202 protein-coding genes, 3 tRNA genes, 1 pseudogene and 1 riboswitch (1 of these 207 running past the window's edge) are annotated in these 229,506 nt (G+C 67.8%); of the genes and pseudogenes, 141 read left to right on the top strand and 65 right to left on the bottom strand.

Annotated elements, in window-relative coordinates; translation table 11 throughout:
* Positions 1-201 precede the first annotated feature (201 nt).
* From MUU77_RS16000 to MUU77_RS15920, 17 genes are all read left to right on the top strand, one after another.
* Positions 202-1,218, top strand: coding sequence for a sugar kinase (locus tag MUU77_RS16000; RefSeq protein ID WP_245088859.1), 1,017 nt, complete (start codon positions 202-204; stop codon positions 1,216-1,218).
* Positions 1,219-1,350: 132 nt separating this feature from the next.
* Entirely contained in the window at positions 1,351-2,199 is an 849-nt protein-coding gene (locus tag MUU77_RS15995; RefSeq protein WP_245088856.1) for a CoA ester lyase, read from the top strand.
* An 89-nt stretch (positions 2,200-2,288) separates the two neighbouring features.
* Positions 2,289-4,640 carry a sodium:solute symporter gene (locus MUU77_RS15990; RefSeq protein WP_245088853.1) on the top strand — a complete coding sequence of 784 codons (2,352 nt, stop codon included), beginning with the start codon at positions 2,289-2,291 and terminating at the stop codon, positions 4,638-4,640.
* 70 nt (positions 4,641-4,710) lie between these two features.
* A complete protein-coding gene (locus tag MUU77_RS15985; protein ID WP_245088850.1) occupies positions 4,711-5,586 on the top strand; it encodes a LysR family transcriptional regulator in 876 nt (291 codons plus the stop codon).
* A gap of 242 nt (positions 5,587-5,828) precedes the next feature.
* Entirely contained in the window at positions 5,829-8,120 is a 2,292-nt protein-coding gene (locus MUU77_RS15980; protein WP_245088847.1) for a TonB-dependent receptor, read from the top strand.
* Between the two features lie 151 nt (positions 8,121-8,271).
* Positions 8,272-9,423 carry a serine hydrolase domain-containing protein gene (locus tag MUU77_RS15975; RefSeq protein ID WP_245088844.1) on the top strand — a complete coding sequence of 384 codons (1,152 nt, stop codon included), beginning with the start codon at positions 8,272-8,274 and terminating at the stop codon, positions 9,421-9,423.
* Positions 9,420-10,364, top strand: a complete 945-nt coding sequence (locus tag MUU77_RS15970) for a ribokinase (protein WP_245088842.1) — start codon at positions 9,420-9,422, stop codon at positions 10,362-10,364. Before MUU77_RS15975 ends, MUU77_RS15970 begins: the two co-directional genes overlap by 4 nt.
* Positions 10,365-10,384: 20 nt before the next feature.
* Positions 10,385-12,574, top strand: coding sequence for an SUMF1/EgtB/PvdO family nonheme iron enzyme (locus tag MUU77_RS15965; protein WP_245088840.1), 2,190 nt, complete (start codon positions 10,385-10,387; stop codon positions 12,572-12,574).
* Positions 12,571-14,418 carry a beta-L-arabinofuranosidase domain-containing protein gene (locus tag MUU77_RS15960; RefSeq protein ID WP_245088838.1) on the top strand — a complete coding sequence of 616 codons (1,848 nt, stop codon included), beginning with the start codon at positions 12,571-12,573 and terminating at the stop codon, positions 14,416-14,418. Before MUU77_RS15965 ends, MUU77_RS15960 begins: the two co-directional genes overlap by 4 nt.
* Positions 14,419-14,539: 121 nt before the next feature.
* Positions 14,540-15,727 carry a CoA transferase gene (locus MUU77_RS15955; RefSeq protein WP_245088836.1) on the top strand — a complete coding sequence of 396 codons (1,188 nt, stop codon included), beginning with the start codon at positions 14,540-14,542 and terminating at the stop codon, positions 15,725-15,727.
* 120 nt (positions 15,728-15,847) lie between these two features.
* Complete coding sequence (locus tag MUU77_RS15950; protein ID WP_245088834.1) at positions 15,848-16,573, top strand: TorF family putative porin; 726 nt, start codon at positions 15,848-15,850, stop codon at positions 16,571-16,573.
* 120 nt (positions 16,574-16,693) lie between these two features.
* Positions 16,694-18,508, top strand: a complete 1,815-nt coding sequence (gene kdpA, locus MUU77_RS15945) for a potassium-transporting ATPase subunit KdpA (protein ID WP_245088831.1) — start codon at positions 16,694-16,696, stop codon at positions 18,506-18,508.
* A gap of 10 nt (positions 18,509-18,518) precedes the next feature.
* Positions 18,519-20,585 (top strand): potassium-transporting ATPase subunit KdpB, encoded by a 2,067-nt coding sequence (gene kdpB / locus MUU77_RS15940; protein WP_245088828.1) that lies wholly within the window; start codon positions 18,519-18,521, stop codon positions 20,583-20,585.
* Positions 20,586-20,594: 9 nt separating this feature from the next.
* Positions 20,595-21,197, top strand: a complete 603-nt coding sequence (kdpC, locus tag MUU77_RS15935; RefSeq protein ID WP_245088824.1) for a potassium-transporting ATPase subunit KdpC — start codon at positions 20,595-20,597, stop codon at positions 21,195-21,197.
* A 6-nt stretch (positions 21,198-21,203) separates the two neighbouring features.
* On the top strand, positions 21,204-21,359 hold the full coding sequence (locus MUU77_RS15930; RefSeq protein ID WP_245088822.1) for a hypothetical protein: 156 nt from the start codon (positions 21,204-21,206) through the stop codon (positions 21,357-21,359).
* Between the two features lie 57 nt (positions 21,360-21,416).
* Positions 21,417-24,059: a sensor histidine kinase KdpD gene (locus tag MUU77_RS15925; protein WP_245088819.1), complete on the top strand. Its 2,643-nt coding sequence runs from the start codon at positions 21,417-21,419 to the stop codon at positions 24,057-24,059.
* Entirely contained in the window at positions 24,056-24,778 is a 723-nt protein-coding gene (locus MUU77_RS15920; protein WP_245088817.1) for a response regulator transcription factor, read from the top strand. The genes MUU77_RS15925 and MUU77_RS15920 overlap by 4 nt, the downstream gene beginning before the upstream one ends.
* A gap of 296 nt (positions 24,779-25,074) precedes the next feature.
* On the opposite strand, the gene MUU77_RS15915 is transcribed toward MUU77_RS15920, so the two are convergent.
* Together MUU77_RS15915 and MUU77_RS15910 are read right to left on the bottom strand one after the other, a co-directional pair.
* Positions 25,075-25,362, bottom strand: a complete 288-nt coding sequence (locus tag MUU77_RS15915; RefSeq protein ID WP_245088814.1) for an XRE family transcriptional regulator — start codon at positions 25,360-25,362, stop codon at positions 25,075-25,077.
* Positions 25,359-25,694, bottom strand: coding sequence for a type II toxin-antitoxin system RelE/ParE family toxin (locus MUU77_RS15910; protein WP_245094586.1), 336 nt, complete (start codon positions 25,692-25,694; stop codon positions 25,359-25,361). The genes MUU77_RS15915 and MUU77_RS15910 overlap by 4 nt, the downstream gene beginning before the upstream one ends.
* Positions 25,695-26,401: 707 nt before the next feature.
* On the opposite strand from MUU77_RS15910, the gene dusA reads away from it, so the two are divergent.
* The 5 genes from dusA to MUU77_RS15885 all read left to right on the top strand — a co-directional run bounded on the left by dusA (position 26,402) and on the right by MUU77_RS15885 (position 31,157).
* Positions 26,402-27,445, top strand: a complete 1,044-nt coding sequence (gene dusA, locus MUU77_RS15905; protein ID WP_256452056.1) for a tRNA dihydrouridine(20/20a) synthase DusA — start codon at positions 26,402-26,404, stop codon at positions 27,443-27,445.
* Between the two features lie 3 nt (positions 27,446-27,448).
* Positions 27,449-28,372, top strand: a complete 924-nt coding sequence (locus MUU77_RS15900) for an arginine deiminase-related protein (RefSeq protein ID WP_245088809.1) — start codon at positions 27,449-27,451, stop codon at positions 28,370-28,372.
* A 147-nt stretch (positions 28,373-28,519) separates the two neighbouring features.
* A complete protein-coding gene (locus MUU77_RS15895; RefSeq protein WP_245088806.1) occupies positions 28,520-28,915 on the top strand; it encodes a hypothetical protein in 396 nt (131 codons plus the stop codon).
* Positions 28,916-28,990: 75 nt separating this feature from the next.
* Complete coding sequence (locus MUU77_RS15890) at positions 28,991-29,677, top strand: response regulator transcription factor (RefSeq protein WP_055937106.1); 687 nt, start codon at positions 28,991-28,993, stop codon at positions 29,675-29,677.
* Positions 29,678-29,705: 28 nt separating this feature from the next.
* The gene (locus MUU77_RS15885; RefSeq protein WP_245088803.1) at positions 29,706-31,157 is read left to right on the top strand and encodes a sensor histidine kinase; all 1,452 of its coding nucleotides are present in this window, start codon (positions 29,706-29,708) and stop codon (positions 31,155-31,157) included.
* A gap of 25 nt (positions 31,158-31,182) precedes the next feature.
* On the opposite strand, the gene MUU77_RS15880 is transcribed toward MUU77_RS15885, so the two are convergent.
* Both MUU77_RS15880 and MUU77_RS15875 read right to left on the bottom strand, forming a co-directional pair.
* A complete protein-coding gene (locus MUU77_RS15880; RefSeq protein WP_245094583.1) occupies positions 31,183-31,869 on the bottom strand; it encodes a M90 family metallopeptidase in 687 nt (228 codons plus the stop codon).
* Between the two features lie 84 nt (positions 31,870-31,953).
* Entirely contained in the window at positions 31,954-32,277 is a 324-nt protein-coding gene (locus MUU77_RS15875; RefSeq protein ID WP_245088800.1) for a hypothetical protein, read from the bottom strand.
* Between the two features lie 192 nt (positions 32,278-32,469).
* On the opposite strand from MUU77_RS15875, the gene MUU77_RS15870 reads away from it, so the two are divergent.
* The 6 genes from MUU77_RS15870 to MUU77_RS15845 all read left to right on the top strand — a co-directional run bounded on the left by MUU77_RS15870 (position 32,470) and on the right by MUU77_RS15845 (position 37,429).
* Positions 32,470-34,308, top strand: a complete 1,839-nt coding sequence (locus MUU77_RS15870) for a DegV family protein (protein ID WP_245088797.1) — start codon at positions 32,470-32,472, stop codon at positions 34,306-34,308.
* 14 nt (positions 34,309-34,322) lie between these two features.
* The gene (plsY, locus tag MUU77_RS15865; RefSeq protein WP_245088794.1) at positions 34,323-34,949 is read left to right on the top strand and encodes a glycerol-3-phosphate 1-O-acyltransferase PlsY; all 627 of its coding nucleotides are present in this window, start codon (positions 34,323-34,325) and stop codon (positions 34,947-34,949) included.
* Positions 34,946-35,908, top strand: a complete 963-nt coding sequence (gene birA / locus MUU77_RS15860; protein WP_245088791.1) for a bifunctional biotin--[acetyl-CoA-carboxylase] ligase/biotin operon repressor BirA — start codon at positions 34,946-34,948, stop codon at positions 35,906-35,908. The genes plsY and birA overlap by 4 nt, the downstream gene beginning before the upstream one ends.
* Positions 35,905-36,654 (top strand): type III pantothenate kinase, encoded by a 750-nt coding sequence (locus tag MUU77_RS15855; protein ID WP_245088788.1) that lies wholly within the window; start codon positions 35,905-35,907, stop codon positions 36,652-36,654. The genes birA and MUU77_RS15855 overlap by 4 nt, the downstream gene beginning before the upstream one ends.
* 23 nt (positions 36,655-36,677) lie before the next feature.
* Entirely contained in the window at positions 36,678-37,340 is a 663-nt protein-coding gene (locus MUU77_RS15850) for an SPOR domain-containing protein (protein WP_245088785.1), read from the top strand.
* 13 nt (positions 37,341-37,353) lie between these two features.
* A tRNA-Thr gene (locus tag MUU77_RS15845) sits at positions 37,354-37,429 on the top strand.
* Positions 37,430-37,511: 82 nt separating this feature from the next.
* Here the strand turns inward: MUU77_RS15845 and MUU77_RS15840 are convergent.
* Positions 37,512-37,739 (bottom strand): hypothetical protein, encoded by a 228-nt coding sequence (locus MUU77_RS15840; protein ID WP_245088782.1) that lies wholly within the window; start codon positions 37,737-37,739, stop codon positions 37,512-37,514.
* Between the two features lie 377 nt (positions 37,740-38,116).
* Between MUU77_RS15840 and MUU77_RS15835 the strand changes: the two genes are divergently transcribed.
* The 6 genes from MUU77_RS15835 (at position 38,117) to MUU77_RS15810 (ending at position 49,254) form a co-directional block, all read left to right on the top strand.
* Positions 38,117-39,769, top strand: coding sequence for a ShlB/FhaC/HecB family hemolysin secretion/activation protein (locus MUU77_RS15835; RefSeq protein ID WP_245088779.1), 1,653 nt, complete (start codon positions 38,117-38,119; stop codon positions 39,767-39,769).
* 47 nt (positions 39,770-39,816) lie between these two features.
* A complete protein-coding gene (locus MUU77_RS15830; protein ID WP_245088776.1) occupies positions 39,817-46,548 on the top strand; it encodes a filamentous hemagglutinin N-terminal domain-containing protein in 6,732 nt (2,243 codons plus the stop codon).
* Positions 46,549-47,300: 752 nt separating this feature from the next.
* Positions 47,301-48,224, top strand: coding sequence for an arginase (gene rocF, locus MUU77_RS15825; RefSeq protein WP_245088773.1), 924 nt, complete (start codon positions 47,301-47,303; stop codon positions 48,222-48,224).
* A gap of 146 nt (positions 48,225-48,370) precedes the next feature.
* The gene (locus MUU77_RS15820) at positions 48,371-48,523 is read left to right on the top strand and encodes an entericidin A/B family lipoprotein (RefSeq protein ID WP_056879413.1); all 153 of its coding nucleotides are present in this window, start codon (positions 48,371-48,373) and stop codon (positions 48,521-48,523) included.
* A 176-nt stretch (positions 48,524-48,699) separates the two neighbouring features.
* Complete coding sequence (locus MUU77_RS15815; protein ID WP_245088770.1) at positions 48,700-48,834, top strand: entericidin A/B family lipoprotein; 135 nt, start codon at positions 48,700-48,702, stop codon at positions 48,832-48,834.
* Positions 48,835-49,032: 198 nt separating this feature from the next.
* Complete coding sequence (locus tag MUU77_RS15810) at positions 49,033-49,254, top strand: CsbD family protein (RefSeq protein ID WP_245088767.1); 222 nt, start codon at positions 49,033-49,035, stop codon at positions 49,252-49,254.
* 83 nt (positions 49,255-49,337) lie between these two features.
* Here MUU77_RS15810 and MUU77_RS15805 read toward each other — a convergent pair whose 3' ends face one another.
* On the bottom strand, positions 49,338-50,135 hold the full coding sequence (locus MUU77_RS15805) for a hypothetical protein (protein WP_245088764.1): 798 nt from the start codon (positions 50,133-50,135) through the stop codon (positions 49,338-49,340).
* Positions 50,136-50,327: 192 nt separating this feature from the next.
* Here MUU77_RS15805 and MUU77_RS15800 point away from each other — a divergent pair, with 192 nt between their 5' ends.
* The 5 genes from MUU77_RS15800 (at position 50,328) to MUU77_RS15780 (ending at position 55,175) form a co-directional block, all read left to right on the top strand.
* On the top strand, positions 50,328-51,623 hold the full coding sequence (locus MUU77_RS15800) for a tryptophan--tRNA ligase (RefSeq protein WP_245088761.1): 1,296 nt from the start codon (positions 50,328-50,330) through the stop codon (positions 51,621-51,623).
* Between the two features lie 4 nt (positions 51,624-51,627).
* Positions 51,628-51,927: a hypothetical protein gene (locus MUU77_RS15795; RefSeq protein WP_245088758.1), complete on the top strand. Its 300-nt coding sequence runs from the start codon at positions 51,628-51,630 to the stop codon at positions 51,925-51,927.
* Positions 51,928-52,021: 94 nt separating this feature from the next.
* Positions 52,022-52,951 (top strand): MBL fold metallo-hydrolase, encoded by a 930-nt coding sequence (locus MUU77_RS15790; protein WP_245088755.1) that lies wholly within the window; start codon positions 52,022-52,024, stop codon positions 52,949-52,951.
* Positions 52,952-53,015: 64 nt separating this feature from the next.
* Positions 53,016-54,668 carry a M28 family metallopeptidase gene (locus MUU77_RS15785; protein ID WP_245088753.1) on the top strand — a complete coding sequence of 551 codons (1,653 nt, stop codon included), beginning with the start codon at positions 53,016-53,018 and terminating at the stop codon, positions 54,666-54,668.
* Between the two features lie 72 nt (positions 54,669-54,740).
* Positions 54,741-55,175, top strand: coding sequence for a BLUF domain-containing protein (locus MUU77_RS15780; protein WP_245088751.1), 435 nt, complete (start codon positions 54,741-54,743; stop codon positions 55,173-55,175).
* A gap of 4 nt (positions 55,176-55,179) precedes the next feature.
* Here MUU77_RS15780 and MUU77_RS15775 read toward each other — a convergent pair whose 3' ends face one another.
* The 6 genes from MUU77_RS15775 to MUU77_RS15750 all read right to left on the bottom strand — a co-directional run bounded on the left by MUU77_RS15775 (position 55,180) and on the right by MUU77_RS15750 (position 63,090).
* Positions 55,180-55,566, bottom strand: a complete 387-nt coding sequence (locus MUU77_RS15775) for a VOC family protein (protein WP_245088750.1) — start codon at positions 55,564-55,566, stop codon at positions 55,180-55,182.
* Between the two features lie 141 nt (positions 55,567-55,707).
* Complete coding sequence (locus tag MUU77_RS15770; protein ID WP_245088748.1) at positions 55,708-57,081, bottom strand: dihydrolipoamide acetyltransferase family protein; 1,374 nt, start codon at positions 57,079-57,081, stop codon at positions 55,708-55,710.
* Positions 57,078-57,446, bottom strand: coding sequence for an SH3 domain-containing protein (locus MUU77_RS15765; protein WP_245088746.1), 369 nt, complete (start codon positions 57,444-57,446; stop codon positions 57,078-57,080). The genes MUU77_RS15770 and MUU77_RS15765 overlap by 4 nt, the downstream gene beginning before the upstream one ends.
* The gene (locus MUU77_RS15760; RefSeq protein WP_245094580.1) at positions 57,446-58,489 is read right to left on the bottom strand and encodes an alpha-ketoacid dehydrogenase subunit beta; all 1,044 of its coding nucleotides are present in this window, start codon (positions 58,487-58,489) and stop codon (positions 57,446-57,448) included. The genes MUU77_RS15765 and MUU77_RS15760 overlap by 1 nt, the downstream gene beginning before the upstream one ends.
* Positions 58,490-58,497: 8 nt before the next feature.
* Positions 58,498-59,583, bottom strand: a complete 1,086-nt coding sequence (pdhA, locus tag MUU77_RS15755; protein ID WP_245088743.1) for a pyruvate dehydrogenase (acetyl-transferring) E1 component subunit alpha — start codon at positions 59,581-59,583, stop codon at positions 58,498-58,500.
* Positions 59,584-59,844: 261 nt separating this feature from the next.
* Positions 59,845-63,090 carry a lamin tail domain-containing protein gene (locus tag MUU77_RS15750; RefSeq protein WP_245088740.1) on the bottom strand — a complete coding sequence of 1,082 codons (3,246 nt, stop codon included), beginning with the start codon at positions 63,088-63,090 and terminating at the stop codon, positions 59,845-59,847.
* 211 nt (positions 63,091-63,301) lie between these two features.
* Here MUU77_RS15750 and MUU77_RS15745 point away from each other — a divergent pair, with 211 nt between their 5' ends.
* From MUU77_RS15745 to MUU77_RS15735, 3 genes are all read left to right on the top strand, one after another.
* On the top strand, positions 63,302-64,162 hold the full coding sequence (locus MUU77_RS15745) for a tryptophan 2,3-dioxygenase family protein (RefSeq protein WP_245088737.1): 861 nt from the start codon (positions 63,302-63,304) through the stop codon (positions 64,160-64,162).
* Positions 64,163-64,174: 12 nt separating this feature from the next.
* Positions 64,175-64,804: an energy-coupling factor ABC transporter permease gene (locus MUU77_RS15740; RefSeq protein WP_245088734.1), complete on the top strand. Its 630-nt coding sequence runs from the start codon at positions 64,175-64,177 to the stop codon at positions 64,802-64,804.
* A 211-nt stretch (positions 64,805-65,015) separates the two neighbouring features.
* Positions 65,016-66,548 (top strand): oligopeptide:H+ symporter, encoded by a 1,533-nt coding sequence (locus MUU77_RS15735; RefSeq protein ID WP_245088731.1) that lies wholly within the window; start codon positions 65,016-65,018, stop codon positions 66,546-66,548.
* 115 nt (positions 66,549-66,663) lie between these two features.
* Here the strand turns inward: MUU77_RS15735 and MUU77_RS15730 are convergent, their stop codons facing one another.
* On the bottom strand, positions 66,664-67,137 hold the full coding sequence (locus MUU77_RS15730; protein ID WP_245088728.1) for a MarR family transcriptional regulator: 474 nt from the start codon (positions 67,135-67,137) through the stop codon (positions 66,664-66,666).
* A gap of 76 nt (positions 67,138-67,213) precedes the next feature.
* On the opposite strand from MUU77_RS15730, the gene hppD reads away from it, so the two are divergent.
* Together hppD and hmgA are read left to right on the top strand one after the other, a co-directional pair.
* Complete coding sequence (hppD, locus tag MUU77_RS15725; RefSeq protein ID WP_245088725.1) at positions 67,214-68,311, top strand: 4-hydroxyphenylpyruvate dioxygenase; 1,098 nt, start codon at positions 67,214-67,216, stop codon at positions 68,309-68,311.
* 95 nt (positions 68,312-68,406) lie between these two features.
* Positions 68,407-69,711: a homogentisate 1,2-dioxygenase gene (gene hmgA, locus MUU77_RS15720; protein ID WP_245094577.1), complete on the top strand. Its 1,305-nt coding sequence runs from the start codon at positions 68,407-68,409 to the stop codon at positions 69,709-69,711.
* Between the two features lie 6 nt (positions 69,712-69,717).
* On the opposite strand, the gene MUU77_RS15715 is transcribed toward hmgA, so the two are convergent.
* On the bottom strand, positions 69,718-70,242 hold the full coding sequence (locus MUU77_RS15715; RefSeq protein WP_245088721.1) for a hypothetical protein: 525 nt from the start codon (positions 70,240-70,242) through the stop codon (positions 69,718-69,720).
* Positions 70,243-70,365: 123 nt separating this feature from the next.
* Between MUU77_RS15715 and MUU77_RS15710 the strand changes: the two genes are divergently transcribed.
* The 9 genes from MUU77_RS15710 to MUU77_RS15670 all read left to right on the top strand — a co-directional run bounded on the left by MUU77_RS15710 (position 70,366) and on the right by MUU77_RS15670 (position 78,912).
* Positions 70,366-70,986 carry a lectin gene (locus tag MUU77_RS15710; RefSeq protein ID WP_245088718.1) on the top strand — a complete coding sequence of 207 codons (621 nt, stop codon included), beginning with the start codon at positions 70,366-70,368 and terminating at the stop codon, positions 70,984-70,986.
* 51 nt (positions 70,987-71,037) lie between these two features.
* Entirely contained in the window at positions 71,038-71,988 is a 951-nt protein-coding gene (locus MUU77_RS15705; protein ID WP_245088715.1) for a calcium/sodium antiporter, read from the top strand.
* Positions 71,989-72,079: 91 nt separating this feature from the next.
* Positions 72,080-74,911 carry a monovalent cation/H+ antiporter subunit A gene (locus MUU77_RS15700; RefSeq protein ID WP_245088712.1) on the top strand — a complete coding sequence of 944 codons (2,832 nt, stop codon included), beginning with the start codon at positions 72,080-72,082 and terminating at the stop codon, positions 74,909-74,911.
* The gene (locus MUU77_RS15695; RefSeq protein WP_245088708.1) at positions 74,911-75,333 is read left to right on the top strand and encodes a Na+/H+ antiporter subunit C; all 423 of its coding nucleotides are present in this window, start codon (positions 74,911-74,913) and stop codon (positions 75,331-75,333) included. Before MUU77_RS15700 ends, MUU77_RS15695 begins: the two co-directional genes overlap by 1 nt.
* Complete coding sequence (locus MUU77_RS15690; RefSeq protein WP_245088705.1) at positions 75,330-76,895, top strand: monovalent cation/H+ antiporter subunit D; 1,566 nt, start codon at positions 75,330-75,332, stop codon at positions 76,893-76,895. Before MUU77_RS15695 ends, MUU77_RS15690 begins: the two co-directional genes overlap by 4 nt.
* 2 nt (positions 76,896-76,897) lie before the next feature.
* Positions 76,898-77,398 carry a Na+/H+ antiporter subunit E gene (locus MUU77_RS15685; RefSeq protein WP_245088702.1) on the top strand — a complete coding sequence of 167 codons (501 nt, stop codon included), beginning with the start codon at positions 76,898-76,900 and terminating at the stop codon, positions 77,396-77,398.
* The gene (locus MUU77_RS15680; protein WP_245088699.1) at positions 77,395-77,679 is read left to right on the top strand and encodes a K+/H+ antiporter subunit F; all 285 of its coding nucleotides are present in this window, start codon (positions 77,395-77,397) and stop codon (positions 77,677-77,679) included. Before MUU77_RS15685 ends, MUU77_RS15680 begins: the two co-directional genes overlap by 4 nt.
* Positions 77,676-78,047, top strand: a complete 372-nt coding sequence (locus MUU77_RS15675) for a Na+/H+ antiporter subunit G (protein WP_245088696.1) — start codon at positions 77,676-77,678, stop codon at positions 78,045-78,047. The genes MUU77_RS15680 and MUU77_RS15675 overlap by 4 nt, the downstream gene beginning before the upstream one ends.
* Positions 78,040-78,912 (top strand): NAD-dependent epimerase/dehydratase family protein, encoded by an 873-nt coding sequence (locus MUU77_RS15670; RefSeq protein WP_245088693.1) that lies wholly within the window; start codon positions 78,040-78,042, stop codon positions 78,910-78,912. The genes MUU77_RS15675 and MUU77_RS15670 overlap by 8 nt, the downstream gene beginning before the upstream one ends.
* A gap of 78 nt (positions 78,913-78,990) precedes the next feature.
* Here the strand turns inward: MUU77_RS15670 and MUU77_RS15665 are convergent, their stop codons facing one another.
* Together MUU77_RS15665 and MUU77_RS15660 are read right to left on the bottom strand one after the other, a co-directional pair.
* Entirely contained in the window at positions 78,991-79,470 is a 480-nt protein-coding gene (locus MUU77_RS15665) for an Mpo1-like protein (protein ID WP_245088690.1), read from the bottom strand.
* A 231-nt stretch (positions 79,471-79,701) separates the two neighbouring features.
* Complete coding sequence (locus MUU77_RS15660; protein WP_245088687.1) at positions 79,702-80,628, bottom strand: phosphoribosylaminoimidazolesuccinocarboxamide synthase; 927 nt, start codon at positions 80,626-80,628, stop codon at positions 79,702-79,704.
* A gap of 197 nt (positions 80,629-80,825) precedes the next feature.
* Here MUU77_RS15660 and MUU77_RS15655 point away from each other — a divergent pair, with 197 nt between their 5' ends.
* The 11 genes from MUU77_RS15655 (at position 80,826) to MUU77_RS15605 (ending at position 90,230) form a co-directional block, all read left to right on the top strand.
* Entirely contained in the window at positions 80,826-81,155 is a 330-nt protein-coding gene (locus MUU77_RS15655) for a DnaJ domain-containing protein (protein WP_245088684.1), read from the top strand.
* Positions 81,156-81,163: 8 nt separating this feature from the next.
* Positions 81,164-81,841, top strand: coding sequence for a ribulose-phosphate 3-epimerase (gene rpe, locus MUU77_RS15650; RefSeq protein ID WP_245088681.1), 678 nt, complete (start codon positions 81,164-81,166; stop codon positions 81,839-81,841).
* A 282-nt stretch (positions 81,842-82,123) separates the two neighbouring features.
* Entirely contained in the window at positions 82,124-83,062 is a 939-nt protein-coding gene (gene yegS, locus MUU77_RS15645; RefSeq protein WP_245088678.1) for a lipid kinase YegS, read from the top strand.
* A 145-nt stretch (positions 83,063-83,207) separates the two neighbouring features.
* The gene (gene trpE, locus MUU77_RS15640; RefSeq protein WP_245088676.1) at positions 83,208-84,680 is read left to right on the top strand and encodes an anthranilate synthase component I; all 1,473 of its coding nucleotides are present in this window, start codon (positions 83,208-83,210) and stop codon (positions 84,678-84,680) included.
* Positions 84,680-85,744 carry a beta-eliminating lyase-related protein gene (locus tag MUU77_RS15635; RefSeq protein WP_245088674.1) on the top strand — a complete coding sequence of 355 codons (1,065 nt, stop codon included), beginning with the start codon at positions 84,680-84,682 and terminating at the stop codon, positions 85,742-85,744. The genes trpE and MUU77_RS15635 overlap by 1 nt, the downstream gene beginning before the upstream one ends.
* A 68-nt stretch (positions 85,745-85,812) precedes the next feature.
* Positions 85,813-86,580, top strand: coding sequence for an SIMPL domain-containing protein (locus tag MUU77_RS15630; protein ID WP_245088672.1), 768 nt, complete (start codon positions 85,813-85,815; stop codon positions 86,578-86,580).
* Positions 86,581-86,583: 3 nt separating this feature from the next.
* Positions 86,584-87,162: an aminodeoxychorismate/anthranilate synthase component II gene (locus MUU77_RS15625; RefSeq protein WP_245088670.1), complete on the top strand. Its 579-nt coding sequence runs from the start codon at positions 86,584-86,586 to the stop codon at positions 87,160-87,162.
* Between the two features lie 103 nt (positions 87,163-87,265).
* Positions 87,266-88,309: an anthranilate phosphoribosyltransferase gene (gene trpD, locus MUU77_RS15620; protein WP_245094574.1), complete on the top strand. Its 1,044-nt coding sequence runs from the start codon at positions 87,266-87,268 to the stop codon at positions 88,307-88,309.
* Between the two features lies 1 nt (position 88,310).
* The gene (locus tag MUU77_RS15615; protein WP_245088669.1) at positions 88,311-88,670 is read left to right on the top strand and encodes an antibiotic biosynthesis monooxygenase; all 360 of its coding nucleotides are present in this window, start codon (positions 88,311-88,313) and stop codon (positions 88,668-88,670) included.
* A 46-nt stretch (positions 88,671-88,716) separates the two neighbouring features.
* A complete protein-coding gene (trpC, locus tag MUU77_RS15610) occupies positions 88,717-89,511 on the top strand; it encodes an indole-3-glycerol phosphate synthase TrpC (protein WP_245088667.1) in 795 nt (264 codons plus the stop codon).
* Positions 89,508-90,230, top strand: a complete 723-nt coding sequence (locus MUU77_RS15605; RefSeq protein WP_245088664.1) for an HAD-IB family phosphatase — start codon at positions 89,508-89,510, stop codon at positions 90,228-90,230. Before trpC ends, MUU77_RS15605 begins: the two co-directional genes overlap by 4 nt.
* A 12-nt stretch (positions 90,231-90,242) precedes the next feature.
* Here MUU77_RS15605 and MUU77_RS15600 read toward each other — a convergent pair whose 3' ends face one another.
* From MUU77_RS15600 to MUU77_RS15590, 3 genes are all read right to left on the bottom strand, one after another.
* The gene (locus MUU77_RS15600; protein ID WP_245088662.1) at positions 90,243-90,575 is read right to left on the bottom strand and encodes a hypothetical protein; all 333 of its coding nucleotides are present in this window, start codon (positions 90,573-90,575) and stop codon (positions 90,243-90,245) included.
* Between the two features lie 120 nt (positions 90,576-90,695).
* On the bottom strand, positions 90,696-92,357 hold the full coding sequence (locus MUU77_RS15595) for a type IV secretory system conjugative DNA transfer family protein (RefSeq protein WP_245088659.1): 1,662 nt from the start codon (positions 92,355-92,357) through the stop codon (positions 90,696-90,698).
* A gap of 66 nt (positions 92,358-92,423) precedes the next feature.
* A complete protein-coding gene (locus MUU77_RS15590) occupies positions 92,424-92,996 on the bottom strand; it encodes a hypothetical protein (RefSeq protein WP_245088657.1) in 573 nt (190 codons plus the stop codon).
* A 710-nt stretch (positions 92,997-93,706) separates the two neighbouring features.
* Between MUU77_RS15590 and MUU77_RS15585 the strand changes: the two genes are divergently transcribed.
* The 17 genes from MUU77_RS15585 to MUU77_RS15510 all read left to right on the top strand — a co-directional run bounded on the left by MUU77_RS15585 (position 93,707) and on the right by MUU77_RS15510 (position 110,130).
* Complete coding sequence (locus MUU77_RS15585) at positions 93,707-94,039, top strand: TcpQ domain-containing protein (RefSeq protein ID WP_245088655.1); 333 nt, start codon at positions 93,707-93,709, stop codon at positions 94,037-94,039.
* 14 nt (positions 94,040-94,053) lie between these two features.
* Positions 94,054-94,971, top strand: coding sequence for a type IV secretion system protein (locus tag MUU77_RS15580; RefSeq protein ID WP_245088653.1), 918 nt, complete (start codon positions 94,054-94,056; stop codon positions 94,969-94,971).
* A gap of 14 nt (positions 94,972-94,985) precedes the next feature.
* A complete protein-coding gene (locus MUU77_RS15575) occupies positions 94,986-95,732 on the top strand; it encodes a TrbG/VirB9 family P-type conjugative transfer protein (protein ID WP_245088651.1) in 747 nt (248 codons plus the stop codon).
* The gene (locus MUU77_RS15570; RefSeq protein ID WP_245088649.1) at positions 95,729-96,925 is read left to right on the top strand and encodes a TrbI/VirB10 family protein; all 1,197 of its coding nucleotides are present in this window, start codon (positions 95,729-95,731) and stop codon (positions 96,923-96,925) included. Before MUU77_RS15575 ends, MUU77_RS15570 begins: the two co-directional genes overlap by 4 nt.
* A 9-nt stretch (positions 96,926-96,934) precedes the next feature.
* Positions 96,935-97,972, top strand: a complete 1,038-nt coding sequence (virB11, locus tag MUU77_RS15565) for a P-type DNA transfer ATPase VirB11 (protein ID WP_245088647.1) — start codon at positions 96,935-96,937, stop codon at positions 97,970-97,972.
* A 14-nt stretch (positions 97,973-97,986) separates the two neighbouring features.
* On the top strand, positions 97,987-98,121 hold the full coding sequence (locus tag MUU77_RS18520; protein WP_256452055.1) for a hypothetical protein: 135 nt from the start codon (positions 97,987-97,989) through the stop codon (positions 98,119-98,121).
* A gap of 16 nt (positions 98,122-98,137) precedes the next feature.
* Complete coding sequence (locus MUU77_RS15560; protein WP_345779081.1) at positions 98,138-98,923, top strand: lytic transglycosylase domain-containing protein; 786 nt, start codon at positions 98,138-98,140, stop codon at positions 98,921-98,923.
* 74 nt (positions 98,924-98,997) lie between these two features.
* Entirely contained in the window at positions 98,998-99,372 is a 375-nt protein-coding gene (locus tag MUU77_RS15555; RefSeq protein ID WP_245088646.1) for a TrbC/VirB2 family protein, read from the top strand.
* Positions 99,365-99,679 (top strand): VirB3 family type IV secretion system protein, encoded by a 315-nt coding sequence (locus MUU77_RS15550; RefSeq protein ID WP_245088645.1) that lies wholly within the window; start codon positions 99,365-99,367, stop codon positions 99,677-99,679. The genes MUU77_RS15555 and MUU77_RS15550 overlap by 8 nt, the downstream gene beginning before the upstream one ends.
* 3 nt (positions 99,680-99,682) lie before the next feature.
* Positions 99,683-102,190, top strand: coding sequence for a VirB4 family type IV secretion/conjugal transfer ATPase (locus MUU77_RS15545; RefSeq protein WP_245088644.1), 2,508 nt, complete (start codon positions 99,683-99,685; stop codon positions 102,188-102,190).
* Positions 102,191-102,211: 21 nt separating this feature from the next.
* Positions 102,212-102,985: a hypothetical protein gene (locus MUU77_RS15540; RefSeq protein WP_245088643.1), complete on the top strand. Its 774-nt coding sequence runs from the start codon at positions 102,212-102,214 to the stop codon at positions 102,983-102,985.
* Between the two features lie 60 nt (positions 102,986-103,045).
* On the top strand, positions 103,046-104,110 hold the full coding sequence (locus MUU77_RS15535) for a type IV secretion system protein (protein ID WP_245088642.1): 1,065 nt from the start codon (positions 103,046-103,048) through the stop codon (positions 104,108-104,110).
* 759 nt (positions 104,111-104,869) lie between these two features.
* Positions 104,870-105,229 (top strand): hypothetical protein, encoded by a 360-nt coding sequence (locus MUU77_RS15530; RefSeq protein ID WP_245088641.1) that lies wholly within the window; start codon positions 104,870-104,872, stop codon positions 105,227-105,229.
* Positions 105,230-105,422: 193 nt separating this feature from the next.
* On the top strand, positions 105,423-106,166 hold the full coding sequence (locus tag MUU77_RS15525) for a hypothetical protein (RefSeq protein ID WP_245088639.1): 744 nt from the start codon (positions 105,423-105,425) through the stop codon (positions 106,164-106,166).
* 96 nt (positions 106,167-106,262) lie between these two features.
* The gene (locus tag MUU77_RS15520) at positions 106,263-108,098 is read left to right on the top strand and encodes a peptidoglycan-binding protein (RefSeq protein WP_245088637.1); all 1,836 of its coding nucleotides are present in this window, start codon (positions 106,263-106,265) and stop codon (positions 108,096-108,098) included.
* A gap of 248 nt (positions 108,099-108,346) precedes the next feature.
* Positions 108,347-108,904, top strand: coding sequence for a hypothetical protein (locus MUU77_RS15515; RefSeq protein WP_245088635.1), 558 nt, complete (start codon positions 108,347-108,349; stop codon positions 108,902-108,904).
* A 2-nt stretch (positions 108,905-108,906) separates the two neighbouring features.
* Complete coding sequence (locus MUU77_RS15510) at positions 108,907-110,130, top strand: lipase (protein WP_245088633.1); 1,224 nt, start codon at positions 108,907-108,909, stop codon at positions 110,128-110,130.
* A 242-nt stretch (positions 110,131-110,372) separates the two neighbouring features.
* On the opposite strand, the gene crp is transcribed toward MUU77_RS15510, so the two are convergent.
* Positions 110,373-111,059, bottom strand: a complete 687-nt coding sequence (crp, locus tag MUU77_RS15505; protein WP_185895178.1) for a cAMP-activated global transcriptional regulator CRP — start codon at positions 111,057-111,059, stop codon at positions 110,373-110,375.
* Positions 111,060-111,246: 187 nt separating this feature from the next.
* On the opposite strand from crp, the gene speD reads away from it, so the two are divergent.
* Positions 111,247-112,041 (top strand): adenosylmethionine decarboxylase, encoded by a 795-nt coding sequence (gene speD, locus MUU77_RS15500; protein ID WP_245088631.1) that lies wholly within the window; start codon positions 111,247-111,249, stop codon positions 112,039-112,041.
* Positions 112,042-112,221: 180 nt separating this feature from the next.
* Positions 112,222-112,536, top strand: coding sequence for a quaternary ammonium compound efflux SMR transporter SugE (gene sugE, locus MUU77_RS15495; protein ID WP_245088629.1), 315 nt, complete (start codon positions 112,222-112,224; stop codon positions 112,534-112,536).
* Positions 112,537-112,678: 142 nt separating this feature from the next.
* Here the strand turns inward: sugE and coq7 are convergent, their stop codons facing one another.
* Positions 112,679-113,320, bottom strand: a complete 642-nt coding sequence (coq7, locus tag MUU77_RS15490) for a 2-polyprenyl-3-methyl-6-methoxy-1,4-benzoquinone monooxygenase (protein WP_245088627.1) — start codon at positions 113,318-113,320, stop codon at positions 112,679-112,681.
* A gap of 186 nt (positions 113,321-113,506) precedes the next feature.
* Here coq7 and rplM point away from each other — a divergent pair, with 186 nt between their 5' ends.
* The 6 genes from rplM (at position 113,507) to maiA (ending at position 117,062) form a co-directional block, all read left to right on the top strand.
* The gene (gene rplM, locus MUU77_RS15485; protein WP_245088625.1) at positions 113,507-113,935 is read left to right on the top strand and encodes a 50S ribosomal protein L13; all 429 of its coding nucleotides are present in this window, start codon (positions 113,507-113,509) and stop codon (positions 113,933-113,935) included.
* A gap of 2 nt (positions 113,936-113,937) precedes the next feature.
* Complete coding sequence (gene rpsI / locus MUU77_RS15480; RefSeq protein WP_245088623.1) at positions 113,938-114,330, top strand: 30S ribosomal protein S9; 393 nt, start codon at positions 113,938-113,940, stop codon at positions 114,328-114,330.
* 33 nt (positions 114,331-114,363) lie between these two features.
* Positions 114,364-114,438, top strand: a tRNA-Gln gene (locus tag MUU77_RS15475).
* Between the two features lie 76 nt (positions 114,439-114,514).
* Positions 114,515-115,252: a 2OG-Fe dioxygenase family protein gene (locus MUU77_RS15470; protein WP_245088621.1), complete on the top strand. Its 738-nt coding sequence runs from the start codon at positions 114,515-114,517 to the stop codon at positions 115,250-115,252.
* Between the two features lie 62 nt (positions 115,253-115,314).
* Complete coding sequence (locus tag MUU77_RS15465; protein ID WP_245088619.1) at positions 115,315-116,304, top strand: fumarylacetoacetate hydrolase family protein; 990 nt, start codon at positions 115,315-115,317, stop codon at positions 116,302-116,304.
* Between the two features lie 98 nt (positions 116,305-116,402).
* Entirely contained in the window at positions 116,403-117,062 is a 660-nt protein-coding gene (gene maiA / locus MUU77_RS15460) for a maleylacetoacetate isomerase (RefSeq protein ID WP_245088617.1), read from the top strand.
* Positions 117,063-117,111: 49 nt separating this feature from the next.
* On the opposite strand, the gene MUU77_RS15455 is transcribed toward maiA, so the two are convergent.
* Entirely contained in the window at positions 117,112-118,248 is a 1,137-nt protein-coding gene (locus tag MUU77_RS15455) for a PilT/PilU family type 4a pilus ATPase (protein WP_162110521.1), read from the bottom strand.
* A gap of 95 nt (positions 118,249-118,343) precedes the next feature.
* On the opposite strand from MUU77_RS15455, the gene MUU77_RS15450 reads away from it, so the two are divergent.
* The 15 genes from MUU77_RS15450 (at position 118,344) to MUU77_RS15385 (ending at position 136,324) form a co-directional block, all read left to right on the top strand.
* Positions 118,344-118,739: a DUF4398 domain-containing protein gene (locus MUU77_RS15450; RefSeq protein ID WP_245088616.1), complete on the top strand. Its 396-nt coding sequence runs from the start codon at positions 118,344-118,346 to the stop codon at positions 118,737-118,739.
* Positions 118,736-119,623, top strand: coding sequence for an OmpA family protein (locus MUU77_RS15445; protein ID WP_245088614.1), 888 nt, complete (start codon positions 118,736-118,738; stop codon positions 119,621-119,623). Before MUU77_RS15450 ends, MUU77_RS15445 begins: the two co-directional genes overlap by 4 nt.
* A gap of 189 nt (positions 119,624-119,812) precedes the next feature.
* The gene (locus tag MUU77_RS18515) at positions 119,813-119,938 is read left to right on the top strand and encodes a hypothetical protein (RefSeq protein WP_256452054.1); all 126 of its coding nucleotides are present in this window, start codon (positions 119,813-119,815) and stop codon (positions 119,936-119,938) included.
* A gap of 41 nt (positions 119,939-119,979) precedes the next feature.
* Entirely contained in the window at positions 119,980-120,198 is a 219-nt protein-coding gene (locus MUU77_RS15440; RefSeq protein WP_245088612.1) for a YdcH family protein, read from the top strand.
* Positions 120,199-120,312: 114 nt separating this feature from the next.
* A complete protein-coding gene (locus MUU77_RS15435) occupies positions 120,313-121,683 on the top strand; it encodes a pyridoxal-phosphate dependent enzyme (protein WP_245088610.1) in 1,371 nt (456 codons plus the stop codon).
* Between the two features lie 99 nt (positions 121,684-121,782).
* On the top strand, positions 121,783-122,967 hold the full coding sequence (locus MUU77_RS15430) for a cystathionine gamma-synthase (RefSeq protein ID WP_245088608.1): 1,185 nt from the start codon (positions 121,783-121,785) through the stop codon (positions 122,965-122,967).
* Between the two features lie 40 nt (positions 122,968-123,007).
* A complete protein-coding gene (locus tag MUU77_RS15425; protein WP_245088606.1) occupies positions 123,008-124,390 on the top strand; it encodes a glycosyltransferase family 4 protein in 1,383 nt (460 codons plus the stop codon).
* Between the two features lie 37 nt (positions 124,391-124,427).
* A complete protein-coding gene (locus MUU77_RS15420; RefSeq protein WP_245088604.1) occupies positions 124,428-125,222 on the top strand; it encodes an ABC transporter permease in 795 nt (264 codons plus the stop codon).
* Entirely contained in the window at positions 125,219-126,445 is a 1,227-nt protein-coding gene (locus MUU77_RS15415) for an ABC transporter ATP-binding protein (protein ID WP_245088602.1), read from the top strand. Before MUU77_RS15420 ends, MUU77_RS15415 begins: the two co-directional genes overlap by 4 nt.
* Positions 126,442-127,851 (top strand): FkbM family methyltransferase, encoded by a 1,410-nt coding sequence (locus MUU77_RS15410; protein WP_245088600.1) that lies wholly within the window; start codon positions 126,442-126,444, stop codon positions 127,849-127,851. Before MUU77_RS15415 ends, MUU77_RS15410 begins: the two co-directional genes overlap by 4 nt.
* 100 nt (positions 127,852-127,951) lie before the next feature.
* A complete protein-coding gene (locus MUU77_RS15405; RefSeq protein ID WP_245088598.1) occupies positions 127,952-131,395 on the top strand; it encodes a glycosyltransferase family 1 protein in 3,444 nt (1,147 codons plus the stop codon).
* Positions 131,396-131,525: 130 nt separating this feature from the next.
* Positions 131,526-132,560: a GDP-mannose 4,6-dehydratase gene (gmd, locus tag MUU77_RS15400; protein WP_245088596.1), complete on the top strand. Its 1,035-nt coding sequence runs from the start codon at positions 131,526-131,528 to the stop codon at positions 132,558-132,560.
* Positions 132,560-133,459, top strand: coding sequence for a GDP-mannose 4,6-dehydratase (locus MUU77_RS15395; RefSeq protein WP_245088594.1), 900 nt, complete (start codon positions 132,560-132,562; stop codon positions 133,457-133,459). Before gmd ends, MUU77_RS15395 begins: the two co-directional genes overlap by 1 nt.
* A gap of 47 nt (positions 133,460-133,506) precedes the next feature.
* On the top strand, positions 133,507-135,663 hold the full coding sequence (locus MUU77_RS15390; protein WP_245088592.1) for a hypothetical protein: 2,157 nt from the start codon (positions 133,507-133,509) through the stop codon (positions 135,661-135,663).
* A 106-nt stretch (positions 135,664-135,769) separates the two neighbouring features.
* A complete protein-coding gene (locus MUU77_RS15385; protein ID WP_245088590.1) occupies positions 135,770-136,324 on the top strand; it encodes a hypothetical protein in 555 nt (184 codons plus the stop codon).
* A gap of 57 nt (positions 136,325-136,381) precedes the next feature.
* Here the strand turns inward: MUU77_RS15385 and MUU77_RS15380 are convergent, their stop codons facing one another.
* From MUU77_RS15380 to MUU77_RS15355, 6 genes are all read right to left on the bottom strand, one after another.
* On the bottom strand, positions 136,382-137,332 hold the full coding sequence (locus tag MUU77_RS15380) for a glycosyltransferase family 2 protein (protein WP_245088588.1): 951 nt from the start codon (positions 137,330-137,332) through the stop codon (positions 136,382-136,384).
* 124 nt (positions 137,333-137,456) lie between these two features.
* Entirely contained in the window at positions 137,457-138,860 is a 1,404-nt protein-coding gene (locus tag MUU77_RS15375) for a mannose-1-phosphate guanylyltransferase/mannose-6-phosphate isomerase (RefSeq protein ID WP_245088586.1), read from the bottom strand.
* Positions 138,861-138,873: 13 nt separating this feature from the next.
* Positions 138,874-140,235 carry a phosphomannomutase gene (locus MUU77_RS15370; RefSeq protein ID WP_245088584.1) on the bottom strand — a complete coding sequence of 454 codons (1,362 nt, stop codon included), beginning with the start codon at positions 140,233-140,235 and terminating at the stop codon, positions 138,874-138,876.
* 22 nt (positions 140,236-140,257) lie between these two features.
* A complete protein-coding gene (locus MUU77_RS15365) occupies positions 140,258-141,199 on the bottom strand; it encodes an electron transfer flavoprotein subunit alpha/FixB family protein (RefSeq protein ID WP_245088582.1) in 942 nt (313 codons plus the stop codon).
* The gene (locus MUU77_RS15360; RefSeq protein ID WP_245088580.1) at positions 141,199-141,945 is read right to left on the bottom strand and encodes an electron transfer flavoprotein subunit beta/FixA family protein; all 747 of its coding nucleotides are present in this window, start codon (positions 141,943-141,945) and stop codon (positions 141,199-141,201) included. Before MUU77_RS15360 ends, MUU77_RS15365 begins: the two co-directional genes overlap by 1 nt.
* Before the next feature lie 76 nt (positions 141,946-142,021).
* A complete protein-coding gene (locus tag MUU77_RS15355) occupies positions 142,022-142,957 on the bottom strand; it encodes a hypothetical protein (RefSeq protein WP_245088578.1) in 936 nt (311 codons plus the stop codon).
* Between the two features lie 113 nt (positions 142,958-143,070).
* Here MUU77_RS15355 and MUU77_RS15350 point away from each other — a divergent pair, with 113 nt between their 5' ends.
* The 4 genes from MUU77_RS15350 (at position 143,071) to MUU77_RS15335 (ending at position 147,436) form a co-directional block, all read left to right on the top strand.
* Positions 143,071-143,802: a CoA transferase subunit A gene (locus MUU77_RS15350; RefSeq protein WP_245088576.1), complete on the top strand. Its 732-nt coding sequence runs from the start codon at positions 143,071-143,073 to the stop codon at positions 143,800-143,802.
* Positions 143,802-144,437 carry a CoA transferase subunit B gene (locus MUU77_RS15345; RefSeq protein ID WP_245088574.1) on the top strand — a complete coding sequence of 212 codons (636 nt, stop codon included), beginning with the start codon at positions 143,802-143,804 and terminating at the stop codon, positions 144,435-144,437. The genes MUU77_RS15350 and MUU77_RS15345 overlap by 1 nt, the downstream gene beginning before the upstream one ends.
* A 265-nt stretch (positions 144,438-144,702) precedes the next feature.
* Entirely contained in the window at positions 144,703-146,967 is a 2,265-nt protein-coding gene (locus MUU77_RS15340; RefSeq protein ID WP_245088572.1) for an FG-GAP-like repeat-containing protein, read from the top strand.
* A 268-nt stretch (positions 146,968-147,235) separates the two neighbouring features.
* A complete protein-coding gene (locus MUU77_RS15335) occupies positions 147,236-147,436 on the top strand; it encodes a hypothetical protein (protein ID WP_245094712.1) in 201 nt (66 codons plus the stop codon).
* Positions 147,437-147,496: 60 nt separating this feature from the next.
* On the opposite strand, the gene MUU77_RS15330 is transcribed toward MUU77_RS15335, so the two are convergent.
* The 5 genes from MUU77_RS15330 to MUU77_RS15310 form a co-directional block, all read right to left on the bottom strand.
* Positions 147,497-148,444, bottom strand: coding sequence for a lysylphosphatidylglycerol synthase domain-containing protein (locus MUU77_RS15330; protein WP_245088570.1), 948 nt, complete (start codon positions 148,442-148,444; stop codon positions 147,497-147,499).
* A complete protein-coding gene (locus MUU77_RS15325) occupies positions 148,441-149,199 on the bottom strand; it encodes a class I SAM-dependent methyltransferase (RefSeq protein ID WP_245088568.1) in 759 nt (252 codons plus the stop codon). The genes MUU77_RS15330 and MUU77_RS15325 overlap by 4 nt, the downstream gene beginning before the upstream one ends.
* On the bottom strand, positions 149,199-150,305 hold the full coding sequence (locus tag MUU77_RS15320; RefSeq protein ID WP_245088566.1) for a glycosyltransferase family 4 protein: 1,107 nt from the start codon (positions 150,303-150,305) through the stop codon (positions 149,199-149,201). Before MUU77_RS15320 ends, MUU77_RS15325 begins: the two co-directional genes overlap by 1 nt.
* A 136-nt stretch (positions 150,306-150,441) precedes the next feature.
* Positions 150,442-152,526, bottom strand: coding sequence for a glycoside hydrolase family 99-like domain-containing protein (locus MUU77_RS15315; protein ID WP_345779055.1), 2,085 nt, complete (start codon positions 152,524-152,526; stop codon positions 150,442-150,444).
* Positions 152,527-152,533: 7 nt separating this feature from the next.
* A complete protein-coding gene (locus MUU77_RS15310) occupies positions 152,534-154,144 on the bottom strand; it encodes an electron transfer flavoprotein-ubiquinone oxidoreductase (RefSeq protein ID WP_245088564.1) in 1,611 nt (536 codons plus the stop codon).
* 118 nt (positions 154,145-154,262) lie between these two features.
* Here MUU77_RS15310 and MUU77_RS15305 point away from each other — a divergent pair, with 118 nt between their 5' ends.
* The gene (locus MUU77_RS15305; RefSeq protein ID WP_245094569.1) at positions 154,263-154,850 is read left to right on the top strand and encodes an alpha-ketoglutarate-dependent dioxygenase AlkB; all 588 of its coding nucleotides are present in this window, start codon (positions 154,263-154,265) and stop codon (positions 154,848-154,850) included.
* A gap of 12 nt (positions 154,851-154,862) precedes the next feature.
* On the opposite strand, the gene MUU77_RS15300 is transcribed toward MUU77_RS15305, so the two are convergent.
* From MUU77_RS15300 to MUU77_RS15280, 5 genes are all read right to left on the bottom strand, one after another.
* Positions 154,863-155,498: an ABC-type transport auxiliary lipoprotein family protein gene (locus MUU77_RS15300; RefSeq protein WP_245088562.1), complete on the bottom strand. Its 636-nt coding sequence runs from the start codon at positions 155,496-155,498 to the stop codon at positions 154,863-154,865.
* Positions 155,495-156,421 (bottom strand): MlaD family protein, encoded by a 927-nt coding sequence (locus MUU77_RS15295; protein WP_245088560.1) that lies wholly within the window; start codon positions 156,419-156,421, stop codon positions 155,495-155,497. Before MUU77_RS15295 ends, MUU77_RS15300 begins: the two co-directional genes overlap by 4 nt.
* 3 nt (positions 156,422-156,424) lie before the next feature.
* Complete coding sequence (locus MUU77_RS15290) at positions 156,425-157,216, bottom strand: ABC transporter ATP-binding protein (RefSeq protein WP_245088558.1); 792 nt, start codon at positions 157,214-157,216, stop codon at positions 156,425-156,427.
* Positions 157,217-157,314: 98 nt separating this feature from the next.
* Positions 157,315-158,430, bottom strand: a complete 1,116-nt coding sequence (locus MUU77_RS15285) for an MlaE family lipid ABC transporter permease subunit (protein WP_245088556.1) — start codon at positions 158,428-158,430, stop codon at positions 157,315-157,317.
* Positions 158,427-159,317: a DMT family transporter gene (locus tag MUU77_RS15280; RefSeq protein ID WP_245088554.1), complete on the bottom strand. Its 891-nt coding sequence runs from the start codon at positions 159,315-159,317 to the stop codon at positions 158,427-158,429. The genes MUU77_RS15285 and MUU77_RS15280 overlap by 4 nt, the downstream gene beginning before the upstream one ends.
* A gap of 84 nt (positions 159,318-159,401) precedes the next feature.
* Between MUU77_RS15280 and MUU77_RS15275 the strand changes: the two genes are divergently transcribed.
* The gene (locus tag MUU77_RS15275; protein ID WP_245094566.1) at positions 159,402-160,649 is read left to right on the top strand and encodes a threonine/serine exporter family protein; all 1,248 of its coding nucleotides are present in this window, start codon (positions 159,402-159,404) and stop codon (positions 160,647-160,649) included.
* Positions 160,650-160,718: 69 nt separating this feature from the next.
* Here the strand turns inward: MUU77_RS15275 and MUU77_RS15270 are convergent.
* The 4 genes and pseudogenes from MUU77_RS15270 to MUU77_RS15255 all read right to left on the bottom strand — a co-directional run.
* Positions 160,719-161,081, bottom strand: a pseudogene (locus MUU77_RS15270) (H-NS histone family protein); the annotation flags it as partial.
* 116 nt (positions 161,082-161,197) lie between these two features.
* On the bottom strand, positions 161,198-162,892 hold the full coding sequence (locus MUU77_RS15265) for a proline--tRNA ligase (protein ID WP_245094563.1): 1,695 nt from the start codon (positions 162,890-162,892) through the stop codon (positions 161,198-161,200).
* 61 nt (positions 162,893-162,953) lie between these two features.
* Positions 162,954-163,250 carry a DUF4124 domain-containing protein gene (locus MUU77_RS15260; protein WP_245088550.1) on the bottom strand — a complete coding sequence of 99 codons (297 nt, stop codon included), beginning with the start codon at positions 163,248-163,250 and terminating at the stop codon, positions 162,954-162,956.
* Between the two features lie 6 nt (positions 163,251-163,256).
* Positions 163,257-163,643, bottom strand: a complete 387-nt coding sequence (locus MUU77_RS15255) for a DUF4124 domain-containing protein (protein ID WP_245088548.1) — start codon at positions 163,641-163,643, stop codon at positions 163,257-163,259.
* Positions 163,644-163,736: 93 nt separating this feature from the next.
* Here MUU77_RS15255 and pssA point away from each other — a divergent pair, with 93 nt between their 5' ends.
* Genes pssA through rimI form a run of 3 tightly spaced genes read left to right on the top strand, consistent with a single transcriptional unit; the run spans position 163,737 to position 165,447 of the window.
* The gene (gene pssA / locus MUU77_RS15250) at positions 163,737-164,516 is read left to right on the top strand and encodes a CDP-diacylglycerol--serine O-phosphatidyltransferase (protein WP_245088546.1); all 780 of its coding nucleotides are present in this window, start codon (positions 163,737-163,739) and stop codon (positions 164,514-164,516) included.
* The gene (locus MUU77_RS15245; RefSeq protein WP_245088544.1) at positions 164,513-164,941 is read left to right on the top strand and encodes an alanine acetyltransferase; all 429 of its coding nucleotides are present in this window, start codon (positions 164,513-164,515) and stop codon (positions 164,939-164,941) included. Before pssA ends, MUU77_RS15245 begins: the two co-directional genes overlap by 4 nt.
* A gap of 50 nt (positions 164,942-164,991) precedes the next feature.
* Positions 164,992-165,447, top strand: coding sequence for a ribosomal protein S18-alanine N-acetyltransferase (rimI, locus tag MUU77_RS15240; protein ID WP_245094560.1), 456 nt, complete (start codon positions 164,992-164,994; stop codon positions 165,445-165,447).
* Positions 165,448-165,528: 81 nt separating this feature from the next.
* Here the strand turns inward: rimI and MUU77_RS15235 are convergent, their stop codons facing one another.
* From MUU77_RS15235 to MUU77_RS15225, 3 genes are all read right to left on the bottom strand, one after another.
* The gene (locus MUU77_RS15235; protein ID WP_245088542.1) at positions 165,529-168,438 is read right to left on the bottom strand and encodes a valine--tRNA ligase; all 2,910 of its coding nucleotides are present in this window, start codon (positions 168,436-168,438) and stop codon (positions 165,529-165,531) included.
* Positions 168,439-168,538: 100 nt separating this feature from the next.
* Complete coding sequence (locus MUU77_RS15230; protein WP_245088541.1) at positions 168,539-168,961, bottom strand: DNA polymerase III subunit chi; 423 nt, start codon at positions 168,959-168,961, stop codon at positions 168,539-168,541.
* 76 nt (positions 168,962-169,037) lie between these two features.
* On the bottom strand, positions 169,038-170,513 hold the full coding sequence (locus MUU77_RS15225) for a leucyl aminopeptidase (protein WP_245088539.1): 1,476 nt from the start codon (positions 170,511-170,513) through the stop codon (positions 169,038-169,040).
* A 130-nt stretch (positions 170,514-170,643) separates the two neighbouring features.
* On the opposite strand from MUU77_RS15225, the gene lptF reads away from it, so the two are divergent.
* Entirely contained in the window at positions 170,644-171,723 is a 1,080-nt protein-coding gene (lptF, locus tag MUU77_RS15220) for an LPS export ABC transporter permease LptF (protein WP_245088537.1), read from the top strand.
* Complete coding sequence (gene lptG, locus MUU77_RS15215; RefSeq protein WP_245088535.1) at positions 171,720-172,823, top strand: LPS export ABC transporter permease LptG; 1,104 nt, start codon at positions 171,720-171,722, stop codon at positions 172,821-172,823. Before lptF ends, lptG begins: the two co-directional genes overlap by 4 nt.
* 7 nt (positions 172,824-172,830) lie before the next feature.
* Here the strand turns inward: lptG and MUU77_RS15210 are convergent, their stop codons facing one another.
* On the bottom strand, positions 172,831-173,298 hold the full coding sequence (locus tag MUU77_RS15210) for an RDD family protein (protein WP_245088533.1): 468 nt from the start codon (positions 173,296-173,298) through the stop codon (positions 172,831-172,833).
* Positions 173,299-173,453: 155 nt separating this feature from the next.
* Here MUU77_RS15210 and xerD point away from each other — a divergent pair, with 155 nt between their 5' ends.
* The 3 genes from xerD to purL all read left to right on the top strand — a co-directional run bounded on the left by xerD (position 173,454) and on the right by purL (position 179,402).
* Complete coding sequence (xerD, locus tag MUU77_RS15205; protein WP_245088531.1) at positions 173,454-174,407, top strand: site-specific tyrosine recombinase XerD; 954 nt, start codon at positions 173,454-173,456, stop codon at positions 174,405-174,407.
* Between the two features lie 106 nt (positions 174,408-174,513).
* Entirely contained in the window at positions 174,514-175,341 is an 828-nt protein-coding gene (locus tag MUU77_RS15200; protein ID WP_245088529.1) for a thioredoxin fold domain-containing protein, read from the top strand.
* A gap of 80 nt (positions 175,342-175,421) precedes the next feature.
* Positions 175,422-179,402: a phosphoribosylformylglycinamidine synthase gene (purL, locus tag MUU77_RS15195; RefSeq protein WP_245088527.1), complete on the top strand. Its 3,981-nt coding sequence runs from the start codon at positions 175,422-175,424 to the stop codon at positions 179,400-179,402.
* 30 nt (positions 179,403-179,432) lie between these two features.
* Here purL and MUU77_RS15190 read toward each other — a convergent pair whose 3' ends face one another.
* The 4 genes from MUU77_RS15190 to MUU77_RS15175 all read right to left on the bottom strand — a co-directional run bounded on the left by MUU77_RS15190 (position 179,433) and on the right by MUU77_RS15175 (position 182,014).
* Positions 179,433-180,005 carry a relaxation protein gene (locus MUU77_RS15190; RefSeq protein ID WP_245088525.1) on the bottom strand — a complete coding sequence of 191 codons (573 nt, stop codon included), beginning with the start codon at positions 180,003-180,005 and terminating at the stop codon, positions 179,433-179,435.
* A gap of 25 nt (positions 180,006-180,030) precedes the next feature.
* Positions 180,031-180,654: a hypothetical protein gene (locus tag MUU77_RS15185; RefSeq protein ID WP_245088523.1), complete on the bottom strand. Its 624-nt coding sequence runs from the start codon at positions 180,652-180,654 to the stop codon at positions 180,031-180,033.
* A gap of 93 nt (positions 180,655-180,747) precedes the next feature.
* Positions 180,748-181,422, bottom strand: coding sequence for a hypothetical protein (locus MUU77_RS15180; protein WP_245088521.1), 675 nt, complete (start codon positions 181,420-181,422; stop codon positions 180,748-180,750).
* 1 nt (position 181,423) lies between these two features.
* The gene (locus MUU77_RS15175) at positions 181,424-182,014 is read right to left on the bottom strand and encodes a hypothetical protein (RefSeq protein ID WP_245088519.1); all 591 of its coding nucleotides are present in this window, start codon (positions 182,012-182,014) and stop codon (positions 181,424-181,426) included.
* Between the two features lie 441 nt (positions 182,015-182,455).
* On the opposite strand from MUU77_RS15175, the gene gspE reads away from it, so the two are divergent.
* Together gspE and MUU77_RS15165 are read left to right on the top strand one after the other, a co-directional pair.
* A complete protein-coding gene (gene gspE, locus MUU77_RS15170) occupies positions 182,456-184,168 on the top strand; it encodes a type II secretion system ATPase GspE (RefSeq protein WP_245088517.1) in 1,713 nt (570 codons plus the stop codon).
* A 3-nt stretch (positions 184,169-184,171) separates the two neighbouring features.
* Entirely contained in the window at positions 184,172-184,621 is a 450-nt protein-coding gene (locus tag MUU77_RS15165; RefSeq protein ID WP_245088515.1) for a hypothetical protein, read from the top strand.
* Positions 184,622-184,687: 66 nt separating this feature from the next.
* Here MUU77_RS15165 and MUU77_RS18540 read toward each other — a convergent pair whose 3' ends face one another.
* The gene (locus MUU77_RS18540) at positions 184,688-190,477 is read right to left on the bottom strand and encodes an ESPR-type extended signal peptide-containing protein (protein ID WP_280640376.1); all 5,790 of its coding nucleotides are present in this window, start codon (positions 190,475-190,477) and stop codon (positions 184,688-184,690) included.
* A gap of 581 nt (positions 190,478-191,058) precedes the next feature.
* Here MUU77_RS18540 and MUU77_RS15145 point away from each other — a divergent pair.
* From MUU77_RS15145 to MUU77_RS15085, 13 genes are all read left to right on the top strand, one after another.
* Positions 191,059-192,858, top strand: a complete 1,800-nt coding sequence (locus MUU77_RS15145) for a S8 family peptidase (RefSeq protein ID WP_245088513.1) — start codon at positions 191,059-191,061, stop codon at positions 192,856-192,858.
* 116 nt (positions 192,859-192,974) lie between these two features.
* The gene (locus tag MUU77_RS15140; protein WP_245088511.1) at positions 192,975-194,189 is read left to right on the top strand and encodes a type II secretion system F family protein; all 1,215 of its coding nucleotides are present in this window, start codon (positions 192,975-192,977) and stop codon (positions 194,187-194,189) included.
* 18 nt (positions 194,190-194,207) lie between these two features.
* Positions 194,208-194,642, top strand: a complete 435-nt coding sequence (gene gspG / locus MUU77_RS15135; protein ID WP_245088509.1) for a type II secretion system major pseudopilin GspG — start codon at positions 194,208-194,210, stop codon at positions 194,640-194,642.
* 18 nt (positions 194,643-194,660) lie between these two features.
* Positions 194,661-195,161, top strand: a complete 501-nt coding sequence (locus MUU77_RS15130; protein ID WP_245088508.1) for a GspH/FimT family pseudopilin — start codon at positions 194,661-194,663, stop codon at positions 195,159-195,161.
* Positions 195,158-195,589, top strand: a complete 432-nt coding sequence (locus MUU77_RS15125) for a prepilin-type N-terminal cleavage/methylation domain-containing protein (protein WP_245088507.1) — start codon at positions 195,158-195,160, stop codon at positions 195,587-195,589. Before MUU77_RS15130 ends, MUU77_RS15125 begins: the two co-directional genes overlap by 4 nt.
* The gene (locus tag MUU77_RS15120) at positions 195,586-196,257 is read left to right on the top strand and encodes a prepilin-type N-terminal cleavage/methylation domain-containing protein (RefSeq protein ID WP_245088506.1); all 672 of its coding nucleotides are present in this window, start codon (positions 195,586-195,588) and stop codon (positions 196,255-196,257) included. The genes MUU77_RS15125 and MUU77_RS15120 overlap by 4 nt, the downstream gene beginning before the upstream one ends.
* Positions 196,254-197,105: a general secretion pathway protein GspK gene (locus MUU77_RS15115; protein WP_245088505.1), complete on the top strand. Its 852-nt coding sequence runs from the start codon at positions 196,254-196,256 to the stop codon at positions 197,103-197,105. Before MUU77_RS15120 ends, MUU77_RS15115 begins: the two co-directional genes overlap by 4 nt.
* A complete protein-coding gene (locus tag MUU77_RS15110) occupies positions 197,102-198,244 on the top strand; it encodes a PilN domain-containing protein (protein WP_245088504.1) in 1,143 nt (380 codons plus the stop codon). The genes MUU77_RS15115 and MUU77_RS15110 overlap by 4 nt, the downstream gene beginning before the upstream one ends.
* Complete coding sequence (gspM, locus tag MUU77_RS15105) at positions 198,225-198,845, top strand: type II secretion system protein GspM (RefSeq protein WP_245088503.1); 621 nt, start codon at positions 198,225-198,227, stop codon at positions 198,843-198,845. The genes MUU77_RS15110 and gspM overlap by 20 nt, the downstream gene beginning before the upstream one ends.
* Positions 198,835-199,653, top strand: coding sequence for a general secretion pathway protein GspN (locus MUU77_RS15100; RefSeq protein WP_245088502.1), 819 nt, complete (start codon positions 198,835-198,837; stop codon positions 199,651-199,653). Before gspM ends, MUU77_RS15100 begins: the two co-directional genes overlap by 11 nt.
* 9 nt (positions 199,654-199,662) lie before the next feature.
* Complete coding sequence (gspD, locus tag MUU77_RS15095; RefSeq protein WP_245088501.1) at positions 199,663-201,867, top strand: type II secretion system secretin GspD; 2,205 nt, start codon at positions 199,663-199,665, stop codon at positions 201,865-201,867.
* Positions 201,864-202,712, top strand: coding sequence for a glycosyltransferase (locus tag MUU77_RS15090; RefSeq protein WP_245088500.1), 849 nt, complete (start codon positions 201,864-201,866; stop codon positions 202,710-202,712). The genes gspD and MUU77_RS15090 overlap by 4 nt, the downstream gene beginning before the upstream one ends.
* On the top strand, positions 202,696-203,550 hold the full coding sequence (locus MUU77_RS15085) for a glycosyltransferase family 2 protein (RefSeq protein ID WP_245088499.1): 855 nt from the start codon (positions 202,696-202,698) through the stop codon (positions 203,548-203,550). The genes MUU77_RS15090 and MUU77_RS15085 overlap by 17 nt, the downstream gene beginning before the upstream one ends.
* 13 nt (positions 203,551-203,563) lie before the next feature.
* Here the strand turns inward: MUU77_RS15085 and MUU77_RS15080 are convergent, their stop codons facing one another.
* From MUU77_RS15080 to thiS, 5 genes are all read right to left on the bottom strand, one after another.
* Positions 203,564-203,953 (bottom strand): ACT domain-containing protein, encoded by a 390-nt coding sequence (locus MUU77_RS15080; RefSeq protein WP_245088498.1) that lies wholly within the window; start codon positions 203,951-203,953, stop codon positions 203,564-203,566.
* Positions 203,950-205,809, bottom strand: a complete 1,860-nt coding sequence (locus tag MUU77_RS15075) for an SLC13 family permease (protein ID WP_245088497.1) — start codon at positions 205,807-205,809, stop codon at positions 203,950-203,952. Before MUU77_RS15075 ends, MUU77_RS15080 begins: the two co-directional genes overlap by 4 nt.
* Positions 205,810-205,916: 107 nt before the next feature.
* Positions 205,917-206,669 carry a tRNA (guanosine(46)-N7)-methyltransferase TrmB gene (gene trmB, locus MUU77_RS15070; protein WP_245088496.1) on the bottom strand — a complete coding sequence of 251 codons (753 nt, stop codon included), beginning with the start codon at positions 206,667-206,669 and terminating at the stop codon, positions 205,917-205,919.
* On the bottom strand, positions 206,669-207,463 hold the full coding sequence (locus MUU77_RS15065; RefSeq protein WP_245088495.1) for a thiazole synthase: 795 nt from the start codon (positions 207,461-207,463) through the stop codon (positions 206,669-206,671). Before MUU77_RS15065 ends, trmB begins: the two co-directional genes overlap by 1 nt.
* A 63-nt stretch (positions 207,464-207,526) precedes the next feature.
* Entirely contained in the window at positions 207,527-207,727 is a 201-nt protein-coding gene (gene thiS / locus MUU77_RS15060; RefSeq protein ID WP_162109028.1) for a sulfur carrier protein ThiS, read from the bottom strand.
* 174 nt (positions 207,728-207,901) lie between these two features.
* Here thiS and MUU77_RS15055 point away from each other — a divergent pair, with 174 nt between their 5' ends.
* From MUU77_RS15055 to MUU77_RS15030, 6 genes are all read left to right on the top strand, one after another.
* A complete protein-coding gene (locus tag MUU77_RS15055; RefSeq protein ID WP_245094554.1) occupies positions 207,902-209,701 on the top strand; it encodes an autotransporter domain-containing protein in 1,800 nt (599 codons plus the stop codon).
* Between the two features lie 79 nt (positions 209,702-209,780).
* Positions 209,781-209,854, top strand: a tRNA-Gly gene (locus MUU77_RS15050).
* Positions 209,855-209,932: 78 nt separating this feature from the next.
* Entirely contained in the window at positions 209,933-210,817 is an 885-nt protein-coding gene (gene rimK / locus MUU77_RS15045) for a 30S ribosomal protein S6--L-glutamate ligase (RefSeq protein WP_245088494.1), read from the top strand.
* A gap of 321 nt (positions 210,818-211,138) precedes the next feature.
* Positions 211,139-211,645, top strand: a complete 507-nt coding sequence (locus tag MUU77_RS15040) for a hypothetical protein (protein ID WP_245088493.1) — start codon at positions 211,139-211,141, stop codon at positions 211,643-211,645.
* Between the two features lie 23 nt (positions 211,646-211,668).
* Positions 211,669-212,352: a response regulator transcription factor gene (locus tag MUU77_RS15035; RefSeq protein ID WP_055936695.1), complete on the top strand. Its 684-nt coding sequence runs from the start codon at positions 211,669-211,671 to the stop codon at positions 212,350-212,352.
* Positions 212,339-213,709: a HAMP domain-containing sensor histidine kinase gene (locus MUU77_RS15030; RefSeq protein WP_245088491.1), complete on the top strand. Its 1,371-nt coding sequence runs from the start codon at positions 212,339-212,341 to the stop codon at positions 213,707-213,709. The genes MUU77_RS15035 and MUU77_RS15030 overlap by 14 nt, the downstream gene beginning before the upstream one ends.
* 19 nt (positions 213,710-213,728) lie before the next feature.
* Here the strand turns inward: MUU77_RS15030 and MUU77_RS15025 are convergent, their stop codons facing one another.
* The 6 genes from MUU77_RS15025 to ahcY form a co-directional block, all read right to left on the bottom strand.
* The gene (locus MUU77_RS15025; protein WP_245088489.1) at positions 213,729-214,322 is read right to left on the bottom strand and encodes a hypothetical protein; all 594 of its coding nucleotides are present in this window, start codon (positions 214,320-214,322) and stop codon (positions 213,729-213,731) included.
* A gap of 100 nt (positions 214,323-214,422) precedes the next feature.
* Positions 214,423-215,256: a methylenetetrahydrofolate reductase [NAD(P)H] gene (metF, locus tag MUU77_RS15020; RefSeq protein WP_245094536.1), complete on the bottom strand. Its 834-nt coding sequence runs from the start codon at positions 215,254-215,256 to the stop codon at positions 214,423-214,425.
* Positions 215,257-215,336: 80 nt separating this feature from the next.
* Positions 215,337-215,855, bottom strand: coding sequence for a gluconokinase, GntK/IdnK-type (locus tag MUU77_RS15015; RefSeq protein ID WP_245088487.1), 519 nt, complete (start codon positions 215,853-215,855; stop codon positions 215,337-215,339).
* A complete protein-coding gene (locus MUU77_RS15010; protein ID WP_245088485.1) occupies positions 215,852-218,224 on the bottom strand; it encodes an NdvB protein in 2,373 nt (790 codons plus the stop codon). Before MUU77_RS15010 ends, MUU77_RS15015 begins: the two co-directional genes overlap by 4 nt.
* On the bottom strand, positions 218,221-219,621 hold the full coding sequence (locus MUU77_RS15005) for an MFS transporter (RefSeq protein WP_245088483.1): 1,401 nt from the start codon (positions 219,619-219,621) through the stop codon (positions 218,221-218,223). The genes MUU77_RS15010 and MUU77_RS15005 overlap by 4 nt, the downstream gene beginning before the upstream one ends.
* A gap of 217 nt (positions 219,622-219,838) precedes the next feature.
* Entirely contained in the window at positions 219,839-221,278 is a 1,440-nt protein-coding gene (gene ahcY, locus MUU77_RS15000; protein WP_245088481.1) for an adenosylhomocysteinase, read from the bottom strand.
* 39 nt (positions 221,279-221,317) lie between these two features.
* Positions 221,318-221,405: riboswitch (S-adenosyl-L-homocysteine riboswitch) on the bottom strand.
* Between the two features lie 141 nt (positions 221,406-221,546).
* Here ahcY and ppc point away from each other — a divergent pair.
* Positions 221,547-224,270 carry a phosphoenolpyruvate carboxylase gene (ppc, locus tag MUU77_RS14995; RefSeq protein ID WP_245088479.1) on the top strand — a complete coding sequence of 908 codons (2,724 nt, stop codon included), beginning with the start codon at positions 221,547-221,549 and terminating at the stop codon, positions 224,268-224,270.
* Positions 224,271-224,379: 109 nt separating this feature from the next.
* Here the strand turns inward: ppc and MUU77_RS14990 are convergent, their stop codons facing one another.
* The 3 genes from MUU77_RS14990 to metK form a co-directional block, all read right to left on the bottom strand.
* Positions 224,380-226,245, bottom strand: a complete 1,866-nt coding sequence (locus MUU77_RS14990) for an ATP-binding cassette domain-containing protein (RefSeq protein ID WP_245088477.1) — start codon at positions 226,243-226,245, stop codon at positions 224,380-224,382.
* 38 nt (positions 226,246-226,283) lie between these two features.
* Positions 226,284-226,781, bottom strand: coding sequence for an acyl-CoA thioesterase (locus tag MUU77_RS14985; protein WP_245088475.1), 498 nt, complete (start codon positions 226,779-226,781; stop codon positions 226,284-226,286).
* A 227-nt stretch (positions 226,782-227,008) separates the two neighbouring features.
* Complete coding sequence (gene metK / locus MUU77_RS14980) at positions 227,009-228,217, bottom strand: methionine adenosyltransferase (RefSeq protein WP_245088473.1); 1,209 nt, start codon at positions 228,215-228,217, stop codon at positions 227,009-227,011.
* Between the two features lie 207 nt (positions 228,218-228,424).
* On the opposite strand from metK, the gene MUU77_RS14975 reads away from it, so the two are divergent.
* On the top strand, positions 228,425-229,506 hold the 5' portion of the coding sequence (locus MUU77_RS14975) for a lysophospholipid acyltransferase family protein (protein ID WP_245088471.1). Its footprint extends 646 nt past the window's final position; only the first 1,082 of its 1,728 coding nucleotides appear in the window; it begins with the start codon at positions 228,425-228,427; the stop codon falls past the right edge of the window.

The following is a 229,506-nucleotide window of genomic DNA, read 5'->3' as shown; positions in this document are numbered from 1 at the left end:
TTGCGACTGTTTTGTTGGCAAAAACCGCTGTTTCTTCCCTTCCAGACCGTGTCGGCTGGTAAAATGACACCGATGGTCAAAACCAACGCTAACAGAGTGTGCGCTGCAACAACAACTGTCGGATGAGCGGGTTTATCTTGTCCCATGGACAAGGTCCGGCCAGTGGCGCGCGCGGCATCCATGCACGGGAGGAGAGGGGAAATGGGAACGATCGTCTGCTTTGGTGAGCTGCTGCTGCGGCTGGGCGCGCCTGGCCGCCAGATGCTGTTGCAGTCGCCGGTGCTGGAGGTCCACGTCGGGGGCGCGGAAGCGAACGTGGCCGTGTCGCTGGCGCGCTTCGGCCATGACGCGCGCATGGTCGGCGTGGTCGCCGACAATGCGCTGGGCGAGGCCGCGCTCGGCGAACTGCGCCGGCATCGTGTCGATACGCGCGCGGTGCAGCAGGCCGCGGGACGCATGGGGCTGTACTTCCTCACGCCCGGCGCCATCCAGCGACCGAGCGAGGTGCTCTACGACCGCGCGGACTCGGCTTTCGCGCGCATCGGCGGCGGCACCCACGACTGGCCTGCGCTGCTGGCGGGCGCGGACTGGTTGCATGTCTCCGGCGTGACGCCCGCGCTGGGCCAGAGGGCGGCGGACGGCGTGCTGATGGCGGTCAGGGCCGCGCGCGCCGCCGGGACGAAGGTGTCCTTCGACGGCAACTTCCGGCCGAAGTTGTGGGAAGCCTGGGGCGGCGACGCGCCCACGATCCTGCGCGGACTGATGGCCGAAGCCGACCTGCTGTTCGCCAGCCACCGCGACCTGCAGGTGGTGCTGGGCCTGGAGTTCCCGCAGGCGACGCCGCAGGAGCGGTTCGCTGCCGGCGCGGCCGCGGCGTTCCAGGCGTTCCCGCACCTGCGCCAGATGGCGGCCACCGTGCGCGTGCAGCGCAGCGTGGACCACCACGTCATCTCCGCCATCACGGCCCTGCGCGATGGCGCGCTGCACACCACGGCGGCGCGGGACGTCTCGCCGATCGTCGACCGCATCGGCACCGGCGATGCGTTCGCGGCGGGCGTGCTGCATGGCGGCCTGGCCGGCCTGTCGGCGCAGGCAGCGCTGGACTTCGGGGTGGCGGCGGCCTGCCTCAAGCACTCCCTGCCGGGCGACTTCAATCTGGTGGGTGCAGCCGACGTACACGCCCTGCTGGGCGAAAACGCCCTGGACGTGAAGCGCTGATCGCACCGGAATGCAGGGAATGCTGCGTTGCGGCATCTCCGGACGCAGGAAAAACTATCGTTTGAATATGCCCGCGCGGGCTTTGCCCTCCGCGCGATTCCCGCAGACTGCGCGGCATGAAGAGTGCCGCCCATGCGTAGCAAGCTGTTCGTCCCCGGGAACCGGCCCGCGTTGTTCGCCAAGGCGCTGGCGAGCGCGACCGACATGCTGTCCCTCGACCTGGAAGATGCGGTGGCCGGCGGCGACAAGGGCGAGGCGCGCGCGCAGGTCGCCGCCTTCCTGCGCGGCGCACCGCACCGCACCGCGGACAAGCAGGTCGTGGTACGGGTGAACGCCTGGCACACCTCCGGCTGGGAGGACGATCTGCGCGCCGTCCTGCCCCTGGATATCGACCTGCTGAACCTGCCCAAGATCGAGTCGGTGGAACAGCTCCGCCAGGCGATCGGCGAGATCGAAGCGGTCGAGCTGCAGGCGGGGGTGCGCCGGGCCGTCGGCCTGCTGGTCAACATCGAGACACCGCGCGCTCTGCGTCACGCCGCGCAGATCGCCCGGGCGCATCCGCGCGTTCGCGGCCTGCAACTGGGCCTGGGCGACCTGTTCGAACCCCACGGCATCCGCCGCTCGGACCTGCGCAACGTGCACGCCGCGCAGTACGCGCTGCGGATGGCCGCGGCGGAGGCGGGCGTGTTCGCCTACGACGCCGCATTCCCCGGGCTGCACGACGAAGCGGGCTTCATGGCCGAGGCCGATTCGGCGCGTGCGCTGGGCTTTGCGGGCAAGAGCTGCGTGCATCCGCGCCAGGTGGCCTGGGCCAACGCCGCATTCTCGCCGTCGGAAGAAGAGATCGAAGCGGCCCGTCGCATCGTCGGCGCGGCGACGATGGACGGAAGCGCGTTCGCCGTCGATGGCCGGATGGTGGATGCACCCTTCCTGGCGCGCGCGCGGGCGATCCTGGCCATGCTGGAACGGGAGCACCGGTGATGCGCGGCGGAGCGGGTCGTACCTGGGTACGGGGGCGTTGGCGGCGCTCGTCGGAAGCGGTGTGTCTGCTGGTGCTGGTCGTGCTGGCCATGGCATGCCGTCCTGCGATGGCGGAAAGCCTGACCCGGCTGACCACCTCCACGCTGCCCGCGCCGCCCGAGCCGGTGCGCGGCCTGTACACACTGGAGGGAACGCTGCTGGCCGCGGGCGACGCCGGCGCATCCTGGTGGGACCCTTCCAGTTCGCGCTGGCATCCGCTGCGGGTGCCGCCCGCGGCCGCGGCAGACGGCGCATGGCGCAACGCTGCGCAGGGGCGGCTCTATCGACTGCAGCGCACGCGCGACGGCACGGACATCGCCGGCCTGGCGCGCGCATCGCGGAGCGGCGACACACTGGCCTGGCGCGCGCTGCCTCCTTTTCCACGACAACTGCGGCACGTGGAACTCGCCGAAAGCGCAGACACCCTGTATGCGTCCGGACAGGACGGCGCAGGACAGGTGCTGTTCCTGCGTCGCGCGGTGGCCGAGGACACCGCGCCGTGGCAGATATTGCCCTCGTGGCCGGGTACGGGCGTACCCGGGTCGCTGGTCGCGCAGCGCGGCGAACTGGTGGTCACCGTGCCCGGACAAGCGGCCGATCATCTGTGGCGCTGGTCGCGCGACGGCGGCTGGCGCGCGTTGCCGCCGGTACCGGGGAAGCTCGTCGCGGATGGCCCGGCGCGTGCGGTCGGCCAGGCGCACGTGCTCTATGCGTTGCAATCCCACGACGATCCGGCGGCGGCCCGCCTCGCCACCTTCCACACCATCACCGGCGCCTGGGCCGAACTGGATACGCCCGCCGGGGGACTGCCCGCATCGATGACGGCGTGGGGCGATGGCGTGGCCGGCGTGGACGCCCGCACCGGCGCGCTGCGCACGGTGGCACTGGTCGGCGGCACCTACCTGCTCAAGTGGCTGGACTGGCTGGTCATCGTGGTCTACCTGGCGGCCATGGTCGGCATCGGCTTGTACTTCTACCTGCAGGAGAAACGGGCCTCCACGGCCGACTTCTTCGTCGGCGGACGCAGCATCCCGTTCTGGGCCGCGGGCGTCAGCCTGTACGCCACCAACACCAGTTCCATCAGTTTCATCGCCATTCCGGCCAAGGCGTTCGAGACCAACTGGCAGTACCTCACCAACAACCTGATCGCGGTGCTCGGCCTGATGTTCGTCGCGGTGTGGATCGTGCCGCTGCTGCGCCGGCTGGACCTGATGTCGGTGTTCTCCTACCTGGAGAAGCGCTTCCATCCGGCCATCCGCATGCTGGCCAGCGCGCTGTGCATCGCCATGCAGATCGGCAGCCGGATGAGCGTGATCCTGTTCCTGCCGGCGCTGGCCATCGCCACCATCACCGGCATCGACGTGGTGTGGAGCATCCTCATCATGGGGGTGTTCACCATCCTCTACACCACGCTGGGCGGCATGAAGGCGGTCATCTGGACGGATTTCGTACAGGTCTTCGTGATGTTCGGCGGGGCGATCTTCGCCATCGGCTTCATCATCTACCACCTCAACGGCGGCATGCCCGAGTTCGTCCAGGTGGCGATGGCCGAGGACAAGACCCGGCTGTTCGATTTCAGCTTCGACCTGACCAAGGCCACCGTCTGGGGCTTCATCTTCCTGGTGCTGTTCGACGTGGTGCTGACGTTCCCGAAGGACCAGGTGCTGATGCAGCGGGTGCTGTCCACCAAGTCCGACAGGGAGGCCGGCCGTTCCATCTGGACCTTCGCCGCCATCATGATACCCGGCGGGTTCTTCTTCTACGCCATCGGCACCGCGCTGTACGTGTACTACCAGTCGCACCCGGAACGGATGAATCCGTTGCTGCCCATCGACGCCACGTTCCCGCTGTTCATCGCCGCGGAACTGCCGATGGGCGTCACCGGCCTGATCATCGCCGGCATCTTCGCCGCCGCCATGTCCACGCTGTCCAGCATCATCAACAGCGTGTCGACCCTGGCCTCGGTCGATTTCTACGAGAAACTGGCCAGGAACCCGACGCCGAAGAAGAGCGTGCTGTTCGCCGAGATCATGGGCGTGCTGGTCGGCCTGGCGGGCATCGGCATCGCGCTGCTGCTGTCGCGCTACGACATCCATTCCCTGTTCGACGTTTCCATCGAACTGGCGGGCCTGCTGGGCGGCGGCTTCGCCGGCGCCTACACGCTGGGCATGTTCACCCGCCGGGCGAACGCGCAGGGCGTGGCCATCGGCATCGGCGGCAGCATCGCGCTGACCCTGCTGGTGTGGTCGATGGGGCTGGTGCATCCGTACTTCTACCTGGGCATCTCCATCCTGCTGTGCATCGTCATCGGCTATGCCGCCAGCTGGCTGTTCCCGCCGCCCGCGCAATCGCTGCAGGGCCTGACCATCCACCGCCAGGACGCGGTGGCCCCGGCGGAGTGAGCGCATGGGCCATCGGTCCTGTCGTCGCCGCCGGCCGGCTCGTGTAGCCTGAGGGCGGCAGGGGAGGCGCGTGGATACCCAGTTCCTGAATACCTTCGTGGTGGTGGCCGACCGCGGCTCGATGGCCGCGGCCGCGCGCGTGCTGAACATCACGCCGGCCGCGGTGGCGCAGCAGATCCGCACGCTGGAACGCGAACTCGGCGCGCCGCTGATCGCGCGCGCCGGCCGCACCGTCAGCCTGACCGAGGAGGGCTCGCGCATCCTGCAGCGCGCCCGCGACCTGCTGCGCGACGTGGCCGACATGCGCAGCGTGGCCAACGACAGCGAGGTCTCCGGCGAGCTCCGCCTGGGCGCCTGCCCCACCGCGCTGGCCGGGATGCTGCCGGACATCCTGGCGCGGATGGTGGATGCATTTCCGCAGATCAACGTCTACATCCGGCCCGGCTACTCGGCCGAGCTCTACCGCGCGGTCGAAACGGGCGAACTGGACGCCGCCGTGGTGCTGCAGGCGCCGTACAACCTGCCCAAGACCTGCGACTGGCAGCTGCTGCGCGAGGAGCCGCTGGTGATGATCGCGCCGGCGCGCCTGGCCGGGCGCGATCCGCACGCGCTGCTGCGCAGCGAGCCGCTGATCCGCTACGACCGCAACCAGTGGGGCGGGCGGGTGGCGGACGATTACCTGCGCCGCGCGGGCATCGTGCCGCGCGAGCGTTTCGAATTGAACGGACTCAACGCCATCGCGGTGATGGTGGACCGCGGCCTGGGCGTTTCGCTGGTGCCCGACTGGGCCCGGCCCTGGCCGGAAGGCCTGGACCTGGTGCGCATTCCGCTGCCGCTGCCCAGCGAGCCGCGCCGGATCGGCATGGTGTGGTCGCGTTCGACCGTGCGCATCCGCCTGGTCACCGTGCTGCTGCAGGAGAGCCGTGCCGCCACCGGCCAGGCATGAGCCTTCGGGCGGTGGCGATGTTGCAGTGCACGCTACAAAAACTAGCCTGTGAACATATCCGCGGGCGATTCCTCCGCGACGTGCGCTTGCCTAGGCTGTGGCCATCGTCGGGTTCGAGCGTCTGGGAGGAACGCTGGGCACGCCGGCCGTCATCGCGGCCATCTCGCATACACATCCTTGTCAGCGGAGCGGGCGCGTGGTGCGCGACCGCACCGTCCACCGAAGCATTCCGAGAACCGATCATGAAACAGGTACCCGCCGCGTTCGGCGTTTTCCTGCTGGCCGCCGCCGTGAGCGCCAGCGTCAAGGCCCAACAGAACACCCCGCTGCCGCCGCAGGACGCGGCGGCCGAAGAAGAACGGGCAAAGGACGCCGTCGACCTGGACCAGGTGATCGTCACCGGCGTGCGCGCGCCGAAAGCCGTGGACAGGATCCCGGGCGCGGTATCGCTGGTCAGCAAGGAGGAGATCGCCCACACGTTGCTGGTCACCGAGGATGCCACCGCCGTGCTGGCACGCACCGTGCCCGGCTATGCGGAGGCTTCGCAGGCCATGAGCAACAGCGGCGAAACCCTGCGCGGCCGCGTGGCGCTGCGCCTGTTCGACGGCGTGCCGCAGGGTTCGCCGCTGCGCGACGGCAGCCGCAACGCGACCTTCACCGACATGGGCATCGTGGGCCGCGTGGAGGTGATCAACGGTCCGTCCGCGTCCGAGGGCATCGGTGCGGCCGGCGGCATCATCAACTACATCTCCGCCGTGCCGACCAAGGAAGGCAGCGAGTTCCGTTTCCTGTCGCGCTATTCCACCCAGTTCAAGGACGACAGCGCGGGCTGGAAGCTGGGCCTGAACTACGCTTACAAGCAGGACGCCTACGACCTGATCGCGGGCGTGGCGCAGATCGACCGCGGCATGGGCTACGACGCCGACGGCGTGCGCCTGGGCATGAACACCAGCGGTTCGGTCAACGATTCGGTGGCGCGCAACCTCTTCGTCAAGGGCGGCGTCAATTTCGGCGAGGACCTGGAAAAGCGCCTGCAGCTGAGCTACAGCCAGTTCAAGATCGAAGGCAACGGCAACTACATCCAGGTCGACGGCTGCCGCTACGAGCCGGGCTGGTGCGAGGACCCGCGCCCGAACACCTCCGAGCGTGGCCACATCTTCGGCACCAAGGCCGAGTTCAACGATTTCCGCCAGGTCAACCTGCAGTACACCGATGGCGACTTCTTCGGCGGCACGCTGAACCTCAACGCCTATTGGGCCGACCAGGCCATGCGCTACCCGCCCGAGAACGGCAGCGACCGCCAGGACCCGCTGATCCCGCCGAACGGACCCGACGGCACGATCTGGGACCAGTCGGAGATCAATTCCGACAAGATCGGTTTCCGTCCTTCCTGGGTGCGCGGCGAGCTGTTCGGCGTGCCCGGTCTGGAACTGCGTACCGGCGTGGACTGGGTACGCGACAAGGCGGACCAGCGCCTGGCGCTGACCGACCGCGTATGGGTGCCGCCGATGGAGTACGAGAGCATCGCGCCCTACGCCCAGCTGAGCTGGGACATCGGTCCGGTGACCCTGAGCGGAGGCTTCCGTCGAGAAGACGGCGAACTGTCGGTCAACGACTACACCACCACCTGGTATCGGGACCGCCGCTTCGTGCAGGGCGGCAAGCTGAGCTACCAGGAGAACCTGGTGAACTTCGGCGCCATCTGGCGCATCACCGACCAGTGGTCCGTGTTCGGCGCCTACGGCGAAGGCTTCGGCCTGCCCAACGTCGGCATTCCGCTGCGCAACATCTCCTGCCCGGACGATCCCGACGACACCAAGCCGGACGGCTGCCCCGGCGATCCGCCGGCAACCGTCGATTCGACGTTCCGCGAGCTGAAGGCGGTCGTGGTCGACAATCGCGAGGTCGGCGTCAACTGGCGCGGTGAAAGGACGTCCTTCAGCGCCTCGTATTACGACTCGCGCTCCAAGTTCGGCTCGTCGTACGTGATCGATCCGATCACCGAGGACTACGTGCTGTTCCGCGCGCCCACGCGGATCAAGGGCTTCGAATTCTCCGGCGACTGGACCATCAACGAGGCCTGGAAGCTCAGCGGCCTGTACTCGCGCATCCGCGGCAAGACTTCGTTCTGGACCGAAGATCCGGAAGGACGCTGGAGCGCGGGACCGCTGACCAAGCCGATGGGCGCGCTGGACGTGAATCCGGACAAGATCGCGCTGTCCGTCAGGTGGAAGTTCTCCGATGCCGGCGACGCGACGCTGGGGTCAACCACGTTGCTCTCGCGCGACCTGTACGGCAGCGACACGCGGGAATACGACGGCCGCGACTACAGTTACGAAGAGCACACCACCGGCTACACGCTGTTCGACCTGGGCGTCAACTATCGGGTGGAAAAGTGGGGACGCTTCTCGCTGGGCATCGAGAACCTCACCAACAAGCAGTACATCCTGACCTGGTCGCAGGTACCGGGCTGGCGCAACTACTGGGCCGGTCGCGGCCGCATGTACTCCTTCACCTACGAGTACACGTTCTGATCCACCATCCGCGGATGCCGGCACTCTCCCACCTTGCATCCACCCGCGCCGTCCCCTCTCCAGGGCGGCGCGGGCTGTGGATGGTCCCGATGCTCTGGCTCGCCGCCTGCGCGACGGCCGGCTCCCCCCGGCGGCGTTGCCGCGTGCGCCGATGGATGCGGTGCTGGCGCAGTCCGTGGGCCCTGATGGCTACCTGGGCGCCGTTGCCCTGGTCGCCGAGCGGGGGGCCGTGGTCTACCGCGGTGTGGCCGGCCATGCGGACCTGCAAGCGCGGCAGCCGCTGCGCGAAGACGCGATCTTCCGCATCTACTCGATGACCAAACCCGTCGCCTCGGTGGCGGCATTGATGCTGGTGGAAGAGGGCAGGCTGCAGCTCGATGCCCCCGTCGCCACCTACCTGCCGGCGTTCGCCGGCCTGCGGCGCGTCGCCGGCGGCAGCGTCGAGGCGCCCGTGCTCGTGCCGGTGCGGCGCGTGCCCACCGTACGCCACCTGCTGACGCACACCGCCGGTTTCGCCACCGGCGGAGACGACATCCGCGTGGCCTCCGCCCTGCTGCAGGCCCAGGCGCCGGAGGACGCCTCGGATCTTGCCGGCTATGCCGAGCGCGTCGCCCGCGCACCGCTCGCCAGCGAGCCGGGCACGCGTTTCCGCTACGACGGCGTCAACACCGAGGTCCTCGCCCGCGTGATCGAAGTCGCCAGCGGGCAGCCGCTGGAGGTCTTCCTGCGCACGCGCATCTTCCAGCCGCTGCGGATGCGCGACACCGGATTCGAGGTGCCTCTCGCCCAACGTGGCCGCGTGATGGCGCTCACCACGCGCGATGCCGGCGGTCGGCGCGTGCTGGCCGATACACCCTCTGCGCGCCAGCCCGGCATCCGCCTGCGCGCCTACACCAGCGGTGCGGGCGGCCTGTACTCCACCGCGGCCGACTACCTGCGCTTCGCGCGGATGCTGGCCGAAGGCGGCAGGCTGGAGGGCGTGCGCCTGCTGCGCGAGGATACCGTGGCGATGATGATGTCCGACCAGCTGGGCCGCTTCGACCCGGCCGTGCCCGCGCCCGAACCGGGCGAGGGCTTCGGCCTGGGCGGCTATGTCGTCACCGATCCGGCCGTCGCCGCACGGCCGGGATCGCGCGGCCAGTTCGGCTGGTCCGGGGCCGCCTCCACCTACTTCACCATCGATCGGGAGCGCGGCCTGGTGATCCTGCTGCTGTCGCAGCACCTGCCCGGCGACGACACGCCCGCGCTGCCCAAGCTCGCCGGGCCGTTCTATCGAGCGGCCTACACGGCGGTGTCGCCATGAGCCGCGGTCATGACGGCGTGCTCGTCGCGGGATCGGCCAACCTGGACTTCGTGGTGCGCGCGCACCATGTGCCGGCGCCGGGCGAGACCGTACTCGGGCGCGGCTTCGCCACCTTCCCTGGCGGCAAGGGCGCCAACCAGGCCGTGGCCAGCGCGCGTGCCGGCGGCGTGCCCACGCGCATGCTGCTGGCGCTGGGCGAAGATCCCTACGCCGGGGTGCTGGAAGCCGCGCTGGCCGATGCCGGTGTCGCGCTGCACATCGTGCGTGTGCCGGACGCCGCCAGCGGCACGGCCTTCATCTGCCTGTCCGACGACGCGGAGAATGCGATCACGGTGGCGCCCGGCGCCAACACGGGCCTGCGGCCGCACCACCTGCCGTCGTTGCGCGGCATCGGCCATCTGCTGCTGCAGCTGGAAACGCCGCTGGACAGCGTGGCCAGCTATGCGCGACTCGCCCACGAGGCCGGCGTGCGCGTGGTGCTGAACGCCGCACCCGCCGCCGCGCTGCCGCCGGGCCTGCTGGACAGCGTCGACGTGCTGGTCGTGAACGAAGGCGAGCTGGCCACGCTGGCCGGCGAGGGCAACGTGTCCACCCAGGCGGCGCGCCTGCCGGTGCCCTGCGTGGTGGTCACGCTGGGCGCGCGCGGCTGCTTCGCGCGGCGGGGTGCGGAGGTCTTTCTGCAGCCCGCGTTCCCCATCGATGCCGTCGACACCACCGCGGCGGGCGACACCTTCTGCGGCGCACTGGCGGCGCGGCTGGCCGAGCAAGCAGGACTGGAGGACGCGCTACGCTTCGCCAGTGCGGCGTCCGCGCTGGCCTGCACCCGCCTGGGCGCGCAGGCCAGCATCCCGATGCGCGCAGAGGTCGAGGCCTGGCTGGCCGGGCATGCCGACGAACCCGCGCGGCGCAGCGTCCTGGCGGCCTACTGCGGCCTTTCCTGATCACGATCAAGACCCCACCCATGAATACCCCCGCTTTCCCCGGCTCCCACGAAGCCTCCGAGCTCGACGGGTCACCGCACGTGGTGAAGACCGAATACAAGTTCTCGCACGTCACCACCCAGCGCTACCTGCCCACGCCGGGCAAGGCGCCGGGCTGGCCGTTCGCCGACATCGGCCAGTGGAAGATCGATGCCAACGCCTCGGCCGACGACTGGGTCGCCGAGCTGAAGGACTGGCGGCGCGAGCATCTCACCCGCATCGGCTACGACGACGCCCACTACCGCAGGCCGGAACTGCAGTGGGCGCAGCGCAACTTCGTGCATGCGCAGGTGATGGTGGAGGACCGCTACCTCTACGACCCCGTCGCCGGCCGCTACACGGTCGATCGCTATCTCGACGACCTGGAAGCCCGCTTCGGCGGCCTGGACAGCGTGCTGCTGTGGTGTGTGTACCCCAACATCGGCGTGGACGACCGCAACCAGTTCGACCTGGCCCGCAGCCTGCCCGGCGGGTTGGAGGGCCTGCGGGGTGCGATCGACGACTTCCACCGCCGCGGCGTGCGCGTGTTCCTCACCACCATGCCGTGGGACAACGGCACCCGCGACGAGGGCGAACCCGACTGGCAGGCCGTCGCGAAGATCGTCAAGGCGGTCGGCGCGGACGGCATCAACGGCGACACCTACAACGGCGTGCCGCGCGCCTTCTTCGACGCCTGCGATGCGCTGGGCCATCCGGTGGTGGTGCAGCCGGAGTCCACGATCAGCGCCGAGGAACACCTGATCTGGAACGTGCAGAGCTGGGGCAAGAAGGCACCGAACGAAGTCGTGCCGCCGGTGGCGAAGTTCAAGTGGCTGGAACCGCGCCACATGATCAACTACGAGAACCGCTGGGGCCGCGACCGCACCCACGACCTGCAGTACATCTTCTTCAACGGCGTGGGCTACAACGCGTGGGAGAACGTCTGGGGCCTGTGGAACCAGCTGACCCCGCGCGACGCCGAAGCGCTGCGTCGCATCGCCGCGATATACCGCCGCTTCGCACCGCTGCTGGTCAGCCTGGACTGGCGCCCGTACGAGCGCACGCTGCAGGCCGGCATCTTCGCCAGCCGCTTCCCGGGCGAGGGCCGCACGCTGTGGACGCTGGTCAACCGCCATGAATACGCGATCGCCGGCGAGCAGCTGGCGATACCGCACGTGGATGGCACGCGCTACATCGACCTGTGGAACGGCGGTGTCCTGCAGCCGCGCATCATCGACGGCCAGGCGATCCTGGAGACGACACTGGAGGGTCGAGGCTTCGGCGCGCTGCTGGCGTTGCGCGAAGGCGCGCAGGAAGAAGGCCTGCAGGCGTTCCTGGCGCAGATGGCCGCTCATGCCGCCACGCCGCTGGCATCGCTGTCCGCGCAGTGGAAAGCCCTGCCGCAGACGCTGCTTCCGATAGCGCCGACCGCGCCGCAGGCCATCGCGCCGGACGGCATGGTGACCATCCCGGCGGGCGAGTTCCTGTTCGCCGTGCAGGGCATCGAGATAGAAGGGCAGGTGTGGGAAGGCGTGGACGTGCAGTTCCCGTGGGAACCGACCGCGCGGCGCCACCATCGCCACCGCATGCAGGTGGCGGCCTTCCACATCGACCGCCATCCGGTGACGAACGCGCAGTTCAAGGCGTTCGTCGATGCCACCGGCTATGCGCCGCGCGATGCGCTGAACTTCCTCCGCGACTGGCGCGACGGTGCGCCGCAGCCCGGCTGGGAGAACAAGCCGGTCACCTGGGTGTCGCTGGAGGACGCACGCGCCTACGCCGCCTGGGCCGGCAAGCGCCTGCCGCACGGGTGGGAATGGCAATACGCCGCGCAGGGAACCGATGGCCGGCTGTATCCATGGGGCGATGCGTGGCGCGACGACGCCGCGCCGCCGGTGTTCCGCGGCCGCACGTTGCCGCCGCCGGCCGATGTGGGCATGCACCCGGCAGGGGCCAGCCCGTTCGGCGTGCAGGATCTGGTCGGCCATGTCTGGCAATGGACGGACGAGTTCCACGACGCGCACACGCGTGCGGCCATCGTGCGCGGCGGCAGCGACTACGAGCCGCGCACCTCGCACTGGTACTTCCCCCAGACCCGGCGGCTGGACCAGCACGGCAAGCTGCTGCTGATGGCGCCGGCCAAGGACCGGTCCGGACGCATCGGCTTCCGTTGCGTGGTGGACGCCGCATGAGCGCGACCGCCCGTTCCGGCGCGTCGCCGTCGGTCGTGCTTGGCGGTGTCCTGGGCGCAGCCCTCGATGCCAACCTGCGCGGCCGCCTGACGCACTTCATCACCGCGCCGGACAGCCCGGCCATCGCGCTGTTCTCACCGGAACACCGTGCGTACAACACCGAAGGCGACTGGTACGGCGAACATGCGGGGAAGTGGCTGTCGGCCGCTGCGCGCGCGTTCGTCCGCAGTGGCTATGCCGTGCTGGGCGATAACCTGAGGCGTGTCGCGGACTATCTGCTCTCGGTGCAGGAAGCCGATGGCTACCTGGGCACCTACGCGGACGCGCGGCGCTTCGTGCATCCGCAGCCGCCCAGGCCGCCGAGCTGGGACGGTGCGCCCGCGCTGCGCACCTGGGACATCTGGGTGCACGCCTACCTGGTCCTCGGCCTGGTCGAAACCGCCCGCGCCCTGCATGACGCGCGCTACACGCAGGCCGCCGGACGCATCGCCGACCTGTGCGCGCAGGCGCTGGCGTCGGGCATCGACATCACCACGCTGGGCAACCATCACGGCATGTCCGCCACCGTGCTGATGGATGCCGCGCTGGAGCTGCATGAGGAAACCGGCGAGCCGCGCTTCCTCGTCCTGGCGCAGCGCGTGCTGGAGCAGGCCAATGCGCACCCCGCGCTGCGCCTGCTGCCCGCGCTGGAAGCCGGCGCCGATGCATCGGAGATCGCCACCGGCAAGGCCTACCAGTTGCTGTGGAACCTGGTGGCGCTGGTGAAGCTGTGCCGCCTTGCCGGCGATGCCGGCCTGCGCGATGCGCTGGAGCGCATCTGGCACAACATCCGCGAACACCACCTGACCTTGGGTGGCGGTCCGTGGGGCGGCGTGGCCCATCGCTCGCGCGAGGTCTTCAATGCGCGCGGCAGCTTCAGTCCCAACGCCTACGTGGAAACCTGTTCCCTGCTGTCGTGGATCCAGTTCAACCGCGAACTGCTGCGGCTGACCGGCGAGGCGCGCTTCGCCGAAGAGATCGAGCGCACCGCCTACAACGACCTGCTCGGCGCGCAGGCGCCGGATGGCGAGGACTGGTGCTACTACTCGTTCCCGAACGGGCGGCGCGTGCATACCACCTACTGGCGCTGCTGCAAGTCCAGCGGTGCGATGGCGCTCGAGGAACTGCCGGCGCTGGCCTATGCCGTGGAGGGCGAAGCGGTCCGCGTGCAGCTGTACGGTCCGGGCCAAGCGCGGCTGGCGCACCCCCAGGCCGGGACGCTGGCGCTGCGCCAGCGCACCGGGTATCCGTTCGACGGCGAGGTGTCGCTGGACGTGCGCCCCGAACACGAGGCCGTCTTCGACCTGCACCTGCGCATCCCGTCCTGGGCCGAAGGCGCCACGGTGTCGGTCAATGGCGAAGCGGTCGATGCGACGGTGGTGCCGGGTACCTTCCTGGCCGTGCGCCGCCTGTGGCGCCGCGACGACCACGTGCAGCTGGCGTTCCCGTTGCGGCCGGTGCTGCACCGGCAGGTGTTGCGCAACGTGCAGGAATCGCGCGCGCCGGACGGATCGGAGGTCCACCAGCAGGTGCTGGACCTGCACTACGTGGGCCTCACGCGCGGCCCGCTGGCGTACGCCACCGGCCTGATCGACGGCTTCAAGACCGAAGAGACCCTCCGCTTGCCCGACGGTCCGCAGGACGACTGGCTGCAGGTGCTCCCGGTGACCGACGGCGAGGAGGGCGCGGCCATCTCGCTGCAGCCGGCCAGCCGGCCCCCGCTGCTGTTCTGGCCCTACTACCGCGCCGGGGGACGGCATGATGGCGCGTGGCGGCTGACCTGGCTGTCGCTGCCGCCGCCATGAGCGCGCGTGCGCTCGCAAGAATTTGTGGCAGCAGAAGTTACGGCCGCTGGCTGTATCGCGCCCGCCACGTGGCACAGACTGGCCACCGCCGTTGCGGCGACGGCTGAAGGAGCCTCTTCCCATGGACAATCCGTCTCCCTTCCGCTCGCGGCTGCGCACCGGCCCTGCCGGTCCGTTGACCGGCGTAAAGGTGCTGGACCTGAGCGCCTACATCGCCGGGCCCTACGGCTGCACGCTGCTGGCCGACCAGGGCGCCGACGTCATCAAGGTCGAACCGCCCGATGGCGACAACCTGCGCCAGTACCCGTCCACGCTGGAGCGCGAGAGCCGCGCCTTTCTCGGCGTGAACCGCAGCAAGCAGGGCATCGCGCTGGACCTCAAGCGGCCGGCCGACCATGCGGCGCTGCTGCGCCTGGTGCGCGAGGCCGACGTGCTGGTGCACAACTTCCGCCCCAGCGTGCCGAAGCGGCTGGGCATCGATTTCGACCGCATGGCGCTGATCAATCCGCGCCTGATCTACTGCGCGGTGACCGGCTACGGCGAACACGGACCGATGAAGGACAAGGCCGGCTACGACCAGGTGCTGCAGGCCATGACCGGCATGTGCACGCTGCAGGGCAAGCGCGGCGGCGCACCGGAAATCATCTACGGCTCGGTGGTGGACTACTACGCGGCGGCGTTGCTCGCCGCCGGCGTGTCGTCGGCGCTGTACGAGCGCGAACGCAGCGGGCGCGGGCAGTTCGTCGGTATCTCGCTGCTGCGCAGTGCGCTGACCATGCAGTCCGCGCGGATGATCTGGGCCGAAGGCGAGGCGCTCGACATCGGCCGCGACATGCGCTCCGGCGGCGTCACCGGCATCCATCCGGCGCGCGAGGGCTACCTGTACCTGTCCGCCAACACGCCGCGCTTCTGGAAGGCGCTGTGCCGGCTGACCGGCCTGGATGCGCTGGCCGACGATCCGCGCTACGACAGTGTGCGCAAACGTGCGGCACAGGCCGCGGAGATCGTGCCGCAGCTGCATGCTGCGCTGCAGGCGCGCACCGCGATGGAATGGGAGGCGCATTTCGGCGACGAAGTGCCCTGCGCGGCCGCACGCCGCGTGGAGGACATGTTCGAGCACCCGCAGGTGCTGGCCGAGGACATGGTGGCCGAGATCGCCCATCCCGTCGTCGGCAGCTACCGCGGCGTCACCCGGCCGATCGCCTTCGGCCGCACGCCGGGTCCGGCGCCGTTCGCCGCGCCCGTGTTCGACCAGGATGCCGAGCACGTGCTCGGCACGCCGTCACCGCAGGCGCGCACGGCCGGCTGAGGCAGGGCGCGCGGTTTTACGCCGAATTTACGGCGGTTCGCGGGAAGCGCATGGCGGCTTTACGCGGGGCAGGACCAGACTTTCGCGGTCGGCGGAACTCCTCCCGCCAGGATCGCGTCCATGTCTTGCTCGTCGTTCCTCCCGCGCAGCGCGTTGCCTGCGCGTCCTGTCGTTTCCGCTGCCGCCGCCGGCCTGCTGCTGGCGACGGCGTGCACCGCGCAAGCCGCCACCTTCAACGGTTCCGGTGCGCTCACCACCGACTACGTCTGGCGCGGCACCACCCAGACCCAGGGCGACCCGGCCGTGCAGGCGGGATTCAAGGCCACGGCCGACAGCGGCCTGTACGGCGCGGTGTGGGGCTCGAACGTCGAGTTCGCCCCGGAAACCGAGGCCAGCAGCGAGCTGGACGTCACCGTGGGCTGGGGCGGCACGCTGTCGGACGACTGGGCGCTTGATGTCAACCTGACCCACTACCGCTACCCGTCCACCACCGTCGACCTCGACTGGACCGAGGCCATCGGCACGCTGACCTGGAAGCAGAACTACTGGGCGCAGCTGGCGTACTCCACCGAAGCGCTCGCCACCGACGAAACCGGCGCCTACGCGCAGCTGGGCGCCAAGTTTCCGCTGAGCGACCAGCTCCGCCTGGAAGCCGCCGCCGGATACTACTGGCTGGACGACGCCTACGACGACAGCTACGCGCACGCACAGCTGGGCGCGGTGTGGGCGTTCAAGGCACCGTTCGAGCTGCGCGTCACCGCGCACGCCACCGACAGCAGCGCCAAGACGCTGTTCCCCGGCCTGGCCGGCTCGCGCGTGGAAGCGGCGCTGCAGGCCTCGTTCTGACGGCGGCCGTGCTCGCGTCCTTCCTCTACCTGTTGCTGGGGCTGGCGGGCCTGCTCGCCGGCGCCGGTCTTCTGTTCCTGCTGATCACGCGGCGTGCACGCACGCCGATGGACGACTCCCATGACTGAATTCCTCCTTGTTTTCGCGCTGGCGATCGCGCTGGGCTGGCCATTGGGCCGCTACCTGGCCGCAGTGATGCGCGGCGCCCCGATGCGCGGCGACCGGCTGTTCGGCTTCATCGAACGTCCCCTGTACCGCCTGCTCGGCGTCGATCCTTCGCAGGGCATGGGCTGGAAGGGCTACGCCAAGGCCTTCCTGCTGAGCAACGTGGTGCTGGGCGTGATCGTCTGGGTCGTGCTGATGACCCAGGCCTGGCTGCCGCTCAATCCCAATGGCATCCCCAACATGCGCTGGGACCTGGCGCTGCACACCATGGTGTCGTTCCTCACCAACACCAACCAGCAGCACTACTCCGGCCAGGCGCAGCTGTCGTACCTGGCGCACGCCAGCGCGATCGTCGGCCTGCAGGTGGTCACGCCGATGATGGGCCTGGCCCTGGTCGCCGCCACGTTGCGCGGCCTGTTCGGTGGGCGAGCGGGCGCAGGCTCGTCCGATGCCCTGTCGGCATCGGACGCGACCGTGAGCGCCCGGGCAGGGATGGCCGGGCAGGACGCTCCAGAACAGGTACTGTCCCGCCATGGACGGCAGCCGCGCGACATGCCGAAGCAGGGTCGCGGCGACGCCGATGTCGGCAACTACTGGGCCGACGTCATCCGTCCCACCGTGCGCTTCCTGCTGCCGCTGTGCCTGGTGTGGTCGCTGGCGCTGACCAGCCAGGGCGTGCCGGCCACGCTGGACGGCGGCCCCGTCGCCACGCCCATCGACGCTTCCGCCGGCATGGCCGAGCAGAAGATCGCGCTGGGTCCGGTGGCTCCGATGGTCGCGGTGAAGCAACTGGGCACCAACGGTGGCGGCTGGTACGGCCCCAACAGCGCCGTGCCGCTGGAGAATCCCACCCCGTTCTCCAACCTGCTGGAAACGCTGGCCCTGATCCTCATCCCCGTCAGCATCGCCTTCATGGTGGGCAGCTTCACCGGGCGCAGGAAGTTCACCGCGCTGGTGTTCGGCACCATGCTGACGATGTCGCTGGTGTCCGCGGGCGCGGCCGTGTGGTCCGAAAGCCTGTCGGGCACGTCCAGCGACATCGCGCTGATGGAGGGCAAGGAAGTGCGCTTCGGTGCCGCCCCGTCCGCGCTGTGGGCGGCCTTCACGACGCAGACCTCGAACGGCTCGGTCAATGCGATGCACGACTCGCTGGCGCCGCTGACCGGCCTGGTGACGATCAGCAACATGCTGGTGAACGCCATCTGGGGCGGCATCGGCTGCGGCCTGCAGCAGTTCCTTGTCTATCTGCTGCTCAGCGTGTTCCTCGCCGGCCTGATGACCGGCCGCACGCCGGAACTGTTCGGCCGCAAGATCGAAGCGCATGAAGTGAAGCTGCTGGCCGCGCTGGTGCTGCTGCAGCCGCTGGCGCTGCTGGCCTTCACCGCCATCACGCTGGCGGTGCCGGCGATCACCGGTAACTCCAACCCGTCGTTCCACGGCATCAGCCAGGTGTTCTACGAATACGTTTCAGCATTCGCCAACAACGGTTCCGGCTTCGAAGGCCTGGGCGATGCGACGTACTGGTGGAACCTCAGCGCGTCGCTGATGCTGGCGCTGGGTCGCTATCCCGCGCTGATCATCCCGCTGGCCATCGCCGGTTCGCTGGCGCGCAAGCGCGCCACGCCCGAAGGCCCCGGCACCCTCAAGGCGGAAACCCCGACCTTCGCGCTCACCCTGATCGCCGTGGTCGTCATCCTGACCCTGCTGCAGTTCATGCCCGTGCTGGTCCTCGGCCCCGTCGCCGACCACCTGGCCCTGAGCGCGCTCTGAGAACACCGACATGACGCATTCCGCCTCTTCCCCACGCCACGCCGGCCGTACGCCGGCCCTACTCGACAGTGCGGGTTTCCGCGCCGCCGTCATCGGCTCCTTCACCAAACTGGCCCCGCAGCATGCCTTCAAGAACCCGGTGATGGCCGTGGTCTGGCTGGGCACGCTGCTGACCGCCGGCCTCACCCTGGCCGGCAGCACCCGCCCGGGCATCGGCTGGGCGGTGACCGCGCTGCTGTTCATCACCGTCCTGTTCGCCAACTTCGCCGAGGCCGTGGCCGAGGCACGCGGCCGCGGCCAGGCGGCCTCGCTGCGCCGCGCCCGCAAGGACCTGGTGGCGCGCCGCATCGACACCCCGCTGGGCGGCGCCGAGCGCCGCCTGCCCGCGGCCGAACTGAAGCCGGGCGACTACGTCATCGTCTCCGCGGGCGAACAGATCCCGGCCGACGGCGAGATCGTCAAGGGCCTGGCCACGATCAACGAATCCGCCGTCACCGGCGAGTCCGCGCCGGTATTGCGCGAAGCCGGCACCGACCGCAGCGGCGTGATCGGCGGCACCCAGGTGCTGTCCGACGAGATCGTGGTGAAGATCACCGCCGAGCCCGGCCACAGCTTCCTGGACCGCATGATCTCGCTGGTCGAAGGCGCCAACCGGCAGAAGACCCCGAACGAGATCGCACTCGGCCTGCTGCTGCTGACGATGACGCTGACCTTCCTCATCGTCGTGGTCACGCTGCCCTTCATCGCCGGCTTCGTCGGCGCCAGGCTCGATCCGCTGCTGCTGGTCGCGCTGCTGGTCTGCCTGATTCCGACCACCATCGGCGGCCTGCTTCCTGCCATCGGCATCGCCGGCATGAACCGCGCGCTGGCCGCCAACGTGCTGGCCAAGTCGGGCAAGGCGGTCGAAGTGGCGGGCGACGTCGACGTGCTGCTGCTGGACAAGACCGGCACCATCACCCACGGCGACCGTCAGGCCACGTTGTTCCACCCGCTGGCCGGCATCGACCATGAGCAGCTGCGCGATGCCGCCATGCTGTCCTCGCTGGCCGACCCCACGCCGGAAGGCAAGTCCATCGTGCGGCTGGCGCGCGAGCAGGGCGCGACGCTGGTGGAGCCGGCCCATGCGCACTTCGTCGCCTTCACCGCGCAGACCCGCATGTCCGGCGTGGACCTGGCGGGTACCGGCCCCGGCCGTGCGCGCCGCATCCGCAAGGGCGCAGCCGACGCCATCCTCGAACACGTGCAGGCCAATGGCGGAACCGCACCGGCCGAACTCGCCGCAGGGGTCGAACAGGTCGCCCGCAATGGCGCCACCCCGCTGGTCGTCAGCGACGGCCACCACGTGCTGGGCGTGGTGGAACTGTCCGACGTGGTCAAGCACGGCATCAAGGAGAAGTTCGCCCACATGCGCGCCATGGGCATCCGCACGGTGATGATCACCGGCGACAACCCGCTGACCGCCGCCGCCATCGCCGCCGAGGCGGGCGTGGACGACTACATCGCCCAGGCCCGCCCCGAGGACAAGCTGGCGCGCATCCGCCAGGAACAGGCCGGCGGCCGGCTGGTCGCCATGGTCGGCGACGGCACCAACGACGCGCCCGCACTGGCGCAGGCCGACGTGGGCCTGGCGATGAACTCCGGCACACAGGCGGCGAAGGAAGCCGGCAACATGGTCGACCTGGACTCCGATCCGGCCAAGCTGCTGGAGGTCGTGGAAGTCGGCAAGCAGCAGCTGATCACGCGCGGCGCGCTGACCACGTTCTCGCTGGCCAACGATGTGTCGAAGTATTTCGCCATCCTGCCGGCGCTGTTCGCCGCCGCCATCCCGTCGATGGGCGCGCTCGACGTGATGCGGCTTTCCAGCCCGACGAATGCCGTGCTGGCGGCGCTGATCTTCAACGCCATCATCATCCCGCTGCTGATCCCGCTGGCGCTGCGCGGCGTGCGCTTCCGCCCGGCCGGCGCCACCGCGCTGCTGCGCCGGAACATGCTGGTCTACGGCGTGGGCGGCGTGCTGCTGCCGTTCGCTGCGATCAAGCTCATCGACCTGTTGCTGGCCGCCGTCATCGGCGCCTGAGGACTTCCCATGACCACCTCTTCTCCTTCTTCCACCGCCGCAGCGCCGGTCTGGCGCCCGGCCCTCGTGCTGGCCGGCGTGACCCTGCTCGGTTTCGGTCTGCTGTACTCCCTGGCCGGCGCCGGCCTGGGCCGCATGCTGTTCCCGCACCAGGCCACCGGCAGCCTGATCGAACGCGACGGCAAGGTGGTCGGTTCCTCGCTGGTCGCCCAGCCGTTCGCCGACGACCGCTACTTCCAGTCGCGTCCCTCCGCGGCGAAGTACGACGTGATGGCGCTGGCCGGCAGCAACCAGGCCCGTACCAACCCCGACCTGCGCAGCCGTATCGATGAAGCGCGGGCCGCGGTCGCTGCGCGCGAGGGCGTGGCGCCCGACGCGGTACCCAGCGACCTTGTGACCCAGTCCGGCGGCGGCATCGACCCGCATCTCTCACCGGCCGCGGTGCAGATCCAGGTTGCCCGCGTGGCCCGCGCGCGCGGCCTGCCGGTGGACGAGGTCGAACGACGGGTCGCGACCCACACCGAGTCCCCGCAGTTCGGCCTGCTCGGCGCGCCGCGCATCAATGTGCTGGAACTCAACCTGGCCCTGGACGGGGCGCGAGAACCGGAGTGATGCACCATGGAACATGATCGATGTCAGAAGGGGCTGGCCGGCCGCAGGCGGCGCCTCGGCGCCTGGCGCCGCGAGCTGGCGTTCCGGGCCGCCCTCTTGATGGCCGCCATCGGCTATGCCTTGGTGGTCATGGCGCTGGCCCACCATATGCCACTGCGCTGACCGCATTCCGGATGCGGCACGCGATGGGCGCACCACGACAACAGGCAGAATAGGCCCATGACCGATGCCCGACACCGCCAGGCCGATGCCCTGATCGACCACCTGCAGCGCGAACGGAGCGGGCGGCTGACGATCTTCCTGGGCGCCGCGCCCGGCGTGGGCAAGACCTACACCATGCTGTCGCGCGCCCGCGAACTGCGGCGGCAGGGACGGGACGTGGTGGTCGGCATCGTCGAGACCCACGGGCGCGGGGAGACCGCCGCTCTGACCGAGGGGCTGGAGATCCTGCCGCGCAGGCGCGTGGCCTACCAGGGCCGCTGGCTGGAGGAGATGGACCTGGACGCGCTGCTGGCGCGGCGCCCGCAGATCGCACTGGTGGACGAGCTGGCCCACCGCAATGCACCCGGCAGCCGCCACGAGCGGCGCTGGCAGGACGTCATCGAACTGCTCGATGCCGGCATCGACGTGCACACCACCATCAACATCCAGCACCTGGAGAGCCTCAACGACGTCGTCCACCGGATCACCGGCGTACGCGTCAGCGAGACCGTGCCGGATGCGGTGTTCGACCGCCTGCGCGACATCGTGCTGGTCGATCTGCCGCCGCGCGAACTGATCGAGCGCCTGCACCAAGGCAAGGTCTATCTGCCGGAACAGGCATCGCAGGCGCTGCAGGCGTTCTTCTCGCCGTCCAACCTGATCGCGCTGCGCGAACTGGCCATGCAGACCGCGGCCGACCGCGTCGACGCCGACCTGCGCGAAGACCAGGCGGCGCGCGGCCTGCCGGGCATGCCGCTGCGCCGGCGCGTGCTGGTGGCGATCGACGGCCTGGGCCAGTCCGAGTACCTGGTGCGCGCGGCACGCCGCATCGCCGAGCGTCGCGACGCACCGTGGAGCGTGGTGACCGTGCAGGTGTCCGATACGGTGGACGAGGTGCGCCAGCGCGAGATCGACCAGGCGTTCGCGCTGGCGCGCCGGCTGGGCGCGGAGACCGACGTACTGCGCGGCACGCGCATCGCCGACGCGCTGCTCGACCACGCCACCCAGAACGGTGCTTCCACCCTGGTGCTCGGGCGCACGCGGGAGCGGCCGGTGGCGCGCATGTTCAACCGTACGCTGACCCAGCAACTGCTGCAGCGTGGCGCGCACTACGAACTGGTCATCATCAGCACGCCGGAGGCCCGCGCACGGGCGCGCCGTGGAGGCCCGCGGCCCTGGGACCTGCTGGGCCGGCACGACCTGGCTTTCGCCGTCATGGCGTCGGTGCTGGCGGTCGGCGTGGCGGCCGTCGCGGAGCGCTGGGTGGGCCTGGACGATCTGTCGATGGTGTTCATCGTCGCGGTGGTGCTGGTGGCGGCGCGCACGCGGATGACCGCCTCGGTGGTGGCCGCGCTGTTGAGTTTCCTGGCCTACAACTTCTTCTTCATCGAGCCGCGCTTCACCTTCAACATCGGCGCGCGCCAGGGCGTGACCACGGTGTTCCTGTTCCTGGTGGCGGCGCTGGTCGCCGGGCGCCTGGCCTCGCGCCTGCGCATGCAGGTGGTGGCCCTGCGCGCGGCGAACGCGCAGGCCACCGCGCTACAGGCGCTCGCCCGCGACCTGGCCGGTGCGGCGGACCTGGGGCAGGTGCTGGCCGCGGGTCGCAAGGCGCTGGCGCGCGCGTTGTCGGCCGAAGCGTGGCTGCGTGTGCAGGGACGGGAGGAGCCGGACGGCGTCGCGCTTAGCGAGATTGATCGCGCCGCCGCGGACTGGGCGCAACAGCATGGCCAGCCTACCGGGCGCCACACCGACACGCTGGCCGGCGCGGGGCGCTGGTTCCTGCCGCTGCGCGGCGATCGCGGCAGCCTGGGCGTGCTGGGGCTGCGCTTCGACCACGACGTGCGCCTGCTGCCGGAACAGCGCCGGCTGGCCGAGGCGATGGCCGAGGACATCGCGCAGGCGGTCGTGCGCACGCGCCTGGTCGCCGAACTGGAAGACGCGCGCGTCAGCGGCGAGACCGAACGCCTGCGGTCGGCGCTGCTGTCTTCGGTGTCGCACGACCTACGCTCGCCGCTGGCGTCGATGATCGGTTCGGCCAGCAGCCTGGCCAGTTACTGGGACGCAATGGGGGGCGAGGACCGGCGCGCGCTGCTGGAGACCATCCAGCAGGAAGGCGAGCGCCTGGACCGCTACATCCAGAACCTGCTGGACATGACACGCCTCGGCCATAGCGGATTGACGCTCAACCGCGACTGGATCGGCGTGGACGAACTGCTCGGTTCGGCGGTGCAGCGCCTGCAGCGCTACCAGCCGGGCGTCCATGTGCAGACCACGGTGGCGCCGGACCTGCCGGCGATCTGGGTGCACCCGGCGCTGATCGAGCAGGCGGTGTTCAACGTGCTGGAGAACGCGGCGAAGTTCTCTCCGCCGGGCGAACCGGTGCGGATCGACGCAAAGCTCGTCGACGGCGCGCTGCGCATCGACGTGCGCGACCGCGGGCCCGGTATTCCGGAAGACGAACGCGCGCGCATCTTCGACATGTTCTACAGCGTGGAGCGTGGCGACCGCGGCCGGCAGGGCACCGGCCTGGGGCTGGCGATCTGCCAGGGCATGGTGGGCGCCCACGGCGGCAGCGTGCAGGCATTGCCGGGGGCCGATGGCCGCGGCACCGTGATCCGGATTACCCTGCCGCTGCTCACCCCCGCCCAGGAGCCGGTTTGACGTACACCGCGCCACCGCCCGCATCCGCACCGCCGCCGCGCATCCTGGTGATCGACGACGAGCCGCAGATCCGGCGCTTCCTCGACATCAGCCTGCGTGCGCAGGGTTACGTGGTGGCGACGGCCGGAAGCGGGCGCGCCGGCCTGGCCGAGCTGGCCGCGCACGGCGCCGACCTGGTGGTGCTGGACATCGGCCTGCCGGACCTGGACGGCCACGGTGTGTTGAGCGAACTGCGCCAGTGGTCGCAGGTGCCGGTGATCATGTTGACCGTGCGCGACGGCGAGGCGGAGAAGGTGGCCGCACTCGACGGCGGCGCCAACGACTACGTCACCAAGCCCTTCGGCGTACAGGAACTGATGGCGCGCATCCGCAGCCTGCTGCGCGCGCGCATCGCCCCCGCGGACGCGGCGATGCCGGTGTTCGACGACGGCCGCCTGCATGTGGACCTGGGCCGCCGCGAAGTGACGCTGGACGGCGAACCGTTGGCGCTGAGCCGCAAGGAGTTCGCCCTGCTGGCGCTGCTGCTGCAGCACGCCGGTCGCGTGGTCACCCAGCCGCAGCTGCTGCGCGAACTCTGGGGCCCCGATCACCAGGACGACACCCACTACCTGCGCATCCTGGTGGGCAAGCTGCGCCAGAAGCTGCGCGACGACGCCACTGCGCCGCGCTACATCGCGACCGAGCCTGGGGTGGGGTTGAGGTTCGTGGCGCGGGAGTGAGCACGGGGACGCACTCTACAACGACGGCATGACGTCCCCACGAGGGACGCCATCGAAAAACCGCAAGGGTTCCTTCCCAGGCGTGAATGGACGGATCGCTTTCGATGGCCTTTCAGATCCCAGCAGATGGCAGCTCTCCGGAGCGTCGAGCTTCCAAATTGAAATCGCTGTTAGAGCGGAAGCCCTGAAAGGGCCGCGCTTGCCGCCAAGCACAGGGAATGCCAAGGGCGGCTGTTATGGCGGTGACGAGAGAGGGATGATTGCTTCAAAATCCCTATGAAAGCCAATGTCCGTGTCTAGGCGGCCTCAAGTTCGATATGAACTTGCTGACCCAGGGCAAAAGCGATGTTCACCAGCGCATCGAGCGAGAACCGCGAAATGCGACCACGCAGCAGATCATTGATGCGCGGCTGGGTGATGCCGCAACGCTCCGCCGCCGCGGCCTGCGTCCAGCCACTTTCCTGGATCAGCGAAGCGATCTTGCGCATCAACTCGGCGCGCACCTTGAGGTTGGCGGCTTCCTCGGCGGTGTCGGCCAGCGCATCCCAGACGCTGGCGTACCGCTCGTTCTTCGTCTTGGTCATGGCTGCTTCCTGGTCAGTTGGGCGAAGCGTTGCTTCGCCAGTTCGATATCGCGTTTCGATGTGGCCTGCGTCTTCTTCTGAAAGGCATGGAGCACGTAGACCGCATTGGCCAGACGAGCGGTGTAGATGACGCGATAGGTGCCTGCGTCGTCCCATATCCGGATCTCTTCGACGCCCCTGCCGATCGAGGGCATGGGCTTGAAGTCGTCCGGCTGCAGCCCGTGCTGCACGCGGTCCAGTTGGTAGCCGACGTCCTGCTTCGCGTCATCGGGAAATTCCCGGAGGCGATCCAGGGAATCTCCCAGGAACTCGACTGGCTTGATGGGCACAATTATATCCGTATTGATATAAATGGCAAATTGACTACGCCGAGACGGTCCTGTTGCTCGTTCCCCGACATGCTTGGGTGGGACGTACGTGTGCTGCTTCAGGGTCGTCCAGCACGCGTGCAAGGTGAACTGGACGGCCTCCGGGATGTCGTAACCGCGTTCGAACAGGCGCGAGGTGGCTTCGTGTTGGAGTTCGTGGAAACGCAATGCCGACGGACACGGCGCCTGCGGGCACGGGTAGCGTTGGCGCCCACCGGCCTGGGGTTGTAAGGGAGCACGCGCGGATCGGGGATCGGCGTGCCGTCCACATCTTCGATCGCAACCCTGGCTGTCGGTCGACGATGTCCCAAGCTTCGGACAGCATGCAGAACGCGCGGCGATTGCCGACCCTCTTGATCTTCTTCCCGTACCACTCCAGCACCCCGGCGAGGGTCAGCCCTTGCCCCGCGGCTCGCCATTGGCCCGCATCGGGTCCAGCTCGGCTTCCCGGCGCGGCATCCATTCGGCGGCCAGCGGGCGGCGATCAGGCCTCTCCGACCCGGAGTGGAGGCACGTGCCCTGCCGGTGGATACGGATGGGGGCGGTGTACCCTAATGATCCGCCTTGGCGACGGCGGCTGACGAGGGCACCCATGCGGGCGATGCTACCTGAGCCCTGCGTGGCAATCAGCGTGGCAATCCCAGCCCGAAAACCGCCGAAATTGACTGATCATGAGCGCAACAGAGCAACAGAAAGAACGAGACAACGCCTTGGATTCTTGCGAAAAATCGCGCTATGAAGCGTCCCTGCGCCTGTCCGTCGCCCCCATGATGGACTGGACTGACACGCATTGCCGGGTGTTCCACCGGCTGCTGGCGCCCAATGCGCGGCTGTATACCGAGATGGTGCATGCGCAGGCGGTGATCCATGGCGACCGCGACCGCCTGCTGGGCTTCGATGCCGGCGAGCATCCGGTGGCCGTGCAGCTGGGCGGCAGCGAACCGGCGCACCTGGCGCAGGCGGCGCGCATCGCACAGGAATGGGGTTACGACGAGGTGAACCTCAACGTCGGCTGCCCGTCTGACCGCGTGCAGGCAGGGCGGTTCGGCGCCTGCCTGATGAAGGAACCCGCCTTGGTGGCCGCGTGCGTGGCGGCGATGATCGATGCCGTCGACATTCCCGTCACCGTGAAGTGCCGTCTGGGTGTGGATGAACAGGAGGACTACGACCTGTTCCGCGCCTTCATCGATACCGTGGCGGCGACCGGCTGCAACGTGTTCTTCGTGCATGCGCGCAAGGCATGGCTGCAGGGGCTGTCGCCGAAGGAGAACCGCGAGATCCCGCCGCTGCGCTACGACTGGGCCTACCGCCTCAAGCGCGAGCGGCCGGAACTGACGGTGGCCATCAACGGCGGCATCACCACGACCGCGCAGGTGCACGAGCACCTGCAGCACAGCGATGGCGTGATGATCGGCCGTGCGGCGTACCACGAGCCCTACGTACTGCATGAAATGCAGGCGGCGCTGTTCGCTGGCGGGATCGCGCCGCGCGCGGACCTGCTGCGCGCGTGGCGGCCCTATGTCGAGGCGCAGCTGGCGAAGGGCGTGGCGCTGAAGCACCTGACCCGGCACGTGCTGGGGCTGTTCCATGCGCAGCCGGGCGGACGCGCGTTCCGGCAGATCCTCAGCGAAGGCGCGCACAAGCCCGGTGCGGACTGGTCGCTGGTGGAGCAGGCGCTGGCAGCGACCACGCGCGAACTGCGGCCGGCGGCCTGAGTCGTGATCACCCGCGACATCGCGGCCTTCACCACCCATGCCAGCATGCTGGCGCCGGACTTCGGCGCGGCGACGGCACGCGCGGCCTTCCTGGTTTCGCCGGAGGGCTTCATGCGGGCGGAGCAATCCGCGCAGGACAACCGCTACATGGCCGGCGCCGGCGCGTTCGATGCGGAGGCGGCGTTGCGCGAGCACCGGGCGTTGCACCGCGCGCTGTCGCAGGACGTGCCCGTCGTCTGTTTCCCCGGCGATCCCGCGACGCCGGACGCGGTATTCCCGAACAACGTGTTCGCCACCGCACGCGTCGGCGGCGAGCCACGGTTGATCGTGGGCCGCATGCGCCACCCCGTACGTCAGCGGGAAGCGGCACGGCCGGATATCCGCGGGTACTTCCGTAACGTGCTGGGCTATGCGGAGACCGACCTGTCCGGCCAGCCGCACCCCTGCGAACTGACCGGCGCGCTGGTCATCGACCGCGCGCGCGGCATCGGCTTCTGCGGCCTGTCCGAGCGCTGCGACGAAGCCGGCGCGGCACTGATGCACGCGGCGTTCGGGCTGCGTGCCACGCTGATGTTCGACCTGGCGCCCGGCGAGTACCACACCAATGTGCTGCTCGCCGTGCTGGCCGGCCGGGCGGCCCTGGTCTGTCCGCACGCGCTGCAGGGCGATGTCTCCGGGGTCCTGCATGCGCTGTATGGGCCGCATGTCGTGGTGCTGTCGCCGGCCGAGCAGGCCGCCTTTGCCGGCAATGCGATCGCCCTGACCGAGCAGTCGGTATGGATGAGCCGGCGGGCCCGCGAGGCGCTCCATGCCGCCACCCTGGCGCAGCTGGAAGCGGGGGCGGCCTTCGCGGTCCGCAGCGTGCCGCTGGAGGCCATCGAGGCAGGGGGCGGATCGCTAAGGTGTTGTGTGGCCGAGATTTTCTGAGCATTCAGCTGCCTGAATGCGCGTCGTCGCGCTGTGGATAAATTCAGAACGGATTCACTGCTGCGGACCAAGACTGCGCTTCCATTCTCCAGAGGCGGTTTCGGGTTTCGTTCAGTTTCGCGACCCCAGTTCCGTTACGATTCCGTTATGCGCTTCCGTACTCCGATCCTCGCCGCCGCCGCCCTGGCGGCCCTCGCCACTGTCGCCGGAACCCCGGGGGCGCTGGCGCAGGATGAGCAGGGCCGTGGCGATGGGCCGCCCCCGCGCGAGCGGGCGTTCCCGCGTGCCGAAGAGCGTGCCCACCGTTCGTCGATGTCGGACTCGGTGCGGCGCGTGCGCAACGAAACCGGCGGCCAGGTGCTGAGCGTCGAACGGCTGCAGTACGACGGCCGCGAAATCAACCGGGTGAAGTACGTGGACGACCGTGGCCGGGTGCGGACCATGGACGATGCCGGCCCCGCCCGGCGCGGTGCCGATGCGCCCGCGCGTCCGCGCCGGGACATGACCCAGCCTCCACGCGGCGATAACCCCCCGCGCCCGTAGTCTTACGTAGAATCACGGCTCACACGAGCACGTCCCGCGCGGCCTGGCGCCGCGCCGCATTCCCAAGGAGAGTCCATGCGTATCCTGCTGGTCGAAGACGAAGCCCCCCTGCGTGAAACCCTTGCCGCGCGCCTGAAGCGCGAAGGCTTCGCGGTGGACGCGGCCCAGGATGGCGAGGAAGGCCTGTACATGGGTCGCGAAGTGCCGTTCGACGTGGGCATCATCGACCTGGGCCTGCCGAAGATGTCGGGCATGGAACTGATCAAGGCCCTGCGGGACGAGGGCAAGAAGTTCCCGGTGCTCATCCTGACCGCGCGTTCGAGCTGGCAGGACAAGGTCGAGGGCCTGAAGCAGGGCGCCGACGACTACTTGGTCAAGCCGTTCCATGTCGAGGAACTGCTGGCGCGCGTCAACGCGCTGCTGCGGCGCGCCGCCGGCTGGAGCAAGCCCACGCTGGAATGCGGCCCGGTCGCGCTCGACCTGGCGGCGCAGACCGTCAGCGTCAACGGCAGCAACGTGGACCTGACCAGCTACGAGTACAAGGTGCTCGAATACCTGATGATGCATGCCGGCGAACTGGTCTCGAAGGCGGACCTGACCGAGCACATCTACCAGCAGGACTTCGACCGCGATTCCAACGTGCTGGAAGTCTTCATCGGCCGCCTGCGCAAGAAGCTGGACCCGGATGGCGAGCTGAAGCCCATCGAGACCGTGCGCGGCCGCGGCTACCGTTTCGCCATCCCGCGCAGCGGCGAAGGCTGATGCATCGCGCCGGCATCGCCTGCACTTGATGCCCGCGCCCCCCTCCGGCGCCGCACCTCCCGCCCCCGTCGGCCGTGACCGGTTCGACGGGTGGCGGCCGCGTTCGTTGCGTGCGCGCCAGCTGCTGGCCGCCAGCCTGGCGCTGCTCGCGTTCCTGGCCCTGGCCGGTTACGCGCTGGACCGTGCCTTCGTCGACACCGCCGAAGACAACCTGCGGCAACGCCTGAAGAGTTACGCGCTGTACTACACCGACAAGGTGGAGTTCGGCCGCAACGGCACGCTCATTCCGCCGTACAACACGCCCGATCCGCGCTTCGACATGCCCGACAGCGGCATGTACGCGCAGGTGGTGCTGCAGGGCGTGCCGCCGTGGGGGTCGAATTCCACGCTCGGCCCCGAGCTGCCGGTGCCTCAGCTGCTGGGTGCGCTGGAGGAGTCGTTCGAGGGGCCGCTGCCGATCCGCCGCGCCGACGGCAGCGAGAGCCAGGCCTACCGCTACGGCGTGGGATACGCATGGCCCGCCACCCACCAGCACGCCGAGATCCCCTACAGCATCTACATCCTGGAGGACGCCCAGGCGCTGAGCGCGCAGATCCGCGTGTTCCGCGGCTCGCTGTGGGTCTATCTGGGCGGCGCGGGCGTGATCCTGCTGCTGCTGCAGATGCTGGTGCTGCGGTGGAGCCTGCGCCCGCTGCGGCGCGTCATCTTCGAACTCAGCCGCGTGCAGCGCGGCGAGCTGTCCGGGATGACCGAAAGCCATCCGCGCGAACTGGAGCCGCTGACCGACAGCATCAACGCCTTCATCGAGAGCGAACGCGAGAACCTGGAGCGCCAGCGCAACACCCTGGCCGACCTGGCGCACAGCCTGAAGACGCCCATCGCGGTGCTGCGCACGCAGCTGGACAACAGTACCGATCCGGATGCGCTGCGCCAGGAACTGGACGTGCAGCTCAAGCGCATGAACAACCTGGTGTCCTACCAGCTGGCACGCGCGGCTTCCAGCGGCCACAAGCTGTTTTCGGCGGCGGTGGAGATCGAGCCCCACGCCGAAGAGATCGTGCGCGGGCTGGAGAAGGTCTATGCGTCCAAGGGCGTGATCTGCGAGTTCGAGATCGACCCGCGCGCGCGCTTCCACGGCGAGACCGGCGACTTGCAAGAACTGATCGGCAACCTGCTGGAGAACGCCTTCAAGTGGGCGCGCTCGCGGGTGCTGCTGACGGTGGAGGTGGGCGCGGTGGCGCCGCAGCGGCGCCCGGGACTGTTCCTGGCGGTGGACGATGACGGTCCCGGCATCGCCGAGGAGGATGTGGCCAAGGTGCTGCAGCGTGGCGTGCGCGGCGACGAACGCGTGCAGGGGCACGGCATCGGCCTGTCGATCGTGCAGGACCTGATCCGCGACTACCGCGGCGAGCTGCAGGTGAAGCGTTCGCAAGAGCTGGGTGGCGCCCGCTTCGAAGTGCGCCTGCCGCCGGGCCTGTAACCGGTCGCCCGAAGGATGCCGGCGGTCAGCCGGCGAACGGCGACGGCCCGTAGAACCTGCGCAGGTGCTCGGCCACCGTCGGCATCGATGCGGCGAGTATGCCCGGGGCCGAGAAGTGGTACTCGGTGACCACCGCGAAGAACTCCTCCGGCGCTTCGGCGGCGTACGGATCGATCGCGGTCTCGCGCCCCAGGTCCACCTGCATGCAGAAGTCGTCGTAGGCGCGCTGGAAGTCGCGCGCCCAACGGCCGTGCCACGCATCCGGCAGCGGCGGCGTGCCGTCCAGTTCGCCATCCAGCACGTCCAGCTTGTGCGCCATCTCGTGCACGGCCACGCAGAAGCCCGCATCGGGCTCGGCCAGGTCGGCCTGCACGTCGGCCCAGGACAGGATCAGCGGCCCCTGGTCCCAGGCTTCGCCGGCCAGGTCGTCTTCCCATTCGTGCAGGACGCCGGCCGCATCGGTGTGCGTGCGCTGCACGCGGAAGGCGTCCGGGTAGACGATCAGCTGCGACCAGCCGCGCAGCCCCGCCTCGCCGAACTCCAGCAGGGGCAGGCAGCACAGCGCCGCCAGCTGCAGGCGTTGACCGTCGTCCAGGTCCAGTCCGGCCAGCGGCGTGATCGTCTTCTGGTGCAGGAAGCGCGCCGCCAGTCCGCGCAGGCGATCCGCGCGGGCGTCGTCGAGTGCCGATACCCAGGGCGTACCGGCGCGCATGGCGCGCCAGAGGGTGTCGTCAATGGACGGGGCGGGGCGCCGCAGGCGGCGCAGCAGGCCGATCACCGGGTAGTGCCGTCCGCGTCAGCGGAACATGCCCGGCAGGAAACTGTGCCACTTCGAACCACGACTGCGCGGCAGCGGCGTGTCGTCGTCGTCGCCACCCCCGCGCGAGGCCGGGGGCAGCACGGCGGCGGCCGGGGCGGCGTACTTGTTGCGGACCGCCGTGGCACGCGCCCGGCGCGCATCCGGCGCGGCCGGCATGGCCTCGGCCGGGCGCTCGGCGACCGCGCGGTCGCCGACGTCCTGGCAACTGGTGGAGGTGTCGTTGGCGATGCTGCGGCCGTTCTGGGCGAGCACGGCCGCCGAGGCACCGAGAAGCAGCAGGGCAAGGCTGGCGCGAAGCATCGGAAGGACTCCTGTCGGTCGGGTACAGCGGCCAGGGAACACCGCCGACTATAGCCTGAATGGTCCCGGCCGGCACGAATCCGACCGTGCCATGCGACGAAACGCGGGCCTGCGGCGACGGATCGAGGAATAGCCCCCATCGGCTGCTGCGACGCAGCAGGTGGGCGGGGCCGCTTGCGGCAGACTGCGCCCATGCCCGCACCCCAGAGCCGCCCCCTGACCGCCCCCGCCCTGCGCCTGGCGCTGATCGCCGGGGCCCGGCGGGTCATCGCCGCGCGCGATGGACTGAACCGGATCAATGTGTTCCCCGTGGCCGACGGCGATACCGGCAACAATCTCGCGTCGACCTTGGGCAGCGTGCTGAACGGTGCGCTCAGCCAACCCAGCCAGCACGCCGGCGACCTGCTCAGCCGCGTCGGCAACGATGCCATCGATGGTGCGCGCGGGAACTCCGGGGCGATCCTGGCGCAGTTCCTCTACGGCGTCGCCGAGCGGGTGCGCCCGCTGCCGGAACTCGATGCCCGCTCGCTCGCCGCCGCCGTGCGCCAGGGCGCGCAGAGCGCCCGCCAGGCGCTGGCGCAGCCAGTGGAGGGCACCATTCTCAGTGTCATCACCGCGTTCGCCGATGAGCTGGATGCCGCGGCGGCCGACGACCATGCGCCCGCCGACGCGCGCAGCGGCTTCGCCCGCGCGCTGGCGCGCGCGCGCCGGGCGCTGGCCGACACGCCTCGCCAGATGGCACTGCTGCAGAAGGCGGGGGTGGTGGACGCGGGCGCGCAGGGCTTCGTCGATCTGCTGGAAGGCATCGCCGAGTTCGTGGAGGGCGGGCCGCGCGCGGTCCGCATGCGCGCCACCGCGCCGGTTGCGGCCAACGACGGCACCGATCCGCTCAGCCACGAGCATGACATCGATCCGGCCCGCCGCTGGTGCACCGAATGCCTGCTGCTGGGGGAAGGATTGGACCGGCATCGCCTCCGCCTGGCACTGGAGGCGACCGGTGCCGATTCCATCGTCATCGCAGGCGGCGCGTCGCGGTTGCGCGTGCATGCGCATACGGGCTCGCCGCAGGCATTGTTCGACGCCTGCGCGAGGCAGGGCCAGGTCGAAGGCATGAAGGCCGACGACATGGTCCGCCAGCAGACCGCCGCGGCCTTGCCCCAGCCGCTGGTGATCGTCACCGACAGTGCGGCCGACCTGCCGGAGGACATCGGCGAGCGTTACGCCATCGGCGTGGTGCCGGCGCGCGTGGACCTGGACGGACGCGACTATCTGGACAAGGTGGGCCTGTCCACGGCCGAGTTCTACCGGCGCATGGCGGCCTCGCGCCAGCTGCCCCGCACCAGCCAGCCGCCACCGGGGGATTTCCGGCGGCAGTTCGAGCTGTCGCTCGCACACCACGCGCGCGTGCTGTACGTGGGCCTGTCGCGTGCGCTGTCCGGCACGCTGCAGTCGGGCGAGCATGCGGCCGCCCGCGATCCGGCCGGCCGGGTACGCGTCTTCGATACGGTCAATGCCGCGTGCGGGCAGGCGCTGCTGGTATGGCGCGCGGCGGAGCTTGTGGCGCAGGGGCAGGACGAGACCGGGGTGGTGGCCGAACTGGAGCGCTTGCGGCCGCTGACGCGGATGTGGGCGATCGCGCCGGACATCTCGCACGCGGTGCGCGGCGGCCGCATCCCGCGCTGGGCCGCGCCGATCGCACGACTGACGGCGCTGACCCCGATGGCGAAGATGAGCGCGGACGGCCGGATGGTCGTGGCGGGGCTGCTGCTGACGCGCGCCAATGCCCCGGAGGCCTTCGCGCGGCGTGTCGCGCGGGCGTTGCCGGGCCACCGGCGCTGGCGGCTGATCGTCGGCCACTGCGATGCGCGCGCGGATGCGGAGCGTCTGCTGGCCGCGCTGCGCACGCGTCTGGATGTCCACGAGGATCGCCTGGTGGAGACCGGCGCGGCCATCGGTGCGCATGCCGGTCGGGGGGCCTTGATCGTGGCCGTCCAGCCCGCGCCCGCCGACGGAGCCTCGCGGCCCCGGTAGCCCATAATGGGGCCATGCTCGTCGTCGCCTTCCTGATCGTCTTGGCCTACCTGCTGGGTTCGGTGTCCGGCAGCCTCGCGCTGGGGCGGCTCCGCGGCGTCGACATCCGCACGCAGGGCAGCGGCAATGCCGGCGGCACCAACGCCTTCCGTACGCAAGGCGCGAAGTTCGCGCTGGGCGTGGTGCTGATCGACATCGGCAAGGGGGCGCTGGCGGCGTGGCTCGCGCTGCGCCTTGCCCCGTTGGGCGGTGTGTGGCCGGGGCGCACGGTCGCGTGGCTGGCCGTGTTCGCGGCCGCGCTGGGCCACGTGTGGCCGCTGTGGCACGGGTTCCGGGGCGGCAAGGGCGTGGGCACGCTGTTGGGTGGCGTGGCGGTCCTCTGGCCGGTCGCATTGTTGCCGTTGTTCCTGGTGTGGGTGTCCGTGCTGGTCGCCAGCGGTTACGTGGGGCTCGCCTCCATCGTCGCCACGGCCTGCCTGCTGCCGCTGGCCATGTGGCTGCGCGCCGACGGCGCCACGCAGATCTTCGCGGGCGCGGCGGCGCTGCTGGTGCTGTTCACCCATCGCGCCAACGTGCGGCGCCTGCGCGCGGGCACCGAATCGCGCTTCGAGCGCGTGCGTTTCTGGCGCCGTCGCGCATGAGCGGCGAGCGCGACCTGCTGGTGCGTCTTGCGCAAGGGCCGGTCTCCGGCGATGCGCTCGCACGCGCCGTCGGCCAGACGCGCGCGGCGGTGTGGAAGCGCATCGAAACGCTGCGCGAAGGGGGCGTACGCATCGATGCGCAACCGGGACGGGGCTATGCCCTCGCGGCGCCGGTCGAGTTGCTGGAGGCGCAACGGATCCTCGCGCGGATGCAGCGGGCCGGTTCGGTGTCGGCCCTCGAAGTGGCATGGTCGCTGGACTCGACCAACAGCGAACTCCTGCGCCGCAAGGCGCCCGCGCAGGGTGCCGAGGTGTTGCTGGCCGAGCAGCAGACCGGTGGACGTGGACGCCGCGGCCGGCACTGGGCGTCGCCGATCGCGGCGAACCTGTACCTGTCGGTGTCGCGCCAGTTCTCTGGCGGCCTCGCTCGATTGGGCGGCCTGAGCCTGGTGGTGGGCGTGGCCATCGCCGAAGCCCTCCGCCAGGCCGGTTTCGCCCGCGTGGGCGTCAAATGGCCCAACGACCTGCTGGCGGACGATCGCAAGCTCGGCGGCATCCTGGTGGAAGGGGGCGGCGAACACGGCGGGCCGGTACGTGCCGTCATCGGCATCGGCATCAACGTGCGCATGCCGGACGCCGCCGCCGGAAGCATCGATCAGGCATGGACCGATCTGGCCGCGCTGGCGGGCGCGGCGCCGTCGCGCAACGCGCTCGCCGCGGACCTGCTGGACGCGCTGCTGCCGGCGCTGGACCTGTTCGATGCCGAGGGTCTTCCGCCGTTCCTGGCGCGCTATGCCGCGCTGGACGTACTGGCCGGTCGCGCCATCACCGTGCATGGGCCGCAGGGCGACGCGCACGGCATCGCCGACGGTATCGGCGACGATGGCGCCCTGCAGGTGAGGATCGGTGCGCAGCGGCGGCAGGTGCACGCCGGGGATGTCAGCGTGAGGGCGACATGACGCAATGGGTTTTCGATGTGGGCAATAGCCGCCTGAAGGCGGCGCCGGTGCATGCCGATGGCAGTCTTGGCGAAGGTCTGGCGATTCCCCACGACGAAGTCGACGTGGCCGCCGCGCTCGATGCGGCGCTGCCGCAGACCATCACGCGCACGGCATCGGCTGCGCTGGCCAGCGTGGCCTCTGCCGCCCGCACGGCCGCCGTCGTGGATGCGTTGACGCGCCGGTTCGGCTGCATTTCGATCGCCCGCACGCAACCGGCGCTGGCCGGCGTGCGCATCGCCTATGCCGATCCTTCGCGCCTGGGCGTGGACCGTTTCCTAGCGTTGCTCGCAGCGCGCGCGCGCGCTGTCCAGGCCTGGCTGGTGGTGGGCGTGGGCACGGCGGTGACGGTGGACCTGCTGGATGCGGACGGCCTGCACCGCGGTGGCCGCATCGCCCCGTCCCCGACGCTGATGCGTGCCGCGCTCGAGCGGGCTGCCGCGCAACTGCCGGCGCAGGGCGGTCGCTATGCCGAATTCGCCACCGATACGCGCGATGCGCTCGCATCCGGCTGCGACGGTGCGGCGCTGGGCCTGATCGAACGCAGCCGCGCACAGGCGCGCGACCTGCTGGGTGCGATGCCCGCCTTGCTGTTGCATGGCGGCGGCTCCGACGCGCTGCGGCCGTGGCTGCCGGACGCGGTGCATGCACCCGCGCTGGTGCTGGAAGGCCTGGCGCGCTGGGCACGTGCCGGTATCGACGGCTGACCCGGGCTGGCTAGAATCGACGCATGCTGACCCGCGCCCTGATCGTCCTGCTGGTGGTGCTGAACCTGGGCGCCGCCGCCTGGTGGCTGACCCGGCCTTCACCCGCACCCGAACCCCCGCCGGTCCTGCCCGCCGGTGTCGCCCGCCTGCAGCTGGTCGACGAAGCGTCCGTGCCCGCGGCGGGCGTGGCCGCGGCCGGCGCCGTCGTGGCGGCGCGCGTGCCGGCGGTCTGTTTCAGCCTGGGGCCGTTCACCAGCGAGGCTGCGGCCCACCTGGCGCGCGAGACGCTCGGCGCCGAGCTGTTGCGTGTGCAACTGCGCGAAGCGCCGGGCACCAGCGCCAGCGGCTATCAGGTGGTGATGCTGCCTGCCGCCTCGCTGGAGGAGGCGCAGGCCACCGCCGCCCGCATCGGTGCGGCGGGCTTCGACGATTTCCTGGTCGTGCGCCAGGGCGAACAGGCCCACGGCATCGCGCTTGGCCGTTATCGCAGTCGCGAAGCGGCCGAGCGGCGCCTCGCCGACCTGCAGGCGGCCGGTTTCGCGGCGCTGCTCCAACCGGTGGGGCGCGCAGGTCCCAGCCTCTGGTGGCTGGATGCCGGTGCCGCCGAGGACGCGGACGCCGTCGCCCTGGCCCGGCGCGTATCCAGCGGCGCGCCGCAACCGCTCGACTGCGCCGCGCTGCGCTAGAATTGGCGCCCACGCCGCTTTAGCTCAGCTGGTAGAGCAACCGCCTTGTAAGCGGTAGGTCATCCGTTCGATTCGGATAAGCGGCACCACTACCCCCATTTCAAGGCGGGGTGACCGACGCAGGTAGGGGGGGGCATCGGACGTGGCTCTCCTGTGACTCAGGCGCCTCAGTCATGAGCTGCGCCCCTTCTTGATGATTTGGTAGTAGGTGGCGGCGCCTGCCTTCATCAGTCCGACTTCTTCAATGAAGGCTGCCACGATCTCTTTCCTCCTCGTGCCCTTCTTTCGACTCATTCGGCGGTAGACATCCACTGCCTGAGACATCTTCGTTGGCGAAGCTGCCAAGCCGGCTTCAGAGCCGGTAGGCGATGGCGCATCCGCATCTGGTTGGGGCGACATCGATCCACAAGCCGCTTAACAATCGCTCCGATTTCCGATCCTTAGCTCAGGCGCTGCCTAGAGAGCTGAAGCCTGGAGCAGCTCGCCACGCATTACGTGGGTGTTGCTCATTTGCGAACAATGGATTGCGCAAATCTGACCTGTGCGTACCTCTCCTGTCGACACACTGTCGCGTTGTATTTCGTGTGATCCGTTTTACACAAGCGCGCCAGCCTAAACGAAGCAAAAATGTGACTACTTTCACGTTGAAGTTTTGGAGGCGTGGCTTTGTACATTTGGCCATGAAGGCGTTTGGCTAAAAGGATTTGTGAAAGGGTATGACTAAGGACAGGTGTAAAGCCACTGCGCGCGTGCGCAATAGATGTTTGCCCATATACATGTGCGCTGCTCTGGCGCCACTGGTCGCGCAGGCACAGTCGGCGGAACAAGAATTGCGTCGCCAGCAGGAGCGCGAGCGTGCGCTGCGCGAGCAGCAGGAAACACGGCCCGATACGCGCCTCTCGCAACCGGTCGTCATTCCCGAACACATTCCGCGAGACGAGACGCCGTGCTTCCCGATTCGCGAGATCCGCCTTGATGGCGAAGATGCAAGGCGCTTCGATTGGGCGTTGAAGGCAGTCCACCCGGCCGATGATCCGGCAACGGGCCAGTGCCTGGGCGCGAACGGCATCAATGTCGTGCTCAAGCGCATCCAGAACGCGATCATCGGTCGGGGCTACGTCACCACCCGCGCGCTTGCTGCGCCGCAGGATCTCAAGTCGGGCGTGCTCACCGTTACGGTCGTGCCTGGCCGTCTGCACGCTGTACGCTTCGCCGAGGGCACCGATCCGCGCGCCACCTGGAGCAAGGCATTGCCGGCGCGTTCCGGCGATCTGCTCAATCTGCGCGACATCGAGCACGGGTTGGAGAACCTGCAGCGTGTGCCGACCGTGACGGCCGACATCCAGATCGCGCCCAGCGAAGGTGAGGGCACGCAGCCGGGCGAGAGCGATCTGGTCATTGCTTGGCAGCAGCATAAGCGTTGGCGAGCGAATTTGTCGCTGGACGACAGCGGCAGCCAGGCCACCGGCAAGCTGCAGGCCTCGGCAACACTGTCGCTGGATCACTTGTTGCACGCCAACGACTTGTTCTACGTGAACATCGGCCACGATGCCTTCAATCGCGAAGGCCAAGGCACGCGCAGTTGGACCGCGCACTACGACGTACCGGCCGGTTACTGGCTGGCGGGCGCCACGGCCAGTGGTTACGAGTACCACCAGACCGTCCCCGGCGCGAGCCAGTCCTACGTCTACAGCGGATCCAGCCGCAATGCCGAACTGCGCCTGGCCCGGCTCGTGTTCCGCAACGCCACGATGAAGACCGGGGTCTATGGCCGCGGCTGGTGGCGAAAATCGGACAACTTCATCGACGACGCCGAGATTCTCGTGCAGCGCCGCCGTACTGCGGGCTGGGAGATTGGCGCGACCCATCGCCAATTCTTCGGTCCGGTGACGCTGGATGCCAGCGTGGCCCTGCGCCATGGCACCGGCGCGTTCGATGCGCTGCCGGCGCCGGAAGAACTTTTCGGTGAGGGGACCTCGCGTTTCAAGTTGGTCGCCGCCGATGCGCAACTGACGGTCCCCTTTCGCCTTGGCAGGCAATCCTTCCGCTACACCGGAAGCTGGCGTGGGCAGTGGCACCGGACCCCGCTGGTGCCGCAGGACCGATTCGCCATCGGCGGACGCTACACCGTGCGCGGCTTTGATGGCGAAGCGTCGCTCAGCGGCGAGAGCGGTTGGCTATGGCGCAACGATCTCGGTCTGGCTTTGGGCGGCGGCCAGGAGCTGTACCTCGGCGCCGATGTTGGTCATGTACGCGGGCCTTCGACGCGATGGCAGTTGGGCGGCGGTTTGGCGGGCGCGGTGGTTGGCCTGCGCGGCGGTTGGCGCGGATTGACCTGGGACGCATTCGTCGGTGCGCCCATCGAGAAGCCGGAAGGGTTTCCGACGGCCTACACGACGACAGGCTTCAATCTCAGTTGGTCGTTTTGACCATGGGTGCTCAGGGCGCCCTTTTCTTTCCGTAAGGAAGCAACGACATGAATCGCATCTACCGTCTGGTTTTCAATCGCAGCCTTGGCCTGATCCAAGTCGTCGCCGAGATCGCGAAAGGTAGCGGCGGCAAGGGATCGAACGCGGGCGGCACATCGGTTGCCTCACTGCGTCCGCTCAGCTTTGCGCTGTGGACGATGCTGGGTTTCGTGTCGGTGATTCCGGTGGCATTGCCGCAAGTCGTGGGTGATCGTACGGCACCAGGCAACCAGCAGCCAACGGTAATCACGGCCCCGAATGGGGTTCCGTTGGTCAACATTCAGACGCCCAGCACCGCAGGCGTGTCCCGCAATACTTACTCGCAGTTCGATGTCGATCGCCAAGGTCTGATCCTCAACAACTCGCGCACCAATGCGCAAACTCAACTGAGCGGTTGGGTCCAGGGCAACCCGTGGCTGGCGACGGGTACTGCGAAGGTGATCCTCAATGAGGTGAATTCGTCGAGCCCGAGCTACCTCAACGGCTACATTGAAGTCGCGGGCACACGTGCCGCCGTCGTGATCGCCAACCCGGCCGGTATTCAGGCCAATGGCGGTGGCTTCATCAATGCCAGTCGGGTGACACTGACGACTGGCGCCCCCATGCTCTCGGGCGGTACGCTCGAGGACTACCGAGTGCAGGGCGGCGCGATCGTGATTGACGGCGCGGGTCTGGATACGACCGGCGCCGATTACACCGATCTGATCGCGCGTTCGCTGCAGCTTAACGGTGGCCTCTGGGCCAACCAGTTGCAGGCCACGCTCGGCACGAGTGTCGTCAGTGCCGATCACAGCCAAGTGACGGCGACCACGTCTACCGGCACCGTGCCCACGTTCGCGCTCGATGCCAGTGCCTTAGGCGGAATGTACGCCAACAAGATCACGCTTGTCGGCACCGAGCACGGTGTCGGCGCGCGCAATGCCGGCACGCTCGGCGCGCAAGCGGGCGACCTGGTCGTCACCGTGAATGGCCGCATCGAGAACACCGGTGCACTGCAGTCCAGCGCGAACACGCACGTGTCCGCTGCGGGCGGCGTTGTCAACGCTGGCACCATCAGCGCGACCCGCGAACTGACGATCGACACGCCCCTGGATGTCGACAACGCCGGCGGTACCCTCAACGCCCAGCGCATCGAGGTCAATGCGGCCTCGCTTCGCAATCGCGGGGGTGCCATCCAGCAGACGGGTACGCAAGCCCTCGCACTCAATGCCGGCGCGCTGTCCAATCGCGATGGCGGCCGTATCGGTGTGGCCGAACCGACCTCGGGCGGAAGCGCCGGCGGGAGCGGCAGTGGAGGCTCCACCGGCGGTTCCACGGGCGGAACGACCGATGGCAGCGGAACAAGCGGCAGTACGGGCGGTACGCCAGTCGTCCCACTGGCCGATGGCGCGTTGAACATCACCGGCCTGCTCGACAACGATGGTGGCCGCATCATCGCGGGCGGCGGTATCGCCCTGGACACCACCCGTGGCTTGAACAACGACAGCGGCCAGATGGGTCTGGCTCACCTGACGCTCAATGGCAACGACCTGAGCAACGTCGGCGGCACGCTCGATGTGATCGGCGATGCGCAGATCGACGTGAACCAGGTCCGCAATGACGCGGGCCACTTTACGGTAGGCGGTGCGCTGGGTTTGAGCGCACAAGCCTTTTCCAACCGTGGAGGTGAGGTACTGCATAGCGGTACCACCCCGACCGCGGTGCAAGTCGCCGGTACCTTTGATAACACCGACGGTCGTTTCTCCACCAATGCCGACACGCTTGCGATCATGGCTGGAACGATCCTCAATGCCAACGGCCGCCTGGAGCAGGCCGGTACGGGCGGTATGGCGGTGCGGACTGATGCGCTGTCGGGAGCGGGCGGCACGATTGCGACGGCGGGAGCGCTGACGCTCCGTGCAGGCCAGGTCGATCACCAGGGCGCAACGCTGAACGCGACGCAAGTGGCGATCACGGCCAACGGCTTCGACAGCCGTGGCGGTTCGATCACCGTGACGGGCACGGGCGCAAATACGGTGACGGTCGCTGGGACGCTCGACAATGGCAGCGGCGGCACGATCGCCAGCAATGGCGATCTCGCGCTGAACGCCAGTACGTTCAAGAATGAAGCAGGTAGCGTGCAGCATGCGGGTGTTGGCACGCTGGCGGTCACCGCGACGACCCTCGAGGGGACGGGCGGCACGCTGGACAGCAACGGTACGCTCACGGTCACCGGCGAGACGGTAAACCTGCGTGACGGCACGACGCAGGCACAGGCCATCACGATAGGCGCAGGGAGCCTCACCACCGCCGGTGGATCGCTGACGGCAACCGGTACCGATGCCTTGCAGCTACAGGTGCGCGGTACCTTCGACAACACGGCAGGCGCCATCGGTACCAACGGAGCACTCGCGCTCACAGCGGATTCCCTCATCAATCGCGATGGCACCATGACCGCAGCGGGCACGGCGCCCTCGAATATCGCAATTGCCACCACGCTCGACAACACCGGCGGTACGCTGGCGACGAGCGGTGCGCTGGCCGTGACGACGCAGGATCTGATCAACCAAGGCGGCACGCTGCAAAGCGCCGGCACATTGACGCTCACCGCGGATGGGCACCTGGACAACAGTGCGAGCGGTACGATTGCGTCCGGTGACGACCTCACGCTCACCACGCCCGTGCTGGACAACACCGACGGCACGATTCAGCAGGCTGGCGATGGTGTCCTCGCCATCAACGCCGCAACCGTCAACGGAACGGGCGGCACCATCGCGAGCAACGGGGCGCTCGCGCTGATCGGCGAGACCATCGATCTGCGCAATGCAACCACCCTCGCGCAGCGCATCGTCATAGACACCGGGTCGCTGACCACGGCCGGGGGGACGTTGAATGCAACCGGCACCGACGCGTTGACACTGACGGTGCGCCAGGTTCTGGACAATACCGCCGGTGAGATTGGCACCAACGGTGCCTTGGCGCTGACGGCAGACCAACTGATCAACCGCGACGGCACGGTGCAAGCCGCTGGCATTGCGCCATCGCAGGTCTCCGTGACGGGCGCCTTCGACAATACCCGCGGCGTATTGCTGACCAACGGCATCACAAACGTCCAGGCCGCTGCGCTGACGAACGCCAGTGGCACGATCCAAACCGCCGACGCGCTGCAACTGACAGTGGCAGGCGACATGGATAACCAGGCGGGCCTGGTCGCCTCTGGCGGCAATGGCCGCCTCCAGGCCGATACGCTCGACAATCGCGGCGGTACCGTGAATGCCGGCGGCAGGCTGGATGTCAGCGTGGCCCAAGGCCTCGACAATGCGGCCGGCGTGCTGGCCAGCACGGGCAATCTCGTCGCGCAGGCCGATACGTTGACCAATACCAATGGTGGCGTCATCGCCTCGATTGAGGGGAACGCGTCCATCACCACGGTAGGCCGCGCCGGCAATGCCGGCGGTATCGTGCAATCGGCCGGTATAACCACCGTCACCAGCAGTGGCCTCGGTAATGCTGCGGGTACCATCGTCGGCGCCACGACGCGCGTCGATACGCGCCAGCAAGCGCTCGACAATGCAGGTGGCACGATTGCCTCGACAGCCGGCGTGCTGGAGGTGCGCAGCGGTGCATTGAACAACGATGCCGGCCTGCTGCAGTCGGCAGGGGTCATGACGGTGGACACCGCCGGACAAACGCTCACGAACACCAACGCCGGTACTGCCGGGGGCATCATCAGCGCAAGCACTCTGGATCTGGCCACGGGTGACCTCGACAATCGCGCGGGCGTTGTCTATGGACAGGGCACGGTCACTGCACGCACGGCCGCACTCGACAACACTAATGGCGGTCTGTTCGCCGGGGCCGCCGACCTTCAACTCGACAGCGCCGTTGCGCGAAACACCGGCGGTACGCTGCAGGCCGGGCGCAATCTCACGGCTGCGGTCGCGACGACGCTGGATAACACGGCCGGCCTGGTGCTGGCCAGCGGCGAACTGACGGTCACGGCACAGACCCTCGTCAATCGGGACACGAACTCGACCGATCCGGCCATGCCGATGGGTCTGCAGGCCGATACCGCCACTCTCAACGCGAATCGTATCGACAACACGGCGGGTCTGATCGCCACCGACAGCGCGATTGCGATCGCCGGCACCGGCACGGGCAGCGCACTCGACAATACCCAGGGCACGGTTTCCTCGGCCGGCACGGTCGATGTCACCGTAAATGCCCTCACCCATACCGGCGGCACCTTGTTGGCCGGCACAGCCGAGACGATCACCGCCGACACCATGACCGGCGATGGCCGCGTGCTGTCGCAGGGCGATCTGACCATCGCTTTGCAGCAAGACTTCACTAATACCGGCGAGATCATCGCCAACGGGACGGCCCAGCTGGGCACGGCGGGAGACCTGATCAACCAGGGGACGATCCGGGCCAACGACCTCACCGTCACGGCGACCCACATCGACAACACCGCGAGTGGCGAAATCAGCGGGGATCGCACGCGCGTGGTTGCCGTCGACTCGGTCACCAACCGCGGCCTGATCGACGGCGCGGTGACCCGTATCTACGCATACACGGTCGACAATGTCGGCACCGGTCGCATCTATGGCGATCATCTGTCGATCGGTGCGGGGACCGTCACCAATCGCGAGGAGAGCGTCAACGGCACGACTTCGGCGGGCACGATTGCGGCGCGAGGCCGCTTGGACATCGGGGCGGGTACCGTCATCAACCGCGAGGATGCGCTGATCTTCAGTGCCGGCAGCACCGACGACGCCTTGAACATTGGAGGTTCGCTCGATGCCGACGGTTTGGCGGCTGGCCGTGCGGACCTCGTGCACAACGCCAGTGCCATCATCGAATCGTTGGGGAGCCTGGCCATCAGCACGACGGCGCTACGCAATACCAACGAGCATTTCGTGGTCACGGTAGGGCAGACGGGCAAGCCCACCGACTTGTTCTACATCCAGCCCAAAGGCGATCCGAACATGTACCTGGGCGAGAACTTCGTCTGGGAAGACCCGGTGCCGTTGACCCATTCCGGTCGCTACGTGTGGAACCTGGACCCGGTGCCCAACGAGTCGACCGAACTCGGCGTGACCACTCTGCCCCGTGTCGGGACGCTGACGTGCAGCGGTAGCACCTGCACGCGGCCCGTCGGTCGGGATTATCCGGCGGGTGATCCGACCTGGTCGTACTTCGGTGTCACCGAACCCGATCCGGAGCCCGCCGCCGGCGACTACCCTGATCAAGCCAGCTTCGACGTGGCGCATGCCGCCTGGCAAACGCAAACCGATCAGCGCTACGCGGATCTGGATGCGAAAATCGCGTCCTACAACAATGACTTCGCCAGTCGCAGCATCGTGAACTGGACGCAATATGAAGTGACGCAGACGGAGACGGGAACGCAGGTCACACAAAGCGAACCGGCGCTGATCCGCTCCGGCGGCAACATGTGGTTATTCGGCGATACGCTGATCAACGACAAGAGCCAGATCATCGCCGGCGGGGCGTTGCTGGGCGATCTGAACAACCTGCAGAACATCGATGCCACCGGCCAGAACCGGGTGCATCAGGACGGCACGAGTCAATACAGCCACCAAGACACCATTCCGCCCTGGCGCGGTCTGTACGAGCGCAATTGGGATGCCAAGGTGGCCTACACCCCGGCCGACCAGATCACCACGACCTCGCTAAATATCGTGGGCGTGCAACAGAGCACCAATGCGGCCGGCAGCGGGTACCAGGTGGCTTCCCTGACCGGAGGTACCGTTGGAGGTACGGTGGCGGGCGGCACCGCCGATCTGGATGGCAGCGCCACACCCCGCGCGGTGGCAACGGCATCGACGACCATCGACCCGGCCGCCGCTTCGGGTGGGATCGATGCCGGATCGGGAGCCGATGTGCCGACCGGGCCTGCCGCGTCGGGCGGTACGTCGGCCACCGCGGCGACATCGACCGCCCCGGGTTCGGTCACCGTGGCCGGCAACCTGTGGGACCTGCCCACCAGCAGCCTGTTCCGCACGAACACCGGTCCCGGCGGCTATCTGATCGAGACCGATCCGCGCTTTGCCAACTATCGCAACTGGCTCAGTTCGGACTATATGTTGGGCCTGCTGGGGCTGGACCCGGCGAATATGCACAAGCGGTTGGGCGACGGCTTTTACGAGCAGCGCCTGATTCGCGACCAGGTCGCCCAGCTCACGGGTTTGCGCTTCCTCGACGGCTATGCCTCGGATGAAGAGCAGTACCGGGCGCTGCTGCAGAACGGCGCGACTTTCGCCCAGCAATGGAACCTGCGGCCGGGAATTGGCCTGACCGCGGCGCAGATCGCGCAATTGACCAGCGATATCGTCTGGCTGGTGGAAGAAACCGTGCACCTGCCCGATGGCACGTTGACCACCGCATTGGTGCCGCGTGTATATCTGCGTCCGCGTGCCGGTGATCTGAACGGCAACGGCGTGCTGATCGCGGCCGATGCCATCGGCCTGGATTTGGATGGCGACCTGGTCAACGGCGGTACCATCGCCGGCCGTACCGCCGTGCAGATCACCGCGGACAACATCCGCAACCTGGGCGGGCGCGTCACGGCGGGGTGCTCGGGGTGGCGATCCTGGTGGTACGGTGCTCGATACCTTCCATCACCAGCAGCAACTCGGAGGGATGATGCTCTTCCACGCCGTAGAACCCCCGGCCATGTCGGTGAGCACGACTTTTGCTGGAAGGCCGATGGCCTTGTAGAACGCGGCACGCGCCCGTAGAGCTTTTCGGCGGCGGTGACGGGCATCTTGCTGGTGTGGATCTGGCGAAGGCCAGCGAGCAGAATGTATCGACAACGACCTGCACGTAGATATTGCCGCCGCCTCTGAGTATGCCCAAGTAGAACGTGTCCTGGCAGATTATTCGCCTGGTGCGGGAGACTCGACGTGCTGTTGCGGAATGACTTCGCTTTCGGCTTTTTTTCGAGCAGGCGCAATTGCGCTTAGGAAAAAACGAAGGTGATGTCGCGAGCGTGGGCCTCAAGACGCAGCGGGCGCTGGCGGTGGGTGATGAGGTCGTGGCGTCGCCACACGCCACGCACGCCGGAGGGCTGAATTCCGTGCCTTGCAGGCGCAACTGGTTGGCGACGAACCTCGAGCCCTCGGTGGGGAAGCTTGGGCAGAGGTCGGGGATGACTTGCTCGACGTCGGACGGGACGCGATTGGGTGCGGACCCCGCGGGCCGCGCCGCTGTTCTACGAGGGCGGCAACGCCGCCGGTCTGGAAGGCGCGCTTGATCTCGTAGAACGAATCGCGGTAGTCGCCCATCAACTGGCAAGCATGGACACGTCGCCGAATTCTTCGTCTAGGGGCATACTTTCGTGCGCAAACCCGCAAGGCCAGTTCAGCTTATATTTGGGATCGGCTTTCGAGGGGGGCCTCCAGCCCTGCCACGCCGTGCGCGTGCTGCGATGCCACAGGGCCGTCATCGCCCACGGCTTAGACTATGCCCCTGTTTTCCGCAGGACGTGTCCATGAGTCGAACCTTTCCGCCCGTGTCCCTGATCGGCGTCCCTACCGACGTCGGTGCCGGCCATCGCGGTGCGCGCATGGGGCCGGATGCACTGCGCATCGCCGGCCTGGGCGAGGCGCTGGCGGCGCGCGGCGTGGACGTGATCGATACGGGCAACGTGCAGGGGCCGGCCAACCCGTGGACCGGGCCGGTCGACGGCTACCGCCACCTGGAGGAAGTGGTGGCCTGGAACCGCGCCGTCATGGACGCGACCGCGGCCGAACTGGCGCGCGGACGCCTGCCGATCATGATGGGCGGCGACCACTGCCTGGCGATGGGCTCGATCACCGCCGTGGCCCGGCACTGCCGCCAGGCCGGCAAAAAGCTGCGCGTGCTGTGGCTGGACGCGCACTCGGATTTCAACACCAGCGAAGTGACCCCGTCGGGCAACATCCACGGGATGCCCGTGGCCTGCCTGTGCGGCATCGGCCCGGATGCGCTGACGAAACTCGGCGGCGAGTCTCCCGCGATCACCCCGTCCATGGTCCGGCAGATCGGCATCCGTTCGGTCGATCCGGAAGAGAAGAAGCTGATCAAGGACCACAGGGTCGACGTGTACGACATGCGCTACATCGATGAGGTCGGCATGAAGCGCACCGTGGAAGCCGCATTGGAGGGCATTGCGGCCGATACCCACCTGCACGTCAGCTTCGACGTGGATTTCCTCGACCCCAGCATCGCCCCGGGCGTGGGCACCACCGTGCCGGGCGGCCCCAACTACCGCGAGGCGCAGCTGGTGATGGAGATGATCGCCGACACCGGCCTGATGGGCTCGCTGGACATCGTCGAACTCAACCCCGTGCTGGACCGGCGCAACCGCACCGCCAAGCTCACCGTGGACCTGGTGGAAAGCCTGTTCGGCAAGTCCACCCTGATGCGCGACTGAGGCGGGCGGGGCGGGAAAACTGCGACTGAACGGGTCGCTTCGGGCTTCACGCGCCCTATACGGCGCGGCGTCGAAGGTGGACGCACACGCCGCCGCGGAGTGGGACGCACCCGCGACGGCACCGCTATCCACCAAGGAGAAGACCCATGAAGCGTGCGATGACCCTGCTGATGCTGGCCCTGTTCTCGACGGCCGTCCTGTCCGGTTGCAACACCATGGCCGGCGCCGGCAAGGACGTGCAGAAGGTCGGCGAGAAGGTCGAGGACAAGGCGCAGGACTGCAAGGACGGCAAGTGCTGAACCGGTCGGCCTGACGCGTCATCCGCGCCAGCCTGAGGAAGGGCCGGGGGCTGTCCCCGGCCCTTCCTCGTTCCTGCATGGTCAGCCGCCAGCCAGTATGGTTGAATCAGACTGCGCGGCCGGTCCGGTGCGGACCGCCGGCCGCAGGCCGTGAATACCGTCCACAGGAGTCGCCCATGAAGCGTGTCGTCGCGTTGATGCTGTTGTCCCTGTTCTCCATCGCCGTGCTGTCCGGCTGCAACACCGTCAAGGGGTTCGGCAAGGACGTGCAGAAGGTCGGCGAGAAGGTCGAGGAATCCTCGGGCAAGTGACCTGTGGGTTCCGCAAACGGACGGGCCGCCTTGCGGCCCGTTTTTTTTCCGTGCACGGCCACGCGCCGATCGTCACGCCGCTGAATCCCACGCGTTTGCTAATGGCGTGTTGACGCGCGGTTGATCGGACGGGAACGCACCGTCTGCGAAGCTGTGCGTGCGGCAACCCCCTGCCGCGGAACACAATGAGGAAACGCCATGAACCAGGACATCATCGCCGGCAACTGGAAGCAGCTGAAGGGCAAGATCCAGGCCAAGTGGGGCGATCTGACCGACGACGATTTCAAGGTGGCCGAGGGCAACGCCGAATATCTGGAAGGCAGGTTGCAGGAACGCTACGGCTACGATCGTGATCGCGCGCATACCGAGGTGGAGGATTTCCAGCGTTCCCTCCGCTCCGACACCACCTTCAGGCATTGAACCTTCCGCTACACGGCGGCCGCGCGGGCGCGCAGCCGACCGGGCAGACGGGCCGCCTTCGGGCGGCCTGTCTGCGTGCGGCATCAGCGTCGGCGCGGCGGATCGGCGACGAACCCGCCGGGAAACGCGCGTGGTGCGCCGTCACGCCAGGCCGGGCCGATGCGATGCGGCAGGATGCCCATCGCGACCAGGCGACGGTGTTCGTCGTAACGCAATTCGCTGACCTGCTCCGGTTGGCGGGTGGCGCGCTCGAATCCGGTGCGTGAGGTTTGCGACCACTCACGGCTTCCGTGACCGGTACCGATGCTCTGCTCGCGGACGGATCCGTCCGCAGCGATGTTCCCTGCAGACGCGGCGGGCGCGGCGGATGTGGCGCGCTGCTCCCTGCTGCCACGGGCGATGGGCGGCGCTGGATGGGTCGGATACCGGTATGGGAGGGCCTCGCGGAACGCGGCCACGCCGATGACGCCCACATTGCGCGGCCGTCCCGTGCGCGCGGCGTAGCTGTCGCCGAGGTCGGTGAACACGAACTGCGCCACCTCGTCCAGCGACTTGCGCCAGCCGCTGATCTCGGTGGTCTGCCAGGGCTCCAGCACGTAGCCGGTCTGCGACGGGTGCGCGGTCTGGCCGGTGACGGCATTGATGCCGTCCACCGACAGCACCACGAGCACGCGCTCGCCGGTGGTATTGGCCAGGCGGACGCTGTAGCGATGGCCGGGCGTACCGGCCACCCACACCTCGCCCCGATGGGGATGCTGCGGCAGCCATTGGCCACTGTCGCGGTCGACCACGCTGACATCGACCAGGGGCCGGGCTTGGGCGGGAACGCACGCGGCCAGCAGCGCCAGCGTGGCCAGGGAAGCGAAGAAGCGATGCGGCATGTCCGTTCTCCAGGTGGGGACGAGGCTGGAAACGTGCGGCCGCCGGCAGTGGGGTTGTCCCGCAGGGCGAGGCGGGCGCCGGTTTAGCCGCCAGCAGGGTGCGCCTGTGACGTACTGTCGCGGCGCCGCGCGCCGCATCGCCAGGCCCCAGCCGGTAAACTGGCCGCTTTCCCGCATTCCCCCGCTTCGCTCATGACCACGCGCGTCCTTACCGGCATCACCACCTCGGGCACCCCGCACCTGGGCAACTACGTCGGCGCCGTGCGCCCGGCCGTGGCGGCCAGTCGCGCCGAAGGCACGGAGAGCTTCTACTTCCTGGCCGACCTGCACAGCCTGATCAAGGCGCAGGATCCCGCGCGCACCCAGCGTTCCACGCTGGAGATCGCCGCCACCTGGCTGGCCTGCGGGCTGGACCCGGAGAAGGTGTGGTTCTATCGCCAGAGCGACGTGCCGGAAATCACCGAGCTGACCTGGTTCCTGACCTGCGTGGCCGGCAAGGGCATCCTCAACCGCGCGCACGCCTACAAGGCCGCCGTGGACAAGAACGTCGCCGAGGGCGAAGACCCCGATGCCGGCGTCAGCGCGGGCCTGTTCATGTACCCGGTGCTGATGGCGGCCGACATCCTGATCTTCAACGCACACCAGGTGCCGGTGGGCCGCGACCAGATCCAGCACATCGAGATGGCGCGCGACTTCGGCCAGCGCTTCAACCATGTCTACGGCAAGGCGTATTTCACCCTGCCGGAAGCGCTGATCGACGACAACGTGGCCACGCTGCCCGGCCTGGACGGGCGCAAGATGAGCAAGAGCTACAACAACACCATCCCGCTGTTCGTGCCGCGCGAAGAGCTGAAGAAGCTGGTGTTCTCCATCCTCACCGACTCGCGCGGCCCGGGCGAGCCGAAGGACACCGAGGGCTCGGCCCTGTTCCAGCTGTACCAGGCCTTCGCCAGCGCCGAGGAAACGCGCGCGTTCGCGCAGAAGTTCGCCGATGGCATCGGCTGGGGCGATGCGAAGCAGCAGCTGTTCGAGCGGATCGACGCCGAGATCGCCCCGCTGCGCGAGAAGTACCAGGCGCTGATGGCCCGACCCGCCGACATCGAGGCCATCCTGCGCGATGGCGCCCGCCGCCTGCGCGAGCGCTACGCCACCCCGCTGCTGGCCGAACTGCGCCATGCCGTGGGCCTGCGCGACCTGTCGCAACAGGCGGTCGCCGAAGCGAAGGCCGGGGCCTCGAAGGCGGCACTGCCGGTGTTCAAGCAGTATCGCGACAGCGACGGCCGCTTCTACTTCAAGCTGGTCGACGCGGAAGGCAACGTGCTGGTGCAGAGCAACGGCTTCGATTCGCCCAAGGACGCCGGCAGGTTGATCGGCGTGCTGAAGCAGGCCGAGCAGGCCGATGCCATGGAAACGCCGGAGATCGTGCTGCAGGTGCCTGCAGGCGAGGTGCTGGCGGCGCTGGCCGCGCTGCGCGCGGCGGAGGCCTGAGGCCATGCCGTACCTGGCGGTGATCCTGTTCCTGCCCTGGTTCCTGCTGCTGGGCTCGCTGTACTGGCTGTTCCCGCGCCAGCCGCGCAATGCGCGCCGCAAGGGTTTCGATCTCGCGGTGCTGGCGGTGGCGTTCGTGACCAGCTTCATCGGCATGCAGTGGGGCTATGCGCTGGGCGCGGCCGACGTCGGCACCGGCGCCATCTGGAAGCAGGTGCTGGCCACACTGGTGGCGTACGGCGCCTTCCTGTTCGTGCTGACGCTGGCGGTGCCGGTGCGCGGCTGGTGGCTGTCGCGCGGTTGAGCCGCGCGCGGAAGGTGTGTTCCACCAAAGGCGGGTCGTGCGGTTGCGGAGGGCGGACTAGAATCGGGCCATCCGTCCCCACACAGGTCCGCGGATGAGCCTCCACGGCATCCACACCATCGACACCGCGTTCCAGCGCGACCACTTCGACGCCGCCTACCTGATCGTCGAGCAAGGTCGCGGCGCCTTCATCGACTGCGGCACCCACCATTCGGTGCCGTTGTTGCTGGCGGCGGCGCAGCGCGCCGGCCTGTCGCCGGCGGACATCGATCTGCTGATCGTCACCCACGTGCACCTGGACCATGCCGGCGGCGCCGGCCTGCTGATGCAGCAGCTGCCGAACGCCACGCTGGTCGCGCATCCGCGCGCGGCGCCGCACCTCATAGATCCGGCGAAACTGATCGCCGGCGCCACCGCCGTCTATGGCGAAGAGGAAATGCAGCGCAGCTACGGCACCCTCCTACCCGTGCCGGAGGCGCGCGTGCGCGTGGTGGAGGACGGCGAGACGGTCATGCTGGCGGGTCGCGCGCTGGAGTGCATCGATACGCCGGGCCATGCGCGCCACCATCACTGCATCTGGGACGCGCGCAGCCGCAGCTGGTTCACCGGGGACACGTTCGGGCTTTCGTATCGCGAGCTGGACGGGCCGCAGGGTGCCTTCATCCTGCCCACGACCACGCCGGTGCAGTTCGAACCCGAGGCGCTGAAGGCCAGCATCGCGCGCATGGTGGAGCGTGCGCCCGAGGCGATGTACCTCACCCATTACGGGCCCGTATCCGACGTGCCGCGCCTGGCGCAGTCGCTGTACGAACAGATCGATGCGATGGTGGCCATCGCCGACGCCTGCGACGGGCGTGCGGATCGCCATCGCTGCATCGCCGCCGCATTGTCGGCGCTGTACCTCGAGCGCGCCCATGCCCAGCGGGTGCCGCTGGCGGACGAGGACGTACTGCGCCTGCTGGCGATGGACATCGAACTCAATGCGCAAGGCCTGGGCGTGTGGCTGGACCGGCGGCGGCCGTGAGGTGCGGCACCGGGATGACCCCATCGATTCATTAGACTCGCGACATCTGCCGGATGAACCAGAAATGCCCACGAAGCACTCCCTCCCGTTGCTGCTCCTCTCGCTTGGCGCGGTGCCCGCCTTCGCCGCCGAGGTCCCCGGTGGAGGCGTCAATCCCGACAATCTGTCACGGCATGTGCGCGTGCTGGCCTCGGACGCGTTCGAAGGCCGGGCACCGGCCACGCCCGGTGAAGAGAAGACGATCGCCTACGTGGTGGACGAACTGAAGAAGGCCGGCGTGCAGCCCGGCGGCGAGCGGGGCACGTGGACCCAGGATGTGCCGCTGGTGCGCGCGCAGGTGGCGGGCGAGGTCTCGGCGTCGCTGAAAGTTGATGGCCAGACCCAGACGCTCGCCAACGGCGATGACGTGGTGCTGCAGAGCCTGAGCCCGGTCGATCGTGTCGCGCTGGTGGACGCGCCCCTGGTGTTCGTCGGCTATGGCGTCACGGCACCCGAGCGCGGCTGGGACGATTACAAGGGGGCCGACCTCACCGGCAAGGTCGCCGTGGTGCTGGTCAACGATCCCGATTTCGAGACCGCAGCACCGGGCGCCTTCGACGGGCGCGCAGTGACCTACTACGGCCGCTGGACCTACAAGTACGAAGAACTCGCGCGCCAGGGCGCGGCGGGCGTGCTGATCGTGCACGAGACCGCGCCGGCCGCGTACGGCTGGGCCACGGTGCGCGCATCGGGGCTGTCGCCGGTGTTCGACATCCCGCGTCCGGACGCGGCGAAGTACCACACGCTGCTGCGCGGCTGGATGCAGCGCGATCTGGCCGTGTCGCTGTTCAAGCGCGCGGGTCTGGACTTCGAGGCGGAGAAGCGTCGCGCGCAGACGGCGGCCTTCACCCCCGTGCCGTTGGGCGAGGCCACCCTGTCCGCCGCCTTCGCCGTCGAGCGCGACCAGGTGGTCACCCGCAACGTCATCGGCCGCCTCGAGGGCGCAGGGCAGCCGGACGAAACCGTCGTCTATTCCGCGCACTGGGATGCGTTCGGCGTGGGCGAGCCCGATGACTCGGGCGATGCGGTCCGCCACGGCGCGGTGGACAACGCCACCGGCGTGGCGGCGGTGCTCGAACTGGCCCGCGTCTTCGCCGCCGGGACGCGGCCGCGGCGCACGCTGCTGTTCATGGCGCTGACGGCGGAGGAGAAGGGACTGCAGGGCGCGAGCTACTACGCCGCAAACCCGGTCGCGCCGCTGGAGAAGACGGCGGCGGTACTCAACATCGAAATGCTCAGTCCGGATGGCCCCACCCGCGACATCGCCTCCTGGGGCCATGGGCGCGTGTCGCTGGAGAACGACCTGAAGCGCGTGGCGCAAGCGCATGGGCGTACGTACTCGCCGGATCCCAACCTGGAAGCCGGCTTCTTCTACCGCGCCGATCACTTCGCCTTCGCGCGCGCCGGGGTGCCTGCGATCACCGTAGGCGCGGGACTGGACCGTGCCGATGGCGGCATCGAGAGAGGCAAGGCGCTGCGCGAGGCCTACTTCGCCCGCTGCTATCACCAGCCTTGCGATGCATGGACGTCATCGTGGGATGCCAGCGGCCAGGCGCAGGATGTGGTGTTGCTGTACGCGCTGGGCCGCGAGATCGCGGACAGCCCTGCATGGCCCCACTGGCTGAACGGTTCAGAATTCAAGGCCGTGCGCGAACGCAGCGAGGCTGAACGGAAATAGGCGTACTGGCGCACGCCGTTCATTCGATGCATTGCAGTAAGCTGCGCGTCCTTTCGCGCAGCGGGAACGCCTGTGGCTCTTCTTCATGCCCTGGTCTATCAGAGCCGGGCCACGCGGCCGCTGGATGCGGGCGATCTCGACGCACTGCTGCTGGATGCCCGCGTGGCGAACGAACTGGCCGAAGTGACCGGGGCGCTGCTGTACGACGGGCAACGCTTCATGCAGTACCTGGAAGGCGCGCGTGCGGACGTCGAGCAGATCTATGCGCGCATCGTGCGCGCGCGCCAGCATCATCAGCTGGAGGTGCTGGAACAGGGCGCTGCGGAAAGGCGGCTGTTCCAGCGCTGGCACATGGGCTTCGCCAGCGCACCGCAATCCCTGGTCCAGCAGCTGAGCCAGGCGCAGTGGCGGCGCGAAACCCCCTGGCTGGAGGACGAGTCGGCTTCCTCGCCGGGCCTGGCGCGCCTGCTGGCATTCTGGCGGGAAGAGGCCGTCCTCGCGCGTTGAGCCTTCAGGGCCAGCGGTTGGGCGCGCCGCGCGCGCTGCCCGCGTCCATCGGCACCACGCAGAAGCGGTGCCCCGTGGGCGCTTCCATCACCCACCAGCGGTTGCGCACGTGCTGCACGCGCTTCGCACCGAGGGCTTCCAGCCGTGCGACCTCGGCATCGATATCGTCGGTCTCGATGTCCAGATGCACGCGCGCCGGGTGCTTCACCTTCTGCACTTCGATGTGCAGGCCGCCCGGGCCGGGTTCGAACTTGTCGTAGAGGCCAAGATCGCCGTCATCCGGGTGCGTGACCTTCAGGCCGAGGGCGGCGCTCCAGAACGCGGAGGCGGCGGGCAGGTCGTCGACCTGGCTGTCGATGATGAATCCGGCCAGACGGCTGTGGTGGGTCATGCGAAGTCTCCGTCGTAGGGGTACGTCCGTGGGAGCGCCCCATGGGCGCGATGCTTTCTTGGACCTGCATCAGGATAAAAAGCATCGCGCCCATGGGGCGCTCCTACAAGGGGGAGAGGGACCCGGCATTCCTCGCAGCGGTCAGCCCGGCAGGGCCAGGTCGTCGATCAGCGCCTTCAGGAAGCGCGCGGCTTCGCCGCCCGTGCATGCCCGGTGGTCGAAGGTCACCGACAGCGGGATGACCTTGTGCGATTCGAAACCGCCCATCACCGGGGTGACCTGGTGGCGGGCGCGGCCGGCGGCGACGATGGCCACGCACGGCGGTACCACCACCGGCGTGGCGTAGCGGCCCGCGAACATGCCGAAGTTGCTCAGCGAGATCGTGTAGCCGGTCAGTTCCGAGGACGGGATGCTGCGGTCTTCCACCTGCGCGCGCAGGCGGTTGATGCTCTCGCGCACGCCGCTGGCCTCCAGCAGGTCCGCATTGCGCAGCGCCGGGACGAACAGGCCGTCGTCGGTGTCCACGGCGATGCCGATGTCCACGTGCGGGTGCAGGGTGCGGGTGAGCTTTTCGCCATCGAACCAGGCGTTCATCGCCGGCACCGTCCTGCAGGCGCGGACGATGGCGCGGACGAGGCGGCCGGTCATGTCGTTGCCGGGTGTCCAGGCGTGGATGTCGGCGTCGTCGCTAAGCGTGGTCGGCACGACCTTGGCGTGGGCGTCGGCCATCACGCGCGCCATGTTCCGGCGCACGCCCTTGAGCTGTTCCGGCTGGCCGCTGACCGATACGCCCGGCGGCTGCGTGCGCATGGGCTTGCCGCTGGCGGACAGGGCGGTGCGCTGCGGGGTGGCCAGGGGTGCCGGCGCGGCAGCGGGAGCGATGTTGCGGGCGGGGGCAGGGGCGGGCGCCGTGGCGCCGCGCGCCGAGCCGTCGGCCGCGGCCTGCTTCACGTCCTGCATCGTCACCGCGCCATCGGCGCCGCTGGCGTGCACGCGGGCCAGGTCCACGCCCAGCTTCTTGGCCATCGCGCGCACGGCCGGCATGGCCTTGACGCCGCCCACGGCGATCGCCTGTTCGGTATGCACGGCGTTCGAGGACTGCATGGCGCCGACGACGGTGCCGGCGTCGGCCTCCGTGGGAGCGGCGTCAGTGGCGATGGAGGCAGCATCCGATGCCGGATTCGCGACTGACGTCGCTCCCACCACAGCGGACTTCGGCGGGCCATGGTGGTGGCCGGTGTCCTGGCCTTCCGCGCGCTGCGGCAGACTGGCGTCGGGCTCGAACACGGCCAGCATGCTGCCGGTGACGACCACATCGCCGGCGGCGCCGGCCAGTTTCACCACCTTGCCGGAGACGGGCGAGGGCACCTCGACCACGGCCTTGGCGGTCTCCATCGACACCAGCGGTTCGTCCAGCCGGATCACGTCGCCTTCCTTGACGAACCATTCGACGATGGTGGCGTCCGGGAGGCCTTCGCCCAGGTCGGGAAGGTGGAAGGTCTTGCTCTCGCTCATTCGGATGTCTCTTCGGAAGTCGTTTCGTTGATCGGTTGCAGGTCGCGCGCCGGCAGCCAGCCGCTGCGGCCGTCCGCGTGCGTGCACCACCACCAGTCGCCCAGTTCGTGCCCGAGCGCCACAGTGTCGCCTGCCCGCGCGTCCAGTTCCTGCGCGGAATAGTCGCGCAGGGCGACGGCGTGGCCGTCGTCCCGCGGCTGCAGCCAGTCCACCGGCGCCCAGCCGGCATTGCCGTCGCCGGTGGTGGCCCAGGCGAAGGCCGGCCATTCGGTGTCGCGCGCGCCGAGCGCGACCACGTCGCCGCGCGCGAACCGGATGGGGTTCGCGTATTGCGTGCGGTAATCGCGGACGACGCGGGCGCGCATCAGCCGTTCGCCATCGCCCGCCTGGCCGCGGCGACGATCTTGTCGACGCTGGGCAGGTACTTCATTTCCAGGCGGAACAGCGGGATGTGGGTGTCGTAGCCGGTGACGCGCTCCACCGGCGCCAGCAGGTCGTACATCGACTGCTCGGCCAGGCGCGCGGCGATCTCGGCGCCGAAGCCGGCGGTGCGCGGCGCTTCGTGCACGATCACGCAGCGGCCGGTCTTGGCCACCGACTCGGCGATGGTGTCGAAGTCCAGCGGGCGCAGCGTCGCCACGTCGATGACTTCGGCGCTGATGCCTTCGCCGGCCAGCCTGTCGGCGGCCTCCAGCGTTTCCTTCACCTGCGCGCCCCAGGTCACCAGGGTCACGTCGGTGCCGTCGCGCAGCACGAAGCACACGTCCAGCGGCAGCGCTTCGCCGTCGTCGGCGACCACTTCCTTGTACTGGCGGTAGATGCGCTTGGGTTCCATGTAGATGACCGGGTCCGGGTCGCGGATCGCGGCCAGCAGCAGGCCGTAGGCGCGCTGCGGCGAGGACGGCATCACCACGCGCAGGCCGGGCACGTTGGTGAAGATGGCTTCGTTGGCCTCGCTGTGGTGCTCGGGCGCGCGGATGCCGCCGCCCCACGGCACGCGCAGCACCATCGGGCAGTGCAGGCGGCCGCGCGTACGGGTGCGCAGGCGCGCGGCGTGGCAGATGATGTGGTCGACCATCGGATAGACGAAACCGTCGAACTGGGCTTCGGCGACCGGCTTCATGCCCTGCGCGGCCAGGCCGACGGTGAGGCCGGCGATGGTGGTTTCGTCCAGCGGCGTGTCCAGCACGCGCTCGGGGCCGAACTTCTGCTGCAGGCCCGCGGTGGCGCGGAACACGCCGCCGTTCACGCCCACGTCCTCGCCCAGCACCAGCACGGACTCGTCGTGCGCGATCTCCCAGGCCAGCGCCTGGGTGATGGCTTCGATCAGGGTGATGGCGGTCGGCGTCGCCACGGCGTCGGCTTTCGCGACCGACGTCGCTCCCACGGTCTTGTCTTCGGGTTTCATCACGGTGCTCACGGGCGGGCCTCCGCGGCGATGGCGGCGGCGCGTTGCTGCAGCAGTTCCGGCGGCGGATCGGCGTACAGGTAGTCGAACATCGCCTCGACCGGCTGCACCGGCGTGTTGAGGTAGGCGTTGACCTCCTCGTCCACGCGTGCGCCGCATTCCTCCTTCCACGCGGCCTCGTCGGCCCCGCTCCAAGCGCCCTGCGCGGTCAGCCAGGCGCGCAGGCGGGTCATCGGTTCGCGCTCCCAGCCGGCCTTCACTTCGGCGTCGTCGCGGTAGCGGCGGGCATCGTCGGCGGTGGTGTGGTCGGACAGGCGGTAGGTGACGAATTCGATCACCGTGCCGCCCTGGCCCTTGCGGGCGCGCTCGCTGGCGCGGCGCATGCCTTCCAGCACGGCGATCAGGTCGTTGCCGTCGACCTGCAGGCAGTGCAGGCCACCGGCCAGGCCCTTCTGCGCCAGCGTCTGCGCACCGGTCTGCGCGCTGCGCGGCACCGAGATCGCCCAGCCGTTGTTGATCACGCCCAGTACCAGCGGCAGCTCGTAGGCGCCGGCGGAATTCAGCGCGGCGTAGAAATCGGTCTTCGACGAACCACCGTCGCCGCAGGTCGCCACCGCGATGTTCGGCTGCCTGCGCAGCTTGAACGACAGCGCCGCACCAGCGGCATGCAGGCATTGCGTGGAGATCGGCACGCAGAACGGGAAGTCGCTGCGTGCGTCGCTGTCGCGGTCGAAGTCGCTGCCGCGCTCGTCGCCGCCCCAGTACATCAGCACGTCGCGCGGCTTCACCCCGCGCATGAACATGGCGCCGTACTCGCGGTAGCTGGGCGCGTAGACGTCGCCCGGGCGCATCGAGGCGCCGATGCCGACGTGGGTGGCCTCGTGGCCCAGGCAGGCGGCGTAGGTACCCAGCTTGCCGGTGCGCTGCAGCGCGATGGCCTTGGTGTCGAAGGTGCGCACGAACAGCATCTGCTTGAACAGTTCGCGCAGGCGGACGATGTCGCGCCCGGCCTCGGGCAGGTCGTCGCGCACCAGGGTGCCGTCGGGGCCCAGGTACTGGAGGTATTCGATCTCGAAAGTTGCGGCGATGCTCATCGGGACGGTGTTCTCGTCGATAGCGGAATTGGTTTCAGATGTAATTTTAGGAGCTGGGCGCCCTGCAGCTGTCGTGCAATGCAACAAGACGGGGGTGGATGGCGCGGGCCCAGCGGCGAAACCGGTGCGCAAACAGGAGCTTGGCGGCTGTCGTTCGGTGTCAGTCCGCCGCTGCTCCGACGTGATGCGCGTCGCGGGCTGCGCAAACGACAAGGGGCGCGGTCACCCGCGCCCCTGTCGACCCCACGATGGCGGGAAAGTTCAGCGGATGCGCTGGACCAGCCGGTCGTGGTTGTTGGTGGGGTCCGGATCCGTCGTGGCGCTGTTGACGGTCGCTCCGAACTCCAGCTGGGTGCCCCGCTTGGGCTTGCCCGGCACCACCAGCGCGAAGGCCAGCGTCTGCACGCCGCGCGGCATGGCACCGTGGCGGCTGCAGTCGGCGGCGGCGCCTTCCGCGGTGTCCTGCACGCGGGTGCAGGACCAGCCGCGGGGCGCGGCCACGGCGGCGTAGCGGGCATCGACATTGCTGGTCAGCCGCACCGTCACCTGCTCGGCCTGGTCCGGCCCGGCGTTGCGCACCGGCACCAGCAGCGTGGCGATGGTGCCGCGACGCAGCGGCAGGGCGGCGCCCAGCAGCTTCACCGACAGGTCGGCGCGGGTCTGCGGCAGCGCGGCCACGGCCACCGAGACGGCCGCGGTGTTGTCGCCGTTGGCCGGGTCGAGCACGCTGGAGTTGGCCGACACGCCCAGGCCGAGCGTGGCGCCCGCGGCGCTGGCCGGCACGATGGCATCGATCGCGAACGACGCTTCCGCGCCCACCGCCAGCGACGGCGTGGTGCAGGCCACGCGGGTGGTGCCGGCGGTCAGCTCTGCCGCGTCGCAGCTCCAGCCGGCCGGCAGCGCGCTGAGCGACGGCGCGAGTTCGGCCGAGAACACGAAGGCGAACGCCGCGGGCGCCGCGGCGCCGGGACCGGCGTTGCGGACGGTGGCGGTGTAGCGCACCGTCTCGCCGACGCTGGCGCTGCTGCGGTCGGCCGACACCGTGGCCGACAGGTCGGCGCGGGCGAAGGACGGCACGCGGATGCTCAGGCGCACCGGGTCGTGGTCGGACGAGCGCACGGCCAGCGTGGCATCGCCGAAGTTGTCCACGCCGAAGTCGGCGTTGATGCGCGCATGGTCCACGCGCAGCGCGGCGTCCATCACCAGCGATTCGTTGACCAGCACGTGGTCCAGCGTCTGCGCATTGCCCTCGAACGAATACGAGTAGCGCTGCGCGGGATCGGCGATCAGCTGCGACCCGTCGACCAGCGGCGTGGTGACCGGGCTGGGCATGTACGTCAGCACCTGGTCTTCCGCTGCGGCGTCGCCGCGGATGATGCCCATCACGTCCACGTAGCCGTCGTTGAACTCGAACGCGTTGAAGTCGCCGACCAGCACGATCTTCTCGTCCGGGTTCGCCTGCTGCATCTCCTGGACCAGCTGCGCCAGGTAGACGGCCTGGGCGCCGCGTTTCACCCGCACGCGCTCGCCGCCGGTGGCCCAGCCGCTGCTGCCGGGCAGGGTGTCGTTGATGTCGTTGAGCGAGCGCAGGTGGTTGACGATGACCGTCAGCGGATAGCTCGAGGTCGCGTCCTGGTGGACGCGGGCGCGCAGGCGCAGCGGCGGACGGTCGTTGAGCAGGCTGGTGGTGCCGTTCGGATTGGCCAGGGTGGTCTCCTTGCCGAACTGGGCCACGTCCAGCACCTCGACGCGCGGCAGGCCGTCGGCGGTCAGGCGCGAGCTGACCAGGAAGCCGACGTTGATGCCGCCCACGTCGTTGCCCGGCTGCAGGTACGGCACATAGCCCGGGCGCGCGGCGCAGGTGGCGTCGATGCGCTCGGACAGCAGTTGCAGCACGCGCAGGTTTTCCACTTCCACCGTGCCCAGGATATCCGGGGCCTTCAGGTAGTCGCAGATCGCCAGCGCGGCCTTGGCCAGGCGCTTGTCCAGCGCTTCCGGCGTCAGCGTCACCGCGCCGTTGCTGTCGTTGACCTCGTCGAACAGACGCAGCAGGTTGAAGCTGCCGACGGTGACTTCGTCGTAGCTGGCGTCGTTGACGGCTTCGGGCAGGCGTCCACCGGTGACGGTCGGCGGCGTGGCCACGTCGGGCAGCAGCGCCCAGGTGCCGGCGAAGTAGTCCAGCACGCCCAGCAGGCCGGCGACGTCCGCCCCGGTGTCGACCGACAGCGGCTGCGCGCCGACCTGGCCGCGGCTGCGCACCATCAGGCGTTCCTGGTTGGTGTCGAAGCGCGGCGGGTTCTTGCCGGCGGGCAGGCTGATGGCATCCATCACGGCGATGCCGGGCTCACGGAACGGACGCGCCACGCCCGGCAGGGCGACGTGGAACACGCCATCGCTGAACGCCAGCGCGTCGTTCTCGTCCAGGCTGCCGCCGGAGGCGGCGATCACCACCGACTGCGCCACGCTCACGCGCATGCCCTCCAGCCGCTCCAGCGTGCCGGGCAGGGCGTCGGGCGCCAGTTCGGCGGCGGTCAGCTCGATCGCCGCGGGCAGGGCGACGCCGGTCTCCAGCACTTCCACCGTCGGGGTGACGATTTCGGTGATCGCCAGCTGGTGCGGGTTGGACGAGGGGGTGTATTCCTCCACCGTGCCGGTCACCCGCACGCGGTTGCCCACCGCGGCGGTGGCCGGCGGTGCGCTGCTGGTGAAGACGAACACGCCGTCCGAGGTGGCCGGGTCGCCATCGTCGTTGGCGGCCTGCAGGAAGAAGCCGTTGTTGAACTTGAGCGCGGTGACGATGCCTTCGGTCACCACGCGCTTGCCGTCATGCGGCGACAGCAGGCCGCTGCCCTGGATCTGGGCGATGGTCAGCGCCAGCGGCGGATCCGGCGGTTCCGGCGGCTCGGCGCCGCTGTTGCGCGGGTTCGGCGCGCCCACGGCGAAATCCGCGCCGTTGTTGTTGGTGTCGATGCTGCCATCGCCACCGCGCAGCGCGGCGGTGGTGTTGCTCAGCGTGCCGGTGGGTGCGCTGCCTTCGAAGCAGTTGGCCGCGCTGCCGAAGCCGACGAAGTCGACCACGTTCGCGTCGGCGGTCGGGCAGGCGCCCGTCAGCGCCGTCGTACTGCGGCTCAGCGCCACTTTGCCGGCGGTACCGCTCATCGCGATGGTGCCGGTGGCATCCGGGGTGGGCAGGTCCACCGTGCCGCCGGCGCCCTGCGCCTGCTGGATCAGGTAGAAGCCACCGGCCGGGATGCTGCCGCTGAGGTTGGTGCGGCTGCCCCAGGAGGTGCCCGCGGAGGAGGTGTACTGCACGCTCCAGCCGGTCAGGTCGACCGCGGTGGGGCCGTTGTTGCGCAACTCGATGAAGTCGTTCTTCAGCGTGGCGCCGCTGTTGCCGCCGCCGCCGTAGACCTGGCTGATGACCACCTGTGCCTGCACCGACGACGCGGCGAAGAGCAAGGCGAAAGACGCGAACACGGCCGCAAGGCGGCCCCGTGGCATTTCCATGTAACGGGTTCTCCCTCAGTGGATTGGATGCCGCCCCCTGTCGGGGGCGGATCCGCCCCCGGCCGGCGCAATGTAGCCCAAGCCTGTGGTACACGCATTGCATGGGCATGACATAAGTGCCGGTTTTCCATCGCCTTGCCGGGGTGGGCCACCGCCATCGGTTACGCTGGCGCCCCCGCTGCGTCCCGCGGCGCCCCCGGTTGATCGACGGATGGCCGTAGAAAAGAACGAGCGCCCGCTGGAGGCGGGCATCCATACCGACCTGTCAGGCCGCATGAGCTACGGCGGCTACCTGCAGCTAGAGCGGCTGCTGTCGGCGCAGCACCCGGTGTCGGATCCGCCGCACCACGACGAGATGCTGTTCATCGTGCAGCACCAGGTGTCGGAGCTGTGGATGAAGCTGATGATCCACGAGCTGCGGGCCGCCACCGGCTTCCTGCAGCGCGACCAGGTGTGGCAGTGCCGCAAGGTGCTGGCGCGCGCCAAGCAGGTGATGCGCCAGCTGACCGAGCAGTGGTCGGTGCTGGAAACCCTGACGCCATCGGAATACATGGGCTTCCGCGACCTGCTGGGCCCGTCCTCGGGTTTCCAGTCGCTGCAGTACCGCACCATCGAGTTCCTGCTGGGCAACAAGAACGCGGCGATGCTGAAGGTGTTCGCCCACGACCCCGAAGGCCATGCCGGGCTGGAAGCCGTGCTGGACGCGCCCAGCCTGTACGACGAATTCCTGATGTACCTGGCGCGCTGGGACCACGCCATCCCCGCGCAGCACCTGCAGCGCGACTGGCGGCAGTCGCACGCCGCCGACGCCGCGCTGCTGCCGGTGTTCGAGGCCATCTACGAGGACACCGACCGCTACTGGCGCGAGTATTCGCTGTGCGAGGACCTGGTGGACCTGGAAAGCCAGTTCCAGCTGTGGCGCTTCCGCCACATGCGCACGGTGATGCGCATCATCGGCTTCAAGCGCGGCACCGGCGGGTCGAGCGGCGTGGGCTTCCTGCGCCAGGCGCTGGAACTGACGTTCTTTCCGGAGCTGTTCGACGTGCGTACCTCGATCGGGCCCGGCCGCTGACCGATGGATGCGATGGCGGCGCTGCAGTGGCTGGCGGGCGCGGTGGCGCTGGCGGTCCTGGCGCTGGCCGTGCCCCGGCTGCCCTGGCACAAGCTGCGGGGCGATCCCGAGGCCCAGCGCGTGCTGGGCATGGCGACGATGGCGCTGGTACTGCTGCGCGTGTTCAACACCCATGGCCTGGCCGGCGTGCAGCTGAACTTCACCGGCGCGATGGTGGCGGTGCTGATGTTCGGCCCGGTGTTCGCCCTGTGGGCGCTGGCGGTCGCCTCGCTGGTGGCCTGGCCGTTCGGTTACGCGTGGCTGGGACCCGGTCCGGATTTCCTGGCCACGGCGGCCGTGCCGGTGGCACTGGGCTGGGCCTGGTCGCGGCTCTGCGAACGCCGCTTGCCGCCCAACCTGTTCGTGTACGTGCTGGTGCAGGGCTTCCTGGGCGGCGCGCTGGCCATCGCGGCCAGCAACCTGGGCAAGTATCTGGCCGCGGCCTGGCTGGGGCTGCCGGGCGCCGGGTTCTACCTGCTGGCCACGCCCTTGATGATGTTCGGCGAGGCGTTCCTGACGGGTGGGGCGATGGCGCTGATCGTGGTCTACCGACCGCAGTGGTGCAGCACGTTCGACGATGCGCGCTACCTGCGGCCGCGTTGAGGGCGCGCAAAGCGGGCGCGTCCCAGCGCCCGCGTCACGCAGCAAAATGCTTTGCAATCAGCTATTTGCATGGCTGAACAGGCAGAATCGACGCCTTCGGGCCCCTGTTTCATCGATTTGACGGGGGCTGGCCGTCTCGGTGATCCTCGCCCGTTCCGTGCCGGTTGCACGGGAAACCGAAATCCTGAACCACACTCTAGGGGGAGCCCGCATGAGCGGAGCCGTCGACACGTCAACGCCGGAACGGATACCGGAATTCAAGCAAGTCCTGGGACATCCGCGTCCGCTGTGGATGCTGTTCATGTCCGAATTCTGGGAGCGCTTCGCGTTCTACGGCATCCGCTGGGCGATGGTGCTGTACATCGTGGCGCAGTTCCACGGGGGCGATGCCAGCGGCGAGAAACCCGCGAGCGAGCTGTACGGCGCCTACCTGGCGCTGGTCTATGCCGGCGCCATCTTCGGCGGCTACGTGGCCGACAAGCTGATCGGCTTCCAGCGTTCCATCCTGCTGGGCGCGGTGTTCATGTCCACCGGCCTGTTCCTGCTGGCGCTGCCGAGCGAGGCGATGTTCAAGCTGGGGCTGGCCACGATCATCGTCGGCAACGGCCTGTTCAAGCCGATCATCTCCACCATGGTGGGCAAGCTGTACGCGCAGGGCGATGCGCGGCGCGATTCGGGCTTCACCATCTTCTACATGGGCATCAACATCGGCGCGTTGCTGGCCCCGATCGTCACCCAGTACCTGGCCAAGAAGGTGTTCGGCATCGAGGACATGCCGGCCTACAAGGTGGTCTTCATCGCCGCCGGCGTGGGCATGCTGCTGAGCCTGGTGTGGTTCTGGTTCGGCCGCAGGCAGCTGCAGGGCATCGGCCTGCCGGCCGAGCACCAGACCGGGATGCGCAACGTCAGCCTGGTCGTGCTGTTCGGCGCGGCGATCGGCATCCCCATGTTCTACGCCCTGCTGACCATCGACGCCAACCTGCTGCAGGCCATCCTGATGGCGCTGTTCGTGATCCCGGCGGTCATGCTGGTGGTGGAGGGCCTGCGCGAGGGCAAGGTGGCGCGCGACAAGGTCGTGGCGATGCTGGTGATCTTCGTGTTCAACGTGCTGTTCTGGATGTTCTTCGAGCAGGCGGGCAGTTCGTTCAACTTCCTGGCCGACCGCATCGTCGACCGCAACATCGGCATGGAAGGCTTCTTCCAGGCGTTCGCCGGCACCAGCGACTTCCCGGTGTCGTGGTTCCAGTCGGTCAACTCGGTGGCGATCATCGCGCTGGCACCGGTGCTGGCCTGGCTGTGGGTGAAGATGGGGAAGAACAACCCGATCATCCCGCGCAAGTTCGGCCTGGGCCTGATCTTCAACGGCCTGGCCTTCCTGCTGCTGATGTACGCGCTGTCCAGCCTGGTCGACGGCGACGGCAAGATCCCGTTCTGGACGCTGTTCATGGTGTACGTCATCCAGTCCGTCGGTGAGCTGTGCCTGTCGCCGATCGGCCTGTCGATGACGACCAAGCTGGCGCCGTCGCGCCTGGCGGGCATGGCGATGGGCTGCTGGTTCCTGTCGATCGCCATCGGCAACAACCTGGCGGGCATCTTCGCCGGCCGCGTCAGCGGCGAGGGCGGCATGACCGTGCAGTCCGCGCATGCCGGCTATACGTTCGGCTTCTGGGCGCTGGTGGGATCGGGCGTGCTGCTGTTCCTGGTGGCTCCGCTGGTCCAACGACTCATGCATGGCGTCAAGTGACGCATCGGCGCGCGCCCGGCGGGCGCGCCTTTGCCGATGCGTCATCCCCGCAGGCGGGAATCCAGTGAGAACGGCGGCCATCGGCCGCCGTTCTTCGTATCCGGGCCTGCGCCGCTCAGCTTTCGATGCGCCTGACGCCTTCCCCGGCCAGCTTGTCGATCAGCCGGTCCAGCATCGCCCGCTCTTCCTCGGTCAACGGTTCCAGCATGCGCTGGTGGTACTCGATGACCATCGGCGCCACCTCGTCGTAGACCCGGAAGCCTTCGTCGGTCAACGCCAGCACCGAGCGGCGGCGGTCGTCGCCGTGGATCTCGCGCTGGATCAGCGCCCGTTCCAGCAGGCGGGCCACCGCCCGGCTGACCGCCACCTTGTCCATCGCGGTCCGGGCGGCCACCTCGCCGGCCGACAGGCCCGGGAAGCGCCCCAGCACCGCCATGACCCGCCATTCGGTGATCGCCAGGCCGAAACGGCGGTGATACTCGCGGGAGATCGCCCCGCTGATGCGGTTGGACAGCACGCTCAGCCGGTAGGAAAACAGGCGGTCGAGGTCGAAGTCGGCGTGGACGGCGGGGGTGGCGGGTTCGCTCATGCTGCGCTGCTACTTGTGGGTGGTTTCAGCTGAAACTATATTGGGACTTATTCCGGCAAGCCTAGCGAGGTGCCCCATGAACGCACAACCCAACCTGGGCATGCAGCCCACGACGTTCGACAACCCGATGGGCATCGACGGCTTCGAATTCGTCGAGTTCGCCGCGCCCGCGGGGCAGGCCCACCATCTGCACGACTACTTCCGCAAGCTGGGCTTCGTCCAGGTCGCGCGCCACAGGACGCGGCCGATCAGCACCTACCGCCAGGGCGACTGCACGTTCCTGATCAACGAGGATCCGGACTCCTTCGCCGCCCGCTTCGCGGCCCAGCACGGGCCCAGCGCCTGCGGTTTCGCGATCCGGGTGAAGAAGCTGGCCGAATGGGCGCGCGTGCAGGCGCTGAAGAACGGCGCCGAGTCCTTCGACGCCGCCGACGAACTGACCAAGGCCGTGGCCGCGCCGGTCATCAAGGGCATCGGCGACTGCATGCTGTACATCGTCGACCGTTACGACGACAAGGGCACCATCCACGATCCGGACTACGAATACCTGCCCGGCGTGGACCTGATGCCGAAGGGCTTCGGGCTGACCTTCATCGATCATCTGACCCACAACCTCTACCACGGCAACATGGCCAAGTGGGCGGACTACTACGAGCGGCTGTTCAACTTCCGCGAGATCCGCTACTTCGACATCAAGGGCGCCAAGACCGGCCTGCTGTCCAAGGCGATGACCGCGCCGGACGGCATGGTGCGCATCCCGCTCAACGAGTCCAGCGACCCGAAGAGCCAGATCAACGAGTACCTGGACGCCTACAAGGGCGAGGGCATCCAGCACATCGCCTGCTTCACCGAGGACATCTACACCACGGTGGAACAGATGCGCGCGGCCGGGGTGGAATTCCTGGATACCCCGGACACCTATTTCGAGGTGATCGACCAGCGTATTCCCAACCACGGCGAGGACGTGGCGCGGCTGGCGCGCAACAGGATCCTGATCGACGCCGACGTGGAGACCAAGCAGCGCAAGCTGTTGCAGATCTTCACCCAGAACGCGCTGGGCCCGATCTTCTTCGAGATCATCCAGCGCAAGGGCAACGAAGGCTTCGGCGAAGGCAACTTCCAGGCGCTGTTCGAGAGCATCGAGCGCGACCAGATGAAGCGCGGGGTCTTGTAGTAGCTTCCGTAGGAGCGGGCCATGCCCGCGGGCCCTTGGATCACAGCAGGCGTGAAAGCATCGCGGGCATGGCCCGCTCCTACAGGAACACGACCATGGCGACCGGCAACTCCGCCTACCAGACCGGCTTCGGCAACCACTTCGCCACCGAGGCGATACCGGGCACCCTGCCAGAAGGCCGCAACTCGCCGCAGCGGGTGGCGCACGGGCTGTATGCCGAACAGCTCAGCGGCACGGCCTTCACCGCACCGCGGGCGGAGAACCGGCGCAGCTGGCTGTACCGCATCCGCCCGGCGGCGATGCACGGGCCGTTCCAGCCCTACGCGCAGCACCGCCTGCACAGCGATTTCAGCGCCGGACCGGTGTCGCCGGACCAGATGCGCTGGTCGCCGCTGCCCATGCCGGAGTCGCCGACGGACTTCGTCGACGGCCTGTACACCATGGCGGGCAATGGCGGTCCGGAGGGTCAGCATGGCGTCGGCATCCACCTGTATGCGGCCAACCGGTCGATGCAGGGGCGCTACTTCTACGACGCCGATGGCGAGTTGCTGATCGTGCCGCAGCAGGGGCGCCTGCGCATCGCCACCGAGTTCGGCGTGCTCGACATCGAACCGCAGCAGATCGCGGTGATTCCGCGGGGCGTGCGTTTCCTGGTCGAGTTGCCCGATGGTGAGGCGCGCGGCTATCTCTGCGAGAACTTCGGTGCGGCGCTGCGATTGCCGGACCTGGGGCCCATCGGCTCCAACGGCCTGGCCAATCCCCGCGATTTCGAAACGCCGGTCGCCGCCTACGAGGACATGGAAGGCGGGTTCGAACTGATCGCCAAGTTCCAGGGCCATCTGTGGCGCGCGGACATCGGCCATTCGCCGCTGGACGTGGTGGGCTGGCACGGCAACTATGCGCCGTACCGCTACGACCTGCGCCGCTTCAACACCTTGGGCTCGATCAGCTACGACCACCCCGACCCCTCGATCTTCCTGGTGCTGACCTCGCCCAGCGACACGCCGGGCGTGGGCAACATGGATTTCGTGATCTTCCCGCCGCGCTGGCTGGTGGCGCAGGACACGTTCCGTCCGCCGTGGTTCCACCGCAACATCGCCAGCGAGTTCATGGGGCTGATCCACGGCGTGTACGACGCCAAGGCCGAGGGCTTCGCGCCGGGCGGCGCGTCGCTGCACAACGGCATGACGGGTCATGGCCCCGATGCGGCGACGTTCGAGAAGGCGTCGAACGCGGACCTGTCCAAGCCGGACGTCATCACCGACACGATGGCGTTCATGTTCGAGACGCGCGCGGTGATCCGTCCTACCCGCCAGGCGATCGAGGCGCCGCACCGGCAACGCGACTACCAGGCCTGCTGGGCCGGTCTGCGCAAGCACTTCGCGCCGCCGCAGGCCTGAGGTCCGTCAGGACAGGGACGCATCGGCGCGGGCGTCCAGCAGGGCCTGCATGCGCTGCAGCGGCTCGGGCGGCAGCGCTTCGAACAGACGCTCGCGGATGCGGCCGGCCAGCGTGGACGCCACGCGGCCCTCGAGGAACCGGTACGCGTCGGCCAGCGCATCGAGCAGGGTCTCATCGTCCAGGCGTGCCTGCAGGCGGTCGCGATGGTGCGCGGCCGTGGGGTCGCGCTGCAGTTCCAGCATGCCCGACAGATAGACCTTGGCCGCCACGAGCGAGCGGCGCGTACCGGTGGAGGGGGCGCCCGGATGCGGCGATGCGTGCGGCGCCCGCTGCGCGGGAGGCGCCACCAGATAGCCTGCCGAAACCAGGCGTTGCACCAGCAGCGGCGCGTCCTGTCCCAGCAGCCGCACCAGTTCGGCGAGGTCGCGCTGCCCGTCGCACAGGATCAGTGCGCGCCGCTCGCGCATGCCCAGCGCACCCGTATGGGTCTGCAGCGTCTGCCGGGCGAGGTCGGTCTTGGTGGGGCGCATGGCGGGCGGAGGGCGAGTGCGCGCGCAGGCTAGGCGGCGGTGATGAAGTGCCGATGACAGCGGCATTCGCGGCGACTTAACGCCGCGACGCTACGATTCAGGTTTGTGCACTGGAGAGAGCCGATGAAGTCGTTGTTGCCCCTCGTGATGGCGGTCACGCTGTTGTCCGCGTGCCAGCGCGAACAGGCCGCCGCGCCCGCGCCCGAACCGCAGACCACCGCGACCGCCACGCCGATGGCCGAAGCCCCCGCGCCCACGCCTGCGGCCGACGACACGGCGGCGCCGGCCGGACCGGTCAGCCAAGCGAGCTTCCTGGGCTACGGCGACATGAAGCTGGGCAGCACCGTCGAGGAGGCGCGCGCTGCCTGGGGCGGCGAACTGAACGGCGCACCGATGGAAGGCACGACCTGCCACTATCTGTGGCCGAAGTGGATCAGCCGCCCCGCCGATTTCGCCTTCATGATGGAAGAAGGCAAGTTCGTCCGCTATGACGTGGGCACCGACAAGGAAACCGCACCCGGCGGTGGCAAGGTGGGCATGAGCGTGGAGGACTTGCAGAAGCTGTACGGTGGCGCGTTGAAGGCGTCGCCGCACAAGTACACGCAGGGTGGCCAGTACCTGTCCATGGACGCCGGCGATGTGGCGCCGACCAAACTGGTGTTCGAAGCCGACGCGGCCGGCAAGGTCACTTCGTGGCGCGTGGGCCTGTCGCCGCAGGTGGAGTACGTGGAAGGCTGTTCCTGAGCAAGCGGGGCGGCATAGAATCCCTGCCATCCACGAGGGGAGGGCGGGGCGATGATGGAAGCCTGGGGATACTTCGCGCTGGGGCTGCTGTTGCTGGCGCTGGGCGGCGACTCCATCGTCAAGGGCGCATCGGGCCTGGCGCAGCGCATCGGGGCCTCGCCGTTCGTGGCGGGCCTGTTGCTGATCGCCTTCGGCACCTCGCTGCCTGAGCTGGCGGTCAACGCGCGCGCGGTGTGGGTGGGTTCCCAGGAACTCGCCCTCGGCAATGCGGTGGGTAGCAACATCGTCAACCTCGCGCTGACGCTGGGGCTGGCCGCTGTGGCCGCGCCGATCCTGGTGCGGATGCGGGTGCTTTCACCCCTGCTGGTGCTGCTGGCGCTGGCGTCGCTGGCCCTCATCGTGTTCGGCCTGGACGGCGTGGTGGGGCGGGGCGAAGGCATGGCGCTGCTGCTGGGATTCGTGGCGGCCCTGGCGTTCCTGCTGGCGCGCGCATCGCGCGAAGACGCGGACGTGCGCGCGGAACTGGAGGCGTTCGCCGCCACGCGCACCGTGCTGTGGATGAACCTGCTGCGCTTCGCGGTGGCCGCTGCGCTGCTTTACTACGGCGCGCGCTTCGTCGTGCAGGGCGCGCCGGTGATCGGTGCCCACTGGGGCCTTTCGCCGCTGCTGACGGGCCTGCTGCCGGTGGCCATCGGCACCGCGCTGCCGGAGATCGCCGCCGCCGCGATGGCGGCGCGGCGCGGGCAGGGCGACATGGTGGCCGGGCACGTCATCGGTTCCAGCCTGTTCAATCTGCTGGTGGTGGTGGGCGGCATGGCGGCCTTCCGTCCCATGGCGCTGCCGGAATCCTTCGTCCGGCTGGAACTGCCCGCCGCCATCGCCTTCGTGCTGGTGCTGTACCCGATGCTGCGCGGCGACCCGCGCATCAGCCGCGTGGAAGGTGGCCTGTTGCTGGCCGCCTTCGCGGGATGGGTGGTGCTGGAGATCGCGCTGCTCGCCTGACTGAACGGAGGCTCAGGCAGGTGTGAACGGGTTTGTTAAACTCGGGGCGATTGCTCGCGAATGACGCATTCCCTGCAACGCAAGGCGGTTGATGATCCCTTTCCTTGAAATCCTGCTGGCGCTGCCGTTCGTCCTGGCGCTGGCGGTGGCGCTGGCGCGCGGCCTTCCGCGCGGCGCCACCGCATGGCTGGCCGGCCTGGCGCCGCTGCTGGGCCTGCTGCTGCTGGCATGGATGACGCCGAGCGTGCTGCAAGGGTGGGACCTGCGTGCGGACCACGCCTGGATTCCCCAGATCGGCCTGGCGTTCACCCTGCGGCTGGATGGCCTGGCGTGGATGTTCGCCGGGCTGGTGCTGGCGATCGGCGGATTGGTGGTGGTGTATGCGCACTATTACCTCAGCCGGAAGGACAGCGCGCCGCGGTTCTTCGCCTCCCTGTTGCTGTTCATGGGCTCGATGCTGGGCGTGGTGCTGGCCGGCAACCTGCTGCTGCTGGTGGTGTTCTGGGAACTGACGAGCATCAGTTCGTTCCTGCTGATCGGATTCTGGTCGCATCGCCAGGACGCGCGGGAAGGGGCACGGATGGCGCTGGCCATCACCGGCGCCGGCGGGCTGGCCCTGCTGGGCGGCGTGCTGCTGCTCGGGCGCATCGTCGGCAGCTACGACCTGGACGTGGTGCTGGCCTCGGGCGAACTGATCCGCGGCAACGCGCTGTATCCCTGGGCGCTGGCGCTGGTGCTGGCGGGCGTGTTCACCAAGAGCGCGCAGTTCCCGCTGCACTTCTGGCTGCCGCACGCGATGGCCGCGCCCACGCCGGTGTCGGCCTACCTGCACTCGGCCACCATGGTGAAGGCGGGCGTGTTCCTGCTGGCGCGCCTGCACCCGGCGCTGGCGGGCACGGACCTGTTCTTCTACGTGGTCAGCACCGTCGGCGCGCTGACCCTGCTGGTCGGCGCCTGGCATGCGATCTTCCAGCACGATCTGAAGGGGATGCTGGCGTATTCGACCATCTCGCACCTGGGGCTGATCACCCTGCTGTTCGGCATCTCCACGCCGATGGCGGTGGTCGCGGGCGTGTTCCACATCCTCAACCACGCCACGTTCAAGGCCTCGCTGTTCATGGCGGCCGGCATCATCGACCACGAGACCGGCACGCGCGACATCCGCCGCTTGGGCAACCTGCGCCGCTACATGCCCTGGACCAGTGCGCTGGCGATCATCGCGTCGCTGGCGATGGCGGGCATCCCGCTGCTCAACGGCTTCCTGTCCAAGGAGATGTTCTTCGCCGAAGCGCTGGACATCCCCGGGCATCGTGCGATGCGCGACGGCATCGCGGTGGCGGCGCTGCTGTACGGCATGTTCGGTGTGGCCTACAGCCTGCGGTTCGTCTACGAGACGTTCTTCGGCAGCGGGCCGCGCGCATTGGACGTGACGCCGCATGAGCCGCCGCGCTGGATGAAGATCCCGGTGGAAGTGCTGGTGGTGCTGTGCGTGGCGGTGGGCATGTTCCCGGCGTGGACGGTGGCGCCGGTGCTGCATGCGGGCGCCGCCGCGATCCTCGGCGAGGCCATGCCCGACTACAGCCTGGCGGTGTGGCACGGGATCAACACGCCGCTGCTGATGAGCCTGGCCGGCATCGCGGGCGGCATCGCGCTGTATTTCGGACTGCGGCGCCTGTTCGACCTGCACGCCATCGTGCGCCGCTCGCTGGGGCGCAAGGTGTTCCGCTGGAACATGGAGGCGCTGTACGCGCTGGCCGGCCGGTTCACCGACACACTGGCCAACGGCAGCCTGCAGCGCAGCCTGCTGTGCCTGGTGCTGGCGGCAGCCGCGGCCGGTGCCGCCCCGTTCGCCGGTACCGACGCGTCGGCGCTGCAATGGCGCGCGCCGCAGCCGATGCCGCTGCTGGGCTGGCTGTTGTGGGCGGTGCTGGTGGTCTGTGCGGTCTGGACGATCCGGCTGTACCGGCAGCGGCTGCTGGCGGTCGTCGTACTGGGCGGCGCCGGCCTGATGGTGAGCCTGGCCTTCGTGTTCCTGTCCGCGCCGGACCTGGCGCTGACCCAGCTGATGGTGGAAATGGTCAGCCTGGTCCTGCTGCTGCTCGGCCTGCACTACCTGCCGCCGCGCTCGCCGCCGGAGCGCACGCCGCGGCGGCGCCTGCGCGACATCGCGGTGGCGCTGGTCGCGGGCACCGGCGTGGGCCTGCTGGCCTACCAGGTGATGACGCGGCCGGGCGATACGATCAGCGGCGAATTGCTGGCCCGTTCGCTGCCGGAAGCCTATGGCGCCAACGTGGTGAACGTGATCCTGGTGGATTTCCGTGGCTTCGACACCTTCGGCGAGATCACCGTGTTCGGCATCGCAGCGCTGATCGTGCATGCGCTGCTGCGGCGTGCGCGGATGGCGCCGGAGAAGGTGATGTCCGGTCCGCCGGTGAAGCTGCCGGTCCCCGCGGACCTGGCGCAGATCATGTTCCCGTTGACGCTGACGGTGTCGGTGTTCCTGTTCCTGCGCGGCCACAATGCGCCGGGCGGCGGCTTCATCGCGGGGCTGGTGCTGGCGGTGCCGCTGCTGGTGCAGTACGTCATCCAGGGCGCGGCCTCGGTGGAATCGCGCTTCGGCTTCGACTACGTGCGGTGCGTCGGCGCGGGCCTGATCGTGGCCGGCGTGAGCGGGGTGGCCTCGATGGCCTTCGGCGTGCCGTTCCTGACCAGCGGGCACCTGGACCTGGAACTTCCGCTGATAGGCACGGTGCCGCTGGCCAGCGCCATCGGTTTCGATACCGGCGTGTACCTGGTGGTGTTCGGCGGCGCCATGCTGATCCTGTCGATGATGGGCACCATCCGCCCGTCGCGCACGCGCGTATCGCACCTGGGCGTGATGGAACCGGGTGAGCGCTCCACCCGCACCGGAGAGCTGCGCTGATGGAACTGGCGATGGCAAGCGCGATCGGCATCCTCACCGCCGCGGGCGTGTACCTGCTGCTGCGCGCGCGCAGCTTCGACGTGATCCTGGGGCTGACGCTGCTGTCGTACGCCACCAACCTGCTGATCTTCGCGGGCGGTCGCCTGGTGCCCGGCAAGCCGCCGGTGCTGCGCGAGGGCGTGGCGCCGACGCTGGCGAACTACACCGACCCGCTGCCGCAGGCGCTGGTGTTGACCGCCATCGTGATCGCCTTCGCGATGACCGCGGTGACCGTGGTGCTGGCCATCCGCAGCCGCGGCGACAACGACAGCGACCACGTGGACGGCTACAAGGCCGAGCGCGATTTCCTTGCCAGCGAACAGCGCCGGCACGAGCAGGCCCGCGACGTCGCCAGGGCCGACGAGGCGGAGCCGCGCGCATGAACCACCTGCCGGCCCTGCCGATCCTGATCCCGCTGTTCGCCGCGTCGATCGCGCTGTTCTTCGAGCATCGCCGGTTCGGCATGGTGCCGCAGCGCATCGTCGCGTGGACCTCGCTCGCGGCCATGTTGGCCGTGGCGTGCGTGCTGGTGGCGTCGGCGGCCTCCGGCGAGGTCTCGGTGTACCTGCTGGGCGACTGGCCGGCGCGCCTGGGCATCGTGCTGATGGTGGACCGCCTGTCGGCGCTGATGGTGCTGGTGGGGCTGCTGCTCGGCGCGGGGTGCCTGCTGCATGCATGCGCTGGCTGGGACCGTCGCGCGCCGCATTTCCATGCGTTCTTCCAGTTCCAGCTGATGGGCCTGAACGGGGCGTTCCTGACGGGCGACATCTTCAACCTGTTCGTGTTCTTCGAAGTGCTGCTCATCTCCTCCTACGGGCTGATGCTCAGCGGCGGTCGCGGCGAGCGCATGCGTGCCGGCCTGCATTACGTCGCCTTCAACATCGCGGCATCGACGCTGTTCCTGATCGCGCTGGGCCTGTTGTACGGCCTGCTGGGCTCGTTGAACATGGCCGAGCTGTCGGTGCGCGTGGCCGGTCTGTCGGCGGGCGACGTGGCGCTGGTGCAGGCGGCGGCCGGCCTGCTGTTCGTGGTGTTCTGCGCCAAGGCCGCGCTGCTGCCGATGTACTTCTGGCTGCCCGAGACCTATACGCACGCGCCGGCCGCGGTGGCGGGCCTGTTCGCCATCATGACCAAGGTGGGCCTGTATGCGGTAGTGCGGCTGGGCACGCTGACCTTCGGTGCGACGGGGCCGCTGGATGGCTTCGCCTGGCCGGCGCTGCTGGTCCTTGGGGCGGCCACGCTCGTGCTGGCGTCGCTGGGGGTGCTGGCGGCCACGCGGCTGCGCGCGCTGGCGGCCTATCTGGTGCTGGGGTCGGCGGCCACGCTGTTCATCGCGTTCTCGCTGGGAACAGAGGGCACGGTGGGCGCGGGGTTGTACTACCTGGTGCACAGCAGTTTCGCCGCTGCGGCTCTGTTCCTGCTGGCCGACCTGATCCGCCGTCGTCGCGGGAGTGCAGGCGACCGCAAGGACGTGATCGCGGCGTTGCCGGACAAGACCGTGCCGGGCCTGCTGTTCCTGGTGGCGGCGGTGTCGCTGGCGGGTTTGCCGCCGCTGTCCGGCTTCGTCGGCAAGCTGCTGCTGCTGGAGGCCGTGCCGGCCGGTCCGCGCACGTTGTGGGTGTGGCTGCTGGTGCTGGCCACCAGTTTCCTGATGCTGGTCGGGCTGGCGCGCGCGGGCACGCGGCTGTTCTGGCGCGTGGCGCCGTGGCCGGACGCCGGGCAGCATCGGCTGGAAGCCTATACGCCCGAGCACGAGATGGCGCCCGCGCCGTCGCGCCCGCTGGAAACGGCGGCCATCGTGCTGCTGCTCGCCTATGGCCTGGCGCTGGTGGTGGCGGCCGCCCCGGTGCTGGACTACGCGCGCGCCACCGCCGCGCAGCTGCTGTCGCCCGGCGACTATGTGGAACAGGTGCGTGCCGCGCTGCCGATCCTGAGGGAGCCCTGAGCATGGCCGGGACGTGGCGCAAGCGCTGGTTGCCGTCGTTGCCGCTGAGCGCGACGGTGTTCTGCTTCTGGCTGCTGATGAACGATGAAATCAGCGTCGGCCAGGTGGCGATGGCGCTGGTGCTGGCGCTGGCGATCCCGCCGTTCGCGGCGCGGCTGGACCGCGAGTTCGCCCGCATCGGCCGGCTGCGCAGCGTGCCGCGCATGCTGGGTGTGCTGCTGTGGGACATCGTGCAGGCCAACGTCACCGTCGCCCTGCAGGTGCTGGGGCCGGAGCGGAAGATCCGGCCGGGCTTCATCTGGGTGCCGCTGGACATCGGCAACATCCACGGCATCGCCGCGCTGACCAGCATCATCACGCTGACGCCGGGCACGGTGTCGTCGGCCCTGTCCGACGACCGGCGCCACCTGCTGGTGCACGTCCTGAACCTGGACGATGCCGATGCCGTGGTCCGGCAGATCAAGACGCGCTACGAGGTACCGCTGATGGAGATCTTCCCATGACCCCGCAGGCCCTGGTGATGTACGCGGTGATCGGCGCCATGCACGTGGTCGGCGTGGCCATGCTGCTGGCGCTGTACCGGCTGGTGCGCGGCCCCAGCGTGCCGGACCGCATCCTCGCCCTGGACACCCTGTATGTCTGCGCGATCGCGCAGCTGATGCTGTTCGGCATGTACCTGGGCACGGCGGTGTACTTCGAAGCGGCGCTGGTCATCGCCATGCTGGGCTTCGTGGGCACGGTGGTGCTGAGCAAGTACGTGCTGCGCCGGGACATCGTCGAATGAGCTGGGTCTTCGCCGTCCTGCTGGTGCTGCTGCTGGCGGTGGGCAGCTTCTTCATCCTGGTCGGCTCTTTCAGCCTGGTGAAGCTGTCGGAGTTCTTCAAGCGCCTGCACGGGCCGACCAAGGCCAGCACGCTGGGCGTGGGTTGCGTGCTGATCGCCTCGGTGGGGTACCACGCGCTGGGCGGCACCGATCCGCAGCCGCGCGAACTGCTGATCACCGCGTTCCTTTTCATCACCGCGCCGATCAGTGCGCACCTGATGGCGAAGGCGGCGCTGTCGCTGCACATGGCCGAGCGGCCGCCGATGCCGGGCGGCGAACCGCCGCAGCCGATCGATGCGGTCGGCGAAGACGCCCGCCCGGATGCCTGACGCGCCGACGCGCACGGCGCTGGTGTTCGGTGCCAGCGGCCAGATCGGGCAAGCGTTGCTGGCGCGCCTGGCGGGCGAGGGATGGCAGGTGTTCGCGGTGTCGCGCACGCCGCATCCGCCGGCGGCCCGGGTGACCTGGCTGACGGGCGGGTTCGCCGGCATCGACGGTCTTCCCGAGGCGGTCGACGTGGTGTTCAGCACCGGGCCGCTGGACGGCTTCGCGCAGTGGTACGCGCACGGGCAGGTCGCCACGCGGCGCGTGGTGGCTTTCGGTTCCACCAGCCTGGATACGAAACAGGCCTCGGCCGATGCCTACGAACGCGACATCGTCGCGCGGTTGCAGGCAGCCGAGCGCATCGTCTTCGACACCGCCCTGGCCAACGGGGCGGCGGCGACATTGCTGCGTCCGACCCTGGTCTATGGCGCGGGGCGCGACCGCACGCTGGCACGCATCGCGGCCATGGGCAGGCGCTTGGGCTTCTTTGTGCTGCCGCGGGGTGCTTACGGGAAACGCCAGCCGGTGCATGTCGACGACCTCGCGTCCGCCGCGCTGGCAGTAGTGGATGCGTCCGCCGCGCATGGGCAGGCATATGCCTTGCCCGGGGGCGAAACACTGGCCTACCGCGAGATGGTGGCACGCACGCTGGCCGCGCTGGACCCTCCGGCGAAACTGCGGGAAGTGCCGATGCCCGTGTTCAAGGCGGCACTGTGGCTGGCCCGCAAAGCCGGGATGATGCGGGGCCTGACAGATGATGCCGTGGCGCGCATGCGCGAAGATCTGGTGTTCGATGCGGCGCCGGCATTCCACGACTTCGGTTATGTACCGCGTTCCTTCATCGTGGATGCGCGGGCGGTCGGCCCGTAGAGCGGAGCCTGCCGCGCGGTTCCTGTGGAGTCCATGCCATCCCGGCCCGGCGTCGGCCGGGCAAGCCCGGCTCCACCCTCAATACTTCCAGCCCATCTTCCGGTAGAACTTGCTCAGCACCCACGCCGGCCCGATCAGCAGGTAGGTGAGGTCGGTCAGGAAGCTGGGCTTCTTGCCTTCGATCTTGTGGCCGATGAACTGTGCGATCCAGGCCAGCACGAAGACGGCGATGGCGAGGAAGAACAGGTTCTGCAGGCCCAGCAGCGCTTCCAGCCAGCGGGTCAGCCAGGCCATCGCGATGAAGATGGCCAGCATGCCGAAGCCCAGCGGACGCGAGAGCCTGTAGTAGTACATCCAGGCGGCGAACATCGCCAGGGCCGCCCACGCGCCCGATTTCACCCAGGTGCCGAACACCGGGATGCACCACAGCAGCGCGACCACCGTCCACAGGATGGTCGGCACGGCGAAGACGTGGATCAGCTGGTTGGTGTCGTTCTGGTGGTCGCCGGAATAGCTGGCGAACCAGCGGTCCACCGGGCGTTGCGCGGTCGCGTTCATTCATCCCTCCCGAGGATGGCAATGCGGCAGGGTATGGAGCATACCCCAGCCCGGACGGGACGGGCGGGCCGGCCATCGCAACATCGTAGGAGCGGCCATGCCCGCGATGCCCTTGCGCGGCCTGGCCGTACAGAGCCCGTTCTGTAGGAGCGGGCCACGCCCGCGATGCTCTCGCGCGGTCTGGCCGTGGCAAGCCGGTCCGTAGGCCCCCACCTACAGGCCCGCGTACGCTCAGTCGACGGTGATGCCGGCCAGCTTCTGCAGCGCCTCGGCGTACTTGGCGCGCGTGCGCTCGATGACCTCGGCCGGCAACGACGGGCCGGGGGCCGTCTTGTTCCAGTCCAGCGTCTCCAGGTAGTCGCGCACGAACTGCTTGTCGTAGCTCGGCGGACTGGTGCCCACCTCGTACTGGTCCGCAGGCCAGTAGCGCGAGGAATCCGGCGTCAGCATCTCGTCCATGATGTAGAGGCGGCCGTCCTCGTCCGTGCCGAACTCGAACTTGGTGTCGGCCAGCAGGATGCCGCGCTCGGCGGCGAAGTCGGCGGCGAAACGGTAGATGCGCAGGGTGGCATCGCGCACGCGCTCGGCCAGTTCCGCGCCCACGGTCTTCACCATGGCGTCGAAGTCGATGTTCTCGTCGTGGTCGCCCACGGCGGCCTTGGTGGACGGGGTGAAGATGGGCTCGGCCAGCTTTTCGGCCTGGCGCAGGCCGTCGGGCAGCACGATCCCGCTGACCTTGCCGGTGCGCTGATAGTCCTTCCAGCCGCTGCCGATCAGATAGCCGCGGGCGATGGCTTCCACCGGCACGGGCTTGAGCTTCTTCGTCACCACCGCGCGCCTGGCGTACAGCGACGCATCCACGCCGGCCGGCAGCACCGACGCGACATCGATGCCGGTCAGGTGGTTGGGCATCAGGTGAGCGGTCTTGGCGAACCAGAAGTTGGAGATCTGGCAGAGCATCTCGCCCTTGCCGGGAATGGGGTCGGGCAGCACCACGTCGAACGCGGACAGGCGGTCGGTGGCCACCATCAGCAGGCAGTCGCCCTCGGGCGCATCGGCGGGCAGGCGATCGCGGGGCAGGTCGAACACGTCGCGGACTTTGCCGCGGTGGCGCAGGGTGAGGCCGGGCAGATCGGATTGGAGCAACGTCGTGGGCACAAACACTCCTTGGGGAGTTCCGGAAACCAGCGAGGCGTACAGCGTCGTGGGGCGTGCGGCAGGCCGTGCGCCCGTGCCCCGGGGTGGCCCTTCACCCGCTGCTGCGGGGCCAGGTACCGGACCGGGCCGCGTAGTGTACGGCGCTTGGGGCCCGTGTGTGCCGTAAAATGCCCCACTTGCTGAAGAAGGCGGGCCGGATGAAGCGCTGGTACGGGAAACTGCTGGGATTCGTGGCCGGTTGGCTGCTGATGCGCCACCCGCTGGGCGGACTGGTGGGACTGATCATCGGCCATGCCTTCGACGAGGACTGGTTCAGGCTCAGCCGCGACAATCCCTACCGGGTGTTCGACCTGACCAGCGATGCCAGCGACGCCGAGATCGACCAGGCCTATCGCCGCCTGATCTCACAGTACCACCCCGACAAGATGGCCGGCGCGGCGGAAGACCTGCGCCGCCAGGCCGAACGCAAGGCCGGCGAGATCAATGCCGCCTACGACCGCATCAAGACCCTGCGCAAACGCAAGTGAGCCCCTCCATGTCGAACTGCATCATCGCCCCGTCCATCCTGTCCGCCGACTTCGCCCGCCTGGGCGAGGAAGTCGACAACGTGCTGAAGGCCGGCGCCGACTGGGTGCACTTCGACGTGATGGACAACCACTACGTGCCCAACCTGACCATCGGGCCGATGGTGTGCAGCGCGCTGCGCAAGCATGGCGTCACCGCGCCGATCGACGTGCACCTGATGGTGGAGCCGGTGGACCGGATCGTGCCGGATTTCGCCGAGGCCGGGGCCAGCATCATCAGCTTCCATCCCGAAGCCTCCAGGCACGTGCACCGCACCATCCAGCTGATCAAGTCGCTGGGCTGCAAGGCCGGCCTGGTGCTCAACCCCGGTACACCGGTCGAGGTGCTGGACTGGGTGCTGCCGGAACTTGATCTGGTGCTGCTGATGTCGGTGAACCCGGGCTTCGGCGGGCAGGCCTTCATCCCCTCGGCGCTGGACAAGCTGCGCGCCGTGCGCGCGATGATCGACAAGACCGGCAGGGACATCCGCCTGGAAATCGACGGCGGCGTGAAGGCGGACAACATCGGCCAGATCGCGGCGGCGGGCGCCGATGCCTTCGTCGCCGGTTCGGCGATCTTCAATGCCCCGGACTATGCGGATGTCATCGCCCGCATGCGCGCCGCGGTCGCCGACGTGCGCGGGGCCTGACAAAGCAGAAGGGCGATGGCCTTCGCCACCGCCCCGGAAGAATTGGAGGCTGATCCTGCCTCCGCCCATCGTCCCTGCTATGGCCTTCCACACTACGGATGGTCTGTGACGGACAGATGACGATGGCTGGGCAGTTGTAGGAGCGACGTGAGTCGCGACCGTAGACCATCCGTTCCTGGATCCCAGGACGCCAGGTTCGCCGACCGTCTCAGTGCGCGGTCGCGACTCACGTCGCTCCTACAGGAGAGCGGCTATCCTCGTGCGTCCCCGAAGGAACCTCCTATGCCCCCACCGCACTGGCGCCTGATCCTCAACGGAAAATCCGCCGGCGACGACGACCTGCGCGGGGCCGTGCAGGCCATGCGCGAGACGGGCATCGCCCTGGACGTGCGCGTCACCTGGGAAGACGGCGATGCCGAGCGCTATGTCGCAGAGGCCATCGCCGATGGCGTGAACACGGTGATCGCGGCCGGCGGGGACGGCACCTTGAGTGAAGTCGCCACCACGCTGGCGCATCGCGACGAGACCGCCGATGCACTGCCCTCGCTGGGACTGGTGCCGCTGGGCACCGCCAACGATTTCGCCACGGCGGCCGGCATTCCCGAGGGACCGCTGGCGGCGTTGCAGCTGGTCCGCGCGGTGGTGGCCGTACCGCTGGACCTGCTGCGCATCGATGCCGACGACGGCGTCCACTGGTGCGCGAACCTGGCCAGTGGCGGCTTCGGCACCGAAGTGACGGTGGAAACGGACGAGGGGCTGAAGAAGATGCTCGGCGGCCTGGCATACCTGATCACCGGCATTGCCCGGCTCGGCCGCATCGATCCCCTGCAGGCCCGGCTGCGCGGGCCGGAGTTCGCGTGGGAGGGCGACCTGATCGCCCTCGGGATCGGCAACGGCCGGCAGGCCGGGGGAGGCCAGGCGCTGTGCCCCGATGCGCTGGTCGACGACGGCCAGTTGGACCTGACGATCGTTCCCGACCTCTCCGGCGATGTCGCGGCCACCGTGGGCACCCTGATCAAGGAGGGCAAGCATGCGGCACTGGACCGGGTGGCGACCCGCGTCCGCCTGCCCTGGGTGGAGTTGGCCTCCGATCGAGCGCTGACGCTCAACCTGGATGGCGAGCCGGTGGCCTCCCGGCGTTTCCGCGTCGCCTGCGTGGCGGGGCGCGTGCGCATGCACCTGCCCGTGGCGTGCCCGTTGCGCCTGAAACCATGCGCGTAGTGGCCGGCCGGCAGCCGCATCGGGTAGAGTAGGGGCGTGTCCCACCCCGCGCGCCCGCTTTCCCAACTTTCCGCACGCCGTAGCTGGCGATGGTGGCCCGTAGCCGTCACCCGCCCCGCCACCGCGTCCCGGAAGGAAAGCCCGCTTGATCCCGCACGACCAGTTCCAGCAGTTCGCTGCTGAAGGTTTCAACCGCATCCCCGTCGTCCGTGAAGTGCTGTCCGACCTGGACACGCCGCTTTCGGTCTACCTGAAACTCGCCGACGCGCCGCACACCTACCTGTTCGAGTCGGTGGAAGGCGGCGAGCGTTTCGGGCGCTATTCGATCATCGGCCTGCCGGTGCGGCGCGTGGCCACGTTCCGCGGCCACACGCTGCAGATCCACGATCACGGCCGACTGGTCGAAGCGCGCGAGGTCGCCGATCCGTTCGCCGAAGTCGAGGCGCTGCGCGCCGCGTATGCGGTGCCGCGCCTGCCGGACCTGCCGGGCTTCACGGGCGGCCTGGTCGGCTGGTTCGGCTTCGAGTGCATCGGCTACATCGAGCCGCGCCTGGCCACGGGCCACAAACCGGACGAACTCGGTACGCCCGACATCCTGCTGATGCTGTCGGAGGAAGTGGCGGTCTTCGACAACCTCAAGGGCCGTCTCTACCTGATCGTGCACGCCGATCCCCGCCAGGCGGGTGCGTGGGAACAGGCGCAGGCGCGGCTGGACGCCTTGACCGCCAAGCTGCGCCAGCCCGGCTCCTATCCCGCGCCGATCACCCGCGACGTGCTGGACGAAAGCCACTTCGTTTCCGGCTTCACCCATGACGGCTTCATCGCCGCGGTGGAGCAGTCGAAGGAATACATCCGTGCCGGCGACATTTTCCAGGTGGTGCTGAGCCAGCGCCTGAGCGTGCCGTTCAACGCGCGGCCGGTGGACGTGTACCGCGCGCTGCGCGCGCTGAATCCGTCGCCTTACATGTACTTCCTCGATGTCGGCGACGTGCAGGTGGTGGGTTCGTCGCCCGAGATCCTGGTACGCCTGGAGCAGGGCGAAGTCACCGTGCGACCGATCGCCGGCACCCGGCCGCGCGGCAGGACCCACGACGAGGACGTCGCGCTGGAGGCCGAGCTGCTGGCCGACCCGAAGGAGCGCGCCGAGCACCTGATGCTGATCGACCTGGGCCGCAACGACACCGGCCGGGTCTCCGAGGCCGGCACCGTGCAGGTGGGCGAGCAGTTCGTCATCGAGCGCTACAGCCACGTCATGCACATCGTCAGCGAGGTCACCGGCAAGCTGCTGCCCGGCCTGAGCTATGCCGACGTGCTGCGTGCGACGTTCCCGGCCGGTACGGTCAGCGGCGCACCGAAGATCCGCGCGCTGGAAGTGATCCGCGAGCTGGAACCGATCAAGCGCAACGTCTATGCCGGCAGCATCGGCTACATCGGCTGGCACGGCGATGCCGACACCGCCATCGCCATCCGCACCGCCGTCATCAAGGACGGCCGCCTGCATGTGCAGGCCGGCGCGGGCATCGTCTACGACTCCGATCCGGAGAAGGAATGGGACGAGACCATGAACAAGGGCCGCGCGCTGTTCCGCGCGGTGGCGGAAGCGGCCAAGGGCCTGTGATGGAGATCGCCACGGACAATGCCCGGATCAGCCTGCGCAACGACTACAGCGAGGGCGCGCACCCGCGCCTGCTGCAGGCGTTGGCCGTGGCCAGCGCCGAGGTCAACCGGGGCTATGGTCTGGATGTCCACAGCGCACGCGCCGCCGCGCTGATCCGCGACCGCCTGGGGCGCGATGCCGACGTCCATTTCCTTGCCGGTGGCACGCAGACCAACCTGGTCGCACTGGCGGCTTTCCTGCGCCCGCACGAAGCGGTGATCGCGCCGGCCAGCGGCCACATCGCCACCCACGAGACCGGCGCCATCGAGGCCAGCGGCCACAAGGTGCTGACGGTCGCCACGCCGGACGGCAAGCTGAGTCCGGCGCTGATCCGGCCATGCGTCGACGGCCACCACGGCGAGCACATGGTGAAGCCGCGGTTGGTCTACATCTCCAACAGCACGGAATGGGGAACCGTCTACAGCGCCGATGAGCTGCAGGCGCTGGGCGGCTTCTGTCGCGACCGCGGCCTGCTGCTCTACCTCGACGGCGCGCGCCTTGCCTCGGCGTTGACGACCGAAGGCAATGACCTCGACCTGGCCCTGCTGGCCGGGCAGGCCGATGCGTTCTATATCGGCGGCACCAAGAACGGCGCATTGCTGGGCGAGGCGCTGGTCATCGTCAATCCGGTCCTGCGCACTGAGTTCCGCCACATCATCAAGCAGCGCGGGGCGATGCTGGCCAAGGGCATGGTGATCGGGGCGCAATTCGAGGCGCTGTTCGAGGACGGCCTGTACTTCGTGCTGGCCACGCATGCGAACGCCATGGCGGCGCGGCTGCGCGGGATCCTGCAGCGGGCCGGCGTGCCGCTGGCCGTCGACTCGCCCAGCAACCAGGTGTTTCCGGTGCTGCCGGACGCAGTGGTCGAGCGCCTGCAGGCGTTCGTCGAGTTCGAAACCTGGGAGCGGCGTGGCGACGGGACCATGGTGATCCGGCTGATGACCTCATGGGCGACGCCCGAATCCGACATCGAAGCGTTCACGGCGGTCCTGACGCACGTGCTGGCGGAAGGCCAGGACCGATGAGCACGCCGCCAACCCCGCAGCCACCGGTCGCGCGTTCAACAGGCGGACCCCCGGACCGGAGACCTCCCATGCGTTTGCGTCATCTGTTGATCGCCCTTGCCCTTACCGCATCATCGGACCTGGCGGCCCAGGTCAACGCACTCCCACCGGCACGCCACATCCTGGTCTATGGCGATGCGCAGGCGCGCGCCATCCCGGACCGCTTCAGGATCGCGATCGAGTTCGAAGCCACCGACCTGAACCCCGACGTGGCGCGGCAGGCTGTGGAGGCGCATGTCGCCGACACGCTGGCCAAGCTCGAGAAGACCAATGTGTCGCCCACCGACATCGTCGCCACCTCGCTCCGGATCGGTCCGCGGCAGCGCTACGACCCGCAGCGGCAGGAGCAGGTGTTCGTCGGCACCCAGGTCGCCCGTTCGCTGACGGCGCGTTTCTCCGCGCAGGCGGATCTGGAGCGCTTCCTCTCGACGATGACGACGTCGCAGAACGTGCGGATCTCCGAAGTGACCACCGAACTCAGCACCGAGTTGGAGCTTCGCAAGGCGCTGCGGGAGAAGGCCATCGCCTCGTCCCGCGAGAAGGCGGAGGTGATCGCGCGCGCCTACGGTGCCCGTCTCGGGCCGGTCTACAGTGTGTCGGACGTGGCGCCGCAGTTCGAGTACGGCGTCCAGGAGGGCGGCTGGCCGGCGCGTTACCAATGGTCCAGGGGCAGATCGCTGGACCGGATCACGGTGACCGGCAGTCGTCTGGATCGCGGGAGCGTGGACGTGTCCCTGCGCGCGGGCTACGTGAACTACGACGACAAGATCTACACCGTATTCCTGCTGGCGGACTGACCCATGCTGTTGATGATCGACAACTACGACAGCTTCACCTACAACCTCGTGCAGTACCTGCAGTCGCTGGGCGCCGAGGTGAAGGTGGTGCGCAACGATGCGATGACGGTGGACGAGATCGCCAGGCTGGCACCCGAGCGCATCGTCATTTCGCCCGGCCCATGCACGCCCAACGAAGCCGGGGTCTCGCTGGAGATCATCGAGCGGCTTGGCGCGAATACGCCGATCCTGGGCGTGTGCCTGGGCCACCAGAGCATCGGCCAGGCTTACGGCGGCCACGTCATCCGCGCCGGTCGCATCATGCACGGCAAGACCTCGCGCATCCGGCACCAGGGCAAGGGCGTGTTCGCCGGCCTGCCGGATGCCTACGAGGCCACGCGCTACCACTCGCTGGTGGTGGAGCGCAGCAGCCTGCCGGGCGTACTGGAGGTGACCGCCTGGACCGAGAACGAGGACGGCAGCTTCGAGGAGATCATGGGCCTGCGCCATCGCGAGTATCCCGTGGAAGGCGTGCAGTTCCACCCCGAATCGATCCTGACCGAACACGGCCACGCCCTGCTGAAGAACTTCCTGGAGAGATGATCTCCGACGCCGGCCTTTGCAGGAGCGGGTCACGCCCGCGATGCTTTTCCTGCCAGGCACCCAGCGCATCGCGGGCATGGCCCGCTCCCATAGGCCACCGAAGATGCCACTGACCCCCCAAGAAGCCCTCCAGCGCACCATCGAGCATCGCGAGATCTTCCACGACGAAATGGTCGACCTGATGCGCCAGATCATGCGCGGCGACGTGTCGCCGACGATGACCGCGGCCATCCTGACCGGCCTGCGCGTGAAGAAGGAGACCGTCGGCGAGATCGCCGGCGCCGCCACGGTGATGCGCGAGTTCTCCCGCACCGTGGATGTCGCCGATCGCACGCATCTGGTCGATATCGTCGGTACCGGTGGCGACGGTTCGCACACCTTCAACATCTCCACCTGCTCGATGTTCGTGGCGGCCGCGGCCGGTGCGCGCATCGCCAAGCACGGCAACCGCAGCGTGTCGTCGAAGTCGGGCAGCGCCGACGTGCTGGAAGCGCTGGGAGTGGACATCGAACTGCAGCCGGAACACGTGGCGCAGTCCATCGCGCAGGCCGGGATCGGCTTCATGTTCGCGCCGATCCACCATCCCGCGATGAAGGTGGTCGCGCCCGTGCGTCGCGAAATGGGCGTGCGCACCATCTTCAACATCCTCGGTCCGCTGACCAATCCGGCGGGCGCGCCGAGCATCCTGATGGGCGTATTCCACCCCGACCTGGTCGGCATCCAGGCGCGCGTACTGCAGGAACTGGGTGCCCAGCGCGCGCTGGTGGTCTGGGGCCGCGATGGCATGGACGAACTCTCGCTGGGTGCCGGCACGCTGGTCGGCGAACTGCGCGACGGCGAAGTACGCGAGTACGAGTTGCATCCGGAAGATTTCGGCATCGCGATGGCCGCCAGCCGCAACCTGCGCGTGGGCGATGCCGCCGAGTCGAAGGCCATGCTGCTGGGCGTGCTGGACAACCGGCCCGGCCCGGCGCGCGAGATCGTCGTGTTGAACGCCGGCGCGGCGTTGTATGTGGCGGGCGTCGCGGACAGCATCGAGGCGGGCATCGCCGCCGCGCGCGACGCCATCGCCAGCGGCAAGGCGCTGGAACGGCTCCAGCACTTCGTCGCCACGACCCGGGCGCTCGGCAAACAGGGAGCGCACTGACATGGCCGCCAGCGGATTCGCCAGCCTGCCCAAGCCGCCTTACTACGCGGTGATTTTCTCCTCGCTGCGCAATGGCCGGGACGAGCCCGGCTACGGCGCCATGGCCGAGCGCATGGTCGAACTGGCGCAGCAGCAGCCCGGCTTCCTCGGCATGGAATCCACGCGCGGTGCGGATGGCTTCGGCATCACCGTGGCGTACTGGGAAAGCGAGGCCGCGATCCTCGCCTGGCGCCAGCATGCCGAGCACACGGCCGCGCGCGAGCAGGGCCGACGGGACTGGTACGACCACTTCGAGCTGCGGGTGGCCAGGGTGGAGCGGGCCTATGGCTGGGACCGCGGGGCCGCCGAGCGCCGCGGATAGTGCGAAAATACCGGGCCCGCACGGGCGGTATCCGCCTGAGGACTGCATGAGCGACATCCTGACCACCATCCTCGCCCGCAAGGCGGACGAGATTGCCGAGCGCAGCGCCCGCGTTCCGTTGGCCGACCTGCGCGCGCGCGTCGCCGATGCGCCGCCGACGCGCGGCTTTGCCGATGCGCTCCACGCGGTGATCGCCCAGGGCGATCCGGCGGTGATCGCCGAGGTGAAGAAGGCAAGCCCCTCCAAGGGCGTGATCCGCCCGGACTTCCGCCCTGCCGATATCGCCGTCAGCTACGAGTTCGGCGGCGCGGCGTGCCTGTCGGTGCTGACCGACATCGACTTCTTCCAGGGCGCGGACGATTACCTGCGCGAGGCCCGCGACGCATGCACGCTGCCCGTGCTGCGCAAGGACTTCACCGTCGATCCGTACCAGGTGTACGAAGCGCGTGCGTTGGGCGCGGACTGCATCCTGCTGATCGTGGCGGCGCTGGACGACGGCCAGCTGGTCGAGCTGTCCGGCCTGGCCATGCAGCTGGACATGGACGTGCTGGTGGAAGTGCACGACATCGACGAGCTGGAGCGTGCCCTGCAGGTGCCGGTGCCGCTGGTCGGGATCAACAACCGGAACCTGCGCACCTTCGAGGTCAGCCTGGATACCACGCTGGCGATGAAGGAGGCGGTGCCGAAAGACCGGCTGCTGGTCACCGAAAGCGGCATCGTGGTGCCCGACGATGTCGCCAGGATGCGTGCCGCAGGCGTCAACGCCTTCCTCGTCGGTGAGACGTTCATGCGCGCCGAGGAACCGGGCGAGGCACTGCGTCAGCTATTCTTCGCCGCATGACGGACACGCCTTATCCCGCCCCCCGACCCGACGCCCCGGTCGTGGTCTTCGATTTCGACCACACGCTGTACGACGGCGATTCGGGGGGTCATCTGGTGGCCTGGCTGATCCGCCGCAATCCGCTGCGCGCGGCGGTGGCGCTCATGGCCTCGGTCGTGCTGGGTCCCATGGTGGCCTTCCTGCCTACCCGGCGGCGCGGGATTTCCGGCTACATCTGGATCGGCACGTTCGGCCTGCACGGGCGGCGCAGCTTCGACGCGCTGATCGACCAGTACGTGGCCATCCACCGCGAGGACGTGCAGCAACGCCTGCTGCCGCACGCGCTGGAGGTGTTCCGCGAGCATCGGGCCACGGGCGATCGCGTCGTCGTCGCCACGGGCGCACCGCCCGAGCTGGCGCGCGCCATCCTCAGCTTTGTCGCGCACGAGGATGTGCCGGTGATCGGCACGGCGGTGGGCCCGCGCCTGGGCGCGGTGGTGGCCACGCGCCACTGCCACAACGAAGAGAAGATGCGCATGCTGCGCGAGCGCGGTTATGGCGAGATCGCGGTGGCGTACTCGGACAGCAGCGCGGACCTGCCGCTGCTGAAGGCGGCGCGCGCGCCGGTCGTGGTCAACCCAAAACCCGGCCGCGTGGACATGTTCAGGCGCGTGCTGCCGCCGGGAACGCCCATCCTCAACTGGGGCTGCAGGGAACGCGGTGGCGCGGCGGCGTCCTAGGCGCCGGCCGCATCACAGGCGCTCGGGTGCGTTCCAGTCCCTGATCAGGTCGGCAAACTCGATCTCGGCGAAGTCGCGGTACTCGCCCGCGTCGTAGAACCGGCCGTAGCATCCCTTGCAGCTCTCGAACCAGATGTGCGGCTGCAACGGGTCCACCATGCGGATCAGATCGCGGTTGCCGAAGCAGGCCGGGCACTTGATGCGGTCGATCCGGTTGTACTGCTCGCCCTGCGCGGCATCGCCGATGTCGAGTTCCCCGGCCCGGTCCTTCAATATCTCGTGATCGACCATCTCGAACCACAGCCCTTTGCACTGTCCGCAGCGATGTACGTGCGCTTGCGCCATTGCGATCGGTTCCATCGCGCCGTGGCATTTCGGACATTGCATGAAAGACCTCGGAACGCGGGTGGGGAGACCGGCGGATTCTAACCGGGTGCCTGTCCGCCGTGCGAGCGGGCGCGATGGCTAGAGCCGCAAGGGTTCCACCGTCGCCTTGGGCAGCAGCCGCCGGGTGAAGTGGCTGTCCTTGTAGTAGCGCACCTTCCGGCACAGGACAGGATGGGCCAGGCCCTCGTACAGCACGATCTCCTTCTCGGGCCCCATGGCCTTCAGCTCCTGCGGCAGCATCAGGGCGCGCTTCTCCAGCACTTCGTTATCCGAGACGTTCCTCCCCTGTCCGTGCGAGCGCGTCCGCGCGCGGCGGCGGATCGTCGTATAGCCCAGCATCTCGGAATAGTCGTTGGCGTCCTGCTGTTCGCGGGGCGCATAGATGATCTGCAGCGCATGGTTGGTGATGAGGGTGCGCGAGAGTTCCTTGCCGTACACCGCATCCAGCTGGGCCATCGACTGGATGATGGGCAGCAGCCTGAGGTTATAGCCCGCCATGTACGCGACGGCCTTGGAGATGATGTCCACGCGCCCGATCGCGGTGAACTCGTCCATCAGCAGCAGGCACTGATGCTTGAGTGAGGCGTCGTTCTGCGGCAGCGTCTTGGTGTTGACGTTGATCAGCTGGCTGAAGAACAGGTTCACGATCAGGCGGCTCTCGGCCAGCTTGTTGGGCTGGATGCCGACATAGACCGTCATGCGGCGTCGACGCACGTCGTCGAGGCGGAAATCGTCGCCGCTGGTGGCCGCGTCGAGCACCGGATTGAGCCAGGGATTCAGCGGCTCGCGGAAAGAACCGATGATGGAGGCGAAGGTCACGTCAGCCTGGGAAAGCAGGCCGGAAAACGCCGTGCGCGCCTGCGGGCCGAGGAAGGGCGCTTCGGCGAGCTTCTGCAGGTAGGGCTTCAGTTCGCCGCCGTCGCCGGAAGCGAGCCGCAGCACCGCGCCCAAGGTGGGCTTCTCCGCGGTGCGGTCGTGCTCGTGCCGCTCGAACAGGTACAGCGCGAACGCCAGGAAGGCGTTGCGCGCCTGGCTGACCCAGAACTTGTCCTTGTCGTCGCCGTCGGGGTAGAGCATCGCGGCGATGCTCTGCAGATCCGACACACGGAAGGCGGGATCCGGCGAAACGTAGGTCATCGGGTTCCACCGGTGCGTGCGGTGATCCTCCGCGAACGGATTGAACAGGTACACGTCGTGGCCGATCGATTGCCGCCAACCCGACGTCAGGTCGAAATTCTCCTGCTTGATGTCCAGCACCACCGCGGATTCGCGATAGTCCAGCAGGTTGGGTATCACGATGCCCACGCCCTTGCCCGAGCGGGTGGGCGCGGCCAGGATCACGAACTGCTGGCCCCTCAGGCGCAGCAGCCTGCCGTTCATCCGGCCTACGACGATGCCGTCGTCGCCGTCGCCGAGGAATCCCTTCCTGCCCAGATCGATCATGCTGGCGAACCGGGCCCGGCCGTGCAGGTTACGGTGGCTGCGCAACTTGTAGATCATCACCACCAGCGCGGCCCACGCCAGCAGCATGAGTCCACCGCCCACGACGCCCGCGGTCTTGATTCGCCAGGCGTAGGGCTGGACGCGCGGATGGTCCAGATGCTTCAGATAGTCGAGATAGGTGCTACCCGCGACCTGGCTGCCATCGAGGCCCAGGAAAAGCAGGGATAGATAGCCCGACAGGTAGAGAGCGGCCACCAGGGCCGCGATGCCCAGCGCCACGCTTGCCAGAATGCGCATGTTTCCCAAGATTCCCCCTGTTGCGGCGTCCATGAGCGCGGTCGCGCCGTGAACCGCCTGCTCCGTCTAGCGCCGGCCCGCGGGGTCCCCCGCCGGGTCCCCACCGTCGACGAGCACATAGTCCTTGTTCTTTCCCCAACGGCGCAGCCCGTCCTCGAGCTTGATGCACGGCGCGCCATCGCACGCGGTGATGGTGACGTGGCGGAGCGCCTCCAGCACTTCCGCGTCCGCGTGTGCGCGCTGCGCGCGCTTCACGTTGTGCCATGACGCATAGCCGGTGCCCGCCACCAACAGCAGGCATGCCACCGCGATTGCCCCCAGCGTACTCGCACCGAGGAAGCGCAACCGCCGGTCGATCGCGGCGTGCTCGTGCTGGAAGCGGTCCGTCAACTGCTTCAGGCGGGCCGCACTGTCGAGAATCTCCCGCGTCGCCGCGGGCACCTTCTCCGCCAGCGCCGAGGAAACGGCGGAACCTGCGTGCTCGACCAGCTCGCGCTTGCCTTCCTCGATCGTCTTGCGCACCACGATCGCCGCGCCCTGGAGCTCCTGTGCGGAAGCCTGCTGCGAGGCCGCGGCCCGTTCGCACTGCTCCTTCAGGTGGGCGGCCAGCAATGCGGCATTGGCGACGAATTCGTCCATCTTCGATGAGTCCATATCCTTCCTTGTCCAGCGGGAGCGACTTCTTTCAGGATGCTGCACAACATGGTGCGACTTCAATATCCCGCTGGATTATCGCCATACGATTACTCCGTTCATGCGAGTGAAGATTGCTTTCACGTCATGGTGTGACGTGCTCCCTGTTTTCACAATCGCCTTCACATCCATGAGTGAAGTTGCACGCCGTGCTTCACGAATCTGCAATATCCGCCTTGTTTTATGGGATTTCTCAGGAGTGCGGCGCGACAAGGAAATGCTCGTACACATGTTTACTCGGGAAAGTGGGTTGACGACACAAATTCGCGTGGATATGTTCGGCGCGAATGTAGTGATGCGGTAAGCGGATCGAATGTGATTCGCGAGTGTCATGAGTTTCACTGGAGCGTTGATCACATGGATGCGTACAGGGGGTATGGCATGGGCCTTCGTCCCATGCACGGCGAAGATCGCGGCCAGGCCGCGAATCCCGATGCGCGTTCGCGCACTGCCGCCCGCACACAATCTTCAGTACCGCGACGCGACCCGCATGGGGCGCAGCGGGTTCGTGTTGCCGACGATTGCAGGGTGGTGGATTCGTGAGTCGAAAGCTCGTTGTGCGTGCGTCTCTGGTGGCTGGCCTGGCATGCGTGGTGGCGGGACTGGCTGGATGCGCGACGCCCGCGCCGACCGATGTCGGAGGACGCTGGCGTCCGGTGAACCGCTTCCCCGAAGCTCCGCAGGCGATTCCCTTGCAGCAGGCCTACGTTTACCAGGCCTCTCCCGCCGATGGCACGCTGAAGACGATGCTCGGCCGCTGGGCCAAGGATGCGCGACTGACGCTGGCCTACCTGCACCCGAACGACTACACGCTGCACGCGCCCGTCGCCCAGATCCGCACGAGCAGTCTTGAAGAGGCGGCCAGCGCGCTGTCGGCCGCGTATGCGGAGCAGGGCGTGCGCGTGATGGTGGAGCGTCCGCGGATAGTGGTGAGCCAGTCGTTGCCGCCGTCGGCGGGTGTGGCGCCGACCGCAGCGCTCAGCGACTGAAGGCGTAGCCGCGCATGTTCAAGAGAGCGACTTCTTCCCACGACATCGATCGCGCCGTCGCGCACGGGGTCAGCTTCGAGCTGACCCTGGCCGAACGCGCAAGGAAGAGCGAGCGCAGGGCATGGCTGGTGGCGTGGTCGGCCATCGTGATGGCGCTGATCCTGGCTGGCGGCTACTTCCTCTTCCTGCCCTTGAAGGAAAAGGTCCCCTATCTGGTGATGGCCGATCCCTATACGGGCACGTCCAGCGTGGCGCGGTTGTCCGGCAACTTCCAGGACCGCGACATCACCACCGAAGAAGCCATCAACAAGAGCAACGTGGCGCAGTTCGTGCTGGCGCGCGAATCGTACGACTCCGGCCTGATCGGCCAGCGCAACTGGCGGACCACGCTGTCCATGGCCGGTCCGGGCGTGGCGCCGGCCTACGTCGCGCTGCACTCGGAAAGCAATCCCGAGCGGCCCTTCCGGCTGTATGGCGGAGGCCGCGCGGTGCGCGTCCGCATTCTCAGCATCGTGTTGATCGGCGGCACGGGTGGCAAGCGGCCGACGGGCGCGACAGTGCGCTTCCAGCGCAGTGTCTACGACAAGGGCCGGGGCACTTCGCAGGCCCTGGACAGCAAGATCGCCACCCTGGAGTTCACCTACAACCCCGACCTGCGCCTCAACGAAGAGGACAGGCTGCTGAATCCGCTGGGGTTCCGGGTGACCAACTACCGCGTGGACGACGACTTCGCCTCTGCGGCGCTGCCGGAACGGGAGTTCCCCGCGCCGCCGCCCTCCGCCGGCATGGCGCCGGCCGCTGCGGGCGTGGAGCCGCCAGCGGCGGCGGTGCCGGACCCGGCCCAGACGCCCGGCGAAAACGATGTGTCGACCGCGCCGCTGCCTGCGGAGCAGTCGGACCCCGAGACCGGAACCGGAGTGCCCCAACGATGAGGTGGAAGGACACCATGTTGCGTCTGGCCGCGCTAGGCATGCTGCTGATGGCGGCGCCCGCGTCCGCGCAGGTGATCGAGCAGTACACGTACGCGCCCGACAAGGTCTATCCAGTGCGCACCGGTCTGGGCATCACCACCCAGATCGAACTGTCGCCGCACGAGGAGATCCTGGACTTCAGCACCGGCTTCAGCGGGGGATGGGACATCAGCCGTCGCGGCAATGTGTTCTACCTGAAGCCCAAGAACGTGGACGTGGACACCAATCTTCTGGTCCGCACGGCCGCGCACTCCTACATCTTCGAACTGAAGGTGGTGGCCACGGACTGGCGCGTGCTCGACCAGGCCAGGGCGGCCGGCGTGCAGTACCGCATCACCTTCGCCTACCCCGGCGACACCAGTTTCGCAGGCGCGACAGGCAAGCCGCAGGAGGTGGCGTCCGAGCTGAGCACGGACGTCGAGCCCGGCCGCGCATACCACTTCAACTACGAGTACGCGCAGCGCAAGCGGGGGCCGGCATGGCTGGTCCCGACGACGGTCTACGACGACCGCCGCTTCACCTACATCCGCATGGGCGACCGCACGCGCTTTCCGAGCGGCAATTTCCCGGTGGTGTTCGCGCGGGAGAGCGAGGACGGCGACGAGTTCGTCGTGAACTCGACCGTGCAGGAAGACACCATCGTCGTGCATGGCACCTACCCCTACTTGGTCATCCGCCATGGCGACAACGTGGTGGGCCTGCGCAGGAGTTCCGAGCAATGAACCAGACGCCCAGCGACCATCCGGACCGCGCCGGCCCGCAGAATCCCTACGAAGCCGCGCGCAATGCGCCGGATCCGGATCTGGATGCCAATGCGCCGTACCTGCGTTCGGCCGACGTGCAGCGGCTCAACCGCAAGGCGCTGCTGTTCCTGGCCGGCATCATCGTTCTGATGCTGCTTGTCGTGCTCTGGATCTTCAACGGCGGCCTGTCGTCGAAGCAGGACCGCGAGCCCGCGCAGGCCAAGGGCGAGCAGGTGGTGATTCCCGCCGCGCCGCGCGACCTCCCAGAGCTTCCTCCCGAGGCGCCCCCGGTGCCTGTCGAACCCGACCTGCCTCCGCTTCCGGTCGTCGACGACACCGGGGCCTCGGCCGCCTCCATGATGGCGATGCCCACCGGCATGCCCGAGCGGCAGGAGCCCTCCCTGCGCGAACGCCGGATGCTCGACATGGCGACGACGTTCGGCGAGGCCACCAATCCGGATGCCGCGGCCGGCGCGGGCATGGACGATGCCGGCATGGCGCAGTACGCCGCGCTCATGGGGCAGGGCCAGGCCCCCGCCGCGCCGCGTGAACCGCCGGATGGCATCACCAGCGCGAAGCCGCTGTACAACCCGAACACCCTGCTGTTGCGCGGTACCTATATCCGTTGCGTACTGGAATCGCGCGTCATCACCGACGTGCCGGGCTATACGTCCTGCGTCGTGACCGAGCCGGTCTATTCGGTCAACGGCAAGCGCCTGCTGCTGCCGCGTGGCTCCAAGGTGATGGGCAGCTACAACTCCGACGCCATCATCGGTGAGCGCGCCGCCATCGTGTGGGACCGCATCACCACGCCCACCGGCATGGACGTCAACATGCGCAGCCCGGGCACCGACATGCTGGGTGCGGCCGGCAATCCGGGGCATTACACCGCGCATTGGGCGCAGCGCATCTCGTCCGCGCTGCTGATCAGCATGCTGAGCGACGCCTTCAAGTACGCCGGCGCCAAGCACGGCCCGCAGGAAACGTCGATCGTCAATGGCGCCATCGTCCAGAACCCCTACGAAAGCAACACCGCCCGCACCATGGAGCGCCTGGCGAACATGGCGCTGGACCGCAACATGGCGCGCCCCCCGACGGTGACCATCAACCAGGGCACCATCGTCAACATCTATGTGGCGCGCGACGTCGATTTCTCCGCGGTGATGCGCTGACGCCCGGCCATGGACACGCAGAACGAGCCCCTCGCCCGCGTCTCGAACGAGTTCCTGGACTACCAGTACCAGGTGCTCGGCATCGGCGAGCACATGCATTCCTCGGACGTGACCGAGATCTGCATCAATCGCCCGGGCGAGATCTATCTCGAGACCGCGCGCGCGGGCTGGCTGAAGGCCGACGTGCCGACCCTGACCTTCGAGCGCGCCCGGCAGTTCTGCACCTCCGTCGTCAACGAAAGCAATACCGGCCAGCGCATCACCGATATCGACCCGATGGTCTCGCTGACGTTCCCGACGGGCCAGCGCGCCCAGTTCGTGATTCCTCCCGCGTGCGATGCGGGCAAGGTATCGATCACCATCCGGCTGCCGGCCAAGTTCAGCAAGACGCTGGAACAGTACGACCAGGACGGCTTCTTCGACGAGATCCTGGAGCAGCAACACGCCCTGAGCGACCACGATCAGGAGCTGCTCGATCTGCGCCGCAGCCGCAACTATGCCGAGTTCTTCCGCAAGGCGGTCATCTACCACAAGAACATCGTGGTGGCCGGGGCCACCGGCAGTGGCAAGACCACCTTCATGAAATCCCTGGTCAATCACATTCCCGACCAGGAGCGCCTGGTGACCATCGAGGATGCACGCGAACTGTTCATCCGCCAGCCGAACGTGGTCCACCTGCTCTATTCGAAGGGTGGGCAAAGCGCGAGCAACGTGACCGCCAAGAACTGCATGGAGGCCTGCCTGCGGATGAAGCCCGACCGCATCATCCTGGCCGAGTTGCGGGGCGACGAATCGTTCTACTTCATCCGCAATTGCGCCTCTGGACACCCGGGGTCGATCACCAGTTGCCATGCGGGCAGCACCGCCCAGACCTGGGACCAGCTCGCGCTGATGGTCAAAGCCTCCGCCGAGGGGGCAGGCCTGGAATTCGAGGTGATCAAGCGGCTGCTGAAGATGACCATCGACATCGTGGTGCATATCAAGGCCCATGCCGGCCGCCGCTACATCACCGGCATCGATTTCGATCCCGCCCGCGCCTTGGCCTGACAGGAGATCCCGGTATGCCCGCCCTGCCGAACCTGCCCATGTCCGCGTCCAACCCGTTTGCGCGAGGTTTCCTGCAGGACACGAAGATCGCGCCGCGCCGCGATGCGTCGGCCGGTGTCGCCGGCGGTGTCGCCGAGGAAGGGAGGTAGTCCGATGTTGCCTGGCATGGAGCTGATGGGGTGCACCGGTCTGGCGGTACCGCCGACGGTGATGGAGCACGTGGTGAAGGTGGAATCGTCATTCAATCCCTACGCGATAGGCGTGGTCGGGGGGCGGCTGGCGCGCCAACCTCGGAACCTGCCCGAGGCGCTTTCGACCGTGCAGATGCTGGAGGATCGCGGCTATAACTTCTCGTTGGGGCTGGCGCAGGTGAACCGCCACAACCTCGCGCGCCAGGGCCTGGACAGTTACGAGAAGGCCTTCGACGTATGCCCCAACCTGCGTGCGGGCTCGCGCATCCTGGCGGAATGCTATGGCCGCTCCGGAAGCGACTGGGGCAAGGCCTTCAGCTGCTACTACTCGGGCAACTTCACCACCGGCTACCGGCACGGGTATGTGCAGAAGGTATTCGCCTCGTGGCAGGCGCGTACGGCGGCCGGCGCCGCAGCGCCCATTCCGGTGATCGATAAGCGGGCGCACGCCAGCCCGAAGCGCGCCGCACAGCACACACGCCGCGAGGCCGCGATGCCGTCGCGCGTTGCGCGCCGCATCGAGGAAGCGGCGGCTGGCCACACCCCGGGCGCCACCCCGCCTCCCCAGGCAGTGGACCCGGCGGCACCTTCGGTCGCCGCTCTGCGCCCGGCGCCGGTCCGGGCGGCGCCGCCGGTCGCCGCGCCCGCACTCACAGACGCGCCTGTCACGGTCCAGCCCTATCACCAGAACACCGCCGCGACGCCCCAGGCGCCGCAGGCTGTGCAGACATCCGGGAGGGATGAGGCTTTCGTCTTCTAGCAGCATCCGCCATGGATGGCATACCGGCACGCGAGCGTGCCGCCCATCAACACCATCATCCTTTGGGGTACACCATGAACAACCTGCATGCCGCTCAAACCAAGCCGTTCCTCTCCTTGGCCGTTACCGCAGCCCTCGTGTTCGCCATGCTGGCCATGCCGGAACTCGCATTCGCCCAGGACGGCTCCGGTGCGGAAGACCGCGTCACCAGCTTCTTCACCAACATCAACAGCCTGCTCAATGTGGCGTCCATCGCCATCGTCACGATCGCGGTGATCTTTTCCGGCTATCAGATCGCCTTCAACCACAAGCGCGTGGGCGACGTGGCGCCGGTCCTCATCGGCGGCTTCCTGATCGGCGCGGCGGCCCAGATCGCCAAGATGCTGCTGCCGGATGACGTGACCTCCACGGCCATGGTCGTGGGCCAGATGCTGATGCAGCATGCATAAGAACGTGCTCTTCAGGGGCTGCACCCGCCCGCCCATGTTCATGGGGGTGCCTTACGTGCCCTTCGCGATCGGGGCGGGTGGCTGCCTCCTGCTCACGTTCTACGTCAACATGTTCTGCCTGGCCCTGCTGCCGGTGGTCATCTTCGTCATGCGGCAGATGGCGCGCCGCGACGAGATGATCTTCCGGCTGCTGGGCCTGCGGTGGCGGTTCCGGACCAGGGTCCGGAACCTCCGCCACCACGAAGGCATGTGGGTCATGACGCCCAACAGCTATCGCAAGCGTTTCGACCCATCCATTCCGGACTGACCCATGCTCGCGCCCGATCTCTCCATCGCCGAGTTCATTCCGTTTTCGGCCCACGTGTCGCCGCACGTGGTCAAGACGACGGGAGGCGACTTCCTGCTGACGTGGCGCCTGGACGGGCTGCCGTTCGTCGGGCGCGAGGAGTGGGAGCTCGAGCACCGGCACAACAGCTTCAACCGCATGCTGCAGACGCTGCGCGCGCCGGACTTCGTCAACGTCGCTTTCTGGGTGCACGACGTGCGGCGCCGGGGCCGGATCCGCTCGGGCGCGCGGTATGCGCAGGCGTTCAACCAGGAACTGTCCGACAGCTACTTCGGCACACTGTCGGCGCAGAAGATCATGCAGAACGAGCTGTACCTCACCATGATCTATCGCCCCATCGTGATGGGGAAGAAGTTCGTCGAGAAGTCCGCGAACATTCCCCGCCTGCAGGCCGAGCAGGAGCAGGCCGTCGCAAAGCTCATGGAACTGGCCGGCAATGTCGAAGCGGTGCTCAAGGATTACGCGCCGGTCAGGCTGGGCATGTACGAGTCGGAGAAGGGCGGCGTGTTCTCGGAGACGCTGGAGTTCTTCGGCTTCGTGCTGAACCGCATCTCCGAACCCGTGCCGGTACTGCGCGCGCCGCTCTACGACTACCTGGCCGTGAGCCGGCACATGTTTTCGTCCAAGACCGGCGACTTCGTCGTGAGTACCCCGGACGGCCAGAACCACTTCGGCGCCATCCTCAACATCAAGGAGTACACCGATGGCACCTGGCCGGGCATCCTCAACGGGCTGAAGTACCTCGATTTCGAGTACGTCATCACCCATTCGTTCAGTCCGATGGGCCGCCAGGACGCGCTGAAGGTGCTGGACCGCACCAAGGGCATGATGATCTCCTCGGGCGACAAGGCGGTCAGCCAGATCGCCGAGCTCGACCATGCGATGGACCAGGTGGCGTCGGGCAACTTCGTGCTCGGCGAATACCACTTCATCCTGACACTGTACGCCGAGGACCAGCAGCGGCTCTCGCAGAATGTCGCGGTCGCGCGCGCGGAGCTGTCCAACGCCGGCTTCGTCTCGGCCAAGGAAGACCTGGCCGTCTGCTCGTCCTTCTACTCGCAACTGCCGGGCAACTGGCGGTACCGCACACGGCTGGCCAACGTCAGCTCGCTGAACTTCCTGGGACTTTCGCCCCTGCACAACTTCGCCACCGGCAAGCGCGACAACAACCCGTGGGGCGAGTGCGTCACCGTGCTCCAGACCACCAACGGGCAGCCGTACTACTTCAATTTCCATGCCACGCACCCGGCGGAGAACTCACTGGGCGAGAAGGCGATTGCCAACACCATGGTGATCGGCAAGTCCGGCACCGGCAAGACCGCGCTGATCAACTTCCTGCTCAGCCAGGTGCAGAAGTTCGACCCCGTGCCGACCATCTTCTTCTTCGACAAGGACCGTGGCGCCGAGATCTTCGTCAGGGCCTGTGGCGGCAACTACCTGGCGCTCGAGAACGGCGATCCGACCGGCTTCAACCCCTTCCAGTGCGAGCGCACGGACGGGAACGTGCAGTTCCTGGCCGGCCTGGTGAAGGTGCTCGCGGGCAAGGTCCACTATACGGCGCGGGAAGACGAGGATGTGTTCCGCGCGGTGGAGGCCATGCTGGACATGCCCCTGCACCTGCGCTCGATGACCAACTTCCAGAAGAGCCTGCCCAACATGGGCGACGACGGGCTGTATGCGCGCCTGCGCAAGTGGACGGCCGGCAACGCATTGGGCTGGGTGTTCGACAACCCGGTGGACACGATCGACCTGGGCCGGGCCAGCATCATCGGCTTCGACTACACCGACGTGATTGAGAACGCGGAGATCCGCGTGCCGGTGGTCAACTACCTGCTGCACCGCCTGGAGGAGCTGATCGACGGGCGGCCGCTCATCTACGTGATGGACGAGTTCTGGAAGATCCTCGACGGCGGCGGTGCGCTGAAGGACTTCGCCAAGAACAAGCAGAAGACCATCCGCAAGCAGAACGGCCTGGGCATCTTCGCCACGCAGAGCCCCGAGGATGCGCTGGCCAGCGACATCTCGGCCGCGCTCATCGAACAGACCGCCACGCTGATCCTGCTGCCCAATCCGAACGCGGCGCGCGAGGACTACATCGAGGGCCTCAAGCTTACCGATGCCGAGTTCGAGGTGATCAAGGGCCTGGACGAGCGTTCGCGCTGCTTCCTCGTCAAGCAGGGGCATGCATCCACCGTATGCCAACTCAACCTGCGCGGGCTGGACGATGCGCTGGCGGTGATCTCGGCCAGCACGGACAACATCGAGATCATGCATCGGATCGTCGACGAGGAAGCACAGCGCCTCGGGATCGACAAGGCCGACCTGCTGCCCGAGCAGTGGCTGCCGCGCTTCCAGGAGGAGCGCAAGGGATCGCGCAGCCGCCGCGCCCCCTCCGCTTCATCGCCTCATCGTGAAGAACGTTCTGCCGGCCCGCGGTCACCGCGGCCCACCCACTCCAGCCTCCAGCGCTGACGGACAGCCGAGGATACGAACATGAGCCAGCCCGCATCGAAGACCCCCCGCCACGTCGCCACCCTCCTGCTGGTCGCAGGACTGGGCATCGCCTCCAGTGCGCAGGCGCAGTGGAGGGTCGTGGACAACGCAGCCAACACCAAGCTCCAGGACATGAACAGCCGCATCGGCACCACCAGCGCCAGCGGCAACGGCAATGGGACCGTCACCGGCAACCTGCGCGAGATCTACCAGCAGCAGGTGTTCGAGTCCTTCAACGGCAACAACGAGAACAGCAAGGCCGCGCCCGAGCCGGAGGAGAAGCTGCAGCATGCGCAGCCCACCCAGAGCGGGGTGAACATGAATGCCGAAAATCGCTGCAAGCAGGCCACGAGTGGAGTCGCCCAGCAGCAGTACCAGCTGTGCCGCGAGATCGTGAACACGGAGCTGGCGAAGTACAACTACTCGCTGAAGATGTACGAGGTCACCACCCAGCGCCAGCGGTATCTGGACGAACTCAAGCGCCAGCGCGCCAACATCCGCAGCCACGAGGTCGGCAAGCTGCAGGACAACACCAACCGCATCCTGCTGCTGATGTCGCAGATGGAGATCGACCGCCAACAGCAGCAGACCTACATGGACGCCTACGTGGCCCGCATCGGTTACCTGCAGGAGGCCAGCAAGGCCCTGGCCCAGCAGGCGCTGGAAGGCAAGGGCGACGCGGGAGGGCTGGGCGGCGCGATCGGTGGGGCAGTGGGTATCGCTGCGCTGAAGGTCGCCCTCGAATCGGCTCAATCCCCGCGCCGTCGCAACTGAACCCGGATAGCAGCATCCGCAGCGGCGCAGGACGTAACGCGGCGGCACGAAGGAATGAACATGGCGCACTTGCCTTCACTGGATAACGGATACGCCCTGCTGCTGCGCGGCATGGAGGCGGCGATCGGCGCTGTCGAGCGCTGGGCGTTCTTCCGCCTGGTGTTCGACTGGATCGACGAGGAGATCAACATCTTCCGCGACAATCTGCTCGGTGCGATGGCCGAGTGGATAGGCGGCATCGCCTTCGTCCTGCTGACGCTCTGGGTGCTGCTGCAGGGCTACCGCATCGTCACGGGCCAATCGCGCCAGTTCATGATGGAGCTGGTGGTCCATTCGCTGAAGTGGGTGCTCATCATCACCGTGGCCACCACGTTCACGCTGGGCAGCAGCAATATCCACCAGTTGTTGACCGACGACATGCCGACCACCATCAACCAGCTGGTGACCGGTGAGGACGAAGGGCCCGAGGACTCCATCGACGACAACCTGCAGACCATGGAGGTCGCCATGGTCGCCATCGATGCGCTGTACACCAGCTTCGACGAGACGCTGCAGGCGGCGAAGACGCGGACCATGTGGTTCACGGGGGTAGGCGTTGCGGGGCCTTCGCTGATGGGGGGCGCTATCCTGCTGATGTACAAGATGGCGATGGCGCTGTTCATCGGGCTGGGGCCCTTCTTCATCCTGTGCCTGGGGTTCGAGCAGACCAAGGGCATGTTCCAGAAATGGGTGTGGTACGGCATCGGCACCATGTTCTCGCTGGCCGTGTTGAGCTTCACGGTGTCGATGATCTCGAAGCTGCTCGGTGCGGTCGCGGTCTCCTATGTCACCCAGTACCTGACCACGCTCGCGGCCAATGGATCGCCACAGGGCGTCAGCAGCATGGCGATGCAACAGGGCGGCCTGGGATTGCTGATGACCCTGTTCCTGATCACCGTACCGCCGATGGCGGCCGCGTTCTTCCAGGGCACCATCGGGCAGTTCATGGCGTACAACGCGTTTGGGCAGGGGCAGGTGATGCAGCCGACGCGACCGGGTGGTGGGTATGCGCCGGCTCCGGTCGCATCGGAGTCCGTTGGCGGAGCCTCCCCACCGGCTCAGGTTCGCCGAACAGCGATCGAATAGGTCTTGGAGGCTTCCATGAAGATGAATCATGCGGTCCGACTTGTACTGAGCACTGCGTTACTCGTGCCTGTCGGGGTCGTTAGCGCTCAAACCGCTTGCCCCCAAGGAGTGACGCCGGGTAGTTCCGTTTGTCTTCCGACGGGGACGGCAGCCACGCAGAACCCTGCGCCACCGGCACCCAGATGGAGGAGCACGTGGGGGGCTTTTGCGAATGACTCACAGGTTGCGGTTACGGGTAGCTCCTCCGGACAGTTGACCCGGTGGGGCGCAAATAGGGCCGCTACTGCCAAGTGCAAGTCAATGGGCGGGCGGGAATGCAAGGTGGTGCTCGCCTTCAAGAACCAGTGCGCAGTGGTTGCGGAGCCAATCGAAGATCGTCCGATTTACAACGTGACGTACAAGCCAGGCCTAACTGTTGAAGAGGCGAGCAGGACCGCACTCACAGAGTGCGCGAACACCAATCAAGGACATGCCTGCAAGGTCATATTCTCAATTTGCTCGAATCCAGTATTGGTGAACTGATTGCCTATTGCCGGATGTCCAGAGTGCGCATCAACGTTTTGCCGACGCGCGGGATGGTGGTTTGCGGATGCCTGCCGGACGGCGGAGGTGGAGGCGCATCATGCGATTAGATCAATGTTTTGTACCTGGTGTCCGTAAACGTCGGCATCCCGGGAGTCGGCCGCGCTTCGCCCCGTGGCAGCTTGCGTCTTTAGGGATGCGAGCATCGATGTCCATGCACTACGAAGGAGTGCAGTCATGAAACGAAACATCAAGTTCGCCATCCCGCTCGGCCTGCTGGCGCTGTTCGATCTCAGCGCGCAATCCACCAGCGGTTATTACCAGCGCCTGTTCTACCGGATGGACGATCCGTTCGTGTTCTGCACGCAGGGGCAGGATATCAGACGGAATCCCGCGCCGTGCTGGAAGCCGATACCGCCCTTCACCGGCGCGTACACGCTGATGCCGTATTGCGACCCGCCCAATCCATACGGAAAGCCATGGACGAAGGACGACACCCTATCCTTGGCGCAGTACAAGACGGTCTGTCCGAAAGCCATTTCCTCCGGGCGCTGGGAAGGCTCCGGGCGCCCGGAAAACACGCCGATCCGTCATTGATGCATCACCTCCGCCCTGCGCTGGCGGAATCCGTACCCGAGGAATCGTCCCCATGAGGTTGCCGTACATGAAACAGCTTTCCTCCCTGCTCCTGGTCGCCATGGCGATAGCCGCCGGCGGCTGCGATGCGCAGGCACCACAAAGCGCGGACGCAGCGACCGAGACACCGCTCCCCCCAACGAAGGAAGAAGACATGTCGCAGCTGAAGCCGCCTTCCGCGGACAGCGTGTTGTATTTCATCTACCAGCGCGACGGCGATGGCGCGGTCAGCTACACGATCGACGGCGGCGCGACCGTCAGCTACTGGTACGGCCATGCGTTCGACCTGGGCGGCAAGCATTACTTCACCGGTTTCGCGGCCAAGAGCCAGGGCGAAGGCCCCGAAGGCGACGACGGCATGATGGATCCGGAACATGTCGCCATATCGCAGGCGACCTTCACGCGTGTCGAGAAGGACGGCAAGGTGGAGTGGTCCAAGCCGGACACCGACGGTTATGTCGGTGAGTTCGGCCGGATGGGTCGCCCGGAGCAGATCGACGATTCGAGGAAGGCCCAGTCGTTCACGACGGGCGACGGCCGGTATCTGCTGGCGGTGCCGACGCTCGATTTCGTCAATGGCAATGATGTGCGGATGGCCAGCCTGTTCCTGTTCGACCCCGACGACAAGGACGCATTGCCGTTCAGGAAGTGGGGCTATGTGGGCAGCGTGCCGGTCGGTGGCGACAACAGCGCGGCCTGCGACGAAGGCCGCGTGATGCCATGCAGCGCGAGCAGCGGGGCCCTTGCGTTCGAGCCGGCAGCGGACGGTGGACTGCCGGCCGTGAAGGTGACGCCGTCCGGGACTGCGAATTCGGGTCCCGGCGAAGTGCGTGCGCTCGGGCCCGCAGATGCGGTAACCTACCGCTTCGACGCGAATACAGGGCAGTACCAGCCCTGACCCATTCGAGTTGACCGCCCTGTACAAGGCTCACGGATGGAGCCCGGTTGACGTCCTGCGACCCACGGTCGCGAACTTCAGCAAGAGGAGCCAGTGATGGCCAGTGACTACACGCGTGAACAGATCCTCGACATCGTCGAACGCCAGGCGCAGGCCAGCGGCATTCCGCGCGAGGATTTCCTGCGTTTCGCCTACATCGAGACGGGCGGCCGCTTCAATCCCGATGCGAGCAATCCCAGCGGTGCGAAGGGGTTGTTCCAGTTCATGCCGGGCACGGCGGCGCAGTACGGTATTGCGGGCCGGGAATTCGATCCCGCGGCCAGCACGCAGGCGGCGGCCGAGCTGTATCGCGACAACCTGGCGGATATCGCGCGCAGGCAGGCGCGCAGCGGACACGATTTCCTTTCCGGGCAGGAGACGCCCAGCGGACTGGATCTTTACCTGGCCCACCAGCAGGGCGCGGCGGGCTATGCGTCCATCCAGAGCGCGATCGCGACCGGTGAGTTCACCCGCGACGACACCCGTCGCAACATCCTCAACAACATCAGCGGACGCGACGCCGAGCGACTGACCGGACATACCGCGGCCGAACTGCGCGGGCTGGACGATCGCGGACTGGCCACCGCCTTCTCGCAGTACTGGAACAGCAAGTACGCCGCCATCAGCATTCCCGACCGCGGCATCCAGGCCACGCAGCCGGGCGCGGACGCGCGCGAGCGCACGTCGCCGCTGGCCGATGGCGTGCTGCAGAGCGGTGAGCGCGGCGACGAGGTGCGTGCCCTGCAGGCCTCGCTGAACCAGCTCGGTTTCCGCGATGCGCAGGGGGCCGAACTGGAAACCCGCTCCGGCATCTACGGCGGCAGGACGCAGGAAGCCGTACGCGCCTTCCAGGCCGCCAACCAGTTGGAAGCGACCGGCACCGCCGATGCGCGCACGCGCGAAGCGCTCGCGCAACAGCTGGCATTGCCCGATCAGCAGCGCAACCCACCCTTGCCCACGGCGACGCGCCAGCACGAGGGCGGGCTGGTCTGGCCGACGCCCGGAAACCGCGAGATCAACCAGGCGGACAAGCCGCGCGAGGGGCGGGGCGAATTCGGCACGCCGCGCAGCGGCGGCCGGCGCCACGGTGGTATCGACATCGAGGGCGACGTCGGCGATCCGGTGGTGGCCGTCGCCGGCGGCACGGTCGTGGTGCGCCCGAACAACGGCGCGGCGGGCAACACCGTGCACCTGCGGCACGACGACGGCACGCTGACCAAGTACTTCCACCTGGACGAGTTCAGCGTACGCAACGGGCAGCGCGTGGAAGCCGGGCAGCAGATCGGCACCATGGGGCGCAGCGGCAATACGCCGGCCCAGGGCGATACCCATCTGCACTTCGAGATGTGGCGCGATGGCCGCCAGGTCGATCCGTTGCCGCTGTTGCGCGGCGCCGAGCGCGATGCCCCCCTACCCTCACGCCCGCCCGCAGCCGAAGTGCTGTGCGACGGCGCATCGGGTGCCGCGGTGCGCGAATTGCAGCAGCAGCTCAACCAGTTGGGCTACCGCGGCGCGGATGGCAGGCCGCTGGAGACGACCTCGGGCAAGTTCGGGCCGCAGACCGAACATGCCCTGCGCGCGTTCCAGGCCGATCGCGGGCTGAAGGTGGATGGCGAGTACGGCGATCGTTCCCGCGAGGCATTGGCGGCGGCCACGCGCGAGACCGCACGCGATCCCGCAGCGGCCAGTGCCCTGCCGCAGGCACGCAGCGAGGACGCACAGCGCTCGTTCGTGGACCGCATGTTCGCGGCGATGCATGGCGGTGACGACCGCGCCATGCGCCAGGCGTTGGACGACTACCTCAAGACGCCTGCAGGCGAATCGTGGCGGACGGAACGGCCGACGATCGAACCGTCCGTCACCGGTCGCGACCCGACGGGCCCGGCCCGCTGAGTCGTGTGGGGCGCCGGGCGGCATGGATGCTCCGCGCCCCTCGTCCAGCGCGGTCGCCGATCGTCAACGGGTGCGCGGATGGCGGGCCTTGAGCCGTGCCTCCGCGCAGCCGGAATCCCGAGGACGGCGTCAGCCGTCGATGCGAGTCGAGGAGAATGAAGATGGATCACCTACCGGATGGGCGAAGTAAGGCGCTGGCTACGGCCTTCCTTCTCCTTCTTGTTTCCCCCACAGCATGCAGCGGTGCCATGAGCAGTCAAACCACCCCCCCGACATTCACCGAGAATCCCGCCCCGCGCCAGGCCTATCGCCTGACCCTGCGCATCGAGGGGGCTCCCGGTCCCCTGGAGGTCGTTTCCAGCGCGGCGCAGTACGACGTCGTCAATCCCGAATGCCTGCCGCCGCCGAAGGACAATCCCGGAGGTCATACCTCGGCCGTGCCGACGCACGATATCCCGGTGCGCCTGCAGCGCGTCTCCGACAACGAATACGCCGGCGTCTTCCATGCCGACGGCATGGTCGATGCCGACTACCACGGGCGCGGCGTATGCCGCTGGCAGCTGATCCAGGCCCAGGTGCAGCTCCGGGCGCCGGGCGCCGAGGGGGGCACGCGTTTCGTGGCCAAGCTCAACGGCGACGAGGTGTCGCAGGGCGCCGCCAAGGCGATCCACTACTGGAAGGCGCGCTATCCGCAGGAGCCGGGCGCGGAAAGCTATCGCGATTACGGGCAACCGGATCTGCAGAAGGTGCGGGCCGACCAGCGCGATGAGTTCTTCGGCATCGTGCTGACCGCCAGGGAGGCCTGACGATGGGACTCACCCCGCAGCAGTACGCGCATCTGGCCGATCACAGCTACGACCGTGGCGGCCAGATGCAGGACTTGGTCAACAAGGACGTGGTGATCGGCGGAGAACGTTATCGCGTGGTCGACTACGTGGACAATCCGCGGACCGGTTACCAGGGCACCATCTACCAGCATGAAGCCAGCGGCGCGGTCGTGGCCGCCCATCGCGGCACGGAGTTCGGGCGCGAGGCGTTTCTCGATGGCGTGGTGGCCGACGGCGGCATGGTGTTCGCCCGTACCAACCGCCAGGCCGCGGACGCGGTGGAGCTGACCCGTCGCGCGCTCGAGTATGCGCAACGGCAGGGACGCGAGCCGGGCAGGAGCCTGCCGGAGGTCACCGTGACCGGACACTCCCTGGGCGGCACCCTGGCCCAGGTGTCGGCGCATCATTTCGACCTGCGCGGCGAGACCTTCAATGCCTACGGCGCGGCCAGCCTGGACCGGCGCATTCCGGAAGGCGGCGACCGCGTGACCAACCACGTGATGGCGGTCGACGCGGTCAGCTCGGCCAGTCCCCATTACGGGCAGGTGCGCGTCTACGCCACGGCGCAGGAGATCGAGACCCTCCACCGCACCGGTTATCACGACAACATGCTGCGGGACCTGCTGCAGCGGGACCTGCCGCTGACCGCGTCGGTGGTGTCCGCCGACTCGCACAGCATGCACAACTTCCTGCCGGTGGATGGCGAAGGGCGGGCCGACCGCTCCGCCCTGGCCGATCCGCAGGCGCGGCGGCTCGCGGAGGATCACCGCGGCATCATCGCGGACTATCGGGACGATGTGGGCGATCTGCGCCGCGGCGTCACGGTCGCGGCGCGCGGCCCCTTGGGCCTGGTGCTCGACGGCATCGATCGCGTTCGCGGGCCGCTGGCCCCGGGCGAGCCGGCGGTGCAGGAGGCGCGCGACCGTCCGACCGGCGCCCCGCAGGCGACGCCTGCCCCTTCGGTCACGTCAACCGCGCCGGGTGTGTGGCAGCCGAGCCCGGAAATCGAACGTCTGCTGGCGGCGGCACGCGATGGAAGCCCGGCGGCGCTGCAGACGGCGCAACAGGGCCTGCAGGCATCGGCTGTCGGTCAGGCATGGCATGCCCGCGTCGAAGCGCACCAACAGGCGCTGGAGGCGCAGCAGCGCGCCGCAGGTCCGGGCGTGGAGCCACGGTCGCAGGCGCCGCTGGATATCGCGCGCTGAAGAATTCCTGCGGCGGGCGAGCGGCAGGCCGGGCGCGCAGATCGCCGCCGCGCGCGCCGGTCCAGGCGCTTCATGCCGGATGGCTGCGGCATGCGCGGATGCGGACTGTCGGCACGGCCCACGCGCGCGCGCAGGGGCGGGCAGGATGCTGGTTCGGGCGGATGGCCGTGCGAGTGGCCTGCCGACACGTCACGGCGGCCAAGGGGCAGGCGACCGTTCGGTGGCCTGCCTGGAGAGTCGCGTCAGCGCGTGCCGTACAGGACGACGGTCTTGCCGCGCGCGTGAAGGGCGCCGTCGGCCTGCAATTTCTTCAGTACGCGTCCGGCCATCTCGCGTGAGCAGCCGACCAGCCGGGCCAGTTCCTGGCGGGACACGCGCAACTGGGTGCCCTGCGGGTGGCTCATGGCCTCCGGTTCGCGCGCCAGGTCGTGCAGGGTGCGCACGATGCGGTCGGTCACATCCAGGAACGCCAGGCGGCTGGCCTTGCGGCTGGTGTCCAGCAGGCGGCGCGACAGCTGGGCGCCGATCGCGTACAGAATCTTGGGAGCGTCGGCGGACAGGGTGCCCAGGAACAGCTGGTGCAGGCGCTCGTAGCTGATCTCGGCCAGTTCGCACTGGGTGCGGGTGCGCAGGATCACTTCGCGGCGGTCGGATTCGATGAACAAGCCCATTTCACCGACGAACTCGCCGGCACCGAAATAGCCCAGCACCAGTTCGCGGTCGTCGTCTTCCTCGGTGATGATGCTGACCGAGCCGCTGACCACGTAATACAAGGTGCCGGCCGGGTCGCCCGGGCGGAAGACATCGGCACGGGCAGGGTAGCGGCGACGATGGCTGTGGGCCAGGAAGCGCTCAAGCGTGGCGGTGTCCGGCGTCAGGGGACTGGCGGCGGGGCGAGCGGGGGCTGAAAGGGGGATGCCTAGGCTCATGGTGGTCGCAGCTCGTAATTCAGGAAGCTTAGTCCGAATACGTGGCTGACGGCAAACGCAGGCCATGCAAGGGCTGGGCCAGTCTCGTGCCGACCGGCCGACGGGCGGACGCGGACATTCCGCTGTCACCCCATATGGCGCATAATCCGCCCCCTCATCCGATACCCCCCAGAGAGGGACCACCGCCGTGGTAAAACCCCTGCCTCGCCTGCGGCTGCAAGGCTTCAACAACCTCACCAAGGCGCTGAGCTTCAATATCTACGACGTGTGCTACGCCTCTTCCGAGGACGAGCGTCGCCGGTACATCGAGTACATCGATGAGGAGTACAACGCCGACCGCCTGACCCAGATCCTCACGGATGTGGCGGAGATCATCGGCGCCAACATCCTGAACGTGGCTCGCCAGGACTACGACCCGCAGGGGGCCTCGGTGACCATCCTCATTTCCGAGGAACCGGTGATCGACAAGAAGGACGCGGGCAGGGAGATCATCTCCGACGCGGTGGTGGCCCACATGGACAAGTCGCACATCACGGTGCACACGTATCCGGAAACCCATCCGGACAACGGCATCGCGACCTTCCGCGCTGACATCGACGTGGCCACCTGCGGCGTGATCTCGCCCCTGAAGGCGCTGAACTACCTGATCGAGAGCCTCGAGTCCGACATCGTCATCATGGATTACCGGGTGCGCGGCTTCACCCGCGACGTGAAGGGCAAGAAGCACTACATCGACCACAAGATCAACTCGATCCAGGATTTCCTGGCCAAGAACATCAAGTCGCGCTACGAGATGCTGGACGTCAACGTCTACCAGGAAAACATCTTCCACACGAAGATGCACCTGAAGGACTTCGACCTGGACAACTACCTGTTCGAGGAAAAGGCCAAGAATCTCTCGTTCAAGGAGCGCATGAAGATCGAGGCGCGCCTGAAGCGGGAGATCGAGGAGCTGTACCACGGGCGCAACCTGTCCGAATGACGGATTGGCGGTGGCGCGGGTGGCGCCCGGTCCGGGTGGCCCGCGCCGGTCTGCCCCCTGCAAGAGGCGGGACGACCCGCCCGCGGCGCGAGCCGCGGATCAGGACCGACGGCGGTCCGGAACGCGAGTTCCGGGCCGTTTCGCGTTATGGCCCGGGCGATCGACCTGAGGAGGTGGCGTATGGCGTGGGTCTGGCTGGTGGTGGCGGGATTGCTGGAAGTGGTGTGGGCGGTGGGCCTGAAGTATTCCGAGGGGTTCAGCCGGCTGGTGCCCAGCTTGATCACCGCCGTGGCCGCGGCAGCCAGCTTCTGGCTGCTGGCGGTCGCGCTGAAGCACATCCCGCTGGGCACGGGCTACGTGATCTGGGTGGGTATCGGTGCCGTCGGTACGGCGTTTGTCGGGATGTGGCTGTTCCACGAGCCGGCCACGGCGGCGCGGCTGGTCTGCATTGGGCTGATCGTGGCCGGCATCATCGGACTGAAACTGGCCTCCTAGCGCGCTGCGCGCATGACGACCGCATGAGCCCGTCGCCGCCCACGTTGCAAGGAGCACGGCAGGTGGAGCCGGGCTTGCCCGGCCCTATGTGGGGCGGCGGCGCGCGACGCCTGGCCGGAAAGCCGGCGGGGCACGCTCCGCTCTACAGCCGGTAGGCGACGGCCTTCATCAAGCGGGAGGCGCCGGCCATGAGCGTGGGGATCGGCGCGGGCAGGGTACGCGCGCCCGCCTGCTCGGCGTGCTCGGCGTGGCGGGCCTCGTCGGCCTTCATCACGGTCAGGATCTCGCGGCTGCGCAGGTCGGCCGGGGGGAGCGATTCGAGATGCTCGTCCAGGTGCGCCTCCACCTGGCGCTCGGTTTCCACCACGAACCCCAGGCTCCAGCCATCCCCGCGCAGGCCGGCCAGGGCGCCCAGCGCGTAACTGCCGGCGTACCACAGCGGGTTGAACAGGCTGGGCCGGCTGTCCAGTTCGCGCAGGCGGTCGGCGCACCAGGCCAGGTGGTCGGTTTCTTCCTGTGCCGCGCCCAGCAGGTGGGCGCGGGTGGCGTCGTCGCGGGCGACGGCCGCTTGGCCGAAATACAGGCCCTGGGCGCAGACCTCGCCGACATGGTTGATGCGCATCAGGCCGGCGGCATGGCGCTGCTCGTCCGGGTCCAGGGCGACCTGGGGGGTATCCCCGGCGGGGTTGGCGCGGTGGGCGGGCGGGTTGCCGAAGACGGTGTCCAGTCCTCGCTGCGCCTCCACCAGCCAGTCGTCGAGAAGGGAGTAGGTCCGCGTGTTCATGGGGCCATTGTGCCGCCTCGGCAGACCGGCGTCTGCCCGGGCACCCGCTACGCGGGGGCAGGCGCGGTTGCGCATTGCGGCAACGCACCGTACAATCCCGCCTCTTCCGTTTCACCCTTCACAACGCGTGGCAAAGTTCCGCCCGGGAAACCGCGGAATCCGCCCGACCATCCACACGAGATCCACATGAGCACCTTCACCGCCAAGTCCGAGACCGTCCAGCGCGACTGGTACGTCGTCGACGCCACAGGCAAGACCCTGGGTCGCCTGTCCACCGAGCTGGCCCGCCGCCTGCGCGGCAAGCACAAGCCCGTCTATACCCCTCACGTTGACACCGGCGACTACCTGGTCGTGATCAACGCCGAGAAGATCCATGTCACCGGCAACAAGCTGGCCGACAAGAAGTACCACCGCTTCACCGGCTACATCGGCAACCTGAAGACCGAGACGCTGGCCCAGGCGCTGGAGCGCCATCCGGAGCGCGTCATCGAGACCGCCGTGAAGGGCATGCTGCCGAAGGGCCCGCTGGGCCGCGACATGTATCGCAAGCTCAAGGTCTACGCCGGCCCGAATCATCCGCACGCCGCTCAGCAGCCGCAGGTCCTGGACATCTAATCATGGCTATCACTCAGAACTACGGCACCGGCCGTCGCAAGTCCTCCACCGCCCGCGTGTTCCTGCGCAAGGGCACCGGCAACATCACGGTCAATGGTCGTCCGCTGGACGAGTTCTTCGGCCGCGAGACCGGCCGCATGATCGTGCGCCAGCCGCTGGAGCTGACCAAGAACACCGAAAACTTCGACATCACCGTGACCACCACCGGCGGCGGCATCACCGGCCAGGCCGGCGCCATCCGCCTGGGCATCGCCCGCGCGCTGGTGGAGTACGATGAGTCGCTGAAGCCGGAACTGCGCAAGGCAGGCTTCATGACCCGCGACGCCCGCGAAGTCGAGCGCAAGAAGGTCGGTCTGCACAAGGCCCGTCGCGCCACCCAGTTCTCCAAGCGCTAACAGACGCGCTACACTATGCGTCACTGGTTACACAGCCCCGTCGCCAAGCGGTAAGGCACCTGACTCTGACTCAGGCATTCGGTGGTTCGAATCCATCCGGGGCTGCCAACTTGAAGTCCACTGGACATCCGCAAAAGCCCGCCTCTGGCGGGTTTTTGCGTTGAGGGCTCTGCCGATGGTCGCCATGTTCAAACCTCCCTTCTGCCCGGTCGCCGAAGCGCTGCCCCGCATGCGCGCGCGCGGCTATGCCGTGCTCGCACCGACGGACATGGCGCAGGGCACGGGCGCCGGACTGGCCGGCCTGGACGCGCTGGTCCCCAGTTGGGACCACCTGGCGCCGGACGGCTACCTGAAGGACGGCGGGCGCTACCGTCGCCGGCGGCACGCCTGCTTCGTGGTGGAGGGCGACCAGGTCCTCCAGGCGCCGCACCGTGCGCACTGGCAGTCGTTGGACTACAACGCCCTGCACGGCGGCATGCAGCGCTGGTTCGAACCGATCGAGCCGGCCGTGGCCCAGGCGCCCGCCTGGCGCCAGTTGCTGGTCGGCCTGGCGCGCTGGTGCTCCGCACTGAAGGGTGAACGCGCCTGGTACGTGGAAGCGCACCAGTTCCGTATCGACACCACCGACGGCATCGGCCGGCCGACGCCGGAAGGCGCCCACCGCGACGGCGTGGACTTCGTGGCCGTGCTGCTGGTGGGTCGTGCCGGCATCAAGGGTGGCGAGACCCGGGTGTTCGAGGCGGCCGGGCCGGACGGGCAGCGCTTCACCCTGGAGGTCCCGTGGTCGCTGCTGTTCCTGGACGATGCGCGTGTCATCCACGAGTCCACGCCGATCCAGCCGGTGGACGGTGCCGGCCACCGGGATACGCTGGTGCTGACGTTCCGGTCCGGCGGCTTCCAGGGCGACGACGAAGCCGGCTGATTCCGGATCGGATTCGTTACAATTGAAACGAAGGCGCGCGTGCGCGGTTGACTGGAGTTCCGATGAAGCTGGGTTCCCTGAAGGAAGGCGGTCGTGATGGCACCCTGGTCGTGGTGTCGCGGGACCTGACGCGCGCCGTGCGCGCCACCGGCATCGCGCCGACCCTGCAGCGCGCGCTGGAGGACTGGAGCAACATCGCGCCGCGCCTGAACGCGTTGTACGAAGCGCTGAACGCCGGCGATGCCGACGGCGCCTTCGACATGGACGCCCAGGCCATGGCGGCGCCATTGCCGCGCGCCTACGAATTCGTCGACGGCAGCGCCTACCTGCCGCATGTCGAACGCGTGCGCCGTGCGCGCAACGCGGAAGTGCCGGCGAGCTTCTACACCGACCCGCTGATGTACCAGGCCACCAGTGCGGCCTTCCTGGGCCCGCGCGATCCGGTGAAGGTGGTCAGCGAGGATTACGGGATCGACCTGGAAGCGGAAATCGTGGTGGTCACCGACGACGTGCCGATGGCGGTCACGCCCGCCCAGGCGGCCGCGCACATCCAGCTCATCGGCCTGGTCAACGACGTGTCGCTGCGCAACCTCATTCCGGCCGAGCTGGCCAAGGGTTTCGGCTTCCTGCAGTCCAAGCCGCGCTCGGCGCTGTCGCCGGTGTTCGTGACGCCGGACGAACTGGACGATGCGTGGACGGACAACAAGGTGCACCTGCCGCTGGTGACGCACATCAACGGCGAATGGTTCGGTGCGCCGGAAGCCGGCGTGGACATGCAGTTCGACTTCGCCCAGCTGGTGGCGCACGCGGCCAAGACCCGTCCGCTGTCGGCCGGCACGCTGGTCGGGTCCGGCACCATCGCCAACGAGGACGTGTCCAAGGGCGCCTCCTGCTTCGCCGAGAAGCGTACGGTGGAGACGCTGCGGGACGGCAAGCCGTCCACCCCCTTCATGAAGTTCGGCGACGTGGTCCACATCGAAATGAAGAATCGTGACGGAAGTTCCATTTTTGGCGTGATCGAGCAGCGGATCGAACCGCAGCCCTTGCCTTGATGACCCGCCCGGGCCCAGTGTGAACGGAGGACGGAGCGGAATGGGCATGGACGCGGATTTCTGGCACTCGAAGGGGCATTCCGCAAGGGGCGGTCTGCATGGCTGAGCAACTGCGGCTGTACTCCTACTGGCGCTCGAGCGCCGCCTACCGCGTGCGCATCGGGCTGAACCTCAAGGGTCTGGCGTTCGAGACGCTGCCCGTGCACCTGGTCCGCGAAGGTGGGCAGCAGCACGCGGCCGACTACGTGGCCAAGAACCCCCAGCACATGGTGCCCACGCTGCAGCATGGCGAGCGGGTGATCCGGCAGTCGCTGGCCATCCTGGAATATCTGGACGAGGCCTGGCCGTCGCCGCGCCTGCTGCCGATGACGGCGCGCGATCGCGCCCGCGTGCGCGCACTGGCGCAGATGGTGGCGTGCGACATCCACCCGCTGAACAACCTGCGCGTGCTGCAGTATTTCGAACACACCTGGCACGTCCCCCAGGCCGAGCGCGAGGACTGGGTCAAGCACTGGATCGTCGAGGGTTTCACCGCCGTCGAGACCCTGCTGGCCGAGGATGCGGCCACGGGCGCGTACTGCCACGGGCAGACGCCCGGACTGGCCGACTGCTGCCTGGTACCGCAGGTATTCAATGCGCGCCGCTTCGGCGTGGACATGGCGGCGTTCCCCACCATCCTGCGCGTCGAACAGGCCTGTCTCGCCTTGCCGGCCTTCGAGCAGGCGCGCCCCGAGAACCAGCCCGACGCCAACATCTGAAACAACGGGCGGCCAACCGCCCGTCGGGGCGCGTGGGCCGCGCGCGCCGTCAGCCGAAGCCGTGGGTGATGCGGGGCGAGGCGCTGCCGGTGTCGTAGTCGGCGTAGGGGTCGTGCTCGCCCTTGCTGCCCTCGGACAGGCGGAACTTCAGGGCCAGGCCGTCGCGCGAGTCGGCCGCGCGCAGCGCCTCCTCCTGCTCGATCAGCCCTTCCTTCACCATCCGGAACAGGCACTGGTCGAAGGATTCCATGCCTTCCTCCAGCGATTCCTCCATGGCGGCCTTGATCTCGTGCACCTGCCCGCGGCGCAGCAGGTCGCGGATCATCGGTGTGTTGATCAGCACCTCGGCGGCGGGCAGGCGGCGCCCGTCGACGCCTTTCACCAAGCGCTGCGAGACCACCGCGCGCAGGTTCAGGGCCAGGTTCATCAGCACGTTCTTGTGCGCGCTCTCGGGGAAGAAGTTGAGGATGCGCTCGATGGTCTGGTCGGCGTTGTTGGAGTGCAGCGTCGCCAGGCACAGGTGGCCGGTCTCGGCGAAAGCGATGGCCGCTTCCATCGTGGTGGCGTCCAGGATCTCGCCGATCAGGATGACGTCCGGCGCCTCGCGCATCGCGTTCTTCAGCGCATTGTGGAAGGCGTGGGTATCCAGGCCCACTTCGCGCTGGTTGACGATGGACTGCTTGTGCTTGTGCAGGTACTCGATCGGATCCTCGATGGTGAGGATGTGGCCGGTGCTGGTGGTGTTGCGGTAATCGATCATCGAGGCCAGCGACGTCGACTTGCCCGAGCCGGTGGACCCCACGATCAGCACCAGGCCGCGCGGCGTCATGATGATGTCCTTCAGCACCGGCGGCAGGTTCAGCTCCTCGATGCTGGGGATCACGCTGCGGATGGCGCGGATGACCATGCCCACCTCGCCGCGCTGCTTGAACACGTTGACGCGGAAGCGGCCGGCGTCCTGCAGGGCGATCGCCATGTTCAGCTCGAGCTCGCGCTCGAACACGGGCACCTGGCCCTCGTCCATCAGCGAATACGCGATCTTCTTGACCATGCCGGGCGGCAGGCCGGTATTGCCCAAGGGGTACAGCTTGCCCTCGATCTTGATGTAGACCGGCGCCCCCGTGGTCAGGAACATGTCCGAGGCGTTCTTCTCGGTCATCAGCTTCAGGAAATAGCCGATGTCCATGTGCAAAGCTCCCAACGTTGCGTGGCGCGGCGTTGCAACCGCACCAAAGGCTTCCGACAATGGCCGCGCGCACCCCTCTGAGCCACGGCACCCCAATGACAGCTAGCTTCTCATACTTCCGACGACCCCCGCATGTGATGGCGGCCGCAGTAGTGGCACTGGCCCTGTCGGCCGCGCCCGTGTTTGCGCAGGCGGCATTGACGCCCGAACTGGAAGCCGCCGTACAGGCCGTGCAGCGCGCCACCCAGGCCGATGCCGACCAGTACGCGCCGGCCGAACTCGCCGTGGCCCGCCAGTCACTGGCGCAGGCGCAGGCCGCTCATGCTTCGCGCGAGAAGAAGGCGGCGCTGGATCTGGCCCTGCGTGCCGCCGTCGATGCCGATCTGGCGCGTGCGCTCAGCCAGCAGGCCGTGACGGCCGCCGAGGTCGCGCAGCGCCAGGCCGAGATCGCCGACCTGCAGCGCCAGATCGGCGCGGAGGGTCGGCGATGAAGGGCCGTCAGCAGATCCTGGCCGGCCTGTTGGGTCTGGCGCTGGTCATCCAGACGGCAACGGCGGCCGACAATCCCGTGGTCGTGCAGCTGAACCAGCGGCTGGCTGCCCTCCAGGCCGATCCCGACCTGGCCGAACTGGCCGCATACGAGAAGTTGCAGGCCCAGCACGCGGTGGCCGCCTTCAGCAAGGCACGGCGCAGCCAGCGCGAAACGGCGCAGTACGTGGCCGAGCGCCGGGTGCAGATCGCCGAGATCGCGGCGCGCACCCAGGCGGCGCGCCGCGAAGCCGACCGTCTCGACCGTACGCGCAGTGAGCTGCTGGTGGAAGCCAGCCGGCGCGAGGCCGAACGGGCACGCCGCGAAGCCGAGCGCCTGCGGGTGCAGGCCCAGATCCAGGCCGAGGAGGCCGAGCGCCTGCGCCTTGCCGCAGAAGCCGAGGCGCTGGCGCGGCAGGAAGCGGAGACCACGCTGGACACGGTCGCCGGCCAGCAGGCCAACCGCCTGAGCGCGGCGCGGCAGCGCGAACTGAAGCTCGCCCGGGAAGAGGCCGAGCTCGTGTCCGGCGCCAAGCTGCCGGCCTCCCGGTTCGAGGCCCGCGGCGAGGTGTTCACGCTGGGGGCCGACGCCTTCGCCAGCGACTCGGCCGCGTTGTCGGCCAGTGGGGCCTCCCGTGCGAGCGCCCTGGCCGCGTACCTGCAGGCCAACCCGAAGGCGCGTGCGCGCATCGACGGCTATGGCGACAAGCAGACCCCGGGCCAGCGCCGCGCCGACGCCCTGCGCGACGCGCTGACGGCGGCGGGGATAGCGAAATCCAGGCTGCAGAGTAGCGGTAAGGGCACGGGCAGCAAGGCTCGCGCGCTGGAAGTGGTCGTCACGCACTGATTTTCCCATATGAATCAATGGGATGAACGAGGCTCCCGGGCTTTGCGCGGGCCCGCCTGAATGCCGCCGCTGCCTGCTGCGGCCATATGGATCAAGAGCTTGCGGCAGGTCTTGCCGGCCCCGTAGGGGTGGAGTAGGGTCGTATACCCAAGCGACTTCCGTCGCTTGGCTCACCGGAGAATCGACCCGATGACGCCCGTCCCCATTCCACCGGAGACCGCCGACGGCAAGCAGATTGCCGCGGGCATTCCGGTGCAGGGTGCCAGCGCTGCCGGCCAGGTCCTCCGCTCCCAAGCCAACGCCCCGTGCCTGTGAAGGCCGGGGCGTTTGTATTTCCGCTGAAGGAGGTAACGATCATGTTCGAAGGTCAACCGCGGGCCGAAATCGAGGCACTCATCAAGGCCGATCCGGAGTTCAAGCAGCTTTATCAGCGCCATCGCGAGCTCGACAAGAAGGTCACCGACGCAGAACTGGGCGTGCTGCCCATCGACGACAACCTGCTGGGCCAGATGAAGCGCGAGAAGCTGCATGCCAAGGAGCGCCTGCTCCGGATCTACGACGCCAAGCCCCACTGACGCCTCCCCGAGCTTTCTCGTCGCGGGCGGCGACGGCCTCCTCGTCGGCCGTCGCCGTCCGCGTCACCCTGGTGCGATAATCCGGTTCACGTTCCGCACCGGATGCACGGCCGCATGGCGATCCACTCCTCCGTACTCGAGCTGATCGGCGATACGCCGATCGTCCAGGCCAGGCGCCTGGACACCGGCCCCTGCACGCTCTACCTGAAGCTAGAAAGCGCCAACCCCGGCGGCTCCATCAAGGACCGCATCGGCATGTCGATGATCGAGGCAGCCGAGAAGCGGGGCGACCTGAAGCCCGGCGCCACGCTGGTGGAGGGTACCGCCGGCAACACCGGCATCGGCCTGGCCCTGGTGGCCCAGCAGAAGGGCTACAAACTGATACTCGTGGTCCCGGACAAGATGAGCCGGGAGAAGATCTTCAACCTGAAGGCCATGGGGGCCGAGGTCATCCTGACCCGCTCCGACGTGGCCAAGGGACACCCCGAGTACTACCAGGACCTGGCCGAGCGCATCGCGCGCGAGACGCCCGGCGCCTACTTCATCAACCAGTTCGGCAATCCGGACAATCCGGCCGCGCATGAGTTCGGCACCGGGCCGGAAATCCTGCGCCAGATGGAGGGGCGGCTGGACGCCATCGTGTTCGGCTGCGGCAGCTCCGGCACCATGACCGGCCTGTCGCGCTGCTTCGCGCAGCATTCGCCGCAGACCGAGATGATCCTCGCCGATCCGGTGGGCTCCATCCTCACCCAGTACATCAACGAAGGCACGCTCAGCACCAAGTCGGGCAGCTGGCTGGTGGAAGGCATCGGCGAGGACTTCCTGCCGCAGATCTCGGATTTCAGCCGGGTCAGGAAGGCCTATGCGATCAGCGATCGCGAGAGCTTCCTGACCGCACGCGAGCTGCTGGCGAAGGAGGGCATCCTGGGCGGTTCGTCCACGGGCACCTTGCTGGCGGCGGCGCTGAAGTACTGCCGCGAGCAGACCGAGCCGAAGAAGGTGCTGGTGTTCGTCTGCGACACCGGCAACAAGTACCTGTCCAAGATGTACAACGACTACTGGATGCTGGACAACGGATTCATCGACCGTCCCCAGTACGGCGACCTGCGCGACCTCATCCTGCGGCCCTACAGCCAGCGCGACACGGTGGTGGTGAGCCCCACCGATCTGCTGACCACGGCCTACCAGCGCATGAAGCTGTACGACGTCTCGCAGCTGCCGGTGATGGAGGGCGACCGCCTGGCCGGCATCGTCGATGAAAGCGACGTGCTGCTGCATGTCTACGGCGACGAAGCCCGTTTCCGCGACCCGGTCGCCACGGCCATGGTCAGCAAGCTGGACCGGCTGGACGTGCGCTCCCCGATCGAGGCCCTGCTGCCGGTCTTCGACCGCGGCCAGGTAGCCATCATCACCGACGGCGACGCCTTCCTGGGGCTGATCACCCGCATCGACCTGCTGAACTATCTGCGACGCCGGGCACAGTAGCTTCCCGGCCCCTGCCGGCCAGGCAGGGAAGGGCGTAAAAGGACAGTAAGTTAAGCCGCGGCTGCTAAAATCCGCGGTCGATTTTCAAAGGATTTTCCCATGTCGGACCCCATGCCCCACAACGAGGCGGGCGCAGTTTCGCTCGCCCTCGCCACCTTGGCCATTCACGGTGGCCAGGCCCCGGATCCGAGCACCGGGGCGGTTATGCCGCCCATCTATGCCACCTCGACCTACGCCCAAGCCAGCCCGGGCGTCCATCAGGGGTTCGAATATTCGCGCACCCACAACCCGACCCGGTTCGCCTATGAGCGCTGCGTGGCCGCACTGGAAGGCGGCAGCCGCGGCTTCGCGTTTGCTTCCGGCATGGCGGCCACTTCCACGGTGCTGGAGCTGCTGGATAGCGGCAGCCACGTCATCGCCATGGATGACATCTACGGCGGCAGCTACCGCCTGTTCGAGCGCGTGCGCAAACGCAGCGCTGGGCTGGGGTTCAGCTTCGTCGACCTGAGCGACCCGACTGCGTTCGAAGCGGCCATCCGCCCGAGCACCCGGATGGTCTGGATCGAGACTCCGACCAATCCGATGCTGAAGATCGTCGATATCCAGGCGATTGCCGAAGCTGCCCACAAGCGCGGCCTGATCGTGGTGGTGGACAACACCTTCGCCTCGCCGATCCTGCAACGCCCGTTATCGCTGGGCGCCGACATCGTCATGCATTCGGCCACCAAGTACCTCAACGGCCACTCGGACATGGTCGGCGGCATGGTCGTGGTAGGCGACAACACCGAACTTGCCGAGCAGATGGCGTTCCTGCAGAACTCCATCGGCGCGGTGCAGGGCCCCTTCGACAGCTTCCTGGCCCTGCGCGGCTTGAAGACGCTCAGTCTGCGAATGAAGGCCCACTGCGAGAACGCGATGGCGCTGGCCGAATGGCTGCAGCAACAACCGGCCATCGAAAAAGTCATCTACCCAGGACTGAAGAGCCACCCGCACCATCTCCTGGCTGGCTGCCAGATGCAGGGCTACGGCGGCATCATCTCCATCATTCTGAAGGGCGGTTTCGAAGCGGCCCGCAAGTTCTGCGAAGGCACCCGGCTGTTCACCCTGGCCGAATCGCTGGGTGGCGTTGAGAGCCTGGTCAATCATCCCGCGGTGATGACGCATGCGTCGATTCCCGTGGAACGGAGGACTGCGCTCGGCATCGGTGAGGGGCTCGTGCGGTTGAGCGTGGGTGTGGAGGACGCGGGTGATCTCCGATTCGATATCGAGCGCGCACTTCCTTGAGGATGGAAGCAATCTTCCGGAGATTTGAGGAGTGCGCCGGATGACGCCTGTGGCCCCGCGCACCTCTGCCGACAAGCGATATCTTATGAGGCTGGTTTCCCGGCTGGCCCGGAGTGCGATCTGGCGGACGCTTTATCGCCACGTGCCTACCCCATGGCGCGAAAAGCTGGCGCGCTGGGTGGGTTCACGCATGGCGGGCGATCTGGCATTTGCGCGGACCGAACGATGGAACGCCAGCGTTCGTACACGGGATCGTGGCGATACCTCCCTCAATGCGAGCCAAACGGCATCCCATTCCAAGGAAGGCGGCGTGAACATCGTCGCCTTTGCCAGCGGCCCCTTGGGGCTTGGTGAGAGCGCCCGGCTTTACACCCGCGCGCTGATCGAACGTGGCTATCCCGTGGCGGTCCAGGACGTTCCGCTACCCGCGCCAGCCTCGCAGCAAGACGACAGTTTGGCAAAATACGCGGCCCGAGCGCCGATGCACGATATCGATCTGGTGTTCGTAAACCCCGACTACCTTGAGCAGGCCTTGTCATGGGTGGGGCGTGCGGACACTCCTCGGCGCTACACCGTCGCATGCTGGTTCTGGGAGCTGGAGAGATTTCCGGACGAATGGCATTCGTCATTGTCCATGGCAGACGAGTTTCTGGTGGCCAGCGCATTCATACGGGATTTGCTCGTCGGCGTGACCAAGAAGCCGGTGCTGAAGGTTCCTTTGCCGTTGTTTCCCGCGACCGATAGCGGCCTAGCCCGTCGCGATTTTGGGTTGCGCGAAGACGCATTCCTGTTCTTGACCACCTTCGACTTCAATTCTTCCTTCTGGCGCAAGAATCCGCTTGGGGTCATCGCCGCATTCCAGGCCGCTTTTCCGGACCCTGCCACCCCGGTCCAGCTGGTGATCAAGTCCGTGAATGGCAGCGGTTATTCGCAGCTGTTGTCCCAACTGCTGCAGGCCGCGGCTGCGGACGAGCGCATACTGGTGAGGGATGATCTGATCCAGAAGCCGCATTTGCAGGCGCTTCAGCGATGCGCGGATGCCTATGTTTCCCTGCACCGTGCAGAGGGCTTTGGTTTGGGCATGGCCGAGTCGATGGCACTGGGAAAACCGGTCGTGGCCACGGCATGGTCTGGGAACATGGAGTTCATGTCGGAACAGAACAGCTATCTGGTTCCGGCCACGCTGGTCCCGGTACTCGCGGGCCAATACCCGCATGCGGATGGGCAGCGCTGGGCCGAGCCTGACATCGGACGTGCCGCAATACTGATGCGTGAAGTGGTGGCTGACCCGGCTACCGCGAAAGCCCGTGGTCTGCGGGCCCAGTCCGATGTGCGGAGTCGGCTATCAGGAGACGCGGTCGGTACCGCACTCATGGGCCACCTGCAGGCCATTCAAGAACGGATCCAATCTCCATGCGAGTGAATATGTCGCTCTCGACGGCCCACCGGAACTCCCCGCCATGAAAGACCTGTTCAAGGCCATATGGGCGTATCGGAATTTCATTGCCACATCCATAAGGAACGATGTGCGGGCACGATTTGTCCGGAGTAAGCTCGGCACGTTGTGGATGATTCTCCAGCCGCTGGCCCAATGCGCCATTTACGCGTTGGTATTGTCGAAAGTACTGGCGGCGAAGCTTCCGCACGTCGACAGCCCATATGCGTATCCGATCTACCTGATGTCGGGCATTGTGGCCTGGACCCTGTTCAACGAACTCGTGAGTCGGTCACTGACCATGTTCGTCGACAACGGCAACATCATGAAGAAGATAATGTTTCCCCGCATTTGCCTGCCCGTCGTGGCGGCGGGATCTGCGCTGGTGAACAACGCGCTGCTTGTTGCAACGACGTTGTTGGTCTTTGCGGCGCTGGGGCATTGGCCGTCAGCGGGGCTGATGTGGCTGCCGGTCCTGCTGCTGGTGAATGTCGCCTTCGGGATGGCACTTGGAATGATGCTGGGAATCTTCAATGTGTTCGTGCGGGATGTGGCGCAAGTCGTCGCCGTCGTGCTGCAGCTGTGGTTCTGGCTCACGCCCGTGGTCTACATGATCGATATCGTGCCCCAGTCCGCGCGGCACTATTTCCAGAGCAATCCGCTTTATCCCATCATTTCTGGTTATCAGGACGTGCTGCTGCACGGCCGGTCCCCCGATCTCCAAGGCCTTGCTATCGTGGGCGGCTTATCCCTGCTCCTGTTGGGACTGTCGCTGTTCCTGTTTCGTCGCGCATCCGCGGACATGGTGGACGTCCTATGAGCAGGGAGCTGGTCACGGCAAGAGGTCTTGGCAAGGCCTTCCGCGAGTACCGCAGTGAACTGCTGCGCTTTGCCACCTGGTTTGGCATACCGGCACGGGCAAGCAGTGAGCATTGGGTGCTGCGTGGCGTGTCATTCTCGCTCGGGCCCGGCGAGGCGATCGGCATCGTGGGCCAGAATGGCGCCGGTAAGAGCACCCTGCTCAAGCTCATCACCGGAACCTTGCGGCCGAGCGAAGGAAGCGTGGTGGTCCAGGGGCGCGTCGCGGCCATCCTGGAACTGGGCATGGGATTCAACCCCGAACTGACCGGGCGCCAGAACGTCTTCCATTCGGCCGGATTGATGGGCATGTCCACCGCTGAGATAGAGCAGGGCATGCCGGGAATCGAGGAGTTCGCCGAGATTGGCGAGTACTTCGACCAACCGGTTCGCACGTACTCCAGCGGCATGCAGATGCGTGTGGCTTTCAGCGTTGCCACGGCCTTCAAGCCGGACTTGCTGATCGTGGACGAAGCACTTTCGGTAGGCGATGCCTATTTCCAGCACAAATGCTTCGATCGGATCAGGCAGTACCAGGAACGAGGGACATCGCTGCTGATCGTGTCGCACGACCGTGGCGCGGTACAGAGCCTGTGTACGCGGGCGCTGCTACTGGAGCGCGGGGTATTGATCAAGGATGGCGCGCCGGAAGAGGTCATGGATTTTTACAATGCGCTCATTGCCGAACGGGAGAACAGCACCGTTCGTACCGGGCGCAGCGTCGACGGCAGGGTGCAGACCATTTCAGGGACTGGTGAGGCCGTTGTCGAAGATATCGAGCTGCGCGATCGCGAAGGTCTCCCGCTGGAGTTCGTATCGGTCGGAGCCGAGGTTTCCCTGAATATCAGGGTGCGCGTGTTGCGCGACATCGAACGCCTGGTGCTCGGCTACATGGTGAAGGACAGGTTGGGACAGGTCGTATTTGGGACCAACACCTACCACACCGACCAGATCATGGAAAACGTCAAGGCAGGTGACGTCGTGGACTACGCTATCGCGTTTCCCATGAACCTTGGGCCTGGAAGCTATTCCATATCCACGGCTCTGGTCAGTTCCGACACGCATCTGGTGGACAACTACGAATGGCGTGATCTCGCGTTGGTCTTCAATGTCCAGAATCTCGGGCTGCCTTTCTTCATCGGAAGCTCCTATATGAATCCCAGCATCAAGGTGGCCAGGCAGTGACTTTCATCTCATACGCACAGAATTTCGAAGACGTGATGCTGCATCGCGCGCTGCATGGCGTGAAAAAGGGCTTCTATGTCGATATCGGCGCCCAGGACCCCTGCAACGATTCGGTGACCAAGGCCTTTTATGACATGGGTTGGAGCGGAATCAACGTGGATCCCGCGCGGCATTGGTTCGAAAGGTTGGTTCAGGAGCGGGCTCACGACACCAATTTGTGCGTGGCGGTATCGGATCGCGCGGGAGAAATGAAGTTCTACGATGTCAAGGATACGGGGCTATCCACGACCAACGAGGCATATGCAAGGCGACACTTGGATGACGGATTCGAGGTTTCCGAATACATCGTTCCCTGTGTCACGCTTGACGAAATATGTCGCCAGAACAAGGTCGGCCAGATCCATTTCCTCAAGGTCGACTGCGAGGGCGCCGAAGCCGCCGCGCTAAGGGGCTTTTCATTCGATTCGGTCCGACCCTGGATTGTCTTGGTAGAGGCGACAGAGCCCAAGAGCAAGGTTCCCGCCTATGAGGATTGGCAGGATCTGTTGCTGGGACATGGCTATCACTTCGTTTACGCGGACGGCCTGAACCGGTTCTATGTGGCCGACGAGCGCATCGATCTCGACGGCGCATTCATCCATCCCCCCAATGTGTTCGACCAGTTCCGGCGTGCTTCGGAGCACACCTTGCTGCTGGAGCAGCAGGCGGCCAGGACGGCGATAGAACAATCGATCAAATGGCAGGAGGTGTCGGATTTCCTCAGGTCGGAGAACGAGCGCAGAGAGGCTGCGCTGGTGGACCTTCGCCACCGGATAGGGGTGTTGGGCGAACGCCTGGAGACCGAGCGCAGGAACCATGAGGCCATCACCCTGGAGCTGCGTCGTGAGGGCGAGCGTCGCGACCAGGATTTGGCGGAGCAACTCCAACAGTTGCGCGCGCTGCGGGAAGATATGGATCTGAAGGAACTGGCGATCACCGCCCTGCGGGGGCAAGTCAAGGCAAGGGAGGAAAGCCTCAGGGCCACAGAGAAGCAGATCGCCGAGGCGCATTCCATCATTGCGGGCCATCAAGTACAGATGGCCCGTGAGCGCGCGGACTCGGACAGAGTCCGACAGGAGCTTGCCAACATCCACCAAAGCACGTCTTGGCGGGTGACGCGGCCCTTGCGGGCAACCCGGCTCGTGGGTCAGGAGTTGGCCATCTCAATCACCAAGGCGTTCCGCAGTCCGCTGGCCAGCGTCAAAAGAACCGCGAAACCGGCCCTCCGGAAGATTGCGCAGTGGGAGGCCCTACGGCGCCCCGTCGTGGCACTGCTAGGAAAGCACTCGGCTCCTGTCAATCGCGCGCGCGCGTTTCTTTTTGGGCCAGCTGGTGCCTACCTGCAGGGGGGGGCGGCATGCAGATAGACGATGGCGCGCCGGCGCTGGACTGGCATTCCTCTCGCGCGAACCGTGAAATCATGGATGCGACAAAAGCCGCTCACCGACCGGGCGTGCAGGGATAAGGGTGGCGCAATTGCATATCGTACTGGACTTGCAGGCTTGCCAATCCCCCGAGAGCGGGAGGCGGGGCATCGGGCGCTATTCACTGTCGCTCGCGAAGGCGATCGCCGCAAGCCCACGAGGACACCGCATCTCCATCCTGCTCAACTCGGCGATGCCCGAGCGGCTTGGCTTCTTGCGTGCGCAGTTCCAGCCGTACCTGCCGGACAGCGACATCATCATATGGAGAGGATTGGCGAAGACAGGGTTCATTCCGGCGGAAAACGCATTCCGTAGACGTGCGTCCGAGGTCCTCAGGAGGCAAATGCTGCGATCCCTTGCGCCAGACGTGGTTCACGTGGCCAGTGTATTCGAGGGCGTCGCCGACGACGTCGTATCGACGCTTTCGGAAAGCGATCCCTACATCAACGTGGTTACTCTGTACGACTTGATTCCATTGGTCCACCGGCAGAGCTACCTGGCGGATCAAGGCGTGCGCGCATGGTACATGGCGAGGCTCGAGCAGTTCCGGGCAGCGGACCAGATGCTTGGAATATCGCAGTTTTCCTGCGAGGAAGCGATCGGATTGCTCGGCGTCGAGCCAGATAGAGTCACCAACATCCTGGGTGCGGCGGACGAAATATTCCGCCGTGAAGAACCAGGACAATTCCGGCGCGATAGGCTCCTCGCCCGCTACGGCATTGAACGGCCGTTCGTGATGTATGCAGGTGGATTCGATTCGCGCAAGAACATCTCCGCCCTAGTTCGGGCTTTCGCCATGCTCCCCGATGGGCTTCGGACAACACACCAACTGGTGATCGTAGGGCAGGCGCCCGCTTCTGAACGATTGTCGCTTGAAGCAGTGGTCGCCGAATGTGGCCTGGGTGCCGACAACGTCGTGTTTGCTGGATTCGTGGCCGACGCCGATCTGGTCGGCCTCTACAACCAATGCCGTCTCTATGCGTTTCCTTCCCTGCAGGAAGGTTTTGGCTTGCCTGCCTTGGAAGCCATGTCCAGTGGCGCCGTGGTTATCGGTTCGAACTGCTCGAGTTTGCCGGAAGTCATTGGCATGGAAGAAGCGCTGTTTGATCCGACGGACGACGTTGGATTCAGCTTGAAGCTCAGGCATGCCCTGACTGACGAGGATTTCCGCCAGAGATTTCTCGCGCACGCCCTGCTGCAGGTGAAGCGGTTTTCTTGGGAGGCATCGGCCTCGCTCGCTCTGGACGGCATGGAGCGAGCCTATGAAAGGAAGTGCTCTGCGTCTTCCCGACGAAAGTCGCAGGAAGCAGAACCGGACATGAGGGCCCACGGCCAGCCATATGCCTGGCTGCCCGCGCCCGGGGGCAGGGAAGACGTGCCTGATGGCGCTGTCGTTGTGTTGGGGGACGTGGCTGCGGGCCTGCGACCGGCGTGCCAGCACAGGCTATCGGAGTTGGCCGACTGGGCATCCGAGATTGACCGGTTCGTGGTCGAGGTCACCGACAGCGAATATTGTGCCAAGACCTTGATGGCGGCGCGCGCGTATCCGGCGGACCTGGTCGTAGAAACGGGATCTATAGGTCGGCTCTGGGCCGAATTGGCGAGACTCGACCGTGCCGCGATAGCTGAAGTACTTTATCGATACGGCGGTTATCCCGCGTTGGCGCAAGGACTGACGGCGGGCTACGCTGCCGACGCCCTGGCGACGTTGTTGCCCGTCGAGGCCCTGGAGCTCGTTGGCCGATGCCAATTGATCCGGACGGACCGGCGGCCTGCGGGAGTGATTCCCGGGTGGCGTGATGAGATCCGCCAGCTGGCTGGAGAGCTGGTGCGTGACAAATCCTCGGCATATGCCGGTGAAGGTGATTGGGCCAGGTTCGCACAAGCGTGGGTGGCCAATCGGAACGATGTGCGGGAGCCGCGTTGGTTCGTCGACATCACTAACTTGGCAGTGCGTGATGCCGGCACCGGAATACAGCGCGTGGTTCGCCACATGCTGGACGAACTGATGCATTCGCCCCCAGTGGGCTACCGCATCGAACCCGTCAGCCTCGGTGACGACGGAATATTCCGGTACGCGCGTTCGTACTGCGCCCGTCGATATTTCTCCGGGGAGGAACTGCCCGAAGATGGGCCCGTGGAATTCGCATCCGGTGACGTTTATCTGGGCCTGGATCTGGTGGCCCATCTGGTGCCTGCTTACGTGAGCAGGTTCCGCCAGCTGAGCAGCCAGGGGGTGAGGCAGTACTTCGTCGTCTACGATCTTCTGCCGCTCTTGCGCCCGGATTGTTTCGAATCCCACCTGCTTCCATTGTTCCGCGCGTGGTATGAGGCCGTCGCCGAGGTTTCAGACGGAGTTCTCTGCATATCCAAGGCTGTGGCGGATGAGTTCGAGCATTGGCTGCACCAGTCGCGCCCGGAGCGCCAGAACCCTTTGCGGATCGGTTGGTTTCACCTAGGCGCGGATCTCGATGGATCCTCGGCGACCAGACTGGTGGCCCCTCCTTCCGTCGACGATGACCTTGCGGCGCTGTCCGGACGCGTGAATGTGCTGATGGTCGGCACGATCGAGCCCCGGAAGGGACACGCGCAGGCGCTCGCCGCGTTCGAGCAACTTTGGCAGCAGGGGGCCGAAATCAACCTGGTATTGATCGGACGGCCAGGCTGGCTAGTGGAAGATCTGGTCGCTAGGATCGCCAATCATCCAGAGCGGGACAGGCGGCTGTTCTGGTTCGACGAAGCCGGTGATGTCCTTTTGCTGGAGGCTTACCGGCGAGCCTCGGCATTGCTGATGGCTTCAGAGGGAGAAGGCTACGGCCTGCCACTGATTGAGGCCGCCCGTCATGGAGTGCCGTTGATAGCCAGGGATCTCCCTGTCTTTCGCGAGGTGGCGGGTGACCATGCTCACTACTTCAGTGGTTACGACGCAGGCAGTCTGTCCGCAGCCGTCCAGTCTTGGCTGACGCTATACGAGCTCGGCGAACACCCGAAGGCCGATGGCATCACTTGGGCTAGTTGGGCAACAGCCACCCGGCAACTCGTAGGGGTGATATCGGAAGGGCAATGGGTTCACCAATGGTTGCCTGGCCCGGTTCGTCAGTTTGCGGCAACCGACTACCGCCTGAAGTCGGAGGTGGGCTGCGTGGTGCGCGGAAGGCTGGAAACCCGGGGGCGCGAAGGCATCCTGCTCTATGGCCCCTATGTTCCGCAGGCCGCGGGTGACTACCGGCTCGAGGTAGAAGGCACGGGAACGGGGGGCGGTTGGCTGGATGTCTGCTCGGGCAGCGGTACCACCGTTCACTTCGTTCAACCGTTCGCGTTGGCGGTCTCCAATAGCGAGGACGGCCTATTGGTCGGCGCCAACTTCGTGTTGCCGAACGACGTGCCGGACCTCGAAATCCGGATTTCCGTCCGGGCCGATACCCGGCTTTCCATTGCGGCGCTGCGGATTATTCCTTGTGCTGCCGAGTCAGAATCCCGATGTTGATGGCGTGAAAGGGAGGAATCGTGCGCTCGCGGCAGATCTCACGGCATGGGCAACTGGAGCTGGATGACAAGCTTGCAGTATTATCCCGGCGAGTTCGCCTGAACAGGCAATCCATAATTGAGGAACTTTGATGAAGACGGCAGTGATTACGGGGATCTCCGGCCAGGATGGGGCATATCTGGCCGAACTCCTGCTGGAGAAGGGATACCAAGTCTACGGCACCTACCGTCGCACGAGTTCGGTGAACTTCTGGCGCATCGAGGAATTGGGGATCGACCAGCACCCCAATCTCCATTTGATCGAGTACGATCTGACCGATCTGGGATCAAGCATCCGTATGCTGGAGACTACCGGCGCGACCGAGGTCTACAATCTCGCGGCGCAGAGCTTCGTCGGTGTTTCTTTCGATCAGCCGACGACGACCGCACATATTACCGGTATCGGGCCGGTCCACTTGTTGGAGGCCATCCGTCAGGTGGATTCGAAGATTCGCTTCTATCAGGCGTCGACTTCGGAAATGTTCGGCAAGGTCCAGGCGGTGCCGCAGACCGAGACGACTCCTTTCTACCCTCGTAGTCCGTATGGTGTGGCCAAGCTCTATGCGCACTGGATGACGATCAATTATCGCGAGTCGTACGACATCTTCGGTTGCAGTGGCATTCTCTTCAATCATGAATCGCCACTGCGTGGACGCGAGTTCGTTACCCGCAAGATCACGGACTCCGTCGCCAAGATCGCGCTGGGGAAACTTGATGTGCTTGAGTTGGGCAATCTGGACGCCAAGCGGGACTGGGGATATGCGCGCGAGTACGTTGACGGCATGTGGCGCATGCTCCAGGCGGAGGAACCGGATACCTATGTATTGGCGACCAATCGCACCGAGACTGTTCGCGACTTTGTGACCATGGCCTTCAAGGCGGCCGGCACCGTGATCGAATGGACGGGCAAGGACGAAGGCGAGCGGGGTGTCGAGGCTGTCACGGGGAGGGAACTGGTCCGAATCAATCCGCGGTATTACCGTCCTGCGGAAGTCGATCTGCTGATCGGAAATCCCGAGAAGGCCCGCTTGCAGCTTGGCTGGCGGCCGAACACGAACCTGGAAGGCCTGTGCGCGATGATGGTGGAAGCCGATCTGCGCAGAAACGAGAAGGGGGTTTCGTTCTGATGGCGGAGCCCGGCAAGCGGGTCCTTGTCACCGGCGCCCTAGGCTTCACGGGGCGCTACCTGATGGATGAGCTGTCCCGCTCAGGCTACCAGGTTGTCGGAATGGGTAGCGGCGAAAGCGACCGCGCGGACTACCACCGGGTGGATCTGACTGATGCAGAGGCAATGCGGTCGCTGCTTGCGGATCTGCAGCCTCGAATCGTCATTCATTTGGCCGCGCTGGCATTTGTCGGCCATGGCGATGCCGATGATTTCTACCGTGTGAACGTCATAGGCACTCGACATCTCCTAGACGCAGCCGCAGGTGCCGGAAACCGTCCCGATTGCGTTCTGCTCGCGAGCAGTGCAAACGTGTACGGAAATGCAAGCGAAGGGTCGCTCAGTGAGAGTACGCCACCCGCGCCCGCAAACGACTACGCCGTAAGCAAGCTGGCCATGGAGTACATGGCGCGGCTATGGAGTGACCGCCTTCCCATAGTGGTCGCCCGTCCTTTCAACTACACAGGCGTTGGACAGGCCAGCAACTACCTGCTTCCGAAGATCGTTGCCCACTTCCGGCGGCGTGCCGAACGCATTGAATTGGGAAATCTCGATGTATCACGGGATTTCAGTGATGTCAGGACGGTGGTGCATCTTTATCGCCGGCTTGTCGAGACGCGCGACGCCGTGGGAGGCACCTACAACATCAGTTCGGGACAGGCGCATTCGCTCCGGGAGGTGGTCGCCATGTGCAGTGAACTGACAGGCCATGATCTGGAAATCGAAGTCAATCCCGCGTTCGTCCGGGCAAATGAAGTGAAGGTGTTGCGGGGCGACAATGCGAGTCTTCGCGCCCTGTTGGGCGATTGGCAGGCCGCGCCATTGCGGGAAACGTTGCGCTGGATGCTGGCGGACGGCTGACAAGCGCCGATGAACCTGGGGACGCGAATCGAGGAGGGGAGGAGAAGATGACGCAATCTGGACGGATTCCAGAATTAGGCGTCTTTGCCGGCATTCTGCTGCTGACTGCCATCGTCTTCTACGCAGCGACTGCATGGGTGGCGGGCCCGGCGTACCTGGCCGACGAAATAGGTTATCTGACGAATGGCGCCTTCATTGCAGGGCACTTCGTAAGTTCCGCCAGTAGCTATCATGCGGGCTACTCGTTTCTGCTCGCGCCCCTGTTCTACTTCCTGGATGACCCCCGGGTGGTCTGGCGAGGCGTGCTGATAATCAACGCAGTTATGTGGGGCGTTTCCCTGGGCCTCGTGCATGATGTTGCCCGGAGACTATTCCCGGCCGCGTCACGATTGCAGCTGCTTCTGGCCACCTCGCTGGTCGCTGCTTATCCAGCCAACCTTGCGATGAGCGGATATGCCTTCAGTCAAAGCGCGGTGGCGTTCTTCTTCATCCTGTCCGTATGGAGCCTGTTCCGGGTCGACCCACTTCGACCGTTGACGGTCATCCCGCATGCGATTCTCGTCGGGCTCCAGTTCTGGATTCACCCAACGGGCGCCGTCGCGCCGATAGCTTCGCTGCTCGCACTGGCGCTCGTGGTCGCGCCGCGCCCATATCGATTACTGATGTTGCATGCGGTTGTTTCTTTGGGTTTGGTCGCAGCCTATCGATATGGTGTGGAGCCCTGGCGGGTCGCGGGCATGACGCCCGGCGGTGGCGATCCTGGTTTGCACTATCCCGGCCTGGGGAAGGTCGCGGCCGTTGTCCTTGACGTTAGCGCGTGGACAAAGCTGCTTGGATCCGCGCTTGGGCAATTGTCCTACAACGTGATAGCCAGCTTCGGCGTCAGTGTCCTGGGCGCCATAGAAATTCTGAGGCGCTGGCGCCAGCGTCATCTCGCGAGCGCTGACGCGACGGCAACGCATGTCCCGACCGAGGTGGTCGGGATATTCGTGTTGCTCGCCCCCTTGGGCTGCATCGCGCTGACTGCGCTCAGTACCGCCACCGGCACACCTGATCGGCTCGATCACTGGGTCTATGGGCGGTATCAGGACGCTTTCGTGCTCCCTTTGCTGGCCCTTGGCCTGTTGAGTCAGCGACGCCGCTGGGTGATGGTCGGAGTCGCGATACTGGTGTGCGTGGTCGGCATCTGGTTAAGTCATGGCGTTGGTGCATCCGGGGGAATCAACCGTGTGAATATTTCCGGCTTGTGGCCGGAATTGTTCCTCAGGGAAGGGCCGGTTTCCAGATGGCTGGCTCTGGGGGCGATGGGCGTCATCGCATTCAATTTGCTGCCGCGTTACCTGGCGTGGTCAGGTGCTCTTGCCCTCTACTGTTTCGCTGCGACTTCGCAGATCGATTGGCACCGCGCCATATTGGAAACGCGCAGCAGGCCATCGGAGGTGGTGGAGTTCGTCCGGGGCAACTACGCGGATGGGTGTGTCTACTTCGACATGGCGTCCTTGCCGCGGGATATGAATCCGGCATCGGCCCAAGTCGAGCGAGGTTTCCTGTATTCCTTCTTCTTCTTCAACTATCGCTACGAGAAGGGGAAAGAGGCGGAGTCGTGGGCGAACGGTCCGTGCCGGGGGGCGCTGCTTACATACAATGCAGGGTGGAAACAACGGCATCCTGAGCTGTCGGTCGTGGGCATTGAGAGTGATACAGGACTGCGGGTGTTCGTAAAAGAGGCCCCGGCGCAGCTGCGATATCCGGTCGCGCGGGCCAGTGCCAGTTCCGGAAGCCAATGGCGTCCCCGGATGGGCGAAACGTGCCTCCTGTCGGGAGGATGCCTCAACAGCTCCCCGGGTGATCTCGCCAGATTCACGAGGGTTGGCAAGCTTGGCGAAACGGGGCTGCTGACGACGGGCCGCGAGGGTTATCTGTTCTTCGGACCCTATCGTCCCTTGCCGGCCGGGATTTATGAATTAAGGTTGCGGGGGAGGGCGAACACCCTGGAAGCGGCCTATCTGGACGTGGTTTCGGACGGGGGACGCCGCGTGCTGATGAAGGAAGCACTTATCGCCAGGTCCCCGGATTCGCTGGGCGCGTGGCGTTTCGAGGTGCCCAGCGACCAGGCGTCGGTTGAAGTTCGGCTGTGGGTGGGGGCGGGCGACGATCTGACCGTTGCCGGATACTCGCTGCAACCGGCGGTCGCGGGACTCTAGGCTGCACAAGGTATAAGATTCTGCCCCCTACCGGCGTGGCATGCCGGCGGTGTACGTTCCGACGCCTGATGCGGCGCTACCAATGACTACCGATTTCGAGGATTTCATGAAGACGATCACTTCTTTGCTCGCAGTTGCCGTATTGCTTGCCCTGACTGCCTGCAAACAGCAGGATGAGGGAGTGCATCTGGAGCCGATGCCGGAATCCTCGCCGGACGCCGCGGCTGAAGCGCCGCCGGCGTCAGCCGCCTCGCCTGTTGAGGCGGCGCCCGAATTGGCCTATGCGGACTCCCTGTCGCGCAACCTCGCTACCGACAAGTACAACACGCAGGGCGGCAAATGGGTGGACGGCAAGCTGGTCAATGACAGCAGCAGGAATGGCTATGTCTTGTTTGGCCCGTATGTGGGATTAAAGGCAGGAACCTACACCGTATCGCTCCAGGGCAATGTCGATGCAGTCGCCGCCGGACAGTTTCGCCTCGATGCCGCTTCCGGCAAGGGGACAGTGGCGCATGGCGGCGTGAATGTCACTCAGGTGGGACCGTTCCCGACCTTCGACATCGTTCTCGCCAGCGATGTTTCTGATCTGGAAATCCGTGCGTTGGTGCCGAAAGATGCACGTGTTTCCATTACTTCGTATCAGGTCGCTCGCAAGCGATGATGTGATTGGGTGGGCCGAAGTCGGCGATGGCTTCGGCCCTTTGCACTCGGAAGGGCCCTAGCTCCTGCGCACCTCGTGTTCGATGCGCTGTACTCGTACGTCAATGCGTTCCATCAGCTTGCGGTTGGTGGCGATCAGATCCGCAAGAAAACCCATCATCAGGGTGATGGCGCCCAGAATCAGGCACAGGGCGGCGAAGATGACGGACTGGATGTGGCCTGCGCCGTCGCCGATGAGCACGAAGTAGAGATAGCGCAGGCCTGCGAGCAGCCCCGCCGCACCCAGGATGATGCTGGGCCAGAAGAACAAGAAGAACGGCCGGTAGATCGCGAACACGCGCAAGATGGTGACCAGCGAGCGCTGCACGTAGCTGCGGATGCTCTTCACCAACCGCGAAGGGCGAAGATCGGGATTGGTCCGAATCGGTACCGACAACACGCGCAGATTGCTGCGCCCTGCCTGGATGATGGTTTCCAGCGTGTAGGTATATGCATTGAAGACGTTCAAGCGCATTGCGGTTTCCCGCGAGATGGCGCGAAACCCGCTCGGCGCATCCGCAACGTCGGTCTGGCTGGCCACACGTACGGCCCAGCTGCCAAGTCGCTGCAGTTTCTTCTTCACCCAGGAAAAATGCTCGGTCTCGTCGATGGGTCGGGCGCCGATCACCATGTCGGCCTCGCCAGCGAGGATGGGTGAGGTCAGTAGTGGAATGTCGTCGGCTTCATACTGGTTGTCGGCGTCCGTGTTGACGATGACGTCCGCGCCCAAGCGAAGGCATGCATCCAGGCCTGTCATGAAGGCGGTAGCGAGGCCGCGATTGACCGGATGCCGAACAACGTGGTGCACGCCCAACTGCCGTGCCAATCTGGCCGTGTCATCGGTCGAGCCGTCGTCGACGATCAGCCACTCGACGTGCTCGAATCCTGCGACAGACCGGGGTAGCGCGCCAACGGCTACCGCAAGGGTTTCGGCTTCGTTGAGGCAGGGGATCTGGATGATCAACTTCATGGGGTAGCACGCTCCTTGCGGCAACCGGAATCATTGGACGACCTGACGGTCGCTATTGGCGATTATCCGTCATTCTTCGCGCCTGGCGGCAGTGGCTGCCAGCTGCATGCAGATCCGGAAGATCTCATACGCGTCCGTAGGTATCCTCGAAACGCACGATGTCGTCCTCCCCGAGATAGCTCCCCGACTGGACTTCTATCAGTTCCAGCGGGAGCTTGCCGGGATTCCTGAGCCGGTGCGTGACGCCCAGCGGGATATACGTGCTCTGGTTCTCCGTCAACAGGACCACTTCGTCCCCCCGCGTAACCTCCGCGGTTCCACTGACCACGATCCAGTGTTCGGCACGGTGGTGATGCATCTGCAGGCTCAGCACGGCGCCTGGCTTTACGGTGATCCGCTTCACCTGGAAGCGCGTGCCGTTGTCTATGGAGTCGTACGCGCCCCAGGGCCGGTACACCTTTCGATGGGCCACTGCCTCGCTGCGGCCTTCCTGCTTGATGCGCCCCACCACGGTCTTCACGTCCTGGATGCGGCTCTTGTGTCCCACGAGAATCGCGTCGTCTGTCTCGACCACGATCAGGTCCTCGAGACCTATCATCGCGATCAACTTGGTGCCGTAGGCGTACGTGTTCCTGCAATCGACTTCCATCACGTCGCCGTGATGGGCGTTGCCAGCATCGTCCTTGTCGGACACCGACCACAGCGCGGACCAGGAGCCGACGTCGCTCCATCCTGCATCGAGAGGTACTACCGCCCCAGCGGTTGTCTTCTCCATGACGGCGTAGTCGATGGAGTCGCTGGGGCTTGCAGCGAAGGCTTCGGGATCCAGGCGGATGAAATCCTGGTCGCGCGACGCTTGCCTGAGTGCGTTCTCGCTAGCCGAGACGATCTCGGGCCGGAACTTGCGAAGCTCATCCAGGTAGCGGGAAGCCTTGAATACGAACATGCCGCCGTTCCAGAAATAGTCTTGGGACGCGACGTACTGCTCGGCGGTGGCCCGGTCCGGCTTCTCGATGAAGCGATCGATTTCACGGACCCCTGGGCCATCCTTAGCCTTGATATAGCCATAACCGGTCTCGGGCGCATCGGGCACAATGCCGAAGGTCACCAGTTTCCCGTGAGAGGCGGCCTCTGCGGCCTGCCGCACCGCATCCCGGAACCGGGACTCGTCGCGGATCACGTGATCGGACGGGAGAACGAGCAGCAACGCGTCCTCGTGCTTGGTGAGGGCGTGCAGGGCCGCCACCGCGATGGCCGGGGCAGTGTTGCGGCCCACGGGCTCAAGGATGATGGCGTCGGGCTGCGCGTTGCACTCCCTCAATTGTTCCGCTGCCATGAACCGGTGCTCCTGGTTGGCCACCACGATGGGTGCCAGGTCCGAAACGGGCGCGACCCGCTTCCACGTGGCCTGCAGCATGGTGTCCTCGCCGACCAGCGGCAGGAACTGCTTCGGATAGGCTTCGCGCGAGAGGGGCCAAAGGCGCGTGCCGGATCCGCCTGAAAGGATGACGGGAAGAATAGAGGGCATGGATAGTCCTTGATCAGTGAGAGGCGGGCTTGCCGCCGATCAATGCGGAAAGCTCGTCGGTACACTTGGCAAGCAACGATGCATCGCCTCGCGTTTCGATGTTCAGCCGCAGGAGCGGCTCCGTGTTGGAGCTGCGGAGATTGAAGCGCCAGGTGCCGAAATCGGCACTCGCCCCGTCAGTGTGGTCCAACACGGGGGACTGGTCCGCGTAATGTTCGAGAACCCGCCTTACGGCTTCGCGCGCGTCGGCCACCCGGAAATTGATCTCTCCACTGCACGGGAAAGCCCGCATGCGATCGGCTACCAGTTCGGCCAGCGGCTTGCCCGTTGCCGACATGAGGGCCGTGATGAGCAGCCAGGGGATCATTCCGGAATCGCAGTAGGCGAAGTCGCGGAAGTAGTGATGTGCGCTCATCTCGCCACCGTAGATGGCGTCTTCCGCGCGCATGCGCTCCTTGATGAACGCATGTCCGGTCTTGCTCATGACCGGAAGCCCGCCCGCGGCCTGGACCATCTCGATGGTGTTCCAGGTCAGGCGCGGGTCATGGATGATCCGACTCCCCGGGGCGCGGGCCAGCAGTGCCTGAGCCAGCAGCCCCACCAGATAGTAGCCTTCGATGAACGAACCGTCCGCGTCGAAGAAGAAGCATCGGTCGAAGTCGCCATCCCATGCCAGTCCAAGGTCTGCGCCATGGAGGCGTACGGCTTCGGCCGTCGCTGTGCGATTTCCGGGCAACAGGGGATTGGGAATCCCATTGGGGAAGCTGCCGTCGGGTTCGTGCTGGATACGGATGAACTCGAAAGGCAGATGGGGCGCCAACTGGTCGACAATCAAGCCGGCGCCGCCATTCCCGGCGTTTACGACGATCTTCAGCGGCCTCAGCGTCGCGGGGTCGACATAGCCCAGCAGATGTTCGATGAATGCGGTCTTGTCCGGTGCTTCCGTCCGTTGGGCGCCCGCGATCTGCGTGGGTACTTCCGAACCCAGCGCAAAGTCCCTGATGGCATGCAGGCCGGAGTCGCCGCTGATTGGACGCGCGCCGTCGCGAACCAGCTTCATCCCGTTGTAATCCATCGGGTTGTGGCTGGCCGTGACCATGACGCCACCCGCCGCACCGCGATGGAATGTCTGGAAATAGACCTCTTCGGTGCCACAGAGGCCGATGTCGATCACATCGCGGCCTGCATGCAGTAAGCCTTCCTCCAGCGCCCGCTGCAGGGCGTGACTCGTCAGCCGCACATCCCTGCCGATCACGACGGGGCCAGGGCCAAGCAAGCGCGCCATCCCTGACCCTATGCGTCGGGCCAGGTCGGTATTCAGCTCGTCGGGGACGCGGCCACGGATGTCATAGGCCTTGAAGCAGGCAGCATTCATCTAAAAACCTTCCTTGGGCGCGTCAGGCAATGGCAGCTTCCAGCTCCGGCAGCAACTGGAACAGATCCCCCACCAACCCGATATCCGCAATCTCGAAGATCGGTGCTTCGCCGTCCTTGTTGATCGCCACGATGGTGCCGGCGTCCTTGATGCCGGTCAGGTGCTGGATGGCACCGGAGATGCCGACGGCGACATACAGCTCGGGGGCGATGATCTTGCCGGTCTGGCCGACCTGCAGCTCGTTCGGGACGTACCCGGCGTCCACCGCGGCGCGCGAGGCGCCGACGGCGGCGCCCAGCTTGTCGGCCAGGGCGTAGATGACCTTGAAGTTCTCGGCCGAGCCCACGCCGCGGCCGCCGGAGACCACGCGCTTGGCGCTCTGCAGGTCGGGGCGGTCGGACTTGCCGGCGGCCAGGCCCATGTACCGCGTATGTGTCGGCAGCGTGACATCCACGCTGGCGGCTTCGATCGTTGCGCTGCCGCCCTTGGCGGCTTCCGGCCACGATGCCGTACGCACGGTGGCGACGACGGTCTGGTCGGCCGGGGTTTCGACGGTGATGATCGCGTTGCCGGCGTAGATCGGGCGCTTGAAGGTGTGCGGGCCTTCCACGGCCATCAGGTCGGAGACCTGATTGACGCCGAGCAGGGCGGCCACGCAGGGCAGCAGATCCTTGCCGAAGGTGGTGGAGGGCGCGAACACGTGGGTATAGCCCGCGGCGAGCTTGGCGATCTGCGGCGCCAGCACCTGGGCGATGGCGTTCGCATTGGCCGCGTTGGCGACGGTCAGCACCTTGCCGACGCCTGCGAGCTGCGCGGCTTCGGCGGCGACGGCCGCCGGGTCGGCGGCCAGCACGACCACGTCGATGGCATCGGCCTTCACCGCCACGGCGGCGCTGACGGTCTTGGCGGTGGAGGCGTTGAGCCTGCCGTCCAGGTGTTCGGCGATGACGAGAACCTTGCCCATTACAGCAACCCCTTCTGCTTGAGTGCGGCGACCAGTTCGGCCGCGTCCTTCACCATGACGCCCTTGCTGCGCTTGGCCGGCGGAGCGTAATGCGTGGTCTTGTGCGTATCGGCGGATTCGACGCCCAGGTCGGCCAACTGCACCGTTTCCAGCGGCTTGCTCTTGGCCTTCATGATGTCGGGCAGCTTGATGAAGCGCGGTTCGTTGAGGCGCAGGTCGGTGGTGACGACCGCAGGCAGGTCGATCTCCAGTGTTTCCAGCCCGGCGTCGACTTCGCGCACCACGGTGGCCTTGCCGTCGGCGATGTCGAGCTTGCCGGCGAAGGTCGCCTGTGGGCGGCCCCACAGGGTGGCCAGCATCTGGCCGGTCTGGTTGGCGTCGTCGTCGATGGCCTGCTTGCCCAGGATCACGAGGTCGGGAGATTCCTTCTCGACCAGCTTCAGCAGGGTGCGGGCGGCGGTCAGCGGCTGGATGGCCTGGTCGGTGACCACATGGATGGCGCGGTTGGCGCCCATGGCCAGGCCGTTGCGCAGGTGGGCCTGGGCGTCGGCGGGGGCGATGGTGGCGACCACCACCTCGGTGGCGATGCCTTTGTCGCGCAGGCGCAGGGCTTCTTCCAGCGCGATCTCGTCGAAGGGGTTGGGGGACAGCTTGACGCCGTCGGTGACCACGCCGGAGCCGTCCGGCTTGACCTGGATGCGGACGTTGTAGTCCACCACGCGCTTGTAGGCGACGAGAATCTTCATCCTGCGGGAATTCCTGTGTGCGACGGAGAGGCCCGGCCGCGGCGGCTGGCCGAGGGCAGAAGCCGGATTTTAGCCGTCAGGCCCGATCCATGCGAGTCCGTACGGTGGCGTCTGCCGGCAGCGTGGCGAGCAGGGCGGCAAGCCGGGCTGCGCTGCCGGGGGCCTGGTCGAAGAAGAGGGAGGGCTCGGTCAGTTCCAGTTCCAGCAGGCAGGGTTGGCCGTCCGGGCCGGGCAGCAGGTCGATGCGTGCGTAAGGCAGGGGCGCCTCCAGCTGGCGCAGGCGCGTGGTCGCGGCCAGGATGCGTTCGGCGAGGCCGAGTTCCGAAGGCAGGGCATCGCGCGCGGTGATGTCGCCCGCCGCCATGGGCGCCTGCCGCGCGCCTTCGCCGGGGGGCAACTGCGCGCCCTTGCGCAGGGCGTGGCTGAACCGGCCGGCAAAATAGACCAGTGCGGTTTCGCCGGCGGCATCCACCGTGGACAGGTAGGGCTGCAGCATTACGCTGCGGTCCTGGTCGAGGAGCCGGGCGATATGGTTGCCGGCGGCGAACTGCTGGTCGCGCTGGTAGCGCTGGGTGTCGCGTGCCCCGGCACTGACGGTCGGCTTGACCACGAACTCGTCAGCATCCGCGAACGCCTGCAGGAAGCGGATCAGGGCCTCCATGGGCTCGGCATCGGGCTCCACGAACGTCGTCGGCACCGTGGAGATGCCGACGGCGGCCAGATCGGCCAGGTAGTGCTTGTCCGTGTTCCAGCGGACCACGTTCAGCGGGTTGAGCAGCGTGGTCGCCCGGTCCACTCGTTCGGCCCATGCCAGGAACGCCGGCAGCCGCTCGGTGTAGTCCCAGGGCGAGCGGAGCAGGACGGTATCGAAGCGCCCCCAGTTCACGGTGGGATCGTCCCAGGCCACGGCGCGGGCATGCAGGCCAGCATCGGCGCACGCATCGAGCAGGGGGGCGAGGTCATCGTCATGCCCGGTGGCAGCGACGGCGGTGACGAGGGCGACGGTTCTCATGGGGGGCAGTGTACGCGCACGCCCCGCACCGGATTCCCATTGCCCGAAAGTACCTGTGTCGGGGAGGGGCGGCTGGGTAGAATGCCGGCTTTCACCATCGAATGGATCGCGTCATGGCGGGCAATCCCGGCTCCGGAGGCAAGCAGAAGCTCTATCCCAGCGCGGCAGCGGCGCTCGAAGGGGTCGTGGCCGACGGCCAGACGCTGGCGGTCGGCGGCTTCGGACTGTGCGGCATCCCCGAAGCGCTGATCGGCGCCCTGCGCGACAGTGGGGTGAAGGGGCTCACGGCGATCTCCAACAACGCGGGCGTGGACGGCTTCGGGCTGGGGCTGCTGCTGGAGACCCGTCAGATCAGGAAGATGATTTCGTCCTACGTGGGCGAGAACAAGGAATTCGAGCGCCAGTTCCTCTCCGGCGAACTGGAACTGGAATTCAACCCGCAGGGCACGCTGGCCGAGCGGCTGCGCGCCGGCGGCGCCGGGATCCCCGCCTTCTTCACCCGCACGGGCTACGGCACGGTGGTGGCCGAAGGCAAGGAAACCCGCCAGTTCGGCGAGCACTGGTACGTGATGGAGACGGCCCTGGTGGCCGACGTGGCGCTGGTCAAGGCGTGGAAGGCCGACAAGGCGGGCAACCTGGTGTTCCGCAAGACCGCGCGCAACTTCAACCCGGCCTGCGCGATGGCCGGCAAGGTCTGCATCGCCGAGGTCGAGGAAGTGGTGGAAATCGGCGCGATCGATCCCGACCACGTCCACTTGCCGGGCATCTACGTGGACCGCATCGTCCACAACCCCACCCCCGAAAAGCGCATCGAGCAGCGCACCGTCCGCCAAGGAGAGAAGTGATGCCCTGGACCCGCGATGAGATGGCGCAGCGCGCCGCCCGCGAACTCACCGATGGCGCCTACGTGAACCTGGGCATCGGCCTGCCGACCCTGGTCGCCAACCACATCCCCGCCGGAATGGACGTGTGGCTGCAGTCCGAAAACGGCCTGCTGGGCATCGGTCCGTTCCCGACCGAAGGCGAGGTGGATGCCGACCTGATCAACGCCGGCAAGCAGACCGTCACGGCCCGCGCCGGCGCCAGCTATTTCGGCAGCCACGACTCCTTCGCCATGATCCGCGGCGGCCACATCGACCTGGCCGTGCTGGGCGCCATGCAGGTCACCGACAAGGGCGACCTGGCCAACTGGATGGTCCCTGGCAAGATGGTCAAGGGCATGGGCGGCGCCATGGACCTGGTGGCCGGCGTCAAGCGCATCGTCGTGCTGATGGAGCACGTGGCCAAGGACGGGAGCCACAAGATCCTGCCGCAGTGCGACCTGCCCCTGACCGGGGTGGGCGTGGTGGACCGGATCATCACCGATCTGGCGGTGTTCGACGTGACGCCGGAGGGGCTGGTGCTGGTGGAGGCGGCCGAAGGTGTGACCGAGGCCGAACTCCGGGCGAAGACGGGCGTGCCCTACCGTTCGCCAGCCTGACAGGCGTCGATGCGTGACGGATGTCAAGCCCCTGCTCGTTTTGCTAGCGATACATCTGACTTTCAGCTGTACGTCATCCTGCCGATAAACAGGTAAGCGGACCGGGTTGGCTGTTTTACAGTCGGCCAGCTGGGCTATATTGTCCGTTCAGGGGCTCCATCTGTTTTTCTTGAGGGTACGTATGAAACTCCGCATTGGCGCTTGCGCCTTGGTAGTGGCTTTGGCCGGGTGCAGTGGAGGCAACCCCGAATCGGGCGTAGCCGGAATGCGCGGCATCGCCGCCACTCAGTCGTCCGGTGCGCTGCCGGCCGCGCTTCCCTTGGCCCGCGCGATCGGCGCCTCCATCGCCAATGCGCCGGATCGCGGCGCGCTGTTGTCCTATCCGGACAAGGCGAAGGCTGCCAAGCAGGAGGGCGCCTACACGTGGTACCCCACCGCCATCAGCGAGGCGCACGCCTTCAAGGCCGTGGCCACCGGCGAAATGACGGTGCCGTCGCCTGATGGCAGCCAGGTCAAGCTGCGTTACGAGCGCCATGTCGAGGAAATCGACGGCAACTGGACCTGGATCGGCCGTGTGGTCGGCGGCGATCCGATGCAGGAGGCCATCATCACCTTCGGCGAGAAGGCGGTGTTCGGTTCCATCCCGCAGGCCAATGGCAAGCCGGCCCTGAGCCTGCAAACCCGAAACGGCAGCGTGTTCGCCGTCCAGACCGATCCTTCGAAGGTGGTGTCGGCGACCAAGGGACACGTGGACATGATGATCCCGGAGGCGGCCGCGCTGCGCTCGTCGATGGGGGCCGCGGTCAGCCAGTCCGCGCCCGTGAGCCAGGGCGCGACCATGGTGGCGCAGTCTGCGCCGCAGACCTCGGCCAATACCATCGACGTGGCGATCGGCTACACGCCCGAATTCGCCACGGCGAACGGCGGCGCGTCCGGCGCCGCGACGCGTCTGGTCTTCCTGGTCCAGGTGGGCAACCAGGCCTTCGTCAACAGCGACGTCAACGGCTACCTGCGCATCGTCCATGCCTTGCAGGTCAGCTATACCAATACCAACAGCAACGAGACGGCACTGTCCGAGCTGACCGGCAGCGATGGTCAGTCCGCCGTCACCGTTCCGGCCAGCCTGACCCCGCTGCGCACGGCGCGCGACCAGTACGGCGCGGATATCGTCGTGCTGGTGCGCAAGTTCAATACGCCGGAGAACGACGGCTGCGGCATCGCCTGGCTGAACGGCGCCAACCAGACCGCGATCACCGCAGCGGATGCACCCTGGGGATATGCGGTCATCAGTGACGGCTACGACCAGGGCACGGACGGCAAGACGTACTACTGCGCAGACGAGACCCTGGTGCACGAAGCCGCCCACCTGATGGGTTCGGCGCATGACCGGGCCAATTCGACCACCACCGGCCCCAACAATACGACGGTCCTGCAGTATGGCGCGTATCCCTATTCGTTCGGGTACAAGACAGCGGCAGCAGCCGGCAATTTCTACACCGTGATGGCGTACGGCGATACCGGCCAGATTTCGCACCGCATCTTCTCCACGCCCTTGAAGAGCACCTGTGGCAGCGGCGCCAATTTGGCGTGCGGTGTGGCCAACAGCGAGGACAATGCGCGCAGCCTGAACCAGACGATTCCGGTGGTGGCGACGTTCCGGGCGACCGTGGTGCCATTCTTGGGTCGGTTGAACAATGACTACAATGGAGACGGCAAATCGGATGTCTTCTGGCGCCATTCGCAAACTAACAGCAACTCCATCTGGTTGGCGGGGGTGCCGACGGGTGCGATGAACAGCACAGCGGGTACGGGCTGGCAGGTGGTGGGCACTGGCGATTTCAATGGAGATGGCCGATCGGACCTCTTCTGGCGCCACCAGCAGCTCGGCCTGAACTCAATCTGGCGGTCGGGCTCGTCCGCTGGCGCTGTCAATTCCCAGATGGCCACAAACTGGCAGGTGGTCGGCACCGGCGACTTCAACGCCGACGGCAAGGAGGACGTGTTCTGGCGCGATCCGGCAACTGGCAGCAACTTGATCTGGTGGTCGGGTGCAGCCACGGGAGCACGGGCAAGTAGTGCCAACCCGGTTTGGAGCGTGGTGGCCACAGGCGACTTCGATGGGGACGGCGAATTCGACGTGATGTGGCGAAACCTTGCGAGCGGTGACAATTCAATCTGGCTGTCGGCCGTGCCGGCTGGCGCGCTTGCGAGCAAGACTGCAACCAGTTGGAGGGTGGTGGGTGCCGGCGACTTCAATGGCGACGGCAAATACGACATCCTGTGGCGGAACATTTCGCTGGGTGGCGCCAACTCGATATGGTGGTCGGGTACTGCTGCGGGATCGACCTCAAGCAGTGCGGGGACTACGTGGTACGTGGCCACGACGGGCGACTTCGACGGTAACGGCACGTGGGACATCTTCTGGCGGAATTCGGCGAGCGGTATCAACGCCATCTGGGGCTCGGGGCTTTCTTCCAACGCCAAGAACGCGGCCACGGTGAGCGACCAGCGATGGGGCGTGTACCCCTGAGCAGCGCACGAGGCAAGTATGAGCAAATTGAGCGGGTCGGCTTCTGCCGACCCGCTTCTCCTTCGGCGGTATTGCGCCATATTGCGTTCTACGCAGGGGTTTTTTCTGCTAAGTGCGACGACTCTTTGCAGGGGGCTTACAAGATGAACGACCGCTCGGTACCTTCGAAAGCGGTCGCTCCGAGGCCGGCATGGCGTGTCGGAAGCGGCCTGGCAGAACAGTTTCAACTCAGCCAGCTTCTATGCCTGCGTGCCGAATACGGCGTGGCATGGAAGCCGAGGACGCCATACGTCTGAAGGGACTTGAGGCGGAGAACTACCTGCTCAAGCGGGTGCTGGCCGAGGAACGCCGGGACATCGATTTGTTTGAATACAATGAGCGGTCCGACAGCCCGATAATGCGACAAAGGGTTGCGAGCCAAGATCAGAAACCCTCAGTCCTTTTGAAACCGTCCGGGATTTCGCGGTAGAACCCCGCCTGTGAAAACGGGGCAGAGCAGCTTCAAGCGGACTTCAAAAGCGCGGGAGGCCTAGCCAATGCCGCCGCCGGAGGCGTTGCTGCCCAATCTGGGGCGAAGGGAAATCCCGATCAAGTAGGTGAAGCCGTCCCCCAGCACTGTGGTCAACCGCAAGATGGCAGTGCTGGTGACCGCCACTTCACCCCCATACAGTGGCGTCAATCCAAGGATAAGGAGTGCCTCTCTTACGCCAAGTCCCGCCGGCGCGCCCGGTACGACAAACCCGAACAACCAGGCGATCGCATAGACGCCAAGAAGAGCAGGGTGGAAATCCTGGTACGGAACGCTCATGGCGCCCACGATGAGCCAGAGTGCGATCGAGCCCAGCAGGAGGCAGGCCCCATTGATTCCCAGCACGTGCAGCGCCAGCACGAGGTTTCTTCCCGATAGGAGAAGTCGGGATTTCATGGCGACTGGCACCGCCCTCGTCCGAAACTGCGGTACTAGGAAAACCACCAGGATGCAGAGCAGCATGCCCCCGGCCAGAAGCAGGAGATTGTCCTTTGCGGTGGGCGCATAAATGAAAAGAGCCCGCGAAAGAAGATCCAACGCAAAAAAAGAACATGCGCACGCTGCTGCCAAGAGGAATATGGGTTCAAGGGCGATACTCGCGCCGGCCCGGCCCATGTCGACGCCGGAACGTCGGGCCAGGAGCATTCGCCCGACATGCTGGCCCACGTTGCCAGGCAGATACTTGCCAATCTGGGACGTGGCCACGATGCCCAGCGATCTGTGGTATGCGAGGTCCACGCCCACGATGCGGAGTACCAACTGCCAACCTCGCGCACTGAGAAGATAGGTGAGGAGGTAGCAGACCAGCGCCATCGCCAGGCTGAGAACCGTTGTGCCATCGACGTGTACCAGCCTGAACGCCTCCCAGTGCGATGCAGCGGCTTGCAAGAACAGGTACAGACATGCCAAGCCGATCAGCAGTCCAAGCACAGACCACAGACGCTTCACGGTGAACCCTTCTGCAGCGTATAGATCAGGGTCGAAATGAGGGGTTTCGCCAGCTTGATGAGCGGGGATGGCAGCGACGAGGAAAGGAACCTCGCGATCCGAGATTCCGGATACTCGATCAGCAACGTCAGTCGGACGGCTTCGATGGTCGACTCACTATGGATCAGTCCCGCCTCCTGGAACAATTTCCTGGCTTCTGCGTCGCTGAGGGGTATGCAGTCGTAGTGATCGCCCCTTCGCATGAGGCGGACATACAGGTCTGCTACCTGGATGGGCAGCCAGCTCAGCAGAGGGAGGCGAAAGTGGGGTTCGATGAGTCTCCACTTGTTGGGTACGGCGAGGTAGGTGATTGCCGAGGCATCCATTACCCGGGCAATCTCGCGAAGGTGATGCAACTGCTCGGAGCGGTCTCCGACATGCTCAATGACGTGGTTGGTGACGATGACATCGAAACTTCCCGCGTCGAAAGGCAAGCTCGTTCCATCAACCTTAATGAAAGTGTAGCCGTCGGTCACTATGCGATTGTCCGCAACATCGACCGCAGTTACATGCGCATCCGCGTGACCGATCCGGGCGAGCGTCGACGAGATTGCACCCGACCCACAGCCGATTTCAAGAATGCGGCGGGCATCGGAGAAGCGCTGCTCACCGAGGAGCGCGACGATCTTCCGCGCCTTGAGTATACGACTTGCTTCATCAAGGACTGCATGTGGCAGTCTTGACCGTTCCGAGGCGGGTTCCATTGTCTTCGGCATCAACGAGCATCCTCGAGCAGCGTAACGAAAGCAGAGGTCTGGGCGCTACGTGAGAAGCGCTCCCGTGTATGGCGCGCGATTGCGCCCCGGTCCTCCAGTACCCCGCGCGCTGGATCGCGAAGCCCTTCTATCGCGGAGACCCATGCGTCGGCGTTTCCCGCCTGCAGTAGGAGACCGGTCTTCCCGTCGATGACCGCATCGGTGATGCCATCGAGCCGAGACGCCAAGAGCCTCGCTCCCAAAGAAGACGCCTCGATCGCCACCAGGCCGAAGCCTTCGGCATCGACAGCGTCTGGCGTTGGAATGTTGGGCATTACGACGGCATCGGCGCTTCGTATCATCGACGCCAGCGCGGGGGCATCGAGCCGTCCCAGGCAATGGGTACGCTCGCACGCGCGTAGTTTGAGCTTGTACTCCGAATCGGAAGTGTCCCCTACTACGAAGAAGCAGGCCCCGCCGCTGATTCTCGGGACCACGTTGGTGGCGAACCACAAGGAGCCCTTGCGGGGCACGAGTCGACCGAAATACAGGATCCGGAAGCAGTCTTTTGACTTGTTCCAGACGTCCGGGAGTCGCTCTGACGCCACGTCTTCGCTTGGGAAGCTGCTGGCGGGAAGCGAGGGAGTAATTACGTTGACATTGCGTATGCGCTCTGCGGCTGCCAGTGCCGAGGTATGGGCCGAGATGGCCACGCAGGCGCTGAAGCATGACTGGGAGGCACGAAACAGGCGGAAGAAGAGTCCATACAGCCTCGGCAAAACACCTTTCCTCCTGTGATAGACCAGATCGAGTCCATACAGGATCACCAATCGCGTAGCTCTCTTGTTGGTCAGGTGATGACACAGGGCTGCCGGGAAAAGTATCAGGTCGCCGAAGATGACCCGGTCGTAGCGCCGCCCGCGGAAGAGGCAGAACGCCATCGCCTTGATGACAAACGCCGCGTAGGCCCAGAGCGCGGGCGGACGTCCGTCTTCACGCCCTCTCAGGACGAGCAGGCGGAGGTCGAAAACGTCGCTCAGGCCGGCGCTAAGCTCTGACGCATATGTTTCCATGCCGCCGACCGACGGCGGCCATTTTCTAGAGATGAATAGGATGCGTTCTTTCATGGTCACGAGCAGCGGAAAGCGGGGGCCTGCGTATCATCAAGCGAGGTGTGATCGCGCAGGTCGGGCGGACGTCAGATTGGCAGCCGGTACGCCAAGCTCTGGCTCTCGACTTCCGCGCTTGGACCGGCACGAAGCGTCATTCATGAGGGTTGTTGGCCCGGGCGTAAGCATAGGTTTCAGTGGTCACATCCGGGCGGCCGATGATGGCCGCGGAGCTTCTCATGGTGAATCCAGCCGCTTCTGCACAGATGCCGAATATCCTTTCCAAAGCGTGCGCCAGCGTGCCGTCCGTTTGGCCCGACTCGACCTCGAATTGCGATTCGTAAACAGGGGTGTCGAGCAGTGGCCTCAGCGCAGCCAGTCTCACCCAGAACATGCTGCCTGACACGAAGCGGCCGTCCTCCGGTACCGATTCGGAGAGCGCCATTCTTCGCCATAGTCGGTCGATCGCACCTCTGTTCCCGCCAATGAAAGGAGCAATCGGCAGAATGTGACCTTCGGGCCCGACCAAGCCGAGGCGGCTGTCTGCATCGAAAGCGGACATAATCGTTCGCGCCCGTCCTTGGGCCACCAGTCTTCCAATGAGCTCGCGCCGCCAAGCGTCCCCATTGCTCAAATGGGGTGACCGTTTCGTGTGCAGTTTGAGCACGATATCGACTCCGCTGTCCAGAAGTCGATTGGCCAACCGCAAGAAAGGCAAAATGTCCCGTCCCCGGTTCTCGACTGCAATAACGGTTGCCGCAAACCGGCAGTGTTCCACCATGGCCTGGATCGCCTTTAGATTCCGGCTCGACGTGGTTACGAAGATGTTCCAGTCGAGCCCGCTACGCTCCAGTTCCTTGAGGAGTTCCCCGAACTCGTCCAGATACCAAGCATGTATCACAGCGCAAGGACGCCTTGGCGCTTCTTCCATCAACCCGGCAGTCGATCGAAGGGCATGCCTGGTGGCTTCGAGTGCCGCATACCCATGCGTGGCGTCAGGCTCAAGCGTAGCTCCCTCCGCCCACTCGTTCCAAGCGTTTACGAAGATCAAGGGGCTGGATGAAGCAACTTCCCTGGACTTTGCGACGATGCCCGTCAGCCAGTCACGATATCGGCGTGGCGCAGCATGAAAGAAGATGCGCCCCGCGCCCGAGCGGCGCGCCTCGTTGTCCCATCCAGGATTTGCTCCACGATGCAGAAGGTATTCCGTCGGGGAACGCATCAGGTACTCGCTCGACATGTCGCGCCAATCGAGGACTGCCCCTTTGAACTCCGGGTTGAGGAGCTGTTGCGTGCCGGCAATGCGCGTGGGGCTGCTGAAGCTGGGCGGGAACTCCACCGCCGCATCGAACCCGATCTCCGCCGGATCGGGCCTCTCGAAACTCTGCACGTAGGCCAAGTGAATTTCGCCTATGCCGTTGTCGCGGCACCAGCGGCGCCAGCGAAGGGCGGTCGCAGCCATGTCCGGGAAAAGGCCTGGGCGGTAAACCAGCAGCATCGGCTTCCCATCCACCCGCAAGTACCGCGGGTCGCGCATGTACTCCGCCACGTACTCGATGAACGCGATGTCGTCCTCGGGGGAGTGCTGCTGGTCGATGAGGATCTCGTCGCCGCGGCCGTCCCAGGTCCGGGTCCATTTTTCGTTCGCCCAGCACAGGCAGAACTCCAGGTCGATGGACTTGTCGTTGAGCCAGTTGCGCAGCGGAGTTTCCAGCAGGGTCTTGCCGCCGAACCAGTAGAAGTAGAAGCAGAACGCGCTGATGCCGTATTCGCGGGCCAGGCGCGCCTGCTCGTGCATGACTTCGACGTTGCGCAGGTCGTAGAAGCCCAGGTCGCCGGGTAGCTTCGGCTGGTGGTGGCCCTCGAACTGGGGCAGGGCGCGGGCGACGTTGCGCCATTCGGTGAAGCCCTTGCCCCACCACTCGTCGTTCTCCGGAATGGTATGGAACTGCGGCAGATAGAACGCGACAAGGGTGGCGGGCAAGGGGTCCGGCAGCTCGCCCTGTTCGTAGGGGACGTAGCCAATGGCGCGCTCATCCGAACGTACGTAGGGGCGTCGCGGCAGTTCGCCGGTGGGTGCCTTGCCCTTGGGGCCTTCCGGCACCCAATGTCCGCGCGTGTCGAGAAAGCGCTGGCGCAAGCGGTCGCGCGTTGCCTGTGGCATCGGCGTCAACCGGAAGGCTGTCCGAAGCGCGTAGAAAAGCGTGGTGCGAAGTTGCCGGGACAGGGAATTCGACACGGAGTCCTTAGAGGTTCTGGTAATTCGGCCCCGAGCCGCCTTCCGGCGTCACCCAGTCGATGAGCTGGTAGGGGTCCTTGATGTCGCAGGTCTTGCAGTGCACGCAGTTGGCGGCATTGATCTGCAGGCGCTTGCCGCTGCCGTCGTCGACGATTTCATACACCCCCGCCGGGCAGAAGCGCGTGCAGGGGTTGTCGTACTCGGCGGCGCAACGGGTCACGCATACCGAGGTGTCGTGGACGCGCAGGTGGACGGGCTGGTCCTCGTCGTGCTCGGTGGCGGCGAAGTACACGCCCTGCAGGCGATCGCGCGGGGCCAGGGTGCGATCCACGTAGTCGCGCCTGGGCGCTTCGTGCTCGCCGATCCTCTCCAGTGACGACCAATCGGGTTTCACCTTGAGCGTCCAGGGCGACAGGCCGCCGGTGAGCGTTTCCCATGCGGCGTTGGCCATGCCGAACCACAGGCCCTTCTTGAAACCGGGCTTGATGTTGCGCACCGACTTCAACTCCGCCATCGCCTCCGAGGCGCGCAGCTTCGCATCGAAACCTTGCGGCGCAAGCTGCGACGAGACCAGGTGCTCGGCCGCCAGCATGCCGCTGCGGATGGCCTGGTGCGTGCCCTTGATCTTCGGCACGTTGAGCAAGCCGGCGGTATCGCCGATCAGCAGCGCGCCGGGCATCTCGACCTTCGGCAGCGACTGCCAGCCCCCGGTGACGATGGCGCGTGCGCCGGCGGAGAGGATGTTGCCGCCTTCCAGAAGGGGCTTGATCAGCGGGTGGTTCTTCCATTGCTGGAAGGCCTCCCACGGCTTGTATTCCGGATCCTTGTAGTCCAGGCCGCTGACGTAGCCCAGCGCGATCCGGTTGTTTTCCAGGTGGTACAGGAAGCTTCCGCCATAGATGTCGTTGCTGGCCGGCCAGCCAAGGGTGTGCACGATCTTGCCTGGCGTGGCCCGGCCTTCCGGCACCTGCCACAGCTCCTTGATGCCGATGGAGTACGCCTGCGGATCGCTGTGCTTGTCCAGCGCGAAGCACTTAACCAGTCGCTTGGTCAGGTGGCCGCGCGCGCCTTCGGCCAGCACGGTGACCTTGGCGCGGATGTCGATGCCCTGCGTGTAGCCGGGCTTGTGGCTGCCGTCCTTGGCGATGCCCATGTCGCCGATGCGCACGCCCACGACCTTGCCGTCGTCATCGTGAAGCGTTTCCGAAGCGGCGAAGCCCGGGTAGATCTCCACGCCCAGTGCCTCGGCCTGCGGGGCCAGCCAGGCGCACATCGCGCCCAGCGACACGATGAAGTTGCCATGGTTGCGCATGCCCGGTGGCACCATCGGAAACCTGCGGCCGCCCTCCTTGCTGAAGTACCAGAACTCGTCCTCCGTGGCCGGCACGCAGATCGGTGGCGGGTTGTCGCGCCAGCCGGGGAGCAGGGCATCCAGCGGTGCGGGTTCGATCACCGCGCCGGACAGGATGTGCGCGCCGATGGTGCTGGCCTTCTCGATCACGCAGACCGAGATGTCGGCATTCAGCTGTTTCAGCCGGATGGCGAAGGCCAGGCCCGCCGGGCCCGCGCCGACGGTGACGACGTCGTACTCCATCACATCGCGTTCGACATCGGACATCGGGCTTGCTCCAGCATGGCGTTAGGCTGCCGGTATTTTCGGGGTTTGCACCGGACGGGGCAAATCCGCGAGCATCGCGGGCGTGACCATACCCTTGCCACTGTCGACGGATGGAGCCCTGGCCGCGCTGCCGGGTGCATCGCTTGCGTTCGTGCCGGAATGGCTGGGCGCCGACCAAGCCGATGCGCTGTTGCGCCTCCTCCAGCGCGAGCTGCCGTGGAGCGTGCACCGGATCAGGATGTTCGGACGCGAAGTGGATTCCCCCCGCCTCAGCGCCTGGATCGGGGATGTGGGCGCGGTCTATCGCTATTCGGGGGCCGATTTCACGCCCTGTCCCTGGAATGGCGCCCTGTTCGGGCTCAGGGCGCGGCTGCAGGAAGAACTGGGGGTGCCGTTCAACAGCGTGCTGGCGAACCTGTACCGCGACGGACGCGACGCCATGGGCTGGCACAGCGACGACGAGCCCGAACTGGGCCCACGCCCGGTCATCGCCTCGGTGAGCCTGGGTGGGGTACGGCGTTTTGCGCTGAAGCATCGCCATGATGCGGCGCTGAAAGGCGCGCTGGAACTGCCGCATGGCAGCCTGCTGGTGATGTCGGGGGACACCCAGCGCCTGTACCGGCATGCGCTTCCACGCACGTCGCGCGAGGTGGCCGCGCGGATCAACCTGACGTTCCGACAGATCGATCCCGCGCGTCGCCGCTGAGCGGCGGACAGGTCAGCGGGACGCGGCCGGCTTCGGGTCGCCATTCCCCGAAACGAGCACCCAGCCCGCGATCTCGGCCGTGGCCGCTTGCAGGGCCTGTTCGAACGCCGCGGCCACACGGGCCACGTCCACGCCATCGGCTTGCCGCTGCTGCAGGAACGTGCGCGAAGCGACGACGTGCTGTCCGCGGTTGTTCACCAGCTTGGCGTTCACTTCCACGACCGCCTCCGGCAGCGCGCCGCCCGCATAGTCGGCATCGAACCGGCGCAGGTCCATGACCAGCTTGTAGTCGCCCAGGATGCCCGCGTCGGCGCTGGCCACAGCGGGAATGCGGCCGGAATCCTCCAGCGTGCGCTGTACCGCGTCCTGCAGCATGTCCGTCGCCGGCATCGCCCAGGACGCGCCGCGGTAGACCTGCAGTTCGCCCGGGGTCGGTCGCACGCTGATGCGGGGGCTGTCGATCACCCTCGCCGCGGTGGGCTTGGCGATCACCAGCGTCCACGACACGGCGGGCCAGTCGGGGCGCGCGGACACGCGGACGTCGGGGGCGAAGATGGTGACGGGGTCCCGCTGCTCGCTGCCCAGGATGGAGCAGCCGGCCAGCGCGAGCGCAAGGGGGAGGGCAAGGACGAGGCGCATCGGCTTCATTTCGGTTCGAACTCCTTGGGTGCATCGCGGCCCAGCAGGTAGCGCGCGGGATTGCCTTCTAGGCGGTCGCTGACACGGCGCAGGTCGCGCACCAGGCCGCGCAGCTCGGTCAGCGTGGGGCCCAGCTGGCCCAGTCCGTCGTTGGCGAAGCTGTTGATGGCGGCGCGGTTCTCGCCGAGGATCGCATCGGCGTTGCCGGCCGCCGAATCCAGCTTGCCCAGCGTGGTTTCCAGCTTGTCCAGGATCCCCGGCAGCTCCTGCACCAGGTTCTTGTCCAGGCGCTCGATGGCGCCGTTGGTGGTGGTCAGGGTCTTGTCCAGGTTCTGCGCCGCGTCGCGCGCGCTGACGATCAGCGACTCCAGCCCGTCTTCGCGGCTGGCGAGCGAGTCGCTCATGGACTCCAGGTTTTCCAGCGTGGCGGCGATGCTGGCCACGTTCTTGTCGCTCAGCACCTGGTCCAGGCGCTCGACGATGCGGTTGGCGGTGTCGGTGATGTTCTGCAGCGCCGAGGGTGCGGTCTGGATCACCGGGGCTTCGCGGCTGTCCACGCTGGTCAGGGCAGGTGCCTGCGGCGTGCCGCCGCTGAGCTGGATGATGGTCGGACCCGTCAGGCTGGTGATGGCCAGCTTGGCCCGGGTATCGGTCTTGACCGGGGTGTACGACTCCACCCGGATGCGCGCGATCACCTGGCGCGGGTCGTTGGGCGCGAGCGACAGTTTGGTGATGGAGCCCACCGCGATGCCGTTGTACTGCACCGGGCTGCCGACGGACAGGCCGGTGACCGCCTCGCGGAACACCACCTGGTACTCCTGCCAGGTGCGTTCGGACGAATACTTGGCCGCCCACAGCCCGAACAGCAGCAGCGCGCTGGCGATGATGAGGGTGAAGGCCCCGATGAGGACGTAATTGGCGCGCGTTTCCATGGCTCAGACCGCCGTTTGCGAAAGGGAAGGCCCGGAGGCCCGCTGTCCGTCGCGCGCGGCGCGCGCGCGCGGACCGTGGAAGTATTCCTGCACCCAGGGATGGTCGAACCGCTCCACCTCCGGCAGCGGCGCGACCGTGACCACCTTGCGGTCCGCCAGCACGGCCACGCGGTCGCAGATCGCATACAGCGTGTCCAGGTCGTGGGTGATCAGGAACACCGTCAGGCCGAGCGCTTCCTGCAGGGTCTTGATCAGGCGGTCGAACGCGGCCGCGCCGATCGGGTCCAGTCCCGCGGTGGGTTCGTCGAGGAACAGCAGCGGCGGGTCGAGGGCCAGCGCGCGGGCCAGTCCGGCGCGCTTGCGCATGCCGCCGGACAGCTGCGACGGCAGCTTGTTCAGCGCATCGGCGGGCAGGCCGGCCAGCTTGACCTTCAGCAGGGCCAGTTCGTAGCGCCAGCTGTCGGGCAGTTCCGGATGATGCTCCTTCAGCGGCACCTGCACGTTCTCGCCGACGGTCAGCGAGGAGAACAGCGCGCCATCCTGGAACAGCACGCCGGTGTTGCGCTCGATGTGCTGGCGCGCGGCGGGATTCTGCGACAGTGCGTCCTCGCCCAGCACGGAGATCCGGCCTTCCTGGGGTTCCCGCAGGCCGAGGATGGCGCGCATCAGCACCGACTTGCCGGTACCGGAACCACCGACCACGCCGAGGATCTCGCCACGGCGCACGTCCAGGTCCAGGCCTTCGTGCACGGTCTGCTCGCCGAAACGGTTGACCAGCCCACGCACCTGGATCACGGCCTCACCGGTGGCGGAAGAGGCATGCCCCTCCCCCGTTGCCGGCGGAAGCGCGCCGCCCGTGCCTATCGCTTGCTTTCCGATCTCCGATGCCATCGTCACCAGTCCATGTGCATGAACCACAGCGCGGCCAGCGCATCGAGCATGATCACCAGCGAGATGGCCTGCACCACGCTGGAGGTGGTGCGCTCGCCGACGGACTGCGCGGTGCCTTCCACGCGCAGGCCTTCCAGGCAGCCGATCAGGCCGATCACCAGCGCGAACACCGGTGCCTTGGACAGCCCCACCAGGAAGTGGCGTACTTCGATGGTGTCGTGCATGCGCGCGAGGTACATCTGCGGCGGGATGTCCAGGTCGAAGGCACCCACGGTGACGCCACCGGCCAGGCCCGCCATCATCGAGATGAAGGTCAGCAGCGGCAGCATCACCAGCAGCGCGATCAGGCGCGGGATCACCAGCAGGTCGATGGGATCCAGGCCCAGCGTGCGGATGGCATCGATCTCCTCGCGGCTCTTCATCGCGCCGATCTGGGCGGTGAAGGCGGAGGCGGTGCGGCCGGCCAGCACGATAGCCGTCATCAGCACGGCGAACTCGCGCAGGAACGCGATGCTCACCAGCTCCACCACGTAGATTTCCGCGCCGAAGTCGCGCAGTACGGTGGAGCCCAGGAAGGCGATCACCGCACCCACCATGTACGACAGCAGGATCACCAGCGGCACCGCATCCAGGCCCACCGCCTCCATGTGCGCCACGGTGGCGGTGGGGCGGAAGCGGCGTGGCTGCTTGGCCATGCGCAGCAGCTTGACCAGGTTCTCGCCGGTGAAGCTGAGCAGCGCGACGATCTCCTGCCCGTTCTCGTGGACCCGCTGGCCCAGCCGGGACAGCGCGGCGAGCACGCCGTAGTCGCGCTTGCGCGGTGGCCGGTCGTCGGCGACATCCTCGATGGTGCTGACCAGCGCCCGATGGTCGGCACGGAACTCGATGTCCGACAACTCCATGCCCCGGCGCTTGGCGAAGCGCATCAACTGCAGCACGCCGGCCGAATCGATGCGGTCGATGCCGGTGGCATCCAGCCGGTCGACCGCATCCGGCAGCGTGCGCAGCTGCTCGGCCACCTGCAGCGCGCTGGACAGCGTCCAGTCGCCGCCCAGCCGCACCCGGCGGGGTTCGGCGGCATCGGCTTCGCAGTGCGGGCGGGCAAGGGTGGGGGTCATGGCATCGCTCGGCCAAGGAGCATACAGGCTATCCCGCTGAACGTGAGGACCACGCCGATGAACGCCCGCTTGCCCAGCGGCTCCCGCAACCACAGCGCCGCCAGTACCACCACGAACACCGAGGCGGACTCGTTGAGGATCGCGGCGACCGAGGCCGAGGTGAACTTGTAGCCCCCCAGCCACAACACCATCGACAGTCCCTGACCGACCAGCGCGGCCACCAGCAGGCGACGCCACGGCACCTCGGAGGCGACGAAGCGCATGCGCGCACGCATCGCAGGCAGCGCGGCCAGCACCAGCAGGCCCGCGACCGCGCCGGCCAGCCGCAGTGCGGTCACCCACAACAGGGGCTGGGTTTCCAGCGTGCGCTTGACCATCACGATGGCGATGGCCATCAGCGCGATCGCGGCCAGCCCGATCGCGACGCCGCGCGCCGTGTGCTGCGGATGCGTCCGCCATTCCCCGGGAGGGCGGCTGACCAGCAGGACGCCCAGCCCCACCAGCGCGAACCCCAGCCACTGTCCCGCGCCCAGGCGCTCGTCCAGGAACAGGAAGCCCAGCAGGAGTACCAGGGGACTGTAGAGATTGCCGATCACCCCCATCCGTCCGGCGCCCAGTTCGTTGAGCGCGCGGAAGTACAGGGTGTCGGCCAGCGCGATGCCGATCACGCCACTGGCCACGACGATGGCCAGTTCCGTGGCCGGCAGCGAAGGCCAGGCACCCGCATGCAGCATCAGCGCCACCGGCGCCAGCACGGCAAGCACCAGTCCGTTCTTGAGCAGGTTGAGCGCGAGCGGCGGCAGATGCACGCCCAGCTGCCTTGCCAGGATCACGCCCACTGCCCATGTCGCTGCGCTGCCCAGCGCCATGGCCTCGCCGATGCCCACCCTTCCCCCTGTCCTGGTGCAGGTGCCTAGTGTAAGCAGCGTACGATGAAGGCGGCTGCCCGCCGCTTCGGCGATACTGTGCCGATGGCCGACGACACGTTGACTCCCGCGACCTACGCCCAGCGCATCGCCTTCATCTGCGAGATCGCCGGACGCCTGCACCGCTATGGCACCACCGCGCAGCGGCTGGAAGGCACGGTGGTGGGGCTTTCGCAGCGGCTGGGACTGGACTGCGAACCGTGGTCGAACCCGACCGGCCTGATCCTGAGCTTCAGCGATCCGGTGCGGCCCCTGGGGGCCAGCGACACCACGCGGGTGATCAGGCTGGCGCCAGGCGAGACCGACCTGCACAAGCTCAGCGAAGCGGACCGCATTGCCGACGCGGTGTCCATGGGCGAAATGAGCATCGCCCAGGGCCACACGGCGCTGCGCGCACTCGACCGGACACCGAGCGTGCGCTGGCGGGCGATGCAGATCTTCGCGTCGGGCCTGGCGGCGGCGGCCGTCGCCGGCCTGTGGCGCCTGCCGTGGCTGGACATGGCGACCGCGGGGCTCATCGGCGTGATCATCGGCGTGCTGGGCGAATTGATCGCACGCCGGCCGCAGATGAAGGAAGCCAGCGACGCGATCTCGGCGCTGGTGGCGGGCTTCGTCGCCATCCTGGTGGCCAACTTCATCGCGCCGCTCAACCTCAACACGGTGATCATCGCGTCGCTGATCGTGCTGTTGCCCGGCATGGCCCTGACCAATGCGGTGAACGAACTGACCAGCCAGCACCTGGTGTCGGGCGTGGCCCGTTTCGCCGGCGCCATGGCCACGGTGCTCAAACTGACCGTCGGCAGCATGATCGCGGTGACGCTGGCGCAGCTGGTGGGCCTGTACCCCGAGGTGCGCGCGCTGCGTCCGCAGCCGGAATGGGTGGAGTGGGGCGCAATGGTGTTCGCGGCGTATGCCTTCGCCGTGTTGTTCAAGGCCCACCGGCGCGACTATTTCTGGGTGATGGCCGCCGCCATCGCCGGGTACAGCATTTCGCGCTATGCCGGGCAGGCCTGGGGAAGTCCGGTGGGCATCTTCCTGTCCGCGCTGGTGCTGACGGCCGCCGGCAACGCGTTCGCGCGCTGGGCCAACCGGCCGGGCGCGCTGATCCGCGTGCCGGGCATCCTGATGCTGGTGCCGGGCAGCACCAGTCTGCGCGGATTGCTGACGCTGGTGCAGCAGCAGGATGTGGGCGTGGGCCAGTCCGCGCTGCTGGCGGTCACCAACGTGGTGATGGCGCTGATCGCGGGCCTGCTGTTCGGCAACCTGCTGATCTCCTCGCGCAAGAACCTCTGACCCGGCCCGCGCGAACGAAAACGGGAGGCCTGGCCTCCCGTTCGTGTCCCATGCCGGAGCGGCTCACTTCTTCTTGATGAGGAAGTCGTCGGCCTTCTTGCCCTTGGCGATCAGCGCGGCCATCCAGCGGGGGTGCTTGCCGCGGCCGCTCCAGGTTTCCTTGGGGTTGGCCGGGTTGCGGTACTTGGGCGCCACCTTGCCCAGCTTGCGGCCGGCGCGGGGGCTGGGCTTCGCGCCGGCCTTGGCGCCCCGATGGCCGGACATGCCGAACAGCTCTTCCAGCGTGTAGCCTTCGGCTTTGGCGAACTTGGTGATCTTGCTGCGCACGGTGGCGATGGGCGTGCGCTTGGCCAGCCGGCTCTGCTGCTGCTTGGCTTTTTCGATCAGGGCGCCAAGTTCCTTGGCGGACAGGTTACGCAGGTCGATCGACATCAGAATCTCCAGTCAGGAAGGGAAACGCCCGTCCTTGGCCGAATAATCATCTTAATCGACGGGATAATCGCGGCACAAACCGCGATGATCCCCTCTTACGGAATCCGTCCTGCGCATCAGCCCCGCAGGCGCGCCAGCAGTTCGTCGCGTCCGATGTTCTCCGCCTCGGCGGCGCGACGCGCGCGATATTCGAACGTGCCCGCCGCCAGGCCGCGCTCGGACACCACCACGCGGTGGGGAATGCCGATCAGCTCGATGTCGGCGAACATCGCGCCAGGGCGCAGCCCGCGGTCATCGAGCACGGCGTCGACGCCCGCGGCCTGGAGGTCCGCCAGCAGCTGCCCGGCCGCGGCCTCCACGGCGGCATCGTTCTTCGGATTGATCACGCACACCGCCACCGCCCAGGGCGCCATCGGCGCGGGCCAGATGATGCCGTTGGCGTCGTGGTTCTGTTCGATCGCCGCCGCCACGATGCGCGACACGCCGATGCCGTAACAGCCCATCGCCGGCGTGGCGGCCTTGCCGGTCTCGTCCAGCACGGTGAACTTCATCGCTTCGCTGTACTTGCGGCCCAGTTGGAACACATGGCCCACCTCGATGCCGCGCACGATGCGGATCTGGCCGCCGTCGGCCGCGCTGTCGCCGGCCACCACGTTGCGGATGTCGGCCACGGTCTCCGGCTCCGGCAGGTCGCGGCCCCAGTTGACGCCCGCCAGGTGGAAGCCGTCCTCGTTGGCGCCGACGACGAAATCGGCCATCGCCGCCACGTCGCGGTCGGCGACCACGCGGATCGCCCGCTTCGCGCCGATCGGGCCAAGGAAGCCGGGTTCGCTGCCGAGGTGGGTCAGGATTTCGGCCTCCGTCGCCAGGCGGTAGTCGGCCATCCCGGCCACCTTGCCCAGCTTGATCTCGTTGACGGCGTGGTCGCCGCGCACCAGCGCCAGCACGAAGCCGCCGTCGGTCATGACGGCCACCGATTTGACGGTGCGCTGGAGCGGAATGCCGAGCAGCGCAGCGACGTCCTCGCAGGTCTTCTGGGTGGGCGTGGCGACCTTGTCCATCGCTTGCGAGGCAGCCGCGCGCGGGCCGGGTGCGGCCGCCTGCGCGGCTTCGACATTCGCGGCGTAGTCCGAGCCGGTGGAGAACGCGATGGCGTCCTCGCCCGAATCCGCCAGCACGTGGAACTCCTGCGAGGCGTCGCCGCCGATGGCGCCGCTGTCGGCCTGCACCGCGCGGAAGTCCAGACCCAGGCGGGTGAAGATACGCGTGTAGGCCGCATGCATGTTGCGGTACTCGCGCACCAGGTCCTCGTCGGTCAGGTGGAAGGAGTACGCATCCTTCATCACGAATTCGCGCGCGCGCATCACCCCGAAGCGCGGGCGGATCTCGTCGCGGAACTTGGTCTGGATCTGGTAGAAGTTGACCGGCAGCTGCTTGTAGCTGGACAGCTCCTGGCGCGCGAAGTCGGTGACCGCTTCCTCTGCGGTGGGGCTGTAGCAGAAGTGCTGCTCCTTGCGGTCGGTGATCTTCAGCAACTGGCCGCCGAACTTCTCCCAGCGTCCGGTTTCCTCCCACAGCTCGCGCGGCTGGATGGTGGGCATGATCATTTCGATGGCGCCGGCACGGTCCATCTCCTCGCGCACGACGGTTTCCACCTTGCGCAGCACGCGCAGGCCCAGCGGCGACCAGGTGTACAGGCCGGCGGCCAGCTTGCGGATCATGCCGGCGCGCAGCATCAACTGGTGGCTGACCAGTTCGGCGTCGGCCGGGGTTTCCTTGGTGGTGCGGAGGTGGAACTGCGACAGGCGCATCGGCATCGGCGTTCAGGGGGACGAATCGCCTATTTTGCCAGCCTTGGCCGCGTGCGGGGCGTTATTCCGGCGGCTCGGCCCGATCGCCTTCGACCCGGATGCCGGCGGGCGCGTCGCGGTCCAGCCGTTCGTAGCGTCGGCCTGCCGGTGGACGGTCGGTGATCTGAAGCACGCCGGCATCGTCGCGCCAGCGGTACAGCGAAGGCCGGGCGTCCTGTGCCTGGGCAGCCGCCTGCCCGGCCCGCGCCTGCGTGCGCTGGCGGGCGTCCGGGGCCTCGCGCGCCAGCCACCAGGCGATGCCGGCACCGGCCGCGATGCCGACCGCGATGCCGACCGCGATGGCCAGCCAGGCCCGCATGAGGCGTCAGCCGCCCGGTTTGCAGTAGGCCTTCACCGCCGCTTCCGCCAGGGCGCGCTGGTTGGCGCGCGCCGTGTCGTCCAGGGTGGCGTCGGGTTTGCCGTCGCCATCGGTATCCTGCTGCACCGGGCCCTGCTGGCCCAGGATGTCCAGGTTCTTCCGCGCCGTCGCACACTGCGGATGCTCGACCGGCTTGCCGGTAGGCGCGGCTTCCGCCGCCGGTGCGCCGTACTGGCTGATGCGCCGGTTCTGCACCACCTGGTTCGGCGGCGGGCTGTCGGCGTAGTGGGTGACGCCGTTCTTGTCCTTCCACTGGTAGACCTGCTGGGCCTGCGCGGCGGACGCGGCGGCCAGGCACAGCGCCAGCAGGGACAGGCAGGACAGTGGGCGCATGTCGGGCTCCGGGGGTAGCGGGAACGTCGATTGCAGCACCCCGGGGCCGCGCAGGCAAGCCGGCCGGCGGACCGCTGGGCTAAACTGCGACCCATGAACGAAATCAAGCCGCCCCCGCGTTCGCGCGGGATCTACCTGCTGCCCAACCTGTTCACCACGGCGGGCCTGTTCGCGGGGTTCTTCGCGATCATCGCCGCGGCGAACGGCCAGTTCGTCCACGCGGCCGTCGCGGTCTTCGTGGCGGGCCTGATGGATGGCATCGACGGGCGGGTGGCGCGCTTGACCGGCACCAGCAGCGATTTCGGTGTGCAATACGACTCGCTGGCCGATCTGGTCAGCTTCGGCCTGGCGCCGGCGCTGGTGATGTACCACTGGTCGCTGTCGGCGCTGAAGTTCGATGGCGGCGTGATGGGCCGCGTGGGCTGGGTGGTGGCGTTCCTGTACGCGGCTTGCGCGGCGTTGCGCCTGGCCCGCTTCAACACCCAGGTGGGCACGGTGGACAAGCGCTGGTTCATCGGCCTGGCCAGCCCGGCGGCGGCGGGCTTGATGATGTCCTTCGTGTGGGCGTTCGCCGATGGCGAACTGGGCTGGACCGGCGAGGAACTGCGCTACGTGGCGCTGGGCGTGACCCTGGCCGCGGCGCTGCTGATGGTCAGCCGCATCCGCTTCTGGAGCTTCAAGGGCACGGGCGAAGGCGGAGCGAAGGCCGATCGCATTCCGTTCGTGGTGTTGGCGCTGGTGCCGCTGGTGCTGGCCATCCTGTTCATCGATCTGCCGCGCACGCTGCTGGCCGTCGGCGTGGTGTATGCCCTGTCGGGGCCGGGGTACTGGCTGTGGCACCGGGCGCGTCGGCAGAAGGACGCGCAGGCGTGACGCTCGCGGCGGACCGCCTGTGGTCGGCCGAGCAGCAGGGTTGGCTGCGCGCGCTGGGCCTGACCGTCTTCCTGCCCGCCGACTGGCCCACCGAGGCGGGGGCGCCAGCGCCGGCCGGGGCAGCGGCCGTGCGCCCCGGACCCGAGGCGCCCCCGTCGCCCATGCGTGCCCGGCCGCCGGCACCGGAGGCGATCGAGCGCACACCGCCGGTGCGTCCCGCGCCGCCAGCGCGCAGGCCCGGTTCGCGCATGCCCGACCGGCTGCACTTCGCGCTGATCCGCGCCTCGGGCCTGAATCCCAACGCGCCGGGCGCGGCGGAGGTGTTCGCGCAATGGCCTTCGTCGGCCGAGCTGCGCGGAAATCCCGCGGCCAAGCGCGCACTGTGGCCCCTGCTGCGGCGCCTGCGGCGGGGCACGCCGTCGTGAGCGCACTGGGCGTCGAGGCATCACCGGCGTCCGCACCCAGCCTGCGGCCGATGCGCGAGGGCGACCTCGACGCGGTGATGGCCATCGAGCAGCGGGCCTATCCATTCCCCTGGACCCGGGGGATCTTCCGCGACTGCCTGAAGTCGGGCTATCCGTCGTGGGTGATGACCGAGCACGGGCTGGTGATCGGCTATGGGCTGTTGAGCATCGCCGCGGACGAGGCGCATGTGTTGAACATCTGCGTCGCGCCCGAGCGCCAGGGGCGGGGCCTCGGTCGCCACCTGCTGCGTGCGCTGGTGAAGATCGCGCGCGACCAGCGCGCGCAGCGCGTGTTCCTGGAAGTCCGGCCTTCCAATCCCGGCGCTATCGCGCTGTACCACAGCGAAGGCTTCAACGAGATCGGCCGCCGCCCACGCTACTACCCGGCCCGCGATGGCCGCGAGGATGCGCTGGTGATGGCGATCGAGCTGGTCGCCGACGACATCACCACCATGCCGCCGCTGTAGGGCGGGCCTGGGTCCGCGGGCGCGGCACGACGGCGAAACAATCCAACCGTCATCCCGGCCAAAGCCGGGATGACGGGGGGCTTAGAGCTTCGCGCGCTGCGCGTGCAGGGCAGCGAGCTGGTGGCTCCAGTCGGCCAGGCGCTGGCGCTCCTGCTCGACCACGGCCGGCGGCACCTTGTCGGTGAACCTGGCCAGCTTGGCCTCGCTCTTGTCCTTCTCGCCGGCGACGCGCGCGATTTCCTTGTCCAGGCGCGCGCGCTCGGCATCCAGGTCCACCAGGCCTTCCAGTGGCACCAGCAGCTTCAGCTCGCCGACCACCGCGGCGGCGGAGGCGGGCGCGTCCGCGCCGGCCTGCAGCCATGCGATGTCGTCCAGCTTCAACAGGAACGACAGCGAAGACGCGAAGCGCGCGATGCGCACGCGGTCGTTGTCGCTGCCGTCCTGCAGCAGCAGGCGGATGGTCTTGGCCGGGGATACGTTCAGTTCGCTGCGCACGCGCCGCAGCGCCGAGACCATGGTCTTCAGCCACTCCACGTCGGCGTCGGCCTGCGTGTAGTCCTGGCCGGCGGAATCGGCGGCGGCCGGGTAGGGGCGAAGGGACACCGTACCGCCCCCGATGCCCAGCCTGGGCGCCACCTGCTGCCACAGTTCCTCGGTGACGAAGGGGGTCAGCGGGTGCAGCAGGCGCAGCAGCGTCTCCAGCACGTACAGCAGCGTGTGGCGGGTGCTGTCGGCCGCGGCCGCGTCGTCGCCGCTGAGCGCGGGCTTGGCCAGTTCGACGAACCAGTCGCAGAAGTCGTTCCAGGCGAACTCGTACAGCGCCTGCGCCAGCAGGTCGAAACGGTAGGCGGCGAACTGCGCTTCGGCCTCCGCGGTGACCTTGGTCAGGCGCGACAGGATCCAGCGCTCGGCATCGGTCTTCGGCTGCGGTGCGCCGGTGGCGGTGAAGCCCTCGGTGTTCATCAGCACGAAGCGGGTGGCGTTCCACAGCTTGTTGCAGAAGTTCTTGTAGCCCTCGGCGCGGCCCATGTCGAACTTGATGTCGCGGCCGTGCGTGGCCAGCGCGGCGATGGTGAAGCGCAGCGCGTCGGCGCCGTGCGCCACGATACCGTCCGGGAATTCCCTGCGCGTGGCCTTCTCGATCTTCTCGGCCATCTTCGGCTGCATCAGGCCGCCGGTGCGCTTGGCCACCAGGTCTTCCAGCGAGATGCCGTCGATGATGTCCAGCGGATCCAGCACGTTGCCCTTGGACTTGGACATCTTCTGGCCGTCCTTGTCGCGGATCAGGCCGGTCATGTAGACGTCGCGGAACGGCACCTGGCCGATGAAACTGTCGGTGGCCATCACCATGCGCGCCACCCAGAAGAAGATGATGTCGAAGCCGGTGACCAGCACCGACGATGGCAGGTAGCGGTCGAAGCCGCGCTCGGCCATCGCCTGTTCGTCCGGCCAGCCCATCGTGCTGAAGGGCCACAGCTGCGAGGAGAACCAGGTCTCCAGCACATCGCTGTCCTGGGTCAGGGCGACATCGGCGGACAGGCCGGCCTTGGCGCGCGCTTCGGCTTCGTCGCGGCCGACGTAGCAGTTGCCCGCCTGGTCGAACCACGCCGGGATGCGGTGGCCCCACCAGAGCTGGCGGCTGATGCACCAGTCCTGGATGTTCTCCATCCAGTGGCGGTAGGTATTGATCCAGTTGGGCGGGACGAACTTCACCTCGCCCGATTCGACGAGCTCCAGGCCGCGCCTGGCCAGGCCGTCCATCTTCACGAACCACTGGTCGGTCAGGTAGGGCTCGATCACCTGGCCGGTACGGTCGCCGCGCGGCACCTGCAGCTTGTGCGGCTTGGTTTCCACCAGCAGGCCGAACTCTTCCAGGTCCGCCAGCACGACCTTGCGCGCTTCGTAGCGGTCCAGGCCCTGGTACTTCTCTGGAATCCGCGCATCGGTCGCCGTGTCGATCAATCCGCTACGAATTGCTGTCGCGGAAGCTTGGCGCTTTAGTCGTTCTGTCCAAGACGTGTCATCAATGATTCGCGCTGCGTCATCAAGGATGTTGTACAGCGGTAAGCCATGGCGCTGGCCAACTTGGTAGTCATTGAAATCGTGCGCAGGCGTAACCTTCACCACGCCCGTGCCGAACTCGCGATCGACGTATTCGTCGGCGATCACGGGCAACTCGCGTTCGACAAGCGGCAACTTAACCTTCTTGCCGACCAGATGCGCGTAACGCGCATCTTCAGGGTGAACCATCACTGCAGCATCGCCGAGTAGCGTCTCGGGGCGCGTGGTGGCCACTACCAGATAATCGCGGGTCTCGCGCAGCGTCTCGTTGCCATCCGCATCGTGCTCGACGTGCTGGTAGGTGGCGCCATCCTCCAGCTTGTAGGCGATCGACCACAGGAAGCCGTCTTCCTCGACGTTCTCCACTTCAAGATCCGAGATGGCGGTCTTCAGCACCGGATCCCAGTTGACCAGGCGCTGGCCGCGGTAGATCAGGCCCTGCTCGTGCCAGCGAACGAAGGCCTCGATGACGGCCCTGGAGGCCTGCTCATCCATCGTGAAGGTGCTGCGCGACCAGTCGCCGGACGCACCCATGCGGCGCATCTGCCGCTCGATGGTGTCGCCGGACTGCGCCTTCCACTCCCACACCTTGGCGATGAAGCCCTCGCGGCCCAGCGAGTCGCGGGTCTCGCCCTTGCCTTCCAGCGCCAGGTTGCGGCTGACCACCATCTCGGTGGCGATGCCGGCATGGTCGGTGCCCATCTGCCACAGCGTGTCGTAGCCGCGCATGCGGTGGTAGCGCACCAGCGCGTCCATCAGCGTGTGCTGGAACGCATGGCCCATGTGCAGCGTGCCGGTGACGTTCGGCGGCGGCAGCAGCACGGTGTACGGCTCGCCCTTGCCACTGGGCTTGAAGTAACCGGCCGCTTCCCACTGCGCGTACAGGCGGGATTCGAAGGATCTGGGGTCGTAGCTGGGGGCCAGGGACATAGGGTGAGTAGAGAGTGTCGAGGAGTGAGGAGTGAGTAGGCGAAGCGGGAAGAGGAGAGCTGTTGCTCACTCCTCACTCCTCTCCGCTCGATTCTCGCTCTTACATATCGTGCTTGTTCACTTCAAAGCCACGCGCCTTGTACTGCTTCCAGCGCTCGCGCAGCGGTTCGCGTGCGGACGGGTCGGCGGGCACCACTTCCAGCACGCGCTCGCAGGCGCCGGCGAAGGCCTCCTCGCGCAGGTTGATCACCAGCGCGCGCGCGGGCACGTCGACGTCCGGCGTGGCGATCAGCACGGGCGTCAGCTCGTCCTCTTCGTCGCCGGCGATCTGGTGCGGGATGTAGGCGTCCGGATCGAACTCCCACAGCAGCTCGTCCAGTGCCTCGGCCTGCGCGGCATCGCGCGCCAGCACCAGCGTCCACTGGTTGCTGTCGTAGGCCTTGCGGGCCAGCTCGCAGACGAGCTTGAGCGGTTCCTCGAGGAACCGCGGCTTGGCGATCAGGTAGAAGTCGGCTCGGGACATAGAAGGCAGGAGTGAGTGGGGAGGAGTGAGAAGTGAGAGGGGAGCAGTGTTCTGCTCATTCCTCACTTCTCTTCGCTCACTTCTCGCTGCTCCGGTCCAGCAGCCACTGGCTCAGCAGGCCGACCGGGCGGCCGGTGGCCATGCCGCGCTTGCCTTCGTCGTTGGACACGCCGGCGATGTCCAGGTGCGCCCAGCGCTGGCCTTCGGTGAAGCGGGCCAGGAAGCAGCCGGCGGTGATGGCGCCGGCCCAGCGGCCGCCGATGTTGTAGACGTCGGCGAAGCTGGATTCCAGCTGGGTCTGGTATTCGTCCCACAGCGGCAGGCGCCAGGCGCGGTCGAACACGGTTTCGCCGGCGCCCAGCAGCTCGTTGCTGAGGTCGTCGTGCTTGCTCATCAGGCCGCTGGCGTAGCGACCCAGCGCCACGATGCAGGCGCCGGTCAGGGTAGCCACGTCGACCAGCGCGGCGGGCTTGAAGCGCTCGGCGTAGGTCAGCGCGTCGCACAGGATCAGGCGGCCCTCGGCGTCGGTGTTGCCCACTTCGATCGTCTTGCCGGACATGCTGGTGATGACGTCGGACGGGCGGTAGGCATTGCCGTCGATGGCGTTCTCCACCGCCGGCACGATGACCACCAGGTTCAGCGGCAGCTTCATCTTCGCCGCGGCCACGAAGGTGCCGATGACGCTGCCGGCGCCCAGCATGTCGTACTTCATCTCCTCGATGCCGCCCTGGGTCTTCAGGTTCACGCCGCCGGTGTCGAAGGTGATGCCCTTGCCGACCAGCACGTACGGCCTGGCATCGCCGCCCCCGTTCCACTTCAGCACGATCAGGCGCGGGCGGTTGGCCGAGCCGCGGGCCACGGCCAGCAGCGAACCCATGCCCAGCGCCTCCATCTGCGCCTCGTCGAGGATCTCGGCCTCGGCGCCGTTTTCGGCGGCCAGCTTCTGGGCCTGCTCGGCCAGGTAGGCCGGGTTGCAGATGTTCGGCGGCAGGTTGCCGAGCTCGCGGGTGGTCTGCACGCCCGCGGCGATGGCCACGCCCTGCGCCAGCGCCTGGGCGTCGTCGCCACTGACGTCGAAGCGGACCAGGCCCGGGTCGTCGTTCTTCTTCTTGCCCAGCGTGGCGGTGTAGCGGTAGCAGGCGTGGTCGGCCGCGATCACGGCCTGGCGGATCTTCCAGGCGGCATCGCGGTCCTTCACGTCCACTTCGGACAGGGTGAACAGCGCCGACTTCGCCGGGCCGGTCTTCAGCGCGCGCGCCGCATCGCCGACGGCCTTCAGGTACTGGGCCACGCCGAACTTGGCGGTTTCGCCCAGCCCCACCACCAGCACGCGCGGTGCGGCCACGCCCGGCAGGTCGTGCAGCAGGGTGGTCTTGCCCGTCTTGCCGCCGACATCGCCGCGCTGGACCAGGGCCGACAGCTTGCCGCCACTGGCCGCATCCACGGCCTGCGCGGCCGGCGTGAGGCTCTTGTCGGCCCAGGCGCCTACCACGAGGCAGTCGACACCGGCCCGGGCGGGGGCTTCGCGGTTCAGGGTGAATTCCAGCGTCATTGATCAGATTCCCGGTTCAGTTACGTACAATCGCGGGCCGGATGAAAGGTGGCTGGCGCCATCCCGGACCGCAGAGACCGCCGCCGCAGGTGCGGCGCACAAGCCCGAGATTGTAGATCAAGCCCTCCTGATGCCGAAGCTGGACCGCTACCTGTTCCGGGAATTCACCCAGAGTTTCCTGGCCACCCTGATCATCCTGCTGATGGTCAGCGTGGGTGGCGTGATGGCGGACCTGCTGGGGGACGTGGCCGACGGCAAGGTGCCCGCCCGCCTGCTGCTGTCGCAGCTGGGGCTGCAGTTCCTCAATTACATGCCCTACATCATCCCGCTGGCGCTGATGCTGGGGCTGCTGCTGGCGTTCTCGCGCCTGTACCGGGATTCGGAAATGGCGGTGCTGACGGCGGCCGGCATCGGCCCGCGACGCCTGCTGCGGCCGCTGCTGATGCTGGTGGTGCCGGTGGTGGGGGTGGTCGGTCTGTGCTCGCTGTGGCTGGGGCCGTGGGCGCTGCGCACGGCGCAGGAGATGCTGGACCACGCCAACCGCAGCCTGGTGGTATCGGGTCTGGACGCCGGCAAGTTCACCGTGCTGTCCAGCGGTGCGGTGGTCTACGTGAGCACGCTGACCCCGGACGGGACCGGCCTGAGCAGGGTGTTCATGCACCGGGCGAAGGACGGCCGCATCGACGTGGTGACGGCCCGGTCCGGGCAGATGTTCTTCGAGGGCGAGCGCAACCGTTACCTGAGGCTGGATGACGGCTTCCGCGTCGAGGGGCCCGACGGTCCCGGCCTGGATTACCGGCTGATCCGTTACAAGTCCAACGAAGTCGCCCTGCCGGACCGCGCCGATACCCTGGACAAGGACGATCCCTCGCTGCAGCCCACCTCGAACCTGCTGGGCGACGCGCGTCCGGCCGCCAATGCCCAGTTGCACGCGCGCCTGACGCCGCCGCTGCTGGCGCTGGCGTTCGCGCTGCTGACCCTGCCGCTGTCGCGCAGTTCGCCCCGTCAGACCCGCTACGGACGGGTGATGCTGGGCTTCCTGGCCTACCTGGTGGGCATCAGCCTGATGTTCAACGGCACCCAGTGGCTCAGCGACGACAAGCTGCCCGGCATGGCCGGCCTGTGGTGGCTGACCCTGCCGCTGCTGGCCGCGTCGGTCTGGTTCTATCTGCGCGACGGGCGGCCGTCCCGGCCGCGGAGGCCCGCATGAGGCTCATGCCCCGCCTGCACGACACCTACGTGGGCCAGGTGGTGCTGGTCACCGTCCTGCTGGCCTGGGCGGTGCTGGTGGGCCTGGACGTGGTGATGGCGCTGTCCGGCGAGATCGGCGACCTGGGCACCGGCAACTACACCTTCGGCCATGCCGTGGCCTGGGTGCTGTACACGGTGCCGCGCCGCGCCTACACGATGTTTCCCACCGCGGCGGTGATCGGCTCGCTGATGGGGCTGGGCCAGCTGGCGGCCAGCTCGGAACTGACCGCGTTGCGTGCGCTCGGCCTGTCGCGGCGGCGGTTGAGCGTCTCCGTGGCGGCGGCGCTGGCGCTGTTGACCGGCCTGATGGTGGTCAGCGGTGAAACCCTGGGTCCGTGGGGCCAGCGCCAGGCCGACACACTGAAGATGAGCGCCCGCACCGGCAACGTGGCGATGGACCGCTATTCCGGGCTGTGGGCGCGCGAAGGCAACACGTTCCTCTACGCGCAGAGCGGCGAGGAGCGCGAGCAGCCCGGCGGCAAGGTGTCGCTGCAGCTGCGCGACGTGCGCATGTACGAGCTGGCCGACGACGGCCGGCTGGCCTCCATCGCGCACGCCGCCAGCGCCGAACACCTGGACGGCTACTGGCTGCTGAAGAACGTCCGCCGCACCACCTTCAACGAGCGCTCCGCCACCCAGGTCACGGTGCTGGGCGAGCGCTGGGAGTCGGAACTGGACGCCTCGGTGCTGTCGTCCAGCCTGGTGCGCGCGCGCAACATGCCCAGCCACGAGCTGAGCCAGAACATCGACTACCGCAAGCGCAACGGACTGGACGCGCGCGACTACGAGGACCAGTACTGGGCGCGCTGGTTCTATCCGCTCAACGTGCTGGCGCTGTGCCTGGCCGCCATTCCCTTCGCCTTCGGCAGCCTGCGCAGCGGCGGCATGGGCAAGCGGCTGTTCCTGGGCATCGTGTTCGCCGTGGGCTTCTGGGTGCTGCAGACGATGTTCGTGCGGCTGGCCGGGGCGTTCCGGCTGGACTACCGCATCGCCTACGCCATCCCGCCGTTCGCCCTGCTGGGCATCTCCTGGCTGATGTTCCGGCGACGCAGCCGCTGACGCGGCCTCAGGCGCGCTTGGGCAGCCGCACCATGCGCGTGCCGCTGACGCGGTCGTGCCAGGTCAGGCGGTCGCGGTCCAGCCAGGCCCACCAGAAGCCAAGGCCTCCGGCGAGCGTGGACATCGTGGCCAGCGCATAGCGGCGCCACAGCGCGGCGAGGGTCGGCGCGCTGCCGTCAGGTGCGGTCACTTTCAGCCGCCACGGCCGCATGCCCAGTGTCTGTCCGCCGCGCAGCCAGCTGAAGGTGGCGTACAGGCCGGCGACGCCCCAGCAACAGGCCCACAACAGCCACCACATCGGGCTGAAGGGCGCGATGTTGTGGCGGACGTCGCCGCTGATCACCACATCGACCAGGACGAACGGGATGGCCACGGCCAGCCACATCGCCAGCACCGGCCAGACGTCGTAGAGCAGGGCGAGCAGGCGCCAGCCGATCAGGGCACGGGGTTTCTCGATGGCGGGGGCGGATTCCATCGCGACAGGATACCGGCTAACGCCACCCAAGCTCCTGTGGCAGCGACGCCAATGGCGAGGGCTGTATCCTTCCTGGCGTCGCCGGCTTTCCCGCACCCCTGATCGCGACTGACGCCGGCCTCACAAGGAGCGCGGGCATCGCCTAAGCTTGTCGCATGCCCGCCCGCACGCCCGCCGAACGCCGCCATCAGGCCCAGGCCTTGCCGCCCGTACCCGGGGCCGACGCCACCGACATCGCGGCCTTCCTCGATGCGGTCTGGGCCGAGAACGGGCTGGCCCGGCCCACGCTGGACAGCTACCGGCGCGACCTGGAGGGTTTCGCCCGCTGGCGCGATGGCCGCGAGGGTGGACTGGCCGGGGCCGATCGCGCGGGCCTGTTCGACTATCTGGCCTGGCGCACGCGCCAGGGCTATTCGCCGCGCAGCAACGCGCGCCTGCTGTCGGCCCTGAGGGCCTTCTTCGCCTACCGGCTGCGGCAGGGGCTGCGGCGCGACGATCCGACCGCTCTGCTGGACCCGCCGCGCCTGCCGCGCTCGCTGCCCAAGGCGCTGGCCGAAACCGAAATCGATGCGTTGCTGGCCGCTCCCGACACGGCCACGCCGCCTGGCCTGCGCGACCGCGCCATGCTGGAACTGATGTACGCCGCCGGCCTGCGCGTCAGCGAGCTGGTCAACCTGCCGGCTACCGCGGTCAACCTGCGCCAGGGCGTACTGCGGGTCACCGGCAAGGGCAGCAAGGACCGGCTGGTGCCCTTGGGCGAGGAATCCCAGCACTGGCTGGAAACCTACCTGGCGCAGGCCCGGCCTGTCCTGGCCGGCAAACGCAGCCTGCCGTGGCTGTTCCTCGGCACGGACGGCCAGCCGCCGACCCGGCAGCAGTTCTGGGCTCTGGTGAAGCGGTACGCGGCGGTGGCCGGCATCGACCCTGCCCGCATCAGTCCGCACGGTCTGCGGCACAGCTTCGCCACCCATCTGCTCAACCGTGGCGCCGACCTGCGCGCGTTGCAGCTGCTGCTGGGGCACAGTTCGCTGTCCACCACGCAGATCTACACCCTGGTGGCGCGAGAACACCTCAAGCAGCTGCACGGCCGCCATCACCCGCGCGCATGAACCCGGTCACGCTTGCAGCCGGTTAAGCCGGCCGCCCGCCGGCGTGTGCCAGAATCGGCACCTCTCTCCGCCACTCGCCGCCTCGCGGCTCCACCGGATGGTCCTGATGCCCCGCCTGATCACCGCCGCCCTGCTGGGCGCCCTCAGCCTGACCGCGTGCGCGCAGGCCCCGCAAGCGCCTGCCGCCGACAAGCCGGCCACGGCCAAGCCCGCCGCGGCGTCGACGGCCGCCAGCGGCTCGGCGGAGGACCGCGCCCGGGCCGCGATCGCCAAGCTCAACCCCCGCGCCAAGGTGGAATACGTGGGTGCGGCACCGCTGCCGGGCTTCCGCGAGGTGATCGCCGGCGGCCAGCTGCTCTATGTCAGCGACGATGGCCGCTACCTGATGCAGGGCGCCGTGCTCGACCTGGAGGCGCAGGAAGACCTGATGCAGAACAGCCCCGCGCTGGCCGAGCATCGCCGCAAGCTGATCGCCACCATCCCGCATGCCGAACGCATCGTGTTCGCGCCGCCGAATGCCAAGTACACCGTCACCGTGTTCACCGACATCGAATGCGGCTATTGCCGCAAGCTGCATGGCGAAGTGGGCGAGCTCAACCGCCTCGGCATCGCCGTGGAGTACCTGGCGTTCCCGCGCATGGGCCTGGGCAGCCAGGACCACAAGGACATGATCTCGGTCTGGTGCTCGCCCGACCGCAAGCGCGCGCTGACCGACGCCAAGGCCGGCAAGCCGGTCGCCCCCCGCGACTGCAAGAACCCGGTGACGATGGAATACGACGTCGGCCAGCGCGTGGGCGTCAGCGGCACCCCGGCCATCTATTCGGCCGAAGGCGTCCAGCTGGGCGGCTACCTGCCGCCGGCCGCGCTGCGGGCCAAGCTGGACGAGCTGGCGGCGAAAAAGGCCCCGGCCGCCGCCGCGGGCGCCGCCCCCTGACGCCAGGGAAGCCGGCCCCGGGCCGGCTTCGCTACAATAGCGGGCCCCGTCCTGACGGCACGCCCCCACGGTTCCCGGACATGATCGTCCTCGAAGGCCAATCGGCCTTGTCGCATTTCCGCCGCGCGCGGCTCGAATCCAAGCTCCAGTCCAGCGCCCCCGCCGTCCGTGTCCGCGGTGCCTGGCACGTGTACTTCGTCGAGGCGGACCCGGGCGCCAGCCCGGACCTGGCCACGCTGCGGCGCGTGCTGCAGGCCAACCAGGGCGATGCCCCGCAGGCGGACGGCACGGTCTCCCGCTTCGTCACCCCGCGCCTGGGCACGCTGTCGCCGTGGGCCAGCAAGGCCACCGAGCTGCTGCGCGGCGCCGGCCAGCCGGTGAAGCGCGTCGAGCGCGGCCTGCGCATCGACCTGGAGGGCTGGGACGATGCCTCGCCGGCACTGGCCAAGGCGCTGCACGACCCGATGACGCAATCCCTGCTCGCCAGCCGCGAGCAGGCGCAGGCACTGTTCACCGCCCCGGCACGCGGCATGCTGGAGCGCATCCCGCTGGCGCAGCTGGAGGCCGCGAACGCGCGCCTGGGCCTGGCGCTGGCCGACGACGAGATCGACTACCTGCGCGCGCGCTACGCCGAGCTGGGCCGGGATCCGTCCGATGTCGAACTGATGATGTTCGCGCAGGCCAACTCCGAGCACTGCCGGCACAAGATCTTCAACGCCAGCTGGACCATCGACGGCAAGGAGCAGGACCGTTCCCTGTTCCGGATGATCAAGCACACCCACGCGCAGACGCCGGAGCACACGCTCAGCGCCTACAGCGACAATGCCGCCGTGCTGGAAGGCTATCCGGCCGCGCGTTTCCGCCCGGACGGCAGCGGCCAGTACCGGGTCGAAGCGACGCTCGACTCCGCGTTCTGCATCAAGGTGGAGACGCACAACCACCCGACCGCGATCGCGCCGTTCCCCGGCGCCAGCACCGGTGCCGGCGGCGAGATCCGCGACGAAGGCGCCACCGGCCGTGGCGGCAAGCCCAAGGCGGGCCTGACCGGCTTCTCGGTCTCGCACCTGCGCATCCCCACGCTGCCCCAGCCCTGGGAGACGCCGCGCGCGCTGAATCCGCGCATGGCGCCGGCGCTGGACATCATGCTGGACGGTCCGCTGGGCGGCGCCGCGTTCAACAACGAGTTCGGCCGGCCGAACCTGCTGGGCTATTTCCGCAGCTTCGAACTGCCCGAAGGCGAGGCGCTGACCCGCGCCTACGACAAGCCGATCATGCTGGCTGGTGGCCTGGGCGCGATCGACCGCATCCAGGTGGAGAAGAAGACGCTGTCGCCCGGCGACGCCGTCATCGTGCTGGGTGGCCCGGCCATGCTGATCGGCCTGGGCGGCGGCGCGGCCAGTTCGGTCGCTTCGGGCGAAAGCGCCGAGGACCTGGATTTCGCCAGCGTGCAGCGCGACAACCCCGAGATGGAGCGCCGCTGCCAGGAAGTCATCGACCGCTGCGTGGCGATGGGCCAGGACAATCCGATCCTGTGGTTCCATGACGTGGGCGCCGGCGGCCTGTCCAACGCGATCCCGGAACTGCTGCACGATTCCGGCGTGGGCGGCGTGATCGACCTGGGCAAGGTGCCCAGCGACGATCCCTCGCTGTCGCCGATGCAGCTGTGGTGCAACGAATCGCAGGAACGCTACGTGCTGGGCGTGCCGCAGGCGCGGCTGGCCGAATTCGCGGCGATCTGCGAACGCGAGCGTTGCCCGTTCGCGGCCGTCGGCGTGGCGACCAGGGAGGAACACCTGGTCGTCGCCTACGGCGCCACCCCGGGCAACATCCCCGTCGATGCGCCGATCGACCTGCCGATGGACGTGCTGTTCGGCAAGCCGCCGAAGATGCATCGCGACACCACGCATCCGGCCCCGCCGAAGTGGCCCGCGCTGCAGACCGAGGCACTGGACCTGCGCGAGGCGGGCCTGCGCGTGCTGGCGCATCCGACCGTGGCGGCCAAGCAGTTCCTGATCACCATCGGCGACCGCAGCGTCGGCGGATTGACCGCGCGCGACCAGCTGGTCGGCCCGTGGCAGATGCCGGTGGCCGATTGCGCCATCACGCTGAGCGGCTACGAAGGCTACGTCGGCGAAGCCATGGCCATCGGCGAGCGCACCCCGCTGGCCCTGCTCGACACCGCCGCCGCCGCGCGCATGGCGGTGGGCGAAGCGATCACCAACCTGTGCGCCGCGCCGGTGGAATCGCTGCACCGGGTGAAGCTGTCGGCCAACTGGATGGCCGCCGCCGGCCACCCCGGCGAGGATGCGCTGCTGTTCGATGCGGTGAAGGCCGTCGGCATGGAGCTGTGTCCCGAGCTGGACATCAGCATTCCGGTGGGCAAGGACTCGCTGTCGATGCAGGCGCAATGGCAGGTCGGGAATCGGGAATCGGGAGCCGGGAATCGGCAGGAGCAGGAAGCGTCGACCGCCGGAGATGCCGCTTCCACCATTCCCCATTCCCCATTCCCCATTCCCGGTGAAACGCACAAATCGGTGTCGCCGGTCTCGCTGGTCATCAGCGCGTTCGCGCCCGTCACCGACGTGCGCCAGCAGCTGACCCCGCTGCTGTCGCGCGAAGACGACAGCGAGCTGTGGCTGATCGGCCTGGGCGCCGGCAAGAAGCGCCTGGGCGGATCGATCCTGGCGCAGGTCCATCCGCAGTCCGGTGGCGATGCCGCGTGGCCGGCCTTCGCCGGCGAGGGCGTGCCCGACCTGGACGATCCGCAGCGCCTGCGCGATTTCTTCCACCTCATCACCGATGCGCGCGAAGCCGGCCTGCTGCTGGCCTACCACGACCGCAGCGACGGCGGCGCTTTCGCCGCGCTGTGCGAGATGGCGTTCGCTTCGCATCGCGGGCTGGACATCAACCTGGATGGCTGGGGCGACGACGTGTTCCGCACGCTGTTCGCCGAGGAGCTGGGCGCCGTGGTGCAGGTGGCCGATGAAGACAGGGCGGCCTTCGCGGACCTGGTGGAACGCCATGCGCTGACCGAATGCGCGCAGCGCATCGCGCGCCCGACGACGGCGGCGACGATCCGCGTGCAGCAGGACGGCGACGTGCTGGCCGAATGGCGCTGGGAAGAACTGTTCGATGCCTGGTGGTCGGTCACGCATGCGATGCAGAAGCTGCGCGACAACCCGGAGGCCGCCGACCAGGAACGCGAGATCGCGCGCCAGTTCGGCCGCTCCGGCCTGAAGCCGAAGCTGTCGTTCGATGCCGCCGAGGATGTCGCGGCCCCGTTCATCGCCTCCGGGAAGCGCCCGAAGGTGGCGATCCTGCGCGAGCAGGGCGTCAACGGCCAGATCGAGATGGCGTCTGCGTTCACCCGGGCCGGCTTCGACGCGTTCGACGTGCACATGAGCGACCTGATCGCCGGCCGCGTGTCGCTGGCGGACTTCAGCGGCCTGGCCGCCTGCGGCGGCTTCAGCTACGGCGACGTGCTGGGCGCGGGGCGTGGCTGGGCGACCTCCATCCTGGAGCGCAGTGCGCTGCGCGATGCCTTCGCGGCGTTCTTCGCCCGCGGCGACACGTTCTCGCTGGGCGTCTGCAACGGCTGCCAGATGATGAGCCAGTTGAAGGACATCATCCCCGGTGCGCAGCACTGGCCGATGTTCCTGCGCAACCAGAGCGAGCAGTTCGAGGCGCGCGTCGCCCTGCTGGAAGTGCAGGAATCGCCGTCGGTGTTCTTCCGCGGCATGGCGGGCTCGCGCATCCCGGTGGCCGTGGCGCACGGCGAAGGACGTGCCGAGTTCGCCGGTCCGGTCGACCAGGCGGCCGCGCGCGTGGCGCTGCGCTACGTGGACGGCGATGGCGCGGTGGCGACCACGTATCCGCTCAATCCGAACGGCTCGCCCGACGGCATCACCGGCCTGACCAGCGACGACGGCCGCGCCACCATCCTGATGCCGCACCCGGAACGCACGCCGCGCAGCGCCAACCACAGCTGGCATCCAGCCGGCTGGCCGGAGGATTCGCCGTGGCTGCGCATGTTCCGCAACGCGCGGGTGTGGGTGGGGTGAGCGGGCGCTGAGGACTCCCGGTCCGGGCGCTCACGGGCGATCCCGGACCGGACGATACCGACCGTCCTCACCAAACCTGTCGCCTTTCGGGTCGATGTTCGCGCACAGCCTGCCATCGCACAGGGTCACGTCGGCCGCGTCATAGGCTTGCAGCAGTTGCGCCGACACCTGGTGGCGGCGGATTTCCTCGTAATAGTGTCTGGAAAGCCAGCCACCGCCCAGAACGATCAGGGCGAGACTGGCCAGACAGACGCCGACTACCTTCCATAGCAGATGCCGGTAGAGTGCACCGGCGGCGTGGATCTGCGCCGCCAGCGCATGCGAGGCTTGCCTTGCATCTTGCGTGGCCGTCTCCAGGCGTGCCTGGCAGGTGGAAACGGATTGTCCGAGGCCCGCGTCGACGGTGCTCGCGACACTGTCCCGCAGATGCCTCATTTCCGTGTCGGCAGACCGGCGGAGCGTTTCAGGCAGTTGTCGCGAGAGGTCCTGGAGCTGCCGATGCGCGGCCTGCAGGCCGCTCTCGATCTGCTGGGTGCGGCGCTCGAACCGCTCCATGAGGGCTGACACGCTGGCGACGAGGTCGGTGATCTGGTGGGTGTCCATCGCGCTTTCCTTGGCAACGGTACTGTCATAGGGAGCGTGCGATGCCGGGCGATACGGCGGCCTGCTTCTGCTCGGAAATCTGTTGGTCGGTGACCTGTGCCAGCAGCGCTTGCTGCCGCTCTTCGGCATCCACCTGCGCCGCCGCCGTCGCGTTTACCCGCCTCGCATGAGGATCGTTGGCCGCAGCCTGGGTCATGCGGCGAAAAGCGCGCTGATCGCCGGCGTCGTAGGCGGCCACCATGCGGTCGATGTAGGCAAGCGGATCGTCGCGCAGCGAGACCGGCGGCGGTACGGAATCGCCGGCGGGCCGCGAGGGCCAGCCACTGCCGCGCTCCGGCCTGCATTGGCTGTCCTCCGGCGTGGGTGCGCGGCGAAGATCCTGTATCCGTCCGTCGATCTGCTCCAAGGGGTTGCCAGCGCCATTTCGATGGATCAGCGGTCGATCGGGCGGCACGAAATCGCGATTTTTCTCGTCCGTCGCGCGTTGCGCCGCCAGTCGAAGCTCTCTCAGTTCGTCGTGGACTTCGTTGCCCATCACGCCGTGCCGGAGCTTGTGCATCGCGTATTGGGAACCGATCGCGGACGTGTAAGCAATGCCCGCGCCGGTGAGCTTCGTCGCCAGCGCCACGTCCTCGGTTGCCGAGCGCATGCTCTCCCGGTAGGCGTCGAACTCGGCTTTGTGCTGTTGGTAGAGCGCGTGGCTTTCGCGATTGATAAGCGAGTTCGGACCGTAGACGGCCAGTTACTCGGCGGTGCGGTGGCCGCCATGGAACTGCACTGCACCATGGGTCGCGCCCGGGCCGAGAGTGCGCAGGTCAGCGATGAGTTCCCATCGGTTCTGCTGGCTGGGCGCCGGGCCCTGCTTGAGCACTACATCGACATCCTGCTGCGTGGCGTAGACGCGAACTTCGCCGAAATGCCGGTTGGCGGCGCCTACCATGTCGGTGGCGCGAACATGGTTGATCACCTGGGTCCCGCCTTCGGGGACGGCATACAGGCCCGCCGCGCCGTATGCATTGAAGGTCTCGCCACGCAGACCGTACTCGTGGCAAGTGACCTGAGCATGGAATCCACCCAGTGAATGCCCGGTGACAGTGACCTGGCTGCCGTCTCGCTTGGCCATCTCGATGGCTAGTTCCACCAGGTCACGGGCGTCATCCAGTTGCTGGTTCACTTTCAGCAACGCCATCTGGGCATCGGTCAGCAGTCCGTCGCGGAGCTTGTCGGTATCGAACTCGGTGCCGGTGTGGGCTACGACGTAATCTCTTGTCTTGACATTTCGATAGATCGCTCCGTGATAACCGGCCGGCGTGCCAAGTTCTTGGACCAGTTCGAAATCCTCGATGTCGATCCGGTCATGGTGGGGCGAGTACGACTTTTCCGACAACCTCGCATGCGATTCCGTGAGCGTTGACATGTCATTCCTTCCTTGAAGATATCTTCATCTTGTATGAGATGGGATCCAGTTCCTGGACAAGTCCTTCATCGAATGGAGTGAAGCAGGTGAAGTCGTACTTGTCGCGCATCGATGTTCTGCAATAGCCGACAGTTTTCTCCTTGCCATTGAGTTCAGCGAGACTCAGCCGGGTACTCTGGTGAAAGGTGTTTCCGCGCGCGACAATTACACTCGCATAAGCGAACTTCCACTTGCATAAACCAAGTCCGTAATAGTCTTCGTCGATGGGCCAGTCGAGAAAGATGTGGCCGTTGTAGATGTTGCTTCCGGTCGGAACGAGAGAGAACCTCTTCTCGTAGCGGGAACCAGGGGTATATCCGGCGATACGGTCCGGCGTGGGCATGCAGATGACATCAGGAATACTGAAATAGGCGATACCGGAGATGTTCTTGATGTCGGCCGGCGGATCGACCAGTTCCACCGTGATCTCGTAGCGCTGCGTGGGATTCGGATGGGTCTTCGCGATGGGCGACTCGGGAGTCTTCGAGCAGGCGCCGAGAAGAAGGGCTGCCCATGCGCAAGAACGCAGCGATCTGGCCTCACGTCCGTTCATGCGCCTCGGTCCTTGATTGCTGTGTCGATTTCTAGCGGTTCGCCGGATGCCATGCAACTAACATTTGAAGGCATGTGATTCCGGGTCTCCGTCACGGACTCGTCCCTCTGTCGCGACAAGGTGTCGAGCGTGCCGCCGCGCAGCTGCTCTCGCACGCGCCGACCTGGGCCAGGCAACCGCCCGCCGGGTGGCCGGTGTCGATAACGCCGGTTCCCTCCGTCTCCTTGACGGGCGCCGTCTCGGGAATGATCCCGCGGGCCCTTCGCGAAGGTACGGTTCACCGGGCCCCGCCCATCGGCTGGCGTCGGGTTGACAGCCGACGGGGGCCATTGCCGCAAGCGACCGGCCGCTGCAGCCCCGGGCGGGATTCCCCGGAACGCCGTTGTCAGGCTGCCGGCGCACGCCGACCTGATAAAGTCGGAAACCTGAAGGAGGCCCTCCGTGAACGCAGTCGTGTCCGACCCCTCGCTTTCCGCCGACGAACGCATCGTTGCCGCGCTGCTGGCGCGTGGGCGGCTGAAGGAAGCCGACCTGGGGCGCGCGCGGCGCCTGCAGGACGAGACCGGGGGCGACCTGCTGGCGTTGCTGTCGCGGTTGGGGCTGGTGTCCGAGCGCGACCATGCCGAGACGGCCGCCGAGGTGCTCGGGCTGCCGCTGGTGACGGCGAAGGACATGCCCGACGTGCCGCCCGAGTCGGTGGCGCTTTCGCTCCGTTTCCTCAAGCAGTTCCATGTCTGCCCGGTCGGCGAGGACGAAGCGCACGTCGACCTGCTGATGGCCGACCCGCAGGACGCCTACGCGCGGGAAGCCGTGCGCCTGGCCAGCGGCCGCGACGTGCGTGTCAGGGTGGCGCTGCGTTCGGAGATCAGCGACCTGATCGAGCGCTACTACGGCCAGGGCCGCAGCGCGATGGGCGCCATCGTGGAGAACGCCGACGGCGAAGCCACCGCCGACCTGGACGATGTCGAACACCTGCGCGACCTGGCGTCCGAAGCGCCGGTCATCCGCCTGGTCAACCTGGTCATCCAGCGCGCCGTCGAACTGCGCGCGTCCGACATCCACATCGAACCCTTCGAGAACCGCCTGAAGGTGCGCTACCGCATCGACGGCGTGCTGGAAGAGGGCGAAAGCCCGCCCGCCAACCTCACCGCCGCGGTGATCAGCCGCATCAAGATCATGGCGCGGCTCAACATCGCCGAGCGCCGCCTGCCGCAGGACGGGCGCATCATGCTGCGCGTGCAGGGCAAGGAGCTGGACCTGCGCGTCAGTACCGTGCCCACCGCGCACGGCGAAAGCGTGGTGATGCGCCTGCTCGACCGCGAGACGGTCGTGTTCGATTTCAAGAAGCTGGGCTTCACCGATGCCTTCCTGCCCCAGTTCCAGAAAGTGCTGGAGCAACCGCACGGCATCCTGCTGGTCACCGGTCCCACCGGCTCGGGCAAGACCACCACGCTGTACACCGCGCTGAGCAGGCTCAACACGCCGGACGTGAAGATCATCACCGTCGAGGACCCGGTCGAATACCAGATCGAGGGCATCAACCAGATCCAGGCCAAGCCGCAGATCGGGCTGGACTTCGCCCACGCCCTGCGCAGCATCGTCCGCCAGGATCCGGACATTATCATGATCGGCGAAATGCGCGACCTGGAAACCGCGCGCATCGCCATCCAGTCCGCGCTCACCGGCCACCTGGTGCTCAGTACGCTGCACACCAACAACGCGGCCGGCGGCATCACCCGTATGCTCGACATGGGCGTGGAGGACTACCTGATGACCTCCACCATCAATGGCATCCTGGCCCAGCGCCTGGTGCGCCGGCTGGAGCCCACGCACGCGGAGAAGTACGCGGCCTCGCCGGAGGAGATCGAAAAGTTCGGGCTTCGCCGGTTCCAGCCGCAGGGCGAGATATTCCTCTACCGTCCGCGCGGATCGGCCATCGCGCCGACCGGCTACCTGGGGCGCACCACCATCGTCGAGTTCCTGGTGATGAACGACGGGATCCGCCGCGCCATCATGCGCCACGCCGGCATGGGCGAGATCGAACAGCTGGCGCGCGAGGCCGGCATGCAGACCATGTACGAGGACGGCATCGCCAAGGCGCTGGCGGGCGAGACGACGATCGAGGAAGTGCTGCGCGTCACCGAGGAGGGTTGAGCCATGCCGAAGGTCTGGATGCGGATCTGCCTGTTCGCCGCGTGGCTGGTGCTGCTGCCCGTCGCTGCGAAGGATGGGCCGCCGCGCACGCTGGCCCGTGCCGACCTGCCGCCGGGCTTCGCCATCGGCAGCGGTTCTCCGGCGCTGGCCCTGCAGGTGGAGGTCGCCGCTGGCAAGGTGGTGTCCTGGGCGCCGGCGCAAGCGGACGCAGGCAACCTGCGCGGCACCCGCAGCGGCGACGCCGGCCAGACCACGCTGATGGTGTCCAGCACGCTGCCGGACGCCATCAAGTTCGACCTGTACGTCTCCACCGATGGCGAGCGTTTCGAGTACGCCAGCACCTGCGGCGTGACGCCGGGTGTGTCCTCGTTCGAGATGTGGGAGCGGACCATCGTCCTGTTCGCGATGGGCAACCCGCGGGTGTTGCCGAAAGGGCGCATGGACTGCGATTGAGCCGGGGACATCCCGCAAAGAGAGGGCCCGGCACTGCCGGGCCCTTCTTCGTTGCGCGACCGCGGTTTACAGGTCGATACCGAAGCCCACGCCAGCGGACTTCTCGTCACCGCTGAACGCGCCGCCGATGCTGAAGGACGCGCGCTCGCCGATCGGCTTGGAATAGCCCACCGACAGGGCATTCTCGCCGTTCTGCCAGCCTGCGCCCACGGCGACCCGTCCGCGTGGACTGCGGCTGCCGGCGGCGTTGATGGCCATGTTCAACATCGCCGAACTCATGGCGCCCATCCTGTCCAGTCGGCGGTCCTGCTCGGAGAACCGGCGGTTGACGTCGCCGCGGAAGGCGTTGAAGTCGTCTTCCAGCGCCTTGACCTGGAAGTCCGCATAGGCCTTCGCACTGGCCAGGGTGTCGGCGGACGCCGCATCGGCATAACTGCGCGCGCTTTCGAGCGTGGCGACATCGCCCGCATCGGCATACGCCGTCGCCGCGGCGGAGGCATCGGCAGGATCGGCCGAGGCGGTCGCCGCCGGCTGGCTGCTGGCGACGGCGCCGCCGTCGGCATCGCCGCCGGTCGCCGCTCCGCGCGTCGGTCCGTTGGCCGCGCCACCGGTCGAGGCGGTGCCCGTGGACGCGGCTTCGCTGCCGCCTGCCGCACGTGCCTGGCTTGCCTGCGCGGGCGGCGTGCCGCCGCTGGACGCGGCCGTGCCGGTGCTCAGTTCGTCGTACATGCCGAACAGCTGGTTGAGCTTGGCATCCACCGCGGTGAAGGCCGCACCGACGTTGTTGTACGACGTGCCCTGGATGGTATAGCTGGGCGCGATGAACACGCCGCCGGAGAAACCCGCGCCCCCGCCGAGCGAACTGGCCACGAAGCTCAACTGCGACAGGTTCACGGCATCGGTGGCCTGGGTGCCGGCCGCGACGCGGGTGATCTGGCGTTCGCTGCCGGCGCTGCCGACGGACACGGTATCTTCGCGGTCCGCGACGGAATCGCCACCGATCGCCACGCTGTTGTCGGCTTCGGCGCTGGCCAGGTTGCCCACCGCCACCGAGTTGACGCCCGGCGAGTACGCGCCGCCACCCACGGCCACCGAGTAGTCGCCGGAGGCCTCGGTCGGAACGAAGCCGAAGAACGCACCGCCGACCGCCACGCTGTTGTCGCCGCTGGCAATGGCGTTGGAACCCAGCGCGGTGCTGTCGTAGTTGCTGGCGACGGCGCCGAAGCCCAGTGCGGTCGCGCTTTCCTGCGACGCTTCCGCACCGTAGCCGAATGCCGAGGCGGCGAAGGCCGATGCTTGGCTGTAGCTGCCGATCGCCGCCGAGCCATCGCCCGATGCATCGCTGCGGAAGCCGCTGGCGGTCGCCTGCAATCCCGACGCCGAACTCTCCGTGCCGGTGGCGGTGGCATAGGCGCCGGACGCGGAGGCCCCCGCGCCGGTGGCGGTCGCGCCGCTGTCGCTGGCGACGGCCCCCGCACCCAGGGCGGTGGCGTCGTCGGCCGTCGCTTCCGTGCTGGCATAGACGGGATTGCCGTCTTCATCGAGCAGGGGGTCGCCGTTCTCGTCGAACAGCGGGCGCTGCCCGCCGAGCGCGACGGCCCCCGCGCCCGTCGCCTGCGCGCCCGCGCCGCTGGCGACGCTGTTCTCGCCGGTGGCGGTGGCGTTGAAGCCGGTGGCCGTCGCGCCGTTGGCGATCGCGAAGGCGCCGGATCCCGTCGCCGTCGCGCCTACGCCGTCCGCCAGAGCCGCCGAACCGGAGGCGGTCGCGTAGTCGCCGGTGGCGACCGCGTCGTCGCTGCCGTCGCCGGCACCGTTGGCCTTGAAGTAGCGGGTGGCGTTCTCCGAGGCCTCGGCCAGTGCGTTGAGCTGGTCGAGGTTCACGGCATCCGTGCCTTCGGTGCCCGCCGCCACGTGGGTGATCTGGCGTTCGCTGCCCACATCGCCGACCGACACGGTGTTCTCGCGGTCGTTCCACGAGTTGGCGCCGATCGCCACGCTGTTGGTGGCCCCGGCCACCGAGTTCACGCCGAGCGCCACGCTGTCGTCGCCATCGGCGTAGCTGTTGTGGCCGATGGCGGTGCTGTATTCGCCGGTGGCCCATGCGCCGTTGCCGAACGCCGAACCGCCGGTGCCGCTGGCGCGCGTGTTGATCAGTCCGAAGAACGTGGTGCCGCCGACGGCGGTGCTTTCGTCGCCGCCCGCGCTTGCGCCTTCGCCCACGGCAGTTGCGCCGCTGCCGCCCGCCGCCGCGCCATAACCGAAGGCCGAAGCGAAGTCGCCTGCCGCGCTGCTGTAACCGCCGACAGTGGTGGAGGCCAGGCCGTCGGCGCTGCTGCGGAAGCCGACGGCGGTGGACTGCGTCTGTGCCGCAGAGGCTTCCGTGCCCAGCGCGGTGGAGTACGCGCCGGACGCATCCGCGCCCGAACCGATGGCACTGGCGCCGGTCTCGCCGGCGATGGCGCCGGCACCGATCGCAGTGGCGTCATCGGCCGTCGCTTCGGTACTGGCATAGACGGGGTTGCCGTCCTCGTCGAGCAGCGGGTCGCCGTTTTCATCGAACAGCGGGCGTTGTCCGCCGACGGCCACCGATCCAGCGCCAGTCGCCTGCGCGCCGGCACCGTTTGCGACGCTGTTCGCACCGGTGGCGGTGGCATTGAAACCGGTCGCGGTGGCGCCGTCGGCGATGGCGAATGCGCCGGAGCCGGTCGCCGTCGCACCCACGCCGTCAGCCAGTGCGGCCGAGCCGGAGGCGGTGGCGTGGTCGCCGTTGGCGGTGGCGTCGTCCGTGCCGTCGTTCGCACCATTGGCCTTGAAGTAGCGCGTCGCGTTTTCCGATGCATCGGCGACCGCGTTCAACTGGTCGAGGTTGACCGCATCGGTGCCTTCGGTGCCGGCGGCGACGTGGGTGACCTGGCGTTCGTTGCCTGCATCGCCCACCGAGACCGTGTTGTCGCGGTCCGCCGTCGAGTGGGCGCCCAACGCCACGCTGTTGTCGCCCAGCGCCGTGCTGTAGAAGCCGACCGCGGTACTGCTATCGCCGCTGGCCCAGGACTCCGCGCCCAGCGCGGTGGCGTAGTCGCCAGGCGCATAGGCAAAGAAGCCGGCCGCCGTGCTTTCCAGTCCCGAAGCTTCGGCCAGGCTGCCCGCTGCCAGGCTGTAGTCGCCGGCGGCGATCGCGCCGGCACCGAAGGCCGCCGCGCTGAAGCCGCTGGCCTGCGTATAGACCAGCAGGCCGAAACCGGGGATCAGGTCCGCAGGGCCGCCGACGGCGACGCTGTAGTCGCCCGTGGCCCCGCTGGCATGGCCGAAGCTGGAGGCGTACGAGCCGGTGGCCGTGCTGCCGTAGCCGAACGCCGAGCTGGCCTCGCCGCTGGCTTCGCTGAGCACGCCGAACGACGAACCGCCCAGCCCCGAGGCCAGGCTGCCGGAACCGACGGCCGTGGCACCGAGGCCCGAGGCGACGGTGTTGACGGTGATCGGATTGCCGTCGGCGTCGAAGGCATCCACCTGTCCGCCGATGGCGATGCTGGAGTCGCCGCTGGCCTCTGCACTGCTGCCCGTGGCGACGCTGTTGCTGCCGGTGGCGGTCGCGGAGAAGCCGGTGGCGGTTGCGCCGTCGCCCAACGCGAAGGCAGCCGAGCCGGTGGCGGTCGCGCCCACGCCTTCCGCCAGTGCGGCAGAGCCGGACGCGGTGGCATAGTCGCCCGTAGCGGTGGCGTCATCGGTGCCGTCGTTCGCGCCGTTGGCCTTGAAGTAGCGCGTGGCGTTCTCCGAGGCCTCGGCGACGTCGTTCAACTGGCCCAGATTCACCGCATCCGTGTCTTCCGTGCCCGCCGCGACGTTGGTGATCTGCCGTTCGCTGCCGGCGCTGCCGACGGAAACGCTGTCCTCGCGATCGGCGACCGAGTCGCCACCGATGGCCACGCTGTTGTCGGCTTCGGCGGTGGCCAGGTTGCCCAGTGCCACCGCGTTGAAGCCCGGCGTGTAGGCGCCACCGCCGACCGCCACCGAGTAGTCGCCCGAGGCTTCGGTCGGGATGAAGCCGAAGAACGCGCCGCCGACGGCCACGCTGTTGTCGCCGCTGGCGATGGCGTTCGAACCCAGCGCGGTGGAATCGAAGTTGCTCGCCACCGCCCCGAAGCCCAGTGCCGTGGCGCTGTTGCCACTGGCCTCGGCGCCATAGCCGAAGGCCGAAGCGCCGAAGTCGGAGGCACTGCTGTAGCCGCCAAGGGCGGTGGCGGCATCGTCCGAAGCGTCGCTGCGGAAGCCCACGGCCGTGGACTGGATGCCGGAAGCGGACGCCTCGGTGCCCAGTGCGGAGGCATAGGCGCCGGAGGCATTCGCGCCCGCACCGACCGCGCTCGCGCCGATCCCGCTGGCCACCGCACCCGCACCCAGCGCCGTGGCGTCGTCCGCCGTGGCCTCGGTGCTGGCATAGACCGGGTTGCCGTCCTCATCGAGCACCGGATCGCCGTTCTCGTCGAACAGCTGGCGCTGGCCGCCCAGTGCAATCGCGCCTGCGCCGGCAGCCTGCGCGCCCGCACCCTGGGCGACGCTGTTGCTGCCGGTGGCGGTGGCGTTGAAGCCATGTGCGGTGGCGCCGTCGGCCAACGCGAAGGCACCGGAGCCGGTGGCCGTCGCGCCGACACCTCCGGCCAGCGCGGCGGCGCCGGACGCGGTGGCGTAGTCGCCGTTGGCCGTGGCGTCGTCGGTGCCATCGTTCGCACCGTTGGCCTTGAAGTAGCGCGTGGCGTTTTCCGAGGCTTCGGCGACCGCGTCCAACTGGTCCAGGTTCACCGCATCGGTGCCTTCGGTGCCGGCGGCGACGTGGGTGATCTGCCGTTCGCTGCCGGCGCTGCCGACGGAAACGCTGTCCTCGCGATCGGCGACGGAATCGCCACCGAGCGCGACGCTGTTGTCGGCGGTTGCCGAGGCGAGATTGCCGATGGCCGTCGCATTGGTGCCCGGCGCCCATGCGCCGCCACCGACCGCGGTCGAGAAGTCGCCGGACGCCTCGGTCGGCAGGAAACCAAGCAGGGATCCGCCGACCGCGACGCTGTTGTAACCGCTGGCAAGGGAGCCGGAACCCAGCGCGGTGCTGTCGCCGCCGCTGGCATCGGCGCCGTAGCCGACCGCGGTGTCGAAACCGCCCGAGGCATGGGCGAATCCGCCGAGCGCGACGCTCGCGATGCCGGTGGCCGTGCTGGTGTGGCCCGCGGCCAGTGCCTGCGTGCCCGATGCCGTGGAGGCGCTGCCGAAGGCGCCGGCGTACGCGCCGGACGCGCTGCTGCCCGTGCCGACCGCGCTGGCGCCTGCGCCTGCTGCGTTCGCCTGGGTGCCGGCGGCGAGCGCATTCGCGCCGGTGGCATGGCTCTGGCTGCCCAGCGCCGTCGCGCCCTGCGCGGTCGCGCTGCTGTCGTAGCCCACGGCGGTCGCATTCACGCCCTTGGCCTGCGCGTAACCGCCGACGGCGGTGGCACCGGCCTTGCTGGCGATGCTCTTGTAGCCCACCGCGACCGCATGGCGTCCGGATGCGTCGACGTCATCGCCGCACGCCACGGCATGTTCGCCCGGCCGACCGTCCTTGATCGGATTGCCACGCGAATCCACGCAATAGGCGGGTCCGGTTCCCATCTGCGGCTTGTCGTTCTGCGGCGGGCCCTTCTGCTTGTCGTGCGCGAGTGCCGCGCCGAAGGGAGCGCCCGCGAGCAGGGCCGAGACCAGCAGCGTCATGCCCAGGCGCGCACGCACGCGCGCACCGGACGACAGCACGCCGTGCGCGCGTCGCGCGAACTCCGAGGCCACCACCAGCATGCCAAGGGAAGGGTTCCACACCTTGCGGTAAATCCTGTTCATGGATCACGTCCTTCTTTCTGTGTTTTCGGGGGAATAAGACAGCGCCCGGGCCTGGCGGCACGGGGATACGAGGCGGACTGCGTCAACGAGCCGGACGGCGCGGCATGCGACAGGGGAGACGCATGGCCGGCGCGCACGAAGCGGCGGAAGCGGAAAGGCGGCGCGGGAGACAGAAAGCCAAAGGCGGCGCAGGGGCGTGCCGCGACAAGTGCGAAGGACGCAGCGCGACGACGCCGCGCAAATGACGTGCAAGCGGAACCGCGCAACACGGTGCCGCAAAGAAGAACACTTCCCGCATTCCCCATCCCCTTTCCCGAGATGATGCAAAAAACCACTCCGTGTGGTCGAACACTACCTGCGCGTTGTGCAATTTGCGAGAGATTTGCTACGTTCGACGCGGCGCGACGAAACCGCTGAAAACAAGGCGTTAACAGCGTGTGTTCGTCGCGTGAAGAGTGTCGTGGCAGGTAAACAGGGGTACCTGCACGATCCGCTTGAAGGGGAAGTCGCAAGTCGTTGAGTAAGCACCTAGTAAACGGGTTACCCAGTTCGTTCATCCTTGTAGACATGGAGCAGGTCAAGTGAATCCCTATTCTTCTTTCCGCAATTCGCGTCGCCGTCCCCTGGTTGCTGCACTCGCCGCAATTTTCGCGCTGGGGGCCATCGCAGGCTCCGCTTCGGCGGGTGACGTCAGTACCGCAGGTCTGCGCGACGGCCAGACCTACGACCGGTTCATCGTGAAGTACCGCGACGGCAGCGCGGCGCGCACCAGCAGCGCCACGTTGCAGCGCTCACTGCTCGGCGCGGTCTCGCGTGCCGCACTGGGGCCGGCGAACGGCAAGGCCGTCAGTGCCGCCAAGCTGCGCCGCCTCGGCATAGGCGCGGAACTGGTGCAGACCTCGCGCAGGCTGGATCGCGTGGAGGCCGAAAGCCTGCTGCGCCAGCTGGCGACGGATCCCGAGGTCGAATTCGTCGAAGTGGATGCACGCCGTTACGCGCGCCTGGTGCCCAACGACACCTACTACAACCAGTATCAATGGCACTTCAAGGATCCGGTCGGTGGCATCAACCTGCCCACGGCCTGGGACAGCGCGACCGGGGCGGGCGTGGTGGTCGCGGTGCTGGACACGGGCATCACCGCGCACAGCGACCTGGATGCGAACATCCTGCCCGGTTACGACTTCATCAGCGACACGTTCGTGTCCCGCGATGGCGACCTGCGCGATGCCGATCCGCGCGACGAGGGCGACTGGAATCCGGTGGCGGGCGAGTGCTACGCGGGTTCGCCGGTGCAGGACAGCAGCTGGCATGGCACCCACGTGGCGGGCACCGTGGCGGAAGTGACCAACAATGCCAAGGGCATGGCCGGCGGCGCCTTCAACGCCAAGGTCGTGCCCGCGCGCGTACTGGGCCGCTGTGGCGGCTACACCTCCGACATTTCCGATGCGGTGATCTGGGCGTCGGGTGGCACGGTCGCCGGCGTCCCGGCCAATGCCAATCCCGCCGAAGTCATCAACCTCAGCCTGGGCGGTGCCGGTGCGTGCAGCGCGGTGGAGCAGAACGCCTTCAACATCGCCATCGCCAACGGCAGCACGGTGGTGGTGGCGGCCGGCAACGACGCCGGCAACGTCAGCGGCTATTCGCCGGGCAACTGCGCCGGGGTCATCACCGTGGGCGCCACGCGCATCACCGGCGGCATCGCCTCGTACTCCAACTACGGCACGCGCGTGGACATCGCCGCGCCGGGTGGTGGTGGCAGCGTGGACGGCAATCCGGGCGGCTACGTGTGGTCCACGGGCAATTCGGGCACCACCGTTCCCACCACCGAGACCTACTTCGGCATGGGCGGCACGTCGATGGCGGCGCCGCATGTCGCGGCGGTGGTGGCGCTGATGCAGAGCGTGGCGGAAACACCGCTCACGCCGGCGCAGGTGCTGGCCACGCTGACGTCCACCGCGCGTCCGTTCCCGGTGGCGCCGCCGGCCAATCGCCCCATCGGCGCGGGCATCGTCAATGCGGCCGCGGCGGTCCAGGCCGTCATCGGCGGCGGCGAGCCGCCCGCGGCGACCGTCCTGACCAACAATGTGGCGGTGGGCGGCAATACCGGTGCCAAGGACGCGGTGGTGCAGTACGCGCTGGTGGTACCGGCGGGCGCGACCCAACTCTCGTTCATCAGCTACGGCGGCAGCGGCAATGCCGATGTGTACGTGAAGTTCGGAAGTCCGGCCACCGCGTCGAACTACGACCTGCGTTCGGCGCGTCCCGGCAACAACGAGATGGTCAACATCGCCAGCCCGCAGGCGGGCACGTACTACGTGTCGCTGGTCGGCAAGACGAAGTTCGCCAACGTCAGCGTGCGCGGCAGCTTCACCGCGCCCTGAGCGGGCCCGTGGCGCCCGGTCCCGGAAACGCCGGGGCCGAGGCGCCCGCAGGGACTGCGCATGACGATGCCCCGGCGAATGCGGTAAGTTGGCGCATTCTCCCTGTTTCCCTCGGCATGCCGCTCTACCGTTACAAGGCCCTCAACGCGCACGGCGAGATGCTGGAAGGCCAGATGGAGGCCGCCAGCGACGCCGACGTCGTGACGCGGCTGCAGGAACAGGGACACCTGCCCGTGGAGGCGGTGCCCGCGGTGGCCGGCGCCGGTCGCAGCTGGACGCAGCTGTGGCGTCCCAACGCGTTCGGGGGCGACCGCCTGGTGCAGTTCACCCAGCAGCTGGCCACGCTGCTGGGGGCCGGCCAGCCGCTGGACCGCGCGCTGGGCATCCTGCTGGACCTGCCCGAGGACGAGAAGGCGCGACGGGTGATCGCCGACATCCGCGATGCCGTGCGTGGCGGCGCGCCGCTGTCGGCGGCGCTGGACCGCCAGCATGGGGTGTTCTCGCGGCTGTACATCAACATGGTGCGCGCCGGCGAAGCCGGTGGCAGCCTGCACGACACGCTGCAGCGGCTGGGGGATTATCTGGAGCGCAGCCGCGCGCTGAGGGGGCGCGTGGTGAATGCCCTGGTCTATCCGGCGATCCTGCTGGTGGTGGTGGGGCTGGCGCTGCTGTTCCTGCTGGGATACGTGGTGCCGCAGTTCGCGGTGATGTACGAAAGCCTGGACGTGACGCTGCCGTGGTTCACCCGCGGCGTGCTGTGGGTGGGCGCCTTCGTGCGCGATTTCTGGTTCGTGCTGATCGCCGTGCCCGCGCTGGCGGTGCTGTGGTTCGACCGGCGCCGCCGCGACCCCGCCTTCCGTGCGCGACTGGACGCCTGGCTGCTGGACCGGCCGCTGGCCGGCCCGCTGCTGGCGCGGCTGGAGACCGCCCGCCTCGCGCGCACGCTGGGCACGCTGCTGAAGAACGGCGTGCCGCTGCTGACCGCGCTGGGCATCGCCCGCAACGTGCTGGGCAACCGGGCGCTGGCCGCCGATGTCGATGCCGCCGCCGACGACGTCAAGAACGGCCACGGCCTGTCGGCTTCGCTGGGCAAGGGCAGGCGCTTCCCGCGGCTGGCCCTGCAGATGATCCAGGTGGGCGAGGAATCCGGTGCGCTGGACGGCATGCTGCTGAAGACGGCCGAGACCTTCGAGCAGGAAACCGCTCAGGTGCTGGACCGTATGCTGGCCGCCCTGGTCCCCGCCATCACGCTGGTCCTGGCGGCGGTGGTGGGCGTGGTCATCATCGCCGTGCTGGTCCCGCTGTACGATCTGACCGGCGCCATCAACTGAATTCCGGAGAACCGCACCATGTCCCATCCGCGCCCGCAGAACGCGTTCCGCTCGCCGCGCTCGCAGCAGGGTTTCAGCCTGCTGGAAATCATCATCGTGCTGGTGCTGATCGGCGGCATCCTGGTGCTGGTCGGCAGCCGCGTGATGGGCGGTGCGGACAGCGGCAAGGTGAAGCTGGCGCAGTCGCAGCTGCAGACGCTGTCCGGCAAGATCGAGACCTACCAGCTGGACACGGGCAGTTACCCCGCGCAGCTGTCCGACCTGGTGACGCAGCCCGGCAACGTGGCCGGCTGGCTGGGGCCGTATGCGAAGGAAAGCGAACTGCTGGATCCCTGGAAGAATCCGATCGAGTACCGCATCCCCGGCGAATCGCAGCGGTTCGACCTGATCAGCCTGGGCGCGGACGGCAAGGCCGGCGGCGACAGCGTCGACGCGGACCTGCGCAACGAGTAAGCGCCGGCGCCCACCATCGTGGCCTGCCGCAGCGCCCTCCCGCATGCCCACGCGCCCGGCCGGCGGCGCGCGCAGGACGGATTCACCCTGCTCGAAACCCTGCTGGTGGTGGCGCTGATGGCCGCCGCCGCGGTGCTGGCGGCGATGGTCTTCACCGGCGGCATGGAGGGCATGCGCCTGCGCTCCGAGTCCAAGGAGATCGCCGCGCAGCTGCGCTATACGCGGGCGCGCGCCATCGCCACCGGACAGGCGCAGCGCTTCCGCATCGATCCGCGCGCGCACCAGTGGGAAGCCGCCGGCGACCGCCGCGGAGCCATCGACGCGTCGCTGGCGGTGCGCTTCACCGGCGCGCGGGAAGCGCAGGCGCGCGCGGGCGAGGGCGCCATCCTGTTCTTTCCGGACGGCGGCTCCACCGGAGGCCGGGTCACGCTGGCGAGCGGGCGCGCGGCGTGGAGCGTGGATGTGGGCTGGCTGACCGGCGAGGTGCGCCTGCTGCGCGACGAGGTGCATGCGCCATGAACAAGCCCTCGTCCGCGCGGCAGCGGGGCTTCACCCTGCTGGAGGTCATCGTGGCGTTCGCGCTGCTGGCGCTGGCACTGACCCTGCTGCTGGGCTCGTTGTCAGGGGCGACGCGGCAGGTGCGCGAGTCCGCCGACGCCAGTCGCGCCACCCTGCATGCGCAGTCGCTGCTGGCGCAGCTGGGGGCGGGCGAGGCCTTGCAGCCGGGACGGCAGGAGGGCGGTTTCGAACGCGACCGCTACCGCTGGCAACTGGAGGTGGCGCCGTTCGCCGATCCGCTGGAGGCGCGCGCGCAGCGCGACCCGGGCGCCCCGCAGCTGCTCGACGTGCGCCTGCAGGTGCGCTGGGGCGAGGGCCGCGGACAGGCGCTGCAGTGGCGCACGCTGCGCCTGGCGCCGCGCGACATCAACCAGGCGGCATCGCCATGACGGCGCGGCGCGTCCAGGGCTTCACCCTGATCGAAGTGCTGCTGGCGCTGGTCCTGCTGGCGGCCGGGCTGGCGCTGGCCTTCGCCACGCTGCGCTCGTCCACCGCGGTGGTCACCCGCGGCGAGGACATGGCGCAGGCCAGCGAGCGCATGCGCGCCGTGCATGGCTATCTGCGCGCACGGCTGGCCTCGGCGCAGCCCATCGTGTTCGCGACCGATCGCGGCACGCTGCGGCAGGCGCGCTTCCTGGGTACGCCGCAGCGCATGCGTTTCGTGGCCGACCTACCCGACTATCTGGGGTACGGCGGCCCCTACCTGCACGAGGTGGTCGCCGACGAGGCGGGCCAGTTGCGGGTCGCCTTCGCGGTGGCGCAGCCGGAGGCGTCGCTGGAGGACGTGGACCTGGCGGCGCGCGGCCTGCGCGCCGAGCGGTTGGCCGATGGCCTGCGCGTGGTGCGCTTCCACTACCGCGGGCTGGACGCGGACAACCGCCTGGGTCCCTGGCAGGACCGGTGGGAGACCTCGGAGATGCTGCCGCTGCAGGTGAAGATGGAAGTGGAAGCCGTCCGGGGCGGTCGCTGGCCCGACCTGGTGGTGACGCTGGCGCGCAGTGAAGGCGGCGCCGGTGGCGGCGTGCTGCCCGGCGGCGACGCCCCGGTGCTGCCATGACCCGCATGCGGGGCGCCGCCTTGTTGCTGGTGCTGTGGCTGGTGGCCCTGCTCACCGCCCTGGTGGGCGCCTATGCGCTGACGGCGCGGATGGAGGCGCTGCAGGGCCGGGTGGGCAGCCGTGGTGCGATGGCGCAGGAGATCGCGCGGGCCGGCATGGAGTACGCGCTGGTGCGGGTGGCCGACCGCAATCCGGAAACGCACTGGCAACCGAACGGCCGTGCTTACGCATGGCGGTTCGACGGGCATGAGGTGCAGGTGCGCATCATCGACGAGACCGGCAAGGTCGACCTGAACCAGGCCGAGGTGCCGCTGCTTTCGCGGCTGATGCAGGCGCTGGGCGAGCCGCCCGATACCGGCGACGCGCTGGCGGCGGCCATCGTGGACTGGCGCGATGCCGACGACCTCAGCCAGCCGGTCGGTGGCGCGGAGGATGGCGACTATGCGGCGGCCGGGCGTCCTTACGGCGCCAAGGATGCCCCCTTCGAGACCATCGCCGAGCTGGAACAGGTGCTGGGCATGACGCCCGGCCTGTACGCGCGGCTGGCCCCGTTCCTGACCCTGTACTCGGGACGCGGGCAACCCGATGCCACCTATGCGCAGGGGCCGGTGCTGGTGGCGATGGGCATGGATGCCACGGCGTGGCTGGCGCAGCGCGAAGCGGCCGGCGCGGCGGGCGCCCTGCAACTCGTCGGCACCGGCAGCGGCACGTATAGTATCGAGAGCCGTGCGCGGCTGGCCGATGGCCGCGAGGCGTCGTTGCGGACGGTGGTGCGCGCGGGGGCCAGCCCGGTGCCGGGTTCGGCCTATACCTTGTTGCGCTGGGAGGAGGGCGCGTCACCACAATGAGCGGCGTACGCGACACCTTGCAGCGCTTCCGCGCCCGGCTTGGCGCAGGGCCCAGCGGCTTCCTGGCCTGGTGGGGACAGGCACTGGCGACCTGGCTGCCGGCCCGCTGGCGCGTGCTGCTGGGCCTGACCGGCGACCGCCTGCTCTTCCAGCGCCGCGCAGACGAGGTGGCCATGGCTTGGCAGCAGGCCGCGCACCGGCATGCGCTGGCGCGATTGCCGGCCACCGCCACGCCGGGCGAACTGCGCGCACTGCTGGGCACCCGCCTGGCGGATCTGCCCCGCTGGTGGCTGATGCCCGCCGACAGGGTGCTGCGGCGCAGGCTGCTGCTGCCGTCCGCCGCGGCCGACCGGCTGCGCGATGTCGTCCGTTTCGAGATCGACCGGCAGACCCCGTTCGCCGCGCATGAGGCGTGCTTCGATGCGCGGGTGCTGGGCGTGCGCGAGGACGGGCAGCTGGAGGTGGAACTGGTCGCCGTGCCGAAGGCCATCTTTGCCGCCGGCCTGTCCGGACTGGGTGCGCTGGCCAGCGGCCTGGCGGGCGCCGATGTCGAGGATGCCGACGGCCTGCCGCTGGGGGTGAACCTGCTGCCGGAAGAAGCGCGCGCGGCGCGCCAGGCGCCGCAGCGCCGCCTGCACCTGGTGTTCGCGGGCATCGCCCTGTGCGCGCTGGTGTTCGCGGCGTGGCGGGTGCTCGACAACCGGCAGGCCGGGGCCGAGGCCTTCGCCGCGCAGGTCGAGGCCAACGCCGACGCCGCGCGCCGGGTGGCCGCGCAGCGCCAGCAACTGGTCGACCTGGTCGCCGGCACCACCACCCTGAACCAGACCAGCGCCCGGCGCCCGACGGCACTGGAAGTAATGGACGAGATCACCCGGCGGCTGCCCGACACCACCTACCTGGAGAAGCTGGCCATCGAAGGCGATCGCCTGACGCTGATCGGCTTCAGCCCGGAGGCTTCGGGACTGGTCGCGCGCCTGCAGGGCTCGCCGCTGTGGCGCAACCCCGCCCTGAGCGGTGCCCTGCAGCCGGACCCGCGTACGCGCATGGACCGCTTCACCCTGACCGCCGAACTGCTGGGCAAGCAGGATCCGTCCGCGCCCGCATCCACGGGAGGCGCCGATGCCGCCGGCCATCACTGACCGCGACCGCTGGCTGGCGCTGGCGCTGCTGCTGGGTGCCCTGCTGCTGGGCTACCTGGCCCTGGTGCATCCGTGGTGGACCGTGCCCATGCAGGAGACCGGCCGCCGCGTGGCGGAACTGCGCGAACGCGAACTGCGCATCCGCACCCAGCTGCAGCAGGCGCCGCAGGTGCGGCGCGAACTGGACGCGGCGCTGGCCCAGCAGGCGCAGCGACCGGGTTTCCTGCCGGAAGCGACGGTCGAGCTGGCCACCGCCGGCCTGGTGCAGCGGCTGGAGGCCATCGTCAAGCAGGCCAGTCCGGGCAACCGCAGCTGCGCCATCGCCAACCAGTCGCCGCTGGCCCTCACCGGCCGCGAGGTCTACCCGCGCGTGGTGGTGCAGGTGCGCCTGCGTTGCGGGGCGCCGGAGCTGGCCTCGGTGCTGCACCAGATCGAATCCGGCAGTCCGCGCCTGTTCGTGGAGAACCTCAACATCCTGGCGCAGCGCTACGCCTTCCAGGCCAGCGAAACCGGGGCCGGTGGCCTGGACGTGAACTTCGACCTGTACGGCTACCTCAAGCCGTCGCCGGCCGCCCCACGGGAGCCCGCGCGTGGGCCGTGACGCCTGGAACGCCCGCACCTGGATCCTCGCGGTGGTCGCGGGGTGGTCGTTGCTGGTCGCCGTGCTGGCGATGTTCGGACTGGGCGGGCGGATCACGCCGCTGCCCGCCGACCCGGACCTGGTGCAGCCCCTGCCGCGGCTGCCGGCGGCGCCGCCGGAACGGCTGGGTCCGTTGCCGCAGTACGCGATGGTCGGCGAGCGTCCCTTGTTCTCGGAAGACCGGCGTCCCAAACCGTTCTTCCTGTCGGGCGAGGAAGCGGCCGCACCGGCCTTCGACCTGGTGCTGAGCAGCGTGCTGATCACGCCGCGGCTGGAACTGGCCATCGTGCAGCCGGCGCAGGGCGGCGAGGGCCTGCGGGTGAAGCTGGGCGAATCGCCGGCCGGCTTCCCGGGCTGGCGACTGACCGAACTGGCACCGCGCCGGGCCGTCTTCGATGGCCCGGACGGGCGCCGCGAACTCGAGCTGCGGGTGTTCGACGGTGCCGGCGGACAGCCGCCCACCGTGATCACCGGCACCGGAGCCGTGCCCCCGGCCGCCGCCCCCATGCCGGGTGGACGCATGACCGGCGGCAACAGCGCGCCGGTGGCACTTCCCACAGGCCCGACGCCGGCCCCGGCACCGCCTGCGGCCGCGACGGCGGACGCGGTGGCGCCCACCTCCGCCAAGGAAGCGCCTGTCGCGCCGGCGACCACCACCGACCAGCAGATGGAAGCCATCCGCCAGCGCATCGAGCAGCGCCGCGCGCAGCTGCGGCAGCAGCAGGCGCAACCCACCCCGCCGCCGGCAACGCCCGGCAAGACACAGTAGAGTGCCGGCATGACGTTACGCGTGATCCTGTTTTCCCTCTGCCTGGGCCTGCTGGCCGGCTGCGCCAGCACCCCCGTGCCCGACGTGCGCCGCACGACGCCCGCGGCGGTGGGCGAGGTCGTGCCGGGCGCGGCGCAGACCGCGGCCGTGAAGGAGGACGAGGCGCCCGTCACCGGTCCGCAGGCGCAGATCCGCCGCGGCAACGGGCAGATGATCAACCGCAGTGCGGCCAGCGCGCCGCTGCCCTCGCTGGGCGGGGCCAGCAGCGGCTCGGCCACCTTCAATTTCGAAGGCGAGTCCGTGCACGCGGTGGTGAAGGCCATCCTCGGCGACATGCTGGGGCAGAACTACGTGATCGCGCCGGGCGTGCAGGGCACGGTGACGCTGGGCACGCCCAAGCCGGTGTCGCCGGCCGAGGCGCTGAACCTGCTGGAGATGGTGCTGGGCTGGAACAACGCACGCCTGGTCTACAGCGGCGGCCGCTACAACATCATCCCCGCCGACCAGGCCCTGGCCGGCAGCGTGGCGCCGCGCACCGGCCCGGCCGCCAATGCGCGCGGCTACGAAGTGCGCGTGGTGCCGCTGCGCTTCATTTCGGCCAGCGAGATGAAGAAGGTGCTGGAGCCGTACGCGCGGCCGAACGCCATCGTCAACGTCGACGGCACCCGCAACGTCATCACCCTGGCCGGCACGCGCAGCGAGCTGGAAAACTATCTGCGCACGGTCGAGATCTTCGACGTGGACTGGCTGTCGGGCATGTCGGTGGGCGTGTTCCCGCTGCAGTCCGGCCGCGCCACCCGGGTGGTGGCCGATCTGGAAAAGGTGTTCGGCAACGACAGCAAGACGCCCAGCGCCGGCATGTTCCGCTTCATGCCGCTGGAAGGCGCGAATGCGGTACTGGTGATCACGCCGCAGCCCGCCTACCTGGACCAGATCCAGCAATGGCTGGAACGCATCGACGGCGCGGGCGAGGGCAGCCGCCTGTTCTCCTACGAGCTGAAGTACATCAAGGCGCGCGAGCTCGCCCAGCGCCTGGCCGAAGTCTTCGGCGCCTCGGGCGGCAGCGCCTCCGGCGATGGCCGTTCCACCGGCGGCGCGGGCAACGTGTCGTTGATGCCGGGCACCGAGCCCGTGCAGATCAACGACGGCGGCATGAACGGTACCGGGGGCTCGGTCGATTTCGGTGGCAGCGGCAGCGGCGGTTCGGGCGGCGGGCTGGGCGGCGGCTCGCTGTCGCTCAACCAGCGCGACAGCGGCAACGGCGCGGTGACGCTGGAGGTCGATGGCGCCCGCGTGGGCGTGGCCGCGGTGGAGGAAACCAACACGCTGCTGGTGCGTGCCAGCGCCAGCGCCTGGCAGTCGATCCGGGAAGTGGTCGAGAAGCTGGACGTGATGCCGCTGCAGGTCCACATCGAGGCGCAGATCGCCGAGGTCTCGCTGACCGGCGACCTGAGCTACGGTGTGAACTGGTACCTGGAACGCGCGATGACCGACAACGGCCTGGGTCCCTTCGCCGCGCCCGACGCGGGTGGGCCCAGCAAGTGGAGCACGCTCGCCGGCAGCATCGGCGGCGTGAGCGGCGCGGGGGCCGTGTGGACGCTGGTCAAGAACGACGCGGCGGCCGTCATCACCGCGCTGGATGAGGTCTCCGACGTGCGCCTGCTGCAGACGCCTTCCATCTTCGTGCGCAACAACGCCGAGGCCACGCTCAACGTCGGCAGCCGCATCCCCATTTCCTCGGTCACCGTCAACCCCGGACTGGGCACCGACAACACCTACAGCCAGGTGCAGTACCTGGACACGGGCGTGATCCTGAAGGTGCGTCCGCGCGTGACAAAGGACGGCATGGTGTTCCTGGACATCGTGCAGGAAGTCAGTTCGCCGGGCAGCGAGCCCGACGCCAACGGCAACGTGCGCATCAACACGCGCCGCTTCAAGACCGAAGGCGCCGTGCAGGCCGGCAACACGGTGATGCTGGCCGGCCTGATCAGCGATACCGCGACCCAGGGCTCTTCCGGCATCCCGGGCCTGAGCCGCCTGCCCATCATCGGCGGCCTGTTCGGCAAGAAGACCACCGGCACCGAGCGCAGCGAAGTCATCGTGCTGCTGACGCCCACCATCGTCAGCAATCCGCAGGAAGCCAACGACCTGACCGACGAGTACGGCAAGCGTTTCCGTGCGCTCGAACCGCTGAACACGCCGCGTTCCAAGTGACGCCGCCGCCCGCATCGTCCCTGCCCATCGTCCTGCTGCCGATCGGCGCCGACGACGACGCGCTCGATGCCTGCCTGGGCGCGCTGGATGCCGGCACGCCCGCGGGTACGCGGCTGTGGCTGGCCGACGATGCGCAGGCCGGTCCGCGCGCGCTGGCCATCATCGAGCGCTGGCTGACACGCACCTCCCTGCAGGCCGACTACACGCGGCGGCCGCGCATGCTGGGCGAAGTGGCGCACATGGACCAGATGCTGGCCGCGTGCGGCGAGGTCGATGTGGTCGTGCTGTCGCCCGATGCGCAGCCGCTGCCCGGCTGGTTGCAGCAGTTGGCGGCCTGCCTGGCCCGCGATGCCGCCATCGCCACCGCCACACCCTGGTGCAACGCCGGCGAGACCGCGGCCTGGCCGCGGCTGGGCGAGGTGAGCGCGCCGCCGGAGGACTTCGAACGCACCGCGCAGGCCTGCGCGGCGATGCCGCCCCTGCATCCGGAGCTGCCCGCCGCGGTCGCGCATGCCGTCGCGCTGCGTGGCAGCGCCCGCAAGCGCGTCGGTGGGCTGGACACGGCGAGCTATGCCTCGTGGTACGCGGCCCTGGTGGACCTGTCCCTGCGTCTGTCCGGCCTGGGCTGGCGCAACGTGCTGTGCGAGACCGCGTTCGTCGCGCGCGGCGGCGAGGGTGGCCCGGCCGATGGCGACATGGATGCGTTGAACGCACGCTGGCCCGCCTTCACGCCGCGGCTGGCCACCTTCCTGATGGCCGATCCGCTGCGCGAGCCGCGCGAGCGCCTGGCCGCCCTGTACGCGGATGTCGGATCGCCGGAGCGCCAGCGTGACCTCTTCGCTTGAGGATGCCATCGCCGTGGTGGTGGTGACCCACGAGAGCGCGGACACCATCGACGACTGCCTGATGCGCCTGCGCCTGGCGCACGGGGTGGACCAGATCCGCGTGGTCGACAATGCCTCCACCGATGCCACCATGGACATCGTGCAGCGGCATGCGCTGCACGACGGCCGCGTACGCTTCATCGCCAATCCCGACAATCCGGGTTTCGCGGTCGGCTGCAACCAGGGCGCGCGCGATTCGCATGCGCCGTGGCTGGCCTTCGTCAATCCCGACCTGATGGTGGAAGCCGACACGCTGTCGCGGCTGCGCGCGCACGCGTCGGCTTATCCCGGCGAGGTCCTGCTGGGCGTCGATCTGGTCGACGAAGCGGGCGCGCGCGACGCCGCCGCGCGCCGCCGCGACCCGGTGTTCGCCCAGATGCTGCGTGCACCCGGCCGTGCGTCGAAACTCGGCGTGCCGCCGGACGACACGCGGGCGCTGCAGCCGGTGGACGCCGTGTCGGGCGCGCTGATGCTGATGTCGCGCCCCCTGTTCGATCGCCTGGACGGCCTGGACGAAGGCTATCGGCTGCACGCCGAGGACATGGACCTGTGCCGCCGCGCCCGCCAGGCCGGGGCGGTCGTCGCGGTGGCCAACGACATCCGCGTGCTGCACATCCGCGGGGTGTCCAGCCGCGCGCGTCCCGTGTTCGTGGAATGGCACAAGCACCGCGGGCTGTGGCGCTACTTCCGCAAGTTCGAAGCCGCACAGCGCGGCTTGGTCACCCGCCTGGGTGTGTTCGGTGCGGTCTGGCTGCACTTCGGTGCCGTGCTGGCGCGGCTTCTGCTGCCGCGGCGCTGATACCACGCCCGGATCAGGGGCCGACCCGATGGCCCGCGCTGCGCAGCGCGGACACCGCCTGCTCCAACTGGTGCGCCTGCACCAGCACGTAGTCGGTGTCGTAGGTCGACAGCGCGAAGATGCCCACGCCCGCCGCGGCCAGCGGATCCAGCACGGCCTTCAGGATGCCGGTCAGGGCGAAGTCGAACGGACCCTGCAGCTTGAACATGCGCCAGCCGCGCTGGCAGCGCACCTCATGGGGGACGCAGTCCTCTTCGCAGACCAGCGACACCTCATCGTCCGTCCAGCTGGCGTGGCGCATGCCGCTGTCCGGCCACCAGGCGGGCAGGGGCGCGTCGGCGGGCAACTGCGCCACGGCGTAGCGCGGCGGCAGCAAGGCAAGCGTCAGCCGCGGGGAGGTCATCCGGCGCGGCCGTTCCACCAGAACAGCACGTTGACCGCCAGCACCACCACCACGGTGTAGATCAGCGACAGCGGCCCGCCCACGCGCCATAGCTGGCGCGAGGTGTAGTTGGCCGGGCCGACCACCATCGAGATCACCGGATTGGAGGCCGTCATCAGGTTGTTGGACGCCGACAGCGCCACGATCAGCGCGAACGCGGTGGGGTTGCCGCCCGCGGCCAGCGCCAGGTTGATCGCCATCGGCACCATCACGATGGTCGCGCCCACGTGGCTGATGACCAGCGAGAACGCGGTGGTTAGCAGCGCCACCGCGATCTCCAGCGCCCACACCGGAATGCCTTCCGGCAACCGCTCCACCGTGTGTCCGGCCACCCACGCTGCCGCACCGCTGCTGTCCATCGCCCAGCCCAGCGGGATCAGGCCGGCCATCAGGAACACCGTCTTCCAGTTGATCGCGCCGTAGGCCTCATCCATGCGCAGCACGCCGGTCAGCAGCATGCCGGCCACGCCGGTCATCAGGGTCAGGGCGACCGGCAGCCGGGAGGTCAGCGCGATGACGATGGTGATGGCGAAGATGGCCATGGCGATCTTGAACTTGTGCGGCCGCTGTTCGCCCTTCGGGTAGTCGGTCACCACCACGAAGTCGCGGCTCTCCGCGGCCTGGCCCAGGTCCTGCCAGATGCTGTGGAACACCAGCATGTCGCCGGCGCGCAGCTTCTCCTCGCGCACGTTGTCGCGGATGACCTTCTTGTCGCGGTTGATGGCCAGCAGGCTGATGCCGTTCTGCTTGCGCAGGCGCAGCTCGCGCGCGGTCTTGCCGATGAACTTCGAGGTGGGCGGCACCACCGCCTCGGAAATGCCCGCGCGGCTGGGATTGAACAGGTCGCCGAAGTGGCGCAGGCGCGAGGACATGCGCAGGAAATGGTTCTGCGCGAAATCGCCCACTTCCTGCCGCGTGCCCATCACGCCCAGCACGCTGCCCACCCAGATGCGCATGTCGGCCGGCGGGGCCAGGCGCGTGTCGTTGCCGGTCTGCAGCGCCAGCATCAGCGGCGCATCGTGCATCGCCTCGGCTTCGCCCAGCGACATCCCCACCAACGGACTTTCCGCGGTGACGGTCAGCTCGAACACATCGCCTTCGATGCCGTAGGTGTTGGCGAAATAGCTTTCGGTACGCGCAGGCGTCACGCTGGTTTCGGTTTCGTCCTGGAGCTTCCTGTCGCCGTAGTAGCGGAAGTACAGCAGCGACGCGGCGACCAGCAGCACGCCGATGGGCGCGGGCGCGAACATGCGCAGCGGTTCCAGCGTGGCCATGCCGGAGGGCAGGTTGTTGTTGGCCGAGACCAGCAGGTCGTTGAGCAGGATCAGCGGCGAGTTGCCGACCATGGTGAATGCGCCGCCCATGACGATGGCCGCCGCGATGGGCAGCAGCAAGCGCTGCAGCGACAGGCCGGTGCGCGAGGACAGCCGCGAGGCCACCGGCATGAACAGCGCCATCACCGACGGGTTCTGCATGAAGGACGAATTGAGGCTGGCGATGGCCGTGGTCATCAGCAGCAGCCGCTGCTCGATGCCGTGGCCGCGCCGCAGCAGCCACGACGCCAGGCGGTTCAGCGCGCCGGTGCGGTCCAGCCCGGCGCCCAGGATCATCGTGGCGATGATGCTCATCACCGCATTGCCGGAGAAACCGCCGAAAATCTCCTCAGGCGCGATCAGGCCGGTGACGCCCAGCACCACCAGCACCACCAGCGCCACCAGGTCGGCGCGGATGCGTTCGAACAGGAACATCGCCATCGTGAAGCCGACCAGCCCGAGGACGAGCTTCATGTCGTTGGTCAGCGTCAGTGCGTTGTCCATTACGGCAGGCGGGAATCGGGAATGGGGAATCGGGAATCGGCGGGGGCGCCCCGGCTCAGCGGCCCTTTACATGCAGGAGGACGTGGACGGGTCATCGCATCCATTCCCTATTCCCCACTCCCCATTCCCGGCTTGTCGTACACAAGATCCCACACGCCATGGCCCAGCTTCTGGCCGCGGGTCTCGAAATGCGTCTGCGGGCGCCAGTCGGGGCGCGGCACGCTGCCGCGCGGGCCGGCGCGGTTGACCAGCCCGGGGGTGGCGTCCAGCACGTCCCACATGTGTTGGGCATAGGCCTCCCAGTCGGTGGCGCAGTGCAGGCGCCCGCCCGGGCGCAGCTTGCGTGCCAGGAGCGCGGCGAATTCCGGCTGCACCAGGCGGCGCTTGTTGTGGCGCTTCTTGTGCCACGGATCGGGGAAGTAGATGCGCACCTCGTCCAGCGACCCGTCGCCGACTTCGTGCTGCAGCACTTCCACCGCGTCGTGGTGGTAGACGCGCACATGGTCGCTGCCGTCCTCGGCCAGCGCGTTCAGCAGGCGGCCCACGCCGGGGGCATGCACCTCCAGGCCGATGTAGTCGCGGTCCTTGTCGTGGCGGGCCGCGAAGCGCAGGGCTTCGCCGTTGCCGAAGCCGATTTCCAGCACCCGGGGCGCGCTGCGGCCGAACACCGCGTCGTAATCGCGTGGTTCGCCCGTGTAGTCCAGGCCGAAGCGCGGCCACTGGGTATCGAAGGCACGCTGTTGCGCCTCGGTGAATCGCCCCTGGCGCAGCACGAAGCTGCGCACCTCGCGACGCCCCTCGGTCAGGGTGAAGGGCTTGGGCGGCGTTTTCGCGCCGGGGCTGGAGAACGGATCGGTCATCAGCCGATCAGTCCGTCGATGGGGCTCGATGCGGAGGCATTGCGCTTGCGCGGGATGCGGCCGGCAAGGAAGGCCTCGCGACCGGCCTCCACGGCCTTCTTCATGGCGCTGGCCATCAGCACCGGATGCTTCGCGCCGGCGATGGCGGTGTTCATCAGTACGCCGTCGCAGCCCAGTTCCATGGCGATGGCGGCATCGGAGGCGGTCCCGACGCCGGCGTCGACCAGCACCGGGACCTTGGCGTTCTCGATGATTTCCAGCAGGTTGTACTTGTTCTGCACGCCCAGGCCGGAGCCGATCGGCGCGGCCAGCGGCATCACCGCCACGCATCCGATCTCTTCCAGGCGGCGGGCCAGGATGGGGTCGTCGCTGGTATAGACCATCACCTGGAAGCCGTCGGCCACCAGCTTCTCGGCGGCGGCCAGGGTCTGCACCACGTCGGGGTAGAGCGTCTTCTGGTCGCCCAGCACTTCCAGTTTCACCAGCGTATGGCCGTCGAGCAGTTCGCGGGCCAGCCGGCAGGTGCGCACGGCATCGTCGGCGGTGTAGCAGCCGGCGGTGTTGGGCAGGATGGTGTAGCGGTTCGGCGGCAGCACATCGAGCAGGTTGGGCTCGTTGGGCGACTGGCCCAGGTTGGTGCGGCGGATGGCGACGGTGACGATCTCGGCGCCCGCGGCTTCGGTGGCCAGGCGGGTTTCCTCGAAGTCCTTGAACTTGCCGGTGCCGGTCAGCAGGCGGGAACGGTAGGTCTTGCCCGCGATCACCAGCGGGTCATGGGGGGCGGTGTTGGACATGCGGCGATTATCGCCGATGTCGGGCGCGGGGTGGCGCCGCGCGGGCCGACACAGCCAGGGGGTTCAACCGCCGCCCAGCGCGTGCACGATCTCGACCCGGTCGCCATCCTTCAGCGTGGTCTGCGCATGGCGGCTGCGCGGGATGATTTCGCCGTTGAGCTCGACCGCGACGCGGCGCTCGGCCAGGCCCTGCTGCTGGAGCAGGGCGAGAAGGGTGCCGGGGTGGGGCAGGGCATGGGGCTGCCCGTTCAACTGGATGTCCATGCCGGCATTGTCGCCCATGGCGGGTGTCATTGCCGCATTGCAGCGTGTGCGCCGGCCGCGTTTGGTGGAACGATGCGCGCCATGCGCAGCCGTACGGCAGAGCCGGCGCGCAGTCCATCATCCATTGCCCCGGGAGATTCCATGAAGCGTTCCATCTCGCCCGTCCGTTCGTTGCTGGCCATCGCGCTGGCGATGGCGGCAACCCCCGTCCTGGCCCAGGACGGCCCGTATACGCAGACCGTGTTCTTCGGCGACAGCCTGACCGACGCCGGCTACTTCCGCCCGCTGCTGCCGGCGTCCGTGCAGGCGGTGACCGGCCAGTTCACCACCAACCCGGGCTTCGTCTGGTCGCAGTACCTGGCCGAGTACTACGGCACCAGCGCCTACGCCAATGGCAATGGCCAGGTGGGCACCAACTACGCCGCCGGCGGCGCGCGCGTGGGCACCAACACCTCCGGTGCGCTGGGTCCCATCCCCTCCCTCGCCACCCAGGTCAACACCTACCTGACCTCGACCGGCGGCCGTGCCGACCCCAACGCGCTCTACACGGTCTGGGGCGGTGCGAACGATCTGTTCGCCATCACCAGCGGTGGCGCCGATCCCACCACCACGATCGGCGGCGCGGTGACTGCGCAGGTGGGCCTCATCGGCACCCTGCAGAACGCAGGTGCGCGCTACATCCTGGTGCCCACCATTCCGGATCTGGGCGTGACGCCGGGCTTCCGCGCACAGGGTGCCGCCGCGGCCGCCGCGGGCACGCAGCTCTCCGCCACCTACAACGCCGCGCTGTTCGATGCGATCGATACGGCCGGCCTGCGGGTCATTCCGCTGGACACCTTCTCCCTGCTGCGCGAAATCGTCGCAAGCCCGGCCGAGTACGGCTTCGCCAACGTCACCGGCACGGCCTGCCAGCCGCAGATCACCGCCAACTCGCTGACCTGCAATCCGACCTCGTACGTCACCCCGAACGCGCCGGACACCTACGTATTCGCCGACGGTGTGCATCCCACCTCGAGGGCGCACAGCATCCTGTCGCAGTACGCGGTGGCCATGCTGGAAGGCCCGCGCCAGATCGCGCTGTTGCCGTACACCGCCTCGGTGCACGGGCGCGCGCGCGCCGACCGGGTGGCCTCGCACGTGGCCGGCAAGCCCGAGGCCGACGGCATGCGCTGGTGGGGCGACCTGCGCGGCGACTTCCTGCGCTACGGTCACGGCGACCTGTACGACGGCGCCGGCCCGATGGGGACGTTCGGCGTGGACTGGTCGCGGGGTTCGCTGGTCTACGGTGCGTTCGCCGGCTATGGCCGGGCGGAGTACGACTTCGGCCAGCGCAGTGGCAGCTTCGATGAATCCGACGCCACGCTGGGCGGTTTCGCCGGCTGGTATGGCGACCGCCTGTGGGCCAACGCGCAGGTCAGCTACAGCTGGATCTCCTACGATGTGGACCGTGAAGTCCAGTTGGGCGACGTGACCCGCCGCCACAGCGGTTCGCCGGACGGCACCAACCTGAGCCTGGGCCTGAGCGCCGGCTACCAGTGGGGCGAGGGCGCGTTCCGCCACGGCCCGGTGATCAGCGTGGTGTCGCAGACCATCGAGATGGACGGCTACAGCGAGAGCAACGTCAACTCCAGCGCGCTGGCCTATCCGGACCAGGATTTCGACTCGCTGATCGGCAGCGCGGGTTATGAGTTCAGCTATGCGATCAACGACCACCTGCAGCCGTATGCACGGCTGACGGTGGACAAGGAGTTCGAGGATCCGGCCGAGGAGGTGTTCGCCCAGGCCCTGTCGCTGCCCGGCACCAGCGCCTATGCCGTTCCGGGGCTGGATACGGACGACGGCTACGGCACCCTGCTGATGGGCGCCCGCACCCGGCTGTTCGGCTTCGACGCCAACCTGGGTGTCACCACGACGGTCAACCAGGGCGGCGGCACCAGTACCACCGCCTTCATGACCCTGGGCGGCAGCTTCTGAGATGGCTGAACGATGCGGCGCCGGCCACCGGCGCCGCATTGCCTTGTCCCCCCGCGCGGCATAGACTTCGGTCGTCCGCGCGGGTGTAGTTCAATGGTAGAACTGCAGCTTCCCAAGCTGCTAGCGTGGGTTCGATTCCCATCACCCGCTCCATCCCCCTCTCGCTTCCGCCGTCATCGCCCGGCCTTCCGGGCGTGCGATGCTGTACGCGGCCCAGGTGATCCCGCGTCCATGAAGCTCGCCATCCTGTCGCGCAACAGCAAGCTGTACTCGACCCGCCGACTGGTCGAAGCCGCCCGCCAGCGCGGCCACACGGTCCGGGTGCTGGACCCGCTGCGCTGCTACATGCGCATCGCCTCCTCCGGCTTCCAGCTGCATTACAAGGGCCGCTCGCTGGCCGGCTACGATGCCGTCATTCCCCGCATCGGCGCGTCCATCACCCGCTACGGCACGGCGGTGCTGCGGCAGTTCGAACTGATGGGCACCTACAGCCCCAATCCGTCCGATGCCATCCTGCGCGCCCGCGACAAGCTGCGGGCGCACCAGCTGCTGGCCGCGCAGGGGATCGACCTGCCGGTGACCGTATTCGGCGACAACCCCGACGACACCTCCGACCTGCTCTCCATGCTCGGCCCGCCCCCCCATGTCATCAAGTTGAACGAAGGGGCCCAGGGCGCTGGCGTGATGCTCACCGAGAAGCCCTCGGCATCGCGCAGCGTGGTGGAGGCCCTGCGCGGCCTGTATGCCAGTTTCGTGGTCCAGGAGTTCATCGGTGAGGCGGAAGGGGCCGACCTGCGCTGCTTCGTCGTGGGCGATGAAGTGGTGGCGTCCATGCGCCGGCAGGCGCCGGAAGGGGATTTCCGTTCGAACCTGCATCGGGGCGGCACGGCCCTGCACGTGGCGGCCACCGAAGAGGAGCGGGCCGTGGCCATCCGGGCCGCGCGCGTGCTGGGACTGGGGGTCGCGGGCGTGGACCTGATCCGGGCCAAGCGCGGCCCGCTGGTGCTGGAGGTCAATTCCACGCCCGGCCTGGAGGGCATAGAGGCGGTCTGCGGCGTGGACGTGGCGGGCAGGATCGTGGAGCACCTGGCGACCCATGCTGAACAGGGCGGCTGATCGTTCTTTCACATGGATTTAACGCTCCTTTTAACGGGTGTTTAATCGCTCCCCGCGTAGCCTCTCCCGGACCGCAGCTCTGCGTTCCTCCCGGTGGATTCATCTGGAAAGCACAGGATTACGGTAATCGGGGCATTACTTTGGCCCAAGCGGGCGTCCACCCGCTTGGGCCTTGTTTTTTCTGGAATTCTTGGCGTAGCCGTAGTTACCTATGCAAGAATCGACTGCTGACGCGCTGTCCACCCCGGCGCGCATGAGTTCTCTGCTTCCACGAAGATGGAGGCGCACCGGTGGGCCCATTCTCTTTAACGAGGTGAAAGGATGCGTAAGCTGTTTGTGGTCTCCCTCATGCTGCTGGCCATTCCAGTAGCGCAAGCCTCCATGAATGCCGCCTCGGGCGGTGCTTCCGACGCGCCGCAGCAGCTCAACGTGACGGTGCCTTTCGAACGGCAGAAGGAGAAGATCATCGCCGACCTGGGCAATGGCGAAACCTATGCCGAGATCAAGCCGGAGGAGCAGGTCGAGGTTCGCAATGCGCTGACCCGCATCAGTGACGCCCTGCAGAAGGCAGGCGGCGTGGATCAGCTTTCCGCGGAGGACAAGGCCAAGGTGTTCAACGACCAGGAACTGGTCAACACGATTCTGACCCGCGCGCACGAGGACAGCCGCCTCGTGTGCACCCGAGAGAAGAAAGTGGGCTCGCATCGCATTACCAATACCTGCAAGACGGTGGCCGAGCGCCGCCGGGACAGGGAGGAGAGCCAGGGTGCCTTGCGTCGCAATATGCGGGTGGTCTGCGTGCCCAACGTAAGTTGCCCCGGATACTGAGCGCCTTGCCGAGCAACCCAACCATGCGCATCCTCGTCATCGAAGACAACAGCGACATCGCCGCCAACCTCGGCGATTATCTGGAAGAGCGTGGCCACACCGTCGACTTCGCGGCCGACGGTGTGACCGGCCTGCACCTGGCGGTCGTGCACGAGTTCGACGCGATCGTGCTCGACCTCAACCTGCCCGGCATGGACGGGCTGGAGGTCTGCCGCAAGCTGCGCAACGAAGCGCGCAAGCAGACGCCGGTGCTGATGCTGACGGCACGCGATTCACTGGACAACAAGCTGGCCGGCTTCGATTCCGGTGCCGACGACTACCTGATCAAGCCGTTCGCGCTGCAGGAAGTCGAGGTGCGCCTGAACGCGCTGTCCCGTCGCGGCAAGGGCGTGCAGACGCGCGTGCTGGAAGTGGGCGAACTGGAATACAACCTGGATACGCTGGAAGTGCGCCGCCAGGGCAAGCTGCTGCAGCTCAACCCCACCGCACTGAAGATCCTGCAGGCGCTGATGGAGGCCTCGCCTGCGGTGGTGACGCGCCAGGAGCTGGAAACCCGCGTCTGGGGCGAGGAACTGCCCGATTCGGACTCCCTGCGCGTGCATATCCACGGCCTGCGCGCCGTGGTGGACAAGCCGTTCGACTCGCCGTACATCCAGACCCGCCATGGCATCGGATACCGCATCGCCGCACCCGATGCCAGCAGCTGATTCGCCGAAACCCCGCCGCCACCGCCGCTTCCGGCGGCGGCTGCGCACCCGCATCATCCTGTCGTTCGTCCTGTTGGGTTTCGGATTGACCACGCTGTTCGCGTTTGCTGCACTCTGGGCAAGCAAGTACGTCGAGAACCAGCTGGTTGACGACGTGATGAATCGGAACATCGACGAATACGTGCGCATGCATCAGCGCAATCCGGATGCCAAGCCCACATTGGCGGTCGACCAGATGTACGGTCGGGTCGTGAATCCGAATGACCCGGGCTCGATGGCTCGTCTCGCTGCCGACTACCCGCAATGGGTCAGCATGCCGGAGGGCATTTCCAGCTACACCGGTACCGACGAGGCCAATCAACTACTGTCGTACAAGGTTGCATTGCGCAAGACACCCGACGCCTGGTACTACCTCGCTTACGACACGCGCAGGGCGAATATCGCCCAGCAACGTTTGTGGTGGTGGCTATCGTTAGCGGTGCTCGTGTTCGTGGCCTTGTCGCTGGCGCTGGGATGGTGGTCGGCATCGAAGGTAATGAGTCCGGTTTCGGAGCTGGCTTCCCGCCTTCGTGCCTATCGAGGTAGCAGCAATCCGCGTCCGTTGGCGCCGCATTTCCCGCAAGACGAGGTTGGCGAACTGGCGAAATCTCTGGATGATTACGCCGAACGCCTCACCGAAGTCGTCCAGCGCGACCGCGAGTTCAACGCCGACGTCAGCCACGAACTGCGCACGCCACTGGCCATCATCCGCGGCTCGGTGGAACTGATGCTGTCGCGGCCGGACATGGACGAGAAGACGCGCACCCGCATCCAGCGCATCCAGCGTGCGGAGCAGCAGTGCACCGACCTGATCAGTGCGCTGCTGCTGCTGTCGCGCAACGAGCGTGGCCATGGCAACACCGACGTGGCGCGCGTGGTGGACCAGTTGCTGGACGCCCATCGCGCCACGCTGGGCGGCAAGCCGCTGACGCTGCGCGTGGAGGGCGAGGAGGGCGCGCGCGTCGATTCTCCCGAGGCCGCGCTCTCCGTGGCGCTGGGCAACCTGATCGGCAATGCGGTGAAGTACACCAAGGAAGGCGAGGTCGTGGTCCGCCTGTTGCCGGATGCGGTGGAAGTGGTCGATTCCGGGCCAGGCCTGAGCAAGGAGGACGCCGCGCGCCTGTTCGAGCGCGGCTATCGCGGCACGCATGCCGGCCACTCGCAGGGCGGCGGCATCGGGCTGTCCATCGTCAGCCGGCTGTGTGCGCTGTACGGCTGGGAGGTCGGGGTACGGCCGGGCGAATCGAAAGGGGTGGTGGCGACACTCCGCTTCTCGCCGACGCGCGAGGCGTCGTCGGCCCATCCGGCGCGCGCCTGAAGCGCCCACGGCAACGCGCTTACAGCGTGATCCAGAAGCAGTTGTAGGCGCGTCGCAGTCCGAACGTGGTGTTCGAGGGCGTGGCGCCGTTCTTCAGCGTCTGCACGATGCGCAGGCCCACGGGGCGCGTGCGCTGTGCCGATGTCGGGTAATAGCCGTCCCGGTTGGGGTCGACGACGGCGCCCCCGGCATCGAGGATCGGCGCGGGGGCCGGGTGCACCGGCACGATGTCCACCAGCGGGCGCTGGGCGACCGCGTCCAACTGGTCGAGGATCCGCAGGGCGGCGGCATCGGAGACGCCGCTCCAGTGGTAGACGCCGGCAAGCCGGTTGACGTCCCCGGCGGTGATCGCCATGGACACCTGCGCCACCAGGTCGCTCAGCGTGCGCGAGCAACCGCCGCGATAGAGCGCGCCCGTAGAGGAAGGCCCTGTGCTGCCGGCGGAAGGCAGCCGATCCATCGCGCCGATGTCTTCGCAGTTCTTGTCGGTGTAGACGGTGTCGCCGGCCATCGTCGTGCAGCGTTGCACGCCCTGCTGCTGCGCTTCGGCGGGTGCTGGATCGAATGCGGCCCACAGGCACAGGCTGGCGAGGAGAAGAAGCGGAAAGCGCATGCCCGCAGCGTAATCCGGGCCTGCCATCCGGTCACTGTGCGCATGCCCGGATTGCGACCGCCGTTCACGTGCGGGTGGGGCGCATGGCGCGCCCGGGTGTTCAGTCCGCCCAGCCCAGCCGGGACAGGACGGTCTGGGTGGGCTTGGCGAGGTTCAGCGTGTAGAAGTGCAGCGACGGCGCGCCGCCGGCGATCAGCCGCTCGCACAGGCCGGCCACCACGTCGGCGCCGAAGTCGCGGATGGCCTCCGCGTCGTCGCCCAGCGCCTGCATGCGCTTGCCGATCCAGCGCGGGATCTCCGCGCCGCAGGCCTCGGAGAAGCGGCGCAGCTGGGCGAAATTGGAGATCGGCATGATGCCCGGGATGATCGGGATGTCCACGCCCAGCCTGCGTGCCGCGTCGACGAAGTGGAAATACGCATCCGCGTTGTAGAAGTACTGCGTGATCGCGCCGTTGGCGCCGGCCTCGACCTTGGCCTTGAAGTGGCGCAGGTCGGTCAGGGCATCCTCGGCCTGCGGGTGCGTCTCGGGGTAGGCGCCGACTTCGATGTGGAAGGTGTCGCCGTGTTCGGCGCGGATGAACTGGATCAGCTCCGCGGCGTAGCGCAGGTCGCCCGGGTGGCCCATGCCGGAGGGCAGGTCGCCGCGCAGCGCGACGATGCGCCTGCATCCCAGTGCGCGGTACAGCCGCAGCAGTTCGCGGATTTCCTCGCGGCTGCCGCCCACGCACGACAGGTGCGGCGCGGCATCGAAGCCATGGTGCTGGTTGAGATGGCGCACCGTCTCGGAGGTGTAGCTCAACGTGGAGCCGCCCGCGCCGAAGGTGCAGGACACGTAGTCCGGCGCATGCGCCTTCAGCTTCTCGGCGGTGCGATCGAGCTGGGCGCGCTGCTCATCGGTCTTGGGCGGATAGAACTCGAAGCTGATGGAGGGCATGGCGGCGTCCAGTCGTATGCCCGGATTATATCTCTTCATCCGGATGCGTGTGAATACCTGTCGGGTGGATGCAGGGCCTGTCAATCCGCGAACGTCTCCATGTTCGCCAATGCCAGGTCCAGCTGGACGGCGGGAGCCTCTTCCATCGGGATCGGGAAGACATCGACTTCATTGCAGGGGTTTTCGAGGGCGGCGAACTGGCTGTCCACCAGTGCCGCCGGCATGTAGTGGTCACGGCGTGCGAGCACGCGAGCGGCCACCAACGCCCTGTCGCCCTGCAGGAACAGGAACCGCAACGGCAGCCCGCTGGCGCGCAGCCGGTCGCGATGGCGTCGGCGCAGGCCGGAGAACGCCAGCACCACGCGCTCGCCCCCCGCCACGCGGCGCTGCAGGTCCGCGACGATGCGGGCTACCCAGGGCGCGCGCATGCGGTCGGTGAGCGGTTGCCCACCGGCCATGCGCGCTTTCGCCGCCGCGCTGTGGAAGTCGTCGGCATCCAGGAACGTCGCCGGCCAGGCATCGGCCAGGGCCCGCGCCAGTGTGGTCTTGCCGCTGCCCGACACGCCCATCACCACGACGACGCCCGCGCGTGCGGTCATGCCGGTACTTCCACCCGCACCTGGTAGGTGCGGCCGGCCTCGAAACCGCGGATGGCCGTGTCGTCCTGCCAGACGCCATCCAGCGCCACGCGCGCCTGCGCCAGTCCTGGCATGCGCTCGATGGCGACCTCGAACATCGCGCCCCGGAAGCGGCGCGAGGCGCGCGCCGAAGGCCAGTGCGAGGGCAGGTGCGGTTCGATCCGCAAGGCATCGCCGTCTCCGCGCAGGCCGAACAGTTCCTCCACCAGGCAGCGGTAAAGCCAGGCTGCCGTGCCGGTGTTGAACAACTGGCTGGAGCGGCCGGCGGTGCGCGGATACAGGCGCCAGGCACCCCGGTAGTAGTTGGGCACGAACACCGGCAACTGGCCGCGCTGCAGGCAGTCGGCCGGTGCGGGCGAGGGCAACATGGCGCGCAGCACCTGCCAGGCGCGGTCGGCATCCCCGATCTGGTACAGGCTGTACAGGTAGAACGCCGCCGCATGGTTGTAGACCGCGCCGTTCTCGGCGGTGCCCGGGAACTTCTGCGTCACCCGCCCGACATCCTCGCGCATGCGCGTGTACGGCGGGTCGTACATGGTCACGCCATAGGGCGAGACCAGGTGCGTGTCGATGGCATCCAGCATGCGCGCCTGCCGGCCCGCATCCGCCGCACCGCCGAGCAGGGCCCAGCTCTGCGGATTGAGGAAGATGCGGCCTTCCCGATCCGCACTGACGCCAAAAGCGACGCCGTCGTCGGTGATGCCGCGCCCGTACCAGTCGCCGTCCCAGAGGTGCGCGTTCATGGCGGCGTTGCATGCCTCGGCGCCCAGGCGCAGTTCGTCGGCGAGCCGCTCATCGCCGCGGCGCGCGCAGATGTCCGCCCACTGCTTCAATGCGTAGGCGCTGGCCAGCGTCAGCCAGCCCGACACGCCGCGCCCGCGCCAGCCGACCATGTTCATCGGATCGCACCAGTCGCCCTGTGCGATATAGCTGAGGCCGCGTGCGTCACGCGCCTGCAGCAGCCAGCGCATGGCGCGGGTGATGCGCTCGGCGACGGGGGCGGCATGGCCTTCGCGGTCGGCGACCATCGCATCGAGGATCGCGTCGTCGCCCGTCTCGTCCAGATAGGCGCGCAGGCAGATCGGCAACCACACGCAATGGTCCGTGTGCGGGATCTGGTTGATGTACTTCAACTCGGCGCCCTCGACCAGCAGGATGCCGTCGGGCATCGCCCCCGAGGGCTCCTGCTGCGAGAGCGCGTGCAGGAACGCCGCGCGTGCCGCCTCGGGACGCAGGAACCCCATGCCCATGTGGTCCTGCATGTAGTTGCGGGTCTGCGGATCGGTGGTCAGGCGGTTGACGTCGCCGTGATAGAAGACCTGCCGGGGCAGCCAGTGGTTGGCGAAGGCGTCCAGCCACGGATCGGGCGTCTCGATGCGCAGGCAGCCCGAACCCGCTTCGACGTGCGTCGCGCTGCCGGTGCCGGCTTCGGCAAAACCCGCCGCCGACAGATGTCGGGCGCGGAGATGCCGAATCCCGTCGTCGTCCCGCGCGGGTGCGAACACGAAGCGGTACTCCTGCACCTCGTCGTCGGCCAGCGCCACGCGATACTGCAGCACCGTCGTCGGCATTTCGTAGGCGGCGTCGCCCCCGCCCAGGCGCTCGCTGCCGACGATGCCGTCCGGCGCATGCAGCCCGCCTTCGCCTTCGAACTGCGCCTGGTTCGCCTCCCAGGCATCGGGCATCCGCTCGTAGAGCAGGACGGTGCGGTCCTTGAAGTCGCGGTGGCGGAAGTAGTCCTCCACCTTCTGGTAGGGCGTGACGCTGTCGCAGACGATGCCGCCCAGGTCGGCGCGGTGGCGGCCGGACTGGTTCATCCACGACATGTAGCCGACCGGGAAGTAGGGATACAGGCTGATGCGGCGGCGGCGACCCGAACGGTTGCGTACACGCAGGGTCCACAGTTCCGCCACGTCGTCGACAGGCAGCACGACGGCCATCTCCACTTCGATGCCTGCGCAGCGTACCCGCCACGCGACATCGCTCAGTCCCACCGAGAACGCGAACGCCTCCGGCGTGCGGCGGACCGGTTCGTGCGGCACCGAGAACAGGCCGCCGTCCTCCTCGTCCTTCACGTAACAGAAGCGACCCGGATGATGCGCGTAATACGGCTGCTCCGGCTGCATGAAGGTCTTGGCTTCCAGCGTCGGCGCATGCGCATACTTGGCCGGCTCCGGCTGCGTGAACTGCGCCGTGGCGAAGCCGCGGCAGTTGAGCTGCAGCAGCATCCGCCGGTTCCACAGGAACGTGGACGCTGCGGGCATCGCCGTGGGGCTGGTCAGGACGAACCGCCGGCCGCCTGCTTCGAACCCGTACGGGGCATCCGTCATGCGGAGGCCTCCCGGCGCGATCGCAGTTCGGCCTGGACCTGCGCCAGCGTGGCGCCATCCAGGGGATAGAAGCGCATCACCCAGGCCGCCAGCAGTGCGACGCAGCCCGGGATCACCGTCAGCAGCAGCACGATGCCCAACCGCGAGGCGTCCGACTGCGCCGCATTGGCCACATAGCCCATGCCGGCCAGGATCCACGCGATCGTGGCCGACGCGAGCGCGCCGCCCAGCTTCTGCGAAAACGTCGCCGCGGCGAACGTCATCGCGGTGGCGCGCCGGCCGGTCTTCCACTCGGTGTAATCGGCGCAGTCCGCGTACATCGAGAACGCCAGCGGGGATTTCGGCCCCAGCATCAGGCCGACCAGCAGGTTGAGCGCGAACATCAGCCAGACCGACTCGGGCGGGACGAAGAACATCGCACAGCTCACCACGCCCACGCCGGCCATCAGCCACGCCATCAGCCGCCGCTTGTCCACGTGGCGCGTCATCAGCGGTGTCAGTCCGGCGCCTACCGCCAGCGCCAGCGCGTACATGCCCAGGAACAGGCCGGTCAGGTCGGGGCGCCCGAGGTGGTACTTCAGGTAGTACGCCAGCGAGCCGCCGCGCATCACGATGGTCACCATGATGACGAGCGCCAGGGCGAACAGCACCATCCACGGCCGGTTGTGCAGCAGGTCGACGACATCCTGGCGGACGGCACTGCGTTGCTGCGGCGGCGGCGCGACGCGCTCGCGCGTGGTCAGGAATACGGTCACGAACACGGCCGTGGCGATCACGCCGTACAGCGACAGGGTCAGTTGCCAGCCCAGTGCCTCATCCCCGCGCCCGAGCCAGCGCACCAGGTCCAGCGTGAGCCAGTTCACCGCCATCGTGCCGGCGAAGGCGGCGATGAAGCGGAAGCTGATCAACTGCGTGCGCTGCTGGCTGTCGGCGGTGATCACGCCGGAGAGTGCGGAATAGGGAATGCTCAGCACGGTGTAGGCCAGCATCATCAGGGTGAAGGTCGCATAGGCCCATGCCAGTTTCCCGCCCTCACCCAGGTCGGGCACGGTCCAGGTCAGCACGCCGGTGAACGCCAGTGGCAACGCGCCGTACAGCAGGTAGGGACGGAAGCGGCCGAAACGGCTGCGGGTGCGATCCGCCAGTGCCCCCATCAGGGGGTCGGTGACGGCATCCACGATCTTGGTGACCAGCATCATGGTGCCGACGGCGGCCGCCGCCAGGCCCATCACGTCGGTATAGAAGATGAGCAGGAAGGCCGAGATGTTCGCCCAATAGAGGTTGAAGCCGAAGTCGCCGATGCCGTAGCCGGCCTTTTCTCCGAAGCGAGGTCCGGTGTCCGTCGCCGTCGTGCTGTCGGGCTGCGCGGTGCCGCCGCTTCCCTGTTCGCTGCGCATGTCCACTCCCGGTGCTGGGTCGTTGCGCCGCAGCCCAGGCACAGGCCTGGGCGACGGTACGGCGGCCAAGCTTGCGATGATCCCCTTAGCGAGGCAAGCGCCCAGCGGTATCGAAATGGTTGCGGATGAAGGCGCGCGACGGACACTCGCTGGGTGGAATGCGGAACGGGCGCCACAAGGCGCCCGTTCCGGGGGTGACGCATGAACGCCGGAGCGATCAGTAGCGGTAGTGGTCCGGCTTGTACGGCCCTTCGACCGCCACGCCCAGGTAGTCGGCCTGTTCCTTCGTCAGCGTGGTCAGCTTCACGCCGATCTTCTCCAGGTGCAGGCGCGCGACTTCCTCGTCCAGGTGCTTCGGCAGGCGGTAGACGGTCTTCTCGTACACGTCCTTGTTCGCCCACAGGTCGATCTGCGCCAGGGTCTGGTTGGCGAAGGAGTTCGACATGACGAAGCTCGGGTGGCCGGTGGCGCAGCCCAGGTTCACCAGGCGGCCCTCGGCCAGCAGGAAGATCGCGTTGCCGTTCGGGAACACGAACTTGTCGACCTGCGGCTTGATGTTGATGCGCTTGGCCTCGGAGGCGTACAGCGCGTCCACCTGGATCTCGTTATCGAAGTGGCCGATGTTGCAGACGATGGCCTGGTCCTTCATCGCCCGCATGTGCTCGAGGGTGATGATGTCCTTGTTGCCGGTCGTGGTGACGTAGATGTCGGCCTGGCCCAGGCTGTCTTCGACGGTGTTGACCTCGAAGCCTTCCATCGCCGCCTGCAGGGCGCAGATCGGGTCGATCTCGGTGACGATGACGCGGGCGCCGTAGGCGCGCAGCGAGTGCGCCGAGCCCTTGCCCACGTCGCCGTAGCCGCAGACCACGGCCACCTTGCCGGCCAGCATCACGTCCATCGCGCGCTTCAGGCCGTCGGCCAGCGATTCGCGGCAGCCGTACAGGTTGTCGAACTTGGACTTGGTGACCGAATCGTTGACGTTGATCGCCGGCACCAGCAGCTTGCCCTGTTCGGCGATCTGGTAGAGGCGGTGCACGCCGGTGGTGGTCTCTTCGGACACGCCCTTCCAGTCCTTGACCACGCGGGTCCAGTAACCGGGGCGCTCCTTGGCCACGCGCTTCAGCAGGTCCTTGATCACCTGCTCCTCGTGGTTGCCCGAGGCGGTGTTGACCCAGTCGCTGCCGTTCTCCAGCTCATAGCCCTTGTGGATCAGCAGGGTGACGTCGCCACCGTCGTCCACCACCAGTTCCGGGCCGGTCAGGGTGCCGTCGGCCAGGGTGAAGGTCAGCGCGTCCAGCGTGCAGTCCCAGTACTCCTCCAGCGTTTCGCCCTTCCAGGCGAACACCGGGGTGCCGCTGGCGGCGATCGCGGCGGCGGCGTGGTCCTGCGTGGAGAAGATGTTGCACGAAGCCCAGCGCACGTCGGCGCCGATGTCCTTCAGCGTCTCGATCAGCACGGCGGTCTGGATGGTCATGTGCAGCGAGCCGGTGACCCGCACGCCCTTCAGCGGCTTGGTGGCGGCGTGCTTGCGGCGGATGGACATCAGGCCGGGCATCTCGTGCTCGGCGATGTCCAGTTCCTTGCGGCCCCAGTCGGCCAGGGAAATGTCGGCGACCTTGTAGTCGCCCTCGGTGGAAAACTTGCGTACGGCGTTCATCGTGTTGGCTCCGGGAAGGTGGCGAGCGGGGCTCGCATGCTTGACCGGGCGCCGTTGCGGTTTCCTGCCGAGCCTGGCCGTGCTTGTCTGTCGGACAGACATCACGGTCGCAGCGCCCCTCGGCGGCCAGCATTATATCGCTTGTTCCGGATGAAACGATGACGCACGGCCCGGCCTGATCGGGTAGGCTTCGGATGCTGCCCTGCAGCAGACCAATGGTCCGCAAGGACAATACCAATTCCGGCCCACGATCGACCCCACGCCGCGCATGAACAGTCCCCGCAGCCTCGAATTTGCCCCGCCCGACGTCCCCCTGCGCGAGGACGTGCGTCGCCTGGGGACCCTGGTGGGGGAGATGCTGGCCGAACAGGTATCGCCGGACTTCCTGGCCCAGGTCGAACGGGTGCGCACCACCGCCATCGCGCGGCGCCAGTCGGGCGAGCCACCGCAGTCGCTGGCCGGACTGCTCCAGGGTCAGTCGCCGGCCCAGGCCGAATCGCTGATCCGCGCCTTCAGCACCTACTTCCAGGTGGTGAACATCGCCGAACGCGTCCATCGCATCCGTCGCCGGCGCGACTACCAGCGGACCGGCAGCGCGCGGCCACAACCCGATGGTCTGCACGACGCGCTGGTCCGCCTCAAGGCGCAGGGCGTCTCCCTGGAGGAACTGGCCGACTGGCTGCCGCGCATCGACGTGGAGCCGGTCTTCACCGCGCATCCGACCGAGGCCGTGCGCCGCGCGCTGCTGGAGAAGGAGCAGCTGATGGTGGCCAGCCTGATCAACGGGCTGGACGGCACGCGCACGCCCGGCGAACTGGCCACCGACACCGCACGCTTCCGCATGGCGCTGACCTCGGCCTGGCAGACGGCCGATTCCTCGCCGGTGCGCCCGGGCGTGGAAGACGAACGCGAGCATGTCGGGTTCTATCTGATCGAAGTGCTGTACCGGGTCATCCCGGTGCTGTACGAAACGTTGGAGAGCGCCATCACCGAGGTCTACGGCGCCGTGCCCGAGGTCACCGCGCGGCTGCCGCGCGTGCTGCGCTTCGGCACCTGGGTCGGCGGCGACATGGACGGCAACCCCAACGTCGACGCAGGCACCGTGACGGCCACGCTGGACGCGCAGCGACGGGCCATCCTGGCGCGCTATCTGAAGGAACTGCGCCAGCTGACCACGCTGCTGAGCCAGTCCTCGTCCATGGTGGGCGTGTCGGAGGAGGTCCTCGCGCAGGTCCAGCGCTACCGCGCGCTGATGCCCGATGCCGCCAGCAAGTCGCGGCCGCGGCACGGCGACATGCCCTACCGCCTGCTCAACGACCTCATGCGCGCGCGCCTGCACGCCACGCTGGAAGACCGGCCCGAGGGCTATGCCTCGCCGGAGGAACTGGCGCACGACATCGAACTCATCCTGCGCAGCCTGGAAACCAACCGCGGCATCCACGCGGGGTGGTTTGCGGTGCGCAGGCTGGCCTGGCGCGTGCGCACATTCGGCTTCCACCTTGCCCGGCTGGACGTGCGGCAGGAATCCAGCGTGCATGCGCGCGCCGTGGCCGCCGCGCTGGGCGATGCCGACTGGGAGCAGCGCGATGCGGTCGAGCGCGCTGCACTGCTGGGGCCGTATGCCAGCGGCGATGCCGTCCTGCCGGCCTCCGGCGAGGAAGGCAACCAACGGCTTGATGCGGTCTTCAAGGCCCTGGCCGATGCGCGCACGCGGCACGGCACCGATGCGCTGGGCACCTACATCATCAGCATGGCGCACAGCCGCGCCGACGTGCTGACCGTGCTGGCGCTGGCGCGCCGGGGCGGACTGGTCGACCACGCGGGGCAGGTGCCGCTCGACATCGCGCCGCTGTTCGAGACCATCGACGACCTGGGACATGGCACCGACGTGCTGCGCGACCTGCTGGCCGATCCGGTCTACCGGGCCCATCTGGCCGCGCGCGGCAACGTGCAGATGGTGATGCTGGGGTATTCCGACAGCGGCAAGGACGGCGGCATCGCCGCCTCGCGCTGGGGCCTGCAGCGGGCGCAGGTGGATCTGGTCGAGGCCGCCCAGGAACTGGGCATCAGGCTGACCTTCTTCCATGGGCGCGGCGGATCGATCATCCGCGGTGGCGGCAAGACCACGCGCGCGCTGGAAGCGGCGCCGCGCGGCAGCGTGGACGGGCGCCTGCGCGTGACCGAGCAGGGCGAGGTCATCCACCGGAAATACGGCATCCGCGCGCTGGCGCTGCGTTCGCTGGAGCAGTCGGTCGGCGCGGTGCTGCTGTCCAGCCTGCGGCCGCGTCCGCCGGAACCGCGCGAGGCGCGCTGGCGCGAGATCATGGCGCTGGTGGCGGAGGAAAGCACGCAGGCCTATCGCGCGTTCGTGCAGTCGCCGCGCTTCATGGACTATTTCCGCAGCGCCACGCCGATCGACGTGATCGAACGGATGACGCTGGGCTCGCGGCCCTCGCGCCGGTTGGGCCAGGACGCGGCGCTGGGCAACCTGCGTGCGATCCCGTGGGTGTTCGCGTGGAGCCAGGCGCGCGCGGTGATCCCCGGCTGGTACGGCGTGGGCGCCGGCCTGCAGGCCGCGGTGGATGCCCATGGGGAAGAGGCGCTGCGCGAAATGGCGCGCGAGTGGCCGTTCTTCAAGACCTTCCTCGACGATGTCTCCATGGTGCTGGCCAAGGGCGACCTGAGCATCGCCGAGATGTATTCGAAGATGGCAGGCGAACTGCATGGGGAGTTCTTCCCGAAGGTGCAGCAGGAACACGCGGCCGCGCTGCGCTGGGTGCTGGCGCTCAACGGCAACGAATGGTTGCTGCAGCACGACCAGCGCCTGGCGCTGTCCATCCGCCTGCGCAATCCCTATATCGACCCGATCAGCGTGATGCAGGCCGATCTGCTGAAGCGCTGGCGCGACAGCGACCGACAGGACGATGCGCTGCTGCACGCGCTGGTCGCCAGCATCAACGGCGTGTCGCAGGGCGTGCAGAACACGGGGTAAGGCGACCCTGCTTCTGTAGGAGCGCCCTCGGGCGCGATGCTCCTGCGCAGGGAATGATCGGAATCACAGGCATCGCGCCCGAGGGCGCTCCTACACGGGGGTCGGGATTTCAGCCATCCAGTTCCGACCAGCGCTGGTAGGCATGGTCCAGTTCGGCCTGCTTCGCGGCGAGTTCTTCGTTGGCGCGCTGCAGGTCGGCGGGGGGCTGCTGGTAGTAGGCCGGGTCGTTCATCGCCGCGGTGCGCCTGGCCACCTCGGCCTCCAGCGCTTCGATGCGCGCCGGCAGCTGTTCCAGTTCGCGCGTTTCCTTGAAGCCCAGCTTGCGCTTGGCGGTTGCCGGTTCGGGTTGCCTGGACAGTGCGGGCTTGACGGGCGCGGACGCCGTGGCGGTCGCCGCCGGCGTGCGGCGCTGGCGCAACCAGTCCGAATAGCCCCCGACGTAGTCGCCCAGCCGCCCTTGGCCTTCCAGCACCAGCGTGCTGGTGACCACGTTGTCGAGAAAGTCGCGGTCGTGGCTGACCAGCAGCAGGGTGCCCTTGTAGTCCAGCAGCAGCTCTTCAAGCAGTTCCAGCGTCTCGACGTCCAGGTCGTTGGTCGGTTCGTCCATCACCAGCAGGTTCGAGGGCTGGGCGAACAGTTTGGCCAGCAGCAGGCGGTTGCGCTCGCCGCCGGACAGGCGGGTGATCGGTGCGCGGGCGCGCTCGGGCGAGAACAGGAAGTCCTGCAGGTAGCCGATGATGTGCTTGCGGCTGCCGTTGATCTCGACGAAGTCGCTGCCCTCGGCGACGTTCTCCAGCGCGGTGCGCGATTCGTCCAGCTGGCTGCGGTGCTGGTCGAAGTAGGCGATCTGCAGGCCGGTGCCCAGCTTCACTTCGCCGTGCTGGGGTGCCAGCTCGCCCAGGAGGATCTTGAGCAGGGTGGACTTGCCGGCGCCGTTGGGGCCGACGATGCCGACCCGGTCGCCGCGCATGATGGTCGCCGACACGTCGTCCAGCAGCACCCGGCCGTCATACGCCTGGGTGATGTGCCTGGCCTCGATGACCTTCTTGCCCGAGGACTGCGCGGCGGCGGCTTCCATCTTCACGTTGCCGGACAGGTCGCGCCGTTGCGCGCGCTCGCGGCGCATCGCCTTCAGCGCGGTGACGCGGCCTTCGTTGCGGGTGCGGCGGGCCTTGATGCCCTGGCGGATCCAGACCTCTTCCTGCGCCAGCAGCTTGTCGAAGCGGGCGTTCTCCTGCGCTTCGGCATGCAGGCGCTCCTCGCGCCGGCGCAGGTAGTTGTCGTAGTCGCCGGGCCAACTGGTCAGCTGGCCGCGGTCGATCTCGAGGATGCGGGTGGCCAGCGAGCGCAGGAAGCTGCGGTCGTGGGTGACGAACACGATGCTGCCGCCGAAGGACTTCAGGAAGCCCTCCAGCCAGGCGATCGCCTCGATGTCCAGGTGGTTGGTCGGCTCGTCCAGCAGCAGGATGTCGGGATTGCGCACCAGCGCCTGCGCCAGCAGCACGCGGCGCTTCATGCCGCCGGACAGCGCGGCGAAATCGGTCTCTTCCGGCAGTTCCAGCCGTTCCAGCACCTGCTGCACGCGGCGGTCCAGGTCCCACCCGTGCCGGGCTTCGATCTGCGCCTGCGCTTCGCCCATCGCGTCCATGTCGCCGTCGTGCACGGCATGGTGGTAGCGCGCGAGCAGCTGGCCCAGGTCGCCCAGGCCCTGGGCGACGACATCGAACACCGTGCCCTGCGTGTCCTGCGGCACTTCCTGCGCCATGCGCGCGACCACCACGCCGTTCTGGACGCGGATCTCGCCGTCGTCGGGCTTGAGCTCGCCGGCCATCAGCCGCATCAGCGTGGACTTGCCCATGCCGTTGCGGCCGACGATGCAGACGCGTTCGCCGGATTCGATGGACAGGTCGACGTGTTCGAGGAGAAGCGGACCGCCGACGCTGAAGTCGACCCGCTGGAATTGCATCAGGGACATGCGCGTATTGTAGCCGGCGCGCGCCGCGCCCGCGGCGATCAGGCGGTTTCCGCCGTCCGTCCGCCCAGCTCGGCGTGCCGCCGTTCCATCTCCTCGCGCAGCTGGCGGCGCAGGCGCGCGGCGGCGCAGCGGCGGATCTCGTCGGGCGTGGACGGTTGCAGCGGCGGGACCGGGGTGGTCCGGCCATCGTCGTCCACCGCCACCATGGTGAAGAAGCAGCTGTTGGCGTGGCGCACGCTCTGCTTGCGGATGTCCTCGGCCACCACCTTGATGCCGATCTCCATCGACGACGTGCCGGTGTAGTTGACGGACGCCAGGAAGGTCACCAGTTCGCCCACGTTGATGGCCTGGCGGAACATCACCTGGTCCACCGACAGGGTGACCACGTACTTGCCGGCGTAGCGGCTGCCGCAGGCATAGGCCACCTGGTCGAGCAGCTTGAGGATGGCGCCGCCGTGGACCTTGCCGGAGAAGTTGGCCATGTCCGGCGTCATCAGCACCGTCATCGAAAGCTGGTGGCTTTTCAGCGTGTCCATGGTCTGCGTCCGAGGGGGGCCGGAGGGCAGGCTACCGCATCCCGTGCATGCCGGAGCAACCGACGGGCGCGATGGGAAATGCTCTGTAGGAGCGGGCATGGCCCGTTCCTACAATGAGCGCCTGCGGATGTCGCATGCGTCGGTATCGGCAGGAAAGCGAACGGGCCGCGTGAGCGGCCCGTTCGGGAGGAAGGGGGTGGATGCCCGGCCACGGGCATGGCCCACTCCTACAGCTTGGCATCCTTGCGCAGCGCTTCGGCGCGGTCGGTCTTCTCCCAGGAGAAGGCGGTCGCGGTGTGCTTCTTGCCGGCGCCGTCCAGGTAGCTGATCTGCTTCGGCTTGCGGCCGAAGTGACCGTAGCTGGCGGTGGCCTGGTAGATCGGGTGCTCCAGGTCCAGCATCTTGGTGATGCCGTACGGACGCAGGTCGAAGTGCTTGCGGATCAGCTTCTCGATCACCTCGTCGCCCACCTTGCCGGTGCCGAAGGTGGTCACCGAGATCGAGGTGGGCTCGGCCACGCCGATGGCGTAGGAGACCTGCACTTCGCACTTGTCGGCCAGGCCGGCGGCGACGATGTTCTTGGCCACGTAGCGTGCGGCGTAGGCGGCCGAGCGGTCCACCTTCGACGGATCCTTGCCCGAGAACGCGCCGCCGCCATGGCGGGCCATGCCGCCGTAGCTGTCGACGATGATCTTGCGGCCGGTCAGGCCGCAGTCGCCCACCGGGCCGCCGATGACGAACTTGCCGGTCGGGTTGATGTGCACCTTGTTCTTCGGCAGCGCGTCCAGCCACTTCTTCGGCAGCACGGGCACCAGGATGTGCGTGCGCACGGCTTCGATCAGGTCCTTCTGCTTGATGTCCGGATCGTGCTGGGTCGACAGCACCACCGCGTCCAGGCCGAGGATCTTGTTGCCGTCGTAGCGCAGGGTGACCTGCGACTTGGCGTCCGGGCGCAGCCACTTCAGCTTGCCGTTCTTGCGCACCTTGGCCTGCTGTTCCACCAGGCGATGGCTGTAGTACAGCGGGGCGGGCATGAATTCCGGTGCCTCGTTGCAGGCGTAGCCGAACATCAGGCCCTGGTCGCCCGCGCCCTGTTCTTCCGGCTTCTTGCGGTCCACGCCCTGGTTGATGTCGGGCGACTGCTTGCCCAGCATGTTGATGATGGCGCAGGTGTGGCCGTCGAAGCCGACGTCCGAATTGTCGTAGCCGATGTCGTTGATGACCTTGCGCGCCAGCGCCTCGATGTCGACCCACGCGGTGGTGGTGACTTCGCCGGCCACGATGGCCGCGCCTGTCTTCACCAGGGTCTCGCAGGCCACGCGTGCGCGCTTGTCCTGGGCCAGGATGGCGTCCAGCACAGCGTCGGAAATCTGGTCGGCGATCTTGTCCGGATGGCCTTCGGAGACCGATTCGGAGGTGAACAGGTAGCTGGACATCAGGCTTATATCCTTTGATTCGGATGAAAAGATGGGCGCGCATGATACACGCCGGGGGCGGTGCGTGCATTCTGCGCTGTTCAGGGTTGCCGGGAGTTAAGCGGAATCGGGCGCCCGGACTGTCACCGGACTGCCAGAAAACGGAAACCGTGCTGTCGCCGGCCAGGCGCAGGCTGCGCGGCGAAACCCCGCCGCCAGCCCCTGCCCATGCACCCGCTGGAACGCCAGATCGCCGAACGCTATCCCCGCTGGTTCCGTGGCCGCCGCGCGCGGCTGACCGGTCCGCTGCTGCGCACCCTGGGCCGTTGGTCCCGGCTGGACCAGGCCTACGCCTTCCTGGCCGACCATGGCCACCTGCAGGGCCTGGACTTCGTCGACGCCGCCATCGACCACCTCAACCTGCGGCCCGCCGTGGCCGACGAAGACGCGCGCCGGATCCCGGCGCAGGGTCGGCTGCTGATCGTCGCCAACCATCCTTCCGGCGCGCTCGATGCGCTGGCGCTGCTGCAGATGGTGGGCCGGGTGCGCCGCGATGTCCGCATCGTCGCCAACGACATGCTGGCCGGCATCGCGCCCATCGCTTCCCTGTTGCTGCCCGTGCGCATCCTGGGCGGCAAGCCCGGTGCCGACAGCGTACGGGCGGTCGAACAGGCCCTGGAAGCCGAGCAGTGCGTGATCGTGTTTCCGGCCGGTGAAGTCTCGCGCCTGGGCCCGCGCGGCGTGCGCGACACGCGCTGGCGCCGCGGCTTCCTGCGCTTCGCCCGGGCGACCGGCGCGCCGGTGCTGCCGGTGCGCGTGGCGGCACGCAATTCCGCGTTCTTCTACGGCGCATCGGCGCTGTTCAAGCCGGCGGGCACGGCGCTGCTGGCGCGCGAAATGTTCCGCCGCAGCCAGCGTCGCCTGCAACTGCACGTGGGCCAGCCGCTGCGGCTGGATCCGGCCATCGACCCTGCCACCCTGATCCGGCAGGTGCGCGAGGGGCTGTACGCGCTCGGCCGCCGCGAGGTCAGGCGCGTGGAGCCCCCGGCCGAGGTACAGGAGCCGCTGGTCGATGCGCTGGCGCCGGACGCGCTGGCGGCCTGCATCGATGCGCTGGACGTGCTGGGCGAAACCACCGACGGCAAGCGGATCTGCGTGGGCCGGCTGGCCGGCGGCTCGCCGCTGCTGCGCGAGATCGGCCGCCTGCGCGAACTGACCTTCCGTGCGGTGGGCGAGGGCACGGGCAAGCGCATGGACGTGGACGCCTTCGACACCTGGTACGAACACATCGTGTTGTGGGATGCGGCGCA

Source organism: Pseudoxanthomonas sp. F37 (assembly GCF_022965755.1).
In the GTDB taxonomy this organism is placed as follows: domain Bacteria; phylum Pseudomonadota; class Gammaproteobacteria; order Xanthomonadales; family Xanthomonadaceae; genus Pseudoxanthomonas_A.
This window is presented reverse-complemented; position numbering and strand designations above follow the sequence as displayed.

Bases quoted from the DNA above. Each gene is read 5' to 3' on its own strand.
- trpC (WP_245088667.1), top strand. From the start codon at position 88,717: ATGAGCGACATCCTGACCACCATCCTCGCCCGCAAGGCGGACGAGATT.
- pssA (WP_245088546.1), top strand. From the start codon at position 163,737: ATGAACGAAATCAAGCCGCCCCCGCGTTCGCGCGGGATCTACCTGCTG.
- MUU77_RS15035 (WP_055936695.1), top strand. From the start codon at position 211,669: ATGCGCATCCTCGTCATCGAAGACAACAGCGACATCGCCGCCAACCTC.
- MUU77_RS15700 (WP_245088712.1), top strand. From the start codon at position 72,080: ATGATCCCTTTCCTTGAAATCCTGCTGGCGCTGCCGTTCGTCCTGGCG.
- MUU77_RS15015 (WP_245088487.1), bottom strand. From the start codon at position 215,855: ATGACCGCACGCGCGGGCGTCGTCGTGGTGATGGGCGTGTCGGGCAGC.
- MUU77_RS15520 (WP_245088637.1), top strand. From the start codon at position 106,263: ATGGCCAGTGACTACACGCGTGAACAGATCCTCGACATCGTCGAACGC.
- MUU77_RS15855 (WP_245088788.1), top strand. From the start codon at position 35,905: ATGACGCAATGGGTTTTCGATGTGGGCAATAGCCGCCTGAAGGCGGCG.
- MUU77_RS15835 (WP_245088779.1), top strand. From the start codon at position 38,117: ATGTGCGCTGCTCTGGCGCCACTGGTCGCGCAGGCACAGTCGGCGGAA.
- MUU77_RS15600 (WP_245088662.1), bottom strand. From the start codon at position 90,575: ATGGCGCAAGCGCACGTACATCGCTGCGGACAGTGCAAAGGGCTGTGG.
- MUU77_RS15435 (WP_245088610.1), top strand. From the start codon at position 120,313: ATGGCGATCCACTCCTCCGTACTCGAGCTGATCGGCGATACGCCGATC.
- MUU77_RS15895 (WP_245088806.1), top strand. From the start codon at position 28,520: ATGCGCTTCCGTACTCCGATCCTCGCCGCCGCCGCCCTGGCGGCCCTC.
- rimI (WP_245094560.1), top strand. From the start codon at position 164,992: ATGCGCGAGGGCGACCTCGACGCGGTGATGGCCATCGAGCAGCGGGCC.
- MUU77_RS15980 (WP_245088847.1), top strand. From the start codon at position 5,829: ATGAAACAGGTACCCGCCGCGTTCGGCGTTTTCCTGCTGGCCGCCGCC.
- MUU77_RS15840 (WP_245088782.1), bottom strand. From the start codon at position 37,739: ATGTCGCCCCAACCAGATGCGGATGCGCCATCGCCTACCGGCTCTGAA.
- MUU77_RS15785 (WP_245088753.1), top strand. From the start codon at position 53,016: ATGCCCACGAAGCACTCCCTCCCGTTGCTGCTCCTCTCGCTTGGCGCG.
- thiS (WP_162109028.1), bottom strand. From the start codon at position 207,727: ATGGACATCCAGTTGAACGGGCAGCCCCATGCCCTGCCCCACCCCGGC.
- MUU77_RS15750 (WP_245088740.1), bottom strand. From the start codon at position 63,090: ATGGAAATGCCACGGGGCCGCCTTGCGGCCGTGTTCGCGTCTTTCGCC.
- rplM (WP_245088625.1), top strand. From the start codon at position 113,507: ATGAGCACCTTCACCGCCAAGTCCGAGACCGTCCAGCGCGACTGGTAC.
- MUU77_RS15075 (WP_245088497.1), bottom strand. From the start codon at position 205,809: ATGGACAACGCACTGACGCTGACCAACGACATGAAGCTCGTCCTCGGG.
- MUU77_RS15235 (WP_245088542.1), bottom strand. From the start codon at position 168,438: ATGTCCCTGGCCCCCAGCTACGACCCCAGATCCTTCGAATCCCGCCTG.
- MUU77_RS15765 (WP_245088746.1), bottom strand. From the start codon at position 57,446: ATGCGCGCCCGCGTCGTCCGCGATTACCGCACGCAATACGCGAACCCC.
- MUU77_RS15870 (WP_245088797.1), top strand. From the start codon at position 32,470: ATGCCCGCACCCCAGAGCCGCCCCCTGACCGCCCCCGCCCTGCGCCTG.
- MUU77_RS15165 (WP_245088515.1), top strand. From the start codon at position 184,172: ATGCCGAAGGTCTGGATGCGGATCTGCCTGTTCGCCGCGTGGCTGGTG.
- MUU77_RS15025 (WP_245088489.1), bottom strand. From the start codon at position 214,322: ATGCGCTTTCCGCTTCTTCTCCTCGCCAGCCTGTGCCTGTGGGCCGCA.
- MUU77_RS15950 (WP_245088834.1), top strand. From the start codon at position 15,848: ATGTCTTGCTCGTCGTTCCTCCCGCGCAGCGCGTTGCCTGCGCGTCCT.
- MUU77_RS15355 (WP_245088578.1), bottom strand. From the start codon at position 142,957: ATGAGAACCGTCGCCCTCGTCACCGCCGTCGCTGCCACCGGGCATGAC.
- MUU77_RS15970 (WP_245088842.1), top strand. From the start codon at position 9,420: ATGAGCCGCGGTCATGACGGCGTGCTCGTCGCGGGATCGGCCAACCTG.
- trpD (WP_245094574.1), top strand. From the start codon at position 87,266: ATGCCACTGACCCCCCAAGAAGCCCTCCAGCGCACCATCGAGCATCGC.
- ppc (WP_245088479.1), top strand. From the start codon at position 221,547: ATGAACAGTCCCCGCAGCCTCGAATTTGCCCCGCCCGACGTCCCCCTG.
- MUU77_RS15625 (WP_245088670.1), top strand. From the start codon at position 86,584: ATGCTGTTGATGATCGACAACTACGACAGCTTCACCTACAACCTCGTG.
- MUU77_RS15455 (WP_162110521.1), bottom strand. From the start codon at position 118,248: ATGGACATCGGCTATTTCCTGAAGCTGATGACCGAGAAGAACGCCTCG.
- MUU77_RS15850 (WP_245088785.1), top strand. From the start codon at position 36,678: ATGCTGACCCGCGCCCTGATCGTCCTGCTGGTGGTGCTGAACCTGGGC.
- MUU77_RS15365 (WP_245088582.1), bottom strand. From the start codon at position 141,199: ATGGGCAAGGTTCTCGTCATCGCCGAACACCTGGACGGCAGGCTCAAC.
- MUU77_RS15880 (WP_245094583.1), bottom strand. From the start codon at position 31,869: ATGCGCGCCGGTACGCCCTGGGTATCGGCACTCGACGACGCCCGCGCG.
- MUU77_RS15430 (WP_245088608.1), top strand. From the start codon at position 121,783: ATGTCGGACCCCATGCCCCACAACGAGGCGGGCGCAGTTTCGCTCGCC.
- coq7 (WP_245088627.1), bottom strand. From the start codon at position 113,320: ATGAACACGCGGACCTACTCCCTTCTCGACGACTGGCTGGTGGAGGCG.
- trmB (WP_245088496.1), bottom strand. From the start codon at position 206,669: ATGACCGATCCGTTCTCCAGCCCCGGCGCGAAAACGCCGCCCAAGCCC.
- MUU77_RS15180 (WP_245088521.1), bottom strand. From the start codon at position 181,422: ATGTCAACGCTCACGGAATCGCATGCGAGGTTGTCGGAAAAGTCGTAC.
- MUU77_RS15065 (WP_245088495.1), bottom strand. From the start codon at position 207,463: ATGTCCAACACCGCCCCCCATGACCCGCTGGTGATCGCGGGCAAGACC.
- MUU77_RS15735 (WP_245088731.1), top strand. From the start codon at position 65,016: ATGAGCGGAGCCGTCGACACGTCAACGCCGGAACGGATACCGGAATTC.
- MUU77_RS15005 (WP_245088483.1), bottom strand. From the start codon at position 219,621: ATGCGCAGCGAACAGGGAAGCGGCGGCACCGCGCAGCCCGACAGCACG.
- MUU77_RS15675 (WP_245088696.1), top strand. From the start codon at position 77,676: ATGAGCTGGGTCTTCGCCGTCCTGCTGGTGCTGCTGCTGGCGGTGGGC.
- maiA (WP_245088617.1), top strand. From the start codon at position 116,403: ATGGCTGAGCAACTGCGGCTGTACTCCTACTGGCGCTCGAGCGCCGCC.
- MUU77_RS15450 (WP_245088616.1), top strand. From the start codon at position 118,344: ATGACAGCTAGCTTCTCATACTTCCGACGACCCCCGCATGTGATGGCG.
- MUU77_RS15715 (WP_245088721.1), bottom strand. From the start codon at position 70,242: ATGCGCCCCACCAAGACCGACCTCGCCCGGCAGACGCTGCAGACCCAT.
- MUU77_RS15390 (WP_245088592.1), top strand. From the start codon at position 133,507: ATGACGCAATCTGGACGGATTCCAGAATTAGGCGTCTTTGCCGGCATT.
- MUU77_RS15630 (WP_245088672.1), top strand. From the start codon at position 85,813: ATGCGTTTGCGTCATCTGTTGATCGCCCTTGCCCTTACCGCATCATCG.
- MUU77_RS15695 (WP_245088708.1), top strand. From the start codon at position 74,911: ATGGAACTGGCGATGGCAAGCGCGATCGGCATCCTCACCGCCGCGGGC.
- plsY (WP_245088794.1), top strand. From the start codon at position 34,323: ATGCTCGTCGTCGCCTTCCTGATCGTCTTGGCCTACCTGCTGGGTTCG.
- gspD (WP_245088501.1), top strand. From the start codon at position 199,663: ATGACGTTACGCGTGATCCTGTTTTCCCTCTGCCTGGGCCTGCTGGCC.
- rimK (WP_245088494.1), top strand. From the start codon at position 209,933: ATGAAGCTCGCCATCCTGTCGCGCAACAGCAAGCTGTACTCGACCCGC.
- MUU77_RS15295 (WP_245088560.1), bottom strand. From the start codon at position 156,421: ATGGAAACGCGCGCCAATTACGTCCTCATCGGGGCCTTCACCCTCATC.
- lptF (WP_245088537.1), top strand. From the start codon at position 170,644: ATGCCGAAGCTGGACCGCTACCTGTTCCGGGAATTCACCCAGAGTTTC.
- MUU77_RS15440 (WP_245088612.1), top strand. From the start codon at position 119,980: ATGTTCGAAGGTCAACCGCGGGCCGAAATCGAGGCACTCATCAAGGCC.
- MUU77_RS15115 (WP_245088505.1), top strand. From the start codon at position 196,254: ATGACCCGCATGCGGGGCGCCGCCTTGTTGCTGGTGCTGTGGCTGGTG.
- lptG (WP_245088535.1), top strand. From the start codon at position 171,720: ATGAGGCTCATGCCCCGCCTGCACGACACCTACGTGGGCCAGGTGGTG.
- MUU77_RS15225 (WP_245088539.1), bottom strand. From the start codon at position 170,513: ATGACGCTGGAATTCACCCTGAACCGCGAAGCCCCCGCCCGGGCCGGT.
- rocF (WP_245088773.1), top strand. From the start codon at position 47,301: ATGAGTCGAACCTTTCCGCCCGTGTCCCTGATCGGCGTCCCTACCGAC.
- MUU77_RS15420 (WP_245088604.1), top strand. From the start codon at position 124,428: ATGAAAGACCTGTTCAAGGCCATATGGGCGTATCGGAATTTCATTGCC.
- MUU77_RS15760 (WP_245094580.1), bottom strand. From the start codon at position 58,489: ATGAAACCCGAAGACAAGACCGTGGGAGCGACGTCGGTCGCGAAAGCC.
- purL (WP_245088527.1), top strand. From the start codon at position 175,422: ATGATCGTCCTCGAAGGCCAATCGGCCTTGTCGCATTTCCGCCGCGCG.
- MUU77_RS15265 (WP_245094563.1), bottom strand. From the start codon at position 162,892: ATGCGCCTGTCGCAGTTCCACCTCCGCACCACCAAGGAAACCCCGGCC.
- MUU77_RS15350 (WP_245088576.1), top strand. From the start codon at position 143,071: ATGGCGGGCAATCCCGGCTCCGGAGGCAAGCAGAAGCTCTATCCCAGC.
- MUU77_RS15340 (WP_245088572.1), top strand. From the start codon at position 144,703: ATGCGCGGCATCGCCGCCACTCAGTCGTCCGGTGCGCTGCCGGCCGCG.
- MUU77_RS15795 (WP_245088758.1), top strand. From the start codon at position 51,628: ATGCCGTACCTGGCGGTGATCCTGTTCCTGCCCTGGTTCCTGCTGCTG.
- MUU77_RS15380 (WP_245088588.1), bottom strand. From the start codon at position 137,332: ATGAAGTTGATCATCCAGATCCCCTGCCTCAACGAAGCCGAAACCCTT.
- MUU77_RS15285 (WP_245088556.1), bottom strand. From the start codon at position 158,430: ATGACCCCCACCCTTGCCCGCCCGCACTGCGAAGCCGATGCCGCCGAA.
- MUU77_RS15635 (WP_245088674.1), top strand. From the start codon at position 84,680: ATGGAGATCGCCACGGACAATGCCCGGATCAGCCTGCGCAACGACTAC.
- MUU77_RS15975 (WP_245088844.1), top strand. From the start codon at position 8,272: ATGGATGCGGTGCTGGCGCAGTCCGTGGGCCCTGATGGCTACCTGGGC.
- MUU77_RS15605 (WP_245088664.1), top strand. From the start codon at position 89,508: ATGACGGACACGCCTTATCCCGCCCCCCGACCCGACGCCCCGGTCGTG.
- MUU77_RS15885 (WP_245088803.1), top strand. From the start codon at position 29,706: ATGCCCGCGCCCCCCTCCGGCGCCGCACCTCCCGCCCCCGTCGGCCGT.
- MUU77_RS15525 (WP_245088639.1), top strand. From the start codon at position 105,423: ATGTCGCAGCTGAAGCCGCCTTCCGCGGACAGCGTGTTGTATTTCATC.
- MUU77_RS15890 (WP_055937106.1), top strand. From the start codon at position 28,991: ATGCGTATCCTGCTGGTCGAAGACGAAGCCCCCCTGCGTGAAACCCTT.
- MUU77_RS15030 (WP_245088491.1), top strand. From the start codon at position 212,339: ATGCCAGCAGCTGATTCGCCGAAACCCCGCCGCCACCGCCGCTTCCGG.
- MUU77_RS15595 (WP_245088659.1), bottom strand. From the start codon at position 92,357: ATGCGCATTCTGGCAAGCGTGGCGCTGGGCATCGCGGCCCTGGTGGCC.
- MUU77_RS15560 (WP_345779081.1), top strand. From the start codon at position 98,138: ATGGAGCTGATGGGGTGCACCGGTCTGGCGGTACCGCCGACGGTGATG.
- MUU77_RS15175 (WP_245088519.1), bottom strand. From the start codon at position 182,014: ATGAACGGACGTGAGGCCAGATCGCTGCGTTCTTGCGCATGGGCAGCC.
- hmgA (WP_245094577.1), top strand. From the start codon at position 68,407: ATGGCGACCGGCAACTCCGCCTACCAGACCGGCTTCGGCAACCACTTC.
- MUU77_RS15510 (WP_245088633.1), top strand. From the start codon at position 108,907: ATGGGACTCACCCCGCAGCAGTACGCGCATCTGGCCGATCACAGCTAC.
- MUU77_RS15690 (WP_245088705.1), top strand. From the start codon at position 75,330: ATGAACCACCTGCCGGCCCTGCCGATCCTGATCCCGCTGTTCGCCGCG.
- metF (WP_245094536.1), bottom strand. From the start codon at position 215,256: ATGCCCTCCATCAGCTTCGAGTTCTATCCGCCCAAGACCGATGAGCAG.
- MUU77_RS15080 (WP_245088498.1), bottom strand. From the start codon at position 203,953: ATGACCTCCCCGCGGCTGACGCTTGCCTTGCTGCCGCCGCGCTACGCC.
- MUU77_RS15325 (WP_245088568.1), bottom strand. From the start codon at position 149,199: ATGCCGAAGACAATGGAACCCGCCTCGGAACGGTCAAGACTGCCACAT.
- MUU77_RS15465 (WP_245088619.1), top strand. From the start codon at position 115,315: ATGAAGCTGGGTTCCCTGAAGGAAGGCGGTCGTGATGGCACCCTGGTC.
- birA (WP_245088791.1), top strand. From the start codon at position 34,946: ATGAGCGGCGAGCGCGACCTGCTGGTGCGTCTTGCGCAAGGGCCGGTC.
- MUU77_RS14985 (WP_245088475.1), bottom strand. From the start codon at position 226,781: ATGGACACGCTGAAAAGCCACCAGCTTTCGATGACGGTGCTGATGACG.
- MUU77_RS15540 (WP_245088643.1), top strand. From the start codon at position 102,212: ATGAGCCAGCCCGCATCGAAGACCCCCCGCCACGTCGCCACCCTCCTG.
- MUU77_RS15040 (WP_245088493.1), top strand. From the start codon at position 211,139: ATGCGTAAGCTGTTTGTGGTCTCCCTCATGCTGCTGGCCATTCCAGTA.
- MUU77_RS15830 (WP_245088776.1), top strand. From the start codon at position 39,817: ATGAATCGCATCTACCGTCTGGTTTTCAATCGCAGCCTTGGCCTGATC.
- kdpA (WP_245088831.1), top strand. From the start codon at position 16,694: ATGACTGAATTCCTCCTTGTTTTCGCGCTGGCGATCGCGCTGGGCTGG.
- MUU77_RS15200 (WP_245088529.1), top strand. From the start codon at position 174,514: ATGCCCCGCCTGATCACCGCCGCCCTGCTGGGCGCCCTCAGCCTGACC.
- MUU77_RS15790 (WP_245088755.1), top strand. From the start codon at position 52,022: ATGAGCCTCCACGGCATCCACACCATCGACACCGCGTTCCAGCGCGAC.
- MUU77_RS15375 (WP_245088586.1), bottom strand. From the start codon at position 138,860: ATGCCCTCTATTCTTCCCGTCATCCTTTCAGGCGGATCCGGCACGCGC.
- gmd (WP_245088596.1), top strand. From the start codon at position 131,526: ATGAAGACGGCAGTGATTACGGGGATCTCCGGCCAGGATGGGGCATAT.
- MUU77_RS15320 (WP_245088566.1), bottom strand. From the start codon at position 150,305: ATGAAAGAACGCATCCTATTCATCTCTAGAAAATGGCCGCCGTCGGTC.
- pdhA (WP_245088743.1), bottom strand. From the start codon at position 59,583: ATGAGCATCGCCGCAACTTTCGAGATCGAATACCTCCAGTACCTGGGC.
- gspM (WP_245088503.1), top strand. From the start codon at position 198,225: ATGCCGCCGGCCATCACTGACCGCGACCGCTGGCTGGCGCTGGCGCTG.
- MUU77_RS15530 (WP_245088641.1), top strand. From the start codon at position 104,870: ATGAAACGAAACATCAAGTTCGCCATCCCGCTCGGCCTGCTGGCGCTG.
- MUU77_RS15260 (WP_245088550.1), bottom strand. From the start codon at position 163,250: ATGCGGGCCTGGCTGGCCATCGCGGTCGGCATCGCGGTCGGCATCGCG.
- MUU77_RS15335 (WP_245094712.1), top strand. From the start codon at position 147,236: ATGGAAGCCGAGGACGCCATACGTCTGAAGGGACTTGAGGCGGAGAAC.
- MUU77_RS18515 (WP_256452054.1), top strand. From the start codon at position 119,813: ATGACGCCCGTCCCCATTCCACCGGAGACCGCCGACGGCAAGCAGATT.
- MUU77_RS15125 (WP_245088507.1), top strand. From the start codon at position 195,158: ATGAACAAGCCCTCGTCCGCGCGGCAGCGGGGCTTCACCCTGCTGGAG.
- MUU77_RS15930 (WP_245088822.1), top strand. From the start codon at position 21,204: ATGGAACATGATCGATGTCAGAAGGGGCTGGCCGGCCGCAGGCGGCGC.
- MUU77_RS15185 (WP_245088523.1), bottom strand. From the start codon at position 180,654: ATGCGCTCGGCAACCGAGGACGTGGCGCTGGCGACGAAGCTCACCGGC.
- MUU77_RS15545 (WP_245088644.1), top strand. From the start codon at position 99,683: ATGCTCGCGCCCGATCTCTCCATCGCCGAGTTCATTCCGTTTTCGGCC.
- MUU77_RS15570 (WP_245088649.1), top strand. From the start codon at position 95,729: ATGAACCAGACGCCCAGCGACCATCCGGACCGCGCCGGCCCGCAGAAT.
- rpsI (WP_245088623.1), top strand. From the start codon at position 113,938: ATGGCTATCACTCAGAACTACGGCACCGGCCGTCGCAAGTCCTCCACC.
- dusA (WP_256452056.1), top strand. From the start codon at position 26,402: ATGAGCGCAACAGAGCAACAGAAAGAACGAGACAACGCCTTGGATTCT.
- MUU77_RS15810 (WP_245088767.1), top strand. From the start codon at position 49,033: ATGAACCAGGACATCATCGCCGGCAACTGGAAGCAGCTGAAGGGCAAG.
- MUU77_RS15615 (WP_245088669.1), top strand. From the start codon at position 88,311: ATGGCCGCCAGCGGATTCGCCAGCCTGCCCAAGCCGCCTTACTACGCG.
- MUU77_RS18520 (WP_256452055.1), top strand. From the start codon at position 97,987: ATGCCCGCCCTGCCGAACCTGCCCATGTCCGCGTCCAACCCGTTTGCG.
- virB11 (WP_245088647.1), top strand. From the start codon at position 96,935: ATGGACACGCAGAACGAGCCCCTCGCCCGCGTCTCGAACGAGTTCCTG.
- MUU77_RS15775 (WP_245088750.1), bottom strand. From the start codon at position 55,566: ATGACCCACCACAGCCGTCTGGCCGGATTCATCATCGACAGCCAGGTC.
- MUU77_RS15470 (WP_245088621.1), top strand. From the start codon at position 114,515: ATGTTCAAACCTCCCTTCTGCCCGGTCGCCGAAGCGCTGCCCCGCATG.
- ahcY (WP_245088481.1), bottom strand. From the start codon at position 221,278: ATGAACGCCGTACGCAAGTTTTCCACCGAGGGCGACTACAAGGTCGCC.
- MUU77_RS15705 (WP_245088715.1), top strand. From the start codon at position 71,038: ATGATGGAAGCCTGGGGATACTTCGCGCTGGGGCTGCTGTTGCTGGCG.
- MUU77_RS15120 (WP_245088506.1), top strand. From the start codon at position 195,586: ATGACGGCGCGGCGCGTCCAGGGCTTCACCCTGATCGAAGTGCTGCTG.
- sugE (WP_245088629.1), top strand. From the start codon at position 112,222: ATGGCGTGGGTCTGGCTGGTGGTGGCGGGATTGCTGGAAGTGGTGTGG.
- MUU77_RS15915 (WP_245088814.1), bottom strand. From the start codon at position 25,362: ATGACCAAGACGAAGAACGAGCGGTACGCCAGCGTCTGGGATGCGCTG.
- MUU77_RS15255 (WP_245088548.1), bottom strand. From the start codon at position 163,643: ATGCGCCCACTGTCCTGCCTGTCCCTGCTGGCGCTGTGCCTGGCCGCC.
- MUU77_RS15820 (WP_056879413.1), top strand. From the start codon at position 48,371: ATGAAGCGTGCGATGACCCTGCTGATGCTGGCCCTGTTCTCGACGGCC.
- MUU77_RS15370 (WP_245088584.1), bottom strand. From the start codon at position 140,235: ATGAATGCTGCCTGCTTCAAGGCCTATGACATCCGTGGCCGCGTCCCC.
- MUU77_RS15425 (WP_245088606.1), top strand. From the start codon at position 123,008: ATGACGCCTGTGGCCCCGCGCACCTCTGCCGACAAGCGATATCTTATG.
- MUU77_RS15925 (WP_245088819.1), top strand. From the start codon at position 21,417: ATGACCGATGCCCGACACCGCCAGGCCGATGCCCTGATCGACCACCTG.
- MUU77_RS15190 (WP_245088525.1), bottom strand. From the start codon at position 180,005: ATGGACACCCACCAGATCACCGACCTCGTCGCCAGCGTGTCAGCCCTC.
- MUU77_RS15670 (WP_245088693.1), top strand. From the start codon at position 78,040: ATGCCTGACGCGCCGACGCGCACGGCGCTGGTGTTCGGTGCCAGCGGC.
- MUU77_RS15110 (WP_245088504.1), top strand. From the start codon at position 197,102: ATGAGCGGCGTACGCGACACCTTGCAGCGCTTCCGCGCCCGGCTTGGC.
- MUU77_RS15395 (WP_245088594.1), top strand. From the start codon at position 132,560: ATGGCGGAGCCCGGCAAGCGGGTCCTTGTCACCGGCGCCCTAGGCTTC.
- MUU77_RS15275 (WP_245094566.1), top strand. From the start codon at position 159,402: ATGGCCGACGACACGTTGACTCCCGCGACCTACGCCCAGCGCATCGCC.
- MUU77_RS15550 (WP_245088645.1), top strand. From the start codon at position 99,365: ATGCATAAGAACGTGCTCTTCAGGGGCTGCACCCGCCCGCCCATGTTC.
- MUU77_RS15815 (WP_245088770.1), top strand. From the start codon at position 48,700: ATGAAGCGTGTCGTCGCGTTGATGCTGTTGTCCCTGTTCTCCATCGCC.
- MUU77_RS15445 (WP_245088614.1), top strand. From the start codon at position 118,736: ATGAAGGGCCGTCAGCAGATCCTGGCCGGCCTGTTGGGTCTGGCGCTG.
- MUU77_RS15010 (WP_245088485.1), bottom strand. From the start codon at position 218,224: ATGACGGATGCCCCGTACGGGTTCGAAGCAGGCGGCCGGCGGTTCGTC.
- MUU77_RS15555 (WP_245088646.1), top strand. From the start codon at position 98,998: ATGAACAACCTGCATGCCGCTCAAACCAAGCCGTTCCTCTCCTTGGCC.
- MUU77_RS15800 (WP_245088761.1), top strand. From the start codon at position 50,328: ATGACCACGCGCGTCCTTACCGGCATCACCACCTCGGGCACCCCGCAC.
- xerD (WP_245088531.1), top strand. From the start codon at position 173,454: ATGCCCGCCCGCACGCCCGCCGAACGCCGCCATCAGGCCCAGGCCTTG.
- MUU77_RS15575 (WP_245088651.1), top strand. From the start codon at position 94,986: ATGTTGCGTCTGGCCGCGCTAGGCATGCTGCTGATGGCGGCGCCCGCG.
- rpe (WP_245088681.1), top strand. From the start codon at position 81,164: ATGTCGAACTGCATCATCGCCCCGTCCATCCTGTCCGCCGACTTCGCC.
- MUU77_RS15580 (WP_245088653.1), top strand. From the start codon at position 94,054: ATGTTCAAGAGAGCGACTTCTTCCCACGACATCGATCGCGCCGTCGCG.
- MUU77_RS15990 (WP_245088853.1), top strand. From the start codon at position 2,289: ATGGCATGCCGTCCTGCGATGGCGGAAAGCCTGACCCGGCTGACCACC.
- kdpC (WP_245088824.1), top strand. From the start codon at position 20,595: ATGACCACCTCTTCTCCTTCTTCCACCGCCGCAGCGCCGGTCTGGCGC.
- MUU77_RS15515 (WP_245088635.1), top strand. From the start codon at position 108,347: ATGAGCAGTCAAACCACCCCCCCGACATTCACCGAGAATCCCGCCCCG.
- MUU77_RS15385 (WP_245088590.1), top strand. From the start codon at position 135,770: ATGAAGACGATCACTTCTTTGCTCGCAGTTGCCGTATTGCTTGCCCTG.
- MUU77_RS15210 (WP_245088533.1), bottom strand. From the start codon at position 173,298: ATGGAATCCGCCCCCGCCATCGAGAAACCCCGTGCCCTGATCGGCTGG.
- hppD (WP_245088725.1), top strand. From the start codon at position 67,214: ATGAACGCACAACCCAACCTGGGCATGCAGCCCACGACGTTCGACAAC.
- metK (WP_245088473.1), bottom strand. From the start codon at position 228,217: ATGTCCAGCTACCTGTTCACCTCCGAATCGGTCTCCGAAGGCCATCCG.
- MUU77_RS15230 (WP_245088541.1), bottom strand. From the start codon at position 168,961: ATGTCCCGAGCCGACTTCTACCTGATCGCCAAGCCGCGGTTCCTCGAG.
- MUU77_RS15995 (WP_245088856.1), top strand. From the start codon at position 1,351: ATGCGTAGCAAGCTGTTCGTCCCCGGGAACCGGCCCGCGTTGTTCGCC.
- MUU77_RS15535 (WP_245088642.1), top strand. From the start codon at position 103,046: ATGGCGCACTTGCCTTCACTGGATAACGGATACGCCCTGCTGCTGCGC.
- MUU77_RS15710 (WP_245088718.1), top strand. From the start codon at position 70,366: ATGAAGTCGTTGTTGCCCCTCGTGATGGCGGTCACGCTGTTGTCCGCG.
- MUU77_RS15415 (WP_245088602.1), top strand. From the start codon at position 125,219: ATGAGCAGGGAGCTGGTCACGGCAAGAGGTCTTGGCAAGGCCTTCCGC.
- MUU77_RS15685 (WP_245088702.1), top strand. From the start codon at position 76,898: ATGGCCGGGACGTGGCGCAAGCGCTGGTTGCCGTCGTTGCCGCTGAGC.
- MUU77_RS15955 (WP_245088836.1), top strand. From the start codon at position 14,540: ATGGACAATCCGTCTCCCTTCCGCTCGCGGCTGCGCACCGGCCCTGCC.
- MUU77_RS15965 (WP_245088840.1), top strand. From the start codon at position 10,385: ATGAATACCCCCGCTTTCCCCGGCTCCCACGAAGCCTCCGAGCTCGAC.
- MUU77_RS15140 (WP_245088511.1), top strand. From the start codon at position 192,975: ATGCCGCTCTACCGTTACAAGGCCCTCAACGCGCACGGCGAGATGCTG.
- MUU77_RS15875 (WP_245088800.1), bottom strand. From the start codon at position 32,277: ATGCTTCGCGCCAGCCTTGCCCTGCTGCTTCTCGGTGCCTCGGCGGCC.
- MUU77_RS15740 (WP_245088734.1), top strand. From the start codon at position 64,175: ATGGCGGCGCTGCAGTGGCTGGCGGGCGCGGTGGCGCTGGCGGTCCTG.
- MUU77_RS15665 (WP_245088690.1), bottom strand. From the start codon at position 79,470: ATGAACGCGACCGCGCAACGCCCGGTGGACCGCTGGTTCGCCAGCTAT.
- crp (WP_185895178.1), bottom strand. From the start codon at position 111,059: ATGAGCCTAGGCATCCCCCTTTCAGCCCCCGCTCGCCCCGCCGCCAGT.
- MUU77_RS15310 (WP_245088564.1), bottom strand. From the start codon at position 154,144: ATGTCCGATGTCGAACGCGATGTGATGGAGTACGACGTCGTCACCGTC.
- gspG (WP_245088509.1), top strand. From the start codon at position 194,208: ATGTCCCATCCGCGCCCGCAGAACGCGTTCCGCTCGCCGCGCTCGCAG.
- MUU77_RS14990 (WP_245088477.1), bottom strand. From the start codon at position 226,245: ATGTCCCTGATGCAATTCCAGCGGGTCGACTTCAGCGTCGGCGGTCCG.
- MUU77_RS15805 (WP_245088764.1), bottom strand. From the start codon at position 50,135: ATGCCGCATCGCTTCTTCGCTTCCCTGGCCACGCTGGCGCTGCTGGCC.
- MUU77_RS15590 (WP_245088657.1), bottom strand. From the start codon at position 92,996: ATGGACGAATTCGTCGCCAATGCCGCATTGCTGGCCGCCCACCTGAAG.
- MUU77_RS15960 (WP_245088838.1), top strand. From the start codon at position 12,571: ATGAGCGCGACCGCCCGTTCCGGCGCGTCGCCGTCGGTCGTGCTTGGC.
- MUU77_RS15655 (WP_245088684.1), top strand. From the start codon at position 80,826: ATGAAGCGCTGGTACGGGAAACTGCTGGGATTCGTGGCCGGTTGGCTG.
- MUU77_RS15360 (WP_245088580.1), bottom strand. From the start codon at position 141,945: ATGAAGATTCTCGTCGCCTACAAGCGCGTGGTGGACTACAACGTCCGC.
- kdpB (WP_245088828.1), top strand. From the start codon at position 18,519: ATGACGCATTCCGCCTCTTCCCCACGCCACGCCGGCCGTACGCCGGCC.
- MUU77_RS16000 (WP_245088859.1), top strand. From the start codon at position 202: ATGGGAACGATCGTCTGCTTTGGTGAGCTGCTGCTGCGGCTGGGCGCG.
- MUU77_RS15300 (WP_245088562.1), bottom strand. From the start codon at position 155,498: ATGAAGCCGATGCGCCTCGTCCTTGCCCTCCCCCTTGCGCTCGCGCTG.
- MUU77_RS15745 (WP_245088737.1), top strand. From the start codon at position 63,302: ATGGCCGTAGAAAAGAACGAGCGCCCGCTGGAGGCGGGCATCCATACC.
- MUU77_RS15770 (WP_245088748.1), bottom strand. From the start codon at position 57,081: ATGAGCGAGAGCAAGACCTTCCACCTTCCCGACCTGGGCGAAGGCCTC.
- MUU77_RS15730 (WP_245088728.1), bottom strand. From the start codon at position 67,137: ATGAGCGAACCCGCCACCCCCGCCGTCCACGCCGACTTCGACCTCGAC.
- yegS (WP_245088678.1), top strand. From the start codon at position 82,124: ATGCCCCCACCGCACTGGCGCCTGATCCTCAACGGAAAATCCGCCGGC.
- MUU77_RS15680 (WP_245088699.1), top strand. From the start codon at position 77,395: ATGACCCCGCAGGCCCTGGTGATGTACGCGGTGATCGGCGCCATGCAC.
- MUU77_RS15345 (WP_245088574.1), top strand. From the start codon at position 143,802: ATGCCCTGGACCCGCGATGAGATGGCGCAGCGCGCCGCCCGCGAACTC.
- MUU77_RS18540 (WP_280640376.1), bottom strand. From the start codon at position 190,477: ATGAACAGGATTTACCGCAAGGTGTGGAACCCTTCCCTTGGCATGCTG.